The organism is Nonomuraea dietziae, assembly GCF_014195505.1.
GTDB lineage: Bacteria > Actinomycetota > Actinomycetes > Streptosporangiales > Streptosporangiaceae > Nonomuraea > Nonomuraea roseola.
The window spans coordinates 4,546,971-4,768,724 of sequence record NZ_JACIBV010000001.1; the positions used below are offsets into that span (position 1 = coordinate 4,546,971).

General features: G+C 69.8%; 227 protein-coding genes, 1 tRNA gene and 3 pseudogenes (2 of these 231 running past the window's edge). 86 read left to right on the top strand and 145 right to left on the bottom strand.

The genetic code is table 11. From position 1 onward, the window contains the following. Positions 1-660: the 3' portion of an ABC transporter permease gene (locus FHR33_RS21410; RefSeq protein WP_183650596.1), read on the top strand. It extends 87 nt beyond the left edge of the window; only the last 660 of its 747 coding nucleotides appear in the window; its start codon lies off the left edge, out of view; it ends in the stop codon at positions 658-660. Here FHR33_RS21410 and FHR33_RS21415 read toward each other — a convergent pair. Genes FHR33_RS21415 through FHR33_RS21425 form a run of 3 tightly spaced genes read right to left on the bottom strand, consistent with a single transcriptional unit; the run spans position 602 to position 2,241 of the window. Then, entirely contained in the window at positions 602-1,282 is a 681-nt protein-coding gene (locus tag FHR33_RS21415; protein WP_183650600.1) for a CPBP family glutamic-type intramembrane protease, read from the bottom strand. The two genes, FHR33_RS21410 and FHR33_RS21415, sit on opposite strands and share 59 nt — an antisense overlap. Positions 1,283-1,291: 9 nt before the next feature. After that, positions 1,292-1,555 carry a WhiB family transcriptional regulator gene (locus tag FHR33_RS21420; protein WP_183650603.1) on the bottom strand — a complete coding sequence of 88 codons (264 nt, stop codon included), beginning with the start codon at positions 1,553-1,555 and terminating at the stop codon, positions 1,292-1,294. Between the two features lie 35 nt (positions 1,556-1,590). Beyond that, positions 1,591-2,241 (bottom strand): neutral zinc metallopeptidase, encoded by a 651-nt coding sequence (locus FHR33_RS21425; protein WP_183650606.1) that lies wholly within the window; start codon positions 2,239-2,241, stop codon positions 1,591-1,593. Between the two features lie 74 nt (positions 2,242-2,315). Here FHR33_RS21425 and FHR33_RS21430 point away from each other — a divergent pair, with 74 nt between their 5' ends. Further along, on the top strand, positions 2,316-2,948 hold the full coding sequence (locus FHR33_RS21430; RefSeq protein WP_183650609.1) for a response regulator transcription factor: 633 nt from the start codon (positions 2,316-2,318) through the stop codon (positions 2,946-2,948). Positions 2,949-2,954: 6 nt separating this feature from the next. Here the strand turns inward: FHR33_RS21430 and FHR33_RS21435 are convergent, their stop codons facing one another. The 4 genes from FHR33_RS21435 to FHR33_RS21450 are packed head-to-tail and all read right to left on the bottom strand — an operon-like array spanning position 2,955 to position 7,477. Beyond that, complete coding sequence (locus FHR33_RS21435) at positions 2,955-4,430, bottom strand: glutamate-cysteine ligase family protein (RefSeq protein ID WP_183650612.1); 1,476 nt, start codon at positions 4,428-4,430, stop codon at positions 2,955-2,957. A gap of 21 nt (positions 4,431-4,451) precedes the next feature. After that, positions 4,452-5,588 carry an FAD-dependent monooxygenase gene (locus FHR33_RS21440; protein WP_221241186.1) on the bottom strand — a complete coding sequence of 379 codons (1,137 nt, stop codon included), beginning with the start codon at positions 5,586-5,588 and terminating at the stop codon, positions 4,452-4,454. A 57-nt stretch (positions 5,589-5,645) separates the two neighbouring features. Further along, on the bottom strand, positions 5,646-6,278 hold the full coding sequence (locus FHR33_RS21445) for a response regulator (RefSeq protein WP_183650615.1): 633 nt from the start codon (positions 6,276-6,278) through the stop codon (positions 5,646-5,648). Continuing rightward, positions 6,275-7,477: an ATP-binding protein gene (locus FHR33_RS21450; protein WP_183650617.1), complete on the bottom strand. Its 1,203-nt coding sequence runs from the start codon at positions 7,475-7,477 to the stop codon at positions 6,275-6,277. The genes FHR33_RS21445 and FHR33_RS21450 overlap by 4 nt, the downstream gene beginning before the upstream one ends. Positions 7,478-7,589: 112 nt before the next feature. Here FHR33_RS21450 and FHR33_RS21455 point away from each other — a divergent pair, with 112 nt between their 5' ends. The 8 genes from FHR33_RS21455 to FHR33_RS21490 all read left to right on the top strand — a co-directional run bounded on the left by FHR33_RS21455 (position 7,590) and on the right by FHR33_RS21490 (position 17,653). After that, the gene (locus FHR33_RS21455) at positions 7,590-9,119 is read left to right on the top strand and encodes a PspC domain-containing protein (RefSeq protein ID WP_183650621.1); all 1,530 of its coding nucleotides are present in this window, start codon (positions 7,590-7,592) and stop codon (positions 9,117-9,119) included. After that, positions 9,109-9,318 (top strand): hypothetical protein, encoded by a 210-nt coding sequence (locus tag FHR33_RS21460; protein WP_183650624.1) that lies wholly within the window; start codon positions 9,109-9,111, stop codon positions 9,316-9,318. Before FHR33_RS21455 ends, FHR33_RS21460 begins: the two co-directional genes overlap by 11 nt. A 54-nt stretch (positions 9,319-9,372) precedes the next feature. Beyond that, positions 9,373-9,855, top strand: a complete 483-nt coding sequence (locus FHR33_RS21465) for a (2Fe-2S)-binding protein (protein ID WP_183650627.1) — start codon at positions 9,373-9,375, stop codon at positions 9,853-9,855. Further along, entirely contained in the window at positions 9,852-12,242 is a 2,391-nt protein-coding gene (locus FHR33_RS21470; RefSeq protein WP_183650630.1) for a xanthine dehydrogenase family protein molybdopterin-binding subunit, read from the top strand. Before FHR33_RS21465 ends, FHR33_RS21470 begins: the two co-directional genes overlap by 4 nt. Beyond that, complete coding sequence (locus FHR33_RS21475) at positions 12,239-13,081, top strand: FAD binding domain-containing protein (RefSeq protein ID WP_183650633.1); 843 nt, start codon at positions 12,239-12,241, stop codon at positions 13,079-13,081. The genes FHR33_RS21470 and FHR33_RS21475 overlap by 4 nt, the downstream gene beginning before the upstream one ends. 103 nt (positions 13,082-13,184) lie before the next feature. Next, positions 13,185-13,850, top strand: a complete 666-nt coding sequence (locus FHR33_RS21480) for an SRPBCC family protein (RefSeq protein ID WP_183650635.1) — start codon at positions 13,185-13,187, stop codon at positions 13,848-13,850. A gap of 81 nt (positions 13,851-13,931) precedes the next feature. After that, positions 13,932-16,607: a CDP-glycerol:glycerophosphate glycerophosphotransferase gene (locus FHR33_RS21485; RefSeq protein WP_183650637.1), complete on the top strand. Its 2,676-nt coding sequence runs from the start codon at positions 13,932-13,934 to the stop codon at positions 16,605-16,607. Continuing rightward, positions 16,604-17,653 carry a glycosyltransferase gene (locus FHR33_RS21490; protein ID WP_312895650.1) on the top strand — a complete coding sequence of 350 codons (1,050 nt, stop codon included), beginning with the start codon at positions 16,604-16,606 and terminating at the stop codon, positions 17,651-17,653. Before FHR33_RS21485 ends, FHR33_RS21490 begins: the two co-directional genes overlap by 4 nt. Here FHR33_RS21490 and FHR33_RS21495 read toward each other — a convergent pair. The 4 genes from FHR33_RS21495 to FHR33_RS21510 form a co-directional block, all read right to left on the bottom strand. Then, entirely contained in the window at positions 17,638-18,684 is a 1,047-nt protein-coding gene (locus FHR33_RS21495; protein ID WP_183650640.1) for a sulfotransferase family protein, read from the bottom strand. The two genes, FHR33_RS21490 and FHR33_RS21495, sit on opposite strands and share 16 nt — an antisense overlap. Then, a complete protein-coding gene (locus FHR33_RS21500) occupies positions 18,677-19,498 on the bottom strand; it encodes a CDP-alcohol phosphatidyltransferase family protein (protein WP_246452030.1) in 822 nt (273 codons plus the stop codon). The genes FHR33_RS21495 and FHR33_RS21500 overlap by 8 nt, the downstream gene beginning before the upstream one ends. Positions 19,499-19,623: 125 nt before the next feature. Next, positions 19,624-23,064 (bottom strand): bifunctional glycosyltransferase/CDP-glycerol:glycerophosphate glycerophosphotransferase, encoded by a 3,441-nt coding sequence (locus FHR33_RS21505; RefSeq protein WP_183650647.1) that lies wholly within the window; start codon positions 23,062-23,064, stop codon positions 19,624-19,626. A 259-nt stretch (positions 23,065-23,323) separates the two neighbouring features. Then, a complete protein-coding gene (locus FHR33_RS21510) occupies positions 23,324-24,019 on the bottom strand; it encodes a class I SAM-dependent methyltransferase (protein ID WP_183650650.1) in 696 nt (231 codons plus the stop codon). 293 nt (positions 24,020-24,312) lie between these two features. Between FHR33_RS21510 and FHR33_RS21515 the strand changes: the two genes are divergently transcribed. From FHR33_RS21515 to FHR33_RS21525, 3 genes are read left to right on the top strand one after another with little or no spacing between them, the layout of a single operon-like run. Further along, a complete protein-coding gene (locus FHR33_RS21515; RefSeq protein WP_183650653.1) occupies positions 24,313-25,371 on the top strand; it encodes a DegT/DnrJ/EryC1/StrS family aminotransferase in 1,059 nt (352 codons plus the stop codon). Beyond that, positions 25,368-26,399, top strand: coding sequence for a Gfo/Idh/MocA family protein (locus FHR33_RS21520; RefSeq protein WP_183650656.1), 1,032 nt, complete (start codon positions 25,368-25,370; stop codon positions 26,397-26,399). The genes FHR33_RS21515 and FHR33_RS21520 overlap by 4 nt, the downstream gene beginning before the upstream one ends. A gap of 1 nt (position 26,400) precedes the next feature. Beyond that, on the top strand, positions 26,401-28,986 hold the full coding sequence (locus FHR33_RS21525; RefSeq protein ID WP_183650659.1) for a glycosyltransferase: 2,586 nt from the start codon (positions 26,401-26,403) through the stop codon (positions 28,984-28,986). On the opposite strand, the gene FHR33_RS21530 is transcribed toward FHR33_RS21525, so the two are convergent. Then, a complete protein-coding gene (locus FHR33_RS21530) occupies positions 28,958-29,140 on the bottom strand; it encodes a hypothetical protein (RefSeq protein WP_183650663.1) in 183 nt (60 codons plus the stop codon). The two genes, FHR33_RS21525 and FHR33_RS21530, sit on opposite strands and share 29 nt — an antisense overlap. 53 nt (positions 29,141-29,193) lie before the next feature. On the opposite strand from FHR33_RS21530, the gene FHR33_RS21535 reads away from it, so the two are divergent. Both FHR33_RS21535 and FHR33_RS21540 read left to right on the top strand, forming a co-directional pair. After that, positions 29,194-30,777, top strand: coding sequence for a glycosyltransferase family 2 protein (locus FHR33_RS21535; RefSeq protein WP_183650666.1), 1,584 nt, complete (start codon positions 29,194-29,196; stop codon positions 30,775-30,777). Beyond that, a complete protein-coding gene (locus FHR33_RS21540; protein WP_183650669.1) occupies positions 30,774-32,057 on the top strand; it encodes a nucleotide sugar dehydrogenase in 1,284 nt (427 codons plus the stop codon). Before FHR33_RS21535 ends, FHR33_RS21540 begins: the two co-directional genes overlap by 4 nt. A gap of 2 nt (positions 32,058-32,059) precedes the next feature. Here the strand turns inward: FHR33_RS21540 and FHR33_RS21545 are convergent, their stop codons facing one another. Then, the gene (locus tag FHR33_RS21545) at positions 32,060-32,662 is read right to left on the bottom strand and encodes an acyltransferase (protein WP_183650675.1); all 603 of its coding nucleotides are present in this window, start codon (positions 32,660-32,662) and stop codon (positions 32,060-32,062) included. Between the two features lie 153 nt (positions 32,663-32,815). On the opposite strand from FHR33_RS21545, the gene FHR33_RS21550 reads away from it, so the two are divergent. From FHR33_RS21550 to FHR33_RS21565, 4 genes are all read left to right on the top strand, one after another. Further along, entirely contained in the window at positions 32,816-33,499 is a 684-nt protein-coding gene (locus FHR33_RS21550; protein WP_183650680.1) for a polysaccharide deacetylase family protein, read from the top strand. Positions 33,500-33,519: 20 nt separating this feature from the next. Further along, entirely contained in the window at positions 33,520-34,899 is a 1,380-nt protein-coding gene (locus FHR33_RS21555; RefSeq protein WP_183650682.1) for a hypothetical protein, read from the top strand. A gap of 10 nt (positions 34,900-34,909) precedes the next feature. Next, a complete protein-coding gene (locus FHR33_RS21560; RefSeq protein WP_183650686.1) occupies positions 34,910-36,088 on the top strand; it encodes an acyltransferase family protein in 1,179 nt (392 codons plus the stop codon). Between the two features lie 72 nt (positions 36,089-36,160). Continuing rightward, positions 36,161-36,418, top strand: coding sequence for a hypothetical protein (locus FHR33_RS21565; RefSeq protein WP_183650688.1), 258 nt, complete (start codon positions 36,161-36,163; stop codon positions 36,416-36,418). Between the two features lie 76 nt (positions 36,419-36,494). On the opposite strand, the gene guaA is transcribed toward FHR33_RS21565, so the two are convergent. Both guaA and FHR33_RS21575 read right to left on the bottom strand, forming a co-directional pair. Beyond that, positions 36,495-38,045 carry a glutamine-hydrolyzing GMP synthase gene (guaA, locus tag FHR33_RS21570; RefSeq protein ID WP_376773191.1) on the bottom strand — a complete coding sequence of 517 codons (1,551 nt, stop codon included), beginning with the start codon at positions 38,043-38,045 and terminating at the stop codon, positions 36,495-36,497. Positions 38,046-38,096: 51 nt separating this feature from the next. Further along, the gene (locus FHR33_RS21575; RefSeq protein WP_183650692.1) at positions 38,097-38,936 is read right to left on the bottom strand and encodes an SDR family NAD(P)-dependent oxidoreductase; all 840 of its coding nucleotides are present in this window, start codon (positions 38,934-38,936) and stop codon (positions 38,097-38,099) included. Positions 38,937-39,003: 67 nt separating this feature from the next. Here FHR33_RS21575 and FHR33_RS21580 point away from each other — a divergent pair, with 67 nt between their 5' ends. Continuing rightward, positions 39,004-39,726 carry an SDR family NAD(P)-dependent oxidoreductase gene (locus FHR33_RS21580; protein ID WP_183650694.1) on the top strand — a complete coding sequence of 241 codons (723 nt, stop codon included), beginning with the start codon at positions 39,004-39,006 and terminating at the stop codon, positions 39,724-39,726. Here FHR33_RS21580 and FHR33_RS21585 read toward each other — a convergent pair. Next, positions 39,723-41,219, bottom strand: coding sequence for a DUF885 family protein (locus FHR33_RS21585; RefSeq protein WP_183650696.1), 1,497 nt, complete (start codon positions 41,217-41,219; stop codon positions 39,723-39,725). The two genes, FHR33_RS21580 and FHR33_RS21585, sit on opposite strands and share 4 nt — an antisense overlap. Before the next feature lie 88 nt (positions 41,220-41,307). On the opposite strand from FHR33_RS21585, the gene FHR33_RS53315 reads away from it, so the two are divergent. Together FHR33_RS53315 and FHR33_RS21595 are read left to right on the top strand one after the other, a co-directional pair. Continuing rightward, positions 41,308-41,466 (top strand): helix-turn-helix domain-containing protein, encoded by a 159-nt coding sequence (locus tag FHR33_RS53315; RefSeq protein WP_183650698.1) that lies wholly within the window; start codon positions 41,308-41,310, stop codon positions 41,464-41,466. Continuing rightward, a complete protein-coding gene (locus FHR33_RS21595) occupies positions 41,391-41,624 on the top strand; it encodes a zinc ribbon domain-containing protein (RefSeq protein WP_376773193.1) in 234 nt (77 codons plus the stop codon). Before FHR33_RS53315 ends, FHR33_RS21595 begins: the two co-directional genes overlap by 76 nt. A 64-nt stretch (positions 41,625-41,688) precedes the next feature. Here FHR33_RS21595 and FHR33_RS21600 read toward each other — a convergent pair whose 3' ends face one another. Further along, positions 41,689-42,666: a LacI family DNA-binding transcriptional regulator gene (locus tag FHR33_RS21600; protein ID WP_221241188.1), complete on the bottom strand. Its 978-nt coding sequence runs from the start codon at positions 42,664-42,666 to the stop codon at positions 41,689-41,691. Positions 42,667-42,759: 93 nt separating this feature from the next. On the opposite strand from FHR33_RS21600, the gene FHR33_RS21605 reads away from it, so the two are divergent. From FHR33_RS21605 to FHR33_RS21615, 3 genes are read left to right on the top strand one after another with little or no spacing between them, the layout of a single operon-like run. Then, complete coding sequence (locus tag FHR33_RS21605; protein ID WP_246452031.1) at positions 42,760-43,989, top strand: MFS transporter; 1,230 nt, start codon at positions 42,760-42,762, stop codon at positions 43,987-43,989. Next, positions 43,990-44,688, top strand: a complete 699-nt coding sequence (locus FHR33_RS21610) for an alpha/beta fold hydrolase (protein WP_183650701.1) — start codon at positions 43,990-43,992, stop codon at positions 44,686-44,688. Positions 44,689-44,692: 4 nt separating this feature from the next. Next, entirely contained in the window at positions 44,693-45,430 is a 738-nt protein-coding gene (locus FHR33_RS21615; protein ID WP_183650703.1) for an N-acetyltransferase, read from the top strand. Positions 45,431-45,507: 77 nt separating this feature from the next. Here the strand turns inward: FHR33_RS21615 and FHR33_RS21620 are convergent, their stop codons facing one another. From FHR33_RS21620 to FHR33_RS21630, 3 genes are read right to left on the bottom strand one after another with little or no spacing between them, the layout of a single operon-like run. Further along, positions 45,508-46,362, bottom strand: coding sequence for a PLP-dependent cysteine synthase family protein (locus FHR33_RS21620; RefSeq protein WP_183650707.1), 855 nt, complete (start codon positions 46,360-46,362; stop codon positions 45,508-45,510). After that, positions 46,359-48,005: a GMC oxidoreductase gene (locus FHR33_RS21625; protein WP_312895651.1), complete on the bottom strand. Its 1,647-nt coding sequence runs from the start codon at positions 48,003-48,005 to the stop codon at positions 46,359-46,361. Before FHR33_RS21625 ends, FHR33_RS21620 begins: the two co-directional genes overlap by 4 nt. Next, positions 48,002-49,522, bottom strand: coding sequence for a succinic semialdehyde dehydrogenase (locus FHR33_RS21630; protein ID WP_246452032.1), 1,521 nt, complete (start codon positions 49,520-49,522; stop codon positions 48,002-48,004). The genes FHR33_RS21625 and FHR33_RS21630 overlap by 4 nt, the downstream gene beginning before the upstream one ends. A gap of 55 nt (positions 49,523-49,577) precedes the next feature. On the opposite strand from FHR33_RS21630, the gene FHR33_RS21635 reads away from it, so the two are divergent. From FHR33_RS21635 to FHR33_RS21645, 3 genes are all read left to right on the top strand, one after another. Further along, positions 49,578-51,506, top strand: coding sequence for a WD40 repeat domain-containing serine/threonine protein kinase (locus tag FHR33_RS21635; RefSeq protein ID WP_183650716.1), 1,929 nt, complete (start codon positions 49,578-49,580; stop codon positions 51,504-51,506). Positions 51,507-51,537: 31 nt separating this feature from the next. Then, positions 51,538-53,601 carry a beta-propeller domain-containing protein gene (locus FHR33_RS21640; protein ID WP_183650719.1) on the top strand — a complete coding sequence of 688 codons (2,064 nt, stop codon included), beginning with the start codon at positions 51,538-51,540 and terminating at the stop codon, positions 53,599-53,601. Between the two features lie 66 nt (positions 53,602-53,667). Beyond that, entirely contained in the window at positions 53,668-54,120 is a 453-nt protein-coding gene (locus tag FHR33_RS21645; protein WP_183650722.1) for a nuclear transport factor 2 family protein, read from the top strand. A gap of 3 nt (positions 54,121-54,123) precedes the next feature. Here the strand turns inward: FHR33_RS21645 and FHR33_RS21650 are convergent, their stop codons facing one another. Together FHR33_RS21650 and FHR33_RS21655 are read right to left on the bottom strand one after the other, a co-directional pair. Then, positions 54,124-55,854 (bottom strand): glycerol-3-phosphate dehydrogenase/oxidase, encoded by a 1,731-nt coding sequence (locus FHR33_RS21650; protein WP_183650724.1) that lies wholly within the window; start codon positions 55,852-55,854, stop codon positions 54,124-54,126. After that, on the bottom strand, positions 55,851-56,660 hold the full coding sequence (locus FHR33_RS21655) for a DeoR/GlpR family DNA-binding transcription regulator (RefSeq protein WP_246452033.1): 810 nt from the start codon (positions 56,658-56,660) through the stop codon (positions 55,851-55,853). The genes FHR33_RS21650 and FHR33_RS21655 overlap by 4 nt, the downstream gene beginning before the upstream one ends. A gap of 104 nt (positions 56,661-56,764) precedes the next feature. Between FHR33_RS21655 and FHR33_RS21660 the strand changes: the two genes are divergently transcribed. The 5 genes from FHR33_RS21660 to FHR33_RS21680 are packed head-to-tail and all read left to right on the top strand — an operon-like array spanning position 56,765 to position 61,275. Further along, positions 56,765-57,637, top strand: a complete 873-nt coding sequence (locus FHR33_RS21660) for an SIS domain-containing protein (RefSeq protein WP_183650726.1) — start codon at positions 56,765-56,767, stop codon at positions 57,635-57,637. Then, positions 57,634-58,767 (top strand): N-acetylglucosamine-6-phosphate deacetylase, encoded by a 1,134-nt coding sequence (nagA, locus tag FHR33_RS21665; RefSeq protein WP_183650728.1) that lies wholly within the window; start codon positions 57,634-57,636, stop codon positions 58,765-58,767. The genes FHR33_RS21660 and nagA overlap by 4 nt, the downstream gene beginning before the upstream one ends. After that, positions 58,767-59,645: a 1-phosphofructokinase family hexose kinase gene (locus tag FHR33_RS21670; protein WP_183650730.1), complete on the top strand. Its 879-nt coding sequence runs from the start codon at positions 58,767-58,769 to the stop codon at positions 59,643-59,645. Before nagA ends, FHR33_RS21670 begins: the two co-directional genes overlap by 1 nt. A gap of 8 nt (positions 59,646-59,653) precedes the next feature. Further along, entirely contained in the window at positions 59,654-60,475 is an 822-nt protein-coding gene (locus FHR33_RS21675) for a class II fructose-bisphosphate aldolase (protein ID WP_183650732.1), read from the top strand. Positions 60,476-60,507: 32 nt separating this feature from the next. After that, complete coding sequence (locus FHR33_RS21680; protein WP_183650735.1) at positions 60,508-61,275, top strand: netrin-like domain-containing protein; 768 nt, start codon at positions 60,508-60,510, stop codon at positions 61,273-61,275. Positions 61,276-61,286: 11 nt separating this feature from the next. On the opposite strand, the gene FHR33_RS21685 is transcribed toward FHR33_RS21680, so the two are convergent. The 3 genes from FHR33_RS21685 to guaB all read right to left on the bottom strand — a co-directional run bounded on the left by FHR33_RS21685 (position 61,287) and on the right by guaB (position 64,803). Continuing rightward, on the bottom strand, positions 61,287-62,060 hold the full coding sequence (locus FHR33_RS21685) for a phosphotransferase family protein (RefSeq protein WP_183650738.1): 774 nt from the start codon (positions 62,058-62,060) through the stop codon (positions 61,287-61,289). A gap of 131 nt (positions 62,061-62,191) precedes the next feature. Continuing rightward, entirely contained in the window at positions 62,192-63,310 is a 1,119-nt protein-coding gene (locus FHR33_RS21690) for a GuaB3 family IMP dehydrogenase-related protein (RefSeq protein ID WP_183660218.1), read from the bottom strand. 8 nt (positions 63,311-63,318) lie between these two features. Continuing rightward, positions 63,319-64,803, bottom strand: a complete 1,485-nt coding sequence (gene guaB, locus FHR33_RS21695) for an IMP dehydrogenase (protein ID WP_183650741.1) — start codon at positions 64,801-64,803, stop codon at positions 63,319-63,321. 418 nt (positions 64,804-65,221) lie between these two features. Between guaB and FHR33_RS21700 the strand changes: the two genes are divergently transcribed. Both FHR33_RS21700 and FHR33_RS21705 read left to right on the top strand, forming a co-directional pair. Then, positions 65,222-66,235 carry a helix-turn-helix transcriptional regulator gene (locus FHR33_RS21700; RefSeq protein ID WP_183650744.1) on the top strand — a complete coding sequence of 338 codons (1,014 nt, stop codon included), beginning with the start codon at positions 65,222-65,224 and terminating at the stop codon, positions 66,233-66,235. Positions 66,236-66,263: 28 nt separating this feature from the next. After that, the gene (locus tag FHR33_RS21705; protein ID WP_183650746.1) at positions 66,264-66,641 is read left to right on the top strand and encodes a DUF5319 domain-containing protein; all 378 of its coding nucleotides are present in this window, start codon (positions 66,264-66,266) and stop codon (positions 66,639-66,641) included. Positions 66,642-66,747: 106 nt separating this feature from the next. On the opposite strand, the gene FHR33_RS21710 is transcribed toward FHR33_RS21705, so the two are convergent. Both FHR33_RS21710 and FHR33_RS21715 read right to left on the bottom strand, forming a co-directional pair. Next, positions 66,748-67,386 (bottom strand): sigma-70 family RNA polymerase sigma factor, encoded by a 639-nt coding sequence (locus FHR33_RS21710; RefSeq protein ID WP_221241973.1) that lies wholly within the window; start codon positions 67,384-67,386, stop codon positions 66,748-66,750. A gap of 247 nt (positions 67,387-67,633) precedes the next feature. Continuing rightward, complete coding sequence (locus FHR33_RS21715) at positions 67,634-68,089, bottom strand: nuclear transport factor 2 family protein (RefSeq protein WP_183650749.1); 456 nt, start codon at positions 68,087-68,089, stop codon at positions 67,634-67,636. A gap of 106 nt (positions 68,090-68,195) precedes the next feature. Here FHR33_RS21715 and FHR33_RS52735 point away from each other — a divergent pair, with 106 nt between their 5' ends. Then, a complete protein-coding gene (locus FHR33_RS52735) occupies positions 68,196-68,405 on the top strand; it encodes a helix-turn-helix domain-containing protein (protein ID WP_312895652.1) in 210 nt (69 codons plus the stop codon). Between the two features lie 69 nt (positions 68,406-68,474). Beyond that, positions 68,475-69,128: a GlxA family transcriptional regulator gene (locus FHR33_RS21720; protein WP_312895653.1), complete on the top strand. Its 654-nt coding sequence runs from the start codon at positions 68,475-68,477 to the stop codon at positions 69,126-69,128. 193 nt (positions 69,129-69,321) lie between these two features. Here the strand turns inward: FHR33_RS21720 and groL are convergent, their stop codons facing one another. Both groL and groES read right to left on the bottom strand, forming a co-directional pair. Next, complete coding sequence (groL, locus tag FHR33_RS21725) at positions 69,322-70,944, bottom strand: chaperonin GroEL (RefSeq protein WP_183650752.1); 1,623 nt, start codon at positions 70,942-70,944, stop codon at positions 69,322-69,324. Positions 70,945-71,006: 62 nt separating this feature from the next. After that, positions 71,007-71,318 carry a co-chaperone GroES gene (gene groES, locus FHR33_RS21730; protein ID WP_043623565.1) on the bottom strand — a complete coding sequence of 104 codons (312 nt, stop codon included), beginning with the start codon at positions 71,316-71,318 and terminating at the stop codon, positions 71,007-71,009. Between the two features lie 271 nt (positions 71,319-71,589). Here groES and FHR33_RS21735 point away from each other — a divergent pair, with 271 nt between their 5' ends. Continuing rightward, on the top strand, positions 71,590-72,762 hold the full coding sequence (locus FHR33_RS21735; protein WP_312895654.1) for a class I SAM-dependent methyltransferase: 1,173 nt from the start codon (positions 71,590-71,592) through the stop codon (positions 72,760-72,762). 160 nt (positions 72,763-72,922) lie between these two features. After that, complete coding sequence (locus FHR33_RS21740) at positions 72,923-74,503, top strand: coiled-coil domain-containing protein (protein WP_183650756.1); 1,581 nt, start codon at positions 72,923-72,925, stop codon at positions 74,501-74,503. 21 nt (positions 74,504-74,524) lie between these two features. Here the strand turns inward: FHR33_RS21740 and FHR33_RS49165 are convergent, their stop codons facing one another. Next, a complete protein-coding gene (locus tag FHR33_RS49165; protein WP_221241190.1) occupies positions 74,525-74,752 on the bottom strand; it encodes a hypothetical protein in 228 nt (75 codons plus the stop codon). A gap of 15 nt (positions 74,753-74,767) precedes the next feature. Between FHR33_RS49165 and FHR33_RS49170 the strand changes: the two genes are divergently transcribed. From FHR33_RS49170 to FHR33_RS21755, 3 genes are all read left to right on the top strand, one after another. After that, positions 74,768-75,016, top strand: coding sequence for a hypothetical protein (locus FHR33_RS49170; protein ID WP_221241191.1), 249 nt, complete (start codon positions 74,768-74,770; stop codon positions 75,014-75,016). 278 nt (positions 75,017-75,294) lie between these two features. Continuing rightward, the gene (locus FHR33_RS21750) at positions 75,295-76,542 is read left to right on the top strand and encodes a Gfo/Idh/MocA family protein (RefSeq protein WP_183650760.1); all 1,248 of its coding nucleotides are present in this window, start codon (positions 75,295-75,297) and stop codon (positions 76,540-76,542) included. Between the two features lie 189 nt (positions 76,543-76,731). Next, on the top strand, positions 76,732-77,832 hold the full coding sequence (locus tag FHR33_RS21755; protein WP_183650762.1) for a WD40 repeat domain-containing protein: 1,101 nt from the start codon (positions 76,732-76,734) through the stop codon (positions 77,830-77,832). Between the two features lie 6 nt (positions 77,833-77,838). Here FHR33_RS21755 and tsaD read toward each other — a convergent pair whose 3' ends face one another. The 12 genes from tsaD to FHR33_RS21815 all read right to left on the bottom strand — a co-directional run bounded on the left by tsaD (position 77,839) and on the right by FHR33_RS21815 (position 88,243). Beyond that, positions 77,839-78,870: a tRNA (adenosine(37)-N6)-threonylcarbamoyltransferase complex transferase subunit TsaD gene (tsaD, locus tag FHR33_RS21760; RefSeq protein WP_183650766.1), complete on the bottom strand. Its 1,032-nt coding sequence runs from the start codon at positions 78,868-78,870 to the stop codon at positions 77,839-77,841. Beyond that, positions 78,863-79,294 carry a ribosomal protein S18-alanine N-acetyltransferase gene (gene rimI / locus FHR33_RS21765; protein WP_183660221.1) on the bottom strand — a complete coding sequence of 144 codons (432 nt, stop codon included), beginning with the start codon at positions 79,292-79,294 and terminating at the stop codon, positions 78,863-78,865. The genes tsaD and rimI overlap by 8 nt, the downstream gene beginning before the upstream one ends. A gap of 11 nt (positions 79,295-79,305) precedes the next feature. Further along, on the bottom strand, positions 79,306-79,950 hold the full coding sequence (tsaB, locus tag FHR33_RS21770) for a tRNA (adenosine(37)-N6)-threonylcarbamoyltransferase complex dimerization subunit type 1 TsaB (protein WP_183650769.1): 645 nt from the start codon (positions 79,948-79,950) through the stop codon (positions 79,306-79,308). Positions 79,951-79,989: 39 nt separating this feature from the next. Continuing rightward, a complete protein-coding gene (locus FHR33_RS21775; protein ID WP_183650771.1) occupies positions 79,990-80,919 on the bottom strand; it encodes a phosphotransferase family protein in 930 nt (309 codons plus the stop codon). A gap of 19 nt (positions 80,920-80,938) precedes the next feature. Further along, positions 80,939-81,478, bottom strand: coding sequence for a class F sortase (locus FHR33_RS21780; protein ID WP_246452034.1), 540 nt, complete (start codon positions 81,476-81,478; stop codon positions 80,939-80,941). An 11-nt stretch (positions 81,479-81,489) separates the two neighbouring features. Beyond that, positions 81,490-82,194 carry a hypothetical protein gene (locus FHR33_RS21785; RefSeq protein ID WP_183650777.1) on the bottom strand — a complete coding sequence of 235 codons (705 nt, stop codon included), beginning with the start codon at positions 82,192-82,194 and terminating at the stop codon, positions 81,490-81,492. A 137-nt stretch (positions 82,195-82,331) separates the two neighbouring features. Beyond that, positions 82,332-82,766: a tRNA (adenosine(37)-N6)-threonylcarbamoyltransferase complex ATPase subunit type 1 TsaE gene (gene tsaE, locus FHR33_RS21790; protein ID WP_183660222.1), complete on the bottom strand. Its 435-nt coding sequence runs from the start codon at positions 82,764-82,766 to the stop codon at positions 82,332-82,334. 23 nt (positions 82,767-82,789) lie between these two features. Then, positions 82,790-83,839, bottom strand: coding sequence for an alpha/beta fold hydrolase (locus FHR33_RS21795; RefSeq protein ID WP_183650781.1), 1,050 nt, complete (start codon positions 83,837-83,839; stop codon positions 82,790-82,792). After that, positions 83,836-84,978 (bottom strand): alanine racemase, encoded by a 1,143-nt coding sequence (gene alr / locus FHR33_RS21800; protein ID WP_183650784.1) that lies wholly within the window; start codon positions 84,976-84,978, stop codon positions 83,836-83,838. The genes FHR33_RS21795 and alr overlap by 4 nt, the downstream gene beginning before the upstream one ends. Before the next feature lie 12 nt (positions 84,979-84,990). Continuing rightward, a complete protein-coding gene (locus FHR33_RS21805) occupies positions 84,991-86,454 on the bottom strand; it encodes an NAD(P)H-hydrate dehydratase (RefSeq protein WP_183650786.1) in 1,464 nt (487 codons plus the stop codon). A gap of 9 nt (positions 86,455-86,463) precedes the next feature. Further along, on the bottom strand, positions 86,464-86,814 hold the full coding sequence (locus tag FHR33_RS21810; RefSeq protein WP_183650790.1) for a holo-ACP synthase: 351 nt from the start codon (positions 86,812-86,814) through the stop codon (positions 86,464-86,466). 19 nt (positions 86,815-86,833) lie between these two features. Then, entirely contained in the window at positions 86,834-88,243 is a 1,410-nt protein-coding gene (locus FHR33_RS21815) for an alkaline phosphatase PhoX (protein ID WP_183650792.1), read from the bottom strand. 225 nt (positions 88,244-88,468) lie between these two features. On the opposite strand from FHR33_RS21815, the gene coaA reads away from it, so the two are divergent. Next, complete coding sequence (coaA, locus tag FHR33_RS21820) at positions 88,469-89,371, top strand: type I pantothenate kinase (protein WP_183660223.1); 903 nt, start codon at positions 88,469-88,471, stop codon at positions 89,369-89,371. Here coaA and FHR33_RS21825 read toward each other — a convergent pair. Further along, the gene (locus FHR33_RS21825) at positions 89,343-89,480 is read right to left on the bottom strand and encodes a hypothetical protein (RefSeq protein WP_183650796.1); all 138 of its coding nucleotides are present in this window, start codon (positions 89,478-89,480) and stop codon (positions 89,343-89,345) included. The genes coaA and FHR33_RS21825 overlap by 29 nt on opposite strands. Before the next feature lie 64 nt (positions 89,481-89,544). Between FHR33_RS21825 and FHR33_RS21830 the strand changes: the two genes are divergently transcribed. The 5 genes from FHR33_RS21830 to FHR33_RS21850 are packed head-to-tail and all read left to right on the top strand — an operon-like array spanning position 89,545 to position 93,885. Further along, positions 89,545-90,507, top strand: coding sequence for a DUF389 domain-containing protein (locus tag FHR33_RS21830; protein WP_183650799.1), 963 nt, complete (start codon positions 89,545-89,547; stop codon positions 90,505-90,507). Positions 90,508-90,517: 10 nt separating this feature from the next. After that, complete coding sequence (locus FHR33_RS21835) at positions 90,518-91,411, top strand: ABC transporter ATP-binding protein (protein WP_183650802.1); 894 nt, start codon at positions 90,518-90,520, stop codon at positions 91,409-91,411. Beyond that, entirely contained in the window at positions 91,404-92,258 is an 855-nt protein-coding gene (locus tag FHR33_RS21840; RefSeq protein ID WP_183650805.1) for an ABC transporter permease, read from the top strand. Before FHR33_RS21835 ends, FHR33_RS21840 begins: the two co-directional genes overlap by 8 nt. Continuing rightward, positions 92,255-93,169: an ABC transporter ATP-binding protein gene (locus FHR33_RS21845; protein ID WP_312895655.1), complete on the top strand. Its 915-nt coding sequence runs from the start codon at positions 92,255-92,257 to the stop codon at positions 93,167-93,169. Before FHR33_RS21840 ends, FHR33_RS21845 begins: the two co-directional genes overlap by 4 nt. Continuing rightward, positions 93,169-93,885, top strand: coding sequence for an ABC transporter permease (locus tag FHR33_RS21850; RefSeq protein ID WP_183650808.1), 717 nt, complete (start codon positions 93,169-93,171; stop codon positions 93,883-93,885). Before FHR33_RS21845 ends, FHR33_RS21850 begins: the two co-directional genes overlap by 1 nt. Before the next feature lie 86 nt (positions 93,886-93,971). Here the strand turns inward: FHR33_RS21850 and glmM are convergent, their stop codons facing one another. Genes glmM through rplM form a run of 3 tightly spaced genes read right to left on the bottom strand, consistent with a single transcriptional unit; the run spans position 93,972 to position 96,319 of the window. Beyond that, positions 93,972-95,321, bottom strand: coding sequence for a phosphoglucosamine mutase (gene glmM, locus FHR33_RS21855; RefSeq protein WP_183650811.1), 1,350 nt, complete (start codon positions 95,319-95,321; stop codon positions 93,972-93,974). A gap of 1 nt (position 95,322) precedes the next feature. Then, positions 95,323-95,847, bottom strand: a complete 525-nt coding sequence (rpsI, locus tag FHR33_RS21860) for a 30S ribosomal protein S9 (RefSeq protein ID WP_183650814.1) — start codon at positions 95,845-95,847, stop codon at positions 95,323-95,325. Between the two features lie 28 nt (positions 95,848-95,875). Beyond that, positions 95,876-96,319 (bottom strand): 50S ribosomal protein L13, encoded by a 444-nt coding sequence (gene rplM / locus FHR33_RS21865; protein WP_183650817.1) that lies wholly within the window; start codon positions 96,317-96,319, stop codon positions 95,876-95,878. 308 nt (positions 96,320-96,627) lie between these two features. On the opposite strand from rplM, the gene FHR33_RS21870 reads away from it, so the two are divergent. From FHR33_RS21870 to FHR33_RS21880, 3 genes are all read left to right on the top strand, one after another. Continuing rightward, positions 96,628-97,383 carry a CAP domain-containing protein gene (locus FHR33_RS21870; protein ID WP_183650820.1) on the top strand — a complete coding sequence of 252 codons (756 nt, stop codon included), beginning with the start codon at positions 96,628-96,630 and terminating at the stop codon, positions 97,381-97,383. 35 nt (positions 97,384-97,418) lie between these two features. Then, positions 97,419-98,222: a hypothetical protein gene (locus tag FHR33_RS21875; protein ID WP_183650822.1), complete on the top strand. Its 804-nt coding sequence runs from the start codon at positions 97,419-97,421 to the stop codon at positions 98,220-98,222. A gap of 102 nt (positions 98,223-98,324) precedes the next feature. Continuing rightward, a complete protein-coding gene (locus tag FHR33_RS21880; RefSeq protein ID WP_183650825.1) occupies positions 98,325-100,589 on the top strand; it encodes a hypothetical protein in 2,265 nt (754 codons plus the stop codon). On the opposite strand, the gene truA is transcribed toward FHR33_RS21880, so the two are convergent. From truA to FHR33_RS22160, 56 genes are all read right to left on the bottom strand, one after another. Beyond that, the gene (truA, locus tag FHR33_RS21885; protein WP_183650827.1) at positions 100,579-101,430 is read right to left on the bottom strand and encodes a tRNA pseudouridine(38-40) synthase TruA; all 852 of its coding nucleotides are present in this window, start codon (positions 101,428-101,430) and stop codon (positions 100,579-100,581) included. The genes FHR33_RS21880 and truA overlap by 11 nt on opposite strands. 67 nt (positions 101,431-101,497) lie before the next feature. Next, positions 101,498-102,028, bottom strand: coding sequence for a 50S ribosomal protein L17 (gene rplQ, locus FHR33_RS21890; RefSeq protein WP_183650830.1), 531 nt, complete (start codon positions 102,026-102,028; stop codon positions 101,498-101,500). Positions 102,029-102,118: 90 nt separating this feature from the next. Further along, positions 102,119-103,135 carry a DNA-directed RNA polymerase subunit alpha gene (locus tag FHR33_RS21895; RefSeq protein WP_183650833.1) on the bottom strand — a complete coding sequence of 339 codons (1,017 nt, stop codon included), beginning with the start codon at positions 103,133-103,135 and terminating at the stop codon, positions 102,119-102,121. Positions 103,136-103,336: 201 nt separating this feature from the next. Beyond that, positions 103,337-103,963, bottom strand: coding sequence for a 30S ribosomal protein S4 (gene rpsD, locus FHR33_RS21900; protein WP_183650836.1), 627 nt, complete (start codon positions 103,961-103,963; stop codon positions 103,337-103,339). Positions 103,964-103,983: 20 nt separating this feature from the next. After that, entirely contained in the window at positions 103,984-104,388 is a 405-nt protein-coding gene (rpsK, locus tag FHR33_RS21905; RefSeq protein WP_020542285.1) for a 30S ribosomal protein S11, read from the bottom strand. Positions 104,389-104,433: 45 nt separating this feature from the next. After that, positions 104,434-104,814: a 30S ribosomal protein S13 gene (rpsM, locus tag FHR33_RS21910; protein WP_183650839.1), complete on the bottom strand. Its 381-nt coding sequence runs from the start codon at positions 104,812-104,814 to the stop codon at positions 104,434-104,436. Between the two features lie 191 nt (positions 104,815-105,005). Then, positions 105,006-105,119: a 50S ribosomal protein L36 gene (gene rpmJ, locus FHR33_RS21915; RefSeq protein ID WP_003956441.1), complete on the bottom strand. Its 114-nt coding sequence runs from the start codon at positions 105,117-105,119 to the stop codon at positions 105,006-105,008. A 25-nt stretch (positions 105,120-105,144) separates the two neighbouring features. Further along, a complete protein-coding gene (infA, locus tag FHR33_RS21920) occupies positions 105,145-105,366 on the bottom strand; it encodes a translation initiation factor IF-1 (protein WP_012887858.1) in 222 nt (73 codons plus the stop codon). Positions 105,367-105,562: 196 nt separating this feature from the next. After that, positions 105,563-106,234 (bottom strand): class F sortase, encoded by a 672-nt coding sequence (locus FHR33_RS21925; protein ID WP_246452035.1) that lies wholly within the window; start codon positions 106,232-106,234, stop codon positions 105,563-105,565. Further along, positions 106,231-106,797, bottom strand: a complete 567-nt coding sequence (locus tag FHR33_RS21930; protein WP_183650843.1) for a hypothetical protein — start codon at positions 106,795-106,797, stop codon at positions 106,231-106,233. Before FHR33_RS21930 ends, FHR33_RS21925 begins: the two co-directional genes overlap by 4 nt. A 189-nt stretch (positions 106,798-106,986) precedes the next feature. After that, a complete protein-coding gene (locus tag FHR33_RS21935) occupies positions 106,987-107,385 on the bottom strand; it encodes a hypothetical protein (protein ID WP_183650844.1) in 399 nt (132 codons plus the stop codon). Between the two features lie 96 nt (positions 107,386-107,481). Continuing rightward, a complete protein-coding gene (locus FHR33_RS21940; RefSeq protein ID WP_246452036.1) occupies positions 107,482-107,868 on the bottom strand; it encodes a DUF1707 SHOCT-like domain-containing protein in 387 nt (128 codons plus the stop codon). Between the two features lie 35 nt (positions 107,869-107,903). Next, complete coding sequence (gene map, locus FHR33_RS21945) at positions 107,904-108,710, bottom strand: type I methionyl aminopeptidase (RefSeq protein WP_183650848.1); 807 nt, start codon at positions 108,708-108,710, stop codon at positions 107,904-107,906. Positions 108,711-108,828: 118 nt separating this feature from the next. Then, complete coding sequence (locus tag FHR33_RS21950) at positions 108,829-109,479, bottom strand: adenylate kinase (protein ID WP_183650850.1); 651 nt, start codon at positions 109,477-109,479, stop codon at positions 108,829-108,831. After that, positions 109,479-110,795, bottom strand: a complete 1,317-nt coding sequence (secY, locus tag FHR33_RS21955) for a preprotein translocase subunit SecY (RefSeq protein WP_183650852.1) — start codon at positions 110,793-110,795, stop codon at positions 109,479-109,481. The genes FHR33_RS21950 and secY overlap by 1 nt, the downstream gene beginning before the upstream one ends. 169 nt (positions 110,796-110,964) lie before the next feature. Further along, positions 110,965-111,420 (bottom strand): 50S ribosomal protein L15, encoded by a 456-nt coding sequence (gene rplO / locus FHR33_RS21960; protein WP_183650854.1) that lies wholly within the window; start codon positions 111,418-111,420, stop codon positions 110,965-110,967. A gap of 2 nt (positions 111,421-111,422) precedes the next feature. Then, complete coding sequence (gene rpmD / locus FHR33_RS21965; protein ID WP_080043226.1) at positions 111,423-111,605, bottom strand: 50S ribosomal protein L30; 183 nt, start codon at positions 111,603-111,605, stop codon at positions 111,423-111,425. Between the two features lie 2 nt (positions 111,606-111,607). Further along, positions 111,608-112,240 carry a 30S ribosomal protein S5 gene (gene rpsE / locus FHR33_RS21970; protein WP_183650857.1) on the bottom strand — a complete coding sequence of 211 codons (633 nt, stop codon included), beginning with the start codon at positions 112,238-112,240 and terminating at the stop codon, positions 111,608-111,610. 25 nt (positions 112,241-112,265) lie between these two features. Further along, positions 112,266-112,649: a 50S ribosomal protein L18 gene (rplR, locus tag FHR33_RS21975; protein ID WP_183650860.1), complete on the bottom strand. Its 384-nt coding sequence runs from the start codon at positions 112,647-112,649 to the stop codon at positions 112,266-112,268. A 2-nt stretch (positions 112,650-112,651) separates the two neighbouring features. Continuing rightward, complete coding sequence (gene rplF, locus FHR33_RS21980; protein WP_183650863.1) at positions 112,652-113,194, bottom strand: 50S ribosomal protein L6; 543 nt, start codon at positions 113,192-113,194, stop codon at positions 112,652-112,654. Positions 113,195-113,212: 18 nt separating this feature from the next. After that, positions 113,213-113,611, bottom strand: coding sequence for a 30S ribosomal protein S8 (rpsH, locus tag FHR33_RS21985; protein WP_183650868.1), 399 nt, complete (start codon positions 113,609-113,611; stop codon positions 113,213-113,215). Between the two features lie 162 nt (positions 113,612-113,773). After that, positions 113,774-113,959, bottom strand: a complete 186-nt coding sequence (locus tag FHR33_RS21990; RefSeq protein WP_183650871.1) for a type Z 30S ribosomal protein S14 — start codon at positions 113,957-113,959, stop codon at positions 113,774-113,776. Positions 113,960-113,961: 2 nt separating this feature from the next. Next, a complete protein-coding gene (gene rplE, locus FHR33_RS21995) occupies positions 113,962-114,537 on the bottom strand; it encodes a 50S ribosomal protein L5 (protein ID WP_183650874.1) in 576 nt (191 codons plus the stop codon). Next, on the bottom strand, positions 114,537-114,827 hold the full coding sequence (gene rplX, locus FHR33_RS22000) for a 50S ribosomal protein L24 (protein ID WP_221241980.1): 291 nt from the start codon (positions 114,825-114,827) through the stop codon (positions 114,537-114,539). Before rplX ends, rplE begins: the two co-directional genes overlap by 1 nt. Before the next feature lie 8 nt (positions 114,828-114,835). Further along, complete coding sequence (gene rplN / locus FHR33_RS22005; protein WP_043623452.1) at positions 114,836-115,207, bottom strand: 50S ribosomal protein L14; 372 nt, start codon at positions 115,205-115,207, stop codon at positions 114,836-114,838. A gap of 192 nt (positions 115,208-115,399) precedes the next feature. Continuing rightward, on the bottom strand, positions 115,400-115,675 hold the full coding sequence (rpsQ, locus tag FHR33_RS22010) for a 30S ribosomal protein S17 (RefSeq protein WP_183650880.1): 276 nt from the start codon (positions 115,673-115,675) through the stop codon (positions 115,400-115,402). Then, positions 115,668-115,904 (bottom strand): 50S ribosomal protein L29, encoded by a 237-nt coding sequence (gene rpmC, locus FHR33_RS22015; protein WP_183650883.1) that lies wholly within the window; start codon positions 115,902-115,904, stop codon positions 115,668-115,670. The genes rpsQ and rpmC overlap by 8 nt, the downstream gene beginning before the upstream one ends. Continuing rightward, on the bottom strand, positions 115,904-116,323 hold the full coding sequence (gene rplP, locus FHR33_RS22020) for a 50S ribosomal protein L16 (RefSeq protein WP_049572692.1): 420 nt from the start codon (positions 116,321-116,323) through the stop codon (positions 115,904-115,906). Before rplP ends, rpmC begins: the two co-directional genes overlap by 1 nt. A gap of 2 nt (positions 116,324-116,325) precedes the next feature. After that, a complete protein-coding gene (gene rpsC / locus FHR33_RS22025; protein ID WP_183650887.1) occupies positions 116,326-117,186 on the bottom strand; it encodes a 30S ribosomal protein S3 in 861 nt (286 codons plus the stop codon). Next, entirely contained in the window at positions 117,186-117,539 is a 354-nt protein-coding gene (gene rplV / locus FHR33_RS22030; protein ID WP_183650890.1) for a 50S ribosomal protein L22, read from the bottom strand. Before rplV ends, rpsC begins: the two co-directional genes overlap by 1 nt. 30 nt (positions 117,540-117,569) lie before the next feature. Further along, positions 117,570-117,848, bottom strand: coding sequence for a 30S ribosomal protein S19 (gene rpsS / locus FHR33_RS22035; protein WP_012887835.1), 279 nt, complete (start codon positions 117,846-117,848; stop codon positions 117,570-117,572). Between the two features lie 11 nt (positions 117,849-117,859). Continuing rightward, positions 117,860-118,696, bottom strand: a complete 837-nt coding sequence (gene rplB, locus FHR33_RS22040) for a 50S ribosomal protein L2 (protein ID WP_138694759.1) — start codon at positions 118,694-118,696, stop codon at positions 117,860-117,862. Positions 118,697-118,801: 105 nt separating this feature from the next. Continuing rightward, positions 118,802-119,158, bottom strand: a complete 357-nt coding sequence (gene rplW, locus FHR33_RS22045) for a 50S ribosomal protein L23 (RefSeq protein ID WP_183650892.1) — start codon at positions 119,156-119,158, stop codon at positions 118,802-118,804. Further along, positions 119,158-119,805, bottom strand: a complete 648-nt coding sequence (gene rplD / locus FHR33_RS22050; RefSeq protein ID WP_183650894.1) for a 50S ribosomal protein L4 — start codon at positions 119,803-119,805, stop codon at positions 119,158-119,160. The genes rplW and rplD overlap by 1 nt, the downstream gene beginning before the upstream one ends. Further along, complete coding sequence (rplC, locus tag FHR33_RS22055) at positions 119,802-120,455, bottom strand: 50S ribosomal protein L3 (RefSeq protein ID WP_183650897.1); 654 nt, start codon at positions 120,453-120,455, stop codon at positions 119,802-119,804. The genes rplD and rplC overlap by 4 nt, the downstream gene beginning before the upstream one ends. Before the next feature lie 14 nt (positions 120,456-120,469). Beyond that, a complete protein-coding gene (gene rpsJ / locus FHR33_RS22060) occupies positions 120,470-120,778 on the bottom strand; it encodes a 30S ribosomal protein S10 (protein WP_012887830.1) in 309 nt (102 codons plus the stop codon). 273 nt (positions 120,779-121,051) lie between these two features. Further along, positions 121,052-122,245: an elongation factor Tu gene (tuf, locus tag FHR33_RS22065; RefSeq protein ID WP_183650899.1), complete on the bottom strand. Its 1,194-nt coding sequence runs from the start codon at positions 122,243-122,245 to the stop codon at positions 121,052-121,054. Positions 122,246-122,412: 167 nt separating this feature from the next. Further along, entirely contained in the window at positions 122,413-124,461 is a 2,049-nt protein-coding gene (fusA, locus tag FHR33_RS22070; RefSeq protein WP_221241982.1) for an elongation factor G, read from the bottom strand. An 87-nt stretch (positions 124,462-124,548) separates the two neighbouring features. After that, the gene (rpsG, locus tag FHR33_RS22075; RefSeq protein WP_183650905.1) at positions 124,549-125,019 is read right to left on the bottom strand and encodes a 30S ribosomal protein S7; all 471 of its coding nucleotides are present in this window, start codon (positions 125,017-125,019) and stop codon (positions 124,549-124,551) included. Between the two features lie 2 nt (positions 125,020-125,021). Then, on the bottom strand, positions 125,022-125,393 hold the full coding sequence (gene rpsL, locus FHR33_RS22080) for a 30S ribosomal protein S12 (RefSeq protein WP_183650908.1): 372 nt from the start codon (positions 125,391-125,393) through the stop codon (positions 125,022-125,024). 636 nt (positions 125,394-126,029) lie between these two features. After that, complete coding sequence (locus FHR33_RS22085) at positions 126,030-129,908, bottom strand: DNA-directed RNA polymerase subunit beta' (RefSeq protein WP_183650911.1); 3,879 nt, start codon at positions 129,906-129,908, stop codon at positions 126,030-126,032. Between the two features lie 14 nt (positions 129,909-129,922). Further along, on the bottom strand, positions 129,923-133,393 hold the full coding sequence (gene rpoB, locus FHR33_RS22090) for a DNA-directed RNA polymerase subunit beta (protein WP_183650914.1): 3,471 nt from the start codon (positions 133,391-133,393) through the stop codon (positions 129,923-129,925). 435 nt (positions 133,394-133,828) lie between these two features. Beyond that, on the bottom strand, positions 133,829-134,326 hold the full coding sequence (locus tag FHR33_RS22095; protein WP_312895657.1) for an Rv1363c family protein: 498 nt from the start codon (positions 134,324-134,326) through the stop codon (positions 133,829-133,831). Continuing rightward, positions 134,323-134,838, bottom strand: a complete 516-nt coding sequence (locus tag FHR33_RS22100; protein ID WP_246452037.1) for an Rv1363c family protein — start codon at positions 134,836-134,838, stop codon at positions 134,323-134,325. The genes FHR33_RS22095 and FHR33_RS22100 overlap by 4 nt, the downstream gene beginning before the upstream one ends. Before the next feature lie 86 nt (positions 134,839-134,924). After that, complete coding sequence (locus FHR33_RS22105; protein WP_183650917.1) at positions 134,925-135,692, bottom strand: MlaD family protein; 768 nt, start codon at positions 135,690-135,692, stop codon at positions 134,925-134,927. 56 nt (positions 135,693-135,748) lie between these two features. After that, positions 135,749-136,750 carry an ABC transporter ATP-binding protein gene (locus tag FHR33_RS22110; RefSeq protein ID WP_183650920.1) on the bottom strand — a complete coding sequence of 334 codons (1,002 nt, stop codon included), beginning with the start codon at positions 136,748-136,750 and terminating at the stop codon, positions 135,749-135,751. Positions 136,751-136,864: 114 nt separating this feature from the next. Continuing rightward, complete coding sequence (locus FHR33_RS22115; protein ID WP_183650923.1) at positions 136,865-137,404, bottom strand: hypothetical protein; 540 nt, start codon at positions 137,402-137,404, stop codon at positions 136,865-136,867. Between the two features lie 247 nt (positions 137,405-137,651). Next, positions 137,652-137,897 carry a hypothetical protein gene (locus tag FHR33_RS22120; protein ID WP_183660639.1) on the bottom strand — a complete coding sequence of 82 codons (246 nt, stop codon included), beginning with the start codon at positions 137,895-137,897 and terminating at the stop codon, positions 137,652-137,654. A 139-nt stretch (positions 137,898-138,036) separates the two neighbouring features. Further along, positions 138,037-138,426, bottom strand: a complete 390-nt coding sequence (rplL, locus tag FHR33_RS22125) for a 50S ribosomal protein L7/L12 (protein WP_183650926.1) — start codon at positions 138,424-138,426, stop codon at positions 138,037-138,039. A gap of 71 nt (positions 138,427-138,497) precedes the next feature. Continuing rightward, complete coding sequence (gene rplJ / locus FHR33_RS22130; protein WP_183650929.1) at positions 138,498-139,022, bottom strand: 50S ribosomal protein L10; 525 nt, start codon at positions 139,020-139,022, stop codon at positions 138,498-138,500. 244 nt (positions 139,023-139,266) lie between these two features. Beyond that, entirely contained in the window at positions 139,267-140,106 is an 840-nt protein-coding gene (locus tag FHR33_RS22135; RefSeq protein WP_246452038.1) for an SCO4651 family lipoprotein, read from the bottom strand. Between the two features lie 171 nt (positions 140,107-140,277). Beyond that, positions 140,278-140,997, bottom strand: a complete 720-nt coding sequence (gene rplA, locus FHR33_RS22140) for a 50S ribosomal protein L1 (RefSeq protein ID WP_183650932.1) — start codon at positions 140,995-140,997, stop codon at positions 140,278-140,280. Positions 140,998-141,068: 71 nt separating this feature from the next. After that, positions 141,069-141,500, bottom strand: a complete 432-nt coding sequence (gene rplK / locus FHR33_RS22145; protein WP_183650935.1) for a 50S ribosomal protein L11 — start codon at positions 141,498-141,500, stop codon at positions 141,069-141,071. Positions 141,501-141,683: 183 nt separating this feature from the next. Continuing rightward, positions 141,684-142,460, bottom strand: a complete 777-nt coding sequence (gene nusG / locus FHR33_RS22150) for a transcription termination/antitermination protein NusG (RefSeq protein WP_312895659.1) — start codon at positions 142,458-142,460, stop codon at positions 141,684-141,686. A 64-nt stretch (positions 142,461-142,524) separates the two neighbouring features. Continuing rightward, on the bottom strand, positions 142,525-142,773 hold the full coding sequence (gene secE, locus FHR33_RS22155) for a preprotein translocase subunit SecE (protein WP_183650941.1): 249 nt from the start codon (positions 142,771-142,773) through the stop codon (positions 142,525-142,527). A 76-nt stretch (positions 142,774-142,849) separates the two neighbouring features. Further along, positions 142,850-142,922: transfer RNA gene (locus FHR33_RS22160), tRNA-Trp, on the bottom strand. A gap of 182 nt (positions 142,923-143,104) precedes the next feature. Here FHR33_RS22160 and FHR33_RS22165 point away from each other — a divergent pair. Continuing rightward, complete coding sequence (locus FHR33_RS22165; RefSeq protein WP_183650944.1) at positions 143,105-144,307, top strand: pyridoxal phosphate-dependent aminotransferase; 1,203 nt, start codon at positions 143,105-143,107, stop codon at positions 144,305-144,307. A gap of 25 nt (positions 144,308-144,332) precedes the next feature. Here FHR33_RS22165 and FHR33_RS22170 read toward each other — a convergent pair whose 3' ends face one another. From FHR33_RS22170 to FHR33_RS22180, 3 genes are read right to left on the bottom strand one after another with little or no spacing between them, the layout of a single operon-like run. After that, positions 144,333-144,902 carry a hypothetical protein gene (locus tag FHR33_RS22170; RefSeq protein ID WP_183650947.1) on the bottom strand — a complete coding sequence of 190 codons (570 nt, stop codon included), beginning with the start codon at positions 144,900-144,902 and terminating at the stop codon, positions 144,333-144,335. A gap of 32 nt (positions 144,903-144,934) precedes the next feature. Continuing rightward, positions 144,935-145,840 carry a PASTA domain-containing protein gene (locus FHR33_RS22175; RefSeq protein WP_183650950.1) on the bottom strand — a complete coding sequence of 302 codons (906 nt, stop codon included), beginning with the start codon at positions 145,838-145,840 and terminating at the stop codon, positions 144,935-144,937. Next, positions 145,837-146,331, bottom strand: coding sequence for a SigE family RNA polymerase sigma factor (locus FHR33_RS22180; RefSeq protein WP_183650952.1), 495 nt, complete (start codon positions 146,329-146,331; stop codon positions 145,837-145,839). Before FHR33_RS22180 ends, FHR33_RS22175 begins: the two co-directional genes overlap by 4 nt. A 62-nt stretch (positions 146,332-146,393) precedes the next feature. Here FHR33_RS22180 and FHR33_RS22185 point away from each other — a divergent pair, with 62 nt between their 5' ends. Further along, positions 146,394-147,425 carry an adenosine deaminase gene (locus tag FHR33_RS22185; protein ID WP_376773196.1) on the top strand — a complete coding sequence of 344 codons (1,032 nt, stop codon included), beginning with the start codon at positions 146,394-146,396 and terminating at the stop codon, positions 147,423-147,425. On the opposite strand, the gene FHR33_RS22190 is transcribed toward FHR33_RS22185, so the two are convergent. From FHR33_RS22190 to FHR33_RS22200, 3 genes are all read right to left on the bottom strand, one after another. Then, positions 147,414-148,130, bottom strand: a complete 717-nt coding sequence (locus FHR33_RS22190) for a hypothetical protein (RefSeq protein ID WP_183650960.1) — start codon at positions 148,128-148,130, stop codon at positions 147,414-147,416. The genes FHR33_RS22185 and FHR33_RS22190 overlap by 12 nt on opposite strands. Then, positions 148,117-148,656 carry an RNA polymerase sigma factor gene (locus tag FHR33_RS22195; RefSeq protein WP_183650963.1) on the bottom strand — a complete coding sequence of 180 codons (540 nt, stop codon included), beginning with the start codon at positions 148,654-148,656 and terminating at the stop codon, positions 148,117-148,119. Before FHR33_RS22195 ends, FHR33_RS22190 begins: the two co-directional genes overlap by 14 nt. A gap of 289 nt (positions 148,657-148,945) precedes the next feature. Next, positions 148,946-151,168, bottom strand: coding sequence for an ATP-binding protein (locus tag FHR33_RS22200; protein WP_183650967.1), 2,223 nt, complete (start codon positions 151,166-151,168; stop codon positions 148,946-148,948). Between the two features lie 154 nt (positions 151,169-151,322). On the opposite strand from FHR33_RS22200, the gene FHR33_RS22205 reads away from it, so the two are divergent. From FHR33_RS22205 to FHR33_RS22235, 7 genes are all read left to right on the top strand, one after another. Next, the gene (locus tag FHR33_RS22205; protein WP_183650969.1) at positions 151,323-152,057 is read left to right on the top strand and encodes a class I SAM-dependent methyltransferase; all 735 of its coding nucleotides are present in this window, start codon (positions 151,323-151,325) and stop codon (positions 152,055-152,057) included. A 469-nt stretch (positions 152,058-152,526) separates the two neighbouring features. Continuing rightward, the gene (locus FHR33_RS22210) at positions 152,527-154,389 is read left to right on the top strand and encodes an acyl-CoA dehydrogenase family protein (protein ID WP_183650973.1); all 1,863 of its coding nucleotides are present in this window, start codon (positions 152,527-152,529) and stop codon (positions 154,387-154,389) included. Further along, positions 154,272-154,706: an alpha/beta fold hydrolase gene (locus tag FHR33_RS53325; protein WP_344839457.1), complete on the top strand. Its 435-nt coding sequence runs from the start codon at positions 154,272-154,274 to the stop codon at positions 154,704-154,706. Before FHR33_RS22210 ends, FHR33_RS53325 begins: the two co-directional genes overlap by 118 nt. A 445-nt stretch (positions 154,707-155,151) precedes the next feature. Then, positions 155,152-156,435, top strand: a complete 1,284-nt coding sequence (locus FHR33_RS22220) for an extracellular solute-binding protein (RefSeq protein WP_312895661.1) — start codon at positions 155,152-155,154, stop codon at positions 156,433-156,435. Positions 156,436-156,499: 64 nt separating this feature from the next. Then, positions 156,500-157,384: a carbohydrate ABC transporter permease gene (locus FHR33_RS22225; RefSeq protein WP_183650976.1), complete on the top strand. Its 885-nt coding sequence runs from the start codon at positions 156,500-156,502 to the stop codon at positions 157,382-157,384. After that, positions 157,363-158,229: a carbohydrate ABC transporter permease gene (locus FHR33_RS22230; protein WP_312895662.1), complete on the top strand. Its 867-nt coding sequence runs from the start codon at positions 157,363-157,365 to the stop codon at positions 158,227-158,229. Before FHR33_RS22225 ends, FHR33_RS22230 begins: the two co-directional genes overlap by 22 nt. Before the next feature lie 284 nt (positions 158,230-158,513). Then, the gene (locus FHR33_RS22235) at positions 158,514-158,651 is read left to right on the top strand and encodes a hypothetical protein (protein WP_183650979.1); all 138 of its coding nucleotides are present in this window, start codon (positions 158,514-158,516) and stop codon (positions 158,649-158,651) included. 1 nt (position 158,652) lies between these two features. Here the strand turns inward: FHR33_RS22235 and FHR33_RS22240 are convergent, their stop codons facing one another. The 7 genes from FHR33_RS22240 to FHR33_RS22270 form a co-directional block, all read right to left on the bottom strand. Next, positions 158,653-160,242, bottom strand: a complete 1,590-nt coding sequence (locus FHR33_RS22240; protein ID WP_376773291.1) for a WD40 repeat domain-containing protein — start codon at positions 160,240-160,242, stop codon at positions 158,653-158,655. 3 nt (positions 160,243-160,245) lie between these two features. Then, a complete protein-coding gene (locus tag FHR33_RS22245) occupies positions 160,246-160,968 on the bottom strand; it encodes a hypothetical protein (RefSeq protein WP_183650985.1) in 723 nt (240 codons plus the stop codon). Positions 160,969-161,018: 50 nt separating this feature from the next. Continuing rightward, positions 161,019-162,164, bottom strand: coding sequence for an acetyl-CoA C-acetyltransferase (locus FHR33_RS22250; protein WP_183650988.1), 1,146 nt, complete (start codon positions 162,162-162,164; stop codon positions 161,019-161,021). A 376-nt stretch (positions 162,165-162,540) separates the two neighbouring features. Further along, entirely contained in the window at positions 162,541-163,284 is a 744-nt protein-coding gene (locus FHR33_RS22255) for a class F sortase (protein ID WP_312895663.1), read from the bottom strand. A gap of 5 nt (positions 163,285-163,289) precedes the next feature. Then, positions 163,290-164,618, bottom strand: a complete 1,329-nt coding sequence (locus FHR33_RS22260; protein WP_183650991.1) for a hypothetical protein — start codon at positions 164,616-164,618, stop codon at positions 163,290-163,292. Positions 164,619-164,767: 149 nt separating this feature from the next. Then, positions 164,768-165,541 carry a class F sortase gene (locus FHR33_RS22265; RefSeq protein WP_183650994.1) on the bottom strand — a complete coding sequence of 258 codons (774 nt, stop codon included), beginning with the start codon at positions 165,539-165,541 and terminating at the stop codon, positions 164,768-164,770. Positions 165,542-165,556: 15 nt separating this feature from the next. Further along, positions 165,557-166,945, bottom strand: a complete 1,389-nt coding sequence (locus tag FHR33_RS22270) for a hypothetical protein (RefSeq protein WP_183660640.1) — start codon at positions 166,943-166,945, stop codon at positions 165,557-165,559. Positions 166,946-167,216: 271 nt separating this feature from the next. Here FHR33_RS22270 and FHR33_RS22275 point away from each other — a divergent pair, with 271 nt between their 5' ends. Next, positions 167,217-168,647 (top strand): ATP-binding protein, encoded by a 1,431-nt coding sequence (locus tag FHR33_RS22275; protein WP_183650997.1) that lies wholly within the window; start codon positions 167,217-167,219, stop codon positions 168,645-168,647. Here FHR33_RS22275 and FHR33_RS22280 read toward each other — a convergent pair. Continuing rightward, complete coding sequence (locus FHR33_RS22280; RefSeq protein ID WP_183651000.1) at positions 168,644-169,117, bottom strand: hypothetical protein; 474 nt, start codon at positions 169,115-169,117, stop codon at positions 168,644-168,646. The two genes, FHR33_RS22275 and FHR33_RS22280, sit on opposite strands and share 4 nt — an antisense overlap. A 116-nt stretch (positions 169,118-169,233) precedes the next feature. Between FHR33_RS22280 and FHR33_RS22285 the strand changes: the two genes are divergently transcribed. Both FHR33_RS22285 and FHR33_RS22290 read left to right on the top strand, forming a co-directional pair. After that, entirely contained in the window at positions 169,234-170,379 is a 1,146-nt protein-coding gene (locus FHR33_RS22285; RefSeq protein WP_183651003.1) for an acyl-CoA dehydrogenase family protein, read from the top strand. A gap of 15 nt (positions 170,380-170,394) precedes the next feature. Next, positions 170,395-170,559 (top strand): hypothetical protein, encoded by a 165-nt coding sequence (locus FHR33_RS22290; protein ID WP_183651005.1) that lies wholly within the window; start codon positions 170,395-170,397, stop codon positions 170,557-170,559. Here the strand turns inward: FHR33_RS22290 and FHR33_RS22295 are convergent. The 3 genes from FHR33_RS22295 to FHR33_RS22305 form a co-directional block, all read right to left on the bottom strand. Then, on the bottom strand, positions 170,522-171,334 hold the full coding sequence (locus tag FHR33_RS22295; RefSeq protein WP_183651007.1) for an alpha/beta fold hydrolase: 813 nt from the start codon (positions 171,332-171,334) through the stop codon (positions 170,522-170,524). The two genes, FHR33_RS22290 and FHR33_RS22295, sit on opposite strands and share 38 nt — an antisense overlap. Before the next feature lie 16 nt (positions 171,335-171,350). Beyond that, complete coding sequence (locus FHR33_RS22300; RefSeq protein WP_183651009.1) at positions 171,351-173,579, bottom strand: ATP-binding SpoIIE family protein phosphatase; 2,229 nt, start codon at positions 173,577-173,579, stop codon at positions 171,351-171,353. Between the two features lie 120 nt (positions 173,580-173,699). Next, on the bottom strand, positions 173,700-174,404 hold the full coding sequence (locus FHR33_RS22305) for an iron-dependent transcriptional repressor DtxR (RefSeq protein ID WP_281388171.1): 705 nt from the start codon (positions 174,402-174,404) through the stop codon (positions 173,700-173,702). Positions 174,405-174,481: 77 nt separating this feature from the next. Between FHR33_RS22305 and FHR33_RS22310 the strand changes: the two genes are divergently transcribed. After that, positions 174,482-175,105 (top strand): UdgX family uracil-DNA binding protein, encoded by a 624-nt coding sequence (locus FHR33_RS22310; protein WP_183651013.1) that lies wholly within the window; start codon positions 174,482-174,484, stop codon positions 175,103-175,105. Here the strand turns inward: FHR33_RS22310 and FHR33_RS22315 are convergent. Continuing rightward, positions 175,074-176,306 carry an MFS transporter gene (locus FHR33_RS22315; protein ID WP_183651016.1) on the bottom strand — a complete coding sequence of 411 codons (1,233 nt, stop codon included), beginning with the start codon at positions 176,304-176,306 and terminating at the stop codon, positions 175,074-175,076. The genes FHR33_RS22310 and FHR33_RS22315 overlap by 32 nt on opposite strands. A gap of 10 nt (positions 176,307-176,316) precedes the next feature. Continuing rightward, entirely contained in the window at positions 176,317-176,958 is a 642-nt protein-coding gene (gene pdxH, locus FHR33_RS22320) for a pyridoxamine 5'-phosphate oxidase (RefSeq protein WP_183651019.1), read from the bottom strand. Between the two features lie 233 nt (positions 176,959-177,191). Here pdxH and FHR33_RS22325 point away from each other — a divergent pair, with 233 nt between their 5' ends. Next, entirely contained in the window at positions 177,192-178,298 is a 1,107-nt protein-coding gene (locus tag FHR33_RS22325; protein ID WP_183651022.1) for a citrate synthase 2, read from the top strand. Positions 178,299-178,427: 129 nt separating this feature from the next. Then, positions 178,428-179,537, top strand: coding sequence for a phosphoserine transaminase (gene serC, locus FHR33_RS22330; protein ID WP_183651024.1), 1,110 nt, complete (start codon positions 178,428-178,430; stop codon positions 179,535-179,537). A gap of 231 nt (positions 179,538-179,768) precedes the next feature. Here serC and FHR33_RS22335 read toward each other — a convergent pair whose 3' ends face one another. The 4 genes and pseudogenes from FHR33_RS22335 to FHR33_RS22350 form a co-directional block, all read right to left on the bottom strand. Next, the gene (locus FHR33_RS22335; RefSeq protein WP_246452039.1) at positions 179,769-180,392 is read right to left on the bottom strand and encodes a rhomboid family intramembrane serine protease; all 624 of its coding nucleotides are present in this window, start codon (positions 180,390-180,392) and stop codon (positions 179,769-179,771) included. A 115-nt stretch (positions 180,393-180,507) separates the two neighbouring features. Continuing rightward, complete coding sequence (locus FHR33_RS22340; RefSeq protein ID WP_183651027.1) at positions 180,508-181,275, bottom strand: crotonase/enoyl-CoA hydratase family protein; 768 nt, start codon at positions 181,273-181,275, stop codon at positions 180,508-180,510. Between the two features lie 10 nt (positions 181,276-181,285). Continuing rightward, a pseudogene (locus FHR33_RS22345) lies at positions 181,286-182,060 on the bottom strand (SDR family NAD(P)-dependent oxidoreductase). A gap of 59 nt (positions 182,061-182,119) precedes the next feature. Continuing rightward, entirely contained in the window at positions 182,120-182,458 is a 339-nt protein-coding gene (locus FHR33_RS22350; protein ID WP_183651030.1) for an STAS domain-containing protein, read from the bottom strand. A 72-nt stretch (positions 182,459-182,530) separates the two neighbouring features. Here FHR33_RS22350 and FHR33_RS22355 point away from each other — a divergent pair, with 72 nt between their 5' ends. After that, positions 182,531-183,547, top strand: coding sequence for a potassium channel family protein (locus FHR33_RS22355; protein WP_183651033.1), 1,017 nt, complete (start codon positions 182,531-182,533; stop codon positions 183,545-183,547). Here the strand turns inward: FHR33_RS22355 and FHR33_RS22360 are convergent. The 4 genes from FHR33_RS22360 to FHR33_RS22375 form a co-directional block, all read right to left on the bottom strand. Continuing rightward, a complete protein-coding gene (locus FHR33_RS22360) occupies positions 183,528-184,271 on the bottom strand; it encodes an energy-coupling factor ABC transporter ATP-binding protein (protein WP_183651036.1) in 744 nt (247 codons plus the stop codon). The two genes, FHR33_RS22355 and FHR33_RS22360, sit on opposite strands and share 20 nt — an antisense overlap. After that, positions 184,262-185,020, bottom strand: a complete 759-nt coding sequence (cbiQ, locus tag FHR33_RS22365) for a cobalt ECF transporter T component CbiQ (protein ID WP_183651039.1) — start codon at positions 185,018-185,020, stop codon at positions 184,262-184,264. Before cbiQ ends, FHR33_RS22360 begins: the two co-directional genes overlap by 10 nt. 18 nt (positions 185,021-185,038) lie before the next feature. Continuing rightward, positions 185,039-186,040, bottom strand: a complete 1,002-nt coding sequence (locus tag FHR33_RS22370; RefSeq protein ID WP_312895666.1) for an energy-coupling factor ABC transporter permease — start codon at positions 186,038-186,040, stop codon at positions 185,039-185,041. 74 nt (positions 186,041-186,114) lie between these two features. Next, positions 186,115-187,947 (bottom strand): glycosyltransferase family 2 protein, encoded by a 1,833-nt coding sequence (locus FHR33_RS22375; protein WP_183651041.1) that lies wholly within the window; start codon positions 187,945-187,947, stop codon positions 186,115-186,117. A 338-nt stretch (positions 187,948-188,285) separates the two neighbouring features. Between FHR33_RS22375 and FHR33_RS22380 the strand changes: the two genes are divergently transcribed. Continuing rightward, positions 188,286-188,612 (top strand): hypothetical protein, encoded by a 327-nt coding sequence (locus FHR33_RS22380; protein ID WP_183651044.1) that lies wholly within the window; start codon positions 188,286-188,288, stop codon positions 188,610-188,612. Positions 188,613-188,630: 18 nt separating this feature from the next. Next, positions 188,631-188,798, top strand: a pseudogene (locus FHR33_RS50445) (ClpX C4-type zinc finger protein); the annotation flags it as partial. A 391-nt stretch (positions 188,799-189,189) separates the two neighbouring features. Here the strand turns inward: FHR33_RS50445 and FHR33_RS22390 are convergent. Next, positions 189,190-190,158 (bottom strand): PucR family transcriptional regulator, encoded by a 969-nt coding sequence (locus tag FHR33_RS22390; RefSeq protein WP_221241197.1) that lies wholly within the window; start codon positions 190,156-190,158, stop codon positions 189,190-189,192. A 72-nt stretch (positions 190,159-190,230) separates the two neighbouring features. Here FHR33_RS22390 and glyA point away from each other — a divergent pair, with 72 nt between their 5' ends. Then, entirely contained in the window at positions 190,231-191,532 is a 1,302-nt protein-coding gene (gene glyA / locus FHR33_RS22395; protein WP_183651049.1) for a serine hydroxymethyltransferase, read from the top strand. Here the strand turns inward: glyA and FHR33_RS22400 are convergent. Both FHR33_RS22400 and FHR33_RS22405 read right to left on the bottom strand, forming a co-directional pair. After that, positions 191,529-192,698: a sensor histidine kinase gene (locus FHR33_RS22400; protein WP_183651051.1), complete on the bottom strand. Its 1,170-nt coding sequence runs from the start codon at positions 192,696-192,698 to the stop codon at positions 191,529-191,531. The two genes, glyA and FHR33_RS22400, sit on opposite strands and share 4 nt — an antisense overlap. Next, positions 192,695-193,339: a response regulator transcription factor gene (locus tag FHR33_RS22405; RefSeq protein WP_183651053.1), complete on the bottom strand. Its 645-nt coding sequence runs from the start codon at positions 193,337-193,339 to the stop codon at positions 192,695-192,697. The genes FHR33_RS22400 and FHR33_RS22405 overlap by 4 nt, the downstream gene beginning before the upstream one ends. Before the next feature lie 83 nt (positions 193,340-193,422). On the opposite strand from FHR33_RS22405, the gene FHR33_RS22410 reads away from it, so the two are divergent. From FHR33_RS22410 to FHR33_RS22425, 4 genes are read left to right on the top strand one after another with little or no spacing between them, the layout of a single operon-like run. Next, complete coding sequence (locus FHR33_RS22410; RefSeq protein ID WP_183651055.1) at positions 193,423-193,947, top strand: hypothetical protein; 525 nt, start codon at positions 193,423-193,425, stop codon at positions 193,945-193,947. Then, a complete protein-coding gene (locus FHR33_RS22415) occupies positions 193,944-194,987 on the top strand; it encodes a peptidoglycan-binding protein (protein ID WP_312895668.1) in 1,044 nt (347 codons plus the stop codon). The genes FHR33_RS22410 and FHR33_RS22415 overlap by 4 nt, the downstream gene beginning before the upstream one ends. After that, entirely contained in the window at positions 194,984-195,643 is a 660-nt protein-coding gene (locus FHR33_RS22420) for an ABC transporter ATP-binding protein (RefSeq protein WP_183651057.1), read from the top strand. Before FHR33_RS22415 ends, FHR33_RS22420 begins: the two co-directional genes overlap by 4 nt. Beyond that, positions 195,640-196,821: an ABC transporter permease gene (locus FHR33_RS22425; RefSeq protein ID WP_221241198.1), complete on the top strand. Its 1,182-nt coding sequence runs from the start codon at positions 195,640-195,642 to the stop codon at positions 196,819-196,821. The genes FHR33_RS22420 and FHR33_RS22425 overlap by 4 nt, the downstream gene beginning before the upstream one ends. Before the next feature lie 104 nt (positions 196,822-196,925). On the opposite strand, the gene FHR33_RS22430 is transcribed toward FHR33_RS22425, so the two are convergent. The 4 genes from FHR33_RS22430 to FHR33_RS22445 all read right to left on the bottom strand — a co-directional run bounded on the left by FHR33_RS22430 (position 196,926) and on the right by FHR33_RS22445 (position 203,164). Further along, entirely contained in the window at positions 196,926-198,731 is a 1,806-nt protein-coding gene (locus FHR33_RS22430; protein WP_221241199.1) for an ABC transporter ATP-binding protein, read from the bottom strand. Beyond that, positions 198,728-200,452 carry an ABC transporter ATP-binding protein gene (locus FHR33_RS22435; RefSeq protein WP_183651061.1) on the bottom strand — a complete coding sequence of 575 codons (1,725 nt, stop codon included), beginning with the start codon at positions 200,450-200,452 and terminating at the stop codon, positions 198,728-198,730. Before FHR33_RS22435 ends, FHR33_RS22430 begins: the two co-directional genes overlap by 4 nt. A 3-nt stretch (positions 200,453-200,455) precedes the next feature. Then, positions 200,456-202,426, bottom strand: coding sequence for an elongation factor G (locus tag FHR33_RS22440; RefSeq protein ID WP_183651063.1), 1,971 nt, complete (start codon positions 202,424-202,426; stop codon positions 200,456-200,458). Between the two features lie 135 nt (positions 202,427-202,561). After that, a complete protein-coding gene (locus FHR33_RS22445) occupies positions 202,562-203,164 on the bottom strand; it encodes a TetR/AcrR family transcriptional regulator (protein WP_183651066.1) in 603 nt (200 codons plus the stop codon). A 22-nt stretch (positions 203,165-203,186) separates the two neighbouring features. On the opposite strand from FHR33_RS22445, the gene FHR33_RS22450 reads away from it, so the two are divergent. Then, positions 203,187-203,648 carry an SRPBCC family protein gene (locus FHR33_RS22450; RefSeq protein ID WP_183651069.1) on the top strand — a complete coding sequence of 154 codons (462 nt, stop codon included), beginning with the start codon at positions 203,187-203,189 and terminating at the stop codon, positions 203,646-203,648. 25 nt (positions 203,649-203,673) lie between these two features. Here the strand turns inward: FHR33_RS22450 and FHR33_RS22455 are convergent, their stop codons facing one another. Next, positions 203,674-204,921, bottom strand: a complete 1,248-nt coding sequence (locus FHR33_RS22455) for a serine hydrolase domain-containing protein (protein WP_246452041.1) — start codon at positions 204,919-204,921, stop codon at positions 203,674-203,676. Positions 204,922-205,271: 350 nt separating this feature from the next. Here FHR33_RS22455 and FHR33_RS22460 point away from each other — a divergent pair, with 350 nt between their 5' ends. After that, positions 205,272-205,676 (top strand): hypothetical protein, encoded by a 405-nt coding sequence (locus FHR33_RS22460; RefSeq protein WP_183651072.1) that lies wholly within the window; start codon positions 205,272-205,274, stop codon positions 205,674-205,676. Between the two features lie 424 nt (positions 205,677-206,100). Here FHR33_RS22460 and FHR33_RS22465 read toward each other — a convergent pair whose 3' ends face one another. The 4 genes from FHR33_RS22465 to FHR33_RS22480 all read right to left on the bottom strand — a co-directional run bounded on the left by FHR33_RS22465 (position 206,101) and on the right by FHR33_RS22480 (position 208,655). Then, positions 206,101-206,292, bottom strand: a complete 192-nt coding sequence (locus FHR33_RS22465) for a hypothetical protein (RefSeq protein WP_183651075.1) — start codon at positions 206,290-206,292, stop codon at positions 206,101-206,103. Positions 206,293-206,415: 123 nt separating this feature from the next. Further along, the gene (locus tag FHR33_RS22470) at positions 206,416-206,637 is read right to left on the bottom strand and encodes a DUF6011 domain-containing protein (RefSeq protein ID WP_183651078.1); all 222 of its coding nucleotides are present in this window, start codon (positions 206,635-206,637) and stop codon (positions 206,416-206,418) included. A 135-nt stretch (positions 206,638-206,772) separates the two neighbouring features. Beyond that, positions 206,773-206,946, bottom strand: a complete 174-nt coding sequence (locus FHR33_RS22475; RefSeq protein WP_183651081.1) for a hypothetical protein — start codon at positions 206,944-206,946, stop codon at positions 206,773-206,775. Between the two features lie 137 nt (positions 206,947-207,083). Further along, positions 207,084-208,655, bottom strand: a complete 1,572-nt coding sequence (locus tag FHR33_RS22480) for a carboxylesterase/lipase family protein (RefSeq protein WP_183651083.1) — start codon at positions 208,653-208,655, stop codon at positions 207,084-207,086. Between the two features lie 123 nt (positions 208,656-208,778). Between FHR33_RS22480 and FHR33_RS22485 the strand changes: the two genes are divergently transcribed. Then, positions 208,779-209,360 carry a TetR/AcrR family transcriptional regulator gene (locus FHR33_RS22485; protein WP_183651086.1) on the top strand — a complete coding sequence of 194 codons (582 nt, stop codon included), beginning with the start codon at positions 208,779-208,781 and terminating at the stop codon, positions 209,358-209,360. 90 nt (positions 209,361-209,450) lie between these two features. Here the strand turns inward: FHR33_RS22485 and FHR33_RS22490 are convergent, their stop codons facing one another. Then, positions 209,451-210,269, bottom strand: a complete 819-nt coding sequence (locus FHR33_RS22490; protein WP_281388411.1) for a class I SAM-dependent methyltransferase — start codon at positions 210,267-210,269, stop codon at positions 209,451-209,453. 224 nt (positions 210,270-210,493) lie between these two features. Here FHR33_RS22490 and FHR33_RS22495 point away from each other — a divergent pair, with 224 nt between their 5' ends. Beyond that, complete coding sequence (locus FHR33_RS22495) at positions 210,494-211,093, top strand: TetR/AcrR family transcriptional regulator (RefSeq protein ID WP_183651092.1); 600 nt, start codon at positions 210,494-210,496, stop codon at positions 211,091-211,093. Positions 211,094-211,109: 16 nt separating this feature from the next. Here the strand turns inward: FHR33_RS22495 and FHR33_RS22500 are convergent, their stop codons facing one another. Together FHR33_RS22500 and FHR33_RS22505 are read right to left on the bottom strand one after the other, a co-directional pair. Beyond that, positions 211,110-212,402 (bottom strand): WXG100 family type VII secretion target, encoded by a 1,293-nt coding sequence (locus FHR33_RS22500; protein WP_183651096.1) that lies wholly within the window; start codon positions 212,400-212,402, stop codon positions 211,110-211,112. After that, positions 212,330-212,944 (bottom strand): hypothetical protein, encoded by a 615-nt coding sequence (locus FHR33_RS22505; RefSeq protein WP_183651099.1) that lies wholly within the window; start codon positions 212,942-212,944, stop codon positions 212,330-212,332. Before FHR33_RS22505 ends, FHR33_RS22500 begins: the two co-directional genes overlap by 73 nt. A 96-nt stretch (positions 212,945-213,040) precedes the next feature. On the opposite strand from FHR33_RS22505, the gene FHR33_RS22510 reads away from it, so the two are divergent. Both FHR33_RS22510 and katG read left to right on the top strand, forming a co-directional pair. Further along, the gene (locus FHR33_RS22510) at positions 213,041-213,478 is read left to right on the top strand and encodes a Fur family transcriptional regulator (protein ID WP_183651102.1); all 438 of its coding nucleotides are present in this window, start codon (positions 213,041-213,043) and stop codon (positions 213,476-213,478) included. Between the two features lie 32 nt (positions 213,479-213,510). Continuing rightward, a pseudogene (gene katG / locus FHR33_RS22515) lies at positions 213,511-215,743 on the top strand (catalase/peroxidase HPI). Between the two features lie 43 nt (positions 215,744-215,786). On the opposite strand, the gene FHR33_RS22520 reads toward katG, so the two are convergent. Further along, positions 215,787-216,566 (bottom strand): DUF2127 domain-containing protein, encoded by a 780-nt coding sequence (locus tag FHR33_RS22520; protein ID WP_183651105.1) that lies wholly within the window; start codon positions 216,564-216,566, stop codon positions 215,787-215,789. 184 nt (positions 216,567-216,750) lie between these two features. On the opposite strand from FHR33_RS22520, the gene FHR33_RS22525 reads away from it, so the two are divergent. The 6 genes from FHR33_RS22525 to FHR33_RS22550 form a co-directional block, all read left to right on the top strand. After that, entirely contained in the window at positions 216,751-217,188 is a 438-nt protein-coding gene (locus FHR33_RS22525) for a S26 family signal peptidase (protein WP_183651108.1), read from the top strand. Between the two features lie 11 nt (positions 217,189-217,199). Beyond that, on the top strand, positions 217,200-220,073 hold the full coding sequence (locus tag FHR33_RS22530; RefSeq protein ID WP_183651111.1) for an AfsR/SARP family transcriptional regulator: 2,874 nt from the start codon (positions 217,200-217,202) through the stop codon (positions 220,071-220,073). Positions 220,074-220,147: 74 nt separating this feature from the next. After that, positions 220,148-220,342, top strand: a complete 195-nt coding sequence (locus tag FHR33_RS22535) for a hypothetical protein (RefSeq protein WP_183651114.1) — start codon at positions 220,148-220,150, stop codon at positions 220,340-220,342. A 69-nt stretch (positions 220,343-220,411) separates the two neighbouring features. Next, on the top strand, positions 220,412-220,921 hold the full coding sequence (locus tag FHR33_RS22540) for a MauE/DoxX family redox-associated membrane protein (protein WP_183651119.1): 510 nt from the start codon (positions 220,412-220,414) through the stop codon (positions 220,919-220,921). Positions 220,922-220,935: 14 nt separating this feature from the next. Continuing rightward, positions 220,936-221,433, top strand: a complete 498-nt coding sequence (locus tag FHR33_RS22545) for a TlpA family protein disulfide reductase (RefSeq protein WP_183651121.1) — start codon at positions 220,936-220,938, stop codon at positions 221,431-221,433. Continuing rightward, positions 221,430-221,754 carry the 5' end (the start) of an ABC transporter ATP-binding protein gene (locus tag FHR33_RS22550; RefSeq protein ID WP_183651123.1) on the top strand. 1,472 nt of this gene lie beyond the right edge of the window, so 325 of the gene's 1,797 nt are visible here — the first part of the coding sequence; it begins with the start codon at positions 221,430-221,432; the stop codon falls past the right edge of the window. The genes FHR33_RS22545 and FHR33_RS22550 overlap by 4 nt, the downstream gene beginning before the upstream one ends.

Here is a 221,754-nt window from a genome sequence, read left to right on the forward strand (position 1 = left end):
GGGCACGCCCGCGCCGTCCTGACCGCCTGCCTGCGGGCGGCGGTCCAGCTGGGCGCCGTCTCGCTGGTGATCGCGTGGGTCGTCGGCGCGCCACCGGGCGTCGCCGCCTTCCTGCTGCTCATGTACGGCGTCGCCACCGTCACCGCCGGCCGCAGGATCGCCAAGGAGCGCCCCTGGCCCGCCGCCCTGCCCATCGCTGCGGGCACGTTGCCCGTGCTGATCGCGCTCTTCGGCACCGGCGTGGCCCCCATGCGGGGCATCACGCTCATCCCGATCGCGGGCATCCTGCTCGGCGGCTGCCTGACCGCCACCGCCCTGGCAGGCAGGCGCGCCGTCGACGAGCTGCGTCAGCGCAGGGGCGAGGTCGAGGCCGCGCTCGCCCTCGGCCTGCTCGACAGGGACGCCAACCTGGAGATCTGCCGCCCCGCCGCCGCCCAGGCGCTGGTGCCCGCGCTCGACCAGACCAGGACCGTCGGCCTGGTCACGCTGCCCGGCGCGTTCGTCGGCATGCTGCTGGGCGGCGCGCAGCCACTCGAGGCGGGCGTCGTTCAGCTGGTGGTGCTCGTGGGGTTGCTGGCCGCCGAGGCGATCGCGGTGCTCGTCACGGTCGAGCTGGTGGCGCGGGGGCGATTCGGGCGAACAGGTATCCCAGCGAGTTAGTCGCCAGGTGCAGCATCGAGGGGGCCAGCAGGCCGCCCCTGCGGCGCAGCTCGCAGAACAGCACGCCGGCCGCGGTCGTGGAGAGCACCCCGCCCACCACGACCTTGGTGACGTCCGTGCTCCCCGAGGCCAGCTCGCCGAGAGCGGGGTTGGCGCGGGCCAGCTCCATCGCGGGCAGGATGTGCCAGAGGCCGAACAGCGCCGAGGAGAGCGCCGTGGCCGCGGCGGTGCCGTGGCCGCGGCGCAGCATGCCGTACAGGGCGCCCCTGAAGCCGACCTCCTCCAGCAGGACCGTGCCCACCGGCACCTGGAGCAGCGCCGCCTCCAGCAGCTCGGCCCTGGACAGCGACAGCGCCCGCTCGTCGTGGAAGAGCGGGCGGGTGCGCGGGATGGCGATGCCCGCGGTGTAGCCCGCGGCCACGATCGCGGCCAGCGCGGCGCCTGTCCTGGCGCCCTTCAGCCCACGGGTGAAGCCGATCTCCTCCCACGACAGGCCCGAGCGCCGGGCCATCGCGACGAGCGCGCCGGTGGCGACGGCCGAGGTCAGCGGCGCGAGTCTGGGGGCGACACGATTGTTGACGACGTTGGCCGCGACGAGCACGGCGAGGGAGCGAAGCAGCACCCCTCGAGGCTATGCGCTGCGCTGCCGCCATCCGGCGGGAAAGCGCAGCCGTCTGCGTTCCTGGGGGGTGAGCCCTCCCCAGATCCCCTCGGTCTCCCCCGACCGCACCGCGTAGGCCCTGCAGTCGTCGAGCACCTGGCAGCCCGAGCAGACCGCCTTGGCCCGCGCCTCTTGGACAGGAGACGGCGCGGGAGGAAAGAAGAGGTCGGGGTCGCTGGTCCTGCAGGCTCCCCGCCGCAGCCAGCTGATCTCTCTGACGTTCCCCAATGGCATGCGCCCAAGCTAGACCGCGAAGCCGGGGGCCCGCATCACCCTTGCGACGTACATGCGCCTACACCGTTGTTGTACCCCGTCGCGAACGAGCGCTGCCGCTGGGCGGCGGTGCCGTGCGCGTCGGGCCTGAACCAGTCGTCGGTCGGGTCGCCCGCGGCCTCGAGGTTGAGCAGGAGCTCGGTGTCGTCGCCCTCCTCGGCCTCCAGCACGCCCGCGCGCACCAGCCCCGCCAGCGCCCCTCCCGCGTAGCAGTCCGCCTGGAGCTCTCTCTGCACGTTGAGCGCGAACTCGGTGCCCAGCTGCGCCTGTACGGCATGCCCGATCTCGTGCGGGATGATCAGATAGGTCGAGCCGTCGCCCATCTCGTTCCAGAAGGCCGCCATCCAGTCGACGTCGTAGGCGATGAAGTGCCCGTCCTGGCAGTAGAAGGCGTTGTTGGGCACGGCGGGCTGTCCCCCGCACGAAGGACCGCCCTCACCCCTGTAGGCGACGAAGTCCGTGACCGGCTCGTAGGTGCGGCCGAGCGCCTCGAACTGCGCCTTCCAGAACGCCTCGGTGTGCACGCGCGCGAGCCGTACGTCCTCCTCGAAGGTGTCGCCTTCGCGGCCGCGGGTGGAGGCGGCGGGCCCACCGCACGCGGTCAGCAGGAGGACCAGCAGCGCGGCGAGCGATCTGCGGAGGGTCATTCCTCCATTTTGCCCGGGAGGCAGGGAACACACGCCCCGAGACGGGGACCGGGGGCCGGTGGGACGATCGGCGCATGATCAGGGTTCTCATCGCGGACGACCATCCGGTCTTCCGCTCAGGACTGCGCGGCCTGCTGGCCGCGCTCGACATCGAGGTCGTCGGCGAGGCGAGGGACGGCGCCGAGGCCGTACGGCTGGCGGCCGAGCTCCAGCCGGACGTCGTGGTCATGGACCTGCACATGCCGGGCGGCAACGGCGTCGACGCCACGCGCACGATCACCAGGGTGAGCCCGGGGATCGGGGTGCTGGTGCTGACCATGTTCCACGACGACGACTCGGTGTTCGCCGCGATCAGGGCCGGGGCCAGGGGCTACCTGCTGAAGGAGGCGGGCGTGGAGGAGATCTCCCGCGCCGTGCAGGCGGTCGCGGCGGGAGAGGCGATCTACGGCCCCGGGATCGCCAAGCGGGTGCTCGGCTTCTTCGCGGGCATGGCCGAGCCGTCGCGCGCGGCCTTCCCCGAGCTGACCGAGCGGGAGCGGGAGGTCCTCGAGCTGATCGCGCAGGGCCGCAACAACACCGAGATCGCCTCGCTGCTGTTCCTCAGCGCCAAGACCATCAGGAACCACGTGTCGAACATCTTCATGAAGCTGCACGTGGCCGACCGCGCCCAGGCCATCATCAGGGCCCGCGAGGCCGGACTCGGCTGACCTCCGTCAGACGTCCCAGGCGTGGACGGGCTCGTTGGCGTGCATGCGCTCGATGTAGGCCAGCGTCATCCTGCGCAGCGCCTCCTGTCTGCCCTCGGGCCCGTCGCCCCCGAAGGCCGCGACGGCCTCCACCTGCCAGGTGGAGCCCGTCCTGCCGGTCAGGCAGCGGCCCTCGATCACCCCGAGCAGCCGGTCGGCGACGCTTCTGTCGACGCCCCACCGCGACAGCCCCTCGGCCGCCATCGGCAGCAGCCTGCGCAGCACCAGCTCGGCCGCGGGCACCTCGCCGAGCCCTGGCCAGTAGAGCCTGGCGTCCAGCCCGTGCCTGGCCGCGCTCGCCAGGTTCTCCTCGGCGGTGCTGAAGGCCATCTGGCTCCACACGGGGCGCTCGGCGTGGGGCAGCACCTTCATGAGGCCGTAGTAGAAGGCCGCGTTGGCCGCGACGTCCAGCACGGAGGGCCCCGCGGGCAGGACCCTGTTCTCCACGCGCAGGTGCGGCGTGCCGTCCACGACCGCGTAGACCGGCCTGTTCCACCGGTAGACGGTGCCGTTGTGCAGGGTGAGCTCGTCCAGCGAGGGGATCCGTCCCGCCGCGAGCTCGGCCGTGGGGTCCTCCTCCGAGCACAGCGGCAGCAGCGCGGGGAAGTAACGGACGTTCTCCTCGAACAGGTCGAAGACGCTGGTGATCCAGCGCTCGCCGAACCACACGCGCGGCCGTACGCCCTGCGACTTGAGCTCCTTCGGGCGGGTGTCGGTGGCCTGCTCGAACAGGGCGATCCTGGTCTCCCTGTGCAGCTCCCTGCCGAACAGGTAGGGCGAGTTGGCCGCGATGGCGACCTGGGGGCCCGCGATGGCCTGCGCGGCGTTCCAGTGGGCGGCGAACGCCTCGGGGCTGACCTGCAGGTGCAGCTGCACGCTGGTGCAGGCGGCCTCGGGGGTGATGCTGTCGGCGTAGGTGTCGAGGCGTTCGACGCCCTCGATGCACAGGTGCAGGTCCTCGCCCCTGGCGGCGAAGATCTGCTCGTTGAGCAGCTTGTAGCGGGGATTGGCCGACAGCGTGCCCTCGTGGGTGTCCTCCTGCCTGAGCGTCGGCAGGATGCCGATCAGGACCAGGTGGCCGCCCTCGGAGCGGGCGCGCTCCTCGGCGTGGTTGAGCCTGGCGCGCACCGACTCCTCCAGGCGGAGCGCGCCGTCGCCGTCCAGGCCCTGGGGGGCGATGTTGATCTCGACGTTGAACTGGCCGAGCTCGGTCGCCCAGTCGGGCTGGGCGATGGCCGCCAGCACCTCGGCGTTGCGCATGGCGGGGTCGCCCCGCGAGTCGACCAGGTTGAGCTCGATCTCCAGCCCGGCCAGTGGCCGGTCGAACTCGAAACGCGACTCCCGCAGCATCTGAGCGAAGACGTCCAGATTGCGCCGCACCTTCTCCCGATAGTTACGGCGGTCTTCCCTGCTGAACACGACGACCGGCACGTCTTTGCCCATACCTGGGAATGTCGCACGGGACTAGTAGTCCTTCAAGGACAGGCTTCCCACGACCTCGCCAAAATCCTCCCCCCGATACTCCTCACCGGCCTGCTGGGCCTCCACGCGCGCCTTGTTGGTGAGGGCGAGCTCCTGGTTGCCCCTGACGTAGTCGCGCAGCTCCCGCTCGTAGGCGGCGAAGGCGGCGGTGTGGTCGCCACGGGCCGCGGCGAGCTCGCCTGCCAGCACGTACGCGCCCACCATGGCCATGCTGGTGCCCTGCCCCGACAGCGGCGAACCGCAGTAGCCCGCGTCGCCGAGCAGCACGACCCTGCCGCTGGACCAGCTGTCCATGTGGATCTGGGCCATCGCGTCGAGGTGGAAGTCCTCGGCCTGCCCCATGTGCTCGAGCAGCTCGGGAAAGACCCATCCCGCGCCGCCCATCCTGTCCCGCAGGATGCGCTTCTGCGCCTCGACGTCGCGGTGGTCGAAGGCGATCGGCTCGGACTCGAAGCCCATGTAGACCCGCGCCTCGCTGTTGCCGCGCACGCTCATCACCCCGCCGCCCCAGCCGGTGCCGGGCATCTGGTGGAAGACCTGCCAGCGGTCGAGGCCGAGGATGTTGGGCGCGGTCCACACCGACAGGTAGGTGCCCAGGTGGCGGATGAAGCGGCTCTCGGGGCCGAAGACCAGCCCGCGGGTGTTGGAGTGCAGCCCGTCCGTGCCCACCACCACGTCGAAGGTACGGCGCAGCCCGCTGTCGAAGGTGACGTGCGCTCCCCTCCCGTCCTGCACGATCTCCTTGATGGAGTCGCCGAAGAGGTAGCCGACCTCGCCCGCCGCCTTGGCGAGGATCTGGCTGAGGTCGTCGCGCAGGATCTCGATGTCGGGGCCGGCCAGCTCACCGCCGGTGAACGTGTGCTCCTCCGAGCGGTAGACCTCGTTGCCCTCGCCGTCCACCATGGACATGCCGCGCATCTCGACGCGGTGCGCGCGGATCTCCTCCAGCAGGCCCATGCGCGCCGCCACGTCGAGGGCGGGCCCGCGCACGTCGATCGCCTGGCCTCCTGGCCTGAGGCCGTTCGAGCGCTCCACGATCGTGACGTCGAAGCCGTGACGCGTGAGCCAGTAGGCCAGAGCGGGTCCGCCGATGCTCGCGCCGGAAATCAGAATGTTCATGTCAGGCAGACTGGCCGTGGGCGCGCACCGCCCACGCACCGGTCGCTGACCGGCAGGTCACACCAGACGGCGGGCGGTGGCCCAGCGCGACAGCTCGTGCCTGTTCGACAGCTGGAGCTTGCGCAGCACCGACGACACGTGCGTCTCCACGGTCTTGACCGAGATGAACAGCTCCTTGGCGATCTCCTTGTAGGCGTAGCCGCGCGCGATGAGGCGCAGCACCTCGCGCTCGCGCTGGGTCAGGGAGTCGAGCTCGGGGTCGATGGAGGGCGCCTCGCTGGAGGCGAAGGCGTCGAGCACGAACCCGGCCAGCCGGGGGGAGAACACCGCGTCGCCGTCGGCCACCCTGCGGATCGCGTCGGTCAGCTCGCGCCCGCTGATGTTCTTGGTGACGTAGCCTCTGGCGCCGCCTCTGATCACGCCGATCACGTCCTCGGCGGCGTCGGAGACCGACAGCGCGAGGAAGCGGACCTGCGAGCCGGAGCCGAGCACGCGGCGCAGCACCTCCTGGCCGCCACCGCCCGGCATGTGGACGTCGAGCAGCACGACGTCGGGTTCGAGCGTGGCGATCGCCTTCACCGCCGACTCGACGTCCTCGGCCTCGCCCACGACCTGGATCGAGTCGCCCAGCTCGGCGCGCACGCCCGATCGGAACAGCCGATGGTCATCGACGATCAGCACGCGAATCATTTCTCCACCTTCATCGTCAACATCACTTCCGTGCCCTCACCGGGCTCGGTACGCACCCTGGCGTTGCCGCCGTGGCGTTCCATCCTTCCGATGATGGACTCCCTGATCCCCATGCGGTCCAGGGGTACCTCGTCCAGATCGAAGCCCTTGCCCCGATCCTTCACGAAAATGGTGACTTCTTCACCCTCCACCTCCGCATAAACGGAGATGACCGGGCTCTCGGAGTATTTGGCCGCGTTGACCATCGCCTGGCGAGAGGCGTTGAGCATCGCGCCGAGCCTGCCGCCCGGGTCGAGCTCGGTGTCGCCCACGCACACGACCTCGATGGGCACGCCGTGCGAGTCCTCCTCCTCGGCCGCGATGCGCCGTACGGCGGCGGCGAGCGTGGCGTCGGCGTCCTGCGCGGGCTGGTAGAGCCAGTTGCGCAGCTCCCGCTCCTGCGCGCGGGCCAGCCTGGTGACCTCGCGCGGGTCGTGCGAGACCCGCTGGATCAGCGTGAGGGTGTGCAGCACGGAGTCGTGCACCATCGCGGCGACCTCGGCCCGCTCCTCCTGCCTGATGCGCTCGCGCCGTTCGAGCTGCAGCTCCTTCGACAGACCCGCCAGCCATGGCGCCGCGATGACCGCGATGCCGCCGACCACCACCGCGGTGAAGAGCAGCCCCGGCCTGGCCGCCTGCAACTGGCCCTCCGCGACGAGGAAGCCGATCGCGCCGATGACCACGAGCACGACGCCGAGCAACGTGCGCACGCGGTTCTTCCGCATGCCCTTGGTGGCGCCGCTGACCCATGTCTTGCGCCGTTCGGGATCGGCCTGCTGCCAGAGGATGAGCGCGCCGATGCCGCCGACGGCGAACGGCAGCATGCCGATGCCTCCCTGGGCGGCGCCGGTGATCCAGCCGAAGGCGGCCAGCGCCACGCCGATCGCCGTGAAGGCGGCCAGCTGGCTCCAGTCGCGGGCCGGCGGCGGACCCTCCGCCTGTCTGCGCGGCGTGATCATCCACAGCACGGCGTAGGCGGCGATGCCCACGCCGTCCACGACGCTGAGCAGCACGAAGCTCAGCCGGATCACGATCGGATCCAGCTTGAGCTGGGCGGCGAGCCCCTGGGCGATGCCGCCTACCAGCCGGCCCTCCATGGAACGGGTCAGCCGGGGAAAGGGCGCGTCGTCTGTCTCGCGCAGAGTCTGTTGGTCAGCCATAACATGGCCATAGTCACACGTCGCGGACGTGCCGGACATCAGGGAGCAGCCCCAGGGTCTCCTCAGGGGAGTCCCGGATGCGCATCCTGGCCTTCCGCGCCACGATGGTGCCATGACCGAAGCACCGCCCACCGACCAGGCAGCCCCACCCCGCGTGCTCAAGCGCAGCGGTGAGGGCCGGATGATCACTGGCGTGTGCGCGGGGCTCGGCCGCTACACGCGCATCGATCCGGTGGTCTACCGGGTCGGTTTCGCCATGCTGGTGCTCGGCTCCGGCATCGGGTTGTTCCTCTACATCGCGGCCTTCCTGCTGATGAAGGAGTCCAACGGCCGTCCCGGCCACGTCGAGACGTGGACCAGACGCGACTTCGACGCCGAGACCGTGTTCGCGCTGCTGACCGGCGTCGCGGGGTTCGGCCTCATCATCAACATCGCCACGGTGTGGCTGGGCACCGGCACGCTGGTGGTCGCCACGCTGATGGCGATCACGCTGCTGACCGCGCACGCCCGAGGCCTCGACCTGCCCGCGCTGGCCCGCTCGCTGCCCGAGCGGCTCAACCGCAGGACCGAGCCGATCGCGCCCGAGCCCGTCGTCCCCGAGCCGATGCCGGTACGGCCGCAGCCGCCCGCCGTCCGCAGGGAGCCGGCTCCCATGCGGCACGAGCCGCCCGCCGTCCACCACGAGCCTCGCCCCGAGGCCATGCCCTCCATGGAGAGCGCGGCCTTCAACGCCTCCGCGCCTTCCGCGCCGGAGGCCGAGGCGCCCACCAGGGTGAACGAGGTGCCCGAGAGCCCCGTCAGGGGGAACGAGGCGCCTGAGACCCCCACCAGGGTGAGCCAGGCGCCCGAGACCCCCACCAGGGTGAACCAGGCGCCGGTGGCGCCGCTGCCCCCTCTGCCCTCCTACGGCGAGCCGTTCGCGCCGCGCGGCCCCTACCAGCCGCTCGATCCCCGCAGGCGGGCCGGCTACTCGCCCTATGACCTGAGCCACTACGGCGAGCAGGTCCCCACCCCCCGCCCCAGGCGACGCAGATCGTTCACCGGCGCGGTCACCGTCCTGCTCGCAATGATCGTTGGAGGGATCGTCGTGGCGGCCCAAGCCACCTCTGGATCCGCCACCCCCAGCCTCACCGCCGTGGGTGGTGCCATGCTCATCACCGTCGGCGCAGGGCTGCTGGTGGCCACCTGGTTCGGCCGTGGCGCCGGGCTCGTCGCGCTGGGCACCGTCCTGGCCCTGGTCATCGGGGCGGGCCTGATGTTCGGCCATCTGCCGAGGAAGATCGGCAGCGCCACGTGGAGCCCGACGAGCGTGGCCGAGTCGGGCCGTGTCTACGAGGTGGGCATCGGCGACGGCACGCTCGACCTGACCGAGCTGGAGCTCCCTCCGGGGGCCAAGACCACCTTCAGGGCCACGCTGTCGGTCGGCGAGCTCGTCGTCATCGTGCCGCCGACGGCTCGGGTGGAGGTGCACGCGACCTCCAGGGTGGGCGACATCTCCATCGGCCAGTCCGTCGAGGGCGGCACCGACCTCAAGGTGAACAGGGTGCTCGAACCCGAGGTGAGACCCGAGGGCGCGGTGCCGACGATCGTGCTGAACCTCAAGGGCGGCGTCGGCGACCTGGAGGTGCGCGTTGGCGCGTGAGACGAGCCCGGAGCGGCAGCGGCTGCTGCACAGGACCGACTGGATGGCCCTGCTCAGCGGCATCCTGTTCGTGGTCCTCGGCATCCTGCTGGTGAGCGGTGTGATCAGTGACGCGCTGCTGCTCTGGGCGCTGCTCGTCGGCGGCCTGGGGTTCGCAGGGGTGATAGCCATCGTCGCGAGGTCCGTCAGGCGCTTGTGACCGATCGATTCATAGGCGTACGTTCGAATCACCCCCGCTATTGAGGGAGGACGTATGCCTCGAATCGCTGTCACCGTCGACGGAATCCGATACGAGGAGGACGTGGAGCCCAGGCTCCTCCTCGTGCACCTTCTCCGAGACCGGCTGGGCAAGACCGGCACCCCCGTCGGGTGCGACACCAGCAACTGCGGCGCCTGCACGGTCATGCTCGACGGGAAGAGCGTGAAGAGCTGCTCGGTGCTGGCCGTACAGGCCGACGGCAGCGACGTCGTCACGATCGAGGGCCTCGCGACCGCGGGGACCATGCACCCCATGCAGCGGGCCTTCCACGAGGAGCACGCGCTCCAGTGCGGCTACTGCACGCCTGGCATGGTCATGGCCGCGATCGACCTGCTCAGGGAGGACCCCGACCCGTCGGAGGAGACCATCAGGCACGGCCTGGAGGGCAACCTCTGCAGGTGCACGGGCTACTGCAACATCGTCAGAGCGGTACGGCGGGGCGCCCAGAGCATGGGGCAGGCGGTGACGACGCCATGACCGAAGAGCTCGACGCGGGCGTGGTCGCCCAGCAGATCGCCGAGAGCGGGCAGCTGTCCGAACCCGACAGCACCCGCGAGGTCGGCAAGGCGCGCAGGCGCAAGGAGGACGCCAGGCTGCTGGCCGGGCGCACCACCTGGACCGACAACATCCAGCTTCCCGGGCTGCTGCACGTCGCCTTCAAGCGCAGCCCCATGGCCCATGCGCGCATCGTGGGCGTCGACGTCTCCGCCGCGCGCGACATGCCGGGCGTGGTCGCCGTCTTCAGCGGTCAGGACGTCGCCGACGAGCAGGGCAGCCTGCCGTGCGCGTGGCCGGTGACCGAGGACATCGTCATCCCCGACCACCCGCCGATGGCCGTGCGGGAGGTCCGCTACCCGGGCGAGGCCGTCGCCTGCGTGGTGGCCACCGACCGCTACCTGGCGGCCGACGCGCTGGACGCGATCGACGTCGACTACGAGCCGCTGCCTCCCGTCCTCGACATGGCCGAGGCGCTCACCGAGGCGAGCCCGAAGGTGCACGAGAGCGGCAACCGCGCCTTCACCTGGACCTTCGCCCAGGGTGACATCGACGCCGCCTTCAGGGACGCGCCGGTGCTCATCGACCGCACCTACGTCCAGCAGCGGCTGATCCCCACGGCGATGGAGCCGAGGGCGGTCGCCGCCACCACCGACGGCGAGTCCTTCACGCTGTGGTCCTCGACCCAGATCCCGCACGTGCTGCGCGTGATGCTGGCGCTGACCACCGGCATCCCCGAGCACAGGCTGCGCGTGGTCGCCCCCGACGTGGGCGGGGGGTTCGGCTCCAAGCTGCAGGTCACCGCGGAGGAGGTGCTCTGCCTGCTGCTCACCAGGAGGCTCGGCAAGCCGGTCAAGTGGACCGAGTCGCGCTCGGAGGGCAACCTGACCGTGCACCACGGCCGCGACCAGGTCCAGCACATCGCGCTGGCCGCCGAGGCCGACGGGCGCGTCAGGGGCGTGAAGGTCGAGCTGCTCGCCGACATGGGCGCCTACCTCATGCTGGTCACGCCGGGCGTGCCGCTGCTCGGGGCCTTCATGTTCAACGGCATCTACAAGATGGACGCCTACAGCTTCGACTGCACGGGCGTCTTCACCACCAAGATGCCGACCGACGCCTACAGGGGCGCCGGCCGTCCAGAGGCGACCTACGCCATCGAGCGGGTCATGGACGAGCTGGCGGCCGAGCTGAACCTCGACCCCATCGAGGTGCGCAGGCGCAACTGGATCAGGCACGAGGAGTTCCCGTACACCACGATCGCCGGGCTCACCTACGACTCCGGCAACTACGAGGCGGCCACCGAGAAGGCGCTGTCGCTGTTCGGCTACGACAAGCTGCGCGCCGAGCAGTCCGACAGGCGCGACAGGGGCGACCCCGTCCAGCTCGGCATCGGCGTCAGCACCTACACCGAGATGTGCGGCCTGGCGCCCAGCAGGGTGCTCGGCTCGCTCAGCTACGGCGCGGGGGGATGGGAGCACGGCTCGGTGCGCATGCTGCCCACGGGCAAGGTCGAGGTCGTCACCGGCACCTCGCCGCACGGGCAGGGCCACGAGACCGCCTGGAGCCAGATCGTGGCCGACTCGCTGGGCGTGCCGTTCGACGACATCGCGGTCGTCCACGGCGACACCGCGATCTCGCACAAGGGCATGGACACCTACGGCTCGCGCTCGCTGGTCGTCGGCGGCATGGCCGTCCTGCGGGCGTGCGAGAAGGTGAAGGAGAAGGCGAGGAGGCTGGCCGCGCACACGCTGGAGTGCTCGCCCGACGACCTCGAGTTCTCCCAGGGCGCGTTCAAGGTCAAGGGGACGGAGTCGAGCAAGACGATCCAGGAGCTCGCGCTGGCCGCCTTCGCCGCGCACGACCTGCCCGAGGGGGTGGAGCCCAGGCTCGACGCCGACGCCACGTTCGATCCCGAGAACTTCTCCTTCCCGCACGGCACCCACCTGTGCGCGATCGAGGTCGACACCGAGACGGGCATGGCCAGGATCCGCAAGTACGTGGCGGTGGACGACGTCGGTCACGTCATCAACCCGCTGATCGTCGAGGGTCAGGTGCACGGCGGTCTCGCCCAGGGCATCGCGCAGGCGCTGTACGAGGAGGCCGTCCACGACGCGGAAGGCAACCTGCTCACCACGACGATGGCCGACTACCTGATCCCCACGGCCGCGGACCTGCCCGACTTCGTCACCGACAGGACCGAGTCGCCGGCGACCTCCAACCCGCTCGGCGTCAAGGGCGTCGGGGAGGCGGGCACCATCGCCTCCACGCCCGCCGTCGTCAACGCCGTCGTGGACGCCCTGCGCCCGCACGGCGTGCACGACATCCAGATGCCCTGCACGCCCGAACGGATCTGGAGGGCCATCCGATGATCCCGGCCCAGTTCGACTACCTCAGGCCAGGCTCGCTGCAGGAGGCGAGCGAGGCGCTGGCCTCGGACGAGGAGGCGAAGGTGCTGGCGGGCGGCCAGTCACTGCTGCCGCTGCTGCGCCTGCGCCTGGCCTACCCCTCGCTGCTGGTCGACGTCAGCCGCCTGGAGGAGCTGACCGGCATCCTCGACGAGCGCGACCACGTCTTCATCGGCGCGATGGCCACGCATGACGAGGTGCTGCGCTCGCCCGCCGTCATCGCGGGCTGCCCGCTCGTGGCGCTGGCCGCCGCCACCGTCGCCGACCCCGCCGTACGGCACCGCGGCACCTTCGGCGGCTCGCTCGCCCACGCCGACCCCGCCGGAGACCTGCCGGCCGTGGCCCTCGCGCTGGAGTGCGTGATGGTCACCTCCACCAGGCAGATCCCCGCGGCCGACTTCTTCCTCGACTACCTGGAGCCGGCGCTGGAGCCTGGCGAGATCCTGGTCGGGGTGAAGGTGCCCAAGCTCGGTCCCGGCTGGGGCTTCCACTACGAGAAGTTCCACCGCACCGCCCAGGCCTGGGCGATCGTCGGCGTGGCCGCGGCGGTCCGCCGGGCCAACGGCTCGATCCAGGAGGCCAGGATCGGGCTGACCAACATGGGCCCCACTCCCGTGCGCGCCCGCGCGGTCGAGAGCGCGCTGCAGGGCGTCGAGCTGGGCGAGGCCGTACGGCAGGCGTGCGCGGAGGCGGCCGAGGGCACCTCGCCCACCTCCGACCTGCACGCCCAGGCCGACTACCGAAGGCACCTGGCCCAGGTGCTGACTCACAGGGCGGTGAACGCGGCCGCGGGCAGGCCCTGACGTCGCGTGGGCGTCCCTCAGGGGACGCCCACAACCCACGGGGTGGTCAGCGGAGGCCCCAGGCGCGAGTCTGGGACCACAGACAGGCGGAAGGAGCGGATCAATGGCGATGCGGTTCGAGCACGAGTTCACGGTCCCTGTCCCGATCGAGCAGGCGTGGGCGGCGCTGCTCGACGTCGAGCGGGTGGCCCCGTGCCTGCCGGGGGCCACGCTCGACATCGTCGAAGGCGAGGAGTTCACCGGCAGGATGAAGGTGAAGGTCGGCCCCATCACCGTCACCTACAGGGGCACCGCCCGCTTCGAGGACGTCGACAAGGACGCCTACACCCTCACGCTCCAGGCCTCGGGCAAGGAGGCGCGCGGTTCCGGCACCGCCAGCGCGTCGGTCACCGCGCGCCTGACCCCCGCGGGCGACGCGACCTCGGTCCGGGTGGAGAGCTCGTTCAACGTCACGGGCAGGCCCGCGCAGTTCGGCAGAGGCGTCATGGCGGAGGTGGGCGGCAAGCTGATCGACAGGTTCGCGGAGAACCTGGCCGAGCTGCTGGGCGAGAGCCAGTCCGAGGAGCGCCACCTCGCCGCGGTGCCCGAACTCGACGAGGAGGACGCCAGGCCGAGCGGCACCCTGCGCACCTCGCTCACGCCCGACGAGGAGGCGCTCGACCTGCTCGAGATCGCGGGTACACCGCTGCTCAAGCGGGTGGCCCCGGTCGCCGGAGCGATTGCTGGTCTTCTGTTCCTTGTATGGCTGATCAGGCGTATTGTCCGGTAAAAACCAACTCAAGTAGGGACACACCACCGGTCCTGAGGGAATGTCTGACCTCGAGCATCGAGATCTCGGGGGAGAACAGGCATGCCGGAGTGCACCGTTGTCGTGATCGCCTACAACGACGCCGACCGCCTGCCGAGGGCCGTGCGTTCCGTGCTCGACCAGACCCTCCACGACCTCGAAGTAGTCATCTCCGACGACGCGAGCACCGACGACACGCCGAGGGTCGCCGCCGAGCTCATGCGCGCCGACCCCCGCGTGCGCTACGTGCGGCGGGCGGTCAACTCGGGCGGCTGCGGCGCGCCGCGCAACGAGGGGCTCGACGCTGCGCTGTCGCCGTACGTCCTGTTCCTGGACAGTGACGACACCCTGCCCAGGCACGCGTGCAAGAGCCTGCTGACCGAGATCGAGCGGACGGGGGCCGACTTCGTCTCGGGGCAGATCTCCAGGGTGTTCGAGCCTGGCGGGCGGCGGCAGCGGTACTACCCCTACCTGTTCAGGAAGCGGAGAGTCGTCGAGGGGATCCGCGAGGAGCCGGAGCTCTTCCTCGACTGCTTCTGCACCAACAAGCTCTTCGACGTGGAGTTCCTGCGCCGCAACGCGCTGCGCTTCCCCGAGGACATCCACTACGAGGACCACGTCTTCGGCGCCGAGATGTACGCCGTGGCGCGAAGATTCGCGGTGGTGCCGTGGGTGGTCTACCACTGGCACAGGGCGCCGGCGACCGGCTCCATCTCGCTGAGCATCAAGGAGATGGACAACGTCCGCCACAGGATGGAGGCCGCCAGGCGCAGCGACGCCATCCTGCGCGAGCACGGGTGCGACGACCTCGTCCCCGACAGGCAGCGCCGCTTCCTGCGCCAGGACCTGCGGGTCTACCTCAACCCGCTGCCCTCGCGCGACCTGCTCTGGGCCAAGGAGTTCGCCTCGGTCGTCAGGCCGTACCTGGAGCAGGTGCCGGAGGAGGTGATGGAGCGGATCGACCCGATGGTCAAGGTCTGCTGCCATCTGATCCTCTCCGACCGGATCGAGGAGCTGAGGGTCGCGGCGAGGTCGCTGAACGGCCCCATGGCTCCGCCGCGCGTGGCGACCGTGCGCGACGGGCGCACCTACTGGGGCCCCACGCCCTCCCCCGGCCTGGACATCACCAGGTTGCGCATGGCCGAGCTGCCCTACACCGCCTCCAGGCTGCGGCACGAGGTGGTCGAGGCCGTGGGTCAGGGCACGCGGCTGCGGCTGTCCGTCCGCACCTACGACCCCTTCGGCGTGCTGCGCGACTGGACGGCCTCCCTCAGGTGCGCAGGCATCACGGTGCCGATGGAGGTGCGCCCGTCGGCCGAGGGCGGCTACGAGAGCGAGGTCACCGTCGACCTGGCGAAGCTGCGCGGGCGCTGCGACCCGCGCATCGCCTTCACCAGGCCCGACGGGCTGACCACCTCCGACCGGCTGATGGCCGACCCCACCATGGAGGCGATCGACCTCGGCCACGTGCGGGTCACGGCCGAGGGCCCCGCCGGGCTGCTGCGCCTGAGTCCGAAACGCACCCCACGTGTGGCGCTGGCCAGGGTGAAGCGCTCCGTCCTCAGGAAGCTGAGCAACCCGAAGATCAAACTGAAGGTGTACAAGGCGCTGATCAGGGTAGTCCCGCCGCGTAGGGATCTCGCGCTGTTCGAGGCCGACTGCGGTAAGGGATACACCGGCAGCCCGCGCGCCGTCTATGAGGAGGTACGGCGCCGCGGGCTGCCGGTGAGCGCGGTCTGGTCGGTCGCCCGCGGACGCGTCTCCTTCCCGCGAGACGCCGCCCTGGTACGGCGCGGCAGCTGGCGCTACGTCTGGACCATGGCCCGTGCGGGCATCTGGGTCGACAGCCACGGCTTCCCCCTCGACTACCCCAAGCCGCGCGGCACCCGCTACCTGCAGACCTGGCACGGTCAGGGCATCAAGTCGATCGGCTTCGACGCCCCTGACCTGCGCGCCGACTTCCCCGGACCGCGCGAGCAGTGGCGCAGGGCCGTCGCCAGGTGGGACGCGCTCATCTCCCCCAGCGCCGAGTTCTCCCGCTACTTCGTGCCCGCTCTCGGCTACTCGGGCCCCGTCCTGCGCTACGGCTCGCCGCGCTGCGACGCCCTGGTGCACGGCAGGGTCCCCGCCGGGCTGCGCGAGCGCCTGGAGATCCCGCCCGACCGCAAGATCCTGCTCTACGCGCCCACCTACCGCGACGGCGCGAAGAGCTCGGGCATCTCGGTCAGGGTCGACCTGGAGGCGCTGGCCGACGCGCTGGCCGAGGAGTGGGTGCTGCTGCTGCGCACGCACCCGGTCGAACGCTTCAGGGTGCCCCAGCACGTGCGCCACTTCGTCAGGCCCGTGGGGTCGTACTCGGAGATCAACGACCTGATGCTGCTGTCCGACGCGCTGCTGACGGACTACTCCTCCGTGATGTGCGACTACGCGGTGACGGGCAAGCCGATGCTGTTCTTCATCGACGACTGGGACGAGTACCGGCTGACCGAGCGCGGCGTCAACACCGACCTGCCCGCCATCGCGCCGGGGCCGTGCGTCACCACCGACGCCGAGCTGATCGAGTGCCTGCGGAACCTGCCCGCCGTCCACGCCTCCTTCTCCGACAAGTACGCCGCCTTCCACCGGTTGTGGTGCGAGGACGAGCGCGGCGACGCCTCGGCCAGGGTGGTGGAAACGTTCTTCTCGGCGCCGCCGACCCCGAGGGTTGCCTCGCGGCCCTTCCTGCGGGGGGCGCGGTGAACAGATCACTGGTCTTCGCGTGCATGGACGCCGACACGCTCGGCGGGATCCAGCAGGTCACCCACACCCTCGCCCAGGGACTGGCGGGCCGCGGCTACGACGTGCACGTGATCGGCCTGCACAGGGCGGCCGACCCGTTCCGCTACGTCTCGAGGCCGCTCTACCGGCAGCACGTGATCAACAGGTCGTCGCGGCCCTCCCGCTTCGAGAGGCGCAGGCTGGACAGGGTGCTCGGGCAGATCGGGCCGGGCTTCGCCGTCCTCACCTCGCCAGGGGTGGTGTCGCGCCTGTCAGGACGGCTGCCCGCCAGGATGCGGCTGATCGGGCAGTACCACGGCTCCTACGCCCACGCGCGCATCTGCTCGCACCTGGGCGCCATCAGGCGGCACTACGGGGAGCTCGACCAGGCGGTCTTCCTCAGCGAGGACGACGCGTGGCTGTTCTCCGAGCACGCGCTGCTGCCCAACACGTGGTCGCTGCCCAACCCGCTGACGATCTGGCCCGGCTCGCTCTCCTCGCTGGAGGCGCCCAGGGTGCTGGGTGTGGGAAGGCTGGCGGGCGTCAAGCGGTTCGACCGGCTGATCAGCGCCTTCGCCATGGCCTCGGCGCCACCGTGGGAGCTCCACCTGATCGGCGACGGCCCCGAGGAGGAGCGGCTGCGCGCGCACGCCCGCCGCGAGGGCGTCGAGGACAGGGTGGTGTTCAGAGGGCGCCTGCCGGCCTCCGGCATGTCGCGGGAGTACCTGGCCGCCTCGATCGTCGCGCTGTCGAGCGAGCACGAGGGACTGCCTCTGGTGATGCTGGAGTCGGCCGCGCACGGGGTGCCCTCGGTCGCCTTCGACGTCTCGGGCGGCGTGCGCTCCACCGGCGGGCTCCTGGCCCCTCCAGGTGACGTGGCCGCCTTCGCCGACAGGCTCGGCACGCTGATGCGCTCATACGACGAGCGGCGGCACCTCGGCGCCGCCGCTCGGGCCAGGGCCGAGACGTTCGGACTCGAACGCGTCCTCGACCGCTGGGAACAGCTCTTCGCTCACATGACGCGCTGAGGCAGCTCCGACTCGGCGCGCTGCTGCGGAAGCCCGGCCAGCGCGAGCTGTCCCGAGGTCAGCAGCGCGGGAACGGGGCCCTGCTCGCGCAGCCTGTTGATGCGGTCGCGCATGAGCTTGCGCATGCGCGCGCCACGCCGCTTCTGCATGGTCTTCTGGAACTTCAGCATGTGCTCCTTGGCGGCCTTCGGCGCGCCCGACAGCTCGTAGCCGTGGTCCTCGAGCCTGTCACCGAGCGCCTGCTCGGCCAGCCTGATCTCCCAGCTGTCCAGGCGCTTGGCCCAGCTGCCCACCCGCGCTCTGGTGACCTCGCCGTGCGTGTTGCTGTGCCACACCTTGTGGACGGGCACCGCGTGGCTGGCGGCCTCACGCGGCGAGCACATCGCGGGGTCGTAGTCCTCTTCGAGGAAGTGGCAGAGCTTCTTCAGCTCCGTCGACGGGTCGTCGGTCAGGTCCTCGTAGCGCAGCTCGTAGTAGCTGTCCTCGGACATGGTCCTGCGCAGCCTCTTGCCCGCGTCGATCGCCTCGGCCCACGTGGAGATGGCGTGGAAGGAGTTGAGCGTGTACCAGGGCATCTCCTTCAGGGAGGCGACGCAGTCGCGGCCGTCCCTGATGAGGTGGATGAACTGCGCGTCGGGGAAGAGCCTGGTCAGCATGTCCACCTGCTTGACGTAGCTCGGACGCTTGTCGCCCCACCTGGGCTTGCCGAAGCGGTCGGAGTACATTTTGAAGGTGGTGCCGATCACCGAGCCGAGCGAGCCGGGGCCCTCGACGACCTGCCGGATGTAGTCGTCCTTGTCGATGCCGAGCTCGCGGAACTTCGTGCTGCGGTCGCCGGCGATGTACTCCGCGAGCGCGCGGCGCCGCTCGGCGATCCGCATGTCGCCGAACGTGCGGCGCTTGTAGTAGACGGGGACCAGGAACCTGGTCTCCGGCGGCACCGCGAGCCTGGGATGCGAGCTCAGCATGAGCTGCAGCATCGTGGTGCCCGAGCGTGGACAGCCAATGACGAATACCGGCCTGTCAGACATTTGGTGAACCCCCGATTAGCGCGTGCTCTCGACTCTCCTGCGGCTTGGGCACCGCGGTGTTTCGGCGAGTGAAGAGCCACATCCGATAGACAAGGAAGATCTCGTTGGCCAGGAGCAGGATGCTGGCGACCGCGGTCACGGGGATCAGCGCCGCCTGCCCGATCAGCGGCGCCACCACGAAGACCGCCGCGTGGAACTCGATACCGCTGATCAGGTGAGACCTGACCCTGCGGCGGGCCAGGGACCGATTGAACCGCCGCAGCAGGCCCCTCGACCGCTTCGGCCCCGGCACGCGCGGCGCCTGCGGCACCTCCGTCAACCTGGGCGCGAGCCCTTCCCTGATCGTCTCCCTGACCCGCTTCATCTGCGGTGCGTTGACGTACCTGAACAGATCGAGGACGGCCACCGTCGCGCCCAGCAGGATGAAGTCCACGCTTCCCGTGGCCGCGTACTGGCCGTAGGCCAGTCCCGCGGCGCAGCAGACCACCCTGATCCTGTCGCCCACGTAGTCGAGCCATAGACCGAACGGAGTCCCCGTGCCCTTCAACCTGGCGATCTTGCCGTCGACGCAGTCGATCATGAAGCTCAGGTAGAACAGCACCGCCCCCGCGGCGAGCTGGCCGGCCGCCAGGCACGCCGCCGACCCCATGCCCAGGATCAGCGAGAAGACCGTGAGCGCGTTGGGCGTGATCTCTGTGTGGTTGGCCACGAGCATCGCGACCCGGCAGGCGGCCGGGTCCACGAGGTACACGGTCCACCAGGAGTCTCTCCGCTTACGTGTCGCGTAGACGTCATCGAGCGAATAGGTCCTCATGGATTCCAGCATGGCGACGCGGTGTTGCTCTTCGATTACTCTCTGGAACTATTGGAGAATGTCCATGCCGCTTCTTGACTCTCTCCCCACCTGGCATTGCCTAGGTAGATCGCGGCGGGCGCCGTCTATCCGAAGATTCCGGTCGAGATGATGCGGTCCACCACTCTCTCGGAGGCCCTGCCGTCGTCGTGCGGGCAGTAGGCGTCCACGAAGGACCTGTACTTGCCCGCGAACGCGTCCTCGACGTCCCTGAGACCCGCTATCGCCTCGATCACCTGGTCCGACTCCCCCACGATCGGCCCAGGGGCCTCGGCCTCGAAGTCGAAGTAGAAGCCGCGCGCCTCGTCCCTGTAGTTCGCGAGGTCGTAGGCGAAGAAGATCATCGGCCGACCCGTGTTGCAGTAGTCGAACATCGCCGAGGAGTAGTCGGTGACCAGCACGTCGGAGATCAGGTACAGCTCGGCGATGTCGGGATAGTGGGTGACGTCGATCGCGAAGTTCCCCTCGGGAAAGGCGGGCCTGTCGGTCACCAGGTAATGGGCGCGCACGAGGAAGACGTGGTCGTCCCCCAGCGCCTTCCTGGCGCGCTCGAGGTCGAGCTCCAGGTGGAAGAGCCGCTTGCCCACCCCCACGTGCTGGTCGTCACGCCAGGTGGGCGCGTACAGCACCACCTTCTTGCCCGGCTCGATGCCGAGACGCCTGCGCACGGTCTGCGCGCGCTCCTCGCGGTCGGCCGCCTTCAGCAGGTCGTTGCGAGGGTAGCCCACCTCCAGGACCTCGCCTCCGTAGTCGTAGGCGCGGCGCATGATGGTGGTGGCGAAGGCGCTGGGCGAGACCAGGAAGTCCCACAGCGGCACGTCCTCCTTGATCCACTTGAAGGTCTCCGCCCGCCTGAACGGCGTGACCTTCAGGTCGTAGCCGAGCCTCTTGAGCGGGGTGCCGTGCCAGGTCTGCATGTACAGCTGGCCCGCGGGCTTGCCCGGGATCTCCCGCTGCGACCAGTTGCTGACGACGAGCCCGGCGGAGCTGCGGACCTCGTGGTGGCGGCGGGAGCCCTTCATGACCACCTCGGCGCCCTCGGGCGTGGCGAACTGGCCGTCCCTGGAGACCCACACCAGCTCCGCGCCGACGTCACGGCGGCGCAACTCCTCGAAGACGGCCCTGGGGTTGCAGGAGAACTGCCTGCCCTCGTAACTGTCGAAGAGCACGAGGTCGCGCTTCAACGGCAGGGAGCCCGTCCTCTCCCGCAGCAGCCGCTGGGCGTACCTGCCGCGCTCGTCGGGGCCCAGCGCCACGCGTGAGCGCAGCGCGAGCGCCTCCCCCTCCTGCGAGGTCACGCAGAAGTCGTGCGTTCCCGCGACGTGGTACTCCGACAGCGAGCCGATCGTCGTGGGCCCCACCCTGAGGGGGACCACCCCGTCCTCGACCTCCATGAGGAGATCCCACAACCCGCTCGCCAGCGGGAGCTCGCCGCCCTGCGACGGCAGCTGCGCCACCGCCAGCCGCGCGCGGAAGCGAGCCCCCTCCCACTCGAGCGGCACCGTCCTGCTCTCCGTCGAACGGCGGCGGCACACCAGCAGCCTCTCGGGTCGCGCGTCCTGGACGTGCTCGCCGGACAGGACGAGACGGCCCTCGGCGTCCCATTCGAGCGTGTCGACGATCGGGCGCGTCTCACGCCAGGTGGCGACGAGGAATCCGTACCTGGTCACCTCCACCGCCAGCTCGGCGCCCGACGGCGTGATCCACCGCGCCGCCACCCCGTCAGGGCTCGCCAGGCGCGAGGACGCGCCGCCCGCGGCCACGACGATCTCCCAGCGCGGATCGTCGCCGTGCGGGTCCCGCAGCAGCGACTCGTAGGGGATCACGACGTCGAAGGCGCCCTCGGCGTCCAGCTCGACGGGGATGGACAGATCGCCGGCGCCGCTCAGGACGACCTCGGCCGCGCCGCCCGAACGCGAGCCGATCCTGCAGCTCAGCTCGAATCCCGACGCGCCCGCCACGGCCCGGTCCACCACGGCCACAGGGGTGCTCATCCTGATCTGGAAGCGCTGCCCCCTCGTCCTCGGCGGGACGCGCATGCGCAGGTCGCTGTCGAGCCACACGTCGACATGGCCGTGGACGGGGCCGGAGACCCTGCTCGACCGCTGGAGCCCGTGCGACTCCACCGTGACCCAGAGCTCCCAGTTCCCCGGTCTGCGCAGGAGCCGATCGCCGAAGCTGCTCCGCGCCCTGAAACCCGACCAGTCGTAGCAGACCGCGGCGTGCCCTGCTCTGGCCGTCACGTCGGGGCGGGCGATCCGCTCGCTCGTCAGCTCGATCACGTCGGCGGTCTTCGCGTTGCGCAGCTCCAGCCGCAGCTCAGACGAGCCAGGGTCGGTCATCTCCAGCCGGTCGATGTAGGCGAACCCCTCGATCACCAGGCCGCCCTCCTCCCAGCAGGCCCTGTCGACCCTGGTGTGGAGCTCCAGCTCCTCGTCGACCTCGTACAGCCTGGCCGGCACCTTCACCTTGCGGTCGCCGAAGAAGGGATAGGTCAGGTACAGCTTCGGACGGAAGACGCCCTTGCGCACCCCCTTCACCGTGGGCAGGCCCTCGCGTTCGAGGCCGAAGACCTCGCGCAGCGCGTCGACCCTGTGGTGGCGCGCCAGATACAGCTTGACCCGGTCCGCGACGGGCAGCGCCATGAGCTGGTCCACGCCGGCGGCGGCGAGGAAGGGCCGCACCCGGTCGAGCGCCGCCTCGCGCTCGTCCTGCTGCATCGAGGTGACCGCCTCGACGGCGATCATCACGTCCGCCTCGAGTATCTGCGTGTCGAGCCCGGGCAGGAGTTCGGGCAGGTGGGCGGCCACGACCGCCCGCAGCTCCTCCAGCGCGTCGAAACGGGCCCGCAGGTTGCCGAGCTCCGCGCGGTTCTGTGTCGTGGACAGCTCTCCGCGGTCGCGCCTGCGCCACAGGTAGACGACGTCGTCGAGGACGTCGACCGTCTCCGCGTGCACGTGGGCGGCCACGGCGAGCGCGACGTCCTCGTAGATGCCGGCGGGGAAGCGGAAGCCCCTGGACTCCCAGAACGAGCGCCGGTACACCTTGTTCCACACCGTGCGGTCGCGCAGCAGTTGAGGGTGGTGGCGCACGTGCGTGCGCCGTACCGCAGGAGGCAGGGCCTTGTCGTGCAGCCACGAGGGCACCTCCTTGCCCGCCGACAGGCGGCGCACGGCACCGCAGGCGAGGTCGGAGCCCGTGCTCTCCAGGGACCCGACCAGCGCCTCGTAGGCGCCGGCCGGCACGATGTCGTCGCCGTCGGCGAAGGTCAGGTACCTGCCTGCGACCCGGTCGAGCCCCGCGTTGCGGGCCAGGCCAGGACCGCGGTTCTCCTGCTGGATCAGCTGGAACCTGCTGTCCCTCGCCACCCTGGCCTTCGCGATGACGGCGCTGTTGTCGGTGGAGCCGTCATCGACCAGGAAGACCTCGATGTCGGAAAGCGTCTGCGTGGCAATGGATTCCAGACATTCGTCGAGATAGTGCTCCACGTTGCAGAAGGGCACAACGATGCTCAAGATCGCGGACATGCGGACACTCCTCAGGGAAATGACATGACTACTACGGCGGATTCGGGGCTGCCGTCGCGGGCAGTCGTGCTACGCCATCCGGACGCGAAAAGAAAATACGGAAAAGAATGGCGGGACAGAAGGCGGCAGGAAAGCGCCGGCTCATTATCGGCGAGCTGAACGACGGCATTCACGGTGACCGGCTCCGCGAATGGACGGGCCGGCCCGGCGGCATGGGCAGGGGAAGCCATGTTCATCCGTGGTCCTCCCTTTCGCGGCGTCAATGCGAGCGCGCTTCGGCCATCAGGGAGATTCCCGGCAGGCGGCCGACAGGGAGAAAACGCTCCGACCACACGACCGCGCCGAGCACGCCGTTCACCAGAGGAGACGGCTCCTCCAGGCCGCGACAGGCGCCCCTGCGCCCGCGCCACCGGAGGGCCGGCCGCAGCAGCACGTTCCAGCTCCACATCCGCTCGATCGTGAGTCCGGCGTCGAGCAGGAGCATGGACAGGGAGTCCCTGGTGTAGCGGCGCTCACGGCCGAGGGCGACGTCGCGCGCCGACCACAGGCGCATGTCGCACGGCACGGCGATCAGCGCGGTCCCTCCGGACCTCAGCAGCCTGTTGATCTCGGTGGCCGCCGCCGCGTCGTCGTCGATGTGCTCGAGCACGTCGAAGGCGACGACCAGGTCGAACTCGTCCGAGGGCAGGGGCAGGTTCCTGATGTCACCCCACATCGCGTCCACGCCCCTGGACCGGGCGTGGTCGACCGCCGCCTCCGAGCAGTCGACGGCGAGGGCCTGCCATCCGTGATCGACGAGAACCCGCGTGTTGCCGCCGCCCGCCGCCCCGAGATCCACCGCACGACCCGGTGTGCCGAGGCGGCGCAACCGCCGGGCGAGGAGGGCCCGTCGCTCGCGGTGCCACCAGTTGCGGTCTTCGAGACGCATCGCCCGGTCGATTTCGACGGCATCCATCTTTACTCCCTGTAGCCGCTTCTCGTCCTCGGCATTCTGGTCGCGTCACCGGCTGCGGACGTCTCGTTGAACAGCAGCAGGAATCAGCCCTGGCAGTTCTTTACCTGGCGGGATCGGCCATCGGCGAAGGGAGTCAACACCGGGCAAATTTCTGTCCACCGAAAGGCAACGGCACCGACCGGGGCGAGCGCTGGGTTTACAGTCGCTCTCTGGTTCCAAGCCATTTATCCGCTCGGACGGGGAGTGCCCCTGTGCATAATCGGCAAACGGCGCCAATTCCACTTGCACAGCCTGTGATCGGCGAGGCGGAAATAGCGGCGGCCGTGCGCGTGCTACGCAGCGGCCGGGTCGTCCAGGGCCCAGAGGTGGCCGCCTTCGAGCACGAGTTCTCCTCCATGGTCGCGGACAGGCACTGCGTCGCCGTCAACTCGGGCACCTCGGCACTTCACCTGACCCTCATGGCGCTGGGCATCGGCCCTGCCGACGAGGTCATCGTGCCCTCGTTCACCTTCGCCGCCACCGCCAACGCGGTGCGGCTCGTCGGCGCCGATCCGGTCTTCGCCGACATCGACCCTGCCACCTACTGCCTGGCGCCCGACGCGGTCGCGGCGGCGATCAGCCCGCGCACCGCGGCCATCATGCCCGTCCACCTGTACGGCCACCCCGCCCCCATGGACGACCTCCAGGCCCTCGCCGACCGGCACGGCCTGGCCATCGTCGAGGACGCGTGCCAGGCCCACGGCGCGGCGCTGGACGGCAAGCCCGCAGGGTCCTTCGGCGCGGCAGGCTGCTTCAGCTTCTACCCGACCAAGAACATGCACGCCCTGGAGGGCGGCATGATCGCCACCGCCGACGCGAACCTGGCCCGCAGGCTCCGTCTCCTGCGCAACCAGGGCATGGAGGCGCGCTACGCCAACGAGATCGTCGGCGCGAACCTGCGCATGACCGACGTGGCCGCCGCCATCGGCAGGGTGCAACTCGAGCAGCTGCCCGGATGGACCGAGCAGCGCGTCAGGAACGCCAAGAGTCTCGACGCGCGCATCACCGCGCTGCCGGCGCCCTTCGTGGCCGACGGCGCGACGCACGTCTACCACCAGTACACGCTTCGGGCGCCCGGCGAGCGCGACCGCTTCCAGCGGCGGCTGTCGGAGCTGGGCGTGGGCAGCGCGGTCTACTACCTGACCCCCGTCCACCGGCTGAGGCCGTACCTGCCCGAGCACGGGCACCTGGCGCTCCCCGAGACCGAGTGCGCGGTCGCCGAGGTGGTGTCGCTGCCGGTGCACCCGTCGCTCACGCCCGCCCAGCTCGACCGCGTCGCCGAGGCGGTCAACGAGGCGGGGAGCCTGCTGTGAGCCGAGGAAGGACGCTGCGCGCCGGGCTGATAGGGCTCGGCGCGATGGGGCGCCACCACGCCCGCGTGCTGTCGGGGCTGGAAGGGGTGTGCCTGGCCGGCGTCAGCGACCCGCTGGCCTCGAAAATCGCGCCCTTCCACGGCGTCCCCCTCCTCAACGACCTCGACGACCTGCTCACCCTCGGCATCGACTACGCCGTGGTGGCCACCCCCACGGCCACGCACGAGGAGGTCGGCCTGCGCCTGGCCGCCGCCGGCGTCTGCGCCCTGATCGAGAAGCCGCTGGCGCACACGGTCGACGCCGCGCACCGGCTCGTGACGGCCTTCCGTTCACGCGGGCTGGTGGCCGCGGTGGGTCACATCGAGCGCTTCAACCCCGCGCTGCTCAGCCTCCGCGACAGGCTGGAGGCCGGAGAGCTCGGCGAGGTGTTCCAGGTCGCCACCCGCCGCCAGGGCCCCTTCCCCAACCGGATCACCGACGTCGGCGTGGTCAAGGACCTGGCCACCCACGACATCGACCTCACGAGCTGGGTGACGGGACAGGACTACCTGTCGGTGTCGGCCCGCACGATCTCCAGGAGCGGGCGGGCCTACGAGGACATGGTTGCCGTCGTCGGCCAGCTCGAACGGTCGGCCGTCGCCAACCACCTGGTCAACTGGCTGAGCCCGCTGAAGGAGCGCTCCACGATCGTCACGGGCGACCTCGGGTGTTTCGTGGCCGACACCCTCACCGCCGACCTCACCTTCTACTCCAACGGCGCCGGTCACACCGAGTGGGAGGCGCTGAGCGCCTTCAGGGGCGTCTCCGAGGGAGCCCTGATCCGCTACGCGATCCTCAAGCGGGAGCCCCTCCAGGTCGAGCACGAGCGGTTCCGCGACGCGGTGCTCGGCCTGCCCGCCGACATCGTGCCGCTCGACCACGGCCTTCGCACGGTGGCGGTGTCCGTCGCGGTGCTGCGCTCCGCCCACGAGGGCGTGACCGTGCACCTGAGCGACCACCACCGCCTCGAGACACAGAAAGCGCACTGACATGTCATCACCTGCCGCCCGGCCCCGGCTCGCCGTCATCGTGGGCAACGCCATCACCGGTGACTCCAGAGTCCAGAAGACCGCCCTCGCCGCGGCCCGCGACGGGTGGGAGGTCACGCTCGTCGGGCGGGCCGCCGGTGGTGAGACCGAATACTCGTCGTTCGGTCCCGTACGGGTCATCAGAGTCGCCGTCGACGACGTCATGCGTAAGCACGCGTGGGTGAAGCGCCAGCGGCGGGGCCTGCGCGCCAGAATCACGCAGTGGGGCCTGCCCGACGAGAGGGCTTTGGCCCGCTACCGGACGGCGCACCGGGTGTGGGTCAGGGAGCAGCGCGCCCACATCGGCTGGACCTACAGCGCGGGAGCGAGCGGCGCCCTGTCCCGCCACACCAGGCGGCTGTGGATCCGCCTGGGCAGGCACGTCCACCAGGCGCGCGTCCGCGCCTTCAGGTGGGAGCGCAGGCGCAGCCGCAGGAAGCACACGCCGGTCGGCGAGTGGCGCAGGGACATGCCCGAGCTCATCGACCTCGAGCTGGCCTTCGGGGCGGTCCTCGACGACCTGCGGCCCCATGTGATCCACGCCAACGACATCACGATGATCGGCGTGGCCGCCCAGAGCGCCGCGCGGCTGCGCTCGCGCGGGTTCACCTGCCGGTGGCTCTACGACGCCCACGAGTACGTCAGGGGCGCGGACTGGCACACGGAACTCAGGACGAGCGCCTATCACGACCTGGAGCGGCAGTTCATCGGCAGGGCGGACGCCGTCGTCACGGTCTCTCCCGAGATCGCCGAGGTGCTGCGGCGGCAGTATCACCTGCCCTCCACGCCGCTGGTCGTGCGCAACACGCCGATCAGAGAGGCCGTCGGCCGTGGTGAGAGCTCCGCCAGCGTCCGCGCCGCCTGCGGTCTCGGCCCGGACACGCCCCTGCTCGTCTACTCGGGCTGGATGGACAGGGACCGCAGCGTCGACACGGCCGTCGCCTCGCTGACCTCGCTGCCCCACGTCCATCTGGCGATCGTGTCGGGGCGGAAGAACGCGGTGCTCAGGGAGCTGCTGGAGCTGGCCGAGCGGATCGGCGTCAGCGATCGCGTCCACGTGGTCCCCTACGTGCCGCAGGCCGACGTCGCCGACTACCTCTCCACCGCCGACCTGGGTCTGATCTGCTCGAAGCGGCTGCCGAACCACGAGATGTCGCTGCCGACCAAGCTGGCGGAGTACCTGCACGCGGGGCTCGCGCTGGTGGTCAGCGACGTGCGCACCGTCGCCACCTACGTCAACGCCCACGGGGTGGGCGAGGTCTTCTCCTCAGGAGACGTGCCCGCCTTCGCCGCCGCCGTACGGCGTGGCCTGTCGAGGAAGAAGGAGCTGGCCGAGAACATCTCCGAGGCCATACTCAAGGAGCTGTCGTGGGAGTACCAGTGCTCGATCCTGCTGCAGCTCTACCGCGAGCTGTCGGGTCTCACCCCGCCCCCGCCCTCCTCGGTCGTGCCGTGGGACGCGCGTGAGCGGATGGGGAGCGTGACGGACGGCGGCTGGACCCCGCTCCGCGCCACCCCGATCAGGCTCGGCCTCGGCCCCGCCAACCACTCGGGCCAGCTGGCCGCCTTCGCGCAGGCCATCAGCAGGGAGCGCGGCGACGTCTCGATGGAGGTCGTGATGCTGAAGCGTCCCGGCTCTCCCCTCGACTATCCCGCCGACCACTACCTCGACCCCGCGGCCTTCGGGCGCAGGGAGACGCAGATCGCGCAGATCCAGCGGACCCTCGGCCGCTACACGCACCTGCTGGCCGACGCCTTCCTGCCGATCCTGGGCAGGCTCAACGGCGAGCACGTGGACGGCGACCTGCCCGCGCTGCTCAGGGCGGGCATCAAGGTCGCGCTCCTCGCCCACGGCAGCGAGGTCCGCCATCCCCTGCGGCACATGGAACGGCACGAGCACTCGCTGTTCCACGACGCCCCCGAGGAGGTGGTGAGGCGACTCACCGCGGTCACCGAGCACAACCACAGGATCGCGAGGGAGTGCGGGCTGCCCGTCTTCGTGACCACACCCGATCTCCTGGACGACCTGCCACAGGCAATATGGGCGCCGCTGGTCGTGGACGTGAACGCCTGGGCCTGCGACGCGCCCGTGATGCGCAGGAGCAGGCCCAAGGTGCTCCACGCGCCGTCCAAGCGGTGGACGAAGGGGACCGCGCGCATCCTTCCCGCGCTCACCGGTCTGCACGAGCGTGGCGTCATCGACTTCCAGCTGGCCGAGAACGTCTCCTGGTCGCAGATGCGCGCGCTGGTGCGGGAGGCCGACATCGTGGTCGACCAGTTCGCCATCGGCAGCTACGGCACCTTCGCCTGCGAGGGTATGGCAGCGGGCAAGCCCGTGATGGCCTACCTGTCGGAGAGCGCCTACGGCAGCGGCGTGCCCGTGCCGCCCATCGTCAACGCCACCGTGGACACGATCGGCCCCGCCATGGAGCGCCTGCTGGACGACAGGGACGCCACGGCGCGGATCGGGGTCGAGTCCGCGGCCTTCGCCCGCGCCTACCACGACGGCACCCAGACCGTCAGGGCCCTGGCCGGGTTCCTGCGGTGACCATCACAGCTCCCACGAGGGCCGCGCGTTCGGCCAGGCCCTCGTGGGCCAGGTGCGCCACGGCCCGCCGGGTCGGCGCGAGCACCAGGCCGGCCGCGTGGCCGGTCAGGTGCGACGCGTCGCGGCCGTGCGCCGACCACGCCGACGCCGGCAAAAGATCACATCAGCAACGAAGTGCCACCATTTAACTCCGGAGAGTAGCGCAACATGCAAGCGGACGTCAGCGTGATCATCGCCGTCTACAACACCATGCCGTACCTGACGGAATGCCTGGACTCGGTCGTCTCGCAGACCATCGGGCCCGACCGGATGCAGGTCATCGCCGTGGACGACGGCTCCACCGACGGCGGCGACAAGGAGCTCCAACGCTTCGCCGAGCTGTACCCGGGGTTGTTCACCGTGCTCACGCAGGAGCACTCGGGCGGCCAGGCCCAGCCGAGCAACAGGGCGCTGTCCATGGCCACCGGCAGGTACGTCTTCTTCCTCGGAGCCGGCGACCACCTCGGCCCCGAGGCGCTCGAGCGGCTGGTGTCGGCCGCCGACACCTACGACTCGGACGTGGTGCTCGGCCGTACCATCGGGGTGAACGGCAGGAACGTCAGCCGGGCCGTCTACGAGAGCACCAGGCCGGAGATCACGCTCGACGACTCGCCGCTGGCGTGGGCGCTGTCCAACAACAAGCTGTTCCGCAGGGAGCTCGTCGAACGGCACGGGCTGCGCTTCCCCGAGCACATGCCGGTCTGGAGCGACCAGCCGTTCACCCTCGAGGCCTGTGTCCGCGCCCGGCGGATCAGCGTCCTGGCCGACTACGACTACTACTACGCCGTGCGCAGGGATGACGCGAGCGACGTCGGCTCCAGGACCTCGCACCTGACCAGGCTGCGGTGCACGGCGGAGGTCATGAAGTCGGCGGCGTCGCTGCTCGAGCGGGGGACGGGCAGGGACACCGTGCTGAGGCGGCACTTCACGTGGGAGCTGTCCAAGCTGCTCGACCAGGACTTCCTCACCCTGGAGCGGGAGCGGCAGGACGACGTGTGCGCGGGCGTGGGCGCTCTGGCCGAGGCCTACCTCACCCCTGGCATCGTCGCCAAGCTCGACCGCACGCGCAGGGTGAAGCTCCTGCTGGCACAGGTGGGACTCGCCGACGAGCTGAGGGAGCTCATCCGCCGCGAGCGGGACGGCGTCGGGTCGGCGGTGGTCGTCACGGGAGACGGCGTCTACGAGGCGCTGCCCGGATTCGGCACCCTGCCGAATCACCACTTCGCGCTGACGGGCAGCGCGGCAGGGCTCATGCGGGTCGACGACGTCGTCCGCGACGAGGACGGCATCCTGACCGGGCGCCTCCCGCTGGTCGGCGCGTCCCCGGTGCGTGTGGCCTTCCTTCCCGTGCGCAAGGGCAGGAGCCAGGACGAGGACATCACCGGCTGCTACAAGCTCGCCGAGGGCCACGTGCCGCCGTTCGCCGAGCCGGTCTCGGCCGAGCAGCACGACGACCACCTCGCGATCAAAGTCCACGTCCCGTACGCGTCGCTGACGAAGCGCAGGGCCGACCGCGCGAAGATCTTCGTCCCCCGGCTGTACGTCAGGGTCGCGAACGTGACCTACCAGCTCCCCCTTCCGCAGCTTCCAGGGCCGTCGACCTCTGTCGTCCGGTGGCGCGGAGGAAAGGCCTTCCGGATCACGCTCGGCGACGACTCGCAGGGAAATCTGAAGATCTACGTCAGCAGGATGTCGCGGCTCAAGGCGCTAAGGCGGGCGCTGCGCCGCATGCGGAGAAGGAAGCACTCATGAACGTGTGCGTCGTCGGTCTCGGGAAGATCGGCCTCCCGCTCGCGGTGCAGTTCTGCGGCAAGGGCCACCGGGTCGTCGGTGCGGACGTGGACGAGCGCGTCGTCGACCTGGTCAACGCCGGCGAGGAGCCGTTCCCCGGCGAGAAGGACCTGGACGTCAGGCTGAAGGAGGCGGTGCACAGCGGCCTGCTGTCCGCCACCCGCGACACGACGGCGGCCGTCGCCGGCAGTGACGTGGTCGTCGTGGTGGTGCCGCTCTACGTGGACGCCGAGGGCGCGCCCGACTTCGCGTCGATGGACGCCGCCACCCAGGCGGTCGCGAGGGGCCTGCGCCCCGGCACGCTGGTCAGCTACGAGACGACTCATCCCGTCGGCACCACCAGGAACCGATGGGGTCCCATGCTGGAGTCGGGTTCGGGGCTGACGGCCGGCCTCGACTTCCACCTGGTCTTCAGCCCCGAGCGGGTGCTGACCGGCAGGGTCTTCGCCGACCTGCGGCGCTACCCCAAACTCGTGGGCGGGATCTGCGAGCGGTCGGCCGAGCACGGGGTGGCCTTCTACGAGTCCGCTCTCGACTTCGACACCCGTCCCATGCTCAAGAAGCCCAACGGGGTCTGGGATCTCGGCTCCACGGAGGCCGCCGAGCTGGCCAAGCTGGCCGAGACCACCTACAGGGACGTCAACATCGCACTGGCCAACCAGTTCGCGAGGTTCGCCGCGCGCCGGGGCATCGACGTGGCGCGCGTCATCGAGGCGTGCAACACCCAGCCCTACAGCCAGATCCACCAGCCCGGCATCGCCGTCGGAGGGCACTGCATCCCGGTGTATCCGCAGATCTACCTGTGGGGCGACCCCGATGCGAGCGTGGTGCGCGCCGCGAGGGAGGCCAACGCCGCGATGCCCGCCTACGTCGTCGGCATGCTGGAGGCGGCCTACGGCGAGCTGTCGGGCGCGCACGTGCTCGTCCTCGGCGTGGCCTACCGCGGTGGGGTGAAGGAGAGCGCCTTCTCCGGCGTGTTCCCCACCGTGGCGAGGCTACGGGAGCTCGGGGCCACGGCGTACGTCGCCGACCCGCTGTTCTCCACCGGGGAGATCGCGGCCATGGGGCTGAAACCGTGGCAGGGCGAGCCCGTCACCGCGGCGATCGTGCAGGCCGACCACCTGGAGTACCGCATGCTCGGCGCGGAGGACCTGCCCGGCGTGCGGGTGCTGGTCGACGGGCGGCGGGTGACCGCGCCCGAGCGGTGGCGGGGAGTGCGGCGCCTGGTGATCGGCGCCTAGTCTCAGGGGCGTTCGCTGAGCCGGTCGGCGCAGTCGCGGACGTAGGTCAGCCCCGTCTCGGGGCAGACCCACACGTCCGCCTCGCCGTCCTTGGCCTCCAGGCGGACGCCCGCCCTGCCCACCCAGCCGATCCTCTTCGCCGGGACCCCCGCCACCAGGGCGTAGTCGGGCACGTCCCTGGTCACGACGGCCCCTGCGGCGACCATGGCCCAGCGGCCCACTCGCACCGGCGCCACGCAGACGGACCTCGCTCCCAGCGACGCGCCCTCCTCGACGACGACACCGACGGCCGTCCAGTCGTCGCCGCCCTTCACCTGGCCGTCGGCGCTGACCGAGCGCGGATTGCGGTCATTGGTGAGGACGGCGGCGGGCCCGACGAAAACACCGTCGGCCAGCGCGGCCGGTTCATAGACGAGCGCGTAATTCTGGATTTTCACGTTGTTTCCGAGTCGCACCCCTGGCCCGACATAAGCGCCCCGTCCCAGAACGCAGCCGTCGCCAAGACGCGCGTTCTCTCGCACCTGGGCGAGATCCCACACCCTGACCCCAGACCCGATCTGCGCGCTTTCGTCCACCTGGGCGGTAGCGGCGATTCTGTTGTCCATGGGCCGCCATTTCTCCCGTGCCGGTTCTTGCCGGAATTCAGGCTAGTCGAAGCTCGCTCCCCCGCCCCCGAGGCAGCCGTCCGCCGACCCGGAGCCGTCCGGAATGCGGCACCATGGACGAGATGTGATTCCCCTCGTCGCTGGAGGCGCCGGATGTTGGTACGTGGACTCGTCCTCGCTGGAGCGATCGTGGCGCTGCTGCCGGCGCTCCCCGCGCAGGCCGCCCCCAGAGTCGACTGCGCGAAGGTGAAGTGCCTGGCCCTCACCTTCGACGACGGCCCAGGCCCTGCCACTGGAACGCTCCTGTCGACGCTCAGGAAGAACAAGGCCAAGGCCACCTTCTTCCTCATGGGCAAGCACGTGGAGCTGCGGCCCGCGCTCGTGAAGCGCATGGCCCGCGAAGGCCACGAGATCGGCAACCACACCTGGTCCCACCCCAGCCTCCCCACGCTCTTCGACGAGGAGATCACCCAGGAGCTGAGGGCCACCCAGGATGCGATCTCCTCGCTCACCGGCAGGACGCCCCGGATGTTCCGCCCGCCGTACGGGAACACCGACGACAGGGTGCGGGAGCTGGCGGGAGACGAGGGGATGGCGCAGGTGCTGTGGACCGGCACCACGCTCGACTGGAAGCTGCGTGACCAGAAGAAGATCAGGTCGGCGGTTCTCCGGCTGGCCAAGCGCGACGGCGTCATCCTCATGCACGACGTGGTGCCGCAGACCGTCCAGGTGATGCCCTCGCTGATCAAGGAGCTGAAGAAGCGCGGCTACCACTTGGTGACGGTGTCGACCCTGCTCAAGGGGCGTAAGCTCGCCCCTGGCACGACTTACCCGTAGATCCCTGGACAATATCGCGTGTGACGGTCGAACGTTCCACGGCGAGGACATTCCTCTTCATCCAGATCGTGCTCCTCCTGTGGTGGGCCGCCTTCTACCCTGGCCTGTTCAGCCGCGACTCCGCGCTCTACCTGACCCACACCCTCGAAGGGCCGTGGGTCAGCGACCACTCGGTCCTCTACGACGCGCTGTTGTGGCTGAGTGTGAAGGCCACGGGCGAGGTCGGCGTCGTGACGTTCCTCCAGACGACCGCCATGGCCGCGGCCATCGCCTTCCTCGCCCAGGAGCTCAAGCGCCTCGGAGCGCCGCGCCTGCCGACGACGATCGCCGCCGTGCTGCTGCCCTTCGCGCCGCCGTTCGGAGCGTTCGCGGTGACGTTCTGGAAGGACGTGCCGTTCACCGCCTGCGTCATCGCCATCACCGCCGTCACCGCGCGCATCGCCAAGGACAGAGGGCCGACCAGAGCGACGCTGGTCGGCCTCGGCGCGGCCATGCTGGGCGCCGGGCTGTTCAGGGCAAACGGGTTCCTGGTGGTGGCGATCATGGTCGTGGTGCTGCTGGTCATCGGGAAGGGCGCGAGGGCGCGGCTGGCCGCGACAGGCCTGGTCGCGGCCGGCGTGCCCGTGCTGCTGACCCACCTGGTCCTTCCGCAGGTGGGCATCGTGCCGCCGTCGCGCACGTTCGTCTACCACACCGCCTACGGCGACATCGCGGTCGCGTGGAAGGAGCGCACGGACCTGTTCACCACGCAGGACGTGGCGCTGATGGCCGAGATCGCCCCCCTGGAGCGCTGGTGGAGGGGGGCCAACTGCAACACGATCAACCCGCTGATCTGGCGCGAGGACTTCGACTGGCGGCGCTCCGACGAACTGGCCCCGCAGGTGATGGCGCTGTGGCAGCGCATCCTGATGGAGGCGCCCGACCAGGTGATCAAGACGCGGCTGTGCAGAGGGGCGATCGCCTGGCGTCCGGGGGCCGACCGGTGGTCGGAGGGCGGCGAGACCTACCACTTCTCACACCGGTGGTTCACGTGGGAGTACGTCGGCCCCTACGCGATCGAACGCCACCCCGAGCTGGAGAGCTTCAACCTGAGCCCGCTGTCGGCGCCGCTCAACGACCTCGCCACCCGGTGGCTGTGGGCCTCCTACGAGCCCGACCTCGACTGGCTGGTGTGGCGGGGGCCGATCTGGTGCTACGCCTCCTACCTGGCGCTGGCGGTCGCGGCCTGGCTGCGGGGCAACCGGTGGGTGTTCGGGATCGCGGCCGCGATGATCGGCCAGCAGACGGCGGTCCTCGCCAACATCTCCGCCCAGGACTTCCGCTACATGGCCTCGCCCATCTTCATCGGCTTCCTCATGCTTCCCCTGCTCGTCCGCTTCTGGCGCGCGGGACGCGGGTAAACTGCGCGGAATGACAAGACGGCTGGCGTGGCTCGACGCCCTTCGTGGCGTGGGCGCGACGGCCGTCCTCGTCGAGCATCTCAACTACCACTTCCTCGACGGGCTGCGGCCCCGCTGGATGAACCTCGGGATCTACGGGGTCCTGGTGTTCTTCCTCGTCAGCGGCTACATCATCCCCGCCTCGCTGGAGCGCAGGGGCGAGGTGAAGGCGTTCTGGATCAGCAGGCTGTTCCGCCTCTACCCCCTCTACCTGCTGGTCATCGTGATCACACTGGCGCTGGCGCCGCTGCTGCCGTTGCGCGGCGACGCCGACTTCTTCGCCCACCTCACGATGCTCATGGAGGTCACGGGCTCGGCGGGCCTGGTCGAGCCGATGTGGACGCTCTCCTACGAGATGGTCTTCTACCTGCTGGTCACGGGCCTGTTCGTGGCGGGGGTGCACCGGCGCAGCGGACTGTTCGCGCTGGCGTTCGCGGCACTGGCGAGCCTGGTCGCCTTCACGATGCCGCGCGAGGGCCACCTGCTCGACGGCCCCTGGGCGCCCCTGGTGGTGCTGGCCGTGGTCGCGGCCGGCCTCGGCTGCGTCCTGTACGGCTCCCGCTCCCTGCGTACGGCAGGCGGGGTGGCGCTGGCCGTCCTGGCCGTCGCGCTCATCTGGATCGGCAGCAGGGAGACCTGGCAGGGCGCGATGATCCTCTCGGTGATGTTCACCGGCACCGCGATCTACCGCTGGCAGCACGGCCAGAGCTCGGGCCTGTGGCCGGTGGCGGGGGTGGCGACGCTGATCGTGGTGGTGCCGTTCCTCAAGCCGGTGACCTTCAACGGCCTCACGAACCTGGCCACGATGGGGCTGGCCGCGGCCACGTTCGCGCTCTTCTTCGCCCTGCGCGAGCGAGCCCTGCCGCGCGTGCTCGCCTGGCTCGGCCTGGTCAGCTACTCGGTCTACCTCGTGCACGTGCCGCTGCTCAAGCTGGCGCTGCTGGTGCTCGGCGACACCAGGCTGCTGCCGTGGCCCGTCCAGCTCGCCCTCGCCCTCACGCTGTTCGCGCTGATCCTCGGCGCGAGCTGGCTCACCTACCGCTTCGTCGAACTGCCCGCCCAGCGGTACGGCAGGCGGCTGGTCAGCAGGTCAGCGGGTGGCGTCGGAGAGCTCTCCCGACCGCGCGACACACGCACTGTGTCGTCGTGACCAGTCGGTGAGCATCGATCAGGGCCGTTGCGGCCGGCAGGGGACGAATCAGACAGGTCAGAATGGGCACGCATGATCCCGCCGCCGGTGCGGCGGGCGCGGTCGGCGAAGGAGGCGTGTGGTTGGCCCAGCTTGCCCATCGGCTGGAAGAGGTGGTGGGCGAGCTACGCGGCATCCCCGTCGACGCTGCTCGGCGGCGTCGGGCTCGTGCTCGCGTCGACGGCTGCCGTGTCGTGGGTGCCGATCGTCAGCGGCCTGCTGTCCGGCGCCGTGCTCCTGTCCGGGGCCGTCATCTTCGGCTGGCGCAACGTGGCGGCGGGGACGGCCTAGTAGGCGGGCGGCCGGCAGAGACGCGAAAGGGGAGAGCCGCGGAATGCGATTCCGCGGCTCTCCCCTTTCGTGACCGCTACTCCCACTCGATCGTGCCGGGCGGCTTGCTGGTCACGTCGACCACCACCCTGTTGACCTCTCGCACCTCGTTGGTGATGCGGGTCGAGATGCGCGACAGGACGTCGTAGGGCACCCGCGCCCAGTCCGCCGTCATCGCGTCCTCCGAGGTCACCGGGCGCAGCACCACCGGGTGACCGTAGGTGCGGCCGTCGCCCTGGACGCCCACCGAGCGGACGTCGGCCAGCAGCACCACGGGGCACTGCCAGATCTCGCGGTCGAGCCCCGCCCTGGACAGCTCCTCACGAGCGATGGCGTCGGCCTCGCGCAGGATGTCGAGGCGGTCCTGGGTGACGGAGCCGATGATGCGGATGCCGAGCCCCGGCCCGGGGAACGGCTGACGCCAGACCATCGCCGCCGGCAGGCCGAGCTCCTCTCCCGCCCTGCGCACCTCGTCCTTGAACAGCGTGCGCAACGGCTCGACCAGCGAGAACTGCAGGTCCTCCGGCAAGCCGCCGACGTTGTGGTGCGACTTGATGTTGGCGGTGCCCGTGCCGCCGCCCGACTCGACCACGTCGGGGTAGAGGGTGCCCTGGACGAGGAAGTCGACGGGGCCCTCGGACATGATGGCGCGCTGCTCGTCCTCGAAGACGCGGATGAACTCGCGACCGATGATCTTGCGCTTCTCCTCGGGGTCGGTGACCCCGTCGAGCGCCTTGAGGAAGCGGTCGGCGGCGTCGACGACGCGGAGCTTGACCCCCGTGACGGCGACGAAGTCGCGCTCGACCTGCTCGGCCTCGCCCTTGCGCAGCAGGCCGTGGTCGACGAAGACGCAGGTCAGCCGGTCGCCGATGGCGCGCTGGACGATCGCGGCGGCCACCGCCGAGTCGACGCCTCCCGACAGGGCGCAGATGGCGCGGCCCTCGGGGCCGATCTGCTGCTGGACGGCGGCCACGGCGTCCTCGACGATGTTGAGCATCGTCCACGAGGGACGGCAGCCCGCCGCGTCGAGGAAGTGCTTCAGCACGGCCTGGCCGTGGTCGGAGTGGAGCACCTCGGGGTGGAACTGCACGCCGTACAGGCCCTTGCCCGGGTGTTCGAAGGCGGCCACGGGCGTCTCGTCGGTGGCGGCGGTGACGGTGAAGCCCTCGGGCGCCGCGGCGACGCTGTCGCCGTGGGACATCCAGACGGTCTGCTTGGCGGGCAGACCCGAGAAGAGCACGCCCTCCATGCCGACCCGCAGCTCGGTGCCGCCGTACTCGGCGATGCCGGTGCGGGCCACCTCGCCGCCCAGAGTCTGGGCCATGGCCTGGAAGCCGTAGCAGATGCCGAAGGTCGGCACCCCGGTCTCGAACAGGCCGACAGGAACGGCGGGCGCCCCCTCGGAGTAGACGGAGGAGGGGCCGCCGGACAGGATGATCGCCTTCGGCTTCTTGGCCAGCATCTCCTCGACCGGCATCGTCGAGGGGACGATCTCGGAGTAGACGTGGCACTCGCGCACTCGCCTGGCGATGAGCTGTGCGTATTGCGCACCGAAGTCGACCACGAGCACTGTGTCGAATTCAGACACCGAGAAAACCCCCAAGCAGGTGAATGCGGTGCTCCCAGTGTATCCGGACCGCTAGGGGCGAGGCTCGCCGTCGGGCGGCTCGGGAAGCAGGCCCGCCAGCAGGGCCGTCGTCTGCTCGCGCAGGCTGTCGTCGTAGCCGGGGTGGGTGAGGACGAGGAAGTGCTCCTGCCTGATGGCCTCGACGGTGGCGTCGGCCACCTCGGCCGGCTCCATGCCCTTCTCCAGCATCCCGTCGAGCCACTCCTGGGAGGTGAGGTCGTCGCGGGTGCGGGCCACGACCAGGTCGGCCGGCCTGACGCGCTCGGAGCGGCTGATGCCGGTGCGGACCCCTCCCGGGCACAGCGCGGTGACGCGCAGCTTGGAGCCGATCTGCGCCAGGTCGAGGGCGAGGGACTGCGAGGCGGCGAGTGCGGCGTACTTGGTGACCGCGTGACCGCCGGTGTTGGCGCCCGCGAACAGCCCCGCCACGGAGACGGTGTTGACGATGTGCCCCTCGGTGCCCTGCTCGATCATGCGCGGCACGAACTCGCGGATGCCGTGCAGCACGCCCCAGAGGTTGACGCCGAGCAGCCAGGCGACGTCCTCCTCCGTGCGGGTCCAGATCCTGCCACCCTGGAAGACCCCCGCGTTGTTGCACAGCACGTGCACCGCGCCGAGTTCGCCGAAGGCCCTGTGGGCCAGATGCTGGACGGCGGGCGCGTCGGAGACGTCGGTGATCTGGGTGAGCACCTTGACCCCCGAGATCATCGCGGCCGTCTGGGACAGGCCGCGCGGATCGACGTCGGCGAGCATCAACGACATGCCCTCCGCGGCGAACCGCACCGCCAGCGCCCTGCCGATGCCACTCGCCGCGCCCGTCACCACCGCGACCCTGCCGGAGAGCTCTCGCACCCGCCCCTCCCTAGCGCTCGCTTGAATCTGACGTTAGCGTGATCCGCGTCGCGTGGAAAGGACACGAATGAGCGCGGTAATCGTTACCGGCGGCGCCTCGGGCATCGGCAGGGCGTGCGCGCTCGCGCTGGCGGAGGCCGGCCGCCCGGTGGCGATCTGGGATCTCGACGGCCCCGCGGCAGGGAAGGTCGCCGACGAGGCGGCCTCCACGGCCCTCGGGCTTCGGGTCGACGTCACCGACTCCTCCGCCTTCGACCAGGCGATCGCGGCCACCCGCGACGCGCTCGGCCCGATCGGCGGGCTCGTCCACGCGGCGGGCGTCGCCCACCCGATGGCCGTGTCCGACCTCACCGAGCAGGCGTGGGACTTCGTGCTCGACGTCAACCTGCGCGCCCAGGCGCTGCTGACCAAGGCGCTGCTCCCCCGGCTGCGCGAGGTGGAGGCGGCCGCGATCGTCGGGATCTCCTCGATCGAGGGCCTGGTGGGACAGGCGTTCATCCCCGCCTACTGCGCCTCGAAGGCGGGGCTGCTCGGCCTGACCAGGTCGATGGCGCACGAGCTCGCCCCGATCAGGGTGAACGCGGTCTGCCCCGGATACATCGACACTCCCCTGCTCGCCGGGGCGGCAGGGGGGCTCGTCGAGACGTTCAAGGGCAGGGCCCTGACCAACAGGCTCGGCAGGCCGGAGGAGGTGGCCGCAGCGGTGCGCTTCCTGATGAGCGAGGAGGCCTCCTTCATCACCGGCACCCACCTGGTGGTCGACGGCGGCGCCACCGCCGTCGACCGCTAGCCCAGCGCGCGGGAGAGCAGGCCGAGCGGCGGCGAGCCGAGGTCGAGCATCGCCTGGTGGAAGCGGCGCAGGGAGAATCCCGCTCCCCACTGCGAGCGCGCCTCCTCGCGCAGATCCTGGATGAGCAGCTTGCCCCAGGTGTAACGGCCGTAGGTGGGGTCGAAGGTGGCCCTGCGCGCCTCGGACAGCGCCGCGGGCCCCGCCAGATGGGTGTCGCTCTCGAAGCGGCGCGCGCCCTCCTCGACCGTCATCTGCCCGGTGTGCACGCCGATCGCGCAGGCCAGCCTGGTGACCCTGATCAGCGCCTCGAGCCACACGCCGATCTCGAAGCGCGGGTCGTGGGCCTCGAAGCCCTCCTCGACGCACAGCTCCTCGCCGTAGTGGGCCCAGCCCTCGACGAACGACATCGACAGCAGCAGCCGCCTGACGTCGGAGCTCACGTGACGCAGCGCGCGGCCGTGGGAGAAGTGCCCGGGAGCCACCTCGTGCACGTTGATGGCGGGCAGCGTGGTGTCGCTGAAGACCTCGAGCCACTCCTCCTGCTCTGGAGCGGGCCACGAGGAGTCCGGCGGGGTGATGTAGTACCAGGAGGGCCCCTCGGGCTCGCCGGGCGCGTTCCACGCCATCATCGCCATGGCCCAGCGCCGCGACTCGGGCGCCAGCCCGACCAGGCACTCGCCGTCGTGGTAGGGCACGAGGTCCTTCTCGCGGGTGAACGCGATGGCCTTCTCCGTGCCGAGCCTGGCCGCCTCGATGACGCCGTCGGCGTCGGGGTGGCGCTTGACCAGCTCGCGGGCCACCTCGAGCGGCGGCCTGCCCTCCTCACCCAGCTTCGCGCACGCCTGCGCCAGCAGCGAGTGGAGGCGGTCGCGCTCGGCGTCGGCGCGCTCGGCGAGCCTGCCGAGATCGACGGGCAGCCCCTCCGAGGCGCCCATCAGCCTGGCCAGCGCCTCGCCGCCGAGCGCCGCGTCGGGGTCGCCGACCGCGGCGGCCCGCTCGACGTGCGCGACCAGCCGCGCGTGGGCCTTCAGCGCGTCGTCGTCGGTGACGCCCGCGGCCAGACCCTTCACCGCGCCGAGCAGCGAGGTGGCTACGGGCGCCGCCACGGCGTCGAGCGAGCTGATCGCGTGCTCGACCGCCTCGGGCCACCGGGCCAGGTGCGCCGTCTTGGCCGCCTCGCGCTCGGGCGCGGGCGCGTAGTCGCGGTCGTAGCAGGCCAGGTCGAGGTTGGACAGGTGGAAGAGCGGGTTGCGCCTGTGCAGCTGGAGTTCGCCGAACACGACCTTCGCCGCGCCCTCGAAGACCTCCAGGTGAGCGGCGTCGTAGGGGTCGGCGGGCGCGGGGCCCTCGCCGACCCGCGCGAGAGCCGCGGCCACGCCCTCGGGCGAGAGGTCCTGGACCCTGCCGTCGTACTCGTGCCTGCCGCCGCTCTCTCTCGCGTCGGCCTGGTTGAGGTCGAGCACGGCCCGCAACCTGGCGTCGAGGTCGGTCATCGCAGCTCCTTGAATGGAGACTCCGGCGCTCAGCCGGATTCTGTAGAACACCTGAGCGATTCAATGCATTGTGCCGTAACATCGAGCCGTGCCGCAGCGCGTGAAGCGAGCGTACAAATACCGGTTCTACCCGACCCGCGACCAGCGCGAGAGCCTTGCCCGGACGTTCGGATGCGTCCGGACCGGCTCTTCCCCTCATCCGCGTCGTGCTCCGCATGCGGAGCCAGGCGGAACACCCTGCCATTGAACGTCCGGACGTGGCGGTGTGCCTGCGGCGCTCGTCACGATCGGGACGTGAACGCGGCCAAGAACATCCTCGCCGCCGGGCTGGCGGAGAGACGAAACGCCTGTGGAGCTGACGTAAGACCCGGAAGACTGTCATCTCCGGCGGGCGGTCGGCTGTGAACCGGGAACTCCTTCGGGCGACCGGAGGAATCCTCTCCCCGCAGACATCAGGGAGGGGAGGAGGTCAAGTGGAGTCCCTTTCGATGAGCTGGAGTGTCCAGACGTCTACGTCGCCGCAGGCCGTGCCGCGAACGAGCCGGTCGATCAGTGTGGCCATCCTGGCAGGCGCCGCCGACAGATCGGGCCTGACCGTGCTCAGCCTCGGCCGGGTCAGCCGGGCGAGGGGCAGGTCGTCGCAGCCGATCACCGCCACGTCGCCCGGCACGCGCAGCCCCGCGTCGTGGAGAGCGGCCAGCAGCAGCATCGCGTACTCGTCGTTGTAGGCGAACACGCCCTCGCCGCCCTTGAGGCCCGCCACGAAGGCAGCCGCCTCGGCCTCGTCGAAGGCCAGGTCGACCGCCGTGACGGGGACGCCGGCCGATCGCGCTCCACGTAGCCTGGCCAGCCCCATCTCCCTGAGGCCCTCCTCGCGGGGAACCACCGCCACGACCGGGTCGCGGCCCCGCTCCACCAGATGCCGTACGGCCAGCGCGCCCACCCCCTCGTGGTCGGTGAGCAGCGAAGGGACGTCGTCCATCGGCGCGTGTCCCATGCCGATGATCGCCTTGACCCCCGCCGCCCTGAGCACCTCGATGCCCGCTCTGGTCAGCCTGCTGGCGTCGGCCACCACGGCGGTGGGCCTGAGCTCGGCCCACGCCTTGGCCGCCGCGACGCCCTTCGTGCGGCGGGCGCCGTACTGGACCACGGTGTAGCCGCGCCCGCCCAGCTCCTTGTCGAGCTCCTCCAGCAGGCCGGTGGCCAGCGGCCCCTGCGGGATGTCCGGCACGGCGACCAGCACCACGCCGCTGCTGCCCGTGCGCAGCGTGCGCGCTCCCGCGTGCGGGACGTACCCGAGCCGTTCGGCCGCGTCGCGGACGCGTGACCTGGTCTCCTCGCTGATCCGGCTGCCCGGCCGGTCGTTGAGCACGTAGGAGACGGTGGCCTGGGAGACGCCCGCCGCTCGGGCGACGTCCATGCTCGTGGCGGGCCTGTTGCCGCTCATCACATCCAGAACATTCCTCTTGTCAGCTGCGGTCACTCGATGCTATCCAGTGCTTATACGTATAACCACCCCCCCATCAAGTCAGGAGTCGCCATGGTCCCCGCCACTGGCGTCCGCCGGGACGGCATGCCGAAGCTGCTCACCGTCCTCGGCGCGAGCAACGCCGTCATGTACGCGCTCTACATGGGCGTCGGCGGCCTGCTCGTGCAGACTCAGATCGCCGACATCGACCCCGCCAACAAGGTCGCCAACGTGGGCCTGGTCGCCGGGGTCAGCGCCGTCTTCGCGACGGTCTTCAACCCGATCGGCGGCACGCTCTCCGACCGGACCACCCGCTCACGCTGGGGCAGGCGCAACCCCTGGATCCTCGGCGGCGCGATCGCCGCGCTGGCCACGATGCTGCTGATGAGCCAGGTCTCGACCGTCCCGATGATCCTGCTCGGCTGGTCACTGGCGCAGGCCATGATGAACCTCTACCAGGCCGCGCTCACCGCGATCATCCCCGACCGCGTCCCCGAGCAGCGCAGGGGCACCGCCTCCGCCGTCCTCGGCGTCGCCACCTCCGTCGGGATCGTCTTCGGCACCCAGGTCGCCGTCTTCTTCGTCGGCGACGTCTCGCTCGGCTACCTGGTGTACGGCTCGGCGGTCGTGCTCGGCGCCCTCCTGGTGGTCTCCCTCACCCACGACCCCCGCCCCGGCGAGTACGAGGTGGCGGTCAAGCCCAAGCGGTCGATCGCCGACTTCCTGTCCGCGCTGGGGCACCGCGACTTCCTGTGGGTCTTCATCGGGCGCAGCCTGATGGTGCTCGGCTACTTCATGGTCCTGATGTTCATGCTCTTCATCTTCCAGGACCACATCGGCATCCCGAAGGACGAGGCGCCACAGGCCGTCGCCACCGCGACACTGGTCTCGACGGTCTGCGCCGTGCTGGCGACCGTGGTGTGCGGTCCGCTGTCGGACCGGCTCGACAGGCGCAAGCTCTTCGTCACCGTCGCGGGCGTCGTCACCGCCGTGTCGATGGCGCTGCCGCTGCTGTGGCCGAGCTGGACCTCGATGCTGATCTACAGCGCCATCCACGGCGCGGCCTTCGGCGCCTACGGGGCCGTGGACATCGCCATCGTGACCCTCGTCCTGCCCAGCAAGGACGACGCCGCCCGCGACATGGGCATCCTCAACATCGCGAACGTGGGGCCACAGATGATCGCCCCGTTCATCGCCTCGGCCATCATCGGGCTCGGCGGGTACGCCTCGCTCTGGCTCGTGGCCATGGTCATCTCACTCATAGGGGCGGTCGCCGTCCTGCCGGTCAAGGGAGTCAGGTAAATGCAGCTGCACACGCGCGAATGGGGCACAGGCGACCGGGTCGCGGTGCTGATCCACGGCATCATGGCCAGCTCGGAGTGCTGGTGGCGGGTCGGGCCCGCGCTCGCCGAGCGCGGCTACCGGGTGATCGCCGTCGACCTGCCAGGACACGGCGCCTCGCCCAGGGCGGAGAGCTATCCGGTGGAGCTCATGGCCTCGTCGGTGCTCGAGTCGGTGCCGTCCGCGCCCGCGCTGGCGATCGGCCACTCCCTCGGCGGCCTCACGCTGGCGGCCGCCGTCGACAGGCTCCTGCCGGAGAAGGCCGTCTACTCCGACCCCGCCTTCAGGATGCCCGTGCTGGAGGGCGGCGTGGCGGTGACCGACGGCTTCGCGGCGGCCAAGGACTGGACGGCCGAGCAGATCGCGGCCATGCACCCGGGCTTCTCCGCCGAGGAGGTGGCGGTCGAGGTGGAGATGCTCAAGGGCTGGGACCCGCAGACCGCGCTCGCCCTGGGCAAGGTGGTCGGGATCGACTTCACGCCCGCGCCCGTGGTGCCGTCTCTTGTGCAGATCGCGGACCCGAGCTTTCTCGTCGCCCCCGCCTTCGCCGAGGAGTTGCGGGAGCGGGGCTTCGAGGTCCGGATCGTGAAGGGCGCCGAGCACACCATCCACCGCCACCTGTTCGACGACTTCCTGAGCGGACTCGACGGATATATCTAGACCTATGACGATCCGCATCACCACCCTGGCCGAGCGGCCCGACCTGGCAGATTCCCTGTGGCAGATGCCCCACTCGTGGCCGGAGTTCATGCTCAACGACCCCATCGCTGGGCTCTACTTCAACCGCTCCCTCACCACCGACCTCGCCGAGTACCTGGTGGTGGCGGTGGACGAGGAGGGGGCCCTCGTGGCCAGGGCGTTCTCCATCCCCTTCGAGCGGCCCGAAGGCGAACTGCCCGACGACGGATGGGACGCGGTGGTGCGGTGGGGCGCGGACACCCGCAGGAGGGGCGCCCGCTCCACCGCGATCTCGGCGCTCGACATCACCATCAGGACCGACCTGCTGGGCGGCGGGATGTCGGGCAGGATGCTCGCCGCGATGCGGGACAACGCCGCGAGACTCGGCTTCAGCGAGCTGCTCGCGCCCGTGCGACCGAACCAGAAGCATCTGGAGCCGCGCGTCCCGATGGCGGAGTACGCCTTCAGGACGCGCGACGACGGCCTGCCGTACGACGCCTGGTTGCGGGTGCACGTGCGGGCGGGAGGGAAGATCATCAAGGTGGCGCCGAGGTCGATGGTGGTGCCGGGCACGCTGGCCGAGTGGCGGCAGTGGACCGGCCTGCCCTTCGACGTCTCAGGCCAGGTCGAGGTGCCCGGCGCCCTGGTGGCCGTCCACTGCGACGTCGCCCAGGACCACGCCGTCTACGTGGAGCCGAACGTGTGGGTCAGCCACCCACTGTGATCTGCGCGAGGATCCGCGCGGCCTCGGCGGCCGCCTCGCTCGACAGCGTGAGATCGACGGGGGCCGTGCTACGGCATTCACCGGCTCGCGGGTATTCCGCCGATCACGGTCACGATCAGCCCGCCCTTCATGCGCTCGGCCAGCCTGAGCCCCGCGACCAGAGCGGTGCCCGAGGCGTCGCCCACCGGATGCCCCGTCACCTCGGCGATCGTGCGCGCCGCCGCCCTGCTCTCCTCGTCGGGCACCGGGATCACCCTGTCGACCAGCTCGCCCCTGAAGCCCGGCTCGACCCGCGGCCTGCCGATCCCCTCGATCCGCGACGGCATCCCCGTCGCGTAGTCGGCGGCGTCGAGGGTCCAGCCGGGGAAGTACGCGGAGTTCTCGGGGTCGGCCACGGCCACCCTGGTGCGCCTGCCGAGCGTGGCCGAGGTGGCGCCGGTGTTCGCGCCGACCACCACCCAGTCGGGCTCGACCTGCGCCAGCAGTTCGTCGGCGAGATCGTGCTCGGCCGCGCGGCCGAACTGGTCGAGGAAGTGCCCCTCGATCTCGCGCGCCGCCTCGTAGATCGCCAGCGGCGGCGTGACGAACCTGCACTCCCCGCCCAGCTCCTCCACCCTGCGCGCCCGCTCCTCACTGCGCTGTCCCGGCATCACCACGACGTACGGCAGGCCGAGCCGCCTGGCGAACCACGCCTGCGCCACCGCGGCGTTGCCTCCGGTCGCCTCGACCACGGTCGTCCCCTCGGTGACCAGCCCTTCGGCGATCGCCTGGCGGAACAGCGCCCTGGCGTGCCTGTGACGCATGGTGCCCGTGGGATGGGCTGACTCGTCCTTCATCAGCACCGTGACGGGCCCGCCCGCGGGGAACTCCACCAGCGGGGTCGGCTCCTCCTGCTCCTCCAGCAGGGCCAGCGCCCATGCCTTCCAGCTCATGACAGCACCTTCAGCCTGAGCGCCCCTGGAGCCGCCTCGGGAACGGCCGGCCGCACCGGCGCGACCGGCGAGAGCGTCACGTACGGCGAGCCGGGTGCGGGCCTGGGATCGGGCTCGCCCGCGTTCGGCCAGAACGACATCGCCCGCTCGGCCAGCGCGGTGATGGTGAGCGAGGGGTTGACGCCGAGGTTGGCCGAGACCGCCGAGCCGTCCACGACGTGCAGGCCGTCGTAGCCGTACATCCGGTGGTAGGGGTCGATGACGCCGCTGTCAGGGGAGTCGCCGATGGCGCAGCCGCCGAGGAAGTGCGCGGTGGCGGGGGTGTCGAACAGGTCGAGCCACGACCCGCCGGGCACTCCGCCGATCTCCTCGGCCGCGTGCCGTACGGCCTGGTGGCCCGCGGGGATCCAGGTCGGGTTCGTCCCGCCCTCGCTGCGCAGGCCGAACAGCGATCTCCTGGTGGTGATGGCGTCGCCGTTGGCCTGCATGACCAGGGCGATGAGCGTCCGCTCCGACCAGCGGCGCAGGTTCAGCAGGCGCAGCGCGGTTAGCGGGTCGCGGGCCACCTGGCGGGCGAAGCCGCGCAGGCGCGAGCCGTCGCCGTCGACCAGCAGCGTGCGCAGCAGGCCCATGGCGTTGGAGCCGTCGCCGTAGCGGACGGGCTCGATGTGGGTCCGCGCGTCGGGGTGGATCGAGGAGGTGATCGCGACGCCGTGGTTGAGCTTGTCCCCTTCGGCGGAGAGCCGCTCGAAGCCGAGCAGCGCCTCGGAGTTGGTGCGGGTCATCGCGCCCAGCCGCGGTGAGAGGCCGGGCAGGGTGGTCGCCTTCAGCCGGTGCAGCAGGCGCTGGGTGCCGTACGTGCCCGCCGCGAAGACCACCTGCCCGGCCCTGAACGTACGGCGCCGCCACGGCGCCCCCGTGCGGTGCGCCGTGACCAGGTAGCCGTCGCCGTCGGGCCTGACCGAGACGACCGTGCACTCGGGATAGACCTTCGCCCCCGCCCGCTCGGCGAGGTGGAGGTAGTTCTTCGTCAGCATGTTCTTGGCGTTGTGGCGGCAGCCCGTCATGCACTCGCCGCACTCGACGCAGCCGTCGCGCAGCGGGCCCGCTCCGCCGAAGTACGGGTCCTCGCCGCCCTTGCCGAAGTAGACGCCGACGGGCGCGGGCCTGAAGGTGCCGGCGACGCCCATGCGCGCGGCGACCTTCTTCATGACCTCGTCCGCCCGGGTCAACGTCGGGTTCACGACCACGCCGAGCATGCGCCTGGCCTGGTCGTAGTAGGGCGCGAGCTCGGCCTTCCAGTCGGTGATGCCCGCCCACTGCGGGTCGAGGAAGAACGGCTCGAGCGGCTCGTAGAGCGTGTTGGCGTAGACGAGCGAGCCGCCGCCCACGCCCGCTCCAGCCAGAACCATGACCCTGGTGCCCTTCGGGCCGCCCAGCACGTGGATGCGCTGGATGCCCTTGAGCCCGAGCCACGGCGCCCACAGGAAGTCGCGCGCCCGCCACGACGTCTTCGGCAGCGTCGACTCGTCGAACCTGCGGCCTGCCTCCAGGACGCCGACCCTGTACCCCTTCTCCGCCAGCCGCAGGGCGGAGACGCTGCCGCCGAAGCCCGAGCCGACGACCAGGACGTCGAAGCTCACTTGAGCCGCAGCTTCTTCATCGTCTTGAGCAGCCCCGCCAGCACGTCGGCGTACTTCTCGTACGGCATGCCCATCGGCGGGTCGAAGCCCAGCCATGACGCCTGGGTGGCGATGTTCTGCACCTCGGTGAACTTGAGCAGGCCCTCGACGCCGTGCCTGCGGCCGAGGCCCGAGGCCTTCATGCCGCCCATGGGCGCGTCGTAGGAGGCGTAGGCCGCGCCGTACCCCTCGTTGATGTTGACGGTGCCCGCCTTGACGCGCGCGGCGAGCGCCCGGCCCCGCGCCGGGTCTCCCGTCCACACCGAGGCGTTGAGCCCGTAGATGGTGTCGTTGGCCAGCGCGACGACCTCCTCCTCCGTGGTGTAGGGGTAGAGGCTGACCACGGGGCCGAAGGTCTCGTTGCGGCACAGCGCCATGTCGTCGGTGACGCCGGTCAGCACGGTCGGCTCGTAGAACAGCGGGCCGAGGTCGGGACGGGCCCTGCCGCCCGCCAGTACCTTCGCGCCCTTGTCCACCGCCTCGGTGACGTGCGCGACCACGCCGTCGAGTTGGCGCTTCGAGGTCAGCGAGCCCATCTGGACCGACCAGTCGCGCCCGGCGCCGAGCTTCATCGCCTCGACCTGGCGAACCAGGCGGTCGGCGAAGGCGTCGAAGATCGACTCGTGCACGTAGAGCCGTTCGATGGAGATGCACAGCTGGCCCGCGTTGGTGAAGCAGGCGCGGATGGCGCCCTGGGCGGCCACGTCGAGGTCGGCGTCGTCCAGCACGATCATCGGGTTCTTGCCGCCGAGCTCGAGCGAGCAGCCGATGAGCCGCTTGGCCGCCTCCTCCGCGATCTTGCGTCCGGCCTTGGTGGAGCCGGTGAAGGCGACGTAGTCGGCGCCGTCCATGAGGGCGTCGCTGATGTCGGCGGGCTCGCCGAGCACGACCTGCCAGATCTCGCGCGGCATCCCGAGCTCGACCAGCAGGTCGATGGTCCACAGCGTGGACTGGGAGGTCTGGGTGTCGGGCTTGTGGACGACCGCGTTGCCCGCCAGCAGCGCGGGGACGACGTCGCTCACGCCCAGCGAGAGCGGGTAGTTCCACGGCGAGATCAGCGCGACCACGCCCTTGGGGTGGCGCAGCTCGACCACCCTCGTGGCCACGGGGAAGATGCCCTTGCGCGCCTTGGGCGCCAGCAGCCCGGCGGCGCGGCGGGCGTAGTAGAGCGCGCAGCCCGCGACGTCGAGCACCTCCTCGAAGGCGTGCCTGCGGGCCTTGCCCGTCTCGTGCTGGACGATGTCGAGGATCTCCGCGCGCCGGTCGAGGATCGCGTCGTGCAGGCGCAGGAACGGCCTGGCGCGCTCGGCGGCGGGCAGCGCGGCCCACGCCTCCTGCGCGGCGCGCGCCCGCTCGTGCGCCGCGCGCACGTCGTCGGCCGTGGAGACCGGCATCGCGGCCATGGGTTCGCCGGTGAAGGGATCGATGATCTCCTGGGTTCTCCCGCTGGAGACGACGTGGCTCAGGCTGTGCGGCATACCTCGAAGAATATTCGGTGGCTCAACCGTTATCGCGGCCCTGGAGAATTCGGTCATGGCGCCCTTCAATCCGCTCAGATCAGGAGACCCCGCACGGCTCGGCGGTTACTCGCTCGTGGGCAGGCTGGGCGAGGGCGGCCAGGGCGTCGTCTACCTCGCCACCGACCCGGCGGGCGCCCACGTGGCGATCAAGTGGCTGCGTCCAGGCGACGCCGTCAGCACCGAGCGGTTCCTTCGCGAGGTCGAGGTGGCCAGGCGGGTGGCCGCCTTCTGCACGGCGCAGGTCCTGGCGACGGGCTCCGAGCTCGACAGGCCCTACATCGTCAGCGAGTACATCGAGGGCCCCACCCTGCAGCGGGTCGTCCAGGAGCAGGGCCCGCGCTCCGGCCCCGCGCTGCACCGCCTGGCCATCGCGACCGCCACCGCTCTGGCCGCGATCCACCAGGCGGGGATCGTGCACCGCGACTTCAAGCCGGCCAACGTGATCATCGCGCCCGACGGCCCCCGAGTGATCGACTTCGGCATCGCCAGGGCGCTGAACGCCACGTCGACGATCACCTCCTCGCCCGTGGGCACGCCGTCGTTCATGGCTCCCGAGCAGTTGCTCGGGCATCAGGTGGGCCCTGCCGCCGACATGTTCACCTGGGCGTGCACGATCGCCTACGCGGCCTCGGGGCGTCCCCCTTTCGGCAGCGACACGATGCCCGCGGTGATCAACAGGGTGCTGAACGCGCCGCCCGACGTCTCGGAGCTCGACGAGCCGCTGCGCGAGGTGGTGCACGCGTGCCTGTCGAAGGATCCCTCGCTGCGTCCCACGGCCGAGCAGGCCATCATGCGGCTGCTGCGGCAGCAGCCCGGCCATCACGGAGCGCCGCAGGGGCCGTTCCATGCCCCGGAGTTCCGCTCCACGATCCACCCGCCGCCGCGGCGGAAGAGGACGGGGCTGGTGGTCGGGCTGTCCGCGGGGGCCGCCGCGCTGCTGGTCGTGGTGGCCGCCGTGGTGGTGCCGTGGGGGCGCCTGGTCGACCTCGCGGCGGACTCGCCGACGGTAAGGACCGGTGAGCGCACGCCCTCCCCCACGAAGAGCGCCCGGATCACGCCAAGCCCCACGGCCAGCCCGTCCAGGCAGCGGCTGCTCGGCACGCAGGCCACCGTCTACGAGCGACCTGGCGACCCGATCAGGCTCACCAGCTACGAGGTCTACGACAAGAAGGCCAAGGAGTGGGTGAACTACGCCAGGAAGGGGCTGACCGGAAGCTTCTCCCGCTACGAGGACAACTGGGAGACCCTGCTCTCCCCCGACGGGCGCCTGCTCGCCGAGCGCGGCAAGGACTACACCTCCGACAAGTACGACGCCATCTTCATCACCGACAGGCGGACCGGCAGGAAGACGACCGTCAAGACCGTGAAGGAGCCGCTGATCAGCAGCATCCGGGCGTGGTCGAACGACGGCTCCAAGATCCTGCTCAACATCGAGCGCTCCAAGGGCGACGAGTGGCTCTACCCTGGCTTCGCCATCGTCGACGTGGCCACGGGCAAGCTCGCCATGGCCGACGTCCCTGGCACCACGGAGAACTCCTTCGGCTGGGACGGCCGCGGCGAGGGCGTGGTCAACCAGTACGGCTCGGACCTCAGGTTCTTCGACGCCTCGGGCAGGAGGCTGCGCGACGTGCGCGACATCGGCGACCTGCCGGCCGGGACCCTGGACATCTTCTCCCCCTCGGGCGCGAGCTTCGCCACGGAGTGCCCCGACGGCGAGCTGTGCGTGTGGGACAGCCGCACGGGCGAGCGGCTGCGCATGATCTCCACCTCCTGCGACAAGCTCCTCGGCTGGTACGACGAGACCCACCTCTACTGCTGGGAGCTCGACAACGCCGCCAAGGACAGGATCGAGGTCATCGACTTCACGGGAAAGGAGATCCGCACGCTGGTCGACATCCCCGACGGCGTCGGATACAGCCCGACCTTCACGAGAACCCCGTGAACCGTTCGGAGCGGGCACGCGTGTAGGGAGCATGAAGACGTTGATCCGGACGGCACTGACCGCCGCGGCCCTCGCGACGGCGACCGCCGCCTGCTCCTCATCCGTCACCGCGCCACCGGCGGCCGCTCCGCTCGACCTGAGCGACGTGAAGCTGGTCTCCTACAACGGCTGCGACGACATGCTCTCCGGGTTGCGCGAGAACACCGCCAAGAGCGTCACGGAGTGGGGGCTCGGCGGCCCCCAGATCATGTACATGGAGCGCGCGGACACGGCGGGCAAGGCCGTCCCCGAGGCGACGCGGGACAACGCGGGCGCGGCCGAGCACTCGACGACGAACGTGCACGAGCAGGGCGTCGACGAGCCCGACCTGGTCAAGACCGACGGCAAGAGGGTCATCACGGTCAGCAACGGCAAGCTGCGCGTCATCGACGCCGCGACCAGGAAGGTCACGGGCACGCTCGAACTGGCCAAGGAGAAGTGGGTCGCGGGCGACCTCCTGGTGTCGGGCGACCGGGCGCTGGTGCTGTTCAACGGCGGCGGCATCCCCTTCGGCGCGGTCGCCAAGCGCGCCTTCGCGCCCCAGGGCGGCCCGCAGTACGCGCTCGTGGACCTCTCCGCCGAGCAGCCCAAGCTGCTCGGCACCATCGAGCCGAACGGCATGCACGTGGACGCCCGCCTGGTGGGCTCGACGGTACGGCTGGTCGTGCGCAGCCAGCCCGACATCGTCTTCCCCCAGGCCCGCGAGGACGTGTCGAGCGCCGAGCGGCTCAAGGTCAACCAGGACGTCGTCCGGCGAGCCCCCATCACCGCGTGGCTGCCGAAGTTCACGATCACCGGCGTGGCGGGCCCGTCCCGCGAGGAAACGGTGCCGTGCGAGCGGGTGAGTCACCCGGAGAACTACACGGGGACGTCGCTGCTGACCGTCCACTCGATCGACCTGACGCAGGACCTGGCGGCCTCGGCGGCCAACCCGATCAGCGTCGCGGCCGACGGCGACACCGTCTACGGCACCGGCACCAGCCTGTACGTGACCAGCAACCCCCGCTGGTGGTTCCCCGTCCCCGTCGACCCCCCGGTGATGGACACCCCCGTGGAGCCCGCGCCCTCGGCGACCGCCTCGGCCCCTCCCGCCTCCACCTCCGGCACCTCCTCGGGCTCCGGTCTGGCGCCCGCCGAGGAGCCGACCTCGTCCGACCCCTCGCCCGCCGTCCCGCCCACGGAGCCGGTGGCGCCCTCCAGCTCCCCCGTCATCCCGCCGGAGGAGACCGAGGTCCACCGCTTCGACATCAGCCGGCCCGGCGCGCCGAAGTACGTCGCCTCCGGCAAGGTGCCCGGCAGGCTGCTGAACCAGTACTCGATGTCGGAGCACGAGGGCAACCTGCGCATCGCCACCACCCTGGCCGACCAGAAGACCAGCTCGAGCGCCGTCTACGTGCTGCGCGCCGACACCCTGGCCAAGCTCGGCGAGGTCGGCGGGCTCGGCAAGGACGAGCGCATCTACTCCGTCCGCTTCATCGGCCCTGTCGGCTATGTCGTGACCTTCAGGCAGGTGGACCCCCTCTACACCCTCGACCTGCGCGACCCTGCCGCCCCCAAGGTCACGGGCGAGCTCAAGATCACCGGGTACTCGGCCTACCTCCACCCCGCCGGCGACGGCCGTCTCATCGGGCTCGGGCAGGAGGCCAGCGAGAAGGGCAGGACGCTCGGCACCCAGGTCTCGCTGTTCGACGTCAGCGACCCGGCCGCGCCCCGGAGGCTGTCGCAGCTGTTCCAGAAGGACTCGGGCTCCGAGGCCGAATGGGACCCGCACGCGTTCCTGTACTGGCCCAAGACCGGCGCCGCCGTCATCCCGGTGAGCAGCTACCGCGAGAACCAGACCGACTCGGGGGCGATGGTGCTGAAGATCTCCGACACCGAGGTCACCAAGGTCGGCACCATCACGCACCCGAAGATCAAGGAGGGCGACCACAGCTTCCAGCCCGGTATCCAGCGCTCGATGGTGATCGGCGACTCGCTGTGGACGCTCTCGCAGGCGGGCATCAAGGTCAACGACCTGAACACGCTGGACGAGCAGTCCTGGATCCCGCTCAGCTGATCATAACCAGAGGTTATGACAGCAGGTCTTGGACAGCATCGGGGCGCGCTTCCCATGATGCTGTCCATGACCTCTTCCCCCGCCGGGCTCGGCGCGATCGTCCTCGCCTCGCTACTCCTTCTCACCGGCTGCTCCAGCGCGCGGGAGAGCGCGGGAAGCGCGGCCACGCCGAGCGCCGCCGCCTCGCCGCAGGCCGTCCAGGGTGTCGGGCGGGAGGCCATGGCCTACGTCGACGCGGTCAACGGCGGCGACCTCGACGCGCTCGTGGCCTCCTTCGCCGAGGACGCGGAGATCGTGGACGTCTCGCGCAGCATCCGCGGCCGCGCGGCCATCAGGGAGTGGGCCTCGAACGAGGTCATCGGCGGCAGGCTCACCGTGCTGTCGATCGCACAGCAGCGCCAGGACGGTCAGAGGCTACTGGTGCGGTGGGCGCCGGGCGGTTCGGACGGCTGGCGCGCCCACTACGACTTCACCTGGGCGAACGGCAGGATCGTCAAGGCGGACCTGCAGTACGCGTGACCCTCAGGTCGGCAGCGCGACGGGCACGATCTCGGGGGCGCCCAGGCGGATCGCGTCGGCCTCGTGATCGGTGTCCTGCTCCTGGGACAGCCGCTCGGCCTCCACCCGCTTGGTGAAGTACTCGACCTCCCTCTTCACCTGGTCGCCGTCCCACTCCAGCGGCCCTGCCAGCAGTTCGGCGGCCTCCTGCGCCACGGCGAGCCCGCGGTGGAAGGTTTCGATGGAGATGTGCGTGCGCCTGGTCAGCACGTCGTTGAGGTGGCGCGCCCCCTCGTGGCTGGCGGCGTAGACGATCTCCGCGCGGAGGTAGTCGTCGGCCCCGTTGAGCGGGCGGGCCAGCGAGCGGTCGTGCTCGACCAGCTCGAGCACCTCCTCGATGAGCGAGCCGTAGCGCTGGAGCAGGTGCTCGATGCGGGCCACGTGCAGCCCCGAGTTGTGCGCGAGCCGGTGACGGGCGTTCCACAGCGCCTGGTAGCCCTCGGCCCCCGCCAGCGGGATCCTGTCGGTGCAGGAGCGGGGCACGCGCTGGTCCAGCCCGTGCGCCACGGCGTCGACGGCGTCCCTGGCCATCACCCTGTAGGTCGTGTACTTGCCACCGGCGATCATCACCAGGCCCGGCACGGGGTGGGCCACCACGTGCTCGCGCGACAGCTTGGAGGTCTCCTCGGACTCTCCTGACAGCAGGGGACGCAGGCCCGCGTAGACGCCCTCGACGTCGTCCCTGGTCAGCGGCACCGAGAGCACCGCGTTCACGTGGTCGAGCAGGTAGTCGATGTCTACCTTGGAGGCGGCGGGATGGGCCTTGTCGAGGGTCCACTCGGTGTCGGTGGTGCCGATGATCCAGTGCCTGCCCCACGGGATGACGAACAGCACGGACTTCTCCGTGCGCAGGATGATGCCGGTGAGCGAGTGGATGCGGTCGCGCGGCACCACCAGATGGATGCCCTTGGAGGCGCGGACGTGGATCTGCCCCCGCCCGCCGACCAGCTCCTGGATGTCGTCGGTCCACACCCCCGTGGCGTTGACGACCTGCCTGGCCCTGATCTCGACCTCGGTGGAGTTCTCCAGGTCGCGCACGCGCACCCCGGTGACCCGCTCGCCCTCGCGCAGGAAGCCGACCACCTGGGCGCGCGGCGCCACGAAGGCGCCGTAGGCCGCCGCGGTGCGGAGCATGGTCATCACGTAGCGGGCGTCGTCGACCTGCGCGTCCCAGTACTGCACGGCGCCGGTGAAGGCGGTGCGCTTCAGCGCGGGGGCCAGGCGCAGCGCCCTGCTCCTCGACAGGTGGCGGTGCCCCGGCACCCCTCTGGACATCCCCGAGGCGAAGGCGAGCGTGTCGTAGAGCGCCACCCCTGCCCCGACATAGGGACGCTCCCAGCCGAAGTGCGTCATCGGGAAGAGGAACGGCACCGGCCGTACGAGGTGGGGAGCGATCCGCTGCAGCAGCAGCGCGCGCTCCTGCAACGCCTCCCTGACGAGTTCGAAGTTGAGCTGTTCCAGGTAGCGCAGGCCGCCGTGGATCAGCTTGGACGAGCGAGAGGAGGTGCCCGAGGCGAAGTCGCGCGCCTCGACCAGCCCGACGGACAGGCCGCGGGTGACCGCGTCGAGCGCGACTCCCGCGCCGACCACGCCGCCGCCCACGACGACCACGTCCAGCTCTCGTTCCGCCATCGCGGCCAGCGCGGCCGATCTCTCGGCGGGGCCGAGCCGGGCGGATCCGATGTTCGCCGTCATGACTTCGAACGTACCCGCTTTCGGACGGCACGCCTCACGCGCGGATCACCTTCACGCCCGCCTCGCTGAGCCGGCCGACGTGCTCGTCCGGGAGCCGTTCGTCGGTCACGAGGGTGTCGATCCTGTCGATCGGGCAGATCCTGGCGAAGGCGCGCCTGCCGACCTTGGAGGAGTCGGCCACGACGACGACCTGGGCGGCCCCTGCTGATGAGCAGGTTGTTGACCGAGGCCTCACCCTCGTGGTGCGCGGAGGCGCCGAGCTCGACATCGATCGCGTCGACGCCGAGGAAGGCCACGTCGAGCGTCACCTGCTCGAGCACGCCTCCGGCCAGCGGCCCGATGAGCTCGTAGGACTGCGGCCTGGCCACCCCGCCGGTCACGACGATCTTCACGTGCTGGCGGACGGTGAGCTCGGAGGCGATGTTGAGCGCGTTGGTGACGATCGTGAACCCGGCCTCCAGCGTGGAGCGGGTGGCGAGGGAGCGCGCGAGCTCGGAGGTGGTGGTGCCGCCGTTCATGCCGATCACGGCGCCGGGAGAGACCAGCTCGGCCGCCGCGGCGGCGATGCGGTGCTTCTCGTCGGCGTGCCTCGCTGTCTTGTAGCGCAGCGGCAGGTCGTAGCTGACACTCTGCGCGACCGCGCCCCCGCGCGTGCGCATGAGCATCTGCTGCTGGGCCAGTTGATCGAAGTCGCGGCGGATCGTGGCCGTGGAGACGTCGAGCGCTTCGGCAGCGTCCTCGACCGAGAGCCGTCCCTCCTGCGCGAGCAGTTCGAGAATCGAGTTCCATCGGTCATAACGGCTCATGAAGGCAAGCGTGGCACAACCGAGGACCGCACGACCAGCACTGCACAGTCGTGCTCTGTTCTGATATAAAAAGAGCAGAAACAAACACAATCGGGAGGAATGCCTTGACCACCCACACGGAGGCCGAGATCGCGTCCCAGCCCAGCTGCTGGCAGCGCGCCGTCGAGAACATCCCGGCCGACGCCCTGCCCCAGCCGGGCGAGCGGGTCGCCGTCGTCGGCTGTGGCACCTCCTGGTTCATCGCGATGGCCTACGCCACGCTGCGCGAGCAGGCGGGGCTGGGCGAGACCGACGCCTTCGCCGCGTCGGAGGCGCCGCTGGGCCGTTCCTACGACAGGGTGCTCGCGCTGACGCGCTCGGGCACGACCACCGAGGTCCTCGACCTGCTCGGCAGGGTCGACGCCAGGACCACGGCCATCACCGCGGACCCGAACACCCCCGTCATGACGCTGGCCGACCAGGTCATCGTGCTCGACTACGCCGACGAGCGGTCGGTCGTGCAGACCCGCTTCGCCACCACCCAGCTCGCGCTGCTGCGCGCCAGCCTCGGCGAGGACCTCACCAGGGCCATCGCCGACGCCTCCGAGGCCGTCGCCGCGCCGCTGGCCGCCGAGCTGGTCGAGGCCGAGCAGTTCAGCTTCCTCGGCGCCGGCTGGTCCGTCGGCCTGGCCCAGGAGGCCGCGCTGAAGATGCGCGAAGCCTCCAGGTCGTGGACCGAGGCCTATCCCGCGATGGAGTACCGCCACGGCCCGATCAGCATCGCGGGCCCCGGCCGCGTCACCTGGATGCTCGGCACCGCGCCCGAGGGCCTGCGCCAGCAGGTCGAGGCCACCGGCGGCACGTTCTTCGAGACCTCGCTCGACCCGATGGCCGAGCTGATCCGCGCCCAGCGGGTGGCCGTCGCGCGCGCCTTCGCCCGCGGACTCGACCCCGACGAGCCGATGCACCTCACGCGATCTGTGATTCTTTCTTCATGAGCCTTACTCTCGCCGACGCCCGTATCGCGACCCCTGAGGGAGTCCACGACGGGTGGCTGACCATCGAAGACGGCCGCATCACGCATGTGGGCCACGGACCCGCCCCCCGAACGGGCCACAGCCTGGCGGGACGACTCGTCGTCCCCGGCTTCGTCGACATCCACAACCATGGCGGCGCGGGCGGGTCCTTTCCGACTGGCGAGCAGGACAAGGCGCGTGACGCTGTCGCGCTCCACGAGAGACACGGCACCACCACGATGGTCGCCAGCCTGGTGACGGGGGCGGTCGAGGACATCGCCTCGGCCACCTCCTCCCTCGCCGACCTGTGCGACGACGGGATCCTCGCGGGCATCCACTTCGAGGGCCCCTACATCTCCAAGGCGCGCTGCGGCGCCCACGACCCCACGCTGCTGCGCCGTCCCGACCCCGGGGAGTTCGGCGAGCTGGTCAAGGCGGGGCGCGGACACGTGCGCATGCTGACCATCGCCGCCGAGCTGCCGGGCGCGCTCGACACCATCCGTACGGCGGCGGCCGAAGGCGTCATCGCCGCGCTCGGTCACAGCGACGCCACCTACGAGCAGACGATCGCCGGCATCGACGCGGGCGCGCGGGTGGCCACCCACCTCTACAACGCGCTGCCCCCGCTCGGCCACCGCACGCCCGGCCCCATCGCGGCGCTGCTCGAGGACGAGCGCGTCACCATCGAGCTGATCAACGACGGCGTGCACGTCCACCCCGCCATGCTCCGCCTGGCCTACACCGTGGCAGGCCCCGAGCGCACGGTGCTGATCACCGACGCGATGGCGGCCACCGGCATGGGCGACGGCACGTACGTGCTCGGCTCGATGGAGGTGAGCGTCAAGAACGGCGTCGCCCGCCTGGTCGAGGGCGGCTCGATCGCCGGTAGCACGCTCACCATGGACGTCGCCTTCCGCCGCGCCGTCCAGAAGGTCGGCCTCTCGCTGGCCGAGGCGGTCGAGGTCTCCTCGCTCACGCCCGCCCGCGTGCTCGGGCTCGACGACACGATCGGCTCGATCGCCGTGGGCAAGGCGGCCGACCTGGTCGTCATGAACGACTCTCTCGAGGTCGCCGGCGTCATGCGGCGCGGCGCCTGGATCACGGAGCCCTGATGATCCTCACCGTCACGCTGAACGCCGCCCTCGACGTCACCTACCAGGTGCCCGACGCCGACTGGGACGGGGTGAACCGCGTCTCAGCGGTGCACAGGCGTGCCGGTGGCAAGGGCGTCAACGTCGCGCGGGTGCTCGCCGCCCTCGGCCGCGAGGTCGTGGTGGCGGGCCTCGCGGGCGGTCCCACGGGCCAGGCCATCAGGGCCGACCTCGACGCGGCGGGCCTGCCGTCCGCGCTCACCCCCATCGGCGGCGACTCCCGCACCACGCTGGTGGTCCACTCGGGCACCACGGCCCTGTTCAACGAGCCTGGCCCCGAGGTCACCCCCGCCGAGCTCGACCGCTTCCTGGCCGACTTCCTCGAGCTGGCGAAGCGCGCCGAGGTCGTCGTGGTCTCCGGCAGCCTGCCGAGAGGCGTCCCCTCCGACTTCTACGCCACCCTCGCCGACCTGTCCGAGGTCCCCACGATCGTCGACGCCGACGGCGAGCCGCTGCGTCACGCGCCGAAGGGCCGCCCCACGATCGTCAAGCCCAACAAGGACGAGCTGGCTCGCGCCTTCCCCGAGGGCGGCGCGCAGGCGCTCATCGCCCGGGGCGCGGGCTCGGTCGTGGTCTCCATGGGCGAGGACGGCCTGCACGCCATCACCCCCGAGGGGACGTTCAGGGCGCGCATGCCGTACAGGGTCGAGGGCAACCCGACCGGCGCGGGCGACGCGCTGGTGGCGGGGCTCGCGCTGGGCCTGGCCGACGGCTCGCCCTGGCCCGAACGGCTGCGCAGGGCCGCGGCGCTGGGCGCCGCCGCCGTCGCCGCGCCGGTGGCGGGCGAGTTCGACCGCGACGTGTTCGACGCCATCCACCCGCAGATCGTCATCGCTTAAGGAGCACCATGCCTCTCGTCGGCATCGCCGAGATCGTCCACCACGCGAAGGCAGGAGTCGGCGCGTTCAACGTGATCCAGCTGGAGCACGCCACCGCCATCGTCGCGGGCGCCGAGGCGGCCGGGGCGCCCGTGGTGCTCCAGATCAGCGAGAACGCCGTCCGCTACCACGGCGCCCTCGAGCCCGTCGCGCTGGCCTCGCTCGCCGTGGCCAGGCGCGCGGCCGTGCCCGTGGCCGTCCACCTCGACCACGCCACCGACAGGGCGCTGGTCGAGGAGGCCGTCTCGCTGGGCCTCGGCTCGGTGATGTTCGACGCCTCCGCGCTGCCCGACGAGGAGAACGTCGCGGCCACGGCCGAGGTCGTCGCCCACTGCCACGCGCACGGGGTCTGGGTGGAGGCCGAGCTGGGCGAGGTCGGCGGCAAGGACGGCGTGCACGCCCCGGGGGCCCGCACCAAGCCGCACGAGGCCGTCGACTACGTCGCCCGCACCGGCGTGGACGCCCTGGCGGTCGCCGTCGGCACCTCGCACGCGATGACCACCAAGGACGCCGTGCTCGACCTCGCGCTGATCGCGGAGCTGGCCGCCGCGGTGCCGGTGCCGCTGGTGCTGCACGGCTCCTCGGGCGTCTCCGACGACAACCTGCGCGACGCCGTACGGCACGGCATGAAGAAGATCAACATCGCCACGCACCTCAATAAGGCGTTCACCGGAGCGGTCCGCGAGTACCTGGCCGGCGACCCCAAGGTGGTCGACTCCCGCAAGTACCTCAAGGCCGGGCGCGACGCCGTGACCCGCGAGGTCACCCACCTGCTCGGCGTGCTGGGCTGAACCCGCAGGCGGCGGCGTACGTGTGAAGGGGCATGCGCCTGCTCGCCTTCCTGGCCGTCCTCGCCGCGTTCCTCCTGGTCCCCGCGCGTGCGGCCTGCGCCTGCAGCTGCGCGCCCTTCGAGCCCCGCACGGCGGTGGGCGACGCTACCTCGGTGTTCACGGGGACGGTCACCGGCCTGCGGCAGCTCCCCGGCTCGCCGCTCGGGCCGACGCCGCCCTTCGTGGTGACGTTCTCGGTGGACCAGGTCTACAGGGGCGAGCGGCAGGCCACGGTCGAGGTGGCGACCAACGCCGACTCGGCCTCCTGCGGCTACCGGTTCACGCGGGGGGCGCGCTACCTCGTGTTCGCCTCCGACGGGCCGATGGGCAGCGGGCTGTTCTCGACGGATCCGGGCACCGGGCTGTACTCCTCGCTCTGCTCGGGGAACGTGGCGCTCAGGCCGGGGAGCGGCCCCCTGCGCAGGGGCGACGAGGCCGCGTCGCCGGAGGGCTCGGGGCGGTCCCTCACGAAGGAGCTGCTCACCGTCCTCGGCCGCCCGGCGCCCGCTGGGTCACCCAGCGAGCCCCCCGCATCGTCTCCCACGGCGTCTCCCACGGCGTCTCCGGCCGCGTCTCCCGCGATGGCTCCGGCCGCGTCTCCGGCCGCGTCTCCGGCGGTGTCTCCGGCGGCGGCGGAGACCGGGCGGGAGGGCGGCCAGGTCTGGGGGCCGGTCATGGGCGGCGCGGCCCTGCTGGCGGGGGCCGCGGCGGTGTCGTGGCTCTCGGCGAGACTGACGGCGAGGCGTAGGCGCACCCGCTGACCTGCGCCCTGTCAGGAGTCCAGCGCTCGCAGCACCCGCTCGACCTGCCGTCCGAACGTGCCCGGCGGGTTGCGCGGGCCCTCGCCCGACAGCAGGAACAGCCACATCAACGCCTGCAGCCTGCGGCACTCGCGCACCCGTGCCGCCTCCTCGCGGTCGAGCTCGACGCAGGCCAGGACGTCCACCTCGCCGTCGACCCACGCCGACACGTGCTCGGCCAGCTCCGCCAGCTCGAAGGCCCTGTCGCTCCTGCCTGAGTCCTCGAAGTCCACGATCCGCACGCGCGTGCCGTCCCAGAGGAAGTTGGCCAGGTTGCCGTCTCCCGCGCCGAAGGCGGGTCGCGCGCCCGCGGGGCCTGGCCGCCAGCCGTCCAGCCAGCGGGCGCCCTCGCTGACCGCCAGATCGGCCCGCGAGCCCCTGGGCCGCCACCGGGCGCACCACTCACGCACCCGCGCGGCCAGCTGAACCACCTGCCATGGCCGCTCGGGCACGCCGTCGAGGACCCTGGCGGGCACCGCCTCGTGCATCGCCCCGACGGCCTCTGCCAGACCCTTCAGGTGCGCCTGTCCGAGCGTCAGGCCCCGCAACGGCGTCCCTTCCAGCCTCGACATCACCACCACGCCGGGCTCCAGGGCGATCGGCTCGGGCGCGAGGCCCGGCGCGTGTTCGGCCAGCAGGGTCAGCGCCAGCCACTCTCGCTCCGCCGCGCCCTGCGCCCCGTCGGTGAACCGCTTGGTGACCACCTCGCCCACCACCGAGACCGCATGCGTGTTCCGAAGATCCATGGCGGGGGATTCTAGGTGCCACGGCGCGAACGGCATGGAGGAGGCCGTCCTGGGACGACGGCGCATCCTCCCCTCAGACGACGAGACCCGCACCGCGTACGGCGGTGCGGGTCTCGCTGGGTTCGGGCGGGTCAGCGCTGGACGGGCGCCACGACCACCTCGACGCGCTGGAACTCCTTGATGTCGGAGTAGCCCGTGGAGGCCATGGTCCGCTTGAGCGCGCCCATGAGGTTCATCGAGCCGTCGGCCACGCTGGAGGGCCCGTGCAGGATCTGCTCCAGGGTGCCGACCGTGCCGAACTCCACGCGGCGCCCGCGCGGCAGGTCGGGGTGGTGCGCCTCCGAACCCCAGTGGAAGCCGTGGCCGGGGGCCTCGGAGGCCCTGGCCAGCGGCGAGCCCACCATCACCGCGTCGGCGCCGCAGGCGATGGCCTTGGCGATGTCGCCCGAGGTGCCCATGCCGCCGTCGGCGATCACGTGGACGTAGCGGCCGCCCGACTCGTCGAGGTAGTCGCGGCGCGCCGCCGCCACGTCGGAGATCGCCGTGGCCATCGGCACGGCGACGCCGAGCACGTTGCGCGTGGTGTGCGAGGCCCCGCCGCCGAAGCCGACCAGCACGCCCGCCGCGCCCGTGCGCATCAGGTGCAGCGCGGCCGTGTAGGTGGCGCACCCGCCGACGATCACCGGCACGTCGAGCTCGTAGATGAACTGCTTGAGGTTGAGCGGCTCGGCCTTGCTCGACACGTGCTCGGCCGAGACCGTCGTGCCGCGGATGACGAAGATGTCGACGCCCGCGTCGATGACCGTCTTGTGGAACTGCACGGTGCGCTGGGGCGACAGCCGGACCGCGGTGGTCACGCCCGCGTCGCGGATCTCCTGGATCCTGCGCCCGATCAGCTCCTCCTTGATCGGAGCCGTGTAGATCTCCTGGAGCCTGCGCGTGGCCGCCTCGATGTCGAGGGAGGCGCACTCCTCAAGCAGCGGGCTGGGGTCCTCGTAGCGCGTCCAGAGGCCCTCCAGGTCGAGCGGCGCGAGACCGCCGAGCCTGCCGATCGCGATCGCCGTGGCGGGCGAGACCACGCTGTCCATGGGCGCGACCACGACGGGCAGCTCGAACCGGTAGGCGTCGATCTGCCAGGCGATCGAGACCTCCTCCGGGTCGCGGGTGCGCCTCGACGGCACCAGGCCGATCTCGTCGAGCGCGTAGGCACGGCGGCCGGTCTTGCCGCGGCCGATCTCCACCTGAGTCATCAAAAAAATTACCTTCTGTGATAGTTCGGAGCTTCGACCGTCATCTGGATGTCGTGCGGGTGGCTTTCCTTGAGGCCGGCCGACGTGATCGGCATGAGCTGGCTGCGCTCGTGCATTTCGGGGATCGTGCGGCATCCGGCGTACCACATGCCCTGGTGGAGGCCGCCGACGAGCTGGTAGGTGACGGCGGAGACGGGGCCGCGGTAGGGGACCTGTCCCTCGATGCCCTCGGGGATGTACTTGTCCTCGGAGCTGACCTCGTCCTGACCGTAGCGGTCCTTGCTGAAGGAGGTTCCGCCGCGCTCGCGGTTGCGGACCGCGCCGAGCGAGCCCATGCCCCTGTAGGACTTGAACTGCTTGCCGTTGATGAAGATCAGGTCGCCGGGCGACTCCTCGCAGCCGGCCAGCAGCGAGCCGAGCATGACCGTGTCGGCCCCCGCCGCGATCGCCTTGACGATGTCGCCCGAGTACTGCAGGCCGCCGTCGCCGATCAGCGGGACGCCGGCGGGGCCGCAGGCCAGCGCCGCCTGGTGGATGGCGGTGATCTGCGGAGCGCCCACACCCGCGACCACGCGGGTGGTGCAGATGGAGCCGGGGCCGACCCCGACCTTGACGGCGTCGGCGCCCGCGTCGATCAGCAGCTGCGCGCCCGCGCGGGTGGCGACGTTGCCGCCGATCACGTCGATGCCGTGGCTGTTGGCCTTGACCTTGGCGATCATGTCCCCGACGCCCTTGGAGTCGCCGTGGGCGGTGTCGACGATGATGACGTCGATCCCCGCGTCGAGCAGGGCCTGCGCGCGCTGCTCCGCGTCGCCCGCGACACCGATCGCCGCGCCGACCACGAGGCGGCCGTCGGCGTCCTTGGTGGAGAGCGGGTACTGCTCGCTCTTGGTGAAGTCCTTGATGGTGATGAGGCCGCGCAGCCTGCCCTGACCGTCGACGAGCGGCAGCTTCTCGATCTTGTTGGTCTTGAGCAGCGAGAACGCCTCGTCGCGCGAGACCCCGACCGGCGCGGTGACCAGCGGCATCGCGGTCATGACCTCGCGCACCGTGCGGCTCTGGTCGCTCTCGTAGCGCATGTCGCGGTTGGTGACGATGCCGACGAGCACACCGGCGTCGTCGGTGACGGGGGCTCCGGAGATGCGGTAGGTGGCGCACAGCCGCTCGACGTCGGCGAGGGTGTCGTCGGGCGAGCAGGTCACCGGGTTGGTGACCATCCCCGCCTCGGAGCGCTTGACCAGGTCGGCCTGCTGGGCCTGCTCCTCGATGGACAGGTTGCGGTGCAGGATCCCGATGCCGCCCTGACGGGCCATCGCCACCGCCATGCGGGCCTCGGTCACGGTGTCCATCGCGGCGGAGACCAGCGGGATGGACAGGCTGATGCCACGCGAGAGCCTGGTGGTGGTGTTCGCGTCTCCCGGCGCCATGTCCGAATATGCGGGAACGAGCAACACGTCGTCGAACGTGAGCCCCGTTTCAGTGAATTTGGACATGCCGTGACCCCTCCAGCCGCCATCCCTGCTTGTACGCAGCAAGTTTAGTGGGTGCGGCCAAAAGGATCTGGGCGGGTCTGGAGGACGATGACCCCCACGGTCCGTCGTCCTCCAAGCATCGAAGTGCCGAGGAACCGGGACGGTCGGTGATCCGTCCCGGTTCCCCGGCCACCGGCAGCCTCAGGCGAGGCGCTGGGTGCCACCGAACCCCCCTCCGCGTCCAAGTGGCGGCGCTGCTCGCTGTCAGGGTGCCGACGCTGGGTTAATGCTGCGTGACGCCGTGGCACACCGCAATGTGCAAACGTGCAATTGCACGAAGTTGCACCTGTCGTGGAGGAGTCGTCGCAAGGTCGGGACAGGGCCCTGTCTCCGGGTTATCCTCGCGGCACGCCCGTGTCCCCTCTACGGAGCACAGCACATGCGCAATGACTCCAGCACCATGCCCGACCCGCTCGAGACCCTAGGGCTCGATCCGGCACAAACCGCGCTGTACACGGCGGTGCTGAGACTGCACAGGGCCACCTTGAGCGAGCTCGCCGCAGCCATGGACGGCCCCGTCGAGACCGTGGGGAGGCAACTGAACGATCTCGTGCGGCTGGGCGTCATCGACGAGCAGTCCGGTCACTACCTCGCCCGCCACCCCGCCGCCGCGCTCGGCAGGCTGATCGCCGAGCGCCTCGACCTGCTGGCCGAGGAGAGCCGCCGCATCGACTCCGCGCTCGGCTCCATCCGCCACCTGATCCGCGACTACGACGCCGGGCGCGACTACCAGAGCGGCCCCTTCACCGTCGAGCAGGTCAGCGGCGCCGACATCCTCTACGAGAGCGTCGTCGGCATCGCCGTCCAGTCCCCCACGCCCATGGAGCTCCTCACCGCCATCCCCGACGAGCGAACGATGATCGATTTCGCGAGGAAGTTCGCCGACCCGTGGGTCGACGCGCAGCGGCGCGGCCTGCTGAGGCTGCGCGCGATCATCCCCGTGGCGACGCTTCCGCTGCCCGGCGTACGCGACCAGCTCGGCCGCCTGATCGAGACCGGCGGGCAGGTGCGCACCCTCGACAGGGTGCCGAGCTGGTTCATGACCGCCGGCGCGGGCGTGGCCGGCCTGCCCGCCACCTGGGGAGGCAACCTGCCCGACCATGCCTACAACTTCTACGTCGTACGGGCGCCGATCGTGGTCGGCGTGCTGCGCTCGCTGTTCGAGGAGCTGTGGGCGAGGGCGATGCCGCTGCCGTGGGGCCGCAAGGCCGACGGCGTCGTGCAGGTGCTCAGGCTGGCCGCGCAGGGCATGTGCGACGACTCCATCGCGCGCCATCTCGGGGTGTCGGTGCGCACGGTCCGCGCCAGGTTCGCCGACGCCATGGCCGAACTCGGGGCCCAGTCGCGCTTCCACGCGGGCGTCGAGGCCGCGCGCAGAGGATGGCTCACGTAGAGCCGCCCATCAGTCATATGGTGGGAAGGTGCTGGAAGACGTGCCACCGGATCCGTTCGCGGACGACCCGAACGATCCAAGCTCGGCGTTGGGCGACCTCGACGACGCCGAGCCGCTGACCGCGGCCGAACGCGACGAGGCCATCACCGACCTCGCCGACGTCGAGGTCTTCCGCTCGCTGCTCGAGCCGCAGGGGGTGCTCGGCCTCGTCCTCGACTGTCCCGAATGCTCCGAGCAGCACTTCTTCGACTGGGAGCTGCTGCGCGGCAACCTCCGCCAGATGATCGAGAACGGCCAGCCGCAGGTGCACGAGCCCGCCTTCCACCCCGACCCGTCCGACTACGTGAGCTGGGAGTACGCCAGGGGCTACGTCGACGGCGTCATCGACACCGAGGAACGGCACTGACCGACGTCCTCGACCAGCGCCGCCAGCAGCCTGGCAGCCTGATCCCACCCGGGCGGCGGCTCACCCCGCGACAACGCGTCGAGAAGCGCGTCGCTCTCCTCCTCGGTCAAGCGATCGACTCCAGCTCGGCCATCTGCCGCAACCGGGCCAGCGCCCTGTGCTGGGCGACCCGAACCGCTCCTGGTGACATGCCGAGTACATTACCGGTCTCCTCGGCAGACAGCCCTGACACCACCCGTAGCAGCAGCAACTCGCGCTGGTTGTCGGGCAGCCTGGACAGCAGCCTGCGGGCCTGCTCGACCTCGATGTAGCGGACCACCGTCTCCTCGGGCCCGGGACCCTCGTCGGGACCGTCGGGCAGGTCCTGGGTCGGGACGGCCGAGCGCACCCAACTGCGCAGTGCGTCGGCCACCTTGTGCGAGGCGATCCCGAAGACGAACGAGGCGAACGGACGCCCCATGTCGCGGTAGCGCGGCAGTGCGGACAGAACGGCGATGCACACTTCCTGCGCCACATCATCTGCAATGTGATATTGCCCTGAAACCCTTCCAAGGCGCGCCCGGCAATAGCGCACCACCATCGGGCGGAGCTCCCCGAGCAGAGATTCGATCGCACTGCGATCCCCCTGGACGGCGAGGCTCGTCAGTTCCCGAAGGTCGGACTCATCCGATCGTGCCGGAAGTCTCGACGCTAGCCTTACCCCAATTTTGGCGTCGGCGACGCTTCCCTCGCTCACGTTAGGCATGATGCCCGCACTCATCCTGCCTGTCGTCATAGCGAACGGCTACGGATTGGTCACATTGAGGCGACGATAACGGGCCGTAATCGAGTGACGACACTAAGCCTTTCAGTGTGAGACAATATTTCACGCGATTAGCGGAAATGCACGACACTTGTCAGACTCGTGGACGCTTTACGAACGCGTTCGGTTTACCGGAATAAGGGTCACTTTCGGGCAACTCGCTCTTCTTTGCGACTCATGCGCATCACGGCTAGGCGAGAGGGAAGGGCACCCCGCGCTCCGCCTCCGGCCTGGCGCCGTGGATGCGCCGCTCCCCCTCCGTGATCGACACGTCGTTGATGCTGGCCTCGCGCCGCCTCATCAACCCCTCGGCGTCGAACTCCCACAGCTCGTTACCGTAGCTGCGCCACCACCGCCCCGAGGCGTCGCGCCACTCGTACTGGAAGCGCACCGCGATCCTGTCGTCGCCGAAGGCCCAGAGCTCCTTGCGCAGGGCGTAGTCCAGCTCCCTGGCCCACTTCCCCGCCAGGAACCTCTCGATCTCCTCCCTGCCCGTGAGGAAGACGTCGCGGTTGCGCCAGACGGAGTCGGGCGTGTAGGCCAGGGCGACCCGCGCGGGGTCGCGGGTGTTCCACGCGTCTTCGGCGGCCTGGACCTTGGCCAGCGCGTCGGTCTCCGTGAAAGGCGGAACAGGCGGACGGGACATGACAAACCTCCAGCCAAGAAGGGCACGGGCGCGCCCTGTCATGTGTCCAGGCTTCCAGCGGTGGCCATGCAGTTGCCATGTCCATCGTGACTAGAATCCCTCAGATATGGACATCGTGATCCTGGCCTACCCCGGCGTCCGGTTGATGGACGTGACCGCGCCGCTGGAGGTGTTCGGCACCGCGGCCGGGTTCGGCGCGCCGTACAGGGTGCGGCTCTGCTCGCCGGCGGGCGGGCCCGTGATCACCTCAACCGGCGTCAGTCTGCTGACCGAGCCGCCCGTGACGAGCGCCCACACGCTGGTGGTGCCGGGCTAGCCCGGCCTGCCGGCCCACGGCGTCAGCGGGGAGCTGCTGGAGGCGGTCTCAGCGGTCAGCGCGCGACGGGTGGCCTCCGTGTGCACGGGCGCGTTCGTGCTGGCGGAGGCGGGGCTCCTGGACGGCAGGCGGGCCACCACCCACTGGCGGCACGCCGCGACGCTGGCCTCCCGCTATCCCGCGATCGAGGTGGAGCCCGACGCGATCTACGTGCGGTCGGGCGAGGTGCTCACCTCGGCGGGGGTGAGCGCGGGCATCGACCTGTCGCTGGCGATGGTCGAGCAGGACATGGGCGCCGGCCTGGCCAGGGAGGTGGCCCGCGATCTGGTGGTGTTCCTGCAACGGCCCGGTGGGCAGTCGCAGTTCTCGGTGGCCTCGCGCACGCCGCGCCCCAGGCACGACCCGCTGCGCGGGCTGCTGGACCAGGTGGCCGCCGACCCCGGCGCCGACCACTCGCTGCAGGCGATGGCCGCGAGGGCGGGCGTCAGCGTCCGCCACCTGACGCGGTTGTTCCACGAGCGCGTCGGCCGCACGCCCGCCGCCTACGTGGAGTCCGTACGGCTGGAGGCGGCCCAGTCGCTCCTCGACTCGGGCGAGACGGTCACAGGTGCCGCCGCGCGTTCGGGGATGGGCAGCGACGAGTCCCTGCGCAGGGCCTTCCTCCGCCACCTGGGGGTCACCCCCTCGGCCTACCGCGCCCGGTTCAGGACCTCGCTCTCGTGACCCCGTCGTGGCGGGAGCCCGCCCGCCCCGACGGAACGAGCCGCCTTGCCACGGCAGAGCCAACCCGGGCAGCGCCAGCCGAGACGAAGCGGGCCGGGACAGAGCGACCCAGACAGAGCAGGCCCGGACACAGCAGACCCGGGCAAAGCGAAAGGGCCCGCGCGCCAAGGCGCGGGCCCTTCCACAGACCGATCTAGTGACCGTGGCCGTGACCGTGGCCGTGACCACCGGCGGCCGGGGCCTCTTCCTCGGGCTTGTCCACCACGAGCACCTCGGTCGTGAGCAGCATGCCGGCGATGGACGCGGCGTTCTGCACGGCCGAGCGGGTGACCTTGACCGGGTCGATGACGCCCTGCGCCACCAGGTCGCCGTACTCACCGGTCGCGGCGTTGAGGCCGTGACCGACGGGCAGCTCGGAGACCTTGTGGGTGACGACGTAGCCCTCGAGGCCGGCGTTCTCGGCGATCCAGCGGGCGGGCTCGGCCAGCGCGCGGCGGACGACGCCCACGCCAGTGGCCTCGTCGCCGGACAGACCGAGGTCGTCGAGGTCCTTGGAGACGTGGATCAGCGCGGAGCCACCGCCGGAGACGATGCCCTCCTCGATCGCGGCGCGGGTCGCGGAGATCGCGTCCTCGAGGCGGTGCTTCTTCTCCTTGAGCTCCACCTCGGTGGCCGCGCCGACGCGCAGCACGCAGACGCCGCCCGACAGCTTCGCCAGACGCTCCTGGAGCTTCTCGCGGTCCCAGTCGGAGTCGGACTGCTCGATGGCGAGCTTGATCTCCTTGACGCGGTCCTCGATCGCCTGCGCCTCACCGGCGCCGTCCACGATCGTGGTGGCGTCCTTGGTGACGACGACGCGGCGGGCGCTGCCGAGCACCTCGAGGCCGACCTGGTCGAGCTTGAGGCCGATCTCCTCGCTGACGACCTGGCCGTTGGTCAGGATCGCGATGTCCTGCAGCATGGCCTTGCGGCGGTCACCGAAGCCGGGCGCCTTGACGGCGACGGAGGTGAAGGTGCCGCGGATCTTGTTGGTCACCAGGACGGCCAGGGCCTCGCCCTCGACGTCCTCGGCGATGACCAGCAGCTGCTTCTTGGTCTGGGCGACCTTCTCGAGCAGCGGCAGGAAGTCGGCGATGGAGGCGATCTTGCCCTGGTGGATCAGGATGTAGGGGTCCTCGAGGACCGACTCCATCCTCTCGGGGTCGGTGACCATGTAGGCCGACAGGTAACCCTTGTCGAACTGCAGGCCCTCGGTGAACTCGAGCTCCATGCCCATGGCGTTGGACTCTTCGACGGTGATGACACCGTCCTTGCCCACCTTGTCGAACGCCTCGGCGATCAGCTCGCCGATCTTGGCGTCCTGAGCGGAGATCGTCGCGACATTGGCGATCTCCTTCTTGTCCTCGACCGGCCTCGCGGTGGCCAGCAGCTTCTCGCTGACGGCCTTGGCGGCCAGGTCGATGCCGCGCTTGAGCGACAGCGGGGAGGCGCCCGCCGCCACGTTGCGCAGGCCCTCGCGGACCATGGCCTGGGCCAGGACGGTCGCGGTGGTGGTGCCGTCACCCGCGATGTCGTTGGTCTTGGTCGCCACTTCCTTGGCGAGCTGGGCGCCGAGGTTCTCGTAAGGCGCCTCGAGCTCGACCTCACGGGCGATGGTGACACCGTCGTTGGTGATCGTCGGCGCACCGAACTTCTTGTCGATGACCACGTTGCGGCCGCGCGGGCCCAGGGTCACCTTGACTGCGTCCGCGAGGGCGTTGACGCCACGCTCGAGAGCGCGCCGTGCGTCCTCTTCGAACTCCAGGATCTTCGGCATGGGAAAAGTCCTCTCAGCGTAGAAAGCCCCGGGCACTTGCGGGCCCGGGGCTTTCTCACGGCTTACTTCTCGATGATGGCGAGAACGTCACGGGCGGAGAGCACGAGGTACTCCTCGCCGCCGTACTTGACCTCGGTGCCGCCGTACTTGCTGTAGAGGACGATGTCGCCCTCGCTGACGTCGAGCGGAATCCGCTTGTCGCCGTCCTCGTCCCAGTTGCCGGGGCCCACCGCAAGAACCTTGCCCTCCTGCGGCTTCTCCTTGGCGGTGTCCGGGATGACCAGGCCGGAAGCGGTGGTCTGCTCGGCCTCAAGCGGCTGGACCACAATGCGGTCGCCGAGCGGCTTAACGGGAACCTTAGTGGCGGTCGTCACGATCGGACCTCCCCTTCAGATTTGAATGATCTAGAAGAGGCGACCAGCTGGGCCTGCCGTCGCGGGTGTCAGACCTGCCTCGTCGCACGTTGGCACTCTCGGTATGAGAGTGCCAACACGAAACATATGCAAGCAGGCTCTGCCCGTCAACACGAACCGCCCCGCTCCGCTTAGAGCGTGATTCCGCCGCCTCCCGAATCACCCATCGGGCGACATCTCGCACCTTGCCCCTCGGCCTCGTCCCCGGGTGCCTGCACTAACGTCGTACGGCGTGGACCACGACGCCTTCCTCTCCCTTCTGACGCCTCGCGGGCAGCGAGCACTCGCCGAAGCCGTCGAACTGATGGGCGCCGATCCCGTCGTGGCCGCCACCAGGATGCGCAGGACCCACGACGCCGACCTCACCTCGGCCGCCCTCACCCAGGCCACCCTCCGCCAACGGGCCGTGGCGAAGTTCGGCGACGACGCGGCGTCGATGTACTTCACCCCTCACGGCGTCGAGCAGGCCACCCGCCGCGAGGTCGCCGAGCACCGCGCCGCCCGCTTCCGTCCAGGGCAGCGCGTCGTCGACGTGTGCTGCGGCATCGGCGGCGACCTGATCGCGCTGGCCAGAGCCGGCTGCGAGGTCGACGCCGTCGACACCGACCCGCTGACCGTGGCCGTCGCCCGCGCCAACATCGACGCGCTCGGACTGTCGGAGCTGGCCACGGTCCGTACGGCCGACGCCGCGACCGTGGACCCCTCCGGCTACGACGTGCTGTTCGCCGACCCCGCCCGCCGTACGGCCAGGGGCAGGACCTTCGACCCCCACGCCTACTCGCCGCCGTGGCCCGTGGTCCTCGACCTGCTCGGCAGGGCGCCCGCCGCCTGCCTGAAGGTGGCGCCCGGCATCCCTTACGAGTTCGTCCCCGAGGGGGCGGAGGCGGAGTGGGTCTCGCACAGGGGCGAGGTCAAGGAGGCCGTCCTCTGGACCGGCCGCCTCTCGGGCGGCGCGGGCGTCAGGAGGGCGACGCTGCTGCCCGGAGGGAGCACGCTCACCGCCACCGGCGCCGAGGCCGAGGTCGGTCCGATGGGGCGCTTCGTCTACGAGCCGGACGGCGCGGCCATCCGCGCGCACCTGGTGGCCGAGGTGGCAGGAAGGGTCGGCGGCCGCCTCGCCGACCCGATGATCGCCTACATCACCGGCGACGATCCGGTCGACACCGAATGGGCTTCCAGGTACGAGGTGCACGAAGCCATGCCGTTTTCCGTCAAACGCCTGCGAGCCGCCCTCCGCGCACGCCAGGTCGGAAATGCGACTATCAAGAAACGCGCGTCGGCGGTCGACATCGAGCGTTTGCGGCGCGACCTGCGCCTTTCCGGCGACAAATCCGCGGTCGTCATTCTGACCAGGATTATGGACCGCCCTTCGGCGCTCATCTGTACCCCCTCTCGACCTGCGTAAATGACAAATCGGGGCGATACATTGATAATCGCGATCTTTTAAAGTCAGCCCCGAAGGATCTTGATCCAGCTACTAGGGTGGCCGGGCGGGAGTTCTCCCCTAACGAATCTGAAAACCACACCGCTGCGCGGCATACCGTCGGCGAGTGAAGGAGCTTTCGGTGGATCACTCCAACCACACCACCCTTCTCCAGGCAGGCAGCCAGACCGCCATCTCCGACAGGATGCGCGAGCTGCTAGCGCGCGCCGCCCAGGACCACGTCTACGAACAGCGCACCCAGGGCGCCGTGCTCGACGAGATCCGGCAGCGGCTTGAGGGCATGGAGTGGCTGCTGCGCGAGGTGCGCGAGCGGGAGCTCGGCGGCCTCAGCGGCGCGCTCGAGACCGTGAGCGGCCGCCTGGACGACATCACGACCAGGCCGCCGTCATGGGCCGAGGGGCTGGCCCAGCACGTCGAGGCGGTGCGCGACCACGTCGACGCCGTCGGCGAGCAGGTCGGCAACGTCGACGCGCGCGTCGAGTCGGTCAGCGAGCGGGTCAAGCCGGTGATCGAGCTGCCGAGCCTGTGGGCCGACGTCGGCGCCGTGAGTGAGAGCCTTGACGAGGCGCTCAGCCGCCTTCAGTCGGTCGTCGACAGCAGCGAGGGCATCTCCCAGCGCCTGGGCGACTTCGCGGGCAGGCTCGGCCAGCTCAACGCCAGCATGGAGGCCGCAGCCAACCGCTTCACCAGGCTCGACAAGTCGATGGCCGACCTCACCACGCGCACCGAGCGCATCGAGGCAGGGCTGAGCGCCCTGCCCGGTGCCGTCGAGGCCAAGTTCAAGACGGTCGACGAGGCCATGACCGCCTCCACCGAGCTGCTGTCGGCCTCGATCGAGGAGGTCGGCGCCAAGGTCGACGACGCCGAGAGCCGCCTGGCGGGCAGGCTCGACGGCCTCGACGGCAGGGCCGACAGGGTCGAAGGCCGCCTCGTCGCCGTCGAGACCAGGCTCACCAGCGTCGACGGCCGCATCGAGACGGCCGACGGGTGCCTGGCCGACATCGACACCCGTCTCGACGGCGTCGACGGCCGCCTCGGCGGGCTCGACTCCCGCCTGGCAGGCGTCGACCAGCGGCTCGGCGCCGTCGACGGCCACCTCGGCCGGCACGACGACCGCTTCGACGGGCTCGACGGGCGCATCGACGGCCGCTTCACCGCGCTCGACGAGCGCATGGCCGGCACGGGCAACCAGCTCGGCGAGACCGCCACCAGGGTCGAGGGCCGCTTCAACGACCTGGGCATCCACCTCGACACGATCGACGAGCGCCTGTCGGAGGTCGAGGAGCGCGTCGTCACCCGTTTCGACGGCCTCGACGCCACGCTCACCGGCATGTCCACCACCGCTGACAAGGCCAGCGAGCACCTCGAGGCCATCGACGACCGAGTGGAGGCCGTCAACCAGCGCGTCGGCCAGCTGCCCGTCACGCTGAGCATCAGCGAGCGCGTCGGAGAGCTGCTCGACACCCAGACGATCGAGCACGTCAAGCGCCTCGACGCCATCGACGAGCGGCTGACCGCCGCGGCGGCCGCGCTCACCGACGCCGTCACGGCCCGGCCCGACCGCGCCGAGCTGGCCGAGAGCGTCACCGGCATCGTCGAGCCCGCCACCACCGACCTCACCAAGCGCCTCGGCGCGCTGGAGGAGACCATGCTCGCCCTGGCCGAGGCGCTCCTGCGCCCGAGCCGCAACACGAAGGACTAGCGGCGACGCCCGGCGGGGTCACTACGCCGACCCCACCGAGCGTCCTGCGCCGGCCAGGGAGCCGCGCACGTCGAGCACGCGCTCCTCCACGTGATCGAGGGCCAGCCGTACCGCCCCGAGGGCCACGCCCTCGTCGTCCAGCGTCGACATCCTGACCTCGGGGGTCCGCAGGCACCATCTGTCGAGCTCCCTGCGCAACGGCTCGACCAGCACGTCGGCCGAGCGCGGCCAGGTCGAGCCCCCGTCCACTCGGGCAGCGCGTCGGTGAACATGACCCGTCCCGCGCCGTCGACCAGGCCGGTGGTGGCCACGCCCGCGGCCCACACCTCGGGCGCGCCCTGGAGGCAGGCCGTGATCGCCTCTCACGGCGGCCAGGCGCTCGGTCCTGCCCATCTCCGGCGTGACGGAGACCCTGACCCGGCGCTGCACGCTCCCGTCGAGGTCGGCGAGGATCGCGAGCACCTTGTGACCACCAATGTCGACACCCACGACCCTGCCCCGCGTCGGCCCTGAACCTGTAGCCGCGCGCCGGTCTGCCGACGCCCCCCGCGACGGGCGCGGCCTCGGCCACCCATCCCTTGCCCATCAGCTCCCGTACGACGTCCTCGGCGGACGCCCTCGACAGGCTGGTCCGCCCTGCCACGTCGGTGAGCGTGAGCGGCTGCTCACCGCGCGGCACGCCGATCACGACGAGAGCGTTGTGCCGGCGCAGGCGCAGCAGATCCATCTTGCCTCCGCCTCCTCGCAGAACAATGATGGGTTCCGTGATCATCAGTCCAGGGGAAGGTCACATGGCTGGAGTGACGCTCGCCGTCGTCGGCGCGGGCCTGCGAGGGCTCACCTACGCCCGCAGGGCGCACGCCACGGGCGCGGGGCGCGTGGTGACGGTGGCCGAGCCGGATCCACAGCGCAGGGCCGCCTTCGCGGCGGAGTTCGGGATCTCTCCCGACCTCGTCCACGCCGACTGGAAGGACCTGGCGGCCGCGGGGAGGCTCGCCGACGCGGCCTTCATCACGACCCAGGACCAGCTGCACGCCGAGCCCGCCGTGGCGCTGGCGGACCAGGGTTATCATGTTCTCCTGGAGAAGCCGATGGCGACCAGCGAGCGCGAGTCCGTCATGATCGCCGACGCCGCCGCCCGCAACGGGATCATGCTGGCCGTCTGCCACGTCCTGCGCTATACGCCCTATACGCAGGCGCTGAAGGGCCTCCTCGACGAGGGGCGCATCGGGCGGCTGGTCAACGTCCAGCACCTCGAGCCCGTCGGCTGGTGGCACCAGGCCCACTCCTTCGTGCGCGGCAACTGGCGGCGCGAGGACACCTCGGCGCCGATGCTGCTGGCCAAGTCGTGCCACGACATCGACTGGCTGATCTATCTCTTCGGCGCAGGCCCCTCCAGGGTCGCCTCCTTCGGCGGCCTCAGCCATTTCAGGGCCGAGGAGAGGCCCGAGCACGCGGCGGACCGCTGCCTCGACTGCCCGCTCGAGCCCAGCTGCCCGTACTCGGCTCCCCGCCTCTATCTCGGCTGCCTGGGTGATCCCGCTCGGGAGTTCTGGCCGCTGTCGGCGGTCACTGCGGGCCGTACCGAAGAGGAGGTCCTGGAGGCGCTGCGCACCGGGCCCTACGGACGCTGCGTCTACGCCACCGACAACGACGTCGTCGACCACCAGGAGGTCACGATGGAGTTCGCGGACGGCGCGACCTGCTCGTTCACGATGAGCGCGTTCACCCCCATGGACCACCGCAGGACCCGCCTGTTCGGCACGCACGGGCACATCGAGGGAGACGGCCGCGTCCTGCGTGTGGTCGACTTCAGAGACGGCAGCGAGGAACTCGTCGACACGCACGTGGCCGCCGGCCCCTCGGCGGCCGAGGGGCACGGCGGCGGCGACGCGGGTCTCACCGACGCCTTCCTCGCCGCCGTCTCCACCGGCGACCCGAGCCTGCTGCGCTCCGACGCCGCGGCGAGCCTGGCCACGCATCGCGTCGTCTGGGCCGCTGAGCGTGCCCGCCTGTCAGGCACGGTGGTCACCCTCTAGAGCGCCACCGCCCCGGACAGGAGCCCCGCGTCAGCGGGTCACGCCGATCGTCGCGCCGGGCACGAGCGCGTGACGGTAGCGCTCACCTTCCCCCTGGACGTGCAGCCGAGCGTCACGCACATCAACACCACGTTAAGCACCCCCGATGGCGCTGGGCAACGCCATGCCTCTCCTGTGACATTGACCCTGATGTCGCCGCCCCTGATCATCGACGATGTGCCCACGCGCCCAGCCGTCGCCGCGGCCTCGCTGATCGCCCTCATGCTCCTCAGCGCCTGCGGCGACCAGCCCTCTGTCGAGCGGGTCGCGCTCGACTTGACCGTTTCCTCGCCTGCGGATCTCCCGGCGCCGCAGCCCATGACGACACATCCCGCGCTGGCCCCGACGGGCCCGCCCCGCTTCGTCGTGACGGCTCGGGTGCCGATCACCTACTTCCCAGAGAACTCCAAGACTGCGATCCAGACCCCGGTGCCGCCCGTCGTCCACGACGCCACGACCGGGGCCTTCATCGCCGACATCCGGCTGCCGCAGGGCGTGCGCGGTTCGTGGCAGCTCGTGGCGGCCGCGCCCGACAACCGCACCTTCCTGCTCTCGGGATGGACCGGCCCGTACTCCGCTCTCCGGTTCTTCCGCGTCCATCTGTCCGAGGACGGACGGCCCGGGCAGCCCGAGCTCGTGCCCGGCTTCGAGGGCGAGGGGAACAACCCCGGCACCGCCCTCGCCCTGAGCCCCGACGGCACCCGGCTCGCCTATGCCACGCCCGTCCTGGGAGGAGGAGCGAAGGTGACGGTGGCCGAGCTCGCCACCGGAGCGCGCCGCGACTGGGCCACGCGCGCCTTCTCCATGGTGCCCGGGCTGGCCTGGGCACCTGACGGGCAGCGTCTGGCGCTCGTGGGGAGTGGCTGGGGGCTGGGCGTCCTCGACCCTGCCGTGCCAGGCTCCGACCTGCTCGCCGCCGCACGCCCGGTCAAGCCGGGCAAGGGCCTGTGGCTGCCCCAGTCCGTGGCCTACACCCCTGACGGCGCCGCCCTGGTGTACTCGGTCGGTCACACCGTCGAACGCCTCGCCCTCCGCGAAGGGGCCGCCCCGGAGGTCCTGGCGAGGGTCGCGCTGCCTCCCGACGCGTCGCTGAGCCTCCGGTTCAGTCTCGACGGCACCGGGAGGTACCTGCTCCACACCCACGGCAGGCGCTTCTACCGGGTGGACCTCCAGGACGGGTCGACGACGTCACTGCCCATCGAGGTCGGCGCCCACCCGGGTGAGGACCTGTCGCCCAACGCCGTCTGGTGAGCCGCCTCAGACGTGCACCGTGGTGATGGGCAGCGAGGAGTCGGCGGGGATCTCCAGTGACGAGGGGGCCACGCCCGCCGCGACCAGGTCGGAGCCGAGCGTCGCCACCATCGCGCCGTTGTCGGTGCACAGCCCCGGGCGCGGCACGCGCAGCCGTACCCCCGCCTTGTCACAGCGCTCCTGCGCCAGCGCCCGCAGCCGCGAGTTTGCCGCCACGCCTCCGCCGATGAGCAGGTCGTGCACGTCGTATCGCTTGCACGCCTGCAGCGCCTTGCGGGTCAGGACGTCCACGACGGCCTCCTGGAAGGAGGCGGCGACGTCGGGGACGTGGATCGACTCGCCCGACGCCTCCCGCGCCTCCACCCAGCGCGCCACGGCCGTCTTGAGCCCGGAGAAGGAGAAGTCGAAGGTGCCGTCGTCGATCTTGCCGCGCGGGAAGGCGATCGCCGTGCCGTTGCCGGAGACGGCGGCTTTGTCGATGTACGGGCCGCCGGGGAAGGGCAGCCCGAGGACCCTGGCCACCTTGTCGAAGGCCTCGCCCGCCGCGTCGTCGACCGTGGAGCCGAGCGAGATGACCTCCTCGGCCACGTCGGGCACCAGCAGCAGCGAGGAGTGACCGCCCGAGACCAGCAGCGCGATGCAGGGCCGGGGCAGCGGGCCGTGTTCGAGCTGGTCGACGGCGACGTGCGCGGCCAGGTGGTTGACGCCGTAGAGCGGCACCCCGAGCCCGAGCGAGTAGGCCTTCGCCGCGGCGACGCCCACCAGCAGCGCGCCCGCCAGGCCTGGGCCCGCGGTGACGGCGATCGCGTCGATGTCGGAGAACTTCACCCCCGCGCCGGCCAGCGCGGCCTCGATGGTCGGCGTCATCGCCTCGAGGTGCGCCCTCGAGGCCACCTCGGGGACCACGCCGCCGAACCTGGCGTGCTCTTCCATGCTGGAGGCGATGGTGTTGGCCAGCAGCGTGTGGCCTCTGACGATGCCGATGCCGGTCTCGTCGCAGGACGTCTCGATGCCAAGGACCAGGGGTTCGTCAGCCATCCAGCTTCCTCTTCATCATGATCGCGTCGGTGCCGTCGTCGTAGTAGCGGCGGCGCACCCCGATCTCCTCGAATCCGAACCGTTCGTAGACCGACCTGGCCCGCGGGTTGTCGGAGCGGACCTCGAGGAAGATCTCCACGGCTCCCCTCCTTCGCGCCTCCGCCAGCAGTTCGGTGAGCAACGCGCTGCCGGTGCCCTTGCTCTGGCGATCGGCCAGCACCGCGATCGTCTGCACGTCGGCCTGGTCGGCGGCCACGGCCAGCCCCGCGTAGCCGATGATCTGCTCGTCCTCGACCGCGACGACGTAGTGCCTGGTGCGCGGCTGGTCGGCCAGCTCTCCGCGGAGCATGCCCTCGCTCCACGCGTCGAGGGGGAAGGTCGCCCGTTCGATCGCCATGACCGCGGGCAGGTCGGCCTCGGTCATCTGCCTGAGCTTCACGCCGTCACCTTTTTCGGTGGCTTGGGCACCACCGCGTCGGGCCTGCGCAGGTAGATCGGCCTGGGCTCGTCCAGCGCGACGCCCGCCGCCAGCCGCTCGGCGGCCAACGCGGCCATGAACCCGCCATAGGGGTACGGCGGCGCGTCCGTCCGGCCGAGGAAGTCGGGGTAGAGCCCCGCCCCCGCCCCGACGACCGGCAGCCCCTCCACGGGCACGTCGGCGGGCCTGTCGACGAACGGCCCGGCCAGCCTGTTGCGCAGGTCGGCGTAGCGGGCCCAGAAGACCTCCTTGCGCCTGGCGTCGGTGGCCACGAGGAACTCCTGCGTGAGCCCGCTGCCGTAGGCAACGGCGTCGAGACTGCAGATGCCGTACGCGGGCACGCCCACGGCGGTCGACAGCGCCTGCGCGGTCATCAGGCCGACCCGCAGCCCCGTGTAGGGACCGGGGCCTGAGCCGGCCACGATCGCGGTGACGTCGCGCAGCGCGGCGCCCGCCTCGCTCAGGACCTTCTCGATGGTGGGAACGAGCAGCTCACCGTGACGGCGGGCGTCGAGCACCGTGGACTCTGCGAGCACCGAGGCGCCGTCGTGCAGCGCGGCGGTGACGGCGGGGGTTGCGGTATCAAAGGCCAGGACCAGCACGAATATCTAGCCTAGTGCGTCGCGGCAGGTGCTGCCCGACTACGACCAACCTGTTCGGTGGCGCAGCCACTCCAGCGCCACCACGCCCTGCGCCCGCTGGAAGGCCCTGACCGTGGGCAGTCCCGGCGGGTCGGGCTGACGGCCGTTCCAGACGAAGAAGCCGGTCAGCCCGGCGAGCACGGCGGTCACGGCGGGGTCGGGAGAGTCGAAGAGGTCCTGCGGCGGCGGCCCTCCCTGCATGCGCACCGAGGGCAGCATGGCCAGGATGTCGATCCACGGGGCTCCGACGCACGCCCACGGCCAGTCCACGACGTACACCTGGTCCTCGGTGAGCAGGAGGTTGTCGGCCCTGAGGTCGGCGTGCACGAGCGTGTCGCCCTCGGCCGCCTCCGCCCAGCCCGACTCCAGCTCGGCCAGCGCGTCCAGGTGACGCAGCGCCCACGGGTCGAGGCCGGTCGTGTCCTCCTCCAGCAGCCGCCGCCATCCGGTGAAGGTGTCCTTGTACCTCTCGGCGAACGTCGGCGCCTCGACGGGCGAGGGGGTGAGCCTGGCCGACAGCTTGCCGACCGCGTCGAGGACGCGTCGCAGCTCCTCGTCGCGCCACGGCATCGCGGGCGGACGCCCCTCGATGTCCTCGAAGACCAGCGCCACCCAGTCGCCGGTGTCGAAGGAGGTGAGCAGCCTCGGCGCGGGCACGTCGGCGGGCAGGCTCGCGGCGATCGCGGCCTCCCACCGGTAGACCCTGATGGAGTCGGGGTTAGGCGAGCTGCCGCACGCCTTCACGAAGGCGCGTCTGCCGTGCTCGGTGCGCAGCCGGACGGCCGCCGCGGGAGAGAAGCCGCCCGTCTGGGTGACCGCCTCCACCACGCGACCGCCGAGGAAGCCGGCGATCCGGAGGCGCAGGGCCTCAGGCACGTCCTGCCAGGGGAGGCGTACCCCGGCGGCGGGCGGATTGATCTCGTCGTCCATCCGCCCATCATCGCGACTCTCAGGCCAGCTTGACAGGCGACGCGTAGACGATGACGTTGTCCTGGTACTCGTGCCTGGCGTAGTCGAAGATCCCTCCGCAGGTCACGAGCCGCAGCCCCGACTCGGTGTAGACCCGCTGGGCGGGGAAGCGCTCCTTGTTGACCTGCTCCACCGACTCGACCCGGTACTCGGCCACCTTGCCGTCGCTGCGCGTCACCTTGACGACCTGTCCCCTGCGCAGCTGCCTCAGCTTGTAGAAGACCGCGGGCTCCGTCTTGGTGTCGACGTGACCGATGATCACCGAGGCGCCCTTGTCCCCCGGCACCGCGCTGTGCTTGAACCACCCGGCCAGCTTGGGCTTCTCGTACGGCGGGAGCTCCACCTCCCCGTTCTTGGTCAGCCCGAGCTTCATCAGCGGCGCGTCGAGGTCGATGGCGGGGATGTCGATGCTCTCCGGCACGACGGAGGCCGGTGTGGCCTCCTCCCGCACCTGCAGCGTCCTGCCGAAGGCGACCAGCACGAGACCTGTGGCGGCCCCCGCGAGGACCACCCGTGACATCCGAGCCATGTCTAGCTACGGCGGCGCCGGAGCGCCAGGCCGATCCCCCCGGCCAGGGCCAGGCCCAGCAGCACCCCCGCGGGGCCGAACGGAACGCCCGACTCGTCCTCGGCGCCCTTGGCGAACGTGCCACCGCCGCCGGCTCCCGGCGCCTTGGTGGGCACGACGGTCCTGGTCGAGGTGGGCGTGGCCGTGGGCCCAGCGGCGACGACGCGCAGGGTGGCCCTGCCGGTGTCGTTGGTGCCGTCGCACTTGACGCTCACCGCGTAGTTGCCGCGCTTCATGGTGCTGGAGACCTGGGCGTCACCGCGCACCCATGGAACGGGGGCCGGCGTGGCGGTCGTGGTGGGGGTGGCGGTCGGGGTGGGCGGCGGCACGGGGTCCAGCGTGACCGCCGCGAGGAAGGCCTTGGAGGTGGCGGTGCCGCTGTGCTCGGGGCCACCGGTCGGCACGGGGCAGTTGGCCAGGATCCACACCGTGGAGTTGTCGCCGGCCGTCACCCTGTCGGGGTTGAGCCTGACATCGATGTTCTGCCTGGTCGTCGTCGTAGCGGTCGCCGTCGCCGTCGCGGTGGCCGTCGCCGTGCCCGTCGCCGTCGCCGTCGTCGTCGTGGTCGCTGTGCCGGACGGCGTGCCGGTCTGCGCCTGCGCCGAGCACCCCGCCACTCCTAACAAGAGGAAGGCCCCCGCGTACGCGACTCGCCTGACCGTGAGCACCGCCGCACCCCACTTCGCCGATATCCATCAGCATCCACCCGAATTGGATGCTGCACCCCACCTGATACCCAGAAAATCTGGGTGAACCCATGACCAAATGATCTCAGTCTTGTGCTGGGGTTGCCGGAGTTTTGGCGTTAGACGGGATCAGACGGCGTGTCGGCCCAGCGAGGACCCACTCCGCGCAGGGTGACCGAGCGCGCCTCGTCGTCGTCGCCGCCCGACCGGGTGATGTGAATCTCGAGTCTTTCGTCCGACAGGCCCTCCACCAGACCCTCGCCCCACTCGACGACGGTCACCGACTCCTCCAGCGAGGCGTCGAGGTCGAGATCGTCGACCTCGAGGTCGCCGCCGAGTCGGTAGGCGTCGACGTGCACCAGCGGAGGCCCGTCGACCAGCGACGGGTGGACGCGGGCGATGACGAAGGTGGGCGAGGTGATGGGGCCCCGCACCTTGAGCCCCTCGGCGATGCCTTGGACCAGCGTGGTCTTCCCCGCGCCCAGCGGGCCCGACAGGATGACCAGGTCGCCGCCCCTGAGCCGGGCGGCCAGCCGTACGCCCAGCGCGCGCATGTCCTCGGTCGTGGCGGCGGCAGTCACAGTTCCACCCTCTTCACCAGGTCGCGCAGGGCCTCGTTGACCACGCCTGGACGTTCGAGCTGGATGAGGTGCGAGGTCTCGGGCACCTCGGTGAGTTGAGCCTTCGGCAGCGCCGCCGCGATCGCCCTGCTGTGCTCAGGCGGCGTCAGCCAGTCTTTCTCCCCGACCATGATCGCGGTCGGCACCCCGTCGAGGACCCCGAGCGCGGACAGCTTGTCGTGGTTCATCAGCGCGGGGTAGAAGTCGGCGATCACCTCGGTCGGCGTGGAGCGGATCATGGACTCCACGAAGTCGACCACGGTCGGGCTGACGTTCTTGGAGTCGCCGAAGCCGAAGTGGCGCAGCACCAGGAAGGCCACGTCGTTGCCCACGTGGCGGGTCTTGTCGACCAGGGAGCCGCCCCTGCCGAGCACGGAGACCGTGGCGGGGGCCACCTTGTGCAGCCCCTTGGCCACCAGCGCGGGCAGGCCGAGGGTGATCTCGGCGAGCTTGCCCGCGCTGGTCGCGATGAGCGCGACGCCGCGGATCCTGTCGCCGAACAGCTCGGGATGGCTGTCGGCCAGCGCCATGATCGTCATGCCGCCCATCGAGTGGCCGACCAGCACGCACGGACCCTGCACGAAGGTCTCCAGCACCTCGTAGAGGTCCTCGCCCAGCCGTTCTATCGAGCTGTCCTGCTCGCCTCCGCGCTGCGAGAGGCCGTGGGAGCGCTGGTCCCACAGCAGGATGCGGTAGTCCTCGCGCAGGTCGCGCCGCTGGTAGTGCCAGGAGTCGAGGGTGTGCGTGTAGCCGTGGCAGAAGACGATCGTGACGGGGGCGTCTTCGGGGCCGTCGATCTCGATGTGCAGCGCCACCTCGTCGGAGGTGATCAGCGTGCGCTCCCTGCCCCTCAGCTCGCCGAAGGGCTCGTCGGCCTCGGGGTCGGGCCGCAGCCTGATGCGGCCGACCGCGTAGCGCTTGGCCAGCGCGGCCGCCGCGACACCCGCCGAGGCGGCGCCGACGATCGCGCTCGCGATGCCGACCTTCCGCCGTGTCGTGGTCGTCATGCCTCCACCCCCTGGTACACCCTCGGCACACGCGCGCCGAGCCTCGTCACGATCTCATGCGTGATGGTGCCGAGGATGTCGGCCCATTCCTGACAGGTCGGTTCGCCGTCCGTTCCAGGGCCGAACAGGACGACCTCGTCGCCGTCGGCCAGGGGGGCGCCACCCACGTCGATCATGAACTGGTCCATGCAGATCCTGCCGACGACGGGTCGGCGCGTGCCTCCGGCCATGACCTCGACCCGCCCAGTGGCGCTCCTGAGGATGCCGTCGGCGTAGCCGAGAGGGACCAGGCCGAGCGTGGTCTCCTCCGTCGTGGTGTAGAGGTGGCCGTAGGAGACCCCCACTCCCTCGGGCACCCGCTTGGCCAGCGCGACCCTGGCGGCCAGCGTCATCGCGGGGCGCAGGCCGAAGTCGCCCTGCTCGGGGATGGGGCTCAGGCCGTACATGGCGATGCCTGGCCGTACGAGGTCGTAGTGGGTGCGCGGCAGAGTCAGGATCGCCGCGGAGTTGGCGAGGTGCCTGATCACCTGGGAGCCCGCGACTCCCGCCTGCTCGGCCAGCTTCAGCGCGCTCTCGTAGGCGTCGATCTGCAGGTCGATGGAGGTGTGCCCGGGCAGGTCCGCGCAGGCGAGATGGGACCACAGGCCGACGACCTCGACCGCGCCCTCGGCCTGCAGCCGCGCCGCCTCGCGCAGCAGCCCAGGCCATGCGGCCAGGGGCGCGCCGCCCCTGCTCATGCCCGTGTCGGCCTCGAGGTGGACCATGGCCGTCGTGCCCGTACGGCGGGCCGCGGCGGCGATCTCCACCAGCCTGCCCTCGTCGGAGGCCGACAGCTCGATGTCCGCCTCGAGCGCCTCGTCGAGCGGCTCGCCCGGCGTCAGGATCCACGACAGGATCGGGACGGTCACGCCCGCCGCCCGCAGCGCCAGCCCTTCCCTGATGTAGGCGGTGCCGAGCCTGCTCGCCCCGCCCTGCACGACCGCCATGGAGGTGGCGACCAGGCCGTGTCCGTAGGCGTCGGCCTTGACCGCGCCCATCAGCTCGGCGCCGTCCGCCCATTCCTTGAGCAGCCTGACGTTGTGCCTGATGGCGGTCAGGTCGACCCGCGCCTGCGCGGGCGTCGCCTCACGGAAGCTCATGTTTCCAGTTTGTCAGCTCCGCCGACCGCCTGAGCGTGATTCGCCTCTCAGTGACCGCATCGCGAGGGGGATCGCGGCCGCGACGTCGGCGGCGGTCAGCGGCGCGCCGTCGGCCGCCATGCGGCCCGCCAGTCCGTGCAGGAAGGCGGCGCAGGCCCCGGCGTCACAGGCGCCGAGCCCTCCCGCCAGCAGCGTTCCTCCCACGCCCGACAGCACGTCGCCCGTGCCGCCCGTGGCCAGCCACGGGGTGCCCGTCGGGTTGACCCTGACCGGCCTGTCCTGCTCGGCGACCACCGTCGTCGACCCCTTGAGCAGCACCGTCACGCCCAGCTCCGCCACGGCCCTGCGGGCGTGCTCGAGCCGCGCCCCCGCCACCCTGTCGGCGGGCACCCCGAGCAGCCGCGACAGCTCGCCCGCGTGCGGGGTGATCAGCACCGGCGCGGTACGGCGCAGCAGCCCCTTCTCCCTCGCCACGATCGTCAGCGCGTCGGCGTCCACCAGCACGGGCACGTCGGTGGCCAGCACCCTGGCGACCAGCTCGTGCGCCCAGTCGTCGGTGCCGAGCCCCGGACCGACCACCCACGCCTGGACCCGTCCGACGCTCTCGAGCGAGGGGGTCTCCAGCTGCGTGATCACCGCCTCGGGCCAGCTGGCCCGCACCTGGTGCACGGGCGGCGCCGTACCCACGTAGCGGACCATCCCCGCGCCCGCCCGCAGCGCTCCGCCGACCGCGAGGACGGCCGCGCCGGTGTAGCGGTCGCTGCCCGCCGCGACGCCGACCACGCCCCTGCGGTACTTGTCCGACTCCGCGCCTGGCCGCGGCAGCAGGTCGTCGACGTCCTCGGCGGTCATCGCCGCCACGTCGGGGTCGGGCAGGTGGGGGCCGAGGCCGATGTCGACGAGTTCGAGCGCGCCGACGTACGAGGCGCCTGGATCGACGAGCAGGCCGGTCTTGACCGCGCCCATCGTCACCGTCAGATGGGCCCGCACGGCCGTCCCCGCGACGCGGCCCGTGCTCGCGTCCACGCCGCTGGGCACGTCCACCGCGACGACCAGCGCCTGCGCGGCGTTCGCCCTGTTCGCCAGCGACGCGTACGGCTCCCGTAGCGCCCCCGTGGCGCCGATGCCCACCAGCCCGTCGACGATGAGGTCGGCCTCGCCCATGTCCTCGGCGACGCGCCCTCCCGCCCGCAGGAAGGCCGCCAGGCCCTCCTCGTGCGTCTTGGAGCCCGCGAGCAGCGCCTCGACGCGCGCGCCCCTCCTTGCCAGCCATGCGCCCGCGTGGAGGGCGTCGCCGCCGTTGTCGCCGCTGCCGACGAGGACGAGCACGCGTGAGCCGTACACCCTGCCGAGCAGGCCCGCGCAGACGACGGCCAGGCCGGTGGCGGCGCGCTGCATGAGCGCGCCCTCGGGCAGCGTGGCCATCAGCGTCAGCTCTGCGGCCCTGATCTGGTCGGCGGTGTAGGCGGTGCGCATGATCCGAAACTAACCTTCGGCGATCACGTAGGCCAGCGCGATGCCCCCGTCGTGGCTGAGCGAGAGGTGCCAGCGCTTCACCCCGAGCCCGTAGGCCACCTCGGCGGCCTGGCCGCTGATGTGCAGCTCGGGTTTGCCGTGCTCGCCCGTGCGGACCTCGGCGTCGAGGTGGCTGAGACCGGGCGGCGCGCCGAGCGCCTTGGCGACCGCCTCCTTGGCCGCGAACCTGGCCGCGAGCGACTGGGTACCGAGCGTCCGCTCGCCCTCGGTGAACAGCCGCGAGCGGAGCCCCGGCGTGCGCTCCATGGTCGCCTCGAACCTGGCCACATCGACCACGTCCACCCCGATGCCCAGAATCATCCACCCAGCGTAGCCAGGGTTAGAAGCCGCCTCGGTGCCACGGCCCCCAGATGGCGAACGACAGGCCCTTGCCGGACTGGATGTTGACGTACAGGGTGCGCCCGCCGGGGCCGAAGGTGGAGCCCGCGAACTCCGCGCCCGAGTCGCCCGCCACCGGTTCGAGCCGCGCGAAGTCGAAGATCTCCCCCCGCCTGGTCAGCCCGCGCAGGTAGTTGCCGTCTCCGCCGTCCTCGCACAGCACCAGCGCGCCCTTCGGGCTGGTGGTGATGTTGTCGGGCAGGTCGAGCACCATCGAGCCAGGCGACTCGTAGACCAGCCGCAGCCGCTTGCTCCACGTCTCGTACGCCCACACCTGCCCGCGGCCCTTGCCGAACCCCGACGGCGGGGTGTCCCCCGTGGCCGTGGCCCCGCCCTGGGTGGAGACGAAGTAGATCACCCCGTGGTGGTGAACCGCGCCCTCCAGCCTGGAGAAGAGCGCCGCTCCCTGGTCGCGCCCCTGCTTGCCGACGGCCTGGATGGCCACGTCGTTGGAGGGCGTGCCGGAGAAGGCGGGATCGGGGTCGTCGATGTCCACCCACGTCACGTCGTACGAGGCTCCTGCGGGCTGGCCGGCCGACAGGTCCTTGTTCGGCGCTCCCCTGACCGCCAGCATCTGCAGCCGCCCGCCGTCGTCGATCCTGCCGCTTTTGAGCGGGTTGCTCGGCGGCAGGTACCTGTAGAAGCCCGACGCGAACGCGAAGTTGTCCTCGGTCAGGTAGATGGCCCCGCTCAGCGGGTCGAAGGCCGCCGACTCGTGCGCGAACCTGCCCGCCGACCTGATGGGACGCGCGCTCGCGGCCGCGTCGATCGGGACCTCGAAGATGTAGCCGTGCTTCTCGCGCAGCTTGGTGTTGTCCCCGCCGGAGAAGTCGTTGCCCACGTCGGGCCCGTTCACGGTCTCCTCGCACGTCACCCATGAACCCCACGGCATCGGGCCGCCCGAGCAGTTCATCTGCGTGCCGTTGAGCGAGGGGCCGCTGCGCAGCACCCGGCCGTCCCTGGTGACCTGGAGCGTCGCCGTACCGCCCCCCGCCGCGGGATCGTAGGCCGTGGAGAGGTCGCCGAACGCCCCCACGGGCCCGTTGACCTCGTGGTTGCGCACCAGGATGGTCGTCCCCCTCGGACCGCGGAAGGCGGCCATCCCGTCGTGGCGTCCCGGCGTCGGCGATCCGTCGGTGAACGCCTCTCCCGCCGGGTTGAACGAGCGGTAGCCGAACCCGTCGGGCAGGTGGAGCCTGACCTGTCCGTCCCTGAGGTCCTGCACCGGCTTGAGCGGGCCGTAGCCCGCCCCCGGTCGCGGTCCTCCGTTGACCGCGGCGCTGGCGGCCCCGGTGAACGGCCCCGCCACGCCTGCGGCAACGGCTCCTGCGAGAAAACGGCGACGATCCATCAGCCCTCCCTGGCGACGTTCACGTCACGTTAATCCCATGCCACCAAATGGCCATATGTCAGAAATCGCCAAGGCGGGAGGACCCAGAGGGCTACCCACTTCCTCGCATCGGTAATCCCATGTGTTTATCCACAGGCTGTGCATGACCGGGTCATGGCCGAGGGCATGCCCCGCCTCCATGCACTGTTGCGCGGTCAATAGGCTTTCAGGGTGAACAACGGCTACGTGGAACTGAGCAGGGAGCAGTGGAGCGAGCTCCGCAAGAACACGCCCTTGACTCTCACCGCAGACGAGCTGGAAGACCTCCGTGGCGTCGACGATCCGATCGACCTGGCCGAGGTCACCGACATCTACCTCCCGTTGACCCGGTTGCTGAACCTCCACTTCACCGGGTCCAAGCAGCGCAGCAGCGTGCTGAGCGCCTTCCTCGGCAACGACGGGGAGCGCGTGCCGTACATCCTGGGCATCGCCGGCAGCGTCGCGGTCGGCAAGTCGACCACGGCGCGGCTGCTCAGGACCCTGTTGACCAGGTGGCCCGAGCACCCGAACGTCGCGCTGATCACCACCGACAGCTTCCTCTACCCCAACGAGGTGCTGGAGGCCAAGGGCATCATGCACCGCAAGGGCTTCCCCGAGAGCTACGACAGGCGGGCGCTGGTGCGCTTCGTGGCCGAGGTCAAGGCGGGCGGCGCCGAGGTGCACGCGCCCGTCTACTCCCACCTGGAGTACGACATCGTCCCCGGCGCGACCCAGGTCGTGAAGAAGCCCGACATCCTCATCATCGAGGGGCTGAACGTCCTGCAGCCCGCCCCGCCCACCGCCCTCGCGGTCAACGACTACTTCGACTTCTCCATCTACGTGGACGCCAAGGTGGAGGACATCCGCAACTGGTACGTCCACCGCTTCCACCAGCTGCGCCGTACCGCCTTCGAGGACCCCAAGTCGTACTTCAGGCACATCGCCGAGCTCTCTGAGGAGCAGGCCACCGCCTTCGCCAAGAACGTCTGGCGCGACATCAACGAGCGCAACCTCGTCGACAACATCCTGCCCACCAGGGGACGCGCCGGCCTCGTGCTGCAGAAGGGCCCCGACCACGCCATCAGGCGGGTACGGCTGCGCCGTACCTGACCAACTCCAGCTCCTCCGCCACGAAGGCCGCGAACCGGCCGTGGCACCCGAAATCGTCGATATCGGCGAACCAGCACGGCTCGCCCTCCTCGTGACAGCAGATCGTCATGGAGGGCAGCCTGCGGGAGCCCCGTCAACGCGCGGTCACAAACGAATCGACGACAATGGGCGGCGTGCTTCATCTGCGACTCATCAGTCCCTCCGCCCGCACGGACGAAGTCGTCAGTGTCCTCGAGGACTGCACGGGCGTGACCAACATCGCCGTCGTCGAGGGCGCGGCGCGCGAGCCACGCGGCGACCTGATCTTCTGCGACGTGGCGCGCGAGGCCGCCAACGAGGTCATCGACAAGGTCAGGTGGCTGGAGCACGAGGGCTCGATCGCGGTCGAGCACGTCGACCTGTCGATCTCGCACGCCGCCGCCGAGGCGGAGGAGCAGGCCCCCGGCGACGGCGACGACGCCGTGGTGTGGGCCGAGCTGGCCCAGCGCGTCGACGACGACCTGCGCCTCACCTGGGCCTACCTGGCCTTCATCGCCATCGCCACCCAGCTCGCCGGCATCGGCGTCGTCACCAACTCCCTGGTGGTCATCGTGGGCGCGATGGTCCTCGGGCCCGAGTTCGGCGCGATCGCGGCCGCCTGCTTCGGCCTGCTGACCGGCCGCCTCCGTCTGGTCGGCAGGGCGCTCAGGATCCTCGCGATCGGGTTCGCCGTGGGGATCGCGATCACCTTCGCGTGCGCGCTGGTCTCCAGGGGCCTCGGCTGGATCGACCACGACTCCCTCGACATCGGCCACGAAGAGGTCCAGTTCATCGTCAAGCCCGACAGGTGGTCCTTCATCGTCGCGCTGCTCGCGGGGGCGGCCGGCGTGCTGTCCGTCACCGCGGGCAAGTCCTCCGCCCTGGTCGGCGTCTTCATCTCGGTCACCACCATCCCCGCCGCCGGATACGCCGCCGTCGCGATGGCCCTCGGCGACTGGCCCGAGGTGGGCGGGTCGGCGCTGCAACTGTTCGTCAACATCGCGGGCATGGTCATCTCCGGCACGGCCGTGCTGTACCTCCAGCGCACGATCTGGCCCCAGGGGATGAGCCGCGGTTCGTCCGCTCGAACGAGGCCGCAGGGCGGGCTTCGCGGGTAGTGTCCGGATCATGCACATCCTCGCGACCGAGGGGCTGACCCAACGCTTCCCCACGGTGACCGCGCTGGACCAGCTCTCCGTCACGGTCGAAGCGGGCGTCACCGGCCTCGTGGGCGCCAACGGAGCGGGCAAGTCCACGCTGATCAAGATCCTGCTCGGCCTCCTGCCCCAGACGGCGGGCCGGGCCGAGGTGCTCGGCCTCGACGTCGTCACCCATGGCCCGCAGATCCGCGCCCTCGTCGGCTACATGCCCGAGCACGACTGCCTGCCGCCCGACGTTTCCGCGACCGAGCTGGTCGTCCACCTCGCGCAGATCTCCGGACTGCCGCGCACCGCCGCCCGCGAGCGCGCCGCCGACGTGCTGCGCCACGTCGGCCTGTACGAGGAGCGCTACCGCGCCATCGGCGGCTACTCCACCGGCATGAAGCAGCGCGTCAAGCTCGCGCAGGCGCTCGTCCACGACCCGCAGCTGGTCTTCCTCGACGAGCCGACCAACGGCCTCGACCCGCAGGGCCGCGACGAGATGCTCACGCTGATCAGGCGCATCGGCACCGAGTTCGGCATCAGCGTCCTGGTCACCTCGCACCTGCTCGGTGAGCTCGAACGCGTCTGCGACCACGTCATCGTCATCGACGGCGGCCGCCTGCTGCGCTCCAGCGCCATCACCGAGTTCACCCAGAGCACCCAGATCCTCACCGTCGAGGTCGAGGAGGGCGCCGAGCCGCTGGCGGCCAGGCTGACCGAGCTCGGGCAGTCCGTCACCGCCCACGGCCGCGGCCTGCTCGTGCAGGTCGACGGCCCCGAGACCTACGACACCATCCGCGACGCCGTGTGCGACCTGGACCTGTGCCTCATCCGCCTCGAGCAGGGCAGGCAGCGAATCGAGGACGTGTTCCGTGTCTGAGATCTACGACATCGGCTACCGCCACTACGAGGGACCCCGGCTCGGCCGCGCCCACGCCGTGCGCGCGCTGATCACCCAGAACCTGCGCAGCATCTTCGGCCTGGGCCGCAGGGCCCGCAGCAAGCTCATGCCGTTCCTGCTGGCCGCCTCCATGCTGCTGCTGCCCGTCGTGTCGATCGCGATGATGGCGATGCTCGGGCGCAACGACATCGGCTACACCAACTACCCGGTCATCATGCAGGCCGTGATCGCGATCTTCCTGGCGTCGCAGTCGCCCACGATCACCGCGCCCGACCTGCGCTTCAAGGTGCTCCCGCTGTACCTGTCGCGGCCGGTCTCGACGCTCGACTACGTCGCCGCCAAGGTGGTGGCCATGGCCACCGCGCTGTTCGCGCTGGTCGCCCTGCCGCTGACGGTGATGTACGCGGGCGAGCTGCTGGTCGACCCGCCGGGCCCTCCGCACACCAAGGAGTACGTCGCGGGGCTCGTCACCGCGCTGCTGCTGGCCCTGCTGCTGTCGACCTTCGGCCTCGCGCTGGCCTCCTTCACCCCGCGCCGCGGGCTGGGCGTCGCCTCGGTCATCGCGGTCTACCTGCTCGCCTCCGCCGTCTCGACCGTGCTGTTCGCGACCTTCGAGTCGATGGGACGCGCCGACGTGGCCCAGTGGGCGTGGCTGGTCAACCCGTTCTTCCTGGTCGACTCGGTGCAGTCGTGGCTGTTCGGCACCACCCCCGCCAACGGCTACACCTACCCGGCGGGCGTCTTCTCCGCGCTCCTGCTCGCCGCGCTGCTCGGCCTGAGCCTGACGGCGTTCATCCTCCGCTACCGGAAGGCGGCCTCCCGGTGAAGATCGAGCTATCCCAGGTCTCACGCTGGTACGGCAACGTCGTGGCCGTCAACGACGTCTCCATGACCATCGGCCCAGGCGTCACAGGGCTGCTCGGGCCCAACGGCGCGGGCAAGTCGACGCTGCTGCACATGATGGCGGGCTTCCTGGCCGCTTCGGGCGGCACGGTCACCCTCGACGGCACGCCGACCTGGAAGAACCACCAGATCTACCGCCACATCGGGCTGGTGCCCGAGCGCGAGGGCGTCTACGGATTCCTGACCGGCTGGCAGTTCGTGCTGTCGGCGGCCAAGCTCCACGGCCTGCCCTCGCCCGAGGACGCCGCCACCAAGGCGCTGGCCATGGTCGAGATGGAGCCCGCGCGCGACCGCCGCGTCGAGACCTACTCCAAGGGCATGAAGCAGCGCGTCAAGGTGGCCGCCGCCCTCGTCCACGACCCCCAGGTGCTCCTGCTCGACGAGCCCTTCAACGGCATGGACCCACGCCAGCGGATGCACCTCATGGACCTCATCAAGGCCATGGGCACCGCGGGCAAGACCATCCTGTTCAGCTCGCACATCCTGGAGGAGGTGGAGCGCGTCGCCCAGCACATCGAGGTCGTGGTGGCGGGACGGCACGCCGCCTCCGGCGACTTCCGCGAGATCCGCCGCCTGATGACCGACAGGCCGCACCTGTTCAGGATCCGCTCCAGCGACGACAGGAAGCTGGCCGCCGCGCTGATCGTGGACCGGTCGGCGGGCGGCGTCACCCTCACGTCGAACGGCCTGGAGGTCCAGGCGACGGAGTTCCGCCGCTTCGCCTGGCTGCTGCCGCGCGTCGCCCGTCACGAGGGCGTCCACCTGCACCAGGTCTCCCCCGCCGACGAGGACCTGGAGAGCGTCTTCGCCTACCTGATCACGAGGAGCTCGTAGTGAACGGCGTCGTAGCGGGCATCACCTACCGCGCAGTCCTCGGCCGCCGCCGCATCCTGCTGCTCATCCTGCTCCCGCTCGGCCTCGTGGGCCTGGCGGTGCTGCTGCGGCTGGTCGGCAGCGCGGACGAGCGCTCGGCCGTCACGCTCATGCAGAGCTTCGCCATCGGCACCATGCTGCCGTTGCTCGGACTGATCGCGGGCACCGGCGTGATCGCGCCGGAGATCGACGACGGCACCGTGCTGCACCTGCTGTCCAAGCCGATCTCGCGGCCCGTCATCGCCCAGACCAAGTTCGCGGTCGCCGCCTCGCTGCTGGCCCTCTTCGCCGCCCTGCCGACCTTCGTGGCGGCCTGGCTGCTGGTCGGAGGGGAGTCGGGCATCGCCACCGGCTTCACCGTCGGCGCGCTGTGCGGAGGGATCGCCTATGCCGCGCTCTTCCTGCTGCTGGGCGTCGTCACCAGGCACGCGGTCACCATCGGGATCATCTACGCGCTGGTGTGGGAGGGCCTGATCGGCAACTTCGTGCCGGGAGCCAGGCAGTTCTCCGTCCAGCAGTGGGCACGCTCGATCGCCGACCAGCTCAGCTCCTCGCCGTTCCTGGCGACCGACGTGAAGCTGAGCTTCGCCGTGCCCGCGCTGATCGTCGTCACGGTCGGCGGGGTGCTGTGGGCGGGGCAGCGCCTGCGCGCCTACTCCCTGACCGGCGACGAATAGGCCGCCTGACCGGAAAGAGAAGAACCGGAAAAAGAAGAGAGGTACGGCACCGGCGTGCCGTACCTCTCTTCTGTCGTGCGGAACTCTCAGACGCAGGCCGTGCGGACCACGTCGGCGAGCTGACCGGCGACCCTGCTGGCCTGCTCCTCCGACGAGGCCTCGACCATCACCCTGATCATCGGCTCGGTGCCGCTGGGCCTGATGAGCACGCGGCCCGTCTCGCCCAGCTCCGCCTCGGCCGCGGCGACGGCCTCGGACAGCTGCGGAGCCGCCGCCTTGCCCCTGTCGACGTCCTTGACGTTGATCAGGATCTGCGGCAACGCCGTCATCACCGAGGCGAGATCGCGCAGCGACCTGCCCGTCCTCGCCACCACCGACAGCAGGTGCAGCGAGGTCAGCAGGCCGTCGCCCGTGGTCGCGTGGTCGAGCAGGATCACGTGACCCGACTGCTCGCCACCCAGGTTGTAACCCTCGGCCTTCATCGCCTCCAGCACGTAGCGGTCGCCGACCGCGGTCTGGATGACGTTGATGCCGGCCTCACGCATGGCCAGCTTGAAGCCCAGGTTCGACATCACGGTCGCGACCACGGTGTCGCGGGTCAGGCGACCTTCGGCGTGCATGGCCAGCGCCAGGATGGCCATGATCTGGTCGCCGTCGATCACCGCGCCCTTGTGGTCGACCGCGAGGCAGCGGTCGGCGTCGCCGTCGTAGGCGATGCCGAGGTCGGCGCCGCGCGAGATGACGACCTGCTGCAGCTTGTCCAGGTGGGTGGAGCCGCAGCCCGCGTTGATGTTGAGCCCGTCGGGACGCGCGCCGATGGCCTCGACCTGCGCGCCCGCGCGCAGCAGCGCCTCGGGCGCCACCACGCTGGCCGCGCCGTTGGCGCAGTCGACGACGATGTTGAGCCCGTCGAGCCTGCCGTCGACGGTGTCGAGCAGGTGCGAGATGTAGCGGTCGGCCTCGCCGTACGCCTCGCGCACCCGGCCGACCCCCGAACCGACGGGACGCTCCCACCGCTCGCCGAGCCTGCGCTCGATCTCGTCCTCGACCGTGTCGGACAGCTTGAAGCCGCCGCGGGCCAGGAACTTGATGCCGTTGTCGGGCGCGGGGTTGTGGGAGGCCGACAGCATGACGCCGAGATCGGCGCCGAGCGCGGCCGTGAGATGGGCGACGGCGGGGGTGGGCAGCACGCCGAGGCGCAGCACATCCACCCCGGACGACGCGAGGCCGGCGACCACCGCGGCCTCCAGGAATTCACCTGAAGCGCGGGGGTCCCGGCCTACGACCGCCACAGGCCTCTTGTGGCCTGTGGCGGTGAAAGCGCCTGCATCGCCGAGGACATGAGCCGCCGCGACCGAAAGGTCCATGGCGAGCTCGGCCGTGAGGTCGCGACCAGCGACCCCACGTACCCCGTCGGTGCCGAAAAGGCGCCCCAATTTAGCGCTTGCTGTACTGCGGAGCCTTGCGGGCCTTCTTGAGGCCGTACTTCTTCCGCTCCGTGGCGCGGGCGTCACGGGTGAGGAAGCCGGCCTTCTTCAGCGGCGGACGGTTGTTCTCGACATCGAGAACGGCCAGCGCGCGGGACAGGCCCATGCGCAGGGCACCGGCCTGACCGGTGACGCCGCCGCCGTCGATGCGGGCGATGACGTCGAAGGCCTCCTCGGCACCGAGCACCACGAAGGGCTCGTTGACGATCTGCTGGTGGACCTTGTTCGGGAAGTAGGTGTCAAGCGAACGACCGTTGATCGTCCACTTGCCGGTGCCGGGGACGATGCGCACGCGGGCGATCGCCTCCTTGCGGCGGCCGGTGCCGTACGAGTTGCCCGTGGTGACGGGCTTGCGCACGGGAGCGTCAGCGCTGGCAGCGGACTCGGTGGTGTACTCGGACGGGAACTCCTCAGGGGAGAAGTCCTCCTGCTCGGCCTCGATCACGGCCGTCTCGACACCGGTGGGCTCAGCCACGGTTCTCCTCTAAATCTTTCGCGAACTACTACTGGGCGATCTGGGTGATCTCGAACGGCACGGGCTGCTGGGCCGAGTGCGGGTGCTCGGACCCGGCGTAGACCTTCAGCTTCTTGGCCATCTTCCGGCCAAGAGCGTTCTTGGGGAGCATGCCCTTGACGGCCTTCTCGACGGCGCGGTCGGGCCGCTTCTCCATCAGCTCGCCGTAGGTCACGGAACGCAGACCGCCCGGGTAGCCCGAGTGGCGGTAGGCCTTCTTCTGCTCGAGCTTGTTGCCGCTCAGCGCAATCTTGTCGGCGTTGATGACGATGACGAAGTCACCGGTGTCGACGTGGTTTGCGAAGATCGGCTTGTGCTTACCGCGGAGCAGGGTCGCGACGTGGCTGGCCAGCCGGCCCAGCACCACGTCGGTAGCGTCGATGACGTACCACTGACGCTGGACGTCGGCGGGCTTCGGTGTGTACGTGCGCACGGTCGTAGCCTTCTTTAATAGCGTCTTCGGCGCTGTCGGATGCGACAGCTCTATGGTCGGTCGGTGCGGGCGCACGACAGCCCGGACCTTCCGTCTCCAGCAGATGGGAGATGACGCCGGACGCGCCGCGCATCGGTCACTGACGGACCGACTCGCATACAACGAACGCTTAGGTTACCGCTACTTCATGACATGGGTCAAAACGAGCGGGGGCCACCTCGGCACAGTCTACCCGCGGCACGGTTCTGTTTCGGTTCGCGGCATCCCCTTCTCCAGGAATATCTGACGTCCCTATCGTTGACTGCGGTATGTGGCAGACCCCTCACACCCGGCACACCCAGCCCAGCTCCCGGCGCCGGAACCTCCTGGGGCTGCTGGGCTGCCTGCTTGCCGTCCTGTTCGCGGGCGTGCTCATCGGCAGGCTCTCGGTCAGCCCCCTCGACGCGTCCGACCAGATCTACCTGAACAACACCGCGCCGCCGTCGGCGAGCACGCCGGTCGCCTCTCCCACGCCCTCCGCCTCGCCCTCGGCCAAGCGGCCCCGCGCCCACGTCGAGAGCCGCGCGCGCCGCACCGCCAAGCCGCCGGCCAAGCCCTCCACGACGGCCTCGAAGCTGACAGAGGTTCCAGGAGAGCTTCCAGGCGACCCCACCCAGGTGCTCGGTTCACCGCTGATCGAGGTCTCCTCCTCGATGGCCACGCAGGTCGTCACGCTCACCAACGCCGCCCGCGCCCGCAAGGGCTGCCGTCCGCTGCGGGTCGACAGGCGGCTGACCAGCTCGGCGCGCGCCCACTCCCTGGAGATGGCCCGGTCAGGCGTCTTCTCCCACGACTCCCCCGACGGCGCCTCCCCGTGGAACCGCATGGAGCGCGCCGGATACCGCGACGGCGCCGCCGAGAACATCGGCCGCGGCTACGTCAGCGCCAGAGAGGCGGTGAGCGGCTGGATGGCCAGCCCCGAGCACCGCCGCAACCTCCTGCACTGCGGCTACCGGGCGATCGGGGTCGGCGTCGTGGCGGGACCAGGAGGCCCCTGGTGGACACAGGACTTCGGCTTCTCGTGACCTCGCCCACGGTCAAGCCCGGCTAATCTCGGCGCATGGGTTCCGCCAAGAAGACCGAAGAAACCCCCTCCCAGCCGCGCAGGGCGATGTGGAGCCCCTATGACGAGGGCCCCCGCTCAAGGACGCCGCTGTGGTTCGCCCTCGGTGGCCTCGCCGTCCTCGCGGCGCTGGTGGCCGGTCTCGTGATGATGTGGAACACGAAGGGCCCCGATCCCACGGCCGACCCCGCGCAGCGCGCGAGCACGCCCCCGGTGGCGGCGCCCGTCGTGCCCGCCGACAAGTACGGCTACGCCTCCGCCCGCGAGACCGACCCGCAGTCGCTCACGCAGAAGGAGCTCTTCCCGAAGAAGAAGTTCACGGCCGAGGGGCGCTCGTACGAGATCACCATCCTCAAGACGGACAAGAAGTGCGCCGACGCGGCCGAGGGCGACAAGCTCGACAAGGCGCTCAAGTCCGGTAAGTGCACGCAGCTCGTGCGGGCCACCTTCAAGGACAAGACCGGCAAGGTCGTCGGCACGGTCGGCGTCGCCAACCTCGTCGACAGCAAGGCCGCGGGCAAGGTGGCCGCCTCCGTGCGCACCAAGGGTGAGAGCAAGCTCTTCGTGAAGCCGCTGGCCGGCACCGACACCGTCACCAAGTTCATCGGCGCGGGCGAGGCCAGCGTCCACGTGGCCACCCACGGCCACTACGCGGTCATGCTGTACGTCCAGTTCAAGGACGGCCACAAGCCCACCAAGAAGGACGCCAAGCTGCTCTCGCAGGCCAGTGCCGACGTGACCCAGGCGACCGTCTATCGCGCGCTCGACTCACGTTCGCTCAGCGGCCGCAGGGCGAGCTGAAACCGGTCAGTCGTCACCTAAGGCCGACAAAGCACCCCGCAGATCAGGGCGAGAACGCCCATACGGGCATGCCGATCTCCTGACTATGGTTAGGCTCCCCCTATGCGTGGCCAGGAATCTGGGTCTGAGCACGAGCGCGAGACGGACGGCTCGGCCGCACCGGCGACGCCACCGCCGAGTTTCGGCAGGCCGGCGGTGCGGACCGAGCCGAACGTCTCCCCGCCCTACCCCGGGGGCTCCCACCACCCGTCGCACGGCGACGCGCTGGCCGAGCCCCCTTTCGCCGACTTCTCCGGCCAGGTCGCCGACCCCGGCGCGGCGGGCGCGAGGCCGCCCATCCCCGTCTACCAGGGGCCGCCGCCCGACCTTCCCTCACCGGAGCCCATCCCCGACTTCCCTCCGCCGGGAGCCGACCCTTCGCAGGCGGGCGGGTTCCCCCCGAGCGGAGACGACGCCACGGCCGAGCACGCGCGGCAGGGTCTGCCGCTGAACGCCAGGCCGCTGCCGGCCTTCCCAGGGGTGCCCGCCGAGTCGTGGTCGAAGTCCGCGCAGCCGTGGGAGCACGGCACGGACGACGCCCGGCCGTACGACTGGTTCGCCGATCCCGAGCCCGACGCCGACCCGTCGTGGCCCGACCCCCAGCAGCCCGTCTCCCGGCAGCCCGCGCCCCAGCAGGCCGCGCCGCAGCAGCCTTCGTCGCAACAGCCTTCGTCGCAACAGCCCGCTTCGCCACAGCCCGCCCAGCAGGCGCCGCATCAGCCGAACGGGCAGTGGGGCGGCCCCGCCGAGGGCCCGCGGGACGCCTCGCCATGGGCCCCCTCACCCGCGGCGTGGCAGCAGGGCGTCGAGCCGGTCGTGCCGGGCGCGCCGCCCTGGCAGCCCCCTCCGGGCTTCACCGCCGCCGCCGCGGGGATGAAGGTCTGGCCCTCGCCCTCCGACGACGGCCCCGCCATCCCGCCGTGGCCCGCCGCCACCGGTGAGCCCATCGACGACGCCAACGGCGACGACGAGCCGCTCGACCCGTCCATGACGGTCCCCTTCGCGCACAGCGCCGAGCCTGGCGACATCCCCGTCTGGCCTCCGCTGCCCCCGGGAGAGGAGTCCGACGACCGCATCCCCGACCTGCCGTTCGACAGCTCGACATGGGGACGGCCCAAGGACAGCGACACCCCCGCCGACGTCCTCGACGACGTTCCGGCTCCGCCCGTCACCGGCGAGGAGAACGTCTTCCCTTCAGACGCGAAGGACCCCGGCCCGCGGCCCGAGGCCGAAGGCCCCGCCCGCTCCCACGGAGCCATCCCGCTGCCCCCCGGCGAGGGCGCTGCGCCCCCTCCCGACGGCGCGTTCGCCCCGCAGGCCGGCCCCACGCCGGGCGCGCAACCTCCGGCGCACGTCAGCCCCGGGCAGGAGCCGCCCGCGCAGGGATCACCCGCTCAGGACGCGCTCGCAGGGCCGCCGTCCGGGCCGCAGCAGGGGCCGCCCGCCGGGCCGCCCACGGGGCCGCCCATGGGTGGCGGCCCATCAGGGCCGGCAGGCTCGCCCGGCACGCCCGTGGCCGAACTGCCGACGCCGCCGCACGGCGCGCCGATGGCGCCCTTCGACCCCTTCTCGCCGATGCCCCCCGGCGGTCTCCTTCCGCAGCCCGAGCCCCCTGTCAAGGCGGGCAACGGCAAGAAGGCCCTGTTCGCCACCCTCGGCGTGCTGATCGTGGCGGGGGTGGCCACCGGCGGCTTCTTCGCCTACAGGTCGATGAGCGCCGACAGGCCCGCCGACGCGAGCGTGGGCCCCACCGCCCAGCCGTCCGTGTCGGCCGCCCCCGGTGACGCCGCGGGGAGCAGCTCGCTGCTCGACTCCGAGGGCAGCGACCCGGAGAAGATGTCGGTCAACGAGGCCTTCCCCGACAAGAAGATCGAGGTGGGCGGGCGCGTCTACACGCGCGTCAAGGTCGACATGGCCGACGACTGCAAGGCGGCGGCCACCGGGCCCTTCGCCACCGCGCTGCAGGACAAGAAGTGCAGCCGCGTGCTGAGAGCCACCTACGTCGACAGCAAGAAGCGCTACGCGGTCACCACGGGCATCGCCGTCCTGCCCACCAAGGAGGCGGCGGCGGAGGCCGACCAGGCGAAGGACCTCGGCAAGAACCTCTGGTTCCGTCCGCTGCCGGGCTCGGCCTCCAGCGGCGCCGACCGCGTGCACATCGCGGGCGGCTACGCGGCGGGGCTGCTGTGGGGGCGCTACATCGTCTTCAGCTACGCCACCTACGCCGACGGGCACACGCCGACCGCCAAGGAGAAGGGGCTGGACACCGTCAGCGGCGCCTTCCGCGACCACACCTCACTGGTGCTGGAGCGCAGGATCACTGAGTGAGCGTGCGGACCCGCCGCGTCGCGGCCGCCCTGGCGGCCAGCTCCGCGGGCGGCGGGTAGCCGACCTCCTCCAGGCACAGGCCGTGCGCGGGCGCCACGTGCACCCCCGAGTCCCGTACGGCTCCCGCCAGCACCCGCGCGGGCCACTCGCGTGGCCGCCTGCCGTCGCCCACGGCCAGCAGGCACCCCACCAGCGCCCTGACCATCGAGTGGCAGAACGCGTCGGCCACCACGGTCGCCTCGAGGACGCCTTCGGCCGTCCGCACCCAGTCGAGCCGCTGCAGCTCCCTGATCGTGGTGGCGCCCTCGCGCTTCTTGCAGAAGGCGGCGAAGTCGTGCTCGCCGAGCAGGTGCGCGGCTCCGGCGATCATCGCGTCGAGGTCGAGGGGGCGCAGGTGCCACACGATCTCCCCGCGCCGCAGCGGATCGACGCCGCCGGGCGCGTCCTGCACGCGGTAGACGTAGCGCCTCGAGAGCGCGGAGAAGCGGGCGTCGAAGCCCTCAGGAGCCACGCTGACGCGATGGACCCGCACATCCGGCGGCAGGACGCCCGCCAGTCTCCGCAGGAGCGCAGGGAGCCGCTCATCGACGCTCGCGGGTCGCGGGTCGCGGACCAGCTCGTCGAACGACGCCTCGGGCAGGTCGACGTGGGCGACCTGCCCTCGCGCGTGGACGCCCGCGTCCGTCCTGCCGGCCACGGTGAGCGAGACCGCGTCACCGAGCCGCAGGATCGTGCCCAGCGCGTCTTCCAACTCGCCCTGCACCGTGCGCCGTCCCGGCTGGCGCGCCCATCCTGAGAAGTCCGCGCCGTCGTAGCCGAGGTCGAGGCGGAGCCGTACCACGATCACCCTCCTGGAAACGGGGAAGGCCCGGCACCCCGAGGGGTGCCGGGCCCATGGGCCTGAAGGATCAGGCCTCGTCCTTCTTCGCCTCGGCGGGGGCCTCGGTGGCCTCCGCCTTCTCGGCGGACTCCTCGGTCTCGGCCTCGGCGGGAGCCTCGGTCGTCTCCTCGACGACCTCGTCCTTGGCCTCGGCGGGAGCGGCGGCGGCCGGAGCCGTGCGCGCGACGCTGACCTGGTTCAGAGCCTCGGTCACCAGCTCGATGACCGCCATGGGCGCGTTGTCGCCCTTACGGTTGCCGATCTTGGTGATGCGGGTGTAGCCACCGGGACGCTCGGCGAAGGTCACCGCGATCTCGGTGAAGAGGTGGTGGACGACGCCCTTGTCCTTGACGACGGTCAGCACCTGGCGACGGTTGTGGATGTCGCCCTTCTTGGCCTTGGTGATCAGGCGCTCCGCCAGCGGGCGGACGCGCTTGGCCTTGGTCACGGTGGTGGTGATGCGGCCGTGGCGGAACAGGTCCGTGGCGAGGTTCGCCAGGATCAGCCGCTCGTGAGCCGGGCTGCCGCCAAGACGTGCACCCTTGGTGGGCTTGGGCATTGCGTTCTCCTTGAGAGTGAACCCGCCCCGGCCGTGTCAGGTACCGGAGTCGGGCCGCCAGGCCCCCGTGAGGAGGCCCGCGATGATCTTCTAGTACTGCTCGGTCTCGACGTACGCGCTGTCGTCGTCGTCGTAGCCGCCGCCGGCCACCGCGCTCGGGTCGAACCCGGGCGGGGAGTCCTTGAGCGCCAGCGACATCTCGTGCAGCTTCTGCTTGACCTCTTCGATCGACTTGGCGCCGAAATTCCTTATATCGAGCAGGTCCTGCTCGCTGCGGGCCACGAGCTCACCCACGGTGTGGATGCCCTCGCGCTTGAGGCAGTTGTAGGAACGGACCGTGAGGTTGAGCTCCTCGATCGGCAGCGCCAGGTCGGCGGCCAGGGCCGCGTCCGTCGGCGACGGGCCGATGTCGATGCCCTCGGCCTCGACGTTGAGCTCGCGGGCCAGGCCGAACAGCTCGACGAGGGTCTTGCCCGCCGAGGCCACCGCGTCGCGGGGCTTCATGGCGGCCTTGGTCTCGACGTCGAGGATCAGCCTGTCGAAGTCGGTGCGCTGCTCGACACGGGTCGCCTCGACCTTGTAGGTGACCTTGAGCACCGGCGAGTAGATCGAGTCGATCGGGATGCGGCCGATCTCCTGGCCAGGCTGCTTGTTCTGCGCGGCGGAGACGTAGCCGCGACCGCGCTCGACGGTCAGCTCCATCTCCAGCTTCGCCTTGCCGTTCAGCGTGGCGATGCGCAGCTCGGGGTTGTGCACCTCGACACCGGCAGGCGGCGCGATGTCGGCGGCGGTGACCTCACCCGGGCCCTGCTTGCGCAGGTACATCACGACCGGCTCGTCGTGCTCGGAGGAGACGACCAGCTCCTTGAGGTTCAGGATGATGTCGGTGACGTCTTCCTTCACACCGGGAACGGTCGAGAACTCGTGCAGCACGCCCTCGATGCGGATGCTCGTCACGGCCGCGCCGGGAATGGACGACAGCAGCGTGCGACGCAGCGAGTTGCCGATGGTGTAGCCGAAGCCCGGCTCCAGCGGCTCGATGATGAACTTGGACCGGGTCTCGTCGATCGACTCTTCGAGAAGAGTCGGACGCTGAGCGATCAGCATTTCTTCGGGTCTCCCCTTGTCGTGCGGCGCCCGCTATATGACGCCACTCCGATATACAGCCTAAATGGGGTACGGCATGCCGTACCCCATATGTGCCCTCTCGGGGCCAGGAAACCCTGGCCTTCGAGGCAGCTCCCCGGACCTGAACGGCCGGGGGCAGGTCTCGCGAGGCCCGGCGAACCGGGCGCTCGCAGCGAGCTCCTACTTGGAGTAGAGCTCGACGATCAGCTGCTCCTGGACCTGGGTGTCGATCTGCTGGCGAACCGGCAGCTGGTGAACCAGGACGCGGAGCTTCTCCGGCACGACGCCCAGCCAGGCCGGGACCGTCTTGTCGCCCGCGGTCGCCTTGGCGACCTCGTAGGGCAGCAGGTTGGCGGCCTTCTCGCGGACCTCGACGATGTCGTGCTCGCGCACGCGGTACGACGGGATGTCGACCTTCTTGCCGTTCACCAGGATGTGTCCGTGACGGACCTGCTGGCGAGCGGCGTCGCGCGACTGGGCGAAACCGGCGCGGTAGACCACGTTGTCGAGACGGCTCTCCAGGATCTGGAGAAGGTTCTCGCCGGTCTTGCCGCCCTTCTTGTTGGCTTCCTCGTAGTAGTTGCGGAACTGCTTCTCGAGGACGCCGTAGATGCGGCGGGTCTTCTGCTTCTCACGAAGCTGGAGCTGGTACTCAGACTCCTTGGGACGACCGCGACCGTGCTCACCCGGGGGGTAAGGACGGATTTCGATGGGGCACTTCGCGGACTCACACTTGCTGCCCTTGAGGAAGAGCTTGGTCTTCTCGCGACGGCAGAGCTTGCAGTCCGCACCCGTGTAACGAGCCATTTCTCAATATCTCCTGGGTGTCAGACGCGGCGGCGCTTCGGCGGACGGCAGCCGTTGTGCGGAACCGGGGTCACGTCCTGGATGGAGCCGACCTCGAGGCCCGTCGCCTGCAGCGAACGGATCGCGGTCTCACGGCCGGAGCCGGGGCCCTTCACGAAGACGTCGACCTTGCGCATGCCGTGCTCCATGGCGCGGCGGGCGGCGTTCTCCGCAGCCATCTGCGCGGCGAACGGGGTGGACTTACGGGAGCCCTTGAAACCCACGTGGCCCGCGCTGGCCCAGGAGATCACGTTCCCGTTCGGGTCGGTGATCGAAACGATCGTGTTGTTGAACGTGCTCTTGATGTGGGCGTGCCCGTGAGCGACGTTCTTCTTTTCCTTGCGGCGCACCTTCTTGGGCGCACCCTGGCGGCTCTTAGGAGGCATTCTTTGCCTTCACTCCTGAGTTCATCGGTCCCGCGGCTGCGAGGACTACTTCTTACCGGGCTTCTTCTTGCCGGCGACGGTCTTCTTCTTGCCCTTACGGGTACGCGCGTTGGTCTGGGTGCGCTGGCCGTGGACGGGAAGACCCTTCCGGTGCCTGATGCCCTGGTAGCAACCGATTTCGATCTTGCGGCGGATGTCGGCCTGAACCTCGCGGCGCAGGTCACCCTCGATCTTGTAGTTCGCCTCGATGTAGTCACGCATCGGGACGAGCTCAGCGTCGCTCAGCTGGTGAACGCGAAGGTCACCGCTGACGCCGGTGGCCTGGAGGATCTCCAGAGCGCGGGTGCGGCCGATTCCGTAAATGTAGGTGAGAGCGATCTCCAGCCGCTTTTCGCGGGGGAGGTCGACGCCAACCAGGCGAGCCATGGTCGGGCATTCTCCTTCACTGTGGCGGAGGTCTTGCGCCTCACTCCCCTCCCCATGCCCGGGGTGAGGGCCTCGGCCTCCGACCGAGGGTGTCCCGCCCGAAGGCGGGTGTGAAACGCGATTACTGATTCAGGCTTGTCATGCGTCGAGCCCGCACCATCGAGGGGCGGACTCGGAAAAGCCTTCGCGACCTAGCCCTGACGCTGCTTGTGGCGCAGGTTGTCGCAGATCACCATGACACGACCGTGCCGGCGGATCACCTTGCACTTGTCGCAGATCTTCTTAACGCTCGGCTTAACCTTCATAGTCCTTCGTGATTCCTCAGACGTTTTACTTGTATCGGTAGACGATCCGCCCACGACTGAGGTCGTAAGGGCTCAGTTCCACGACTACCCGGTCGTCCGGCAGGATTCGGATGTAGTGCATCCGCATCCGTCCGCTGATGTGGGCCAGGACCTTATGGCCGTTGTCGAGTTGCACCCTGAACATCGCGTTCGGGAGCGACTCAACCACAGTGCCCTCGATCTCGATGGCGCCGTCTTTCTTGGCCATGTCCCTCGCGTTTCACTGATCGGTCGTCTGAGGTTTCGGTTCACTAAGCAGCCGCGGCCATCCGCATCGAATGAGAGCGGCGGTCTGCAGGACCGCCAACACAGGATGGCCATAGTGAGCCGACTAAGGAGTGTACGACACCCGGGCACAAAATGCGAAACGCATGCCAGGTGTCCTGACACAACCATGCTCCAGGCTACCTCAGGTCCGACACTGCGTACGCCGCCCGGTAGACCGCGTGCACGATGAGGTTGTCGGTGTACGACCCGTGAATCCGGTCAAAGGCCCCGCCACAGGTCACCAGCACCAGCTTGCGCTCGCGTGTCGCCCCGTAGACCTCGTCGGCGGGGAAGCGCGACTTGGGAGTGCGCTGAAGCCGCTCGACGGAGAACACCGCCACAGTACCGTCCGCCCTGACCGCGGCGACCGTGTCGCCCGTGCGCAGCTCCGACAGCCTCGCGAAGACCGCGGGCCCCGTCGTGGTGTCGAGGTGGCCCACGATGACCGCCGAGCCTCTCTCGCCCGGCGTGGGGCCGCCGCCGTACCAGCCGGCGATGTTGGCGTGGTCGAGCGGAGGCACGGCGAGCCGCCCGTCGTCGGCCACTCCCAGCACCACGAGCGGAGCCTTGACCCCGAGCCGCGGGATGAGGACGTGCGTCGGCTCGGCTCTCCTCGGCTCCCCCGCCAGCGGGGTGGGCCAGGGGTCGCGTGCCGTGGACGCGCTCGGCACCGGCGCCCGTGCCACGGGGCGCGGCGACGCCTCGACGGGCATGCAGCCCGCCGAGGCCAGCAGCGTGAGCGCGACGATGACGTGTCCACCCGGCCCCATCGGCCGCCGACACGCGGGGCCGGGTGGACACGTGTTCATGGGGCGCCGTCTCGTCCGGGACGACGCCTTCTCCTGACGAGGGCCGCGGCGGTGCCCGCCACCGCCATGAGGACGGCGAGCGCGCCCGCCAGCCACGGCGCGCGAGACGAGGACGCGCCGGCCTGCCGCGCCGGCTCCGCGCCCATGGCGAGACCTCCGCCGCCGGTGTCGGGCCCGGAGGTCGGGTGCCGGGAGGCGCGCTGGACCACCCTGAAGTAGCCCGTCGCGTCCTCGTTCGCGCAGCGCACCGCCACCGCGTACTGGCTCGGGTACACGCCGCTGGGCAGCGTGGTCGTGCCGAGCATCCGGCCGTTCCTGAGCGAGAGGGGCACGCTGTATCCGGGGAAGGCCCTGGACACCGCCGTCACGTTGGCCGACTTCGCGCAGGCGTTGGTGGTGATCGTCACCTGACTGCCGGGCTGGGCCGGGTTCGGCGTCATGGTGACGTACTCCTCGTCCTTGCCCGCCTGGTCCTGCGGAGGAGAGCCGGCTGTCAGCGCTCCGGTCGCCACCGCCGTAAGCGTGACCCGCGCCAGCAGACCGGAGTACCGCCCCAGGCCCATCGTCCCCCCAATGCGACGGTTTCCCTCGTCAAAGATCACCTACCCGGCCCGATTGCCGCCAACTACCACCAGCGGTAAAGACTGCGTCTATTGCCTGTCGTACCAGGACAGAGGAACAGCGAAGCCCGCCGGTGACCAGGTCACCGGCGGGCCTTCTGTGTCAGAGCCCCCCTAAAACGCCCCAGGGGTTTAGTAGATGCGGAACTTCTTGCCGCAGTTGTCGAACTTGGAGGAGCCCCAGCAGGTGTAGGTGTAGATCTTCTTGATCCCCTTGCCGTTCCACGAGCCGCTGTGCTTGCCGTCCCAGCCCTGGCTGAACTTGTTCCAGTGGCCGCCCTTGTAGTACTCGAACCAGACGTAGCCGCGCTTGCCGCCGAACTTGTCCACGCCGTGCCACTGCGTGTAGACCTTGCCGTGCGATTTGAAGGTCTTGCCGAAGGTGTAGGCCTTGCCGTCGCTGGAGAAGTACTTGCCCCACCCGCCGGTCGAGGCGCTCGCCTCGACGGTGGCGGCCTGTGCGGCGGGGGCGACGGCCAGGCCGGTGGCGACCGAGCCCGCGAGGGCGGCTGCTACGAGAAACTTGCGCATTTCTTCCTCCTGTGAGCGATGTACGACTCACGTTAGGGAGATCGCGCCAGGCCTTCCGCGCACAAATCCACACAGTGCACTACTGCACAGATGGCCCTATTTCTTGCCCCCGAAGATGGTGCTCACCAGCAACAGCGCGCCCCACGGCCCCGCCACCCACATCGGCCAGAAGTAGCCGCCGAAGTCGGTCAGCAGCCAGATCACCGACGTCACCGCGACGGCGGAGGCCCACGCCCCCCATGCGCCCTTCATCCCCGGGTGCAGGCCCGCGGGGGCGGGGCTCGGGGCGGGTATCCGAGCGGGCTGGGCGCGCAGGTCGACCTCGGGCAGGTCGGCCGTCACCCTGGCCAGTTCGCCGTAGGTCTTGCTCGCGTAGACCTGTTCCAGCCGTTCGTTGAACTCGTCGACCGTGATGCGTCCCTGCGCCGTGTGCTCGCGGAGGATGGCGGCCACCCGGTCGCGGTCGACGTCCGATGCACGCATTTCGGGGCTCTGCGCCATCCCCATCACTCCCGCCGTCAGTTCAGCTGCGACAGGCGCTCTTCGCCCCCATCGAGGGCGGTTAGCACCCAAGGACCATTATGTGTCACGGCGACGCTGTGCTCGAAGTGCGCGGAGGCCTTACCGTCGATCGTCACAACGGTCCAGTCGTCGTCCAGCACGCGCGTGCGCTGCGTGCCGAGGTTGACCATGGGCTCGATCGCGAGGCACATGCCCGCCTCCAGCACGGGGCCTCGGCCGGGCTTGCCGTGGTTGGCCACCCAGGGGTCCATGTGCATCTCGGTGCCGATGCCGTGCCCGCCGTACTCCTGGGGGATGCCGTAGCGTCCCTGCGAGCGGACGTACTTCTCGACCTCGTAGCCGATGTCGGACAGGTGGCGCCCGACGGTCAGCGCTGCGATGCCGCGCCACATCGACTCCTCCGTCACCCGCATCAGCTCGGTGAGCGCCGGCGAGACCTCACCCACAGGGACGGTCACCGCCGAGTCCCCGTGCCACCCCTCGAGGATCGCCCCGCAGTCGATGGAGATGATGTCGCCCTCGCGCAGCTTGCGCTCGTTGGAGGGGATGCCGTGCACGACCTCGTGGTTGACCGAGGCGCAGATGGTCGCGGGGAAGCCCTGGTAGCCCTTGAAGGAGGGGATCGCCCCCTCGCTCCTGATCGCCTTCTCCGCGATCGCGTCGAGGTCGAGCGGCGTCATGCCCGGCTCGACCGAACGCCTCAGCAGTTCCAGCGTGCGCCCGACCACCAGACCGGCCGCGCGCATCTTCTCCAGCTGCTCGGGCGACTTGATCTGGATTCCATGCCTGTTCTTCTTGAACAAGTTCGACACCCCCCAGGGTGGTTCAACGGGCGAACACCGGAGCCCAATTCCCCCATAGAGGGGCTGATCACGCAACAACGCCGACCCCGATCATCGGGGTCGGCGTCGTCGCTTCTCGCTAGCCGGCGTACGGGCGGATTTCCTTCATCGCACGCTGGGTGACTTCCTCGACAGGCCCTGTCGCGTCGACCCCGACCAGGATGCCCTCGTCGGCGTAGAAACGGATCAGCGGCGCGGTCTGCTGCTGGTAGACCTCCAGGCGGTGCCTGACGGTGTCTTCCTTGTCGTCGTCACGCTGGAAGAGCGTGCCGCCGCAGGCGTCGCAGACGTCGTCCTTCTTGTCGTCGAACTCGACGTGCCAGATGCGGCCGCACTGACTGCAGGTGCGCCGCCCGGCCAGACGCCGGACGACCTCCTCGTCGTCGACCACGAGCTCCAGGACCAGGTCGAGCTTCTGATCCCACTCCTTGAGCATGTCGCGAAGGATCTCGGCCTGAGGGACGTTACGGGGGAACCCGTCGAGCAGGAAACCATCCTGCGCGTCGTCCTCCGACAGGCGATCGCGGACCATGGCGATGGTCACCTCGTCGGGCACGAGGTCGCCGCGGTCCATATATGTCTTGGCGAGCTTGCCGAGCTCCGTGCCGCCCGAGACGTTGGCACGGAAGATGTCACCTGTCGAGATCTTCGGGATGGACAGGTTCGATGCGATGAACTGGGCCTGTGTCCCCTTACCCGCTCCGGGGGGCCCGACCAGAACGAGACGCACTACCGCAGGAAACCTTCGTAGTTGCGCTGCTGAAGCTGGCTCTCGATCTGCTTCACCGTGTCAAGGCCGACACCAACCATGATCAGGATGCTCGTCCCTCCGAACGGGAAGTTCTGGCTTGCCCCCGCGACCGCCAGCGCGATGATCGGCACCATCGAGATGAGGCCGAGGTAGAGCGCGCCGGGAGCGGTGAGACGGGTCAGAACGAAGTTCAGGTACTCGGCCGTGGGCCGACCCGGACGGATGCCCGGGATGAACCCACCGTACTTCTTCATGTTGTCGGCGACTTCAGCGGGGTTGAAGGTAATCGACACGTAGAAGTAGGTGAAGAACACGATGAGCAGGAAGAACGTGGCCATGTAGACGGGTGTGTCGCCCGTGACCAGGTTCTGGGAGATCCACTCGACCACCGGGTTGATGTTCTCCGCGGTCGCGTTGGCGAACAGAGAGACCAGCAGCTGTGGGAGATAGAGCAGCGAGGAGGCGAAGATGACCGGGATGATGCCGGCCTGGTTCACCTTCAGCGGGATGTAGGTCGAGGTGCCGCCGTACATGCGCCTGCCGACCATCCGCTTGGCGTACTGCACGGGGATGCGGCGCTGGGCCTGCTCGACGAAGACCACCGCGGCGATCATGAAGATGCCGACGACCATGACGATCGCGAAGGTGAACGGGTTCACGCGGTAGATGTTCAGCAGCTCCGACGGGAAGACCGCGACGACCTGCGTGAAGATGAGGATCGACATGCCGTTGCCGACGCCGCGGTCGGTGACGAGCTCTCCCAGCCACATGATGACCGAGGTGCCTGCCGTCATGATGACGACCATCGTCACGATGCTGAAGATGTTGTCAGGGTCGAGCAGCACCTGCTGGTTGCACTCAGGGAACAGCTGTCCCGAGCGCGCCAGCGCGATGAAGGCGGTCGACTGGAGGACGGCGAGACCGATCGTCAGATAGCGCGTGTACTGCGTGATCTTCGTCTGGCCTGCCTGCCCCTCCTTCTTCAGGGCCTCAAGGCGTGGAATGACGACGACGAGCAGTTGGAGAATGATGCTCGCCGTGATGTAGGGCATGATGCCCAGGGCGAAAACCGACAACTTGAGCAGAGCGCCGCCGCTGAACAGCTGCACCATGCCGTAGAGGTTGCCGGAACTGCCGGCCTGGGCCTGGGTGAGACAGGCGCGAATGTTCTCGGTGTGAACACCCGGAGTCGGAAGAACCGAGCCGAGGCGGAACAGCGCGATGATGCCCAGTGTGAAGAGCAACTTCTTGCGCAGGTCCGGCGTCCGGAACGCCCGGGTAAACGCGGTCAGCACGGTCCCTCCAGCACGCCATGATGGCGGTATGGGTCTGCGATGGTGCGGGGATCAGCCATCTGAAGTCTCAAGGTCAGGCGAGCAGGACAGAACCCTGCCGTCTCGCGAACTCTAACGCACTACAGGCACGGGGGCCCATTATCAGAACCCCCGTGCCGAGTAATGCCACTTACAGCTCGGTAACGGACCCACCGGCAGCAGCGATCTTCTCCTTGGCGGAACCCGAGAAGGCGTGAGCCTGCACGTTCACCGCGACGGAGATCTCGCCAGTGCCGAGGACCTTCACCGGCTGGTTCTTGCGAACAGCGCCCTTGGAGATCAGCGTCTCGACGGTGACATCGCCACCCTCGGGGAACAGCTCACCGATCTTGTCCAGGTTGACGACCTGGTAGGTCGTCTTGAACAGCGCGTTGGAGAAGCCCTTGAGCTTCGGCAGACGACGCTGCAGCGGAACCTGGCCACCCTCGAAACCGAGGGGAACCGTGGTCCTGGACCTCGTGCCCTTGGTACCGCGACCGGCCGTCTTGCCCTTGGACGCCTCGCCACGACCCTTGCGGACCTTGGCCTTGTTGGCGCCCTTGGCGGGACGCAGGTCGTGAATCTTCAGCGGAGCCTTGTCAGTCATGACTAGTCGACCTCTTCCACCTCGACGAGGTGCGTCACCACGGAGACCATCCCACGAATCTCGGGACGGTCCTCCTTGACGACGACATCGCCGATTCGCTTCAGGCCAAGCGAACGCAGCGAGTCACGCTGGTTCTGCTTGCCACCGATCTTCGAGCGAACCTGAGTGATCTTCAGGCGTGCCATGACTAGCTCACCGCCTTAGCCGCCGCAGCAGCCTCGGCCAGGCCCTCGGCGCGAGCCTTGAGCATCCTCGCCGGAGCGACGTCCTCGATCGCCAGACCACGACGCGCGGCGATCGCCTCGGGCGTGGAGAGGCCCTTCAGCGCAGCCACCGTGGCGTGCACGATGTTGATGGGGTTGTCCGAGCCGAGCGACTTGGACAGAACGTCGTGGATACCGGCGCACTCCAGAACGGCGCGCACCGGACCACCGGCGATGACACCGGTACCGGCGGAGGCCGGACGCAGGAAGACGACGCCGGCCGCCTCCTCACCCTGCACGGTGTGCGGGATGGTGCCCTGGATGCGGGGGACGCGGAAGAAGTGCTTCTTCGCCTCCTCGACACCCTTGGCGATGGCCGCGGGGACTTCCTTGGCCTTGCCGTAGCCGACGCCGACCAGGCCGTTGCCGTCACCGACGACAACCAGGGCGGTGAAGCTGAAGCGACGACCACCCTTCACGACCTTGGCCACTCGGTTGATCTTCACTACACGCTCGATGTACGAGACGCCCTTGTCAGCGGCGCCACCGCGGCGATCGTCACGACGGTCACGCCGCTCGCCACCGGTGCCGCCACCGCGACGCGGAGCTGCAGCCATCAGTGGTTCCTCTTCTCAGTAGCCATTAGAACTCGAGCCCGCCTTCGCGAGCGCTGTCCGCGAGAGCCGCGATGCGACCCGCGTAGCGGTTACCACCACGGTCGAAGACGACAGCGGTGATCCCGGCTTCCTTGGCCCGCTGAGCGAGGAGCTCGCCGACCTTCTTGGCCTTCTCGGTCTTGTCGCCCTCGGCAGTGCGCAGGCTGGCGTCCATGGTGGAGGCGCTGACCAGCGTGTGGCCGACGGTGTCGTCCACGATCTGCACGAACAGGTGACGGGTCGAGCGGTTGACGACCAGGCGCGGACGCGCGGCCGTACCGACAACCTTCTTGCGGACGCGGCCGTGACGGCGGGCCCGCGAGACGGTGCGAGCAGCCGTGTGCTTGCTGTACGCAGTCTTGGGAGCCATGCCTACTTACCAGCCTTTCCGACCTTGCGGCGGATAACTTCGCCCTGGTAACGCACACCCTTGCCCTTGTAGGGGTCGGGCTTGCGCAACTTGCGGATGTTGGCGGCGACCTCGCCGACCTTCTGCTTGTCGATGCCGTCCACGTGGAACAGGGTCGGCTTGTCGACGCGGAAGGAGACGCCCTCGGGGGCGTCCACGATCACCGGGTGGCTGAAGCCCAGAGCGAACTCCAGCTGCGTCGGGCCCTTGGCCGCGACGCGGTAACCGACACCGACGATCTCCAGGGTCTTGGAGTACCCCTGGGTGACACCGGCCACCATGTTGGCGATCAGCGTCCGAGAGAGGCCGTGCAGAGCGCGGACCTTCTGCTCGTCGTTGGGCCGGGAGACGGCGATGGTGCCGTCCTCGTCGCGAGCCACCGTGATGGGCTCAGCGACCGTGTGTGAAAGCGTGCCCTTCGGGCCCTTGACCTGGACATCCTGGCCGTCGATCGTGATGTCGACGCCGCTCGGTACAGGGATGGGCAGCCGTCCGATTCGCGACATGCTGTGTTCCTCCCCCCGCTACCAGACGTAGGCGAGGACTTCCCCGCCCACTCCACGCTTGCCAGCCTGCTTGTCGGTCATGAGACCGGCGGACGTCGAGATGATCGCGACACCCAGCCCGCCCAGAACTCGAGGCAGATTGTCCTTCTTCGCGTAAACACGCAGCCCGGGCTTGGAAACCCGGCGCAGCCCCGCGAGCGAACGCTCACGGCTCGGCCCGAACTTGAGCTCCACCACGAGGCTCTTTCCGACCTTGGCGTCTTCGACGGCCCAGGACTGGATGTAGCCCTCCTGCTGGAGGATCTCGGCGATGTGCGCCTTGATCTTCGAATACGGCATCGCCACGCTCTCGTGGTATGCCGAGTTCGCGTTGCGCAGACGTGTCAACATGTCTGCGATCGGGTCGGTCATCGTCATGGCCAACGGCCTTCCTCGCCGCGGTTTCCAGTCGGTGAAGCGGTGCTCTACCGGTGGACCTTCGGCGCGGTCATGGGCGCCTGCAACAGCGCCCGGTTGATAGTTCTTCGTACGGCAGGCAGTGCCGAGGGGCGGTCCGCGAGGAGCCGCCCCTCACAGTACCTACCAGCTCGACTTGGTGATGCCGGGCAGCTCGCCGCGGTGCGCCATCTCACGGAAGCAGATCCGGCACAGGCCGAACTTCCTGTAGACAGCGTGCGCACGCCCGCAGCGCGAGCAGCGGGTGTAGGCGCGAACCGCGAACTTCGGCTTGCGCGCCGCCTTCACCTTCAGAGACGTCTTAGCCATGCTCAGGCCTCCTTGAACGGGAAACCGAGAAGCTTCAGCAGCGCCCGGCCCTCATCGTCGTTCTTCGCCGTGGTCACGACCGTGATGTCCATGCCTCGCGGCCGGTCGACCTTGTCCGGGTCGATCTCGTGGAACATGACCTGCTCGGTGAGACCGAAGGTGTAGTTTCCGTTGCCGTCGAACTGCTTGGGCGACAGGCCGCGGAAGTCCCTGATGCGGGGAAGCGCCAGCGAGAGCAGACGGTCGAGGAACTCCCACATGCGGTCGCCGCGCAGCGTGACGTGCGCGCCGATCGGCATGCCCTCACGCAGCTTGAACTGCGCGATGGACTTGCGGGCCCTGACGACCGCCGGCTTCTGGCCGGTGATCGTGGTGAGGTCACGGACAGCGCCCTCGATGAGCTTCGAGTCGCGAGCAGCCTCGCCGACACCCATGTTGACCTTGATCTTGGTCAGGCCGGGCACCAGCATGATGTTCTCGATGCCGAACTCCTCACGAAGCTTCGCGATGATCTCCTCGCGGTACTTCGTCTTGAGGCGCGGCGTCGGACGCTCGGTCTCAGTGGTCGTCGCAGTCATCAGTTGTCCTCACCCGACTCGTCGGCCTTCTTGTCGGCCTTCTTGGCAGGCTTCTCTTCATCCTTGAGCTTCTTGACGTTGCTCACGTGGATGGGAGCCTCCATGGTCTCGACGCCGCCCTGCTTGGCGCCGCGAGGACCGTTGAGGTTCTCCTTCGAGTGCTTCTTGATCATGTTGACGCCCTCGACGATCACGCGGTCCTCGCGCGGGTTCGTCGAGATCACACGACCCTTGGCACCCTTGTCCTTGCCGGCGATGACCTGAACCAGGTCACCCTTCTTCACGTGCAGCTTCGTCATCACAGCACCTCCGGCGCGAGCGAGATGATGCGCATGAACTTCTTGTCACGCAGCTCACGGCCCACCGGGCCGAAGATGCGGGTGCCACGAGGGTCACCGCTGTCCTTGATGATGACGGCGGCGTTCTCGTCGAAGCGGATGTAGGAGCCGTCGGGACGGCGGCGCTCCTTCACCGTACGGACGACGACGGCCTTGACCACGTCGCCCTTCTTCACACCAGTGCTGCCGGGAAGTGCGTCCTTCACGGTGGCGACGATGACGTCGCCGATTCCCGCGTAGCGCCGACCCGAGCCACCGAGAACGCGGATGCAGAGAATCTCCTTGGCACCCGTGTTGTCGGCGACCTTGAGTCGCGACTCCTGCTGGATCACGTCAACTCCTGTTGGTCTCCGCCGGTTCTCATCGCTGAGCCTGGCGGAACTGTGTGTTGTCTTGTTCCCCCGGCCACAACCCACGAAGGGGCCGCACCGCAGGCGACGCGAGGGCTCGCGCCCTCGCGTCCTTGGACACCGTCATGGGGGGTGTCTCCACCCCCCACGAGGCGCGCATCTATGCGGAAGACCTTACTTGGCCTTCTCAAGCACCTCGACGACACGCCAGCGCTTGGTGGCGGACAGCGGCCTGGTCTCCATGAGGAGAACGCGGTCGCCGACACCACACGTGTTGGCCTCGTCGTGCGCCTTGTACTTGGTCGTACGGCGGATGACCTTGCCGTACAGCGGGTGCTTCACGCGGTCCTCGACGGCGACGACGACGGTCTTGTCCATCTTGTCGCTGACGACCAGGCCCTCACGGGTCTTGCGGTAGTGCCGCGTGGTCTTCTCGGTTGCCTCAGACATCGCTCGTCTCCTTCTCGACCGTGACGATGCCGAGCTCCCGCTCGCGCATCACGGTGTAGATACGGGCGATCTCGCGGCGGACGGCACGCAGCCGCCCGTGGCTCTCCAGCTGACCGGTCGCCGCCTGGAAGCGGAGGTTGAACAGCTCCTCCTTCGCCTCCTTCAGCTTCTGAACCAGGGCGTCCTGGTCCTCGAGCCGCAGCTCTCCGGCGGTCAGGCCCTTAGCCATCACGCCTCACCCACTTCACGCTTAACAATCTTGCACTTCATCGGAAGCTTGTGGATCGCGCGCGTCAGCGCCTCGCGAGCGATGGGCTCGGCGACGCCGGACAGCTCGAACATCACGCGCCCAGGCTTGACGTTGGCGATCCACCACTCCGGCGAACCCTTACCGGAACCCATGCGGGTCTCGGCGGGCTTCTTGGTGAGCGGACGGTCGGGGTAGATGTTGATCCACACCTTGCCACCACGCTTGATGTGGCGGGTCATGGCGATACGAGCCGACTCGATCTGGCGGTTGGTCACGTAGGAGTGCTCAATCGCCTGAATGCCGAACTCGCCGAACACAACCCTGGTGCCGCCCTTGGCGGCGCCACTGCGGTCGGGCCGGTGCTGCTTGCGGTGCTTGACCCTGCGAGGGATCAGCATGGTCAGCTCCCTTCAGCACCCGGCTGCGCAGCCGGGCCGGTCTCGGGGGCAGCCTGCGCGGCCGCCTCAGTCCTGGGGGCTCGGTCTCCACGACCGGCGCCGCCACCGCGGCGGGCGCCACCGGCGCCACCACCACGACGGGGACGGTCGCCACCGGCGCCGCCACCACGACGGTCGTCGCGGTCACGACGCTGGCCGGCACGAGCGCCGGCGGCAGCCGCCTCACGCTCGGCGCGGCTCGTCGGAGCCTCACCCTTGTAGATCCACACCTTCACGCCGATACGGCCGAAGGTGGTACGGGCCTCGTAGAAGCCGTAGTCGATGTCCGCGCGAAGCGTGTGCAGCGGCACACGACCCTCGCGGTAGAACTCCGACCTCGACATCTCGGCGCCGCCCAGACGACCCGAGCACGCGACCCGGATGCCCTTGGCGCCGCTCTTCATGGCCGACTGCATCGCCTTGCGCATGGCGCGACGGAACGAGACACGGCTGGAGAGCTGCTCGGCCACGCCCTGCGCGACCAGCTGAGCGTCGATCTCGGGGTTCTTGACCTCGAGGATGTTGAGCTGAACCTGCTTCTTGGTCAGCTTCTCCAGGTCGCCGCGGATGCGGTCGGCCTCGGCGCCGCGGCGGCCGATGACGATGCCGGGACGCGCGGTGTGGATGTCGACCTGGACGCGGTCGGTCGTACGCTCGATCTCGACCTTGGAGATGCCGGCCCGCTCCATGCCCTTCTGCAGCATGCGACGGATCGCGACGTCCTCAGCGACGTACGACTTGTACAGCTTGTCGGCGTACCACCGGCTCTTGAAGTCGGTCGTGATGCCGAGGCGGAACCCGTGCGGGTTAACCTTCTGGCCCACTATCGGGTCCTTCCCTTCGGCTCGCGGGACTCCACGATCACGGTGATGTGGCTCGTCCGCTTGTTGATCCGATAGGCGCGACCCTGGGCACGCGGACGGAACCGCTTCAGCGTCGGGCCCTCGTCGACCCACGCGCGGCTCACGACGAGCGTCTGCGGGTCGAGCTTGAAGTTGTGCTCAGCGTTCGCCATCGCGCTCGAGAGCACCTTGTAAATCGGCTCGCTCGCTGCCTGAGCAGCGAACTGCAGCACGGCCTGCGCCTCCGAAGCGGGCAGCCCGCGAATAAGGTCCACCACGCGGCGGGCCTTCTGGGGCGTGACACGGACGAACCGCGCCTGAGCCCTGGCTTCCATCGCTTACTCCTCTGATGCTTCTGAAGGCGCTTACCGCCGGCTGCGGCGGTCTTCCTTGACGTGGCTACGGAAGGTCCGCGTGGGAGCGAACTCGCCGAGCTTGTGACCGATCATCGACTCGGTGACGAACACCGGGACGTGCTTGCGGCCGTCGTGAACGGCGATCGTGTGACCGAGCATGTCGGGCACGATCATGGAACGCCGCGACCACGTCTTGATGACGTTCTTGGTGCCCTTCTCGTTCTGGACGTCGACCTTCTTCTGAAGGTGGTCGTCCACGAAGGGGCCCTTCTTAAGGCTACGTGGCATTTCGGCTGCTCCTACCGCTTCTTCCTCTTGGACCGACGGCGGATGATCAGCCTGTCGCTGGCCTTGTTCGCCTGACGGGTACGGCCCTCGGGCTTGCCCTTGGGGTTGACCGGGTGGCGACCACCGGAGGTCTTACCCTCACCACCACCGTGCGGGTGGTCGACGGGGTTCATGGCCACACCACGGACGGTCGGGCGCTTGCCCTTCCACCGCATACGGCCGGCCTTACCCCAGTTGATGTTGGCCTGCTCGGCGTTGCCGACCTGACCGACACTCGCGCGGCAGCGCACGTCGACCATGCGCATTTCGCCGGAGGGCATACGCAGCGTGGCGTACTGGCCCTCCTTGGCGAGCAGCTGGATCTGCGCGCCGGCGGAACGGCCGAGCTTGGCGCCGCCGCCCGGACGGAGCTCCACCGCGTGGATGAAGGTACCGGTCGGGATGTTGCGCAGCGGCAGGCAGTTGCCCGGCTTGATGTCGGCCCCGGGGCCGTTCTCGATCCTGTCGCCCTGCTTGAGGCCGGTCGGCGCGATGATGTAGCGCTTCTCGCCGTCGGCGTAGTGCAGCAGGGCAATGTTGGCGGTGCGGTTGGGGTCGTACTCGATGTGAGCGACCTTCGCCGGAATGCCATCCTTGTCATGCCTGCGGAAGTCGATGATCCGGTAGGCGCGCTTGTGACCGCCACCCTGGTGGCGAGCGGTGACCCGGCCGTGGACGTTACGGCCACCCTTGCTGTGAAGGGGAGCAAGCAGCGACTTCTCCGGCGTGCTGCGGGTGATCTCGGAGAAGTCCGAGACACTCGAGCCGCGGCGACCAGGAGTCGTCGGCTTGTACTTACGGATGCCCATCTTTTTCGTTCATCCTTCGTCGGTTACATGGGTGAGCCCGCCACGCTTTCGCGAGGCGGTCTCATCCCCCGCAAGCCGTACGGCTTGCGCTTGCTTACGTGTCGGCTAACCGATCTGACCGAAGATGTCGATCCGGTCGCCCTCGGCCAAGCTCACGATCGCGCGCTTGGTGTCGGGCCGCTTGCCGAACCCGGCGCGGGTGCGCTTGCGCTTGCCCTGCCGGTTGATGGTGTTCACGCTGGTGACCTTGACACCGAAGATCTGCTCAACCGCGATCTTGACCTGGGTCTTGTTCGCGGTCTTCTTCACCATGAACGTGTACTTGTTGTTCTCATCGATCAGGCCGTAGCTCTTCTCGGAGACAACGGGCTTGATGATGATGTCGCGCGGGTCGGAGACCCTCTCCAGTCGGCCCTTGGGCTTCTCGGAGGCGACAGCCTGCGGGTCGGTGATGTTCTCCATCAGGCGTCTTCCTTCCCGCTCTTGCTCAGCCGCGCCACGACCTGGTCGTACGCTTCCTGCGTGAAGACCACGTCGTCGTGGACGAGCACGTCGTAGGTGTTCAGCTGCCCGGCGTCCAGCAGGTGGACCTCCGGAGCGTTGCGCAGGCTCAGCCAGGTGAGCTCGTCGGTCTCCTCGACCACGACCAGAACGGTCCTGGCGTCGGTGATCTTGCGCAGGGCCTCGAGGGCCGCCTTGGTCTTGGGGGTCTCCCCGGTGACCAGGCTGCTCACGACGTGCACGCGACCGCCGGTCGCCCTGTCGGACAGGGCGCCGCGCAGCGCGGCGGCCTTCATCTTCTTGGGCGTCTTCTGCGAGTAGTCGCGCGGGAGGGGACCGTGAACGGTGCCACCACCGGCGAACTGCGGCGCGCGGGTCGAGCCCTGACGGGCGCGACCGGTGCCCTTCTGGCGGTACGGCTTCTTGCCACCGCCCCTGACCTCACCACGGGTCTTGGCCTTGTGGGTGCCCTGCCGGCGAGCGGCGAGCTGGGCCACGACGACCTGGTGGATCAGCGGAACATTGACCTTCGCGCCGAAGATGTCTTCGGGCAGGTCGACGGAGCCGGTCTTCGCGCCGCTGGCGTCGAGGACGTCAATGCTGGTCACTTGGCAGCCCCCTTCTTTGCAGCGGTGCGGACGAGGACCAGGCTGCCGTTGGCGCCGGGGATCGCACCCTTGATCAGGATGAGACCGTTCTCGGCGTCCACGGCGTGAACCTTGAGGCTCTGCACGGTGGTGCGGACGTTACCCATCCGACCGGCCATGCGGAGACCCTTGAATACGCGGCCAGGGGTGGCGCAGCCACCGATGGAACCCGGCGACCGGTGCTTGCGCTGCGTACCGTGCGACGCGCCCAGGCCCTTGAAGCCGTGACGCTTCATGACACCGGCGAACCCCTTGCCCTTGGACTTGCCAGTGACGTCGACGTACTGGCCGGCCTCGAAGGTGTCAGCCAGGAGCTCCTGGCCGAGGGTGTAGTCGCTCGCGTCGTCCGTGCGGATCTCCGCAAAGTAACGGCGCGGGGTGATGTCGTGCTTACGCAGGTAGTCGCCGAGCGGCTTGTTGACCTTCCGGGGGTCGACCTGTCCGTAGCCGAGCTGAACGGCGGTGTAGCCGTCCTTGTCTGCGGTCCGGACCCTGGTCACCACGCACGGACCGGCCTCGACCACGGTCACCGGAACCATCCGGTTGTCCGCGTCGAAGACCTGGGTCATGCCGAGCTTCTTGCCCAGGACGCCCTTGATCGTCTTAGCCATGTCAGTGCGTTCCCTCAGAGCTTGATCGAAATGTCGACGCCGGCGGGGAGGTCGAGTCGCATGAGCGAGTCGACCGTCTTCGGCGTCGGGTCGATGATGTCAATCAGCCGCTTGTGCGTGCGCATCTCGAAGTGCTCGCGGCTGTCCTTGTACTTGTGCGGCGAGCGGATGACGCAGTACACGTTCTTCTCGGTCGGCAGCGGCACCGGGCCCGCGACCTTCGCGCCAGTCCGCGTCACCGTCTCGACGATCTTCTTGGCCGAGCTATCGATGACCTCGTGGTCATAGGCCTTAAGCCGGATGCGGATCTTCTGTCCCGCCATAATGGCCTCGGTGTCCTTCGCTGTCGTCTGAAAAAGTATCGTGCGGCCTGTTGCCGCTGTAGTACGGGCGGAGACCGCCCGCTGACCCCACGTAGCAGACGTATTCGATCTGCTGTTTCTTCCGTGATCCGGCAGTTACTTCGGTCACGATTCCGAAGCGACTGCGAGATCACGGCCTAGCCGTGGAGCCGTGGCGGGAGCCGGGAGGCTCCCGTTGCCCGGTTGGGCGGCCGGTTCCCTGTGCGAGAACCGGCCGCCGCCCCAGTGGTGGTACTACTTGAGGATCTTCACCACGTTGCCGGCGCCGACGGTGCGGCCACCCTCACGAATGGCGAACTTGAGGCCGTCCTCCATGGCGATGGGCTGGATCAGCTCAACGCGCATCTCGGTGTTGTCGCCCGGCATGACCATCTCGGTGCCCTCGGGGAGGTGCACCACACCGGTCACGTCAGTCGTACGGAAGTAGAACTGAGGACGGTAGTTGTTGAAGAACGGCGTGTGACGGCCGCCCTCGTCCTTGCTCAGGATGTAGACCTGGGCCTCGAACTCGGTGTGCGGGGTGGTCGTGCCCGGCTTGATGATGCACTGGCCGCGCTCGACGTCCTCGCGCTTGATGCCGCGGAGGAGCAGACCGACGTTGTCACCGGCCTGGCCCTCGTCGAGCAGCTTGCGGAACATCTCGACACCGGTGACCGTGGTGGTGGTCTTCTCGGTCTTGATGCCGATGATGTCGACGGTCTCGTTGACCTTGACGATGCCGCGCTCGATACGACCGGTCACGACGGTGCCGCGGCCGGTGATCGAGAAGACGTCCTCGATCGGCATCAGGAAGGGCTTGTCGATGGCGCGGGTGGGCTCCGGCACGCTCTCGTCGACAGCGGTCATCAGCTCGATGATGCTGTCGCCCCACTTCTGGTCGCCCTCGAGGGCCTTCAGAGCGGAGACGCGCACGACGGGCAGGTCGTCGCCGGGGAACTCCTGAGCGGACAGGAGCTCACGAACCTCGAGCTCGACGAGCTCCAGGATCTCCTCGTCGTCGACCATGTCGGCCTTGTTGAGCGCCACGACGATGTAGGGGACGCCGACCTGGCGGGCCAGGAGGACGTGCTCCTTCGTCTGCGGCATCGGGCCGTCGGTCGCCGCGACCACGAGGATCGCGCCGTCCATCTGAGCCGCACCGGTGATCATGTTCTTCACGTAGTCGGCGTGACCGGGGCAGTCCACGTGAGCGTAGTGGCGCTTCTCGGTCTGGTACTCGACGTGCGCGATGGAGATCGTGATGCCACGAGCCTTCTCCTCGGGCGCCTTGTCGATCTTGTCGAACGGGGTCGCCTCGTTAAGCTCAGGGAAACGCTCGTGAAGCACCTTGGTGATCGCCGCGGTCAGAGTGGTCTTGCCGTGGTCGATGTGCCCAATGGTGCCGATGTTCACGTGCGGCTTAGTCCGCTCGAACTTGGCCTTAGCCACTGGTTCTCTCCTTAGAGAATCTGACTGACTTACTTCACACTCGGGCCCGGGTGACCCCGAACCCCTGAACAGCGGGGCGACATCTCATCGCCCCACCAGGGACCTGGGCTGGTCGCCCTGATCCCGAAAGGTCCGGGGCACTCGCCCCGGACCGGCGGGACCAGGAACTATTCGCCCCGGGCCTTCGCGACGATCTCCTTGGCGATGCCCGGGGGCACCTCCGCGTAGGAGTCGAACTGCATGCTGTAGCTCGCCCTGCCCTGAGTGCGGCTGCGCAGGTCACCCACGTAGCCGAACATCTCCGACAGCGGAACGAGCGCCGCGATGACACGGGCGCCAGCGCGCTCGTCCATCGACTGGATCTGCCCGCGGCGACCGTTGAGGTCACCGATGACGTCACCCATGTAGTCCTCGGGCGTGGTGACCTCAACGGCCATCATCGGCTCGAGGAGCACAGCGTCGGCCTTGCGAGCGGCCTCCTTGAAGGCCATCGAGCCGGCGATCTTGAAGGCCATTTCCGAGGAGTCGACGTCGTGCGCCGCACCGTCGGTCAGCGTCACCTTCACGCCGACCATCGGGTAACCGGCCAGCACGCCGAACTCGGCGGCCTCCTGGGCGCCCGCGTCGACCGAGGGGATGTACTCCCTCGGGACACGACCACCCGAAACCTTGTTCTCGAACTCGTAGCCGTCGTTGCCCTCGCCCAGCGGCTCCAGGTTGATGATGACCCGCGCGAACTGACCGGAACCACCGGTCTGCTTCTTGTGGGTGTAGTCAACCTTCTCCACCTTGCGGCGGATGGTCTCGCGGTAGGCGACCTGCGGGCGACCGACGTTGGCCTCGACCTTGAACTCGCGACGCATACGGTCGACGAGGATCTCGAGGTGAAGCTCGCCCATGCCCCAGATGACCGTCTGACCGGTCTCCTCGTCGCGACGGACCTGGAAGGACGGGTCCTCCTCGGCCAGACGCTGGATGGCGGTGCCGAGCTTCTCCTGGTCGCCCTTGGTCTTGGGCTCGATGGCGACGTTGATGACCGGAGCCGGGAACGTCATCGACTCGAGCACGACCTGGTTCGACGGGTCGGAGAGCGTGTCACCCGTGGTGGTGTCCTTCAGACCCATCACGGCGACGATCTGACCAGCGTGCGCGGACGGGCGCTCCTCGCGCTTGTTCGCGTGCATCTGGTAGATCTTGCCGATCCGCTCCTTCTTGCCCTTCACCGAGTTGATGACCCCGGTGCCGGTCTCGAGCGTGCCCGAGTAGATGCGGATGTAGGTGAGACGACCCAGGTGCTGGTCACTCATGATCTTGAAGGCCAGCGCGGAGAAGGGCTCGGTCACGTCCGCGTGACGCTCGACGACCTCGTCCTCCTTGCCGACCGCGTGCCCCTTGAAGGCGGGGATGTCGGTCGGCGCGGGCAGGTAGGCCACGATCGCGTCGAGCAGGGGCTGAACGCCCTTGTTCTTGAACGCGGTGCCGGTGAGAACCGGGTTGATGGCGCTGGCCAGCGTGGCGCGGCGAATGGCCGCGACCAGCTGCTCCTCGGTGGGCTCAGTGCCCTCGAGGAAGAGCTCCATCAGCTCGTCGTCGTTCTCGGAGACGGTCTCGACCAGCTTCTCGCGCCACTCACGAGCCGTGTCGGCGTACTCGGCCGGGATGTCGACGGTGTCGTACATCTCGCCCTTGGCGGCCTCTTCGCTCCAGAGCAGACCCTTCATCTTCACCAGGTCGATGACGCCCTTGAAACCGGACTCGACGCCCCAGGGAAGCTGGATGACAGCCGGCGTCGCCGCCAGACGGCTGATCATCATGTCGACGCAGCGGTGGAACTCCGCGCCGACGCGGTCCATCTTGTTCACGAAGCAGATGCGCGGCACGCCATAGCGGTCAGCCTGGCGCCACACCGTCTCCGACTGCGGCTCGACACCCGCGACACCGTCGAACACCGCGACGGCGCCGTCGAGGACGCGGAGCGAGCGCTCCACCTCGATGGTGAAGTCGACGTGACCGGGAGTGTCGATGATGTTGATGGTGTGGTCGAGCCACTCACAGGTCGTCGCGGCAGACGTGATCGTGATGCCGCGCTCCTGCTCCTGCTCCATCCAGTCCATGGTGGCAGCGCCCTCGTGGACTTCACCGATCTTGTAGTTGATGCCGGTGTAGAACAGGATGCGCTCGGTCGTGGTGGTCTTGCCCGCGTCGATGTGGGCCATGATCCCGATGTTGCGGATCTTGGCCAGGTCAAGAGCGGTCGTGGTGGCCACTTCTCTCGCGTCCTCGTCGTCTCGTCGAACCCGCTGTTACCAGCGGTAGTGGGCGAAGGCCTTGTTGGACTCGGCCATCTTGTGGGTGTCCTCGCGCTTCTTGACGCTCGCCCCGAGGCCGTTGCTGGCGTCGAGGAGCTCGTTCATGAGGCGCTCGGTCATGGTCTTCTCGCGGCGGGCGCGGGAGTACTGCACCAGCCAACGCAGGGCCAGGGTGGTGCTGCGCGCGGCGCGCACCTCGACCGGGACCTGGTAGGTCGCGCCACCGACACGGCGGCTGCGGACCTCGAGGGTGGGCTTGACGTTGTCGAGGGCGCGCTTCAGCGTGACGACCGGGTCGTTGCCGGTCTTGTCCTTGCAGCCCTCGAGCGCCCCGTAGACGATCGACTGCGCGATGGAGCGCTTGCCGTCAAGGAGCACCTTGTTGATCAGAGCGGTCACCAGCGGCGAGCTGTAAACCGGGTCAGACATGAGCTGACGACGGCCAGGAGAACCCTTGCGAGGCATGGTTACTTCTCCCTCTTCGTGCCGTAGCGGCTGCGGGCCTGCTTGCGGTTACGGACGCCCTGCGTGTCGAGGGAGCCACGGATGATCTTGTAGCGAACACCCGGCAGGTCCTTCACACGACCGCCACGCACGAGCACGATGGAGTGCTCCTGCAGGTTGTGGCCCACACCGGGGATGTAAGCCGTGACCTCGATGCCGTTGGTGAGCCGAACACGGGCGACCTTGCGGAGGGCCGAGTTGGGCTTCTTGGGCGTCGTGGTGTAGACGCGCTGGCAGGTGCCGCGACGCTGCGGGCTCCCCTTGAGGGCAGGAGTCTTGGTCTTGGTGACCTTGTCCTGCCGGCCCTTGCGGACCAACTGCTGAATAGTGGGCACTGCCACTCCGTTCGTGCCTTGGCCGGTAATACGTCAAGTCGTGCTTTTCGCAGGTACTGCCGGTGTCATGACCTGCTGGTTTTCCTCTTGCGCCGACCCACGCGGTCGGGCGTGTCGCGCTCTGTCGAGCCACTACCCGGCGTAATCGAACGCTGGAGAGAGACCATGCCGCGCAGCCTGTCGGAGCGCATGCATGAGGGCCCATGAACCCACGGGCACGAAGGGCAAGACTACCCAGCCCAGCGCAGCACGTCAAAACGACTGCGATCGGCCGCTGTCGATGCGACCGTACATTCGTGCCGTGGCCTTATCAGACCCTCGTCTAGCTTACCCGCATCTCTCGAGTTGTCTGGCCCTTCTCCACACGCGTTTCGCGGCGGCTTCTCCGTCCGTCGCGGCCGTGCCGCTCGACGTGCTCACCTGCCCGCTCACCTGTGCGAGTCACCGCCACACGGGCAGGCGTGCCGCGTCCGCGGGAGCGTGACGGGCCCCTCAGGGCCTCAGGGGGCCACGGCGTGTCGGCGGGCGCAGGCGCGTGCCGCGCGTCAGGTCAGGACAGCGGCCCGCCGCCCTGAAAAGGGGAACGCCCCGTGCCTTGCCGGAGCAAGGCGCGGGGCGTTCCGCGCAACCGATCGCTCAGCGGTTGTACTGACCGAAGTCGTACTCCTCCAGCGGCACGGCCTCGCCGCTGCCGGTGCCGAAGGTGTAGTCCGCGGCCGAACCGTCGTAGCCGCCGACCGTGTACATCGCGGCCTTGGCCTCCTCGGTCGGCTCCACCCGGATGTTGCGGTACTGGGGCATGCCAGTGCCGGCCGGGATCAGCTTTCCGATGATGACGTTCTCCTTCAGGCCCAGGAGCGAGTCGGACTTGGCGTGGATCGCCGCGTCCGTCAGGACCCTGGTGGTCTCCTGGAAGGAGGCCGCCGACAGCCACGACTCGGTGGCCAGCGACGCCTTCGTGATGCCCATGAGGACCGGACGGCCGGAGGCGGGCGTGCCACCCTCGGCGACGGTCTCGCGGTTCATCAGCTCGAAGCGCGGACGCTCGACGAGCTCACCGGGCAGCAGGTCGGTCTCACCGGACTCGAGCACGTTGACGCGCTTGAGCATCTGCCGAACGATGATCTCGATGTGCTTGTCGTGGATCGACACACCCTGCGAGCGGTAGACCTGCTGGACCTCGGCGACCAGGTGCAGCTGCACCGCACGCGGGCCGAGGATGCGCAGGACCTCGTTCGGGTTGACCGCACCGGCGATGAGCTGGGTGCCCACCGAGACACGCTGGCCGTCCTGGATGAGCAGGCGCGAGCGCATCGAGACCGGGTAGGCGATCTCCTCCGAACCGTCGTCGGGGGTGATCACGATCTTGCGGGTCTTGTCGGTCTCGTCGATGCGAGCCCGGCCCTCGGCCTCGGAGATCGGGGCGACACCCTTGGGGATGCGCGCCTCGAAGAGCTCCTGGACACGGGGCAGACCGTGGGTGATGTCCGCGCCCGCCACACCACCGGTGTGGAAGGTACGCATCGTCAGCTGGGTGCCGGGCTCACCGATCGACTGGGCGGCGATGATGCCGACCGCCTCGCCGACGTCCACGAGCTTGCCGGTGGCCAGCGAGCGGCCGTAGCAGGTCGCGCAGACACCGATCTTGGCCTCGCAGACGAGCGCGCTGCGGGTGCGGACCGTCTCGATGCCGGCCTCGACCAGCGCCGTGACGTGGATGTCGTTGATGTCGACACCCGCCGAGGCGATGACCTTGCCGTCGACCTCGACGTCCTCGGCCAGGATGCGGCCGTGCACGTTCGACTCGGCGTTCTCGGCCTTGACCAGGTTGCCCGACGAGTCGCGCTCACCGACGTGCAGCGGGACCGCGCGGTCGGTGCCGCAGTCGATCTCACGCACGATGACGTCCTGCGCCACGTCCACCAGACGACGGGTCAGGTAACCCGAGTCGGCGGTACGGAGCGCGGTGTCGGCCAGACCCTTTCGCTGACCGTGGGTGGAGATGAAGTACTCCAGCACCGACAGGCCCTCACGGAAGGAGGCCTTGATCGGCCGCGGGATCGTCTCACCCTTGGTGTTGGACACCAGGCCACGGATACCGGCGATCTGACGCACCTGCATCTTGTTACCGCGGGCGCCGGAGTTGACCATCATCCAGACCGGGTTCGTCGCGGGGAACGCGTTGACCATGTCGGTCTCGACGTCCGCCGTGGCGTGGGTCCAGATCTCGATGAGCTCCTGACGGCGCTCCTCGTCGGTGATCAGACCGCGCTCGTACTCACGCTGGACCTTGTCGGCCCTGCGCTCGTAGCTCTCCATGATGTCGGCCTTGTTGGGCGGCGCGACGACGTCGTCGATCGAGATCGTGACGCCGGAGCGGGTCGCCCAGCGGAAGCCGGCGTCCTTGAGCGCGTCGAGCGAGGTGGCGACGTCGACCTTGGGGTAGGTCTCGGCCAGCTCGTTGACGATCGCGGACAGCTGCTTCTTGCCGACCTGGAAGTTGACGAACGGGTAGTTGCTCGGCAGCGTCTGGTTGAACAGGCAGCGGCCGAACGTCGTCTCCAGGCGGATGGAGTCACCGGCCTCCCAGCCCTCGGGAGCGGCCCAGCCGCGCGGCGGCTGGACGTCACCGGCGAGCCGGATCTGGATCTTGGCCTGGATCTCCAGCTCGCGACGGTCGAAGGCCATCTGGGCCTCGGCCACCGAGCCGAACACCCTGCCCTCGCCGATCGCGCCGTCCTTCTGCGTGGTCAGCCAGTAGAGGCCGATGACCATGTCCTGGGTGGGCATCGTCACGGGCTTGCCGTCGGCCGGCTTGAGGATGTTGTTGGTCGAGAGCATCAGGATGCGCGCCTCGGCCTGGGCCTCAGCCGACAGGGGCAGGTGCACGGCCATCTGGTCGCCGTCGAAGTCCGCGTTGAACGCGGTGCAGACGAGCGGGTGGATCTGAATGGCCTTGCCCTCGACCAGCTGCGGCTCGAACGCCTGGATGCCCAGACGGTGCAGCGTGGGCGCGCGGTTGAGCAGCACGGGGTGCTCGGTGATGACCTCTTCGAGCACGTCCCACACCACAGGGCGGGCGCGCTCGACCATGCGCTTGGCCGACTTGATGTTCTGCGCGTGGTTCAGGTCGACCAGGCGCTTCATCACGAACGGCTTGAACAGCTCCAGCGCCATCTGCTTGGGCAGACCGCACTGGTGCAGCTTCAGCTGCGGGCCGACGACGATGACCGAACGGCCGGAGTAGTCGACTCGCTTGCCCAGCAGGTTCTGACGGAAACGACCCTGCTTGCCCTTCAGCATGTCGCTGAGGGACTTCAGGGGCCTGTTGCCGGGACCCGTGACGGGACGGCCGCGACGGCCGTTGTCGAACAGCGAGTCGACGGCCTCCTGAAGCATCCGCTTCTCGTTGTTCACGATGATCTCGGGCGCGCCGAGGTCGAGAAGTCGCTTGAGGCGGTTGTTCCTGTTGATGACCCTGCGGTACAGGTCGTTCAGGTCGGAGGTCGCGAACCTGCCACCGTCGAGCTGCACCATCGGGCGCAGGTCCGGCGGGATGACAGGGATGCAGTCGAGCACCATGCCGCGAGGCGAGTTGGTCGTGTTGAGGAACGCCGACACGACCTTGAGCCGCTTGAGGGCGCGGGCCTTCTTCTGGCCCTTGCCGCTGCGGATCGTCTCGCGCAGGTTCTCGGCCTCGGCGTCGAGGTCGAAGCTGATCAGCCGCTCCTGGATCGCCTGAGCGCCCATGCCGCCCTTGAAGTAGCGGCCGAAGCGGTCGCGCATCTCGCGGTAGAGCATCTCGTCGCCCTCGAGGTCCTGGACCTTGAGGTTCTTGAAGCGGCTCCACACCTCGTCGAGCCTGTCGAGCTCGCGCTGCGCCCTGTCGCGAAGCTGACGCATCTCGCGCTCGGCACCCTCGCGAACCTTGCGGCGCTGGTCACCCTTGGCGCCGGCCGCCTCGAGCTCGGCCAGGTCGCCCTCGAGCTTCTTCTGCCTGGCCTCGATGTCGGCGTCACGACGCTGCTCGATGTGCTGCCGCTCGACGGAGATCTTCGCCTCGAGCGAGGGCAGGTCACGCTCACGCAGTTCGGTCTCGACATGCGTGATCATGTAGGCCGCGAAGTAGATGACCTTCTCGAGGTCCTTCGGGGCCAGGTCGAGCAGGTACCCAAGGCGCGAAGGAACGCCCTTGAAGTACCAGATGTGCGTGACAGGCGCGGCCAGCTCGATGTGGCCCATCCGCTCACGACGCACCTTGGCGCGAGTGACCTCGACGCCGCAGCGCTCACAGATGATGCCCTTGAAACGGACGCGCTTGTACTTACCGCAGTAGCACTCCCAGTCGCGGGTCGGGCCGAAGATCTTCTCGCAGAAGAGTCCGTCCTTTTCCGGCTTGAGAGTCCGGTAGTTGATGGTCTCGGGCTTCTTCACCTCGCCGTGCGACCACTGACGGATGTCGTCAGCGGTTGCGAGGCCGATCCGGAGCTCGTCGAAGAAGTTGACGTCCAGCATGTGCGATCTCCCCCTCAGACTTCTTCCACGCTGCTCGGCTCGCGCCGGGACAGGTCGATACCGAGCTCCTCGGCGGCCCTGAAGACGTCCTCGTCGGTGTCACGCATCTCGATGGACATGCCGTCGCTGGAGAGCACCTCGACGTTCAGGCACAGCGACTGCATTTCCTTGATGAGGACCTTGAAGGACTCGGGGATGCCGGGCTCGGGGATGTTCTCGCCCTTGACGATGGCCTCGTAGACCTTGACTCGGCCGAGGACGTCGTCGGACTTGATGGTGAGCAGCTCCTGCAGGGCGTAGGCGGCGCCGTAGGCCTCGAGGGCCCACACCTCCATCTCGCCGAAGCGCTGGCCACCGAACTGCGCCTTACCACCCAGCGGCTGCTGAGTGATCATCGAGTACGGACCGGTCGACCGTGCGTGGATCTTGTCGTCGACCAGGTGCAGCAGCTTCAGGATGTAGATGTAGCCGACCGAGATCGGGTACGGGAACGGCTCGCCTGAGCGGCCGTCGAACAGCCTGGCCTTGCCGGTCTCCTGCACCATGCGGTCACCGTCGCGGTTGGCGATGGTGCTGCTGAGCAGGCCGACGATCTCCTCTTCGTGCGCGCCGTCGAACACCGGGGTGGCGACGTTGGTGCGCGGCGCGACCTGGCCGAAGCCCTTGTCGCGCAGCCGCTCGGCCCAGGCCTCCTGGACACCGGTGATGTCCCAGCCCCTGGCCGCGATCCACCCGAGGTGGGTCTCGAGCACCTGGCCGACGTTCATTCGGCCGGGCACGCCCAGCGGGTTGAGGATGATGTCGACAGGCGTGCCGTCCTCGAGGAAGGGCATGTCCTCGACCGGGAGGATCTTGGAGATGACACCCTTGTTGCCGTGACGGCCGGCGAGCTTGTCGCCGTCGGTGATCTTACGCTTCTGGGCCACGTAGACGCGGACCAGCTCGTTGACGCCCGGAGGAAGCTCGTCGCCCTCCTCGCGGGAGAACACGCGCACACCGATGACCTTGCCGGACTCGCCGTGCGGCACCTTCAGCGAGGTGTCGCGGACCTCACGCGCCTTCTCACCGAAGATCGCGCGCAGCAGCCGCTCCTCCGGGGTCAGCTCGGTCTCACCCTTGGGCGTGACCTTGCCGACCAGGATGTCGCCGGGGACGACCTCGGCGCCGATGCGGATGATGCCGCGCTCGTCGAGGTCGGCCAGGACCTCCTCGGAGACGTTGGGGATGTCCCTGGTGATCTCCTCGGGGCCCAGCTTGGTGTCACGGGCGTCGACCTCGTGCTCCTCGATGTGGATCGAGGAGAGGACGTCGTCCTGGACCAGCCGCTGGGACAGGATGATCGCGTCTTCGTAGTTGTGACCCTCCCACGGCATGAACGCCACGAGCAGGTTCTTGCCGAGCGCCATCTCGCCCTGGTCGGTGCAGGGACCGTCGGCGATGACCTGGTTGACCTCGACCCTGTCGCCCTCGGCGACGATGGGCTTCTGGTTGAAGGAGGTGCCCTGGTTGGAGCGCTTGAACTTGGCGACACGGTAGGTGGTGCGCGTGCCGTCGTCGTTCATGACGGTGACGTAGTCGGCGGAGACCTCCTCGACCACGCCGGCCTTCTCGGCGCTGATGACGTCGCCCGCGTCGGTCGCGGCACGGTACTCCATGCCGGTGCCGACCAGGGGCGCCTCGCTCTTCAGCAGGGGCACGGACTGCCTCTGCATGTTGGAGCCCATGAGCGCGCGGTTGGCGTCGTCGTGCTCCAGGAAGGGGATCATCGCGGTGGCGACGGAGACCATCTGGCGAGCGGAGACGTCGACGTAGTCGACCTCCTCGGCGCGCGCGAGCTCGGTCTCACCGCCCTTGGTGCGAACCAGGACGCGAGGCTCGGCGAAGGAGCCGTCGGGGTTGAGCTGCGTGTTGGCCTGAGCCTTGACGTAGCGGTCTTCCTCGTCGGCCGTGAGGTAGTCGATCTGCTCGGTCACCTTGCCGTCGACGACCTTGCGGTAAGGCGTCTCGACGAAGCCGAACGCGTTGATGCGCCCGTAGGAGGCCAGCGAACCGATCAGGCCGATGTTGGGACCTTCGGGGGTCTCGATCGGGCACATCCGGCCGTAGTGGGACGGGTGCACGTCTCGAACCTCGAAGCCCGCCCGCTCACGTGACAGACCACCGGGGCCCAGCGCGGACAGACGCCGCTTGTGCGTCAGGCCGGCCAGCGGGTTGGTCTGGTCCATGAACTGCGACAGCTGCGACGTGCCGAAGAACTCCTTGATCGACGCCACGACCGGGCGAATGTTGATCAGGGTCTGCGGCGTGATCGCCTCGACGTCCTGCGTGGTCATGCGCTCACGGACGACGCGCTCCATGCGGGCCAGGCCCAGGCGGACCTGGTTCTGGATGAGCTCGCCGACGCTGCGCAGGCGACGGTTGCCGAAGTGGTCGATGTCGTCGGTCTCGACGATGACCTCACGGCCCTCGGCGCCGGGCATCGCGTCCTCGCCGGCGTGCAGCCTGACGATGTACTCAATGGTGGCGACGATGTCCTCTTCGGTCAGCGTGCCCTGGGTGATCTCGGCGTCGATACCCAGCTTCTTGTTGATCTTGTAGCGACCAACCTTGGCCAGGTCGTAACGCTTGGGGTTGAAGTAGAGGTTCTCCAGCAGGGTCTGCGCCGACTCCTTGGTCGGCGGCTCGCCCGGACGGAGCTTGCGGTAGATGTCGAGCAGGGCGTCATCCTGGCCGGCCGTGTGGTCCTTCTCCAGGGTGGCCCGCATGGACTCGTACTGGCCGAAGCGCTCGAGGATCTGGTCGTTGGTCCATCCCAGCGCCTTGAGAAGCACGGTGACGGCCTGCTTGCGCTTACGGTCGATGCGCACACCGACGCTGTCGCGCTTGTCGATCTCGAACTCGAGCCAGGCACCCCTGGACGGGATGACCCTGCAGCCGTAGAGGTCCTTGTCGGAGGTCTTGTCGACGCTGCGGTCGAAGTAGACACCGGGGGACCTGACCAGCTGCGAGACCACGACACGCTCGGTGCCGTTGATGATGAAGGTGCCCTTCGGCGTCATGAGCGGGAAATCGCCCATGAACACCGTCTGGCTCTTGATCTCACCAGTGGTGTTATTGATGAACTCCGCCGTCACGAACATGGGGGCGGAGAAGGTCATGTCCTTGTCTTTGCACTCATCGACTGAGTACTTGGGCGGCTCGAACCGATGGTCGCGGAACGACAAGGACATGGTCCCCGAGAAGTCCTCAATGGGACTGATCTCTTCGAAGATCTCTTCGAGGCCCGACTGGGTCGGGACGTCCTTGCGCCCGGCCTGACGAGCCGCCTCTACCCGGGCCTTCCACTTCTCGTTGCCAAGCAACCAGTCGAAGGACTCGGTCTGCAGAGCGAGAAGGTCAGGAACTTCGAGGGGCTCCTGGATACGCGAAAAAGAGACGCGACGGGGACCGGCGGGTACGGCGGAGGCGTTGCGCGAGGCTGCCAACAGATGTCCTTCCGAGGGCTCGCGGCGGACTGACTACACGCACGCCAGACAACCTCGCAACGTGAGCAAAGGAAGCGGGTCGTCAAAGGGCAGCGCAAAGGGGCAGTGTAGCCGAACGGCACACGCCTGTCCACTTCGCTCTCGCTGCATGCTCCACGTTGACCGCAGCATCGCCCGTCCGAGCGGAAACGTCAAGCCCGCGAGCCGGACTTTCGGCCAACTCAAAGCCTGGACGCTGGGATTTCTCCCCAAGGTGACAGCTCACTAGCCGACAGCCCCAAGACGATACCCGCGAGCCGGGGCCGCTAACGCTCTGTCACACCGGAGGCCGAACCCATGCTGCCGTGCGGTGGAACTGTGACTGAAGTACCCGCGCCGAGAGCTTCGCCAAACCTGGATTTTGATAACAATTGAAAGTCGGGACATGCCCGGACATCATGCGCTACCGAGCAGCGTGGACAGATCGCCGACCAGCCATCTCGAACCAGTCTTCACCATGACGAACCTGACCCGGTTCTGGATCACCTGGTGCCTCGGCTCGGCGCTGCCCTGCGCCTGCTTGACCGTCCCCATGTTCACGAACAGCAGCACGGTCACCCGGTCGGGCGTGGCGCTCTCGACGGCGGCCCCCGCCACCGAGACCTCCTGCACGGTCCGCTGCTCGGTGACCCTGGGCACCAGCGAGGCGCGCAGCTCACGGTAGCGCGCCGTCAGCGCGCCCGTGGTGAGCGCCTCGGCCCGCTTCAGGTCCTCCTCGATCGTCGCGTGGTTGTAGGACAGCAGGTCGGGCGCCATCGCGCGGGCGGCGGCCATGGCCTGCTCCCCCGACTCCCTGCCGCCGCGCAGGTCGTTCAGCTCGCCCAGCATCCGCACCGCGGTCCAGCCCACGAAGGCCACCGCCAGGGCCAGCACCGCCGCCATCGCGACCCTCACAGCACCTGCTCCGCTTTCGAGACCAGCCAGACGCCCTTGACCTTGGCCAGGTCCATGGACCACCTGAAGTAGCGGTCCTGGTCGGGCGTGCCCGATCCGACCCAGTTGATATGGGAGTCGGCGACGACCAGCACCTTGGCCGTGCCTTCGCCCATGGACACCACCCCCGCGGCCTTCACGGCGCCGGTCTGGACGACCTTGTTGGCGATGGTGGTCTCCTTGAGCTTGGGCGCGCCCGCCGAGTACTCGGCGAAGGCGGTCCCTGTGGAGGTGGCGAGGATCTTCTGGATGCTGGCGTCGGCGCTCTGGTAGTTGAGCGAGAGCAGGTTCACCGCGTGGGCCGAGGCCGCCGCGAGCGCCGCCCGTCTGTCGGCCGCCGCCGCCTCCTCGTCGCGCACCTGCGCGCTCAGCCAGACGGCCGACCCCGCCACCAGCAGCAGGGCCGCCGCCAGCGCGACGGTCAGCCTGCGCAGCACGGTCACCGACCTGGAGGAGCCAGCTGTGCCTGCCATATCGCGGGATCATAACGCCCGGTTCATTCCTTCAGGCGCCGAATGGCCGGGCCGGCAGCGGAGCGGTATCACGGCACCGCCGGCGCTCAGCGGCGATCTTCGCGCGGACCGGCGGCGCCGGCGAGGTGCTCGGGCGTGCGCGGGGAGTCGCCGATCGCCTCACTCTCGGCTGACAGGCCCTTGACCAGGGCATGCAGGTTGTCGATCAGGCTGCCGTACGCGTCGTCGCGTCCTGCGATATCGGCGAGCACGACGGTGAGGTTGTCGACCACGCTGCCGATCACCTCTTCGCGGTCGGCGAGCGGGCCGGTGACGGAGGAGATGTGGCCGAGCAGGCTTTCGACCGTGCCCTCCTCGCCCTGCAGCACCTGCACGATCTGCCGGCTCAGGGTGTCGCCGTCCTCGGGGCGGATCGCCTTCAGCAGCGGCCTGAAGCCGTGCGACAGCGCGGTCACGTCGAGCGCGGGGCGGGTGGTGGCCACGCGCTCTCCCGGCTTCAGGTAGCCGGTGGCGTCGCTGCCGGGGGTCAGGGCGAGGTAGCGCCGGCCGGCCAGGTTGCGCCAGCGGATCGCCGCGACGACGCCACGCGGCAGCGGGGTGCTCCGCCTGACGGAGAAGGCGACCTCGGCCTGCGTGCCGTACAGGGAGATCTCCTCCACGCGGCCGACGCGGACGCCCGCCACGCGCACGTCGTCGCCAGGCCGCAGGCCGGTGGCGTCGGTGAAGAGGCCCCTGTAGACCTGCGCGGGGGCGACCGTGGCGCCGGAGATCATCAGGGCCAGCATGGCCGCGCACGCGGTGGTCAGCAGGGCGAACAGCGCGAGCTTCAGCCCCGCGCCGAGGGTGTTGGTCATCGGATCAGCTCGGTGAGATCAGCGAGTTCGGACAGGTCGCGCCCGATCGGCATGCATCAGTGCACGCCGTTCATGTGTGCGTTGACGAGCCGGGGGTACTCCTCCAGCCAGTTGCGGCCGCGCTCGTCGACGAAGGAGCCCTGGGGCGGGATCACCCCGTTGGCGGCCAGCCACGCGCCGGGCGGCTTCTGGGTGCGGCGGATGCCGTTGCCGCTGGGCATCAGCTGCGGCGGGATCGGCGGCAGCGTGCCGGGGTCGTGGCCCTGCTGCGCCTCGGCCTCCAGCTCGGAGATGTCCTTCTCCTCCGACATGCCGATGGGACCGTGCCTGCGGGCGTTGAGGAACTGCCTGACCACGGGCTCGTCGCTGGACAGCAGCATCTCGCGCGGCCCGAACATCACCAGCTCGCGCCTGAACAGCAGCCCGATGTCGTCGGGGACGGTGCGGGCGGTGTTGATGTCGTGGGTGACGATGAGGAAGGTCGCCTCGATCTCGGCGTTGAGGTCGACGATCAGCTGGTTGAGGTAGGAGGTGCGGACCGGGTCGAGGCCCGAGTCGGGCTCGTCGAACAGGATGATCTCGGGGTCGAGCACGAGCGCCCTGGCCAGGCCAGCCCGCTTGCGCATGCCGCCGGAGATCTCGCCAGGCAGCTTGCCCTCGGCGCCGACCAGGCCGACCAGCTCCATCTTCTCCATGACGATCTGGCGGATCTGCGACTCGCTCTTCTTGGTGTGCTCGCGCAGCGGGAAGGCGATGTTGTCGTAGAGGCTCAGCGAGCCGAACAGCGCGCCGTCCTGGAAGAGCACCCCGAACAGCCTGCGCAGCTCGTAGAGCTTGTTCTCGCTGCAGTTGGCCAGGTCGTAGCCGTCGATCCAGATGTGGCCGCGCTCGGGGCGCAGCAGGCCCACGAGGGTCTTGAGGAAGACGGACTTGCCTGTGCCCGAAGGGCCGAGCAGCACCGAGATCTCGCCGGCGGGGAGCGTCAGCGAGACGTCCTCCCAGATGACCTGCCTACCGAACGACTTGGTCAAGCCGTCGACCACGACCTCGACGCCCACAGGTCACCTTCCCGTCGCAGGTGGTAACGAGACGAACACACTTTACCGACGCGCACGATCGTCGTAGGGAGCTTCCCGCGAATTGGACTCCATTCCAATAATCGGACGGGATTGTTACTTGCCGGTTATGTGAGGGCACACAGCGCGGTGGCCAGCCTGCGCCCAGGTCGTACAGAGTGACCTCGCGCCCGCCTTCAGCACCGCCACGACCTCGGCGCTCGGCGTCGAGGCGTTCAGCAGGCCGTCTCCGCCACCGCCGCCGGAACCGCCCCGCACGAACCCCTCCCGCCGCCCACCGCCCTGGACGCCGTCCTGAGAGCCGTCCTGGACCCCGCCACCGGGCGCGGGGGCGGCCTGCGGCTGAGCTCTCCTCGGGCCGTTCGGCCCGCCGAACCCGCCTCCCGTGGGCGGGCCCGCCGTCGGGATCGCCGCCGTGTGCCCCGAGGCGGCCGTCTCCACCGCGTACGCCGCCGGCCCCGCCAGGCACACCACCACCGCCACGGCCGCCGCCACGCCCACCATCCGCATCCCGGAGGCAGCCACCAGCGCGGACGCCGCGACCAGCCCACCGGCCACCACCACCGGCCCGAGCCAGCCGTTCCAGTCCTGGCTGCGCGACAGCAGCGTCCACGACCACACGCCCGACACCGCCACGACCGCCGGCGAGTGCCCATGCCGCCAGTGGCGCGCGCCTGCGCACCCACAGCTCGGCCGTGCCCATGCCGGCCAGAGCCGCGATCGCAGGCGCCAGCGCCACGGTGTAGTAGGCGTGGAAGATCCCCTGCACGAGGCTGAAGACCAGCCCGGTGACCACCAGCCAGCTCCCCCACAGCGCGAAGGCGCCCGGCGCCGCTCCCCGACACGAACTGCCACACCCGCCGTCCGATCGTCGTCAGCGTGGTCAGCAGGAGGACCAGCGCGAAGCCGGGCAGCACCGCGCGGGCGTCTTATCCACGGTGATGGCGTTGGCCGCGTCGGAGGAGCCGAAGAAGAACGCCTTCCAGCTCTGACTGCCCGCCTGCGCCGCGGCCGAGTAGAAGGAGTTGGCCCAGCCCGACGCGCTCAGCCCCCAGAGGTAGAGCACCGCCGTCGCGAGCAGCAGCCCCGCCGGCGCGGTCCGCTTCCGCCCTCGCCCGATCGAGTTCATGCTCCGACGCCAGGAACGCTCTCTGAGATCAGGGTGAGATCCGGCTGAAGTTCGCATACGGGCGTCCTGACATACAAAAAGAGCGGAACCCACCCGGCACCAGGGTGATGTTCCGCTCTTTCCGAAGAGACGTGCCGTCTTACTTGACGGTGACGGTGGCGCCGGCGCCCTCGAGGGCAGCCTTGGCCTTCTCCGCCTGCTCCTTGTTGACCTTGGCGTCGAAGACGGGCTTCGGAGCGCCGTCGACCAGGTCCTTGGCCTCCTTCAGGCCGAGGGAGGTCAGCGCGCGGATCTCCTTGATGACCTGGATCTTCTTGTCGCCGGCAGCCTCGAGGATGACGTCGAACTCGTCCTGCTCCGCAGCCTCTTCAGCCGGAGCGGCGCCGACCGGGCCGGCGGCGGCAACGGCGACCGGGGCGGCAGCCTTGACGTCGAAGGTGTCCTCGAAGAGCTTCACGAACTCGGACAGCTCGAGGAGGGTCATCTCCTTGAACGCGTCGAGCAGCTCGTCGGTGCTGAGCTTCGCCATGATGTTTCCTCCGTATGGATCTTGCTAAATGGTGTAACGGGACCGCGGTGAAGTTGCGGCAATCCCCGGTCTTACTCGCCAGCCTCTTCGCGCTTGGCGCGAAGGGCTTCGGCCAGCTGAGCCATGTTGGTGGGCAGCGCGGCGAACACGGCGGCAGCAGCGGACTGCTTCGCCTTCATCGCACCGGCCAGCTTCGCGAGGAGAACCTCACGGGACTCGAGGTCAGCGAGCTTGGTGATCTCAGCGGCGTCGAGGGCCTTGCCCTCCATGAAGCCGCCCTTGATCACCAGAAGGGGATTGGCCTTGGCGAAGTCACGCAGACCCTTCGCGGCCTCGACGACGTCGCCCGTGACGAAGGCAACGGCAGTCGGGCCGACCAGCAGGTCATCGAGACCGGTCACGCCGGCCTCGTTGGCCGCGATCTTGGTCAGGGTGTTCTTCGCCACGGCGAACTTCGCGTTCCCACCGAGCGCAACACGCAGCTGCTTGAGCTGTGCGACGGTGAGACCGCGGTACTCGGTCAGAACGGCGGCGCTGCTGCCCTCGAACTCGTTCTTGAGCTCGGCAACCGCTGTCGCCTTATCCGCCCTCGCCATGGGCCTCCTTCCAGATGTGCCGCCGGCGAAGGCCTCCGAACATGAAACAAGCCCCGGCGCAGGCGCACGGGGCTCACCATGTGGAATCCACACAGAAGAACTTCGCATCTCACCTACGCGGGCCGTCCACGATGTGGATCCTTCGGTCACCAGGCCTTGAGGCACCCAGCGACGACCGGCGGTCTTTGGCAAGCACCAGAATAGGGGGCGATTAGTCAAGATGCCAAATCGCCCCCCGCTGGGGTCAGTTACCGGTGTGCTTCGGCAGCTCGCCCACCTGCTCGGCGGGCGGCGCGACGATGGAGACCGGCTCGTTGAAGCCCTTGAAGAACAGGTTGGCGTTGAACGTGGCGCCCTTCTCCGCGCCGGTCATCGCCAGCTTGCGGGGCAGGCCGTCCGCGCCGACCCAGATGTCGAACGTGACGTTCTTGAGCTCGCTCATGTGCTGCTTGGCCTGCTCCTGCTTGTCCGCGGGCAGCTGCTGCACCGCGGCGTCCACGGGGAACGTGCCGCTGTAGTGGGTGGTGTCGACGCCGCCCACGGCCTCGGTGCCGACCTGCTTGACGTTCTGCGAGGCGGTCACGAGCTTGGTGACGTTGGCCAGGTCGAACTGCTGGACCTGGTCGAGGTACTTGCTCGCGTCACCGCCTGCCGCCTCGTTCAGCGGAACCTTGATCCACGGCTTGGTCGCGCCGAGCATCTTGTTCAGCGCCTCGACGCGCAGGTAGACGGTGTCTCCCTGCAGGACGGCGCGAGCACCGCCCGGAAGGCTCTTCCCGCCGAAGTCGGCGCTGTCGAGCGTCAGGTCGGCGGCGAGCTGGGGCTTGCTCTGGTAGACCATCCGCCCCTGGACCTTGCCCGAACCCTCCTGCGGGTCCGTCACGTCCACGACGGCGTCCACGGTGTAGCTGGTGACGTCCTGCGTCTTCTGCGCGGCCTGCTCCAGGACCTCGGCGGCGGCCAGATTCACCTGGATGGGCACCGCCCCGGACGCGGTCGCTCCTGTCGATCCACAACCGGCGACCGCGACCAGGGCGGCGGCGCCCGTCGCGACGGCGGCGAGAGTAATCCTGCGCTTCAGCATGCTCCGACACTACGTCGCGAGGCCGCCTCAGGCGCACAGGGATGACCCGGAGATAACCCTGAGTCTGCTTCATCCCCAAATGCGTCTTGAATCCCGTTCAGCGCGGCGGATCGCCGGAAACGAAAGACCCCCGCAGGAGATCCCTGCGGGGGTCTGACGAGAAGAGCGGGATCAGCCGTCGAGCTCGGCGGTCATCGCGCGGGTCACGTTGGGGTCGACCGGGACGCCCGGGCCCATCGTGGTGGAGAAGGTGACCTTCTTGACGTAACGCCCCTTGGCCGCGGACGGCTTGAGACGCAGCACCTCGTCAAGGGCGGCGGCGTAGTTCTCGATGAGCTGGCGCTCGCCGAACGACGTCTTGCCGATGATGAAGTGCAGGTTCGCCTGACGGTCGGTGCGGAACTCGATCTTGCCGCCCTTGATCTCGGTCACGGCCTTGGCCACGTCCGGGGTCACGGTGCCGGTCTTCGGGTTCGGCATGAGACCACGCGGGCCGAGGACGCGGCCCAGACGGCCGACCTTGCCCATCAGGTCAGGGGTGGCGACGACGGCGTCGAACTCGTTGAGCCTGTTGCCCTTGGCGATGTCGTCGATGAGCTCGTCGGCGCCGATGATGTCGGCGCCGGCCTCGCGGGCAGCCTCGGCACGGTCACCGGTCGCGAAGACCAGGACCCGGGCGGTCTTACCGGTGCCGTGCGGGAGGTTGACCGTGCCGCGCACGATCTGGTCGGCCTTGCGAGGGTCGACACCCAGCCGCAGCGCCACCTCAACGGTGGCGTCGAACTTGGTGGTGGAGGTCGCCTTGGCCAGCTTCGCGGCCTCGGCGGGGGTGTAGAGCTTGTCGCGGTCGACCTGCGTCGACGCGTTCTTGTGCGCCTTGCTGCGCTTCACTTCTGTCTCCTCGGTGGAGTCTGTGGTCGCGGGCCAGCGCGTGGCCCTCCCACGGAACGAACGGAAAGGTCTTAGTCAGCGACGGTGATGCCCATCGACCGGGCGGTGCCGGCGATGATCTTCTCGGCGGCCTCGACGTCGTTGGCGTTGAGGTCGGGCATCTTCGTCTCGGCGATGCTGCGCAGCTGCTCGCGGCTCAGCTTGCCGACCTTGTCCTTGTGGGGAACCGCAGAGCCCTTGTCGAGGCCGAGCGCCTTCTTGATCAGCTCAGGCGCCGGGGGCGTCTTCGTGATGAAGGTGAAGCTGCGGTCCTCGAAAATGGTGATCTCAACGGGGATGATGTTGCCCCGCTGGGCCTCCGTGGCAGCGTTGTACTGCTTCACGAAGTCCATGATGTTGACGCCGTGCGGACCGAGGGCGGTACCGACCGGCGGGGCGGGCGTGGCCTGGCCAGCGGGAAGCTGGACCTTGACCAGTGCCGCGATCTTCTTCTTCGGAGGCATGTGTCCTTCTCCGGGTCCTGATTGCGGTGCCGTCCACCCGCGGGTGCGGGCGGACATGTCGGAAGGCCGCCCTTCGCGAGGGACGGCCTGCCCAACGTCTGTGACGACAGAGACGTGCGGGGGACTCCGGCGGCTAGAGCGCGCGCGGAGTCACACGTTCCCCATCGAGTGTATGCGAGGCTGTCAGATCTTGGAGACCTGGTTGAACGACAGCTCGACCGGGGTCTCACGACCGAAGATCGACACCAGCACCTTGAGCTTCTGCGACTCGGGGCTGATCTCGCTGACCGAGGCGGGCAGCGTGGCGAACGGACCGTCCATGACGGTGACCGACTCGCCGATCTCGAACTCGACCGCGGGGCCCGTGGAGGCCTTGGCGGTGGCCTTCTTGGCCTCCTCGGTCGGCTCGGGCGCCAGCAGCTTGGCGACCTCGTCGATGCTGAGCGGGCTCGGCTTGTTGGAGAGGCCGACGAAGCCGGTCACGCCGGGCGTGTTACGCACCGCGGCCCAGGACTCGTCGGTGAGGTCCATGCGCACCAGCACGTAGCCGGGCAGCACGCGCTCCTTGACCGGAACCTTCTTGCCGCTCTTGAACTCCTGGACGGTGTGCGTGGGCACCTCGACCTGGAAGATGTAGTCCTCCATGTTGAGCGACACGTTGCGGCTCTCGATGTTGGACTTCACGCGGTTCTCGTAGCCGGCGTAGGAGTGAATGACGTACCACTCGCCGAGCTGGCCGCGCAGGGAGCGCTTGAACTCCTCGACGGGGTCGATCTCCTCGACCTCGTCGTCTCCCTCTTCCTCGACGACGGCCACCGGAGCCTCGTCGGACTCCTCGACGTCGTCGGCGTCTTCGGCCTCGGGCTCCTCGACGTCGGTCTCCTCGACCTCGTCGATGGACTCCTCAGCGGCGACGTCGTCGTCCCACTCCTCGCGAGGGGTGTCTGAAGTCTCGGACACGGTGACTTTTCCTCTTTCGTCGAATCGAATGGTGGCCCGTCGGGCGTCACCCGCCGGCATGGGATCAGCTGCCGCCGAAGATCCGCAGGACGCCCTCCGTGAACAGGGCGTCAAGCCCCGACACGATCGCAACCATGATCAGAACGAATACCAGAACGACCGTGGTGTAGGTGATGAGATCCTTGCGCGTCGGCCAGATGACCTTGCGCAGTTCATTGACGACCTGCCGATAGAAAAGGGCAGGAGAAGTGCGCTTCTGCTTCTTCTCGCCGCTCGGCTTGCCTGCGGTCTCGCTGTGCGTGTCGATCGCCACAGTCCTCACCTGATCTGTCGTATCCAACGCAGTTGCGCGGCGCGCTTACACGCCTTGCTGCGCGGACCGCACTCAGCAGGGCACGAGGGACTCGAACCCCCAACCGCCGGTTTTGGAGACCGGTGCGCTACCAATTGCGCTAGTGCCCTATGTCGTCAACCACACTACATGGATTGACTTACTGCCCGGGCCGATCGCCGCATCGACATGCGGCGGCAGGACCAGGCGAAAGTGTACGGAAGAATGACGGCTACGTCGAACCAGAACGAGATCGCCCTGGTCACAAGCCACTTGCCCGCATGGGCGTGTCGCCGTCTGTCACCATGTGAATATGTCCAGCCGCATCTCCGCACGCATCTCCGCGATCTCCGAGTCCGCCACTCTGGCCGTCGACGCCAAGGCGAAGGCCATGAAGGCCGCGGGCCGTCCCGTCATCGGCTTCGGCGCGGGCGAGCCCGACTTCCCGACCCCCGGCTACATCGTCGAGGCTGCGGTCGAGGCGGCGCGCGAGCCGCGTTTCCACAAGTACACGCCGGCGGGCGGCCTGCCCGAGCTGAGGCAGGCGATCGCCGACAAGACCCTGCGCGACTCCGGCTACCGGGTCGACGCCTCGAGGGTGCTGGTGACCAACGGCGGCAAGCAGGCCGTCTACCAGGCGTTCGCCACTCTGCTCGATCCCGGTGACGAGGTCCTGGTGGTCGCTCCCTACTGGACGACCTACCCCGAGGCGATCAAGCTGGCCGGCGGGGTGCAGGTCGACGTCGTCACCGACGAGACCACCGGCTACCTCGTCTCCGTCGAGCAGCTGGAGGCGGCCCGCACCGAGCGGACCAAGGTGCTGCTGTTCGTCTCGCCGTCCAACCCGACGGGCGCGGTCCACCCGCGCGAGCAGGTCGAGGCGATCGGCCGCTGGGCGGCCGAGCACGGCCTCTGGGTGGTCACCGACGAGATCTACGAGCACCTCGTGTACGGCGGCGCGGAGTTCACCAGCATCGCCACCGCCGTGCCGGAGCTCGGCGACAGGGTCGTCATCCTCAACGGCGTCGCCAAGACCTACGCCATGACCGGCTGGCGGGTCGGCTGGCTCATCGGCCCCTCCGACGTGGTGAAGGCCGCGACCAACCTGCAGTCGCACGCCACCTCCAACGTCTCCAACGTCGCCCAGGTCGCGGCGCTGGCCGCGGTGAAGGGTGACCTGTCGGCGGTGGAGCGGATGCGCGAGGCGTTCGACCGTCGCAGGAAGACCATGGTCAGGATGCTCAACGAGATCCCAGGAGTGCTCTGCCCTGAGCCGCAGGGCGCCTTCTACGTCTACCCGTCGGTGAAGGCGCTGCTGGGCAAGGAGCTGCGCGGCAGGCGTCCGCAGACCTCGGCCGAGCTGGCGGAGCTGATCCTGGAGGAGGCCGAGGTGGCGGTCGTCCCCGGTGAGGCCTTCGGCACGCCGGGCTACTTCCGCCTGTCCTACGCGCTGGGCGACGACGACCTGGTCGAGGGCGTCAGCCGCCTCCAGAAGCTGCTGTCCGAAGCCGTCTGATTCACCCGGTGCGCCCTTGTCCTGGTCAGGAGGGCGCCTGGACGGAGGCCGCCAGGGGCAGCAGGTCGGCGGAGAGGGTGTCGCTGACGCGGATCCATGCGCCGGTGCCCGTGCGTTCGAGCCAGGCGATCATCATCCCGCCGCTCGGATGCCTGCCGACCAGGGCGGGTTTGCCGCGGACGGTGGTCTCGCGCGGCGAGGCGAGAACGGCGCGCTTGCGGTAGGTCTCCCAGTCGGCCGCGACGGTGCCGTGCTCCACCTGCACCTCGACGAAGCTCGACCCGGCGGCGTAGCGGGCCCATCCGCCCTCGACGCCGGGCTCGGGCGCGATGGAGCCGCCTCCTGTGCGGCTGAGCCCGGCGGGCAGGTAGGTGAGCCAGAAGTTGTCGGCCACCACCGTGATGGCGGGTGAGGTGGCGGTGGGGGTCGATGGAGGCGTGGGGGCAAGGGTCGGGACGACGGTGACCGGTGAGGTCCTGCCGAATCCCGAGGAGAAGATGGCGATGATCGTGAGGACGGTCACCGCCAGGGCGGCGAGGGCGAGCGCGGCCCGCCATCGCCCGCCGTGGGCGGTGACCAACCCGTCAGGCGCCATACCCCCTTAGATGCCCGCCTTCCCCGCTCTGATCACTCCGCGGGGCGGATCCCTTGCGCGATCTTCTGCAGCTCGGTGGAGACCGCCTCGACGCCGAGCTTCTCGGCCCTGTCAGGGCTCATCATCACCTCGACCGCGAGGTCGTCGCGCAGCTTGAAGCCGATGGTGGGAGTGCTCGGCTCCCTGCCCTGCTGCGTGCCGGGCTTTCCGACCTCGCCCCCCTCGCCGACGTTGGCCACGTACGCCTGTCTGCCGCCGAGGTCGACGAGTTCGACACCGTCGCGCTTCAGGCGGGCCTCGACCTGCCTGCCCGCCTTGCCCTCGTGCACCATGACCTGGATGCCGTACCTGCCGGGGCGGCCGTCAGGAGTGTCGTAGCTGGTGGTGTAGCTGGTGCCGCCCCGTGCCTTCTTGCCGGACCACTTGTTCGACCACTTGCTCCACACCAGCCCTTCGGGCAGGTAGCCGAGCGTGATGCCGCCGAACGTGCGGCCGTCGCCCAGATCGCCGAGCGTCTGGGGCCTCTCCTCCACCAGGTAGAGCTTGACGGTCGAGCTCGTAGACACCTCCGTGCCCGGCTTCGGCTCCTGGTCGAAGACGTGCTCGTGTCCTGTCAGCTTCTCGCCGACGAGACCTACCGCCCGCAGCGCCGCCTGGGCCTCGGCCAGCGTCATGTCGGTCAGGTCGGGCACCGTCACCTCGGTCACGATCTTCGCGGTCGTGGGCGCCTGCGCCGCGTCCGAGGAGCCCGAGCTCATCGACAGGACCACGGGACCCCCCGCCGCCAGGGCGGCGGTCACGAGGGCGGCCCCCGCCACCCTGAACCTGATCACGTGCCTGCGGTGCCTCCTGCGCACGCTCCCGCCCATCGTGGACGGCGCTTGCACGTCGGCCACCCGGGCGGCCATCGCCTCGGCGAGGCCCTCTTCGACCTTCATACGAGCGCTCCTTCCTTCATGTTCTCCCGGATTCTGGCGAGCCCCCGCGCCGCCTGACTCTTGACCGTGCCGAGCGAGCAGCCGAGCGCCGCCGCCGTGGCCGACTCCGACAGGTCCTCCCAGTAGCGCAGGACCAGGACGGCCCGCATCCGTGCGGGCAGCCTGCGCAGCTCGGCCATGAGCGCGTCGCGCAGATCGAGGTCGGGCGCCGCCGCCTCGGTCTCCGGCGGCCTGGCGAACGTGATCTCCTGAATGATCTTTCGGCGGCGGGCCGCCGAGATGGCCGCGTTCACGACGATCCTGCGCGCGTAGGCGTCGGGGTTGTCGTGCCCGATCCTCGGCCAGTGCCGGTAGACCTTCTCCAGCGCGTGCTGGACGAGGTCCTCGGCGTCGTGCTGCGACGCCCCGCATACCAGGATCGCGGTGCGTAGCAGTGACGTGCTTCGGGCGGCCAGGAACTGGTCGAAGGCCGCCTCATGTTCTTCCGTCATCAGCGAGGTCCCCTTTCGCCCCTCCCAACGCGTCAACCCACCGCGAGGTTGAGTGGCACCATATGGAAATGCCACGTCCCCTGGCCGAGCTGCCCAAGGCTCATCTGCACCTGCACTTCACCGGCTCCATGCGGCACTCGACGCTGATCGAACTGGCCAGGGAGCAGGGCCTGCACCTGCCCGACGCGCTCGAGGAGGACTGGCCGCCGCAGCTCCACGCCACCGACGAGCGGGGCTGGTTCAGGTTCCAGCGCCTGTACGACATCGCCAGGTCGGTGCTGAGGCGCGAGGAGGACATCTACCGGCTGGTGCGCGAGGCGGCGGAGGACGAGGCGGCCGAGGGCTCGCGCTGGCTGGAGATCCAGGTGGACCCGTCGGGGTTCGCCTCACGCTTCGGCGGGCTGACCGCGACGCTGGAGCTGATGCTCGACGCCGCCGAACGGGCCGCCAGGGCGGCCGACATCGGGATCGCGACGGTCGTGGCGGCGAACAGGACCAGGCATCCGCTCGACGCCAGGACGCTGGCCAGGCTCGCCACGCAGTACGCCGGCAGGGGCGTGGTCGGGTTCGGGCTGTCCAACGACGAGCGGAGGGGAAGGGCGCGCGACTTCGAGCACGCCTTCAGGATCGCCAGGCGGGCGGGGCTGCTGGCCGTCCCTCATGGGGGTGAGCTGCTCGGCCCCGAGAGCGTCGCCGAGTGCGTCGACGACCTCGACGCCGACAGGGTGGGGCACGGCGTGCGGGCGGCCGAGTCCGAGCGGCTGATGGAGCGGCTGGCCGACAGGCAGATCTGCTGCGAGGTGTGCCCGACCTCCAACGTGGGGCTCGGCGTGGTCGCGGGGCCCGAGGACGTGCCGCTGCGCAGGCTGTTCGACGCGGGGGTGCCGATCGCGCTGGGTGCCGACGACCCGCTGCTGTTCGGGGCCAGGCTGCTGCCGCAGTACGAGCTGGCGCGCGACCTCTACGGCTTCGACGACAGGGCGCTGGCCGAGCTGGCGCGGCAGTCGATCAGGTCGTCGGCCGCGCCCGAGTCGGTGCGCAAGGAGCTGATGAAGGGCGTGGACGACTGGCTCACCGCGCCCTCAGCGGAGTGAGGAGGCGATCTCCACCGCCCGCTCCTTGGAGGTGACGCCTTCGAGGCGGTGGGCGAGGTCGCCGTCGAACCAGATGAGAGTGGGTCCCGCCAGTCGCAGCGGGAGCCGGCTGCCGTCCTGCCTGTCGAGGCGGCTGAGCGTGTGCTCCTTGGCCAGCCACCAGCCGTCGCCGCCGACGTGCTCCGGCCACGGCTCGCGCAACTGCTTCACGAAGTAGGGGGTCAGGCCCTCGAACTGGTCGAGCCGCACGCCGTCCGCCCAGAACAGCGAGACGATCCTGTCGCCGTCGCTGACCGTGACGCGCTCGGGCTCGCCCAGCGCGGCGGGCACCTTGACGGGGAACCCCGTGAGCCGCCGCGCCTCGGCCAGGTCGACCTCGCGCTCGCCCGGCAGCGGCACGGGTGTCGCGGGCGGCGCGCCCTGCTCGCCGACGCGCACCTCGATGCCCGCAAGGCGCAGGATGTGCACGACGGCGGCCCTGCCCTGCGGGGTGGCGGCGGTCAGCGCCACGATCACGACCGCGATGGCCGCGACGAGCCGCCACCTGGGCCGCCTTCTCGCCGGTGGCGCGGGCTCGGGCGAGGGCTCCTCGATGCGGGCCCGTACGGCCGCCGCCACCTCGGCGGGCGGCGGGGCGGCCGGCAGGTCGACGAAGTCGGCGAGCGCCATGAGCTCCGCCTCGAGGTCGTCGTCAGGCGAGGTCACGTCCCACCTCCTCCCTCAGTCTGGCCAGTCCGCGATGCGTCCTGGACTTGACCGTGCCGACCGGCCAGTCGAGCACCTGGGCGGTCTCCTGCTCCGACAGCTGCAAGAAGTACCTGCAGACCACGGCCTCCCGTTCCCGATCAGGCAGCCTGCGCACGGCGGCCAGCAGGCGCTCCCTGCGGTCGCCCGCGACGGCCGTGCCCTCGGGGTCGTCGGAGGCCTGCGTGGCGGCCATCGCGCCGAGCTTCAGCGCCAGCTCCGACCTTCGCCCTCGCGACCTGGTGAGGTTGTGGGTCTCGTTGGCGACGATCCGCAGCAGCCACGGACGGAAGGGCGCGTCCCTCCTGAAGCCGCCCAGGTGCCTGAACGCCTTGACGAACGCTTCCTGCACCACGTCCTGCGCCTCGTCGCCCGCGCCGAGCATGGCGGCGGTGCGGTGGGCGAGCGCGCTGTAGCGGGCGACGAGCGCCTCGTAGGCGGACAGGTCACCGTCGAGCGCGCGGGCTATCGCCTCGTCGTCATCCATGGGCGAGTCAGATTCCATCCCATGCGGGGGCTCGCGCGAAAGAGGAAAGCGAGAAAAGAAAGGCGGTGAGACGGCCCCTCCTCCACCTCACCGCCTTCGCCGACCGACACCCCCGGTCGTCGAACGGCTGCGAACAGTCTTCACGTCCTCACGTATCGTCACATCCGTAGATCGGCCCACGCGCATACCTATTTCTCGTGGCGAGGTGGAGGTCGGCAGGGCAGCCGAACAGCGGCGCCGCCTCCGTCCGGCCGCGGCGAGCGGCGTCAGGCGCGCCCCACGGACATGGTCAGCTCGGCAGGGAGGTCACCCATGCCGCGATCTGCGCTCTGGACGAGAAGCCGAGTTTGTCGAGGATGTGCTCCACGTGCGCGTCCACCGTCCGTTTGGACAGCACCAGCTGCTCGGCCATCTCCCTGTTCGACAGCCCCCCGGCGACCAGCTGGGCGACCTCCCACTCGCGGCGGGTGAGCGGGAGCTCGGCGCGCGGCTCCCTGCCGCCCGCCGCCGCGGAGACCGCCTCGTCGAGGCCCAGCCGCCGGCCCCTGGCGTAGGCCGCGGCGTAGACCCTGCCGCCCAGCTCTCGCTCGGCCCGCTCGGCGCAGATGAGGTGGGGCCTGTTGAAATGCCTGGAGTCGAACAGCAGCGGCCCGACCGAGCGCCAGATCGTGCCCGCGGCGCCCTGCAGCACCGCCGCCACCTCCGGCTCGCCCGCCTCGGCCCTGAGCAGGGCGACCAGTTCGACCGACAGCACGATGCCGACCAGGTCGTGGAAGCGGTGGCTGACGCGCAGGCTGCGCAGCGCGAGCGACAGCGCCCGCCCCCTCGCCCCCTTCGCCCAGGCCGCGTACGCCTCCACGTAGTCGACGTAGGACAGCACCCACTGCTCCCCCACGCGCTCGCAACGGTCGCGCACCTGGTCGCACAGCTCGGCGCAGGAGTCGAGCTCACCGCGGAAGGCCAGCACGATCGCCAGTTCGACGCAGGCCATGAGGACGTTGCACTCGAGCACGCCGAGCTTCGCGTACCTCTCGACGGCCTCGGTGAAGAGCGGGACGGCACGGTCGTGCTCGTCGGCGATCAGCGCCGCGCACCCCAGACGATGGACGGCGTAGGCGACGGCCCGCTGGTCCCCGTGGTCCCTGCACTCCTCGAGGAAGCGCGTGCCCGAGTCGCTCTCGCCGATGAGGACGCAGACGTAGCCCGCCACCCACAGCGCCCTCATCCGCGCGGAGGTCGGCTCGGGCGCGGCCGACAGCGCGCGGCCGAGCCAGTGGCGGCCCTCGCGCAGCTGCCCGCAGCCGACCCAGTAGAACCAGAGGGTCGCGGCCATGTCGAGCGCCTGCTCGTGGGCGTCGAGGCAGCGCTCGAAGGCGGCTCGCAGGTTGCCGAGCTCGGCGCGGGTGCTGGAGAAGATGGCCTGCTGGCGGGGGCCGAACCAGTCGGCCTCGTTGGCGCGGGCGAGCCTGAGGTAGAAGTCGGTGTGGCGGGCGCGCAACGCGTCGGCTTCCGCGGCGCCGAGCCTTCCCAGCCACTCGGCGCCGTACTCCCTGACGGAGTCGATCAGGGAGTAGCGGACGCCTTCCTCCCGCTCCTCCCTGATCAGGATCGACTTGTCGACCAGGGCGCCGACCAGGTCGACGATCGCCGCGCGCGACAGGCGCCCGCCGGAGCAGACCGACTCGGCCGCCACCAGGCCGAAGCCGCCGCTGAAGACCGACAGCCGCGCCCACAGCAGCCGCTCGTCAGGCGTGCTCAGCTCGTGGCTCCAGCCGATCGCCGCCCTCAGTGTCTGGTGCCGGGGGCCGCCCGCCCTGCTGCCAAGGTCGAGCAGCTTGAAACGGTGGTCGAGACCCTCGACGACCTCCTCGACCGACAGCGCGCGCAGGCGGACCGCCGCCAGCTCGATCGCCAGCGGGATCCGGTCGAGCCTGAGGCACAGCTTCCTGACCAGCGCCTCGTTCTCCGCCGTGACGGCGAAGGCGCCGGTCGCGGCCAGGGCCCTGTCGGCGAGCAGGGCGACCGCGTCGGAGAGCGTGAGCGAGGGCACCGGCAGCAGGTGCTCGCCCTCGATCTCGAGTGCCTGCCTTCCCGCCACCAGGATCTTGAGCCCAGGCGACCTTCTGAGCAGCAGCTCCGCCAGCTGGGCGCAGCGCCCGACCAGGTGCTCGGTCCCGTCGAGAACGAGGAGCAGGCGCTTGCCGGCCAGGTGGGCGGTGAGGACCTCCTCGTCGGTCCTGGCGGTCTGGTCGGTCAGTCGCATCGCGTCGGCGATCGCCGTCTCGATCAGGCCGGGATCGTGCAGGGTGCTCAGGTCGACGAAGAACACACCGTCGTCGAAGGCCCTGCGCGCGGAGTAGGCCGCTCGCATGGCCAGCCGCGTTTTCCCTACGCCGGCGACGCCGGTGAGCGTGACGAGCCGCGCCCTGCCGAGCAGACGCCTGACTTCCTTCAGCTCTGCCCGCCTGCCGACGAAACCGGTGACGTCGGCAGGGAGGTTGCCTCTCTCCATCACTGCCTCGTGTGTGGGGATTCACGGGTTAGCGCATAGTAACGCGCCGAATGCGCCCCGGAGTGTCCGTTCGCGAGTTCGGCGGATGAAGTGACCCGGAGATCCGAGCGGGCACTAGACTCTGCGGCACCGCATTCTTGGAGGAACAGCTCTCATGTCATCTGGGTACGACCGCGTGGTCCAACCGGCGGCCGGCGACGAGGCTCTGGAAAACCACCTCGGCGGCGACGAGGCCAAGAACTACCGGCAGTACGAGTTCGACATGGTGGCGCCCCACGTCGGCCGCTCCATGCTGGAGATCGGCTCGGGCCTCGGGCACTTCGCCGAGCAGTTCCTGCCCCGCCTCGACCGGCTCGTGGTCAGCGACTTCGACCCCTACTGCGTCGAGCAGCTGCGCAAGCGCTTCGCCGACCGCTCCGACATCGACGTGCTGCACTTCGCCCTCCCCGACGCGGTTCCGATGGAGGAGAAGGTCGACACCGTCGTCATGATGAACGTCCTCGAGCACATCGAGGACGACGCGGGGGCGCTGCGCTCGCTGGCCCGCGTCGTGACGCCCGGCGGCAGGATCATCATCTGGGTGCCCGGCTACATGCAGCTCTACGGGGACTTCGACAAGAAGGTCGGCCACGTCCAGCGCTACACGCCCAAGACGCTGAGCAGCTCAGTGGCGAAGGCGGGGCTCGACATCGACGTCATCAAGCCGATCAACTTCCTGGGCGGCATCGCCTGGTGGGCCGCGGTCCGCCGCGGCGGGGTCGGCTACCCCGACCCGCGCCTGGTCAAGATCTACGACCGCACGGTGGTGCCGGCGACGCGCCTGATCGAGCGCTTCATCCGCCCCCCGTTCGGCCAGACCGTCTTCTGCGTCGCCCGCGTGCCTTCCTGACCCCATCCGCTCGGTAGCTCGCGCGGCGCTTTCCCGCCGCTCTCCGAGCCCGCCTCTTCAAGACCCTGTACGGCGAAGCCACCCCACGGCCACCGGAGTCACCCGGTGGCCGTCGGTCTTTCACGCATGCTCCAGCAGGACTCCGGCCGATCACCGCAACGTCGCCCGTGAACCCCCGAGCCGGTGACCCCGCACCTGTGCCTCCCGCGAGCCGGTGACCTCTCGTGCCCGCGGGCCGTGCGAGCCGGCGAGCTCTCGCGCCCGCCCGACCCCGAAGCCGCCACGCCGGCGACCCCGCCGTCACGCGACCCCGGCCACGCGTGCTCGATGGCCGTCCCCCTGGACAGACCCTGGCCACGTGCCGAGGGTGGGCATGACCCGGCCCGGCCGTACGGGATGATCATGGAATCGGGTGTCGACGGCAGGCGAGGGGAAGGACAGAATCGGAGGAACGCGAGCGGAGGCCGTTATGACCGAGTACGCGCGGGCGCGAGAGGTCGCCGAGCAGGCCAGGCAGGCCGAGTGGGAGCGGCCGAGCTTCGGCAGGCAGCTCTTCCTCGGTGACTTCCGGCTCGATCTCGTCCACCCGATCCCCACCCTCGACGAGTCGGCCGCCAAGAAGGGCGAGGAGTTCGTCAGGGCCCTGCGCAGGTTCCTCGACTCGCGGGTGGATCCCGCGCAGATCGAGCGGACCGCGACGGTGCCCGACGAGGTGGTCAGGGGCCTGGCCGGCCTCGGCGCCTTCGGCATCACGATCGAGGAGGAGTACGGCGGCCTTGGCCTGTCCCACCTGTACTACAGCAGGGCGCTCATGCTGGTCGGCTCCTACTGCCCCGCGCTGTCGGCGCTGCTGTCGGCGCACCAGTCGATCGGGGTGCCGCAGCCGTTGCGGCTGTTCGGCACCGAGGAGCAGAAGCGCGAGTTCCTGCCGCGCTGCGCCCGAGGGGAGATCTCGGCGTTCCTGCTGACCGAGCCCGACGTCGGCTCCGACCCCGCGCGCCTGTCCACGACCGCGACCCTCGACGGGGACGACTACGTGCTCGACGGCGTCAAGCTGTGGACGACCAACGGCGTGGTCGCCGACCTGCTGGTGGTGATGGCCAGGACCGGCAGGAAGATCAGCGCCTTCGTGGTCGAGGCGGACTCGCCCGGCATCACCGTCCAGCGGCGCAACTCCTTCATGGGCCTGCGCGGGATCGAGAACGGGGTGACGCGGTTCGAGGGGGTCCGCGTCCCCGCCCGCAACAGGATCGGCCGCGAAGGCGACGGTCTGAAGATCGCGCTCACCACGCTGAACACCGGCCGGCTGTCACTGCCCGCCACGTGCGCGGGCAACGCCAAGTGGGCGGTGAAGATCGCCCGCGAGTGGTGCAACGCGCGTGTGCAGTGGGGGCACAGGGTCGGCGAGCACGAGGCGGTGGCCACCAAGGTCGCGTTCATCGCGGCCACCGCCTACGCGCTGGAGGCGGTGTGCGACCTGTCGAGCAGGCTGGCCGACGACGAGTCCAACGACATCAGGATCGAGGCCGCGCTCGCCAAGCTGTTCGCCAGCGAGATGGCCTGGCGGGTGGGCGACGAGCTGGTCCAGATCAGAGGCGGGCGCGGCTACGAGACGGCCGAGTCGCTTGCCGCGCGCGGCGAGCGCGGCGTGCCCGCCGAGCAGATCCTGCGCGACCTGCGCATCAACCGGATCTTCGAGGGCTCCTCGGAGATCATGCGGCTGCTGATCGCGAGGGAGGCGGTGGACGCGCACCTGTCCGTCGCCGGCGAGCTGATCGCCCCTGACGCCTCCAGGCAGGACCGAGCCAGAGCGCTCAGGCGGGCCGGCGCCTTCTACGCCAGGTGGCTGCCGGGGCTGGTCGTCGGCGAGGGCACGCTCCCCGTCGCCTACGGCGCCTTCGGCCCGCTGGCCCATCATCTGCGGCACGTGGAGCGGACCAGCCGCAAGCTGGCCAGGTCCACCTTCTACGCCATGTCGAGGTGGCAGGGCGGCCTGGAGCACAGGCAGGCCTTCCTGGGCAGGATCGTCGACATCGGCTCCGAGCTGTTCGCGATGACCGCGGTCTGCGTGCGAGCCGACGAGGACTCCCGCGACCTCGGACGGCGTCCCATGGAGCTGGCCGACGTCTTCTGTCGCCAGGCCAGGATCAGGGTGGACACGCTGTTCGACAGGTTGTGGGACAACAGCGACGCCCATGACGCGAGGGTGGCGGGATACGTCCTCGACGGCCGCTACACCTTCGTGGAGGAGGGGATCCTCGACCCCTCCGTCGAGGGCCCGTGGATCGCCGCTCCCGCGGACGGCGAGAACGTCCACCGGCACGTCCGCTAGCGGCGGCACGGCAGCGGACGACAGCTCGGCGCGGACGTGCCCGGCGAGGTCACCAAGGTTCTGGCGCTGGCGCAGCGGCCGCTCGCCGCCCAGGCGTTCACCGAGACCGCGAGCACGGCGGCCTGGAAGACGAAGCCCTCATGGCGGTCATCGCCGGCGCCGACCAGGCGATCAACCCCGACGTCCAGCGGTTCGGGGCCAAGCGGGCGGGAGCGGCCGGCGTCGAGGTCGCGGGCGCTTCGCACGCCGTCGCGCTGTCCCGCCCGAAGGAGGTCTCCGACGTGATCCGCGAGGCGGTTCGGGCCACCTCGGCCTGACCTCTCATCCTGGGTCACCAGCAGGCCAAGCCGCCGGGCCTTCAGTGGCTCCGTCGCGGCACGGAGCCACCGCAAGGGCCCGGCGACCCCCCAGACGGTCGATGGAGACGCCGCGACACGCCTTCGATCATCGCCGAGGCCTCGGAGGCCGAACAGGACGCGGACGGCCTGCGGTGATGCGAAAGCTCCACGCTCCCACAAAGTTTGGACTTGCTTGAAATACCCGGATTACCGTCACCTTCCAACAAACTTTGACTCATCCGGTCTAGACCGGCTTCGCCGCGTTGTTTTCAAACCGATATGCGCCGGTATAGACCAGGTGATGAATCCCGCCCTACCCTGACGCAAACGCGTGGTGCTGACAGGCCCGCGCATCTCATCCCTGGGCGGGTTCCGCCGGCTGGTATGGACCAACGGCCCGTCCGACGAGAAGGCGGTATCTACGGTGAACATCAAGCTTGTGGGCGGCGCCGCTCTCGGCCTCGCCACCATGCTGGTCCTGTCCAGCTGTGGCGGCGGCGACGCCGGCACGCCCGCCGAGGGCGGTTCGACGGGGGCGGCGGCCGGCGGCGAGCAGGTCACGCTGAAGATGGTGGCCGCCGACTACGGCGACAACCCCACGGCCGACAACGCCGGCACGAAGTTCTGGAAGTCCGTGGTGGACGGCTTCCAGGCGGCCAACCCGAACATCAAGGTGGAGGTCCAGGTCATCTCCTGGAACGACATCGACAAGCAGGTCGCCACCATGGTCCAGAACGGCCAGGTGCCCGACATCCTGCAGACGGGCGACTACTCGGGCTTCGTCAAGGACGGCCTGCTCTACAAGACCGACGAGGTCCTCTCCCCCGAGGTCTCGAAGGACATGCTCACGAAGTTCGCCGACTTCGGCAAGGTCGACGGCACCGCGTACGGCATCCCGTTCGTCTCCTCGGCCCGCGCGCTCTTCTACAACAAGGAGCTGTTCGAGAAGGCCAAGATCACTGAGCCGCCCAAGACGTGGGACGAGCTCAAGGCCGCCGCGGAGAAGCTGAAGGCCGCGGGCGTCAGCCAGCCGTTCGGTCTCCCGCTCGGCCAGGAGGAGGCCCAGGCCGAGTCCTTCCTGTGGATGCTCGGCAACGGCGGCGGCTACACCGACGCCTCAGGCAAGTGGACGATCAACTCCCCCGCCAACGTCGAGGCCTTCCAGTACGTGAAGGGCCTGGTCGACGCCGGCCTGACCACCCCGAACCCCGGCACCAAGGACCGCAAGACGGTCTGGGAGGACTTCGCCGCGGGCAAGGTCGGCATGGTCAACGGCGGCCCCATGTCGATTCCGATCTTCGACAAGGGCGCCGTGAACGGCAAGTACGCCGTGGCCCCGATCGCCGGCAAGACCGGTCCTCTCGACACCACGCTGGGCGTCATGGACTGGATCATGGCGTTCAACAAGAACGGCCACGCCGCCGAGATCAAGAAGTTCTTCGACTACTTCTACACCGGCGACGCCACCCAGAAGATCGTCGACAACTACAAGCTGCTGCCCGTCACCAACGGCGGCATCGAGAAGCTGTCGGGCGACGAGAAGCTCAAGCCGTTCCTCGACGCGCTGCCCAACGCGAGCTTCTACCCCTTCAAGGACCCCAAGTGGTCCGAGGTGAACACCGCGATCAAGCAGACCATCGGCGGGGCCGTCAAGGACGACCCGGCGAAGGTGCTCGGCGACCTGCAGAAGGTCGCCGAGGGCAGCTGATCCTCGGAGTCGGTACGGCCGGCGCTGCCCCCAGCGCCGGCCGTACTCCCATGGAAGGTTCTTCATGAAAAGGTTGCGCGTTCTGGAACCCCTGGCCTGGGTGGGGCCGGCGGTGGTGCTGATCGCCCTGGTCGTCCTGTGGCCGGTCATCGAGATGGTTCGGACGTCGTTCCTCGAGGTCAGCCGGTTCGGCGTGGTCCGCGGCTGGAACGGCACCGAGAACTACGACAAGCTCTTCGCCGAGACCGACTTCTGGCCGGTGATGCTGCGCAGCCTCATCTGGGTGGTCGCGGTCGTCGGCTTCACCGTGCTGATCTCGCTGGCGCTGGCCCAGCTGTTCAACCAGCGCTTCCCCGGGCGCAAGATCGCCCGTTGGGCGCTCATCGCCCCCTGGGCCGCCTCGGTGCTCATGACGTCGATCATCTTCAAGTGGATGCTCGACCCCGAGGTCGGCATCATCAACCTCATCAGGCGCGATCTCGGGCTGATCCCCGCGATGGGCGGCGCCGACGCCGACCAGCTCGGCCAGGCCGCCACCGCGTTCCCCTGGCTGATCTTCGTCGCGGTGTTCGTGTCCGTGCCGTTCACCACGTACGCGCTGCTCGCGGGCCTGGCGACGATCCCCTCGGACGTCTACGAGGCGGCCAAGATGGACGGCGCCTCCAAGTTCAGGACGTACTGGTCGATCACGCTGCCGCTGCTGCGGCCCGCGCTGACCGTCGCCGCGCTGATCAACGTGATGAACGTCTTCAACAGCTTCCCGATCATCTGGTCCATGACCCACGGCCAGCCGGGCTACTCCACCGCGACCTCGACCATCTTCATGTTCATTCTGAAGGGCTCGAACATCGGTGAGTCGGCGGCCATGTCGGTCGTGAACTTCGGCATGGTGATCGTCCTCACCGCCATCTTCCTCAAGATCTCCAAGTGGAAGCAGGAGGTGGCGTGATGGCCCACTCCCGTCCCGTGGCGGGCGGCGCGATGCCGTCGGTCAAGAAGGTGGTCATCGCGGGCTCGGCCTACGTGATCGCGTTCATCTTCCTCTTCCCCTACCTGGTCATGCTGCTCACCGCCCTGCGCCCGCAGAGCAGCCTGCGGGAGGCGGAGTACTTCCCCTCGTCCTTCGAGTGGTCGAACCTACTGAACTTCTGGACGGGCGGCCTGGCCGACAACCTCCTCGTGACGCTGAAGGTCGCGGCGGGCTCGACGCTGCTGGTGCTGCTGGTCGCGCTGCCCGCGGCCTACTACTCGGCCAGGCACAACTTCAGGGGGCGCACGGCCTTCCTGATCCTGGTCCTGATCACCCAGATGTTCCAGCCGACCGCGATGCTGGTGGGCATCTACCGCGAGTTCTACCAGTTCGGCCTGGTCGACTCGACGTGGTCGCTGATCCTCGTCAACGGCGGGTTCAACCTGGCCTTCGCGGTGTGGATCCTCAACGCCTACTTCGCCTCCATCCCCAGGGAGCTGGAGGAGGCGGCCTTCATGGACGGCAACGGCCGCTTCGGCGCGCTGTTCAGGATCACGCTGCCGCTGGCCATGCCCGGTGTCATCACCGCGCTGATCTTCACCTTCATCGCGGCGTGGAACGAGTTCGTGGTCGCCCTGACCCTGACGACCAGCCCGGAGAACCAGCCGCTGACAGTGGCCCTGAACTCCTTCATCGGTCAGTACTCGGTCGACTGGCAGAACCTGTTCGCCGGTTCGGTGATCGCCACCCTCCCGGTGATCATCCTGTTCGCCCTGATCGAGCGCAAGGTCGTCGGCGGTCTGACAGCCGGTTCGATCAAGTAGCGCCGATCTCGGTGGTGTCCTCCGAGATCGGCGTCGACGATCTCGGAGGGCTCCTGTCCCGTCACGGGCGGCTCCCTCTCCGCCGACAATAATCCGTTGCGTGCCGCGCTCGCCCTGCCTTAATGTCTGAGCCATGCGCCTTTACCTGTAATGCGCGGGGCTGACCAGATCAGCCACCCGCCACTCAGCACTTGAGACCCGTCCGTCCAGACGCGGCAGCTGAGCTTGCCCGACCGGCCATCTTCGATGCGGCCGCGTCGCAAGTTGCGTAAAGGAGCACTCTCATGCGAGTTCGTTCAGGCAAGAAGAAGCACGGCACCAACCTGCCCGGCAGGCAGGCACCGCAGCTTCCCCGCCAGATGCCCAAGATGCCGCAGCGGCCCATCGCCCCGCCGCGCCGCATCCCGCCCAAGGGCCGCTGATCTACGGGCAGATCGATTCATACGGCTCTCTCGGCAGGTGCCGCTGCCACTCCCTCCTGATGAAGGAGTCGCCCGCTACCGCGCAGACCGCCGGTAGCGGGTCGGAGGGAAGAGCGACGTCCCACAGGCGTACCAGGCCGTCCCTGCCCGTCGTGGCCAGCGTCTTCCCGTCCGGGGCGAACGCGACGTCGTAGACCTCTCGACCGTGGCCCATGAGGGGCTCGCCGACAGCCCGGTGGGTGGCGACGTCCCACAGCCTGATGGCTCCGCCGCTACCCACGGTGGCCAACGTGGCGCCGTCGGGGCTGAAGGCGATCGCCTGGATCGCGCTGCCGTCTCCCGCGAACGGGGCGCCGTGCGGACTTCCGGTGGCGGCGTCCCACAGCTGGACGAGTTCGGAAGGACTCTTCGTCGGATCCGCCGCCACCGTGGCCAGCACCTTGCCGTCGGGGCTGAAGGCCGCCATGTCCAGGTCGCTGTGCCCGTCGGTGAGCGGCCGGCCCAGGCGGCGGCGCGTCGTCAGATCCCACAGCGCGGCCTCGCCGTCGTTTCCCGTCGTGGCCAGTGTCCTCCCGTCAGGGCTGAAGGCGACGGAGTCGATGCCGGTGACGGGTGGCACGATCAGCGTCCCGTCAGGATCGTCCACCTGCGGCTTCTCCACGCCGTGGGCGGTCTCGATCACGCCTGCCGGCCCAAGGGTGCGCAGGTCCCACAGTCGCACGCGCTGGTCTCCGTGCGAGGTCGCCAGCCACCTGCCGTCAGGGCTCGCCGCCAGGCCTGAGATTCCGCTCGTGCCCGCGAGCGGCTCGCTGAGAGTACGGCCGTCCCACAGCACCACGCCCTCCCCGGTATTGAGGACCAGCCTCCTGCCGTCGGCGGTGAAGAGCATCGCGCCCGCTCCTGCCGGGAGGTCGCGGATGGGCCGTCTGGTACGCAGGTCCCAGAGCCTGACGCGCTCGGCGTCGGCCGCGGCCAGGGTGTGCCCGTCGGGGCTGATCGCGAGAGTGTCGAAGCCGGTGCCCTCGAGCCTGTCGAGCTGCCTGAAGGTCGACACGCGCCACATCATGGCCGCGTCGCTGCCTCTGCTGAGCAGTGTCCTGCCGTCCGAGCTGAAGGCGATCGACTGGATGGTGGCGGTGTGGCCGGTGAAGGGAGCTCCCAGCTGCTGTCCTGAGGACAGCTCCCAGATCCTGATCCTCCTGTCCTCGCCTGTGACCGCCAGCGTCCTGCCGTCAGGGCTGAAGGCGATGCCGGTGGCGTTGACGGAGATCGTCCTGCCCGAGGGCCAGATCCGGATCCGCTTCTCACCGACGACGGCCAGCGTCCTGCCGTCGGGACCGAACCGGACGCGGTAGTCACCTGTGTCCCCGGGGATCGGCGGGTACTCCGCGGCGGAGGACAGCGCCATCCTGCGGACAGGTTCGCCGTTCCTCCAGGTGGCGACGGTCTTCCAGTCGTCGCTGAAGGCGACCATGCGCTCGCCGAAACCGCGCACCAGGCGGCCCGTCGCGACGTCCCACACCCTGGTCACACCGTCCATGGTGGCCGTGGCCAGTTGCCTGCCGTCAGGGCTCAGGAAAATCGAGCCGATCCTTCACAGCGGCTCGAGACCGTCGGCGGCGGGGCGCTCGGCTGGGGCGGACTGACTGGAGTGGATCAGCCTGACCAGGAGATCGTGGGTCTTGCCGTGCTGGACGCGCTCCACCGCCTCCCGTCTGGCCGCCTGGGCCTCGAGCCGCTCGATCGCCGCCGTGACGTCCTTGGCGAGCGCGGCGAACTCCGCGAACCTGCGACCCAGCTCCATGAACAGGTCGCTGACGAACTCCTGCAGCCGCACGTCGTCGCGCGCCTCGGCCTCCCGCAACGCCGCGTCCATGGCGTCGATCCTGTGGAGCACACCGGCGATCTCCGCGCGGAGCTCGGCGGCCCTGGCGCCGCCCTCCTCCAGGATCCGCTCGATCGAGCCGGACAGGTCTCCCCGGATGGCCTGCATGGCCTGCCGCTCGTCGGCGGTCACCTTGTCACGCCAGGTGTCGGCGCCCCTGACGATCAGCTCGCTCAGGACGTTGGTGCCGACCCCTGAGACCGCGGCGATCGCCGCCGCCGCGACGGTCGTCCCCGTGACCGCCGTCAGCGCCAGTGGCGCGACGGCGCTGGCGGCGAGCGTCGCCAGCGTCACGTACGGCGCGCGGCGCTTCGCCCCGTCGGCCGCGAGCCTGACCCCGACGACGCCCAGCTGGAGGGATTCACCCGCCGAACGCGCCCAGGCGGCGACCTCCTGTCGCATTCTCTCGACGAGACGGGGGTCCTCGTTCATGATCGAATACTAGCCCGGACCGGCGTCGGCCGGCCCGGGCGAACGTCGAGTCAGAGGCGCTCGATGATCGTGACGTTGGCCTGGCCGCCGCCCTCGCACATCGTCTGCAGGCCGTAGCGGCCGCCGGTGCGCTCGAGCTCGTTCAGCAGCTTGGTCATCAGGATCGCGCCGGTGCCGCCCAGCGGGTGGCCGAGGGCGATCGCGCCGCCGTTCGGGTTGACCTTGGCCGGGTCGGCCCCGAGCTCGCGGATCCACGCCAGCGGCACGGGCGCGAACGCCTCGTTGATCTCCGTGACGTCGATGTCGTCGATCGACAGCCCGGCCTTCTTCAGCGCCTTCTGGGTCGCGGGGATGGGCGCCGTGAGCATGTAGACGGGGTCGTCGCCGGTGAGGGCGAGCTGGTGGATGCGGGCGCGCGGGGTGAGCCCGTGGTCGCGGACCGCCTGCTCGGAGGCGATGAGCAGCGCGCCAGAGCCGTCGGAGATCTGCGACGACGTGGCCGCGGTGATGACGCCGTCCTCCTTCAGCGTCTTGAGGCTCGCCATCTTCTCCAGGGTGGTGTCGGGGCGCGGACCCTCGTCGTCCTCCACGCCGTTGACCGGGACGATCTGGTCCCTGAAGTAGCCGTTCGCGATCGCCTTGGCCGCCCTCTGGTGCGACTCGAAGGCGAACTTCTCCAGCTCTTCGCGGGTCAGGCCCCACTTCTGGCACATCAGCTCCGCGCCGCGGAACTGGGAGATCTCCTGCTTGCCGTACCGCTCGACCCACATCTCGCCGAATGGGAAGGGCATGCCCTTCTCCAGGGCCGCGGTGATCGACGAGCCCATCGGGACGATGCTCATCGACTCGACGCCCGCCGCCACGACCAGATCCTGCGTGCCGGACAGCACGCCCTGCGCGGCGAAGTGGATGGACTGCTGGGACGAGCCGCACTGGCGGTCGATGGTGACGCCCGCGGTCGTCTCGGGCAGCCCCGCGCTCAGCCAGGCGTTGCGGGCGATGTCCATGCTCTGCGGGCCGAACTGCATGACGCAGCCCATGATGACGTCCTCGACGGCCGCCGGGTCCACGCCGGTCCTGTCCATGAGCGCCTTCAGCGTGCGCGCGGCCAGGTCGGTGGGGTGGACGGTGGAAAGGCCGCCCTTCTTCTTACCGACGGGGGTGCGGACCGCCCCGACGATGTATGCCTCTGCCACAGTGCCTCCCGGGTCAAAACCGAGCAACATTCGGTCAGTGAGAGGTTACAACAGAATGTTGCTCTGTGCCTGTGAGAGTCGCCTCACCCCAGCGTCTCCGCGGGGCTCTCCCTGTCCGCTCTCCGGCTCCAACCACCTTCCCGTACGGCTCCCGCCGGGTGAAGGCCACCGTGGGATGCCGGTTGCCGCCCGTCCATCACGCGTCCTCCAGCCCGACTTCGGTTCCCGCCGTCACGTCGCACCTGGATCCGGGCGACGTGACGGCGCCCGGCCGGAGTCGTGCTGGAGCGGCGTGATGGACGGGCGGTCAGGGGTGACGGCGGTGGGCTGGGGTGGGCCTGCCGTACGGGCAGGATCCGGGCCGCGGCGCGGCGGATCAGGAGCGGTGAGAACCGGTCATCGTCGCGTAGACGATGATGTTGTCGGTGTAGTGCCCCGTGCTGCGGTTGTAGGCGCCGCCACACGTGATCAGGTGCAGCTGCGCGTTGTCCTGGTCCCCGTAGACGCGCTGGGTCGGGAAGGTCGCCTTGCCTGTCTGCTCGACCCCGCCCACGGTGAACACCGCGGTCGTGCCGTCGCGTCGCTTCACCTCGATGACGTCGCCGTTGCGGATCTCGCCGAGCCTGCTGAACACCGCGCTTCTGGTCCTGGTGTCCTTGTGCCCCAGCATCACCGCGGGGCCCGCCTCACCCGCCGTGGAGCCGTGCCGGTACCAGCCGACCAGGTTCGGATTGTCGATCGGCGGGGTCTGGATCGCGCCCTTCCTGTCCACGCCGACCGACGAGACCGGCGCGTTGATGCCGAGCCGCTTGATGACCACCCTGAGCGGGTTCGAGGGCTGCATGGGCGGTGCGGGCACCACCTGGGGCAGCGGCGGCGGGGCCGTCGGGGGCGCCTCGAACAGCGCCTGCCTCGGCTGCCCCGAGGTGATCGCGTCGGGCTGGCTCGACAGCGACAGCGACTGCCGCCCCTCCGACAGGCCGTACTCCTCGGGGTTGAGCAGCATGAACACCAACCCCACGACCACGGTCAACACGCCCGCCACCGCGGCGAGGATCAGCGTGGACCGCAGGATTCTGCTGCCGCGATCGTCATAGGGCTCGGGGTAGTGCGGCGCCACGGGGGTCAACCCCTGGAGACGGAGCGGCGACGCAGGACCAGCCCGCCCGCCGCGGCGGCCAGCACGACCAGCGACCCGGTGAGCACGAACATCCGCCCGTCAGGCCCCATGTCCCCACCACCACCGGTCTCGGCGGCACCCTTGGGCGTCTTGGTCACCTTTCCGTTCCCCCCACCGACGGGGGTCTGGGTAACGGTCGCGGTGACGGTACGAGTGGGCTTGACACTGGCGCTGGTGCTCGCAGAGGGCGAAGGCGAGGGCGAAGGAGAGGTGCTCGCAGCGGTCACGGTGAAGGTGTGACTTTTCGGTACCGGGCTGGCCTGGACCGTGCACTTGTACTGGTACACGGAGGTCGACGTTCCGAAGTAAATGTCCGAAGCCTTCAACGTCACCGTGCCGGCCGTGGTCGGCTTCACCTTGAAGCTGACCGAGGGGAAGGTGATCGGCGAGCCGGCGGTGAGAGTGGTGAGCGCCGCCTCCGCGGTCACCGAGGTGCCGGAGACGCCTGCCCCGCTCACAGAGGCGGTGGCGATGAACTTCGCTCCTGTGGTGAACCCGCCCGTGGGCACCGTCAACTGCCCACCCGTGTAGGTGGCGGGGACGGTCTGCTCCTCGTTGGCCTTGGCCGCTGTCGGCAGGGTCATGGCCACAGTGATAGTGGCGTCCTTCGGGTCCCCACTGCTCTGCGTGGCGCACTTGTAGGAGACTGTGTCGCCGCCCGTGCCTCCGCCCCCACCGGTGTTGACCGGGATCACCATGCTCGGTGCAGTTCCCGTCGTAGGCGGAACATACGTGCATTCCGTCTCATCCGATGTCGACAGCGTGAAGAAGAGGCTGCCGCCAGTAGCGACCGGCACCGGAGTCACCGTCAACTGGCCGGCCGTCGTGGGAGCGGTGAACGTGCCCAGAAGCTCTGGAACGGTCGAGAACTCTTGGTCCTTATTGAGGGCGGGCACAGGAACAGCCGTCTTCTGCGCAGTCACTGTCGGAGAGGCGATGGTCGCCACGTTGACATCGCCCTCGATGGTCATCGTGCCAGCAGTCACTGTCCGCCCCGCCTTGGGCTTGACCGTAAAGGCCCACTTGAGCTCGACGGATCCACCCGGTGCCACGGACTCGGGCCCGCTGATGGTCGCTGTCACTGGATTGCCACCGAACGGTCCGTCTACGCAGTTGAACGTGACCGTCATCGACGGTGCCGCAGCGACCTCAGCCGCTGCCTCGGCGGGCGAGGCCAGACCGACTATCGACCCGACGAAGAGAGCCAGCGTTCCCGCGAGGCCCAGGGCGGAGGTCTTCAGGGCGAGGCGGCGCCGCGCCTTTGACTTCTGCACTGTCTCTCTCCGTTCCAAACACAGCTAGTGACCGACTGCAACTGGCGTAACAGGATCCCAGTCCTTGGTCACGGTTCGGTAGAGATCCTACGAACTCTCCCTGTGAATCGTCATCAAACTTCCAATATCCGCCCAAATTTCCCTGCCCGTTATCCCTTCTTCTTGGACAGGGTGGCGTAGACGATGACGTTGTCGTCGTAGTGGCCGTTCGCGCCGACCATCCCGCCGCAGGTGATCAGCCGCAGCTGGGAGTTGGTGACGTTGCCGTAGACGCGCTTGGTCGGGAAGGCCGACTTCTTGACCTGCTCGATCCCGCTCACCGTGAAGCGGGTGACCTTGCCGTCGGACCTGTAGACGTAGATGAAGTCGCCCTTCGCGAGCTCCTTCAGCCGCCTGAACACCGCGGCGCCGCTCTTGGTGGTGACGTGCCCGTTGATGATCGCCGGGCCCTTCTCGCCGGGGACCGGGCTGAAGCGGTACCAGCCGGTCAGGTTCGGCTTGCTCGTCGGCGGGGCCTGGAGCTCGCCCTTGGAGTCGACGGTGACCCCGCCGATCGGCGCGTTCACCTGGATCTTGGGGATGCGGATGCGGGTCGGCTTCGCCTTCTTGGCGGTGGGCTTGATCGGCGCCACGACCGCACCGGCAGGGGCGGGCGGGGGCGCGCTCAGCACGGCGGGGGCCAGCGGCTTGTTCGGCCCGCCAGGACCGACGCTCGGCAGGACGAACGCGTTGGCCACGTTGTACATGCCGACGGTCTCGCCGCCCTGGCCGGATTGGGCCATCGGCACGGCGCCGTCGGAGCCGTCGTCCACCGGGGTGATGAAAGCCAGCAGGCCGGCCATGATGGTCGCCACGCCGCCAAGCGACCCGGCGATCAGCAGCCCGGGAAGGGCCCTGTTCAGCAGCGACTTCTGCTCGGTCATGATCCGCCCCTCCCTCTAACGCCGGTTCCCGGCGTGCGCGGCGCGCCGCCGTCTCATCACGACCCCGCCCGCCGCGCTCCCGAGGAGCAGCACGGACCCGCCTGCCAGCAGGGCGTACGGCTGCTGCAAGGCCACGGGCGCTTCCCCGGACGGCACACCGCCGAAGGGCGTCTTCTTCACCTGGGCCGCGACGTAGTTGGTCGCGGTCGGCCCCGAAGACGGCTTGGGCGTGGCGGTGGGGGTGGTGGTGGCCACGTTGCCGTGAACCGTGACGAGTCTGTCGGCCACGGTCCTGTCGTCGTGGTGGTTGTTGTTGCCGTTGTTGTTGTTCTGACCGGGTGGCGTGGTCGTCGGCGTGGAAGTCGGTGACTTGCTGGGCGTGACCGACGGCGAGGGCTGCCCCGTGGTGGGCGTGTCCGTCGGCGACGGACCTGGTCTGTCCTTGACCGTCACGTCGATCGACACCGGGCCGCTCACGATCTTGCAGGTGGCCCGGTGGAAGTCCGTGGGCACCGCGTCCTTGTTCGTGATCACCCGGAAGGCGTCGAGCCACGCCTTCCTCGTCGACGCGTTCGTGATCTTGATCTTGTGCTCGCCGTACGGGAGCCCGTTCAGCTCCCACAACGTGTGCCCGCCGTTGTGCACCTCGTTGACCGGGTCGCCGATGGCGTTCTTCGAGGGGTCCACGGACCCCCGCACCCCGCCGTCGAGCTCGATCTCGACCGGACCGCCCTCGTGGTCTCGAGGCCCCACGTACTGCACACCCGTGCCGACGAACTTGAGCTCTGCCCAGGCGTACTGGCTGGAGGTCTCGTGGTAGTCGTTGTGGATGTGATTCTCCGACCTCGGACGGTCGTCGAACGGCGTCCAGCCGGGCCCGTAGGTGATCACGTGGCCGCGCGGGTTGTCGATGTCGTTGCCGTCGTTGACGTTCGCCTCACCGTTCGGCGGCGCGAAGTCGACGACGATGTCCTTGGGCTCGATCTTGATCACGCCCGGCTTGTTGAGCAGCCCCGGGTCGGAGATCCCCGCGGGCAGCGGCAGCTCCTTGTCGTACTGGAGTCCCTGCGCGATCGTGGTCGCACCCGTTGGCTGCAGGATGTTCTGCCAGGCACCGGCGATCTGGACGTTGCCCATGATGTTCATCACCGAGCCGCCGGCGTAGTAGCCGGGCGAGGTGAAACGGCTGGCGTCCTTGTAGGCGAGCGACCACTTGAGGTCGAGCGCCCCGCCGACGACGAGGTCGGTCGCGAACGTCAACCTGGTCCTGAGCCGGACGGGCGCGTACTTCGCGATGCTGGACGGGCCGGTACCCGAGCACTCGTAGTCGATGACCAGATCCGCGGGGGCCGCCGAGGCGGGGGCCGTCGGCAACAGCACGCAGGCGGCTGCGGTAAGCCCCACCGATCCGGCTGCTAAAGCGCTGCGCCACCGAGCCACGGCACACTCCGATCTCCCAGAAACCAAGAGCAGATCTTAAGGTTTCAATCACCTGCTACACAGGAGAAAACCGGCATCCGGCGACACTTGTGATGAACCCGTGTCCGACCTTGTGCTCGGGACTGGCTGGCCCCGCTCGGTCCCTCAGATCGATCACGCTGGCGCACGCCTCCGGCCACCTCGGAGAGATAGGAGTATAGTTCGGCGAAGTGTACTCCTATCTTTAAGGAGCGGCATGATCCCCAAGCCGAAGCGTGTCTTCGCACGGGACTTCGAGTGGCGCCATCTGTCGGCCTTCGCAGAGCGGACAGCGTCGAAGCCCCAACTGGGTGTCGTGAGCGGGCGTCGGCGACAGGGAAAGACGTTCCTGATCGAGGCGCTCGCCAGAGAGGTCGGAGGGCTCTATTTCGGCGCGACAGAGGCGACAGAGACGGAGTCCCTTCGCCTGTTCTCCCAAGCACTGGCGGACTACACACAAGCTGCGGTTCCCTACCGGTTCGCCGACTGGGATGAGGCGATCAGGCAGCTTTTCGCGATCGGTGCCGAGAGACGCGCCCTGATCGTGATCGACGAGTTCCCCTATCTGAGCAAGGTCTCGCCCGCACTGCCCTCGATCATCCAGCGCGAGATCGACCGTGCCGTCTCGAGAGAGACTCCTGTCTCCCTACTCCTGTGCGGCTCGGCGATGTCGGTCATGGGCGGCCTGCTCTCGGGAAGCGCTCCTCTTCGTGGCCGTGCTTCGATGGAACTGGTCGTGCGTCCCTTCGATTACCGGCTTGCGGCTCGATACTGGCGCCTCGACGATCCCCGGCTCGCCGTGCTCGTTCACACGGTGGTCGGCGGAACACCTGCCTATCTGCGCTTCGTCAACGACGAGACCCCTTCGGAGCTGGGAGACTTCGACGACTGGGTGCAAAGCACCGTGTTGGATCCTGGCACGCCCCTGTTCCGCGAAGCCCGCTATCTCATGGAGGAGGAGGCGGATGTACGGGACACCGCCCTCTACCACTCCGTGCTCGCCGCTGTCGCCAACGGCAACGCGACCCGAGGTGGGATAGCCGGCTACATCGGTCGCAAGGCCGCCGACATCGGCCACCACCTCAACGTCCTCGAGGACAGCTGTCTGCTGCGTCGCGAGATCGACGTCTTCCGCCCCGGCCGTTCCGTCTACCGTGTCTGCGAGCCGCTGATCAGCTTCTACCAGGTCGTCATGCGCCCCCGGTGGTCCCTGCTGGAGAGCGGCCGAGCGGGGGCCGTGTGGCGGGATGCGCGCGCCCGGTTCACCGCTCAGGTGGTCGGTCCTCACTTCGAGGACATGTGCCGCTCCTTCGCGCGAACGGAGTCGCTCTTCGGCGAGCTGCCGGGCGAGGTCGGCGCTGGGGTGGTGGCCGACACAGCCCGCCGTAGCCAGATAGAGGTGGATGTCGCCGTCTTCGCCGCGACCGAGGCAGGAGAGCCGCGCAGGATTCTCTCGCTCGGGGAAGTGAAGTGGGGCACCCGCATGGGAAGCGGTCACGTCGATCGGCTCGGGCGGGCGCGGGACCTGCTCGCCGCGAAGGGATACGACGTGCGGGACACCGCCCTCACCCTGTACGGCGGGGCCGGATTCGACCAGGGTCTGACCGGCGCACGGACCTTCGGCCTGGAGGAGCTGTACTCAGGCTAGGCGGGGCGGGACAGGTCCATGGTCCAGTTGGCGCGCCAGCTCGCCCCTTCGTCGTAGGAGAACGACTGCTCCCAGCGGGCGGTCTCGGGTGTCGGGCGGGTCCACTCGAAGCGGACCTTCACCGGCAGCCCTCCGAGCACGTCGTCGCAGACGAACTCGCCGCGCCCGTCGCGCCAGGCTCCTTCCACCGGCGGGTCGAGCTGCCCCGGCTGGCGGGTGGAGGCCCACCAGATGCGCCACACACCGGCCTCCGGATCGAACTGGCGGAGGGTGAACCCCTCGAAGGTGTCGGCGTGGAAGCGGTCGATGTGCCCGAGGCCGCCGAGGATGGGCTCGGCGTGCGCGGTGGCCTCGAACTCCACCCACTCGGAGCAGGCGGGGTCGGTGACGTCGACGAGTTTGCGGTTGCGCACCCGCCAGTCGCCGAAGATGAAGTCGAAGTCGTGACGGCCGTCGGAGGAAGGGCTCAACGTCTGCTCCTTGTCGGGGGGTGGCCCACTCTAGGGAGCCGCTCCGACAGTTTCCGCCTGCCGTACGAATGACCAGAATTGTATTCTGTTGCCGTACCCCAGCATGGAGGCGACTGATGCAGCGAGACCTCTTCGAGGAGGAGCACCTGCTCTTCCAGGAGACCGTCCGAGAGTTCATGGCCCGCGAGGTCCTCCCCCACCACGCCCAGTGGGAGAAAGACGGCATCGTGCCGAGGGAGGTCTGGAAGAAGGCCGGCGAGCTCGGCATGTTCGGTTTCTCCGTGCCCGAGGAGTACGGCGGCGCGGGCATCACCGACTTCCGCTACAACGCGGTGATCGTCGAGGAGATCATCAGGACCGGCGCGTCCGGCCTGGGCTTCTCCTTGCACAACGACGTGATGGCCCCCTACCTGGTCGACCTCACCAACGACGAGCAGAAGCAGCGCTGGCTGCCCGGGTTCGTCTCCGGTGAGCTGATCACCGCGATCGCGATGACCGAGCCCGGAGCGGGCAGCGACCTGCAGGGCATCAGGACCACGGCGGTGCGCGAGGGCGACCACTACGTGGTCAACGGACAGAAGACGTTCATCACCAACGGCATCAACGCCGACCTCGTCGTGCTGGTGGCCAAGACCGATCCCTCGGCGGGGGCGAGGGGCACGACGCTGCTCGTCGTCGAGCGCGGCATGGAGGGCTTCGGCCGAGGCAGGAACCTCGACAAGATCGGCATGAAGGCGCAGGACACCGCCGAGCTGTTCTTCGAGAACGTGCGGGTGCCCGTGGCCAACCGGCTGGGTGAGGAGGACGGCCAGGGCTTCTTCCAGCTCATGAACAACCTGCCACAGGAGCGCATGTCGATCGCCGTCGCGGCCGTGGCGGCGGCGGAGGCGGTGCTGGAGCAGACGATCGAGTACTGCAAGACCCGGCAGGCCTTCGGCCGCACTATCGGCAGCTTCCAGAACACCAGGTTCGTGCTCGCCGAGCTCGCCACCGAGACCGAGATCGCCCGCCACTTCGTCGACAAGTGCGTCGTCGCGCTCAACGCGGGGCAGCTGTCGGCCGTCGACGCGGCCAAGGCGAAGTGGTGGACCACGGAGCTGCAGAACAAGGTGATCGACCGCTGCCTGCAGCTGCACGGCGGCTACGGCTACATGATGGAGTACCCGGTCGCCAAGGCCTGGGTGGACAGCAGGGTGCAGACGATCTACGGCGGAACCACGGAGATCATGAAGGAGATTATCGGCCGCTCCTTCGGCTTCTAGACCATACTGGTTCATATGGACGGCGGCCTGATCCTCCTGGTCTTCCTGGCGTTGCTGTTCGCCTGGGCGCTCAACCGCGTGCGCAGAGCGCTGCGCCTCGGCCCCGTCGGCTACGTCGGCGTGGTCGTCGTCTTCGTCATCGTCATGCTGGCGATCTGGGGTCAGACGCTTCGAGGATGACCCTGGCGACCAGCTCGGGGTCGTCGCTCATCGGCACGTGCCCGCAGCCCTTGAGCAGCTTCACCCGCTGGTTCGACCAGCGGGCCGCCCGTACGGCCTGCCGCCGGAGCAGCAGCCGGTCGTGCTCACCCCACGCGATCGTGATCGGCGACTTCGGCGGCGCGGGCGGCATCATGCCCGTGAAGGAGTCGAGCGTCTCGTTGAAGCCTGGAGCCGAGGCGAGCGCCTCGGTGGCGGCGGCCAGGGCGACGCGTCCGAGCCGCGAGGGATGGGCGACGAGCAGGCCCGCGCCGAGGAAACCCAGCGGCTCGGAGCCCAGCAGCCGCGACAGCGCCCCAGAGCCCGGAGCCTCGGCCCCTTCAGCGGCGCCGCCCTCCGCCGAGGCTCGCATGGCGCGCAGCACGCTCTGGCACCACAGCAGCTCCGCCCTCGACCAGAACCCGGCAGGGGAGATCGCGGTGGCGGTGCGGACCACTCCGCGGGAGGCCAGCTCCAGCGCGATGTAGCCGCCGAGGGAGTTGCCCGCCACGTGCGGCTCGCGCACGTCGAGCATCGCGCAGAACGACTCCACCGCGTCGGCCAGCGACTCGGCCGTGTACGGCGTGCCGGGCGGCAGCCCCTGAGACCTCCCGAACCCCGGCAGGTCCACCGCGATCACATCACGCGAGGCGGCGAGGCGGTCCATGACCGGAAGCCACGCCTGCCAGTGGTGGCCGATGCCGTGGACGAGGATCAGCGGCGGGCCGTGACCGCGCCGCTCGAAGGCCAGCTCCATGGCAACGAGTCAATCACTACCTGCTACGCGTGGGAATCTCGAACCAGACCGCTTTGCCTTCCTTGGTGGGTCTGGAGCCCCAGCGCTTGGCGAGCTGGTCGACCAGGTAGAGCCCTCGGCCGCCCTCGTCGTTCTCGCCGGCGCTGCGGATGCGCGGCAGGCGCAGGTCCTGGTCGAAGACCTCGACCCACACCGACTCCTCGCCCCTGCGCAGCCTGAGGGTGAACTCCTTGTCGCTGACGAGCTCCTCCTCGAAGCCCGGCACGTCCCATGACTCCTCGAACGGCAGCGGCGGCCCCTCGACCACCAGCTCCCTGCGCGGGATGCTCGCGGTGGCGGCGTGCAGGACGACGTTGGTGACCACCTCGGAGACCAGCAGGCAGGCCAGCTCGGCGCGTTCGTCGGGCACGTTCCACCCGGAGAAGGCCTCGGCCGCCATGCGCCTGGCCTCGCCGACCATGATCGGCTGGGCGGGGAAGGTGCGCTCCTCGACGTCGAGGTCGACGGGGCTGGCGCGCAGCACGAGGATGGCCATGTCGTCGTCGATCTCGCCTGGCACCGCGCGGGTGGCGGTGTCGGCGATGCGCTCGACGTTCTCCTTGGTGCAGGCGGCGAGCTTCTCCTGCAGGATGCCCAGGGTCTCCTCGTCGGAGGGCATCCTGCCGCCGAAGTCGCGACCGGGACGCCGGTCGACGAGGCCGTCGGTGTAGAGGACCAGCGCGGCGCCCGGCGGCAACGTGCGGGTCTCCTCCTTGTAGACCAGATCGGCGTGCATGCCCTTGGCACGCACGCCGAGGGGCTGGCCGACCTCCTCGATGCTCATCTCCAGGCACTGGCCGTCGTGCAGCAGCAGGGGGGGCGCGTGGCCCGCGTTGGCGAAGGACAGCTGGCGCGACCAGGCGTCGTAGACGAGGTACTGGCAGGTGACGATGGGCGGCACGCTGATGTCGGCGCCCGACTCGTCCTGCTCGGGGGTGGCGATGATGCGGGTCCACTCGTCGAGCCTGGCCAGGATGTCGGCGGGCGGCTTGTCGTCCTGGGCGAAGGCGCGCAGAGCGGCGCGCAGCTGGCCCATGATGGCCGCCGCCTTGGCGCCGCGGCCCTCCACGTCGCCGATGACGATGCCGACCCTGCCGGCCGACAGCGGGATCACGTCGTACCAGTCGCCGCCGACCTGGGTCTGGATGCCCTGGCCGTGAGAGGCGAGCGGGGCCGCCGGGTAGTAGCGGACGGCTATGTCGAGGCCGTCGAGCGCGGGCAGGGCCCTGGGCAGCAGGTGCTTCTGGAAGGACTCGGCGGTGTGCCGCTCCTCCTCGAACAGCAGCGCGTTGTCGACGGCGAGCGCGACGCGGGTGGCGATGGCGCCGACGAAGTCACGGTCGAAGGCGTCGTAGTGGGGGCTGCGCCGGTCGGTGAGGTTGGACAGGCCGAGGTACATCAGGCCGAGCGTCTCGCCGCGCACGCACAGCGGGGCGACCACCGCGGAGGTCATGCCGATCTCGCCGCACAGCCGGGCGCTGCCCTCGTGGGGGCTGGGGAAATTGCTGGAGGCGAAGTCTTCGACCAGGATCGTCTCCTGGCGGCGCATCGCGGTGTCGGCGTAGTGGCCCGCCGGATAGCGGATCTCCGAGCCCACCGACTTCCAGGTGTCGGGCGGCGGGTTCCAGCCCTGCACGTGCTGGGAGACCCTGCGCACCAGCCGCTCACCCTCCATCAGTTCGATGAAGCAGTGGTCGGCGAACTGCGGCACCAGCATCTCGGCGACCCGCTTGAGCGTCTCCTCGACGTAGAGGGAGCCCGCCAGCCGCTCACCGATGCGTTCGAGCAGGCCGAAGCGGTCCTTCTCGCGCTCGTTGCTGCGCATGGCCTCGCGGGCGGTGATCACGATGCCCGTCACCGACCCGGAGTCGTGACGCAGCGGCACCGCCTGGGCTCTGACGTAGATCATGGTGCCGTCGCCGCGCTTGACGTCGAAGGTGCCCTCCCACACGCCGCCCTTGAGCACGTGCTTGGCGAGCTCGACGGCGAGCGGGTGATCCTTCTCCATGATGCCGAGCGAGAGGACGGAGCCCTCCCGCACCGACCCCTTGCCCTGGCGCCCGAACAACTTCTCCGCGAACGGATTCCAGTACAGGAGGTTGCTGAAACGATCCGTCACCACGACGGCCATCTCCGCGTGGTCGAGGACCGCTGACGCCGACAAGAAGTCGACCGCTTCCTGAGACAAATCCCCCCAGCGTTTCATCCGGAGACCACTCCTCGGGGAGGCATGTGCGCAAAGCGAACCACGGGCGCTCCTGCAACAGTCGTGTCCGGGGAGTGGAGGGACTCCCATCTGGGATTCAACCAAGCAGCAGCGCCGTCGTCAGCGCATCGAGACGAATACGTGCGCGGCGATCTCACGCGGAAGCTCCGCGGGAGTCTCTGTCGCGTCGTTATCACCTGTCACCCGCACACCGTCGTCGCTCGCCGCGAGCGTCACCTCGCGTCCGGGTTGTATCCCAACTTGCTTGAGTTTAAGCATCACAGCGGGATCGCTTTGCACTTGTTCGCTAATTCGACGCACGACTACGGGTACTTCTCTGGGTCCTGCGAGGTCAGCCATGCAAGGGAAGGTCTGCCACGCGTCGCCCTGTGGCCCCTGCGCGCCGAGCTCCTCCAGACCTGGGATGGGGTTGCCGTGGGGGTCGACCGTCGGATTGTCGAGCAGCTTCACCAGCCGCTCCTCGACCGACTCCGACATCACGTGCTCCCAGCGGCAGGCCTCGATGTGCACCTCCTCCCACGGCAGGCCGATGACCTGGGTCAGCAGGCACTCGGCGAGGCGATGTTTGCGCATGACGCGCGTGGCGAGGGTGCGGCCGAGGTCGGTCATGGCCAGATGGCGGTCGCCCTCCACCCTGACCAGCCCGTCGCGCTCCATGCGCGCCACGGTCTGGCTGACGGTGGGACCACTTTGCTGGAGCCGCTCCGCGATGCGCGCACGAAGGGGAACGATCCCCTCTTCCTCGAGTTCGTAGATCGTACGGAGATACATCTCCGTCGTGTCGATCAAGCCGTGTGCGGTCAAGGCTCCTCCCGTCCTGAATGCTACGTCGGTCATGGGGCACAGAAGCCACAGAAACCCTAGTGGGAGAACGACCGACGATGGCATTGGACGGAAACACCGGAGCGGCCCGGTTCCTTCCCGAGCGGCTCACCCTGCCCGAGCTGCGGCGCGCCGCGGCTCACTGCGAGGGTTGCGATCTCCATCGCGACGCCACCCAGACCGTGTTCGGCGAGGGCCCGCCTGACGCCCGCTTCCTGATCGTCGGGGAGCAGCCCGGCGACCAGGAGGACCGCAAGGGCGCCCCGTTCGTGGGGCCCGCCGGCCGCATCCTGGACAAGGGGCTCGAGGAGGCCGGCATCGACAGGGAGGAGGTCTACGTCACCAACGCGGTGAAGCACTTCTCCTTCACGCTCAAGGGCAAGCGCAGGATCCACCAGAAGCCGACCGTCGCCGAGATCGAGGCCTGCCAGCCGTGGCTGAACGCCGAGCTCGCCCTGCTGAAGCCGGAGATGGTCGTGGTGCTCGGGGCGACGGCGGCGCGAGCCCTGCTGGGCGCGGCCTTCAGGGTCACCCAGCACCGGGGCGAGGTGCTGGAGCTGGGCGAGGCGCTGGCCGTGGCGACCATCCACCCGTCGGCGGTCCTGCGCGCCCCCGACCGCGACGAGGCCTACCAGGGGTTCCTGTCGGACCTCAGGCTCGCTCGCCGCTCCTGTAGTTCCTGAAGGCCGGTACGGCGAGACCCACCAGCAGGACGGCGACCGCGCAGGCGAGACCGCCGCCCACCCACGCGCCCGTCATCCCGACGGCCGTGGCGGTGGCCCCCGCCCGCAGGTCGCCGAGGCGCGGCCCGCCGGCGACCACCACCATGAAGACGCCCTGCATACGGCCCCGCATCTCGTCGGGCGCGTGCAGCTGGAGGATCGACTGCCGCCACACCGAGGAGACCACGTCGGCCACGCCGCCGACGGCCATGAACGCCACCACCAGCCACAGCTCGTGTACCATTCCCGCGGCGGCCACGGCCAGACCCCACACCGCGATGACGATCACCAGCGCGACGCCCTGCCGCCTGACCCTGCCGACCCATCCGGAGAACAGCGCGCCCGCCACCGACCCGATCGCCATCGCGGACGTCAGCCAGCCCAGGGCGATCATCGAGCCGCCGAAGCGCTCGGCGACCAGCTCGGGGAAGAGCGCCCTCGGCAGCGCGAAGACCATGGCGATGATGTCCACGACGAACGACATCAGCAGGACGGGGCTGCCCATGATGAAGCGCAGCCCCTCCAGCACGGCCTTCGCTCCCGGGCGGACCACCTCGCCGAGCGGCTGGAGGGCCGGCAGCCGCAGCGCGGCGTAGAGGCTCGCGCTGAAGAGCACCGCGTCGATGGCGTAGGCGGCGCCGAAGCCGCCGGTGGCGAGCACGACGCCGCCGATCATCGGGCCGAAGACCGCGCCGAGGCTGAAGACCAGCGAGTTGAGCGCGTTGGCGGCGGGCACCAGGTCAGGAGGGAGCAGCCTGGGGATGATCGCCCCTCTGGTGGAGGAGCTGATCGCGAACCCCGCTGCGCCCAGCGCGACGGCGACCAGGAGCACGTGGACGTTGCCGAGCCCGAGCATCGCCTGGGCCACGAGGAGGATGGTGCTCGCCCACGCGACCACGCAGCCGATGATCAGCAGCTTGCGCCTGTCCATGGCGTCGGCGACCGCGCCGCCCCACAGCCCGAAGACCACCAGCGGGATCAGGTTGGACAGGCCGAGCATGCCCACCCAGAACGAGGAGTGGGTGAGCTCCCACACCTGCTGGCTGACCGCTACCACGGTCACCGCGACGCCTACGTGCGAGACGGCCTGTCCCGCCCACAGGCGCCGGTAGGCCGGCACGCGGAGCGGTCGCGTGTCGACGACGAAATCCCCGAAAGCCATTCACGGCACATTAGGGGGCGAGCCGCTCCAGGACCCAACCAGGGTGAACCCGCCGGTAGCGCAACCTGTCGTGCATCCGCTCCAGCTGGCCCTGCCAGAACTCCACCTCCGTGGGCACCACGCGGAAGCCGCCCCAGAAGTCGGGAACGGGCGGCTCCTCCGGCCAGCGCGCGGCCAGCTCGGCGTAGCGCGCGTCGAGCTCCTCCCTCGACCGGACGACCGCCGACTGGCGTGAGGCCCACGCGGCGATGCGGGAGCCGTACGGCCTGGAGTTGAAGTAGGCGGCCGACTCCTCGTGGGCGAGGCGGGCCACGCTGCCCTCGACACGGACCTGACGGCGGATCGGATGCCAGGGGAAAAGCAGCGAGGCGCGGGCGTTCTCGGCCAGGTCGCGGCCCTTGCGGGACTCGTAGTTGGTGAAGAAGACGAACCCGTGCTCGTCGTAGCCCTTGAGCAGCACGGTGCGCGCACTCGGCCTGCCGCCCGCCGAGGCGGTGGCGACCACCATCGCGTTCGGTTCCGGCAGTCCAGCCTCCAGCGCCTCCTCGAACCAACGGGTGAATTGCGTGATCGGATCGGCCGCTACGTCGGTTTCGAGCAACGGCCTGCCCTCATAGGTACGGCGGAGCCCCGCCAGCGAAGTGGCATCCACGAGAAGGTATTCTTGCGCGCTTGGTGGCGATCCCACGCATTGCCCCCTACCAGCAGTGATGAGGTTTCGGCGTGCCCGAAGACGAAGCACGCTCACGTAGGGGGTTAAATTGACCCGCCGGTATCTCGACATCAACAGAAGCGGACGGGCTCCGGGGATGCGAACACACTCCGAAGCGGGCCGCGACCATGAGTACGGATTGCCCACACGGCAAGAAAGGGAGGCGGCCGAGAATGTCCGACTTCAAACCCGGCCTCGAAGGCGTTGTGGCTTTCGAGACCGAGATCGCGGAACCGGACAAAGAGGGGGGCGCCCTTCGCTACCGGGGCGTCGACATCGAAGATCTGGTCGGCCGTGTCCCGTTCGGGCACGTCTGGGGTCTGCTGGTCGACAACAAGTTCCAGCCCGGCCTTCCGCCGGCTGAGCCGTACCCCATCCCTGTCCACTCCGGTGACATCCGCGTAGACGTGCAGAGCGCGCTGGCCATGCTGGCTCCGGCCTATGGCTTCAAGGCTCTGCTCGACATCGACGACGCGCAGGCTCGCGACGACCTCGCGCGCGCGTCGGTCATGGCCCTGTCGTTCGTGGCGCAGTCCGCGCGCGGCCTCGGCCTGCCGATGGTGCCGCAGAGCAGGGTCGACGAGGCGGCGACCATCACCGAGCGGTTCATGGTCCGCTGGCGCGGCGAGCCCGACCCCAAGCACGTCAAGGCCATCGACGCCTACTGGACCTCCGCCGCCGAGCACGGCATGAACGCCTCCACGTTCACCGCCCGCGTCATCGCCTCCACCGGCGCCGACGTGGCCGCCGCGCTGTCGGGTGCGGTCGGTGCGATGTCCGGCCCGCTGCACGGTGGCGCCCCCGCCCGCGTGCTGCACATGATCGAGGGCGTCGAGAAGCTGGGCGACGCCAAGAAGTACGTCCAGAGCGAGCTCGACGCCGGTAACCGCCTCATGGGGTTCGGCCACCGCGTCTACCGCGCCGAGGACCCGCGCGCCCGCGTGCTGCGCCGCACCGCCAAGGAGCTCGACGCTCCTCGGTACGAGGTGGCCGCAGCGCTGGAGAAGGCCGCTCTCGAGGAGCTGCACGCGCGCAAGCCCGACCGCGTGCTGGCCACCAACGTGGAGTACTGGGCCGCCGTGGTCCTCGACTTCGCCGAGGTTCCCTCCCACATGTTCACCTCGATGTTCACCTGCGCCCGCACGGCCGGCTGGGCCGCGCACATCCTGGAGCAGAAGCGCACGGGCAGGCTGGTCCGCCCAAGCGCGAACTACGTGGGCCCCGCCACGCGTCCGCTGAGCGACGTGCCGGGCGCCGACGAGGTCGTCGGCATCATCTGACACCTCTTCCTCGGTAACGGCCCGCTGATTCCTCCAGCGGGCCGTTTCTCGTTTCCCCCCAAGAGGGTGCGAATCTCATATCCCGGACCCAGGACAAGCCATGCGAGACGGCTCAGTAGGCTTGGGCAGGTGGCTGACATCGTGATTCCCGCTGACATCAAGCCCGCCGACGGCCGCTTCGGCTGCGGGCCCTCGAAGGTCCGACCTGAGCAGCTGTCCGCGCTCGCCTCCTCAGGCGCGAGCGTGATGGGCACCTCCCATCGACAGAAGCCGGTCAAGAACCTGGTCGGCAGAGTCCGCTCCGGCCTGGCCGACCTGTTCTCGCTGCCCGAGGGCTACCAGGTGGTGCTCGGCAACGGCGGCACCACCGCCTTCTGGGACATCGCCGCCTTCGGGCTGGTGCGCGAGAAGTCGCAGCACCTGTCCTTCGGCGAGTTCTCCTCCAAGTTCGGCGCGGTCGTCAGCAAGGCGCCGTGGCTCGGCGAGCCGACGATCATCAAGTCGGAGGTCGGCACCCACCCCGAGGCCGTGGCCGAGGAGGGCGTCGACGTCTACGCCCTCACCCACAACGAGACCTCCACCGGTGTCGCGATGCCGATCAGGCGGGTCGGCGGCGACGACGCCCTGGTCCTGGTCGACGCGACCTCGGGCGCGGGCGGCCTGCCCGTCGACATCTCCGAGACCGACGTCTACTACTTCGCGCCGCAGAAGAGCTTCGCCTCCGACGGCGGGCTCTGGATCGCGATCATGTCGCCGCGCGCGCTGGCCCGCGTCGAGGAGATCGCCGCCTCAGGCCGTTACGTGCCCGAGTTCTTCAGCCTGCCCGTCGCGATCGACAACTCGGGCAAGGACCAGACCTACAACACCCCGTCGGTGGCGACGCTGTTCCTGCTGGCCGAGCAGCTCGACTGGATGAACGGCAACGGCGGCCTGGCCTGGACGACCTCGCGCACCGCCGACTCCTCCCAGCGCCTCTACACGTGGGCGGACAAGTCGTCGTTCGCCACGCCGTTCGCCGCCCCCGAGTTCCGCTCGCAGGTGGTCGGCACGATCGACTTCAGCGACTCCGTCGACGCGGCGGCGGTGGCCAAGGTGCTGCGCGCCAACGGCATCGTCGACACCGAGCCCTACCGCAAGCTCGGCCGCAACCAGCTGCGCGTCGCGATGTTCCCCGCGATCGAGCCCTCCGACATCGAGGCCCTGACCACCTGCATCGACTACGTGGTCGAGCGCCTCTAGCCGTCCTTCGCCCGGCGGGACAGCTCGTCGGGCAACGCGAGCGCGTCCTCCGGCCCCGACGCTCCGCGCGAACCCGGCCGGCACCGGCAGCCTGTCGGTGCCGGCTGCGAGCGCCTCGAGCATCAGCTGGGTGACGCGCTCGTCGCGTGTCCGGGCCGCCCACTCCACTGACCCCTGCGCGCCGCTGAGCCGTCCGCTGAGGGCCTGCGGGCCCGGACGCGACCCGGAGGCTCAGTAGGCCGGGTACGTCGGCGTGGCCAGCCGCTTGCGGCGCAGCACCCAGGCGGCCGCCACCCCGCCGACGAGGCCGAACAGGTGGCCCTGCCACGAGACGCCCACCTGGGTGGGGTCCAGGCCCCACACCAGCGAGTAGTAGGCCACGGCCACCCCGATGCCCACGAGGATGTCGAGGGCGCGCCTGTCGAAGAGCCCCCGTGCGACCACGAACCCGAAGTAGCCGAAGACGAGGCCGCTCGCGCCCACGGTGGCGACGCCGGGAGGCGTGGCGACCCAGGTGCCGACGCCGCCGACCACCATGATGATCAGGGTTGCCCACAGGAACTTGCCGAGCCCACGGAAGGCGGCGAGGAAGCCGAGGACCAGCAGCGGCAGCGAGTTGGCCATCAGGTGCGCGAAACCGACGTGCAGAAAGGGCGCGAACAGGACCCCGATCAGCCCGTCCGGCGACCAGGCGATGATGCCGAGTTCGGCGTCGAGGTCGCCGGGTGTGACGTAGTCGAAGATCTCGACCGCCCACATGACGACCACCATGCCCCCCACCAGGAGCAGCGCGCCGAGCGCACCCTGCAGCAGGCCGCCCGCGCCACGCTTGACCGACTCGTAGGGGGAACTCATGCGCTCTCCTGCCGCCGAAGGTGGATCCTCTCCCTTTACGGTAATGCGGGGTTTCCCCTCATCGGCATAAAGAAACAGGCTCCTCCCGAGAACGGGAGGAGCCTGACAAGCAGGGCTACTCGCCCCTCCACTGCGGGGCGCGCTTCTCCGCGAAGGCCGCCGCGCCCTCCATCGCGTCCTTGGAGCCGAAGACGGGGTTGATGATCGGCCCCTGCTTCTTGAACATCTCCTCGATCGACCAGTCGGCGGACTCGATGATCACCTTCTTGGTCGCCGCGAGCGCCAGGGGGGCGTTGGCCGCGATCTTCCTGGCCAGTTCGAGCGCGCCCTCGAGCGCCCCGCCCGGTTCGGTGATCCGGTTGACCAGGCCCAGCTCGTACAGTCTGGAGGCCGGGTAGTGGTCACCGGTCAGGGCGATCTCCATGGCCACGTGGTAGGGGATCCTGCGCGGCAGGCGCATGATGCCGCCCGCCCCCGCCACCAGGCCGCGCTTGGGCTCGGGAAGGCCGAACTTCGACTCCGACGACGCCACGATCAGGTCGCACGACAGCGCCAGCTCGAAGCCGCCCGCGAGCGCGTAGCCCTCCACCGCCGCGATCAGCGGCTTCTTGGGCGGGGCCTCCGCGATGCCGCCGAAGCCCCTGCCCTCGATGACGGGGAAGTCGCCCGCGAGGAAGGCCTTCAGGTCCATGCCGGCGGAGAACGTGCCGCCGGCCCCTGTCAGGACGTAGGCCGACACGTCGGTGCGGGAGTCCAGGGAGTCCAGCGCCGCGACGATGCCTCGCGCGACGGCGCCGTTGACGGCGTTGCGAGCCGACGGGCGGTTGATCGTGATCACCGCGACGCCGTCGGACTCCTCGATCAGAACCTCTTCTGCGGACACGCGCACCTCACTACTTGGGCTGGAAGCGGATGCCGCCGTCGAAGCGGATGACCTCGGCGTTCATGTAGTCGTTCTCGACGAGGGAGCGCACCAGGTGGGCGAACTCGTCGGCGCGACCCATGCGCTTGGGGAAGACGACGGGGGCGACGAGCTTGGCCTTGAACTCGTCGGCGTTGCCCGAGAAGCCGTAGATGGGCGTGTCGATGATGCCGGGGCAGATCGTGTTGACGCGCACGCCGATCGCGGCCAGGTCGCGGGCCGCGGGCACGGTCATGCCCACGATGCCGCCCTTGGACGCGGAGTAGGCCAGTTGCCCCGTCTGTCCCTCGAGCGCGGCCACGGAGGCGGTGTTGACGACCACGCCGCGGTGCCCGTCCTCGGAGACCGGGTCGGTCTTGGCGATGGCGGCCCGCGCCGATGCGCATGAGGTTGAAGGTGCCGATCAGGTTGACCTCGATGACCTTGCGGTAGCTGGCGAGGTTGTGCGGAGCGCCCTCGCGGTTGACGGTCCGCTCGGCCCAGCCGATGCCCGCGCTGTTGACGATCACGCGAACCGGCTTGCCCGTGGCCACGGCCGCGTCGACGGCCGCCTGCACGTCGCCCTCGTCCGATACGTCCGTCCTGACGAAGACTCCGCCGAGTTCGTCGGCGATCGACTTGCCGCGCTCCTCGTTGAGGTCGGCGATGACCACGGTCGCGCCCTGGCGGGCGAGCTCGCGGGCCGTGGCCTCGCCCAGCCCGCTGGCCCCGCCCGAGATGATTGCTACTGCTCCGTTGACGTCCATGCCACGGACCCTAACGCGAGAACCGAATGAAGTTCTACTCGGGGTGCCCCAGTTTCTCTTCAGATCTCGCCCACGGCCGTGTCGACGTCCGAATAGACCTTTATCCGCCGGTCGAGGCCGGTGGTGCGCAGGATGCGGGCGACCGGAGCCTGGGGCGCGGCCAGCGAGACGCCGCCGCCTTCGCCCGTGGCCAGCCGCCAGGCCTCGATGAGCACCGACAGCCCGCTGGAGTCCATGAACGACAGCGCCTGGAGATCGAGGACGAGCCGCGCGCCGTCCTGTTTGATGGCGTCGCGCACCTCGTCGCGCAGGAAGGGTGCGGTGAAGAGGTCGAGCTCTCCCTCCACGGCCACCACCACGGCATCGCCCATGGCATGACGCGCCAGCCGCAGCTTCATCTGCCCTCCTCGATGAGCCACTGTACTTCCACATCCCCAGGGGGGCCTCATGGACAAACTACGATCACCACTATGCAGGACGACCTTTCAGGAACCCGCGTACGCCTGCCGGCCCTCGCGATCAGCCCGATCCGGGCTGTTCTGCGGAGGATCGCCTATGCCTGTGCCGCTCTGGGCGTGGTATTCCTGCTGGTAGCGCTGGATCTGGACGGGTACAAGGACAGCTACGACGGCAAGGTCTCGCTGCTCGACGCGCTCTACTACGCGACGGTGACGGTGTCGACCACAGGGTACGGGGACATCACCCCTGTGACGCCCCTCGCCAGGACAGTGAACATCGTGGCCGTCACCCCGCTGCGCATCGTCTTCCTCGTCATCCTCGTGGGCACGACGCTCGAGGTCCTCACCCAGCGCACCCGCGACAACTTCCTGATCGACCGCTGGAGGTCCAGGTTGCGTGACCACACCGTGATCGTCGGCTACGGCACCAAGGGCAGGGCCGCGATCCGCACGCTGCTCGAGAACGAGCGGGCCAAGGAGTCGATCGTGGTCATCGACCCGCGCGGCGACGCGATCGAGGAGGCCAACGGCGACGGCTTCGCCGGCGTGGTCGGCGACGCCACCCGCAGCGACGTGCAGAACAGGGCGGGCGTCAGCAGAGCCAAGGAGATCATCGTCGCCACCCAGCGCGACGACACCACGGCGCTCGTCACGCTGACCGCGCGCCAGCTCAACAAGCGCGCCACGATCGTGGCCGCGGTGCGCGAGGCGGAGAACGACCCCCTCATACGGCAGAGCGGCGCCGACGTCGTCATCACCTCCTCCGAGGCGGCGGGCAGGATGCTCGGCGTGGCCACCCAGAGCCCCGCCGTCAGCGCGCTGATCGAGGACTTCCTGGCCTACGGCAAGGGCCTCGACCTGGCGGAGCGCCCCGTCAAGCCGCACGAGATCGGCAGGTCGCCCTCCCAGTGCGACGGCGTGGTCGTCGCGGTCGTGCGCGATGGAAGGATCATGACCTACGCCGACCAGGAGGTCTCCTCGATCATGGAGGGCGACCGCGTGCTGGTCGTCAACGCCCCTCAGGAATAGCGAAGCCGTACGGCAGCTCGAGGCGGTGGGCGGCCAGCAGCGCGGGGTCGGCCAGCAGCGAACGGGTGGGCCCGTCGGCGGCGATCACCCCTCCTGACAGGATCAGCGAGCGCTCGCACAGCTCCAGCGCGTACGGCAGGTCGTGGGTGACCATCAGCACGGTCACGTCGAGCGAGCGGAGGATCTCGGCCAACTCCCTGCGGGCGGCGGGGTCGAGGTTGGACGAGGGCTCGTCCAGCACGAGGATCTCGGGCTCCATGACGAGCACGGTGGCCACCGCCACCCGCCGCCGCTGCCCGAAGGACAGGTGGTGCGGCGGCCTGTCGGCGCGGTCGGCCATGCCCACCCTGTCGAGGGCGTTCTTGACCCTGCGCTCCAACTCCTCGCCCTTGACGCCCATGTTGGCGGGGCCGAAGGCCACGTCGTCGCGGACGGTCGGCATGAACAGCTGGTCGTCGGGGTCCTGGAAGACCAGCCCGACCCGCTGCCTGATCTCCTTCAGCGTGCCGGGGCGCACCTCCGTGCCCGCCACCCTGACCAGGCCGTGGCCGGCGGTGAGGATGCCGTTGAGGTGCATGACGAGCGTGGTCTTGCCCGCGCCGTTCGGCCCGAGCAGCGCGACGCGCTCGCCCCTGCCGATCGTCAGGTCGACGCCGAACAGCGCCTGCGTGCCGTCCGGGTAGGCGTAGGCGAGCTCGCGCACCTCCAGGGAATTCACCACCATGACGCTCCAAGGACGGCCAGTGCGGTGACCGGCAGGGCCAGCGCGACCACCCACTGCCGCCCTGATCCCGAAATTTCGTGAATGACGGGGAGGGATCCGTTGTATCCCCTGCTGAGCATAGCCAGGTGGACCCGCTCACCCCGCTCGTAGGAGCGGATGAACAGCGCTCCCGCCGAGCGCGCGATCACCGGGATCTGCCGCACGTCACGCGCCACGAAGCCGCGCGACTCCCTGGCCACCCGCATCCGCCGCATCTCCTCCACGATCACGTCCAGGTAGCGGAGCATGAACATCGCGATCTGCACCAGCAGCGAGGGCAGCCTCAACCGCTGCGCGCCCAGAAGGATCATCCGGGGCTCGGTCGTGGCCGCCAGCAGGATGGAGGCCACGACGCCGAGCGAGGCCTTGGCCAGGATGTTCCACGCCGCCCACAGCCCCTGCACGCTCAGCGAGAGGCCGAGCACCTCGGTCCTCTCCCCCATCCCGATGAAGGGGATCGCCACCGCGAACGCCACGAACGGCACCTCGATCACCATCCGCCGCGCGACGTGGCCGAGCGGCACGCGGGCCACCACCGCCACGGCGGCCAGCAGCAGCGCGTAGCAGCCGAACGCCCAGAAGGACTCCCGCGGCGTGGCCACGACGACGACCGCGAACGCGAGCACCGCCACCAGCTTGCAGTGCGGCGGCAGCCGGTGGACCGGCGAGTCGCCCTGACGGTAGAGCTGGTGGTGGTGTCCCGCGCCCATGCTCAGACCTCGGTCCTGCTACCCCTGCGGCGCGCGGCGTAGGCGATGGCCGCCGCCACCACCAGCGTGATGCCCACGCCGACGAGGCCCCGCGACGCCGACGGGGACCCCGCCCACGTCGCCGTAGTCGGCCAGCGCCCACGAGCCGAGCGGGTGGTCGGTGGCCTGGCCGAGGAAGCCCTTGTCCTCGGCGACCGCCTCGAGACCGTCGGGGTCGGAGGAGGCGAAGAAGGAGACCACCCCCGCGAGCAGGAGCGTCACGCCGATCCCCCCGATCAGGAACGGCCTGACGCCGCCCGCGGCCTGCCTGTCGGCGGCGGCGGGCGCCGCGACGGTGGAGGTCGCGCCGTCCGCGCCCTTCAGCACGAGCGGCGCGCTCAGGCCGCGCGCGCCGTACACCAGGTCGGGCCGTACGGCCAGCACCGCGCCGACGGTGGCGGTGGTGATGAGCGCCTCTCCGATGCCGATGAGCACGTGGACGCCGCCCATGGCGGCCGCCACGGCGGCGGCGTCGACCGGCGCGGTGCCGCCGACCGCGAACAGCGCGGAGAAGACCAGCGCGGAGACCGGCACCGAGACCAGCGCGGCGAGGAAGGCGCCGGTGCTCACCCCCGCCCTGCTCCTGACGGCCCTGGTGACCAGGCGGAAGACACCCCAGCCGACCAGGACGGTGACCACGCCCATGATCAGCACGTTGATGCCCAGCGCGGTGACGCCGCCGTCGGCGAAGAAGACGCACTGCACGAGCAGCACCACGGCCATGCACAGCACCCCTGTGTAGGGCCCGACGAGTATCGCGGCCAGCGCGCCGCCGAGCAGGTGTCCGCTGGTGCCCGCCGCGACGGGGAAGTTGAGCATCTGGACGGCGAAGATGAAGGCGGCGACCAGACCGGCCATGGGCGCGGTGCGGTCGTCGAGCTCTCTCTTCGCGCCACGCAGGCAGACCGCCACGCCCGCCGCCGCGACGACACCGGCGGAGACGGAGGTAGCGGCGTTGAAGAAGCCATCGGGTACGTGCACAGCCAAGCCTCCATGGAGGGGGATCAAACGTCCCTACTTTAAGTGATGGCTTTGCACCTGCATATATGTGGCAATTAGTCGAGGAACTTCCGAAGGAGGGCGCGGGGTGTGATCTTGCGCACGACGGTGCTCAACCTGCCCTTGCCCGCGGTCGCGTAGGGCCTGACGCTGCTGCGCACGGGGCCGCGCCACCAGCTGCGCGGCTCGGCCACCGTGTCCGCGTCGGCCTCGATCCTGAAGCGCGCGGGCGGGCCGCCGAGCTCCAGCTCCAGGTAGGCGTCCCAGGTGCCGGGCGCGAACCTGCCCACCGCGGGCCTGGAGGCGAACATCCCGCCGGGCAGCGACACCACCCGTTCGGTGCGCTCCCTGCCGGTGTGCCGCTCGCGCCAGACCAGCTGGCGCACGGCCCCCGCCTCGGGGATGCCGTCTTCCCCGACCGTGATGGCCCCGTCGATCACCAGCCGGTGCCCGAGCGCCCACCTCGTGCGGGTGAGCCGCACCGAGCCCGGCACGGTGAGCACGTGCCCGCCGACGTCGAGGCTCAGGTTGCCGTTGGACCTGGTGAAGTACGGCAGCGCGACCACGTTGCCGACCAGCCGGGGCGCGGGTCTGGTGATGCCGCTCTCCCTGTCGGCGCCCAGCCTGCCCAGGCGGACCACGCCCTCGCACTCGACGGCGACGTGCAGGTCCCACACGCCTGAGGTCAGCTCGGCCAGGTCGATCCTGGCGGAGAAGGCGTGCCCGTCGGTCTCGGCGGGCACGGCCACCTCGCCCGCCTCCTCGTTCCTCGACCGCAGCACCAGCGCGACGCCGCCCTGGCCGTCCAGGCCGTCCAGGCCGTCGAGGGTGGCCTCGCCCTCCACCACCAGCCTGTCGCCCTCCCACCGCAGCCCGGTCAGGCGGCGCCACACGGTCGCCGCCTCGATGTCGGCCAGCCGTACGAGCCTGTCGATGTCGCCGAGAGCCGACAGGCGCTGCCTGTCGGTCGTGGTCAGCCTGGCCATGACGCCAGGGGTCATCCACTCGTCGCACAGCGCGGCGACCTCGTGCGCGATCTCCTTGCGCCGCACCTCGTCGGCCGCCAGGAAGGGCGCGCCGAGCTGGGCGAAGATGTCGAGCCTGAAGTGGCGGCGCAGCAGGTGGTCGCGCAGCGGGCCCGGCTCGACGTGCTGGGCCATCAGCGCGATCGGTCTCCTGATCATGGCGAGCCAGCCGAGCGGGTCGCGGCTGGAGGGCTGCTGCATGATGCTGCTGCCGTCGGGCCTGGCGACCAGGTGGTAGCAGTCGTAGTCGGCCACGACGGAGATGACCTTGGCGTGGCAGTAGGCGTGGACGCTGAAATAGATGTCCTCGCCGACCAGCTGGCCCTCGGCGAACCTGATGCGGTGCCTGTCGAGCAGTTCCCTGCGGAAGAGCTTGAAGCAGCTCAGGCTGTTGTAGACGGCGCTGGTGCCCAGCTCGGCCCGGTCGGCGCTGGCCTGGAACATCGAGACCGGCGCCCTGCGGCCGTGGCCGACGATCTTGCCGAGGACGATGTCGGAGCCGTTGCGGTCGGCGACGGCGAGCATGCGCTCCATGGCCTCGGGCCCGAGATGGTCGTCGGCGTCGCAGAAGAAGACGTAGCGGCCCCTGGCGTGCTCGAGGCCGGTGTTGCGCGGGCCGCCCGCGCCGCCGGAGTGCTCGGCGCGCACCACCCTGATCACGCCCCGGTGGTAGTGGGCGTAGAGGTCGAGCAGGTCGGCACTGCCGTCGGTGGAGCCGTCGTCGACCACGACGATCTCCTTGTTCACCCGCTGCACGAGAGCGGAGGTCAGGCTGCGATCGAGAAAGTCCCTGCAGTTGTGCACAGGGATGATGACGCTGACGTCGACACTCCCGTCGTCGGACCCCGTTGGTTGTTCAGCCACAGCCGTGCCCCTCAGCCGTCACGTTCCGCTTGCATCCCGTTTCAGTATGTGACTAGGGAAGGGCGTGGCGTGGCCGATCGGGCGTGTTCATGCCCGTCCTTTTAGGCCAGCAGACATATGCCTCAGAGCTGCGTATTTGCAGATTAAAAGGGGGGTCGCGGGAGCGCTGAATTCCTCCTGGGCGTAGAGAATCATCCCCGCAGGGAACAGTGCCCTACCCCCGGCCCTCCCGCGTGATCCGGAAGTACGGATCGCGCGTCTACACTCAGGCAACCTTGACCGGGGAGGTGGCAGGAATGGGAACGGAACTCAGCCGTCAGACGACCGAGGATCCAGCCGTGCGCTCTGCCGAGCGCATCGTCTCCTCCGCACGACTGGGCGAGCTGTACGAGTGCTCGGCGCTGTTGCGCCGCACACGGCAGCGCGCCGAGGAGATCGTGAACGAGGCACGGGCCCTGCTCGCGGAGGCCGAACACTACGGTGACCCCATCCGCGTGCTCGCGCTCAACGCCCAACTCGAGGAGGCACGTGCGGCCTACCGCAGAATTCTCCAGGCCTACACCACGATCTGCAGGAAGATCGCCGAGGAGCGGAGCGCCATCATCATGGCGCAGGTCGAGGAGACCAGGACCGCCATGAACGAGGGATTGTCAGGCGTCGCCTGACAGGCGTACCGTCAGGATATGCCTGACACATGGAAGGACAGACTCCGCTGCTCGTTCTGTCACAAGAAGAGCACCGAGGTCGCCAAGCTCGTGGCGGGGCCTGGCGTCCACATCTGTGACCAGTGCATCGGTCTGTGCAACGAGATCCTCGAGGCCGAGCGGCTCGACGCCTCGCCCGAACCCAGGCTCCCCATGTGGGAGGAGATGAGCGTCGAGCAGATCCTCGGCCACCTCCCCAAGATCGCCGCCGTACAGGTGCAGATCGACGACAACCTCCACGACTGGGTGCGCCACCTGCGCACCCGCGACGTGAGCTGGGAGCGCATCGGCGCCTCGCTCAACATGACCAGGCAGTCGGCCTGGGAGCGCTTCAGGTAAACCGGTGTGGTCAGTGGGGCGTCTCATGATCAGGGAGGCCCACCATGCAGGTTCTCGATGGCCTCGCGGCGACCGACCTGACCGAGCTCAGGCTTGAGCTTCTGCTGGTCAGCGCGCTGCATGAGGAGGCCGATCGGCTGGCCGCCGAGTGAACGGGCTCCAGCTCCCCGGCCGGGGCCGGGGAGCTGGAGCAGGGGGCTCAACGCAGGTCGGGCGGCAGCCGCCGCCTCTTCAGGGCCAGGTGCAGGTGGAGCCTGGTCAGGCCGTCGTCGAGATCGGCGCCGAGCGCGCCGGCGATGCGGCCGAGCCGGTAGTAGAGCGTGGTCCTGTGCAGGTGCAGGCGGGCCGCCGTGCGCTGGGCGTTGCCGCCGAGGTCGAGATAGGTCTCCAGGGTGTGGGCCTGCTCGCCGTCCAGCGGGGCCAGCGGGTCGTCGGCCGCGCCGAGCAGCACGCGGTAGACCCCCAGCTCCGACCACGAGACGTGCGCGGGCAGGGCGGGGTCGGCCGCGGCGAGATGCGCGGCGACCAGCGCCTGCCGGTAGCTCTCCGGAGCCGTGTCGAGCCCGGCGGGGTCGCTGTAGCCGCGGGTGACGCCCTCTTCGAGCGGAGCGCTCTCCGCGGGATGGCGCAGCAGGTAGGCCGCGTGGGTGTCGGTCACGAACCCGCCGATGGCGTGACGCTCCCTCCGCGCCGAGGCGGGGATGACGACGCACACCTGGACGAGCTGGGGCGGCATCCTCTCCCAGCCCTGTCCTGTGGTGAGCAGACGGCGGACCAGCGTGTCGGGGTCCTCCCGCCAGTCGGCCGCCAGATCGCGAGCGGCCTCCTCCGCCAGGGCCAGCGCCTCGTCGTCGAGCGACTGGCCGGGGTCGAGCAGCCACAGGTAGCCGAGGCAGCGCCCGCCGTGCCTGATGGGCACGCAGACCCGCGCGCCCATCCCGAGCTCGGGGTTGGCGGGCAGGCGCACGGGGGAGGTGGCGGTGGCGATGCCGTGCCTGTCCTGCCACCTGCTGACCTCGGGAGCGATCTGCCTGGACAGGATCGCGGCCACGCGCACGGGATCGGCGTCGGCGTGCATGGAGCTGTAGGCGAGCAGGTGGCCGTCGGGGTCGTCGACCGAGACGCTGCGCTCGATGACCGCCGCGAGCGCGTCGAGCCTTGCCTGCATCCGACAAGTGTAGGAGCGGGTCCCTTCATCCACACCATGCGCCGGCGCGAAGAGCCTGCCTAACCTGACCCCATGCTCGCCCCTCGCTCCTGGGTACCCGCCGCCTCCGAGGACCTCGTCCGACGCGGCGCGGCCGAGGTCGCCGCCCAGAACCCGCTGTCCACGCTGGCCGAGATCGACAGGCTCGCCGCCCGCAACCACGAGATCCACGACGTCGAGTGCGTCAACCTCAACCCCGCGGCCAACATCATGAACCCGCGCGCGGAGGCGCTGCTGTCGGCGAACCTCGGCTCGCGCCCGTCGCTCGGCTATCCGGGCGACAAGTACGAGATGGGCCTCGAGGCGATCGAGCAGATCGAGATCATCGCCGCCGCGCTGGCCGCCGAGGTCTTCTCCGCCCGCTACGCCGAGGTCCGTGTCGGCTCCGGCGCGCTGGCCAACCTCTACGCCTTCATGGCGACGTGCCGTCCAGGCGACACGATCATCGCCCCTCCGCCCTCCATCGGCGGCCACGTCACCCACCACGCGGCGGGAGCGGCCGGTCTCTACGGCCTGACCACGGTGGACGCGCCCGTCGCCGCCGACGGCTACACCGTGGACGTCGCGGCGCTGCGCGAGCTGGCCGTGCGGGTCAGGCCCAAGCTGATCACCATCGGCGGCAGCCTCAACCCCTTCCCCCACCCGGTGGCCGCCGTGCGCGAGGTCGCCGACGAGGTGGGGGCGCGGGTGCTCTTCGACGCCGCCCACGCGTGCGGGATGATCGCGGGAGGCGTCTGGCCCAACCCGCTCGCCTCGGGCGCCCACCTGATGACGATGAGCACCTACAAGAGCCTCGGCGGTCCTGCGGGCGGCCTGGTCGTCACCGACTCGGCCGACCTGGCCGAGCGGCTCGACGCCATCGCCTACCCGGGCCTGACGGCCAACTTCGACGCGGGCCGTACGGCGGCGCTGGCCGTGGCGCTGCTCGACTGGAAGGTCGCGGGCAAGGCGTACGCGGAGATGATGGTGGGCACCGCCCACCAGCTGGCCACCAGCCTGGCCGAGCTCGGCCTGCCGGTCTTCGGCGGCGGCACCAACTCCCACCAGTTCGCCCTGCCGGCCCCTGGCGGCGGCCAGGCCGCGGCCCGCAGACTGCGTCAGGCGAACCTGCTGGCCTGCGGGATCGGCCTGCCCGTCGCCCCTGTGGCGGGCGACGTGAACGGGCTGCGCCTGGGCACGCCCGAGGTGGCGAGGCTCGGCATGAAGGAGGACGACATGCCGGTCCTGGCCTCGTTCATCGCCCGCGGTCTCGACCCTTCGACGGATCCGGCGTCGGTGGCCCCCGAGGTGACGGCCTGGCGCGCGGGCTTCTCCGGCGTCCACTTCACCTGCTAGACGGGGCGTTGCACCCTGGCCGCCCTCGCCGCGGTCCCCGCGCGGCGGGGCAGGCCCACGGTGACGACCAGCCCGCCCTCGGGGCGGGGAAGCGCGGTGACGGTGCCGCCGTGCGCGTCGACGATGGCCCTGACGATGGACAGCCCGAGCCCCGAGCCGCGTTCGGACCTCACCCTGTCGCCCGACAGCCGTCTGAAGGGCTCGAACAGGTCGTCCACGTCGTACGGAGGCACCACTGGCCCGGTGTTCTCCACGGTGATCACCGCCGACTCGTTCTCGCTGGAGACCCTGACCCAGATCTCTCCGTCGCGCACGTTGTACTTGATCGCGTTCTCGAGGAGGTTGAAGACGCACCTCTCCAGGAAGAGCGGGTCCCCCTCCGTCATCGCTGAGCCGAGGTCCTGGTGGATCGTGACACGCCGCCTGCGGGGGTGCAGGTCGGCCTGCTCCATCGCGGTCGCCACCACGTGACGCAGCTCGACGAGCTTGCGGGCCGACAGCTCCTGCTCCGACTGGGCGAGCAGGAGCAGACCCTCGATCAGCCGCTCGTGGCGGGAGTTGGTCCCGAGCAGCGCCCTGGCCAGCGCCTTGAGGTCGGGCGAGGCCTCGGGCTCCTCCAGCGACACCTCCAGCACCGTACGGTTGACCGCCAGCGGGGTGCGCAACTCGTGCGAGGCGTTGGCGATGAACCTGCGCTGCGCGTCGAAGACCCTGTGGAGCCGGTCGAGCATCGCGTCGAAGGTGTCGGCCAGCCGTTTGACCTCGTCTTTCGGCCCCACCAGAGCGATGCGCTCGTGCAGGTTGCTCTCCGACAGCCGCTCCGCGGTCTCGGTGACCCTGTCGAGCGGTCGCAGCGCGCGGTCGGCCACCAGGTAGGCGACCACGACCGCGGTGATCCCGATGAGCACCATGATCATCAGAGATGAGCGCAGCATCTCCTCCAGCACGTCGGCCGCCCTGGCGCCGACCGCCCGCTTGACCTCCACGCCGATCTGATCCTTGGACGGCAACGCCGCGCCGGGGCTGGTCTTCGTGTACGCCATGACCATCTGCTTGCCCAGGGCGTTGGCCGTCAGGATGTAGGTGAACCAGAGCAGCACCGAGCCGGCCACGAAGAACAGCGCGCCGTACAGCACGGTGAGGCGTGCCCTCAGCCCGAGCCTCACAGCCGGTATCCCTTGCCCGGCACGTTCTCCAGGACCGGAGGCGCGCCCAGCTTCCTGCGCAGCGCGGTCATGGTGACGCGCAGGACGCTGGTGTCGCCCTCGGCGAACTCGTCCCACACCTCCCTGCGCAGCTGGGCCGAGCTGACCAGCCGGCCTTCGGCGCGCATCAGCTCCCGCAGCAGGTCGAACTCCTTGCGGCTCAGCGCGACCTCGCGCCCGTCCCTGGTGACTGTACGGCGGGCGGGGTCGAGCCTGATCCCCGCCCGCTCCAGCACCGGCTGGGCCACCGTGGAGGTACGACGGGCCAGCGTCCTGATCCTGGCCACCAGCTCGGCGAAGGCGAACGGCTTGACCAGGTAGTCGTCCGCGCCGAGCGACAGCCCGTCGACCCGGTCGCGCACCTGCCCCGCCGCGGTCAGCATGAGGATCCTGCTCTTGCTCGTCAGCTCCCCGCAGACGTCGTCGCCGTGCACCTCCGGCAGGTCACGGTCGAGGACGACGACGTCGTAGTCGATGTAGGAGGCCCGCTCCAGCGCCTCCTGGCCGTCGTAGGCCACGTCGACGGCCATCGCGTGCAGCCTGAGGCCCCTCGCGACGGCGTCGGCCAGTTGTTCCTCGTCTTCGACGATCAGCACCCGCATGTCTCAGAGAGTGCAGCACCGGCTGTTAGTCGCGAGTAAGCGCCTTATCCGGCTTTAGCGCCCCGTTCGGTGAAGTGTGCCGCATGAGAACACGACTAGTGCTGGCCTCCCTGCCACTGCTCCTCCTCACCGCCTGCGGCAGCGCCCCCACCACCGCCGAGGTGGCGAGCGCCGACGGCACGGCGAAGACCGGCAGCGCCAAGCCCAGCCCATCCGCCACGGTCGACAGGGCCGAGGCCCAGCTCAAGTTCGCGCAGTGCATGCGTGAGAACGGCGTCGACATGGCCGACCCCGACCCCAACGGCGGCATCCGCATCGAGGCCAAGAAGGGCGGCCCCGACCAGGGCGCCATGGACAAGGCCATGAAGGTCTGCAAGGAGCACCTCGACGGCGCGGTCGGCGACAAGGCCGCCCAGGATCCCAAGCGTCGCGACCAGATGCTCAAGTTCGCCCAGTGCATGCGCGAGCACGGCGTCGACATGCCCGACCCCAGCGCCGACGGCATGGTGAAGATGACCGTGCCCGAGGGCACCAGCGAGGCGACGGTCAAGGCCGCCCAGGAGGCGTGCAAGGAGCTCGCGCCCGGCATGGCTGGGGGCGGATCGTGAGAAAAGGCGTTCTCGCGGGCGCCTGCCTTCTCGCGGTCGCGGCGGCGGGGACGGCGCTGGTCGTCCTCACCGAGGGCGGCAGCACCGGCGTGGCCGCACAGAGCGCCGCGCTGGTGCCCGCCACCGCGCCCATCACCAAGCAGGACCTGGTGGACACCAAGACCGTGGAGGGCTCGCTCACCTACTCGGGCGAGCGCCAGGTCGCCTCGGGCAAGGCGGGCACCGTCACCTGGGTTCCCGAGGAGGGCTCGATCATCAAGCGCGGCCGCTCGCTGCTCAAGATCGACCGCGAGCCCGTCGTCCTGATGTACGGCAAGCTGCCCCTCTACAGGCCCCTGGAGCAGGGCATCGACGACGGCCCCGACGTCGAGCAGCTGGAGCGCAACCTGAGAGCGCTCGGCTACGACGACTTCACCGTCGATGACCACTTCTCCTACGCCACCTACCTGGCCGTCCTCGAATGGCAGGAGGACAGGGGCCTGCCGGAGACGGGGCGGGTGGACGCCTCCCAGGTGGTGTTCCTTCCCTCGGCGGTGAGGGTGACCGAGGCCAAGGCCGCCGTCGGCGCCAGAACCGCTCCGGGCCAGCAGGCCCTGACCGTCAGCGGCCTGCGGCGACTCGTCCACGTGGACCTCGACACCGGCGACCAGTCGCTGGCCAGGAAGGGCGCCAAGGTCGAGGTCGAGCTGCCCGGCGGCGAGACGATGGCGGGGAAGATCACCTCGGTCGGCACCGTGGCCAAGAGCGCCCAGGACGGCACGACCATCGACGTCGACATCACGCTGGCGAAGACCCCGAAGACCAGGCTCGACCAGGCCCCCGTCGAGGTCGAACTGATCAGCGAGCGCAGCGAGGACGTGCTCGCCGTACCGGTGGAGGCGCTGCTCGCGCTGCGCGAGGGCGGCTTCGGCGTCGAGGTCGTGGAGGGCGCGCGCACCCGGCTGGTCCCGGTCAAGGTCGGCGCGTTCGGCGGCGGCATGGTCGAGATCACCGGCGAGGGCCTGACCGAGGGCATGAAGGTCGGGGTGCCGTCGGAATGAACATCGTCGAGCTGCGCGGGGTCACCAAGACCTACAACGGGCACGTCCACGCGCTGCGCGGGGTGGACCTGACCGTCTCCACGGGGGAGCTGCTGGCGATCATCGGCCCCTCAGGGTCGGGCAAGTCCACGATGCTCCACATGATCGGCACCCTCGACCGGCCGACCACGGGGTCCGTGCGGATCGCGGGGCACTCCGTCCTTGACCTGACCGATCGGCAGCTGTCCGCGTTGCGAGCCCGCCACCTCGGCTTCGTCTTCCAGCAGTTCCATCTCTCGCCGGGGGTGAGCGCCCTGGACAACGTGGCCGACGGGCTCCTCTACACCGGCACCCCGCTGCGCACCCGCCGCGAGCGGGCCGCGTCGGCGCTGGAGCGCGTGGGGCTCGGACATCGGCTCGACCACAAGCCGAACCAGATGTCGGGCGGCGAGCAGCAGCGCGTCGCCGTGGCCAGGGCCGTGGTCGGCGATCCTCCGCTGCTGCTGGCCGACGAGCCGACGGGCAACCTCGACTCGGCGGCGGGCGCGGAGGTCCTGAAGATCATCAAGGAGCTCCACGAGGGAGGCACCACGATCGCGATCATCACGCACGACAACGAGATCGCCGAATGGTGTCCCCGGCAGGTACGGGTCAGGGACGGGCTGGTGCTGTCATGAAGCCGGCGAGGCTGAGCCTGTCCGACGTCTTCAGGGTGGGCGCGTCAGGGCTGCACGCCCGTCCGACCAGGGTGATCCTCTCGGCGCTCGGGATCGCGATCGGCATCGCCACGATGATCGCGGTGATCGGCATCTCGTCGTCGTCACGCGAGGAGCTGCTGCGCCAGCTCGACAAGCTCGGCACCAACATGCTGACGGTCTCGGCGGGCAACACCGTCTTCGGCGAGCCGTCCAAGCTGCCCGTCGGCGCGGTCGACATGGTCTCCCGCATCGCCCCCGTCACCTCCGCCGCCGCGACGGGAACCGTCTCGACCACCGTGCGGAGGACCGCTCACATCGACGAGGCGGTCACCGGGGGCATCACCGTCCAGGCCGCGACCACCTCCCTGCTCACCACACTGGAGGGGGGCGTGGCGAAGGGGACCTGGCTGAACGACGCCACCTCCCGCCAGCCCGCCGTCGTCCTCGGCGCCAGGGCCGCCGAGCGGCTGGGGATCACCCGTACCGGGGTGCGCGTCTGGATGGGCGGCCGGTGGTTCACCGTGATCGGGATCCTCGGCCCCATGCCGCTGGCCCCCGAGATCGAACGCTCGGCGCTCGTCGGCTTCCCCGTCGCCGAGGAGGAGCTCGGCTTCGACGGGCACCCGACGACGCTCTACGAGCGGTCCGCCGAGGAGGCGGTGGAGGGGGTGCGAGAGGTCCTGCCCCGTACGGTCAACCCGGAGAACCCCTCCGAGGTCGAGGTCAGCCGCCCGTCCGACGCGCTGGCGGCCAAGGCCGCGGCCTCGGGCGCCTTCACCAACCTGCTGCTGGGCCTCGGCGCCGTGGCGCTGCTGGTCGGCGGGGTGGGCGTGGCCAACACCATGGTCATCTCGGTGCTGGAGCGCAGGAAGGAGATCGGGCTGCGGCGCTCGCTCGGCGCCACGCGAGGGCAGGTGCGGGTCCAGTTCCTCTCCGAGTCGCTGCTGCTGTCGGCGCTGGGCGGGGTGGCGGGCGCCATCCTGGGCGCTCTGGCCACCATCGGGTACGCGCTGTCGCAGGGCTGGCCACCCGTCGTCCCGCCGTGGTCGATCGGCGGCGCGGTCGGCGCCACCCTGGTCATCGGCACGGTGGCGGGGCTGTACCCGGCCATGCGCGCGGCTCGCCTGTCACCCACGGTGGCGCTGTCCACCTCCTGACCCCCGATCCGAGCAGGGCGGCGGCATCGACCCGATTCCCGATGCCGCCGCCCTGCTCGCATGACACGGCCCCGGCCCGCGCGGGGTGATCCATGATGGCGACCTCAGCTCGACTCCTCCGCCTCGGTGACGAGCTCCTCGCTCCACAGCCTGCGCATCTCCGCGCAGCCGTCCAGCAGCTCGTCGAGCGGGCCGCGGCCGACGACCCTGCCGCGGTCGAGCACGACGACCTGGTCGGCCCGTTCGAGCGCCGCCTTCCTGTGCGAGACCACGAGCAGCGTCTCAGGCCCGCTCCCCTCGCGGGCCGCGTGGGCGATCCTGTCCCACAGCAACCTCTCCGTCTCCACGTCGAGCGCGGACGACAGGTCGTCCACGACCAGCAGGTCGGGCCGCCTGACCAGCGCCCGCGCGGCCGTCGCCCGCTGCAGCTGCCCTCCTGACAGCCGTACGCCACGGGGCCCGACGACCGTGTCCATGCCCTCGGGCATCGCCGCGAGGTCGTCCTCGAAGGCCGCCAGCAACAGCGCGCGCTCGATCTCGTCGTCGCCCGCCCGCCTGCCGAGCAGCAGGTTCTCCCTCAGCGACTCGGAGAACAGCCGCGGGACCTGGCTCGCGTACGCCACGCGGCCAGGAACCATGAACGTCCCTGGATCGTCGACGCGCACGCCGTTCCACAGGATCGCCCCCTCGTCCGCGGGCAGCAGACCGAGCAGGGCACGCACCAGCGTCGTCTTGCCCGCGCCGACGGCCCCCGTGATCACCGTGAACGAGCCCCGCCTGACCCGCAGGTCGACCTCGTGCACGCCACGCCCGCTCGCGTCGTGGCGGACGGTCAGCCCGCGCGCCTCGACGACCTCGAGCGCGTCGTCCCGATCCGGCGGCGGGGGGACGGCGGGCCGCTGCCTGTGGAACCAGACACCGGTGTTCCTCGACAGGTCGCCCGCGTCCTCGTGCGGCGCCATCAGTCTGGTGAGCCTCTCGGTCGAGACCTCGGCCTGGGGCAGGCGGTAGAGGATCACCCCGATGGTGCGCGGCAGCGCCGTCAGCCAGCCGACGTAGCTGGTGAACAGCGCCAGATCGCCCACGGTGAAGTCGCCACGCCGCATGGCCGTCGCGGACAGGAGCAGCACGAGTCCGACGCTGATCTCGACCGTCGCGCCCGTCGCGGTGCCCAGCAGGTCGGTGGCCAGCCGGTCCTTGACCGCCGCGTTCCTGCGCCTGCCGTTGTGCTCGCGCAGGCGCCGCATGACGGCCTCCTCCGCGCCCGCGGTCTTGATCGTCAGCACGCCGCCGAAGGTCTCCCCGAGGACGGCCGTGACGGCCGCGCCGAGCTCCCTGGCCCGCCGGTGCAGCCTTCTGATCACGGCGTTCATGAGGCGGCTGAGCACGCCGATCGCGACCATCGGCAGCGCCAGCACCAGCGTGATGACGGGATCGATGGAGGCCATGATCGCCAGTGCGGCGCCGCCGAAGAGCGCCGCGCCCGCCAGCGCCACGGACTCGTCGACGAACTCGACGACGTCACTCACGTCGTCGCGGAAGCGCGCGACCGACTCCCCCGACGAGTGCGGCAGCCTGGTCGCGGCCGCTCCCCTCGCGGTCAGGATCGAGCGCAGGGCGTTCGACCGCAGGAGGGTCGCGGCCGCGGCCCACCAGTAGACGCCGTAGGTCCAGGCGACGACGATCACCACACCGCGGACCACCTCCACGCCGACGAAGGCCGCGCACAGCCACAGCGCCTGCTCCAGTGCCGCGGGGCGGTGCCCGCCGATGTGGTCGAAGAGCTGCTGGAGCACCAGCCCTCCCGCGAGCGGGATGACGCTGACCGGCATCCACAGGAGCGCGCCGACGAGATAGCGGCGCAGGTCGAACCGGGCCAGCCGGGTGGCCACCAGCATCACGGGCTTCATCGGCGCACCTGCCCCATGTCCAGCATGCGGGAGAACCTGCTGTCAGGGTCCGCGGCGAGCTCGTGGCGGTAGCCGTACTCGACGATCCTTCCGCCGTCGACGACGGCGATCTTGTCCACCCTGGACAGCGACGAGAGCCTGTGCGCGATGAGCACGCCTGTCCTGTCCTTGAGCAGCCGGTCGACGCTCTGCTCGATGCGCCGCTCCGTGGCGGGGTCGAGGCGGCTGGACGCCTCGTCGAGCACGACCAGCCCCGGGTCGGTGAGGAAGGCGCGGGCGAAGGCCAGCAGCTGCGCCTCGCCCGCCGAGACGCCGCGCAGCTCGGTGTCGAGCCCGTCGGGCAGCGTCGCCAGCCACTCGCCGAGACCGACGTCGGCGAGGACGGCGCGCAGGCGGTGGTCGTCGTCCAGCGGCCTGAAGAGCGTGAGATTGTCCCTGACGCTGGCGGCGAAGAGCTGCACGTCCTGCGTGACGACGCACGTCCGCGCGCGCACCGACGCGGGGTCAGCGTCGCGCAGGTCGAGCCCGCCGATCCTGACGGCGCCCTCCGTCGGGTCGTAGAGGCGCAGCACCATCCTGGCGATGGTGGTCTTGCCGCTGCCCGTACGGCCCACCAGTCCCAGCGTCTCGCCGGGCGCCAGCGTGATCGTGACGTCCGAGAGCACCCGTGTGACGTCGTCGGCGTAGGCGAAACCCACGCCGTCCAGCTCCAGGCTGAGCGGGCCCTTCGGGGGCAGTGGCCTGGGGTCGGCGGGCGGGGGAAGGGTGCGCCGCTCGGCCAGCAGCTCGCCGATGCGAGTCAGACCGGCCAGCGCCGTCTGGTACTGCCTCAGCTGGTCGATCAGGCGCTCGAACGGCGCCCGCACCATGAGCGTGTACTGGAAGAGCAGGACGGCCGTGCCGACCGTGAGCGTCCCTGACTGCCGCGTCCACGCCGCCAGCCCGAGGACGATCGCCGTACCGGCCGCGAACGCCACCGAGGTGCCCGCGAGCAGCGTGGTCCCGATCCGCGCGTCCCTGTTCTCGGCGTGGAACAGGGCGGCGCTCGCCTGGTGGAAGCGGTTCACGGCGTGCTCTCCCGCGCCGTTGGCCCTGAGATCCTCCGCACCCGCCAGCCGTTCCTCGAGGTTGCCGAAGAGCGCCGCGCCGGCCGCCCGTGACCGAGCGGCCGACGGTACGGCCAGCCGCTGCGCGCGGGCCATGCCGTACCCGATGAGCAGGCAGTAGACCAGCAGGACGGCGCCGAGGCGCACGTCGATGGTGAGCACCATCACGATCACGCCGGCTAGGAGCAGCAGGCCTGCCACGACGTCCATCAGGAAGGCGACGACGAAGTCGGCGACGGCCACCACGTCGCCGTCCACCCTCTCGATCATCTCGCCGGGCGTGTGCCTGCCGTGGAAGGCCATGTCGAGGCCGAGCGCGTGCTCGGCGAGCCGCTCCCTGAGGCGGTTCGTGCCGTCCCACGCGAGCCTGCTCGCGAGCCAGGCGGTGAGGAGCCTGGCGACCTGGCCCGCCACGGCGAGAGCCAGGTAGCCGAGCGCGAGCAACGTCAGATGACGGGTGCTCGCTCCGCCGATCGCGTCGTCGACGAAGCCGCGCGTGAGCTGCGGCGCGGCCAGCGGCAGCGCGGTCGCGGCGACGACGGCCGCGGTGAGCGCGGCGGCGGAGCGGGGGCCGGGGCGGAGGTGGCGCAGGACGTCGCCTGCGGAGGCGGCCATCGGCTAGACCCGCCGCTTCACGCGCAGCAGGTACTCCTTGCGGTTGAGCGGGTTGTGGTCGGTCCTCCGCCTGCTCCGCACCGGCCCGGAGACCGGCTGGTAGCGGTCGAAGGCGCACTCCAGCTCACCCTCCCCGCGCGTCAGCGCGGGCAGCTGCCGCTGCAGCCCGTGCACCATGGCCGCGGGGACCTCTCCTTCAAGCACGTACGCCGAGCCCCTGCTCTCCGAGCTCTGCGGTACGGCCCGCAGCCGCGCCAGCGCGGCGACCACCTGGCCGAACGTGTCGGCAGGGATCTCCAGCCTGAAGCGGTGCATCGGCTCGTACACCCTGGTGCCCGCCTGCCTGAGCGCGCTCATCAGCACCAGCGGCGTCAGGTTGCGGAAGTCGCCCGCGGTGCTCGACATGCTCTTGTCGAAGACGGCATGGGAGTGGCTCTGCCGCGCCGCGTAGCCGGAGTGCGTCATGGTGACCGTGCAGTCGGAGATCTCCCACCCGTGGATGCCCTGCAGCAGGGTCAGGCGCACGGTGTCCTCGACTGCCTTGAAGAACGTGGGCGGCATCGACCCTGGCTCGACCTCCAGCCCGAACTCCACCCCTGTGCCGGCCGGAGCGGGCTCGACACGCAGCCCGACGGTCGCGAGGAACGGGTTGTCCTCCTCGTGCATGATCTCGACGGCCGCGCCCGTGCCGCTGAGCCGTTCGACGCAGATGGTCGTCGTCTCGCGGAAGGTGACGTCCACGTGGAAGTCCTCGGCCAGCGTGGCCTGGATGACCTCCTTCTGCACCTCGCCGTAGAGGGAGACCGACACCTCCCGCCTGATCTCGTCCTGGCGCACGTTGATCAGCGGGTCCTGCTCGGCGAGGTGGGCGAGAGCCAGGTGCAGCGCGCCCCTGTCCTCGGGCCGCGCGGGGACGACCACGGTCTCCAGCGTGGGAGGGGCGAAGTGATGAGTCTCCGCCTCCTTCACGGGGGTGCCGATCGTGTCGCCGATGCGGACGTCGGTCAGGCCACGCACCTTTGCGATCCGCCCGGCGGCGACCTGCCCGCGCTGGACGGCGGAGCCACGCTCGAACACGCTGATCGCGGTGACCCTTCCTGCGTCCGTCTGCTCCCTGACGGGGAGGGCGCCGGAGAACATCCGCACGTAGGCGATCTTCTCCCCCGCGGGACCGCGCTCGACCTTGAAGACGGTGCCCGAGACGGGGCCGTCCACGTCGCCCTCGATCGCGGGCAGCAGCTCCCCGATGCCGGAGATCAGCGAGTCCACGCCGGCCCCTGTCACCGCCGAGCCGAAGGAGACCGGGTGCACCAGCGCCCGTCGGGTCTGCGCCGCCAGCTCCTTGCGGAGCACGCCGTACGGCATCCGCGCCGCGTCGTCGACGAAGGCGGCGAGAAGCGCGTCATCACCCTCGGCGAGCACCTCCGCGAGCCTCGCCGTGAACGCCGCGTCGGCGGCGCCATAAGGACGGAAATCGGAGTGCGGCGTGCCCACCTCGCGCACCGATCCCATCGCGATCACGGCAGGGGTGAGTTTCTCGGAGATCGTCCGCAGCACGCGCTCGTCCTGCGCGCCGCCACGGTCGATCTTGTTCACGAAGATCAGCGTGGGGATGCGCAGCCGTCGCAAGGTCCGCATGAGCACCCGGGTCTGCGCCTGCACGCCCTCGACGGCGGAGACGACCAGCACCGCGCCGTCGAGCACGCTGAGCACCCGCTCCACCTCGGCGATGAAGTCGGGGTGGCCGGGGGTGTCGATCAGGTTGACGGTGACGCCGCCGATCTCGAACGACACGACGGCGGACTTGATGGTGATCCCGCGCTGTCGTTCGAGCGCGAGGGAGTCGGTCTGTGTGTTGCCCTCATCGACGTTGCCGACTTCGTCGATGACACCGGCGGCGTGGAGCAGCCGCTCGGTCAGGCTCGTCTTACCGGCGTCTACATGCGCCAGAATCCCCAAGTTCAACGTGCTCACGGAGCGACATGTCCTCAAGATAGGTGGCATTTACCTTTTGGGTGGACATGTAAGCCGTGCGCATTTCTGTCTCCTTGATCGGCGGGCGGTCCTCTCGAGTAGATCAGACGGCCGCTTCGGCGAACAACCGATTTGTCATCGGGCAGAACCGGCCTCGAGGGACCTGGCGGCGTGCTCGACCCAGGCGTCCAGGAACCGGTCCGCCTCGAGATCGCCAGGTGTGTGCCCGATGAGGATGTTCAGCAGCGGATAGTAGGTCAGCGACGAGATCAGCACGGCCGCCGTCGCCTCGGGGTCGGCCACGTCGGCGCCCTGCGCCCTGATCCACTGGGCGGCCTCGCGGTAGAGGGTCGCGATGACGCTCTGCCACATGCGCTCGAAGAGCTCGGAGAAGCCGTGGTACTCCCGCAGCATGATCCGGATCAGATCCCTGTCGCCCTCGATCACCGACCAGACGACGCTCGCCATCAGCCGGAGGGCCTCACGCGGGTCGGCAGGCGCCTCGGCGACCGTCTCCCTGTTGCGCAGGGTCATGAGTTCCAGATTGCGCTGGACGGCCGCCTCCAGCAGCGCCCCCTTGGAGGGGAAGTGCTTGTAGAGGGCGCCCGAGCCGGCGGTCAGCCCGCAGGCGACCTGGATGTCGGCCACCGAGGTCGCGTCGTATCCCTTGCTCGCGAACAGCCGTACGGCCTCGGTGAGCAGCCGGTCGCGCGTCACGCCGGGGGTGGTTCTCGCCATGGAAAGAGATTACTCTCTTTCCATGGTCCAAGTAACAGTGGAACAGGTCATCCGCTGCACTCCGGAACGGTTCCTCGCGTTCGTCATGGACGCGGAGAGGTACGCGGACATCGACGACAAGATCGGAGCCATCGACTGGGTGCGCCGCACCGGCGACGTCACCGAGTTCAAATTCCGCCCCGCCCTCCCTGGCATCCCTGGCCCCGCACCCAAGCTGGTCTCCCAGATGCGGCTCACTCCGGGCGAGCGCGTCGACGTCAGGTACGCGCCGCTGCCGCAGAACCGGCTCAACCACCGGCTGTCGAGGTTCGCGGCCAGCTTCGTCGCCGAGCCCGCCGCCGAGGGCACCAAGGTGACCAGGACGATCTCGATCGACTTCGCCCCCTGGATCGGCTGGCTCCTCGAACCGATCCTGCGCCGCCACCTTCCCGCGGACGTGGAAAGGGAGATCCGCGGGGCGAAGGAGCGCCTGGAACGAGAGTGACCGCGTCGGGCCCGCGCCCTGAGGGTCAGTCGGCGATGGCCTGGTAGGCGGTGGTCCAGAAGTCCTTGTGGAGGCGGGGTGTGTCCAGGGAGTCCATGGCCGCCTGGGTGAACAGGATGCCGGTCAGCCCCTCGACCGGATCGGCGTACGCCGTGGTGCCCAGGCCGCCGTCCCAGCCGAACTGACCCACCGACGCCAGGTCGCGCCGGTGCGTACGGACGGCCATCCCGAAGCCGTAACCGCCGTGCCTGCCGAAGTGGTCGCCGAAGGCGTCCTTCTCGACCTTCTGCTCCGGAGTCAGGTGGTCCGTCGTCATCAGCTCGACCGACGCGCGGGACAGGATGCGCTCGCCGCGGTGCGCGCCCTTGTTCAGCAGCATCCGGTAGAAGGCGTGGTAGTCGTCCACGGTCGAGACCAGCCCGTCGCCGCCCCTCTCGAAGACCGGCGGCGAGCTGTACTTGCCGCCTGCCGCCTCGTCCCACACGACCAGCCCGCCGGTCTGCGGGTTGTGGGCGTAGCTGGTCGGCAGCCTGTCGATCTTGTCGGCGGGCACGTGGAACCCGGAGTCCTTCATCCCGAGCGGGCCGAAGAGCCGCTCGCGCAGGAACGTTCCGAACGACTGCCCCGCCACCCGCTGGACGAGCACGCCGAGCACGTCGGATCCCGTGTGGTACTGCCACAGCGTCCCCGGCTGGTGCATCAGCGGGAGCCGGCCCAGCCGGCCGAGCCATTCGTCGGGCCCCGCCTCCGGCGCGGAGCCGTCCAGGCCCAGCTCGCGCATGGCGACCTGGATGGGGTAGGTGTCAGGAGCCGCCAGCACCGCACCGAAACCGAAGGTGAAGGTCAGCAGGTCCCGTACGGTGATCGGCCGCAGCGCCGGCACCGTGTCCTCCAGCGGGGAGTCGATGCTCCTCAGCACCTGGCGGTCGGCCAGCTCGGGCAGCCACTCGTCGACCGGGTCGTCCAGCCGCAGGCGGCACTCCTCGACCAGGAGCATCACGGCGGCGGCGGTGATCGGCTTGCTCAGCGACGCCAACCGGAAGATCGTGTCCCTGCGCATCGGCGCGCCCCCGCCTTCGTGCAGCGTGCCCATGGCCTCCACGTGCGTGTCCTCGCCCCGGCCGACCAGGGCGACCAGTCCGGGGATTCCGCCGGACTCCATGTGCCGGGCCAGCACCTCACGCATCCGGCGCAGCCCCGCCTCCGACAGCCCCTTGTTGTTGTCCTTCATCGCCCAGTTGCCCTGCGTGTCCCAGGTGGCGGTGGTCGACATGGCCTCTCCTTCACATCCTGCGTACGACGTTCCCTCTATGCGAACACTGTACGCACAACGCCGTGGCGTACGCAAGCCCAGAGACGCGCGCCCCTTTCGTCGGCCCCCTGCCACCGAACCACTCACGGACGGCGTTCGCGCTCCTCGTCGACCATGCGGTGTCGCGTCAGCGGTCGTGTCAGGACGGCGACGGCCCGGTATCAGAGCGGTCGGCGAAAGTTGACGCCATGAACGGTTCAGCGACTGAGCCCTCAGGGCGACCGCGCGAGATCCACTCGGGCGCCGACAGGACCCCCATTCCGCGAGCCGTCCGTTCACCTGAATTCTCGGATCCGAAGGAGCACACCACCATGTCCGTCACCCTCACCGACCAGGACAAGCTCACCCTGCGGACCGCCGCGTGGGGCGCCATCTCCCTGATGGCCGCCGCCGGCGCCGCCGGCTCACCCCACAAGGCCGCCACCCACGGCTCCATCGCCCTGACCTCCGCGACCGGCCTGGCAGGGCACGTGCTCACCAAGGCGCCCAAGGGCGTGAAGTACGGCAAGTCCGTGGCCGAACTCGCCGACCAGGTGCTGCCGGCCCTGACGGAAGCCATGAGCCTGCTCAAGCAGCAGGCCCCGTCCGAGGCCGACAACTTCCGCCGCACCGTCATCGTCGCCATCGAAGCCGCCGCCCAGACCCACCAGGGCCGGCCCAGCCCCACCATGGCCGAGATGATCCGCAAGATCACCGAAGCCCTCGACGCCGCCTGACGGGGATGTCGACCCGCTTCGCCACTGCTGGTCACGGGGATCCTCTCCGGATCCCGGCTCTTCACCGCTCCGCTCATCGTGCCCGGGCCGAGCACCGCTTCATCGACTGTCCCCATGGCCTCCGCAAGACACACTGGCCGGCCGGCCCACAGGTCGCCCAGCGGTTCTCGCATGACGCCCGCAAGACACACTGGCCGGACGGCCCGCAGGTCGGCCAGCGGTTCTCGCATGACGCTCGCAAGACACGCTGGCCGGCCGGCCCCACAGGTCGGCCAGCGGTTCGGGGGCGAGGCTTTCCTGGGGCATACCAGCAGCCGGCGAGGACATGGCCTCGCCTTGTCGTCAGGCCGATGCCTGGCCTCAGCGGAGGTGGGTACCGGGGTCCTCGGTCGATCCCGCGTTCCTAGGGAGCGAGGGCGCCGCCCTATTCCTGCGTGTCGGAGGACCTCTCCGCGATCTGCACGCTCAGCCCTCGGGTGTCCGAGTCGAGGAGGAGCTCGCCGAACTGCCGCCTCTGCTCCGGCGTGAGCCGTACCGGCCACACCGCAGGCAGCACGAGGACGTCGCCGTTCGGAAGGGCGACCAGGTCGAGTGGTAGCGAGGGGGATGAGATCACAGTACGTCTACTGTCCCACGTCAGGACGCTACGCGAGCAGTCTTCGCGTCTTCTCGCTCAAGGAAGCCATGGCGCGCGGGCGGGCTCCTCACGCCACCGGCTCGAACGCGACCCGCCGCCGCGTCACCCTTCCTCCTCCAGCAGGTCGATCTGCCCTTCGCAGTTCCAGCCTCGCGGCACTCCGGTGATCCTCAGCGGCTTCCGAGGCGCCAGCCCCAACCTGGCCGCGCACTCGGGCCCGATCCCCGCGGCCCGCGACTCGGGGGTACGAAGGGTGTGCTTGCACGCTTCACACCGCACCACGTGTTCGCGCACGAAAGGCTCACTCAGATCGAAGAGGGTCACCGCCACATCCTTCATCCCACCCCTCCTCAAGCCCCGTCGCGATGAACAGCGCACCATCACGTATGTACCCACACCCGCCCCTGCGCATGGGAGCGCGTACCGTCGGGGACCCGGGGCGAGATCGGGCGACGGCTCCTACGAACCCGGTTCGCTTCCCGTCCTGCCGCTGCGCCGCACCACCGCGGTGTGCAGCCCCTTGAGGAGAAGTGCGGCCACGAACGCGACGTTGCTGAGGATCCTCAGGTCGTCCCTGTAGAGCTCGAGCTCGGTCATATCGCCGTAGCCGATGGCGATCGCGAGCCCGATCAAGGTGGCAGCGGCGCTCTGTCGAGGACCGTCATCCAGAGGCGGGCGCGCGAGGCCCGGGGCCTCTGCCGTAGGACCATGGAAACTCCTGGCACGAGCGAATGGACCTCACACGACTCGGACGTCCTGCCCGGCAGGCGTCAGAGGGCGTTCCAGAAACGGTAGTCGTGGTCGGCGGTGAAGCGTGCGCGCTTCCAGGCGCCCGAGGTCAGGGAGTGCACGTGCCAGCCGGCGTGGCCGGTGTCGCGCAGGCGGGGCCAGGCGGTCTCGCCCGCGCCGTGGGGGTCGCCGGTGGCCGCGAAGCGCACCCATGCCGCGATCATGCGCTCACCGAGCGCGGCCTGCTTCCTGGACGGCGTGCCGAACATGGCCAGGTCGAACAGGTAGGGCAGCTCGGCCATGTGCTGGGCGTGGGCGGGGAAGCTGGGGACGGGGTAGCCGGCGAACCAGGGGGTGTCGCGCTCGGCGAACTCGTACATGCGGGTGGGCGTCCACCTCGACAGGGCGCGGGCGGTGTTCAGTGTCGGCACCGACCAGACGGCGTCCGTCTTGACGCGGGCCAGGGCCTGGCCGGGCGACAGACCGGCCGGGCCGCGGTCGAGCGGGTAGCGCCTGAGCACCGCGTCGGCGTCGGAGCCGAACTGCCGCCGCACGGCGGGCGCGTACTCGGCCGCGGACAGGGGCTTGCCGGTGAACAGCTCCTGGCCGATGACCATGCCGTTCTCCTCGTCGTGGTTGACGCCGATCAGGACGGGGACCCGGTTGAACCGTCCGGTGCGCAGCGCCTCGCCGGGCGGCAGGGGCAGCAGCGTCGTGCCGCTGATCGGGCTCGGCTCCTTGCCGGCGTAGGCGGCCAGCAGCGTGGACACCGGGACCTTGCGCAGGCAGGCGGCCACGTCGACGGCGTCCGCGCAGCCTGCCTTCTCGATCGTCCGGGCGCTGTCGGCCTCGGCCTCGGCACGGGTGCGCGAGCCGCCGGTGGCACAGGGGGCGCTCTGGATGATCGCCCGGTCGAACAGCCCCGCTGACTTGGGGGACGCCAGGTGGCCGCAGACGGCGAAGCCGCCGCCGGACTCACCCATGATCGTCACGTTGCGCGCATCGCCGCCGAAGGCCGCGATGTTGGCGCGTACCCAGCGCAGCGCCGCCTGCTGGTCCTGTACGGCCAGGCTGCCCGATTCGGGCAGCGAGGGATGGGTCAGGAAGCTCATCACCCCGAGCCGGTAGTTCATCGACACCACAACGGCGCCGGCGGCGGCGAGCCGATCGGGCCCGTACATGTCGCCGGTGCCGTACATCAGGCTGCCGCCGTGGATCCACACGATCACCGGCAGTTCGCCGGACCTGGAGGCCGGGGTGGTCACGTTGAGGACCAGGCAGTCCTCGGCCTGACTGGCCACGCCGATGGGGGGTCGCTCGGGCTGGGCGCACGGCTTGCCGGGGGCGGTGGCCTCGCGCACTCCCGTCCACGCGGCGGCCGGCCGCGGCGCGGCCCACCGCTCGGCCTCGGCGTAGGGAATCCCCTGGAAGGACCGCACCCGAGCACCGACCGTGCCGCGCACCGCGCCGTGCGAGGTGAGGACCACCGAGTCGGCCCCTGCGGCCGGGGTTCCGGTGGCAGGGGTGACGGCGGCCGGAGTGACGGCGGCCGGAGATGCGGGCGTTCCGGTCAGCGCAAGCCCCACGGCCATGCCCAAGAAGGCGGTCTTCATCGCGTTTCTCCTATCGATCACCTAATGGGCAGAACCATAGGGAAAATTTAGGCGATCGCGCAAGTCGATCGTTCAATGCGTACGCCTAAGGCGTTCGATCCAATTCTTTGGTAGGGTCCTGCCATGGGCAATCGTGAAGACCTGCTGGCCGGAGCCAAGCGATGCCTGCGCGAGCAGGGATATGACCGCACCAGCGTGCGTGACATCGCCACCGCGGCGGGGGTCAGCATGGCCGCCATCGGCTACCACTACGGATCCAGGGAGGCGCTGCTCACTCAGGCGCTGTTCGCCCTGCTCGACGAGTGGGGCGACAGCATGGGCCGCGCGCTGGCCCCCAAGCCCGACGACTCCGCCGCGCGCGCCCTCGAGCACATGTGGGACGGGCTCTTCCAACAGTTCGGCGCGCATCCCGATCTCTGGCTGGCCACACTCGAACTGTTCATGCAGGCCCAGCGGCAGCCCCAGCTGCGTACCCGGCTGGCCGACGGCCTCACCGAGGGGCGGCGCGGCATGGCCGCGATCCTGGAGAGCGTGCCGGAGGAGGCCGTCTCGGAACGCTCCGCCCGCACGGTCGGCATGGTCCAGATGGCGTTGATGTCAGGAATGATGATCCAGTTCCTGGGCGATCCGGACCACCCGCCGACCACGGCCGAGATGCTCGAAGGACTGCGCGCCCTGGCCAGGATCGTGGACGACCACCCCTAGATCCGGCCGCTCTCCTGCCTGCAACGACCGGAATCGTCGCTCCCGGTTCAGGCGGCGCCGATTCAGACGGGCCGGCTCAGACGGGCTGGTTCAGGCGGGGCCGGCTTGCGTCGCGGTGACCACGACGGCTGTGTAGTGCATCGTGAAGCCGCCGCCCATGGCGTCGACAGCGGCCCCGATGCCCGCCAGCACCTCCGCCAGCTTCGCCGGTGGGACCTGGCTGAGGCCGCCCTGAGTAGGCAGCTGGTCCAGCCACTCGTCCGTGGTGTAGTCCTGCTCCCAGTCGAATCGCCACTGCTCCGGGTCGCCGAACGCGCCCGCCTGCTCCATCCCGTCGGCCGCCCTGCCGAACAGCATCGCGTAGCCATCCAGGGCGGACATCGCCTTCCGGTAGCCCCGCGCGGCCAGCGAGTCGGGCACCACCCGGTCGTAGACCGCGGCGAAGGCCTCCGTCGCTTCGGGCGGGGGCTGGCCCACGTTCCAGAACGCCGCCAGCCGTCCGCCTGGCCGCAGCACCCGCGCCGCCTTCGCCGCTCCCACGACCGGGTCGACCCAGTGCCAGGCCTGCCCGGCGATGACCGCGTCGAAGTGGCGGCCGGCCGGGTCCCAGTCCTCGAACGTCGCCACCTCGACCTCGACCCCGCCGCGCCGCGCGAAGTCGGCCATCCGCGCGTCGGGTTCGACCCCGAGCACTTTGCAGCCGGCGGCCTGGAACTGCCGGGCCTCTATCCCGGTGCCGATGCCGACGTCGAGGACGTCGGGTCCCGGGCTGGCGGCCATGATCCGGTCCACCATGGCTTCGGGGTAGCGGGGCCTGGCACGGTCGTAGCGTTCGGCGTCCGACCCGAACGACTCCGCCGCCTGTCGGTATCGATGCGGCTCGTTCTCGGCAGGACGCGCCGGCTCCAGATGACGCTCGTTCTCGGTGACACGCGCTCGCTCCGGATGACGCTCGTTCTCGGCAACACGCGCTCGCTCCGGACGAGGCTCGTTCTCGCGCGCTCGCTCCGGATGACGCTCGTTCTCGGCGAGACGCGCTCGCTCCGGCGGTATAGTGGGCATGCGCCCACTATGAATGGGCGCTCGCCCACTCGTCAACCGGGCGGGCCCCGCGAGCGAAGGAGCGATGCACGGTGCCTACAGGGGTGGCCATCCACGACGCGCGCGCCCAGCTCTTCGACGCCGCCGAGCGCATCCTGCTCAGGGACGGGCCGAGCGCGCTGACCAGCCGGGCGGTCACCACGGAGGCGGGCTGCGCCAAGGGCGTCCTGCACCGGCACTTCGCCGACTTCGACGCCTTCCTCGCCGAACTCGTCCAGGACCGCATCAGCTGGATCGGCAGCCAGGCCACCTCGCTGCGCGCGTCGGCCGGCACCGGCACCGTCGCCGGCAACCTCACCGGCGCGCTGATGGAGCTGTTCGGGTCGGTCGCCGTGGCGATCGTCGGCCTCATCACCTTCAGGGACGACCTGCGCGCCCGGCTTCGCCAGGCCACCCCGACCGGCGTCCCGGTACTCACCGAAGCCACGGCCATGATCGCCTCCTATCTCGCCGTCGAGCGCGACCTGGGCCGCATCGCCGCCGACGCCGACGTCGACACGCTCGCTCCCACCCTGATCGGGGCCGGGCACCTGCTCTTCGCCGACCGCGAGGTCACCCGACCGGAGGCCGAGGCCGTCCACAAGGTCGTGACCATGGTCATCGCCGGCGTCCTGCGGGAACCGCCGCGATGAACGGCCCGCGCCCGGGTCAGCCGATCCTGCTGTCGACCACACCGCCCACGTCGCCGCTCCAGATGTCGTCGTCCTCGTGCAGCCAGGTGCCGGTTTCGCGATCCTGCTCCTCCTGACCGCCCGCACCGCCCGTCCCGCTCATCGGCATGAAGGGCGAGCCCATGCCGTGCGAGGCGGCGGCCCGGCCGTTGACCGGGACTGATCCGAGGTCCGTGCCGGCGCCGGGGACGCCGAAGGTGGTGGCCGGGGAGTGGTTCGGGCCCGCCGGGGTCGAGAGCGGGCTCACCGGGGTCGAGAGCGGGCTCGCCGGGGTCGAGTGGAGCGGGGTGCCGTGCGAGTCGACGGGACGCTGGAAGTCCGCGAGCTCGGTAGGCGGGGCGGCGGGCCGGCCGAAGGCACGTGTAGGACCGTCCGGACCGTTCGCCGGATCGATCGGGCCGCGGGTGGAGTGGCTGGGCGAAGGGGCGTCACCGTCCGGCTTCTTGGCGCCAGGGCCGGCGTCGGGGGACGGCATGCCTGGGTCGGCGCCGGGCGAGGGGAGGCCGGGCTCTCGACCGGGATCCGGACCGCTCCGGCCGTCCGGATGACCAGGAAGGTGGGGGCGTTCGTCATGCGGGAGGCCGGGCAAGGCCGGACCCTCACCGGCAGCTCTGCCACCCGAGAGGCCGGTGGGGGCAGGGCCCGCTTCGGAGGCGGAGGTGCTCGAGATGCCGGGGAACGGCGGCCTCCCGAAGGGCACGTCGAGCATCTTGCGCTCCGCGAGCGGCTCCACCGGATGGGCCAGGGCGGGCAGTTCCTTCTCCACCCTGTCGGGAAGGCGGTCGTAGATCGCCTCGAGGTCCTTGCTGAACGTCTCGAGATGCCGTCCCGCCATCTCGTCCCTGGACGTGCCAAAGGCCGGGGCCAGGCTGTCCTTGCCTGACTGCAGGACTCCGTCGAAGATGACGTAGGCGCCGAGCCAGTCTTCTTCGGTCCAGGGGTTGAGGCGCTGATCGTCCTTCATCGCGCCCCGAAGGTCGCCGTCGAGGTACGCCTGGTGCTGGCGCACCACGTCGGCCAGGGTCACGAGCGGGTGGCCCATCTCGAGCAGCTTCCTGGCGAGTTCGCCGAGCGCCAGGTACAGGGTTCTCAGGGCCTTCTGCGCCGCTACGGAGGCTTTCCCCTCCCAGACCTTGGCGAGCGCCTGGGCCTCCTGACCCAGCGCCCACTGGACGTCGTCGACGACCGCATACGCGTCTATGTAGGCAGCTCCGGCATCCTCGATCTCCTTGACCCTGATGCCCGTGATGAGGCCCTTGACCTCCTCCACGCTCCGATCGTCGTGGTCGACCGTCCATTCACCGCGTGAGGGCTTGAGCCAATGGGTCTTCTTGATGCTCTCGGCCATGGCCCTACACACCGCCCAGCTTCGTGCCGCTCACGGCCTTGTAGTTGCCGGCCCCCGGCGTCGACGAGCGCGATGGCGGCGTCCAGCGCCTTCTGGACCTCCCGGTAGACCGTGACGAACTCCTGGTGGCTGGTCTCCAGCATCTGGGCGAAGGTGAGACCGCCCTCCCACCTGTCGATGCTCTGCAGCTGCGACTTGAGCTGCGCGAGCGTGGTGTAGCGGGTCAGATCGTCGATGGAGCCCTGGCCTGCGGTCAGGCCGCTCTCCTCGCCGCCCTCGCCTTCGCCGGTCAGGCGGCCGAGCACGTCTCTCAGCGCCTGAGCCGATCTCGCGATCGCTCGTTCGTCGTAGACGACGCCGTCTCGTTCCGCGTCCAGTCCTGGCCAGTCGTATTCGAGTGGTAGCGGTGCCGGCGCCATGCTCGCCCTCCTCAAAGATCTCCGATCATCCGGAACGGTGACCATACCATTCCGTATGGTACGCCCCTGAAGGGGGCGGCACTAAACTTGGATAATTCGCTCTCTTGTATCGTTCGTGTTTATGACGGTAGGTTTGGCGACATGACCGCTTCCGGGACTCCGACCATCGCCGAGGAGCTGCGCGGTGCCGGCCTGCGGGTGACGGCCGCCCGCGTCGCGCTGCTCGAGACCGTCCGGGACGGTGACCATCTCGGCGTCGAGGCGATCGCCTCCGGGGTGCGTGATCGCGTAGGTCATATCTCTCTGCAAGCCGTGTACGAGGCCCTCCACGCGCTCGACGCCGCGGGGCTCGTACGCCGCCTCGAGCCACCCGGCAGCCCCGCCCTGTACGAGGGGCGCGTCGGGGACAACCATCACCACCTCGTGTGCCGGTCGTGCGGCGCCGTCGCTGACGTCGACTGCGCGGTCGGCCACGCGCCCTGCCTGACCGCCTCCGACGACCACGGCTTCTCGATCGACGAGGCCGAGGTCATCTACTGGGGCCTGTGCCCCGGCTGTTCCAACACCCGCAGTTCCTGAGCACCCTGATCTGCCAGTCCGGAAGGATTCCCATGTCAGAGAATCACGACGCGATCGTCACAGACCCGAAGACGGAGGGCGGAGGTGGCTGCCCGGTCGCGCACGAGCGCGCCCCCCACCCGACTCAGGGTGGCGGAAACCACCGGTGGTGGCCGGATCGGCTCAACCTGAGGATCCTGGCCAAGAACCCGGCCGTGGCCAACCCCCTCGGCGAGGAGTTCGACTACGCCGAGGCGTTCAAGACCCTCGACCTCGCGGCCGTCAAGCAGGACATCCTGGAGGTGCTGACCACCTCGCAGGACTGGTGGCCCGCCGACTTCGGCCACTACGGCCCGTTCATGATCCGGATGGCCTGGCACAGCGCGGGCACCTACCGGATCAGCGACGGCCCGCGGCGGCGCGGGGGCCGGCCAGCAGCGCTTCGCCCCCCTCAACAGCTGGCCGGACAACGGCAACCTCGACAAGGCGCGCCGCCTGCTGTGGCCGGTCAAGAAGAAGTACGGCCAGAAGATCTCGTGGGCCGACCTCATGATCCTCACCGGCAACGTCGCCCTGGAGTCGATGGGCTTCAAGACCTTCGGCTTCGGCGGCGGTCGCGCGGACGTCTGGGAGCCTGACGAGGACGTCTACTGGGGCCCCGAGTCCACCTGGCTCGGCGACGAGCGCTACACCGGCGACAGGGAGCTCGAGACCCCTCTCGCCGCGGTCCAGATGGGCCTCATCTACGTCAACCCCGAGGGCCCGAACGGCAACCCGGACCCGCTCGCCGCGGCCCGCGACATCCGTGAGACCTTCCGCCGGATGGCGATGAACGACGAGGAGACGGCCGCCCTGATCGTGGGCGGACACACCTTCGGCAAGACCCACGGCGCCGGCCCGGCCGACCACGTCGGCGCCGACCCCGAGGCCGCCTCGATCGAGGAGATGGGCCTCGGCTGGAGGAACTCCTTCGGCACCGGCAAGGGCGGCGACACGATCACCAGCGGTCTCGAGGGTATCTGGACGAACACCCCGATCACCTGGGACAACAGCTTCCTCGAGATCCTCTACGGCTACGAGTGGGAGCTGTTCAAGAGCCCCGCGGGCGCGCACCAATGGCGACCGAAGGACGGCGCGGGGGCGGGCACCGTGCCCGACGCCCACGACCCGTCGAAGAGCCACGCTCCCACGATGCTGACCACCGACCTCGCGCTCCGCGTCGACCCGATCTACGAGCAGATCACCCGGCGCTGGCTCGAGAACCCCGACGAGCTCGCGGACGCCTTCGCCAAGGCGTGGTTCAAGCTGACCCATCGCGACATGGGCCCGGTCGTGCGCTACCTCGGCCCTGAGGTCCCGGCGGAGACGCTGCTGTGGCAGGACCCCCTGCCCGCCGTGACGCACGAGCTCATCGACGCCGCCGACGTCGCCGCGCTCAAGGGCCAGGTTCTCGCCTCGGGCCTGTCGGTGTCCCAGCTCGTGTCCACCGCGTGGGCGTCTGCCTCGTCCTTCCGCGGCAGCGACAAGCGCGGTGGCGCCAACGGGGCGCGCATCCGCCTCGAGCCGCAGAGCGGGTGGGAGGTCAACGACCCCGACCAGCTGGCGACGGTGCTGCGCACCCTGGAGGGCATCCAGCAGTCCTTCAACGCCGCCCAGACCGGCGGCAAGCAGGTCTCGCTCGCCGACCTGATCGTGCTCGCCGGCGGTGCGGCGGTCGAGCGGGCCGCCAAGGACGCCGGCTTCGAGGTCGAGGTCCCCTTCACGCCTGGCCGCGTGGACGCGTCGCAGGAGCAGACCGACGTCGAGTCGTTCGCCGCGCTCGAGCCGACCGCCGACGGGTTCCGCAACTACCTCGGCAAGGGCCACCGGCTGCCGGCCGAGTACCTGCTGCTCGACCGGGCGAACCTGCTGACCCTGAGCGCCCCCGAGATGACGGTCCTCGTCGGTGGCCTTCGCGTCCTGGGCGCGAACCACCAGCAGTCGTCGCTCGGCGTCCTCACCACGACCCCCGGTTCTCTGACCAACGACTTCTTCGTCAACCTGCTCGACCTGGGCACGACGTGGAAGGCGACGTCCGAGGACGCGAACACCTTCGAGGGTCGCGACAGCGCCACGGGCGCGATCAAGTGGACCGGCACCCGTGCCGACCTCGTCTTCGGGTCGAACTCCGAGCTGCGTGCGCTCGCGGAGGTCTACGCGAGCGACGACGCGAAGGAGAAGTTCGTGCACGACTTCGTGGCGGCGTGGGACAAGGTCATGAACCTCGACCGGTTCGACCTCGTCTGATCATGACGTCCAGGCCGGCCCGCTCCGGCCGGCCTGGACGTCCTCAGTCCGGAGGCCCTGCGCTCCCGCCTGAGCCGGCTCCGGCCGCCCGGACCTCGAGAAGGCTGGCCTCGTGCCGTTCGGCCTGGTAGGCCGCGTGGCCGCCGCGCACGCCGAACAGGCGCTTGCCGTACACGATGTAGGCGACCGCCGCGAGGTTCAGCGCCAGGAGGGAGACGCGCACCCAGGTGACCCTGTGGCTCAGCTCGTAGATCTCCAGCGGGATGAACACCGACGTCGCGATCACGGCGAAGTACTCGCCCCACCTCCTGAGCAGCCACAGCCCGATGCCCTCGGTGACCTGGAGCAGGCCGTACGCGGTGAGGCCGATCGCCAGCCAGGTCAGCGTCCCCGTGCCGGTCGCCAGCAGCTGGTGCAGGGTGTGGACGAGCTTGGAGTCGGCCAGGCGCCAGCCGAGCCTGTCGGCCAGCGGCGCGAGCAGGGGGAGGTACTCCTCGAAGGCTCTGTCGACGGCCTCCCTGCCACCCTTGAAACGCCAGACGCCGTAGGCGGCAAGGAACAGCAGCAGCCCTCTGGCGCACCGTTCGAGCGCGAGAAGCCTGAGGACGGCGGCGTCGCGCAGGGCCCTGCCGCGCAGGACGAGCGGCGCCTCGTCGGCCGGGCCCTCGCCGTACGGCGGGCCGAGGGTGAAGTCACCGCAGCGCAGACAGCGCCACGCCTCACCGAGCGCGGTGTCGGCGCGCAGCCGTCGCCGCAGGTGAGGCTCGTCGGGGGCGTACGTGACGTGACCGCGCCTGCTACAGGCGCGAAGGCTCCAGTCCACGGCGGCAGGACTCCTTGGCAGAGGACACTCTCTTCCTTCCCGCATGAAGCCCTTGTGCGGGCGAGGATCCGCCCAAGTCTGCGCCCGGTCCCCCCGGAGAGCGGTGCCTTGACAGGGTCGCGTCCCAACGGAGATCGTTTCGCGGAGGACTCCCCCCTCCAGGGGATCGACGGGGAAGAGCGCCATGAAGCTGATCTTCGGTGGGTTCGTACTGGCGGCGATGGCGGGCGCGCTGTGGGCGCGAAGGCGCTACGTGGTGGTCACGGTCGAGGGGACCAGCATGGCCCCGACGCTGTCCGACGGCGATCGGGTCCTGGTGCGCAGACGCCGCATCGACCAGGTCAGCACAGGCGATGTGGTCGTGCTCGAGCCGCCGCTCACTCCCGCGGAGATCGGACCGCCCGGACAGGACGGCCGGCAGTGGAACATCAAGCGCGCCGTCGCGTTACCCGGAGACCCGGTGCCGCCCGGCATCGACGACAGCGTGACCCTGGTGCCCCCCGGCGCACTGGTCGTCCTGGGTGACAACACCGACAGCGTCGACTCCCGGCAGCGCGGGTTCTTCGATGCCGACCGCCTGCTCGGCGTCGCCCTGCGCCGGTTGGGCGGACCACGGCTGTAAGCCGGTACATCGTGCGTTTCCGACTTCTCGGCCCGATGCGGATCCAGGTCAACGGGTCGCCGGTCAAGGTCACGGCGCCCAAGCAACGGACCGTCCTGGCCATGCTGCTGGCCCGGGCCGGCCACGTCGTCCCGATCAGGTCGTTGGTGTCGGAGGTGTGGGACGAGCGGCCACCCCGCTCCGCTGTGGCGAACCTGCGCACCTACCTCATGCAGCTGCGCAAGCTGCTGCCGGACGAGGAGTGGCTGGTCACCTCGGACGTCGGCTACCTGCTGAGGGTCGGGCCTGAGGAGTTCGACCTCTTCGAGTTCGAGGCGCTGTCCGCGCGCGGCCGCCAGGCGCTGGCCAGGCGGGATCTGGGCGCCGCCGAGGAGGCCTTCACCCGGGCCCTGGCGCTGTGGGACGGGACCGCGGCGGAGGACGTGCCGCTCGGCCCCACCCTGCGCGAGGTGGTCGCCCGCCTCACCGAGCACTATCTGGGCGTGGTGGAGGAGCACGCGGACGTCCAGCTCGCTCTCGGCAAGAACGCGACGGCGGCCACGCGGCTGCGCGAGGTGATCGGGCAGTACCCGCTGCGCGAGCGGCTGCACGCCCAGCTCATGGTGGCCCTGTACCGCAGTGGCGACGTGGTCGGCGCGCTGGACGCGTTCGGGGCCGCCCGCCGGATCCTGGCCGACGAACTGGGCATCGACCCAGGACCTGACCTGCGCCGGCTGCAGCAGGCGATCCTGCGCAGGGACACCGCTCTGCTGACCCCCGACCGTGACGTCCCCGCCGTGCCTGTCGATGACGGGCGTCCGCGTCCGCGTCTGCTTCCGCGGGCTCCCATGGTGTTCGTGGGCCGGTCCGCCGAGCTGGCCGGCCTGCACACCGTCCTGTACGGCGGGCCAGGCCCCTCCGTGGTCGCGCTGCACGGCCCCGGCGGTGCGGGCAAGTCGGCGCTCGCCCTGAAGGCGGCACACGGCGTGGCCGACCGCTATCCCGACGGTCAGCTCTACGTCGATCTCCAGGGGTCCACGCCCGGCCTGCCGCCGTTGCGACCGGCCGAGGTACTCGGCCGGTTCCTGCGCGCGCTGGGCGTGCCGCCCGGCGAGGTCCCTGCGGCACCGGCGGAGGCGGCCACCCACTACCAGTCGTTGCTGGCCGACCGGCGTGTCCTGGTCGTCCTCGACAACGCCGTCGGCGCCGCCCAGGTGGGGCCGTTGCTGCCGGCGGGAGGCGGCTGCGCGGCGCTGGTCACCAGCCGTGCCGCGCTGACCACCGTGGACGCCGTGCCCATCGCCGTCGGCATGCTCGACGAGGCGGATTCGGTGCGCCTGCTGGCGTTGCTGGCCAGCCAGGAGCGGGTGAGCGCCGAGGTGGAGGCGGCCGCGGAGATCGCGCGCTGGTGCGGCTACCATCCGCTGGCGCTGCGCATCGCCGGGGCTCGGCTGGCGGGCAGGCCCGACTGGTCACTCGCCAGGTTCGGCCTGCGGCTGGGCGACCAGCAGCGGAGGCTGGACGAGCTCCAGGCGGCCGACCTGCGGGTGCGCACCTGCTTCGAGGTCGGGTACGGAACGCTGACGAGCACCGCGAAGGCCGCCTTCCGCGCGTTCGGCGTGCTGGAGGTGCCAGAGGTCGGCGTCGAGCTCGCCGCCGAGCTGGCCGACCTCGACCCGACGACGGCGGAGGCCGCGCTCGACGAGCTGACCGAGGCACGGCTGCTCGAGCCGGTCGGCGACGGCCGGTTCCGCATGCACGACCTGTTGCGCCTCTTCGCCGCCGAGCGGGCCGTCACCCATCATGCGCCGGAGGAGCGCGCGCGGGCGGTCGGGCGGGCCCTGGACTGGTACCTGGACCACTGCCGCCGGCTGCAGGCTCTGTTGCAGCCGCACCTGGTGCCCGTCAGCGGGGGCGCCCGCGCGACCGGTGTGGACCTGCGCGATCTCCCGACGGCGGTGCGGTGGCTGGAAACGGAGCTGCCGTGCCTGGTGGCGGCGGCCGTACAGGCGGCGAAAGGGAGACAGGGCGGCTTCGCCATCGAGCTGATGGCCCTGATCAAGGCCATCGCGATGAAGAACGGCTACTGGCGGGAGCTCGAGACCATCGCGCGGCTCGCCATCGAGGTCGCGCGGCGCGACGGCGACCGCACCGTGGAGGCGTCCACGCTGGCGACGCTGGGGCTGGTGGAGTGGAAGTCCGGCCAGGCCGAGGCGGCGCACGACCTCCTGCGCCGGGCGCTCGATCTCTGGCGTGACGTGGGCGATCGCGGGGAGGAAGGGCTGGCGCTGCACAACCTCGGCTGGCTGTGCATGCAGTCGGGAGATCTCGACGCGGCCCTCGACCACATCAGCGCGGGCCTGCTGCTGCTCGAGGCGCACGGGTCGAACCGCGTCGGGCTGGTCGCGCACAACCTGGGAGAAGTCCTGCTCCGGCTGGGCCGGTACACCGACGCGGTGGACCGCTTCGAACGGTGCCTGTCCATTCGGCGGGCCGATCGCGACCTGTACGGCGAGAGCATCACGCTGGCCGCGCTCGGCCGCGCCCACTGCCTGCTCGACCAGCGGGAGAAGGCGCTGGTGGTGCTGGAGGAGGCGCTGGCCCGCTGCGAGGAGACCGGCAACAGGGAGGATCAGTGGGAGGTTCTGCTGAGCAGGTCCGAGATCCGTCTGCGGCAGGGTGATCCGGCCGCCGCCGCGGCCGACCTGGCCCGCGTCCTGGAGCTGACCGCCAAGATCGGCGACGCGTACGGCCACGCCGCCGGCATCCGCCAGCTCGCCAGGGCAAGGGCGGCCCTCGGCGATCCGCGCGCCGCGGCGGACGCCGGCAAGGCCGAGCAGCTCTTCGCCGATCTCGCGACGCGGCGCGATCCGGTGCTGGAAAGGCTGCTCACCACCCGGCTGTAGCGCGGCTGTATGAGGCGCTGTATGCCCCCCGCATAGGTTTCGGCTGACCGCATCGCAACGAAAGGAGCGAATCCATGACTGCTGTTCTTGGCAGGCTCGGCGACCGGATTCTCGACAAGCTGGTGCCCAAGGCGTCCGCGAAGGCGGCCGCCGAGTGGTACGTCCACTGCTACTGCAGGGAGCGCTCCGACTTCCGAAAGATCTGCACCACCGCCGGTGGCGTGACCCGCTGTGGGTCTTGCTACGCGTTCAGAATCTGCGGTGGCTAGGTAGGCACGAGGTCTGGCGGCGGTGCCCGCCGCCAGACCCGGCGCGAGGTGAAGACTGTGCTGTATCTCATGATCGCGTGTCGATTCCTGCTGGCCGCCGTCTTCGCGATCGCGTTCGCGGGGAAGGTCCGTGGCCGCGCGGCGTTCGACGAGTTCGTGTCCTCCATCGTGGTTCTCGAGGTCCTCCCCCGGCGCGTGTCCGTGGCGGCCGCGCACGCGCTGCTGGCCGCCGAGGCCGCGGCGGTCCTGCTGCTGGCGCTGCCGTGGACCGTACCGCTGGGGTTCGTGGCCGCTGTGGGGACGCTCGCCGTCCTGACCGGCGGCATCCTGGCTGCCCTGCGCCGAGGGCGGCAGGCGCCGTGCCGGTGCTTCGGCGCTTCCGTCACACCGCTCGGCCGGGTGCACGTGGTGCGCAACCTCGTCCTCGCCACCCTCGGCGGCGTCGGGCTCGTCGCCTGGATCACCGCCGGCGCGTCCACGCCACATCCGGCCGGTGTCGCCCTCGCACTCGTCGCGGCCGGCGTGGGCGCCCTGCTCGTGGTGCGCCTCGACGACCTGATGGAGCTGTTCACCGTCTGAAGTGAGGTTGCCTGATGCCCTTCCTGGTTGCCGCTGTCGTGTTCGTCGGCCTCCTGTGCCTGTTCAACCTGGTGCTCGGTCTCGGGGTGCTGCGCCGGCTGCGCGAGCACACCGCTGAGCTCGCGCGCCTCAACGAACGCTCGATGTTCATGCCGTACGACCCCGCCGTGCTGGTCGGTCGCGCGCTGCCCGAGGCCGCGGCGGGTGCGCGGCTGGTGGGCTTCTTCGACGTCGGCTGCAGCACGTGTCACGAGCGCGCACCGCAGTTCGCCGAGGCGGCAGGGAAGCAGCCCGCCCTCGCGGTCGTCACCGGCGACGGCGCGAAGGTCGACGACCTCGTCGCCATGGTCGGCGGCGTGTCGCGCGTGATCACGGGCGAGGAGGCCGCGCGTCTCACGCACGACCTCGGCGTGGAGGCGTTCCCCACCTTCCTCTTGGCCGACCAGGAGGGCACGGTCGCCGCCGCGCACACGGAACTGTCCGAACTGCCCGTCGTGGCGACGGCCAGATGACCTCCGACCGCCTGCGACGGGCCGCCACCCTGGGGCTGCTGTGCTGGCGGGCCGGGCCTGTGCTGGCGGTGTCCCAACTGGTGGTCACCGTCGTGGCCGGGCTGCTGCCCACGGGCACCGTGTGGGTGACGAAGCTGCTCATCGACGGGCTGGCGGCGGGTCTCGTGGACCGGGTGCTGGGGCCGGTCGTCGGACTCGTCGCCCTCGGGCTGGCCGCGGGGGTGCTGCCCCACGTCACGGGATATCTGCGGGCGGAGTCTGACCGCAGGCTCGACCTGCTGCTGCAGGACCGCCTCTACACGAGGGTGAACGGGTTCCAGG

Excerpts from the sequence above, each read along its gene's own strand:
- FHR33_RS21420 (WP_183650603.1), bottom strand. The coding sequence starts at position 1,555 with ATGCCATTGGGGAACGTCAGAGAGATCAGCTGGCTGCGGCGGGGAGCC.
- FHR33_RS21425 (WP_183650606.1), bottom strand. The coding sequence starts at position 2,241 with ATGACCCTCCGCAGATCGCTCGCCGCGCTGCTGGTCCTCCTGCTGACC.
- FHR33_RS21430 (WP_183650609.1), top strand. The coding sequence starts at position 2,316 with ATGATCAGGGTTCTCATCGCGGACGACCATCCGGTCTTCCGCTCAGGA.
- FHR33_RS21435 (WP_183650612.1), bottom strand. The coding sequence starts at position 4,430 with ATGGGCAAAGACGTGCCGGTCGTCGTGTTCAGCAGGGAAGACCGCCGT.
- FHR33_RS21440 (WP_221241186.1), bottom strand. The coding sequence starts at position 5,588 with ATGAACATTCTGATTTCCGGCGCGAGCATCGGCGGACCCGCTCTGGCC.
- FHR33_RS21445 (WP_183650615.1), bottom strand. The coding sequence starts at position 6,278 with ATGATTCGCGTGCTGATCGTCGATGACCATCGGCTGTTCCGATCGGGC.
- FHR33_RS21450 (WP_183650617.1), bottom strand. The coding sequence starts at position 7,477 with ATGGCTGACCAACAGACTCTGCGCGAGACAGACGACGCGCCCTTTCCC.
- FHR33_RS21455 (WP_183650621.1), top strand. The coding sequence starts at position 7,590 with ATGACCGAAGCACCGCCCACCGACCAGGCAGCCCCACCCCGCGTGCTC.
- FHR33_RS21465 (WP_183650627.1), top strand. The coding sequence starts at position 9,373 with ATGCCTCGAATCGCTGTCACCGTCGACGGAATCCGATACGAGGAGGAC.
- FHR33_RS21470 (WP_183650630.1), top strand. The coding sequence starts at position 9,852 with ATGACCGAAGAGCTCGACGCGGGCGTGGTCGCCCAGCAGATCGCCGAG.
- FHR33_RS21475 (WP_183650633.1), top strand. The coding sequence starts at position 12,239 with ATGATCCCGGCCCAGTTCGACTACCTCAGGCCAGGCTCGCTGCAGGAG.
- FHR33_RS21480 (WP_183650635.1), top strand. The coding sequence starts at position 13,185 with ATGGCGATGCGGTTCGAGCACGAGTTCACGGTCCCTGTCCCGATCGAG.
- FHR33_RS21485 (WP_183650637.1), top strand. The coding sequence starts at position 13,932 with ATGCCGGAGTGCACCGTTGTCGTGATCGCCTACAACGACGCCGACCGC.
- FHR33_RS21495 (WP_183650640.1), bottom strand. The coding sequence starts at position 18,684 with ATGTCTGACAGGCCGGTATTCGTCATTGGCTGTCCACGCTCGGGCACC.
- FHR33_RS21500 (WP_246452030.1), bottom strand. The coding sequence starts at position 19,498 with ATGAGGACCTATTCGCTCGATGACGTCTACGCGACACGTAAGCGGAGA.
- FHR33_RS21505 (WP_183650647.1), bottom strand. The coding sequence starts at position 23,064 with ATGTCCGCGATCTTGAGCATCGTTGTGCCCTTCTGCAACGTGGAGCAC.
- FHR33_RS21510 (WP_183650650.1), bottom strand. The coding sequence starts at position 24,019 with ATGGATGCCGTCGAAATCGACCGGGCGATGCGTCTCGAAGACCGCAAC.
- FHR33_RS21525 (WP_183650659.1), top strand. The coding sequence starts at position 26,401 with ATGTCATCACCTGCCGCCCGGCCCCGGCTCGCCGTCATCGTGGGCAAC.
- FHR33_RS21535 (WP_183650666.1), top strand. The coding sequence starts at position 29,194 with ATGCAAGCGGACGTCAGCGTGATCATCGCCGTCTACAACACCATGCCG.
- FHR33_RS21540 (WP_183650669.1), top strand. The coding sequence starts at position 30,774 with ATGAACGTGTGCGTCGTCGGTCTCGGGAAGATCGGCCTCCCGCTCGCG.
- FHR33_RS21545 (WP_183650675.1), bottom strand. The coding sequence starts at position 32,662 with ATGGACAACAGAATCGCCGCTACCGCCCAGGTGGACGAAAGCGCGCAG.
- FHR33_RS21550 (WP_183650680.1), top strand. The coding sequence starts at position 32,816 with ATGTTGGTACGTGGACTCGTCCTCGCTGGAGCGATCGTGGCGCTGCTG.
- FHR33_RS21560 (WP_183650686.1), top strand. The coding sequence starts at position 34,910 with ATGACAAGACGGCTGGCGTGGCTCGACGCCCTTCGTGGCGTGGGCGCG.
- FHR33_RS21565 (WP_183650688.1), top strand. The coding sequence starts at position 36,161 with ATGATCCCGCCGCCGGTGCGGCGGGCGCGGTCGGCGAAGGAGGCGTGT.
- FHR33_RS21580 (WP_183650694.1), top strand. The coding sequence starts at position 39,004 with ATGAGCGCGGTAATCGTTACCGGCGGCGCCTCGGGCATCGGCAGGGCG.
- FHR33_RS21585 (WP_183650696.1), bottom strand. The coding sequence starts at position 41,219 with ATGACCGACCTCGACGCCAGGTTGCGGGCCGTGCTCGACCTCAACCAG.
- FHR33_RS21595 (WP_376773193.1), top strand. The coding sequence starts at position 41,391 with ATGCGTCCGGACCGGCTCTTCCCCTCATCCGCGTCGTGCTCCGCATGC.
- FHR33_RS21600 (WP_221241188.1), bottom strand. The coding sequence starts at position 42,666 with ATGAGCGGCAACAGGCCCGCCACGAGCATGGACGTCGCCCGAGCGGCG.
- FHR33_RS21605 (WP_246452031.1), top strand. The coding sequence starts at position 42,760 with ATGGTCCCCGCCACTGGCGTCCGCCGGGACGGCATGCCGAAGCTGCTC.
- FHR33_RS21610 (WP_183650701.1), top strand. The coding sequence starts at position 43,990 with ATGCAGCTGCACACGCGCGAATGGGGCACAGGCGACCGGGTCGCGGTG.
- FHR33_RS21615 (WP_183650703.1), top strand. The coding sequence starts at position 44,693 with ATGACGATCCGCATCACCACCCTGGCCGAGCGGCCCGACCTGGCAGAT.
- FHR33_RS21620 (WP_183650707.1), bottom strand. The coding sequence starts at position 46,362 with ATGAGCTGGAAGGCATGGGCGCTGGCCCTGCTGGAGGAGCAGGAGGAG.
- FHR33_RS21630 (WP_246452032.1), bottom strand. The coding sequence starts at position 49,522 with ATGCCGCACAGCCTGAGCCACGTCGTCTCCAGCGGGAGAACCCAGGAG.
- FHR33_RS21635 (WP_183650716.1), top strand. The coding sequence starts at position 49,578 with ATGGCGCCCTTCAATCCGCTCAGATCAGGAGACCCCGCACGGCTCGGC.
- FHR33_RS21640 (WP_183650719.1), top strand. The coding sequence starts at position 51,538 with ATGAAGACGTTGATCCGGACGGCACTGACCGCCGCGGCCCTCGCGACG.
- FHR33_RS21645 (WP_183650722.1), top strand. The coding sequence starts at position 53,668 with ATGACCTCTTCCCCCGCCGGGCTCGGCGCGATCGTCCTCGCCTCGCTA.
- FHR33_RS21650 (WP_183650724.1), bottom strand. The coding sequence starts at position 55,854 with ATGACGGCGAACATCGGATCCGCCCGGCTCGGCCCCGCCGAGAGATCG.
- FHR33_RS21655 (WP_246452033.1), bottom strand. The coding sequence starts at position 56,660 with ATGAGCCGTTATGACCGATGGAACTCGATTCTCGAACTGCTCGCGCAG.
- nagA (WP_183650728.1), top strand. The coding sequence starts at position 57,634 with ATGAGCCTTACTCTCGCCGACGCCCGTATCGCGACCCCTGAGGGAGTC.
- FHR33_RS21670 (WP_183650730.1), top strand. The coding sequence starts at position 58,767 with ATGATCCTCACCGTCACGCTGAACGCCGCCCTCGACGTCACCTACCAG.
- FHR33_RS21675 (WP_183650732.1), top strand. The coding sequence starts at position 59,654 with ATGCCTCTCGTCGGCATCGCCGAGATCGTCCACCACGCGAAGGCAGGA.
- FHR33_RS21680 (WP_183650735.1), top strand. The coding sequence starts at position 60,508 with ATGCGCCTGCTCGCCTTCCTGGCCGTCCTCGCCGCGTTCCTCCTGGTC.
- FHR33_RS21685 (WP_183650738.1), bottom strand. The coding sequence starts at position 62,060 with ATGGATCTTCGGAACACGCATGCGGTCTCGGTGGTGGGCGAGGTGGTC.
- FHR33_RS21690 (WP_183660218.1), bottom strand. The coding sequence starts at position 63,310 with ATGACTCAGGTGGAGATCGGCCGCGGCAAGACCGGCCGCCGTGCCTAC.
- guaB (WP_183650741.1), bottom strand. The coding sequence starts at position 64,803 with ATGTCCAAATTCACTGAAACGGGGCTCACGTTCGACGACGTGTTGCTC.
- FHR33_RS21700 (WP_183650744.1), top strand. The coding sequence starts at position 65,222 with ATGCGCAATGACTCCAGCACCATGCCCGACCCGCTCGAGACCCTAGGG.
- FHR33_RS21710 (WP_221241973.1), bottom strand. The coding sequence starts at position 67,386 with ATGCCTAACGTGAGCGAGGGAAGCGTCGCCGACGCCAAAATTGGGGTA.
- FHR33_RS21715 (WP_183650749.1), bottom strand. The coding sequence starts at position 68,089 with ATGTCCCGTCCGCCTGTTCCGCCTTTCACGGAGACCGACGCGCTGGCC.
- FHR33_RS52735 (WP_312895652.1), top strand. The coding sequence starts at position 68,196 with ATGGACATCGTGATCCTGGCCTACCCCGGCGTCCGGTTGATGGACGTG.
- groL (WP_183650752.1), bottom strand. The coding sequence starts at position 70,944 with ATGCCGAAGATCCTGGAGTTCGAAGAGGACGCACGGCGCGCTCTCGAG.
- FHR33_RS21750 (WP_183650760.1), top strand. The coding sequence starts at position 75,295 with ATGGCTGGAGTGACGCTCGCCGTCGTCGGCGCGGGCCTGCGAGGGCTC.
- FHR33_RS21755 (WP_183650762.1), top strand. The coding sequence starts at position 76,732 with ATGTCGCCGCCCCTGATCATCGACGATGTGCCCACGCGCCCAGCCGTC.
- tsaD (WP_183650766.1), bottom strand. The coding sequence starts at position 78,870 with ATGGCTGACGAACCCCTGGTCCTTGGCATCGAGACGTCCTGCGACGAG.
- rimI (WP_183660221.1), bottom strand. The coding sequence starts at position 79,294 with ATGACCGAGGCCGACCTGCCCGCGGTCATGGCGATCGAACGGGCGACC.
- FHR33_RS21775 (WP_183650771.1), bottom strand. The coding sequence starts at position 80,919 with ATGGACGACGAGATCAATCCGCCCGCCGCCGGGGTACGCCTCCCCTGG.
- FHR33_RS21780 (WP_246452034.1), bottom strand. The coding sequence starts at position 81,478 with ATGTCACGGGTGGTCCTCGCGGGGGCCGCCACAGGTCTCGTGCTGGTC.
- tsaE (WP_183660222.1), bottom strand. The coding sequence starts at position 82,766 with ATGCGCGCGCTGGGCGTACGGCTGGCCGCCCGGCTCAGGGGCGGCGAC.
- FHR33_RS21795 (WP_183650781.1), bottom strand. The coding sequence starts at position 83,839 with ATGACGACCACGACACGGCGGAAGGTCGGCATCGCGAGCGCGATCGTC.
- alr (WP_183650784.1), bottom strand. The coding sequence starts at position 84,978 with ATGAGCTTCCGTGAGGCGACGCCCGCGCAGGCGCGGGTCGACCTGACC.
- FHR33_RS21805 (WP_183650786.1), bottom strand. The coding sequence starts at position 86,454 with ATGCGCACCGCCTACACCGCCGACCAGATCAGGGCCGCAGAGCTGACG.
- FHR33_RS21810 (WP_183650790.1), bottom strand. The coding sequence starts at position 86,814 with ATGATTCTGGGCATCGGGGTGGACGTGGTCGATGTGGCCAGGTTCGAG.
- FHR33_RS21815 (WP_183650792.1), bottom strand. The coding sequence starts at position 88,243 with ATGGATCGTCGCCGTTTTCTCGCAGGAGCCGTTGCCGCAGGCGTGGCG.
- FHR33_RS21825 (WP_183650796.1), bottom strand. The coding sequence starts at position 89,480 with ATGACGATCTGCTGTCACGAGGAGGGCGAGCCGTGCTGGTTCGCCGAT.
- FHR33_RS21835 (WP_183650802.1), top strand. The coding sequence starts at position 90,518 with ATGCACATCCTCGCGACCGAGGGGCTGACCCAACGCTTCCCCACGGTG.
- FHR33_RS21870 (WP_183650820.1), top strand. The coding sequence starts at position 96,628 with ATGTGGCAGACCCCTCACACCCGGCACACCCAGCCCAGCTCCCGGCGC.
- FHR33_RS21875 (WP_183650822.1), top strand. The coding sequence starts at position 97,419 with ATGGGTTCCGCCAAGAAGACCGAAGAAACCCCCTCCCAGCCGCGCAGG.
- FHR33_RS21880 (WP_183650825.1), top strand. The coding sequence starts at position 98,325 with ATGCGTGGCCAGGAATCTGGGTCTGAGCACGAGCGCGAGACGGACGGC.
- rplQ (WP_183650830.1), bottom strand. The coding sequence starts at position 102,028 with ATGCCCAAGCCCACCAAGGGTGCACGTCTTGGCGGCAGCCCGGCTCAC.
- FHR33_RS21895 (WP_183650833.1), bottom strand. The coding sequence starts at position 103,135 with ATGCTGATCGCTCAGCGTCCGACTCTTCTCGAAGAGTCGATCGACGAG.
- rpsD (WP_183650836.1), bottom strand. The coding sequence starts at position 103,963 with ATGGCTCGTTACACGGGTGCGGACTGCAAGCTCTGCCGTCGCGAGAAG.
- rpsK (WP_020542285.1), bottom strand. The coding sequence starts at position 104,388 with ATGCCTCCTAAGAGCCGCCAGGGTGCGCCCAAGAAGGTGCGCCGCAAG.
- rpsM (WP_183650839.1), bottom strand. The coding sequence starts at position 104,814 with ATGGCTCGCCTGGTTGGCGTCGACCTCCCCCGCGAAAAGCGGCTGGAG.
- rpmJ (WP_003956441.1), bottom strand. The coding sequence starts at position 105,119 with ATGAAGGTTAAGCCGAGCGTTAAGAAGATCTGCGACAAGTGCAAGGTG.
- infA (WP_012887858.1), bottom strand. The coding sequence starts at position 105,366 with ATGGCCAAGAAAGACGGCGCCATCGAGATCGAGGGCACTGTGGTTGAG.
- FHR33_RS21925 (WP_246452035.1), bottom strand. The coding sequence starts at position 106,234 with ATGAACACGTGTCCACCCGGCCCCGCGTGTCGGCGGCCGATGGGGCCG.
- FHR33_RS21930 (WP_183650843.1), bottom strand. The coding sequence starts at position 106,797 with ATGGGCCTGGGGCGGTACTCCGGTCTGCTGGCGCGGGTCACGCTTACG.
- FHR33_RS21935 (WP_183650844.1), bottom strand. The coding sequence starts at position 107,385 with ATGCGCAAGTTTCTCGTAGCAGCCGCCCTCGCGGGCTCGGTCGCCACC.
- FHR33_RS21940 (WP_246452036.1), bottom strand. The coding sequence starts at position 107,868 with ATGCGTGCATCGGACGTCGACCGCGACCGGGTGGCCGCCATCCTCCGC.
- rplO (WP_183650854.1), bottom strand. The coding sequence starts at position 111,420 with ATGACTGACAAGGCTCCGCTGAAGATTCACGACCTGCGTCCCGCCAAG.
- rpmD (WP_080043226.1), bottom strand. The coding sequence starts at position 111,605 with ATGGCACGCCTGAAGATCACTCAGGTTCGCTCGAAGATCGGTGGCAAG.
- rpsE (WP_183650857.1), bottom strand. The coding sequence starts at position 112,240 with ATGGCTGCAGCTCCGCGTCGCGGTGGCGGCACCGGTGGCGAGCGGCGT.
- rplR (WP_183650860.1), bottom strand. The coding sequence starts at position 112,649 with ATGGCTCCCAAGACTGCGTACAGCAAGCACACGGCTGCTCGCACCGTC.
- rplF (WP_183650863.1), bottom strand. The coding sequence starts at position 113,194 with ATGTCGCGAATCGGACGGCTGCCCATCCCTGTACCGAGCGGCGTCGAC.
- rpsH (WP_183650868.1), bottom strand. The coding sequence starts at position 113,611 with ATGACGATGACCGACCCGATCGCAGACATGTTGACACGTCTGCGCAAC.
- FHR33_RS21990 (WP_183650871.1), bottom strand. The coding sequence starts at position 113,959 with ATGGCTAAGACGTCTCTGAAGGTGAAGGCGGCGCGCAAGCCGAAGTTC.
- rplE (WP_183650874.1), bottom strand. The coding sequence starts at position 114,537 with ATGACTGCGACGACCACTGAGACCGAGCGTCCGACGCCGCGCCTCAAG.
- rpsQ (WP_183650880.1), bottom strand. The coding sequence starts at position 115,675 with ATGTCTGAGGCAACCGAGAAGACCACGCGGCACTACCGCAAGACCCGT.
- rpmC (WP_183650883.1), bottom strand. The coding sequence starts at position 115,904 with ATGGCTAAGGGCCTGACCGCCGGAGAGCTGCGGCTCGAGGACCAGGAC.
- rplP (WP_049572692.1), bottom strand. The coding sequence starts at position 116,323 with ATGCTGATCCCTCGCAGGGTCAAGCACCGCAAGCAGCACCGGCCCGAC.
- rplV (WP_183650890.1), bottom strand. The coding sequence starts at position 117,539 with ATGGAAGCCAGGGCTCAGGCGCGGTTCGTCCGTGTCACGCCCCAGAAG.
- rpsS (WP_012887835.1), bottom strand. The coding sequence starts at position 117,848 with ATGCCACGTAGCCTTAAGAAGGGCCCCTTCGTGGACGACCACCTTCAG.
- rplB (WP_138694759.1), bottom strand. The coding sequence starts at position 118,696 with ATGGGCATCCGTAAGTACAAGCCGACGACTCCTGGTCGCCGCGGCTCG.
- rplW (WP_183650892.1), bottom strand. The coding sequence starts at position 119,158 with ATGGAGAACATCACCGACCCGCAGGCTGTCGCCTCCGAGAAGCCCAAG.
- rplC (WP_183650897.1), bottom strand. The coding sequence starts at position 120,455 with ATGGCTAAGACGATCAAGGGCGTCCTGGGCAAGAAGCTCGGCATGACC.
- rpsJ (WP_012887830.1), bottom strand. The coding sequence starts at position 120,778 with ATGGCGGGACAGAAGATCCGCATCCGGCTTAAGGCCTATGACCACGAG.
- fusA (WP_221241982.1), bottom strand. The coding sequence starts at position 124,461 with ATGGCCCACATCGACGCGGGCAAGACCACCACGACCGAGCGCATCCTG.
- rpsG (WP_183650905.1), bottom strand. The coding sequence starts at position 125,019 with ATGCCTCGCAAGGGTTCTCCTGGCCGTCGTCAGCTCATGTCTGACCCG.
- FHR33_RS22085 (WP_183650911.1), bottom strand. The coding sequence starts at position 129,908 with ATGCTGGACGTCAACTTCTTCGACGAGCTCCGGATCGGCCTCGCAACC.
- FHR33_RS22100 (WP_246452037.1), bottom strand. The coding sequence starts at position 134,838 with ATGGCAGGCACAGCTGGCTCCTCCAGGTCGGTGACCGTGCTGCGCAGG.
- FHR33_RS22105 (WP_183650917.1), bottom strand. The coding sequence starts at position 135,692 with ATGACCAACACCCTCGGCGCGGGGCTGAAGCTCGCGCTGTTCGCCCTG.
- FHR33_RS22120 (WP_183660639.1), bottom strand. The coding sequence starts at position 137,897 with ATGAACTCGATCGGGCGAGGGCGGAAGCGGACCGCGCCGGCGGGGCTG.
- rplL (WP_183650926.1), bottom strand. The coding sequence starts at position 138,426 with ATGGCGAAGCTCAGCACCGACGAGCTGCTCGACGCGTTCAAGGAGATG.
- rplJ (WP_183650929.1), bottom strand. The coding sequence starts at position 139,022 with ATGGCGAGGGCGGATAAGGCGACAGCGGTTGCCGAGCTCAAGAACGAG.
- FHR33_RS22135 (WP_246452038.1), bottom strand. The coding sequence starts at position 140,106 with ATGCTGAAGCGCAGGATTACTCTCGCCGCCGTCGCGACGGGCGCCGCC.
- rplK (WP_183650935.1), bottom strand. The coding sequence starts at position 141,500 with ATGCCTCCGAAGAAGAAGATCGCGGCACTGGTCAAGGTCCAGCTTCCC.
- FHR33_RS22165 (WP_183650944.1), top strand. The coding sequence starts at position 143,105 with ATGTCCAGCCGCATCTCCGCACGCATCTCCGCGATCTCCGAGTCCGCC.
- FHR33_RS22170 (WP_183650947.1), bottom strand. The coding sequence starts at position 144,902 with ATGGCGCCTGACGGGTTGGTCACCGCCCACGGCGGGCGATGGCGGGCC.
- FHR33_RS22175 (WP_183650950.1), bottom strand. The coding sequence starts at position 145,840 with ATGAAGGTCGAAGAGGGCCTCGCCGAGGCGATGGCCGCCCGGGTGGCC.
- FHR33_RS22180 (WP_183650952.1), bottom strand. The coding sequence starts at position 146,331 with ATGACGGAAGAACATGAGGCGGCCTTCGACCAGTTCCTGGCCGCCCGA.
- FHR33_RS22185 (WP_376773196.1), top strand. The coding sequence starts at position 146,394 with ATGGAAATGCCACGTCCCCTGGCCGAGCTGCCCAAGGCTCATCTGCAC.
- FHR33_RS22195 (WP_183650963.1), bottom strand. The coding sequence starts at position 148,656 with ATGGATGACGACGAGGCGATAGCCCGCGCGCTCGACGGTGACCTGTCC.
- FHR33_RS22200 (WP_183650967.1), bottom strand. The coding sequence starts at position 151,168 with ATGGAGAGAGGCAACCTCCCTGCCGACGTCACCGGTTTCGTCGGCAGG.
- FHR33_RS22205 (WP_183650969.1), top strand. The coding sequence starts at position 151,323 with ATGTCATCTGGGTACGACCGCGTGGTCCAACCGGCGGCCGGCGACGAG.
- FHR33_RS22210 (WP_183650973.1), top strand. The coding sequence starts at position 152,527 with ATGACCGAGTACGCGCGGGCGCGAGAGGTCGCCGAGCAGGCCAGGCAG.
- FHR33_RS22225 (WP_183650976.1), top strand. The coding sequence starts at position 156,500 with ATGAAAAGGTTGCGCGTTCTGGAACCCCTGGCCTGGGTGGGGCCGGCG.
- FHR33_RS22235 (WP_183650979.1), top strand. The coding sequence starts at position 158,514 with ATGCGAGTTCGTTCAGGCAAGAAGAAGCACGGCACCAACCTGCCCGGC.
- FHR33_RS22245 (WP_183650985.1), bottom strand. The coding sequence starts at position 160,968 with ATGAACGAGGACCCCCGTCTCGTCGAGAGAATGCGACAGGAGGTCGCC.
- FHR33_RS22265 (WP_183650994.1), bottom strand. The coding sequence starts at position 165,541 with ATGACCGAGCAGAAGTCGCTGCTGAACAGGGCCCTTCCCGGGCTGCTG.
- FHR33_RS22275 (WP_183650997.1), top strand. The coding sequence starts at position 167,217 with ATGATCCCCAAGCCGAAGCGTGTCTTCGCACGGGACTTCGAGTGGCGC.
- FHR33_RS22285 (WP_183651003.1), top strand. The coding sequence starts at position 169,234 with ATGCAGCGAGACCTCTTCGAGGAGGAGCACCTGCTCTTCCAGGAGACC.
- FHR33_RS22290 (WP_183651005.1), top strand. The coding sequence starts at position 170,395 with ATGGACGGCGGCCTGATCCTCCTGGTCTTCCTGGCGTTGCTGTTCGCC.
- FHR33_RS22295 (WP_183651007.1), bottom strand. The coding sequence starts at position 171,334 with ATGGAGCTGGCCTTCGAGCGGCGCGGTCACGGCCCGCCGCTGATCCTC.
- FHR33_RS22300 (WP_183651009.1), bottom strand. The coding sequence starts at position 173,579 with ATGAAACGCTGGGGGGATTTGTCTCAGGAAGCGGTCGACTTCTTGTCG.
- FHR33_RS22310 (WP_183651013.1), top strand. The coding sequence starts at position 174,482 with ATGGCATTGGACGGAAACACCGGAGCGGCCCGGTTCCTTCCCGAGCGG.
- FHR33_RS22315 (WP_183651016.1), bottom strand. The coding sequence starts at position 176,306 with ATGGCTTTCGGGGATTTCGTCGTCGACACGCGACCGCTCCGCGTGCCG.
- FHR33_RS22325 (WP_183651022.1), top strand. The coding sequence starts at position 177,192 with ATGTCCGACTTCAAACCCGGCCTCGAAGGCGTTGTGGCTTTCGAGACC.
- FHR33_RS22335 (WP_246452039.1), bottom strand. The coding sequence starts at position 180,392 with ATGAGTTCCCCCTACGAGTCGGTCAAGCGTGGCGCGGGCGGCCTGCTG.
- FHR33_RS22350 (WP_183651030.1), bottom strand. The coding sequence starts at position 182,458 with ATGAAGCTGCGGCTGGCGCGTCATGCCATGGGCGATGCCGTGGTGGTG.
- FHR33_RS22355 (WP_183651033.1), top strand. The coding sequence starts at position 182,531 with ATGCAGGACGACCTTTCAGGAACCCGCGTACGCCTGCCGGCCCTCGCG.
- FHR33_RS22360 (WP_183651036.1), bottom strand. The coding sequence starts at position 184,271 with ATGGTGGTGAATTCCCTGGAGGTGCGCGAGCTCGCCTACGCCTACCCG.
- cbiQ (WP_183651039.1), bottom strand. The coding sequence starts at position 185,020 with ATGGGCGCGGGACACCACCACCAGCTCTACCGTCAGGGCGACTCGCCG.
- FHR33_RS22390 (WP_221241197.1), bottom strand. The coding sequence starts at position 190,158 with ATGCAGGCAAGGCTCGACGCGCTCGCGGCGGTCATCGAGCGCAGCGTC.
- glyA (WP_183651049.1), top strand. The coding sequence starts at position 190,231 with ATGCTCGCCCCTCGCTCCTGGGTACCCGCCGCCTCCGAGGACCTCGTC.
- FHR33_RS22405 (WP_183651053.1), bottom strand. The coding sequence starts at position 193,339 with ATGCGGGTGCTGATCGTCGAAGACGAGGAACAACTGGCCGACGCCGTC.
- FHR33_RS22410 (WP_183651055.1), top strand. The coding sequence starts at position 193,423 with ATGAGAACACGACTAGTGCTGGCCTCCCTGCCACTGCTCCTCCTCACC.
- FHR33_RS22420 (WP_183651057.1), top strand. The coding sequence starts at position 194,984 with ATGAACATCGTCGAGCTGCGCGGGGTCACCAAGACCTACAACGGGCAC.
- FHR33_RS22425 (WP_221241198.1), top strand. The coding sequence starts at position 195,640 with ATGAAGCCGGCGAGGCTGAGCCTGTCCGACGTCTTCAGGGTGGGCGCG.
- FHR33_RS22430 (WP_221241199.1), bottom strand. The coding sequence starts at position 198,731 with ATGAAGCCCGTGATGCTGGTGGCCACCCGGCTGGCCCGGTTCGACCTG.
- FHR33_RS22435 (WP_183651061.1), bottom strand. The coding sequence starts at position 200,452 with ATGGCCGCCTCCGCAGGCGACGTCCTGCGCCACCTCCGCCCCGGCCCC.
- FHR33_RS22445 (WP_183651066.1), bottom strand. The coding sequence starts at position 203,164 with ATGGCGAGAACCACCCCCGGCGTGACGCGCGACCGGCTGCTCACCGAG.
- FHR33_RS22450 (WP_183651069.1), top strand. The coding sequence starts at position 203,187 with ATGGTCCAAGTAACAGTGGAACAGGTCATCCGCTGCACTCCGGAACGG.
- FHR33_RS22455 (WP_246452041.1), bottom strand. The coding sequence starts at position 204,921 with ATGTCGACCACCGCCACCTGGGACACGCAGGGCAACTGGGCGATGAAG.
- FHR33_RS22460 (WP_183651072.1), top strand. The coding sequence starts at position 205,272 with ATGTCCGTCACCCTCACCGACCAGGACAAGCTCACCCTGCGGACCGCC.
- FHR33_RS22480 (WP_183651083.1), bottom strand. The coding sequence starts at position 208,655 with ATGAAGACCGCCTTCTTGGGCATGGCCGTGGGGCTTGCGCTGACCGGA.
- FHR33_RS22485 (WP_183651086.1), top strand. The coding sequence starts at position 208,779 with ATGGGCAATCGTGAAGACCTGCTGGCCGGAGCCAAGCGATGCCTGCGC.
- FHR33_RS22505 (WP_183651099.1), bottom strand. The coding sequence starts at position 212,944 with ATGGTCACCGTTCCGGATGATCGGAGATCTTTGAGGAGGGCGAGCATG.
- FHR33_RS22510 (WP_183651102.1), top strand. The coding sequence starts at position 213,041 with ATGACCGCTTCCGGGACTCCGACCATCGCCGAGGAGCTGCGCGGTGCC.
- FHR33_RS22525 (WP_183651108.1), top strand. The coding sequence starts at position 216,751 with ATGAAGCTGATCTTCGGTGGGTTCGTACTGGCGGCGATGGCGGGCGCG.
- FHR33_RS22535 (WP_183651114.1), top strand. The coding sequence starts at position 220,148 with ATGACTGCTGTTCTTGGCAGGCTCGGCGACCGGATTCTCGACAAGCTG.
- FHR33_RS22540 (WP_183651119.1), top strand. The coding sequence starts at position 220,412 with ATGATCGCGTGTCGATTCCTGCTGGCCGCCGTCTTCGCGATCGCGTTC.
- FHR33_RS22545 (WP_183651121.1), top strand. The coding sequence starts at position 220,936 with ATGCCCTTCCTGGTTGCCGCTGTCGTGTTCGTCGGCCTCCTGTGCCTG.